Genomic DNA, 230686 nt, shown 5'->3' on the forward strand with positions numbered 1-230686 from the left:
TTTTAAATTAAAATAATTCTAATATAACCAAGAGATGACCCAATTCATTGTTTGGTTAGAGACAAATGCTTCAATGAGTGAAGCTATCCCTGAACCAGCTATTAATATAACAAAAATTACAATATATTGGACAAGATATTGTCCGATGGGCTCTTTTTGTAATTTTCTTGAAAATATCTTCTGAATGAGTGTTAGAGAAAAAATCATTGCTATTCCACTAGCTAGTAAATAGATAGGTATGATAATTAAGTTTTGAGGTGCTATGGACGCCGCAGAAAATAGTAGTCCACTCCATTCCAATTTATTCACAAAGAAACCAACGGAAAACCCAACAACAACACCTTTAATAAACATAAGGATCCATATAATAGGTAGACCAATAACAGATAAACCTAAAATAAAAAACAAAGCTAAGTACTGAAAATGATAAATAAAAGATGTTTTTAGAATTTCTTGCTTTCCTGCAATGGGACCTTCTACTAATCGATTTAGAAATTGATCTACATAGAAGGATAAATTTTGTTTCTGAATAAAGTCCATACTGTTAACTATAACAGCACCAAAGATGATGCCAATTAAGAATAAAATAATCATAAAAAAGTAGATTAGATGGTATTTTTTTATATGATTGTATACGATGGATCGATTACGATTCATTTATGCTCCTCCGTTCTTACTCTGTATAGTAAGAATCTATGAGGAAAATACGATAAATAGACCAGTGAATCTATAATCTATTCTATTAGCTTGCCATATTTACCTCCGCCACCGGAATGAACACGCTGCATGCCTTTTCGCATTTGTAGTATATGTTTTGTGATTTTTTCTGGTACAACTTCATTTAATTGCTTCTCAGAAGTATGATGAATAATTGCCATTTCTGTCCCAAAAGCGGATAACAATTTGCTGTATGCTTTTGGTCCGAGTCCAGGTATATATTCTAATGGTACTTGATGAATATAAGATGGTCGATCAATATGTTTTATTTGTTTATCCTTACATCCCAACTCTTTAATACGTTCAGCAACTCCCTTAATTATTTTATTCGAACCACAATTGGAACAAACGTCCCCCATTTTTCCTGGAGTAAAGCAATCCTTGCATACCGTATTATAATACTTACCTAAGTGAGGGTTCATACCATAGTTTGTTACCACGCTTCTACCTTTTTCTTTCTGTAAAACAAGAGATAATTCCGAAAATGAAACTTCCTTTACAGCTATTTCTTGATATTCTCGAGCAATTTTTGATAGAGAATGGGCATCAGAATTTGTCAGAAACGTATAGTTATGTAACTCAATAATTTCATCTGCCATATGTGTGTCAGAGCTTAACCCAAGTTCAACTGCATCGATCATTACAGGATCAAAAACTTCTGTTAAGGTACGAAGAACACCTTTGCCGTATAAACTTTTAAAAGGGGTAAAAATATGTGCTGGGATAAACAATCCACCAAGTGCTTTTACTTGTTCTTGCAATTCTTTTCCGCTTCCATAGTATCGTTGTGAACTTAAGTGTATGTTCGTCATTCGCGTGCTAAGCCAAGTAGTAAACCGTCTCATTTGTTGTAATGTTGGTAAATAGCATAATACATGAATTGGTCCAGCGCACGTTTCATCATAGATCTCTATTTCAGCACCTAGAATCAATGTTACTTCTTCAAATCGTATACCTCCATCTTTTAACGCTTCTGCTTTGCCGATTTGTATTAGATCTGATATTTCTTCTTGGACTGCAGGTGCGTGACAATCAATCACTCCTACCATTTGAATTCCTTTATTTCGACTAGCCTCTTTTAAAATATTCGTTAATGTGAGCGACTTTCCGCCAGTGATTTTTACTGGCTTATTGTATTTATCACGACCGATATGCACATGTAAATCTGCATAAATTGTTTTTAACTCCATGAAATCTTAACCTCTCTCGTTTATACGTTCTTTAACATACAAAAGAGCATATGCCGTTTTAGCATCATGAATTTCTTGTTCTGTTAATAATTTCTCCGCTTCAGATAAAGAAATTTCATGTACGGCTACAAACTCATCTTCATCTAATTGTTTTTTTTCTTCTAAACGTGTAAGTTCATCGGTGAAATATACATATAATAATTCATTAGAAAAACCCGGAGTTGTATAAAAAGACGTCACATACTCTAACGTTTTGGTAGTGTAGCCCGTTTCTTCTTCTAATTCTCGTTTTGCGGTAATAACCGGTTCCTCGCCTGGTTCTAGTTTTCCCGCTGGAATTTCCATTATGCTCTTGTTTAATGGTTTTCGATATTGTTCCACCATTAATAACTTATTTGTGTCTGTCACCGCAATAACAGCAACTGCACCAGGGTGTTTAATAATTTCTCTTTTCGAAGTATTCCCATCTGGTAATGTTACATCATCAATTTGCAATTGAACAATTTTCCCATTAAAAATTTGTGTTGTAGAGATTGTCTTCTCCTCAAATTTATTTCCCATGTTTGTTTCCTTCTTTCATTCATATATTATTGCTTATTTTAACATAATGATTGTAATGGTTGTATTTCATTCCTTTTATTTTTAGAATGTGAATGGAAGGAGTGTTTACATTGAAAAAAAATCAATTAGGAAACTCAGACTTGTATGTTTCTGAAATGGGACTCGGATGTATGTCACTAGGTACCGATCAACGAAAAGCAGGTGCTATTATTGATCGAGCAATTGACACTGGAATTAATTATCTAGATACAGCAGATTTATATGATCAAACAGTAAATGAATCGATTGTTGGCCAAGCATTGAAAGGTAAAAGGGAACAAATCATCCTTGCCTCGAAAGTGGGTAACCATCTCCAACCAGATGGAACTTGGTTTTGGGATCCATCGAAAAATTATATAAAAGAACAAGTAAAAGCAAGCCTATTACGATTACAGACAGATTATATTGATCTATATCAACTTCATGGTGGAACAATTGATGATCCAATTGATGAAACGATTGAAGCCTTTGAAGAGTTAAAACAAGAAGGTATAATTCGTTATTATGGCATATCTTCTATTAGACCGAATGTAATTAAAGAGTATGCAAAGCGTTCTTCGATTGTTTCTGTGATGATGCAGTATAGTTTATTGGATCGCAGACCAGAAGAATCTATGCTGGATTTTTTACATCAAGAAGGTATAAGTGTTGTTACCAGAGGTTCATTAGCGAAAGGTTTTCTAACTGACCAAGCGAAAGCAGTGGCAGAAAATAAAGGGCGTGACGGGTACCTCTCCTATTCTAGTAATGAATTAAAAACAATCATTGACGACTTAAGCAAAACAGATTTAGCTAACGAATCGTTAACGTCCACAGCCTTACGTTATGTATTACACCACCCCGCAGTAGCAAGTGTAGTTACCGGAGCTAGTTCGATAAAGCAGCTTGATGACAATATGTCCGCTATCTTACATTCAAACGCATTATCTGAATCATTACATGAGCAGTTACAGAAAATGACGAAAGAAATGTTTTATACCAATCATCGCTAACAAAATTATATATTGGTTTTTTTTAAAAAAGGAAATGGCAAAATATAATTGTAGCTATTTCCTTTTTATTAATGGATCTTTATTTCTTATTAAATTGTTTTTTTAATATCCGTTCTGTCATCTTAGGAAACAAATGATACAATCGACTACCGAACTCCATCCATTTAGGTAAGTTAATTTCTCTTTTCCGTTTGAATAATGCTTGAACAATTGCGTCTACCACATCATTCGAATCTAGCATATAACGTTCTACATTTTTTTGATAATTACCACTTGGATCAGCTGTTTGAAAGAAATTTGTTTTCACAGGACCTAAATTTACAGTTGTCACATACAAATCTCGTTGTTCAACTTCTAAACGTAATGCATTACTAAACCCCAATACCGCATGCTTGGTCGCACCATAAATAGAAGATTTCGGTGTTGCAATTTTCCCAGCAAAGGATGCGATATTGATAATATGCCCTTTTTTAGCTGCTGTTAATAAAGGAAGCAACTGTTTCACACTTTCAATCAATGCGAATACATTTACTTGAAACATTTGTTCCATATCACTTGTCTTTGCTTCTTCTATCGAATCAAATATTCCAAAGCCAGCATTATTAATTAATGCGTCGATTGTTGCATATTGCTTACATATATTTTTTAATGTATTGATCCGTGCTTCTTTATTTGCCAAGTCTACTGAATAAACATCGCATTGTATCGAATAATCGTGTTCCATCGATTGTTTTAACGCGTGAAGTTTATCTGTTGAACGTGCAATCAAAATTAAATTAGCACCGCGAGCAGCCAAGGCTCTTGCTAATCCTTCTCCTATCCCACTTGAGGCACCAGTAATTAAAATCGTTTTATCTGAGAAATTGCGCATCATATCCCCCGTTCTTCTGACCTATCATTCTATATTATAATATAACATGCTTGTTCCTCTCGTCACTACTATTCATTACGATCAACTTTTACTTTGATTGACTTTTTTTTTGAAATATAACACAATCATAAAGAATACCTTGAGTATGGGGTGAAGCGATGAAAACAATTATTTATGCACACAGAGGCGCAAGTAAACAAGCTCCGGAGAACACATTGCCTGCATTTGAACTGGCATATGAATCAGGAGCAGATGGAATTGAAACCGATATCCAATTAACGAAAGATGGCATACCTGTTTTGTTTCATGATGAAAATGTCAGACGAACAACAAACGGGACAGGGTTTATACAGGATTATACCTTTAAGGAGTTACAACGCTTAGATGCAGGTGCTTGGTTTTCAAACAATTATATCAACACATCCATACTATCTTTAGAACAATTTTTATCGTGGATTTCAAATAAAAACCTCCTATTAAATTTAGAATTAAAAACAAACGTCATTCCATATAAGCATATTGAACAAATTGTTTATGAACTACTTGTTAAATATGATAAACTTCGTCATACAGTAATTTCTAGCTTTAATCCTAATAGTTTACTAAAAATGCACCGTATGGATCCTACACTTACAACTGCGTTTTTAACCTCCAACAAAAAAGTAGATTTGATCAATTACACGAAGCAGCTGGGGGCTAAAGGTATTCATATTAAAAATAGATTAGTGAATGAAAGTCTTATTAATAAAGCAAAACAAGAAAATATCTATGTTGCTACATATACTGTCAATCGTCCATCTCAATTGATGCGTTGCTATAAAATCAGATGTCATGCTATTTTCACTGATTTGCCTTATGTTGCAATAGAGACCAGAGAACTATTTGAACAAAATATTATACAGTAATGGAGGATCGTTTATGGAACGCAAATTATTCAGTCCAATTAATTTCCAAGGTGTTACTTTAAAAAACAGAATTGTGATGTCACCGATGTGCATGTATTCCTGTGAGCCTGAAGATGGAACGGTGCAAGATTTTCATATAACACATTATGAATCTAGAGCAGTTGGTCAGGTAGGATTAATTATGTTAGAAGCAACTGCTGTCCAACCAGAAGGTAGGATTTCTACAAAAGACTTAGGCATTTGGAGTGACGATCATATGGAAGGATTAAAAAAAGTTAGTGATCGCATTCATGCTCACGGAGCAAAAAGCAGTATACAATTAGCCCATGCTGGTAGAAAAGCTAATTTACCTAATGATATATTGGCGCCAAGTCCGATTGCTTTTAATGATAATTATAAAACCCCTAACGCAATGTCAAGTGAACAAATTAAGGCAACCATTCAAGCATTCAAAGATGCTGCCAGACGTTCAAAACAAGCAGGATTTGATATAATAGAAATTCATGCTGCACATGGTTATTTGATAAATCAATTTTTATCACCATTATCAAATAAGCGGACAGACATGTATGGTGGTCCAAAAGAGAATCGTTATCGACTGCTATCAGAAATAATAGAGGCAATAAAAACAGTCTGGAACGGCCCAATCTTTGTTCGCATCTCAGCCGATGAATATCATGAATGCGGAAATCAACAGGATGATTTTATTTATTATGCGGAACAATTAAAAAAACAAGGTATTGCTTTGATTGATTGTAGTACTGGTGGTGTTGTTCCTGCAACGATACAACCCTACCCTGGCTATCAAGTACCAAAAGCAGAGGTACTAAAGAAGCAAGTAGCTATCCCAACAGGTGCTGTCGGTTTAATTACATCAGGCATCCAAGCAGAAGAAATCTTACAGAACAAGCGTGCAGATTTAATCTTTTTAGGTCGTGAATTATTACGAAACCCTTATTGGGCAAAACAAGCAGCGGACAAGTTACAATTTGATTTAAGTGCACCCAAACCCTATGAACGAGGTTGGTTATAAATGAAGCTTACATTTTTAGGAACTGGGGCAGGTGTCCCTTCTAAGGAAAGAAATGTTTCTGCTATACTCTTAGATCTTTTACAAGAAAGAGGTACAACATGGTTATTTGATTGTGGAGAATCTACACAACATCAAATCTTACATACAACAATCAAACCGAGAAAAGTAGAAAATATTTTTATTACACATTTACATGGCGATCACATTTATGGATTACCCGGATTTCTAAGTAGTCGCTCCTTTCAAGATGGTACCACTCCGGTGACAATATACGGACCCAAAGGAATAGAACATTTTGTTAGAACGAGCTTAGAAATAAGTGAAACACATTTAAGATATCCATTGTATTTTAAAGAAGTAAACGAAGGAATGATACTTGAGGACAGTGATTTCATCGTTTATGCAAAAAAATTAGAACATGGTATCCCTTGCTATGGTTATCGAATCGAACAAAAGGATAAGCCAGGAGAATTATTAGCTAATAAGTTACAAGCAATGGGTATAAGCCCTGGACCAATTTATCAACAGATAAAAGAAAATGAAACGACGATACTACCTAATGGTCAAGTAATTCAAAGAACTGATGTGCTTGGTGCAGATAAGGAAGGAAATATCATTACCATTCTAGGTGATACACGTTATAATGAAAGTTTAATCGACTTTGTTAAAAACAGTGATGTCTTAGTACATGAGGCAACCTTTGCTAAAGATGAAAAAGTATTAGCACATGATTACTTTCATGCTACAACAGAACAAGCCGCATACATTGCAAATCAAGCAAATGTAAAACAGTTACTACTGACGCATATTTCTTCACGTTATTCTGGAGATAAGAGTGAACAATTACAGACAGAAGCAGCTACGATTTTCTCAAATGTAGAAGTCGCAAATGATTTCTTTGAATATGAAGTAAAAAAATAGCGAAGCAAAAATGCTTCGCTATTTTCTATAGTCATCTAAATAATCCTTCTGAAAACTTGTGCTTGGCTGTGTTTCGTCTTCGGCATGGTCTAATTTCGTAAAAGTATTAACACCATATTTATCCGTTAACTTCTCCATTGCTTGATAAAGCTTTTCTTTGGAAGCTTCTTTCTCATAAGTAAATAAATCTAATTGTTGTGCTGCTTCTTGCTTATCTTGAAGATCCTGTACCGTAATGCCTAACAATCGAATAGGGGCACCATTCCAATGTCGATCTAATAAATCCAACGCATCGTTAAAGACCGTTTCCTCCTCTTCAATATAATGAGATAATTTCTTACTTCTAGTAATCGTTTTTCGATCGTGGAAGCGAATCATTAATTGAAGATGTTGGCCAACAACTCTTTTCCGTTTAAGCCTTGCGGAAACTTTACGCGAAAGTTTCCTAAGTAGTTGTCTAATTTCTTGATCATTTACTGTATCTTCAGGCAAAGTTTCAGAATTTCCAATACTCTTAAAATCATAAACTGCATCAGGATCCACTAAACTAGGATCAATTCCCTTTGCACGATTCTGTAGTCGCTCCCCATTAATTCCAAGCAATCGCTTTAATACATAAGCATCTGCTTCAACTAAATCCTGTATTGTTTGAATATTTATCTTATATAACTTTTCTGCTGTCTTTACTCCCACACCATACATTTCTCCTATAGGAAGCGGCCAAAGTTTATCGGGCAAATCACGTAGTCTTAAGACCGTTATTCCCATGGGCTTTTTCATATCTGAGGCCATTTTAGCTAAGAATTTATTTGTTGCAATTCCTATACTACATGGCAAATCTAGCTCTGATGCTATTCGGTTTTGCAGTTTTTGTGCAATCTCTAAAGGAGAACCTAGCTTCTCACAAGCCGAAATATCCATGTATCCTTCATCAATAGATACAGGTTGAACATAAGGTGTAATATCCGAAAGCATTTTAAACATTGCACTAGAAGCTTTTCGATAACGATCAAAGTTCGGACGCCTGACAATTAAGTTTGGACATAATCGCTTTGCTTCCCAAAGTGGCATCGTTGTTTTTACACCCTTAGCTCTAGCTTCATAGCTACTCGTCACAACAATCCCTCTCCGTTCTTCAGGATTACCCGCGATAGCTAGTGGTTTTCCTTTTAGCGATGGATCGTACGCTGCTTCTACAGATGCATAAAAACTATTCATATCAACATGAAAAATAACTCTGCCGTTTTTTGGATACCATTTAGACATATATCTCTTCCTTTAGGAACGTGCGTTCTAGTACAATTAATATAGCATATATGGTAAAAAATTTCTAATCTTTTTACTTGTTTTAAACAAAGTGAACGAGCTAACAAAAGGAGCGTATTATATTGTCGTTGTTTCTTCTACGATCGCTACAATTAATTCTGTAATTTTGTTTAATTCACCAATTGGCATTTTTTCTGCAGTAGTATGAATATCTTCATAGCCTACAGCTAAATTTACTGTTGGTATACCGAAACTAGAAATAACATTCGCGTCACTTCCACCTCCACTTTGTTTTAGCTTGCTGTTTCGCCCTATTTTATTTGCAGCACGTCTTGCAACCTCTACCACTTGATCACCTGACTGTTGTTTATATCCTGGATACATGATAGCAGTTTCTATTTCGACTTCACCACCGAACTCACTTGCAGCGTCTTCAAATGACTGTTTCATCACATTAACTTGTGCTTCCATTTTTTCAGGAACTAATGAACGTGCTTCTGCCAAAATTTCCACGTAATCACATACGATATTTGTCTTTTGTCCACCTTCAAATCGACCAATGTTAGCTGTTGTTTCTTTGTCAATTCTCCCCAAAGGCATATTAGATATCGCTTTTGAAGCTATTGTGATCGCGGAAACACCCTTTTCAGGAGCAACGCCCGCATGTGCAGTCTTCCCTCTTACAACAGCATTTATTTTTGCTTGTGTTGGTGCAGCAACAACAATATCACCGACATCTCCGTCACTATCTATCGCATAACCAAAAGAAGCATTAATTTTTTCTTTCTCCAGTGCTTTTGCACCAACTAAACCTGATTCTTCACCTACAGTAATGATATATTGAATATCACCATGCTTTTGATTATTCTCTTTTAACACACGAATAGATTCTAACATTGCAGCTAACCCTGCTTTATCATCAGCTCCTAGAATGGTTGTTCCATCAGATGTAACATAATTGTCCTTTATTTGTGGTTTTACACCACGACCTGGAACTACCGTATCCATATGTGAGGTGAAATAAATGGGTTCAATGGAAGTGTCACCCTGTAACGTGCAAATTAAATTACCAGCACCATGTCCAGTAAATTCTGCACTACCGTCTTCATATACATCAACACCTAAATCAGAAAATTTTTGTTTTAATATGGTGGCAATCTTAGACTCGTCTGATGTTTCCGAATCTATTTGAACCAATTCGAGAAACTCTTTTAATAATCTTTCTTCGTTTATTTTCATATAAATCCTCCTCGTTTTCGATCAAAACCCTATTATGTACGTTAGCGAATCGTTTATAAATTGTCAATTCTAACTTACAAATCAGGGTTGTACCTTTTCTTGATTCACGATAGAATATTTATAGGATAAAGGAGGCAAAAATGATGGCTAAATCACTGAATCAAAATAAACAACCAATGAATAAACAAAGAAAACAATCCAAGCGTCAACGCCGAAACAAAATAATTGTTTATCTTATGATTACAGCAATGGTGCTTTCCACATTTACAGCAGGGCTAGCTTATTTTATTAATTCATAAACATCCACCAGTCGATAGGTGACTGGTGTCGTTCTTTTATAGCACCTTTAGACTTAGCTAACGCTTCAAAGTTTTCCGCAGTATCCACTATCCAAATTTTCGTTCCTATAGGGATATCATCAAATAAAGCAATAACATCTTTATTATCCATACGAATACAACCAGCGGATACTCTTTTTCCAATTGTCTCTGGTTGATTCGTCCCATGTACCCCGTAAACTCTACCGTTTGTATCTTTTGCATCAAAACCAATCCATCTTGCACCTAAAGGATTTTTCGGATCCCCGCCAGGAATATTACTTTTTCGATAATATGGTTGTTTAGCTTTTACAACAATGGTAAACATTCCTTCTGGCGTTTTATCTTTAGTTATTCCAGTCGCAACTGGATAGATTGTTTTTACTTCACCTTCATTTATAAATGCTAATTGTAAATTTGCTTTATTTACAATTACAAAAGGAGCTTCATAAGTAGGATTCTCACCCAAAGGCCATAATGGAGAAAGAAACAGTATAACTGTAAAAGGTAATAACTTCATTTTGATCTCCCATTTCATTTTTCCTTAGTATATGGATGCGGTTAGTATTTATGATTTCGCACCTCCCATTTTTCCTTCTTGCTTCATATGAATTCAAAAATACCCTTTATTATTTCCTGGGAAAGCGCATGAATCTTAATTTTTAGATAAAATGAAGCATTAATCTACAAACAATTACAAAATCTTTTATTTCATTGTATACTAAAATAAACTGATCCTTATGAAAGCCAAGGTGATAACTAATGAATGACAATCCATTTAATAACTTTATCAGAAATCTTTTTAAACATCTTAATCAAGCATCTTATTCCAATGAAAAGGTTGATGCAACAACACATTCACTTGAAGAAGCAGAAACAAAATCTTCTGTCACTGAACTAGAAGAAACAATCCGTACTTATGAATATATGATGGATCATATTCATGCTGCTATTTGGATGAAAGATTTTGAAACGAATACAGTTACGTACGCTTCAGAAGGAACCGAAGAGTTATTCGAGATGCCTTTACACGACATCTATGATAACGCTACCGTATGGGAAGATATTATTCATCCGGAAGATAAAAACAATATTTTGCATCAACAACAAGCACTACTAAAAGGAGAAACGCTTTATCAACAGTATCGCATACAATTACCTAATGGAAAGGTAAAGTGGGTGTATGATCAAACCATTCCTTGGTTTAATGAAAATGACCAATTAGCCCGAATCTTTGGTGTTCTAGTTGACATTACAAAAGAAAAACAACTACAACAAGAAATAAATTACTTAGCTACATATGATCAACTAACTGAACTACCTAATTACTACCGTGCAACAAATAAGCTGGATAAATTGATTAAACAGAAGAAACCATTTGCTTTACTCTATTTTAATATTGATCGTTTATCGGCTATTAACCAGTCACTTGGTTTCAAGAGCGGGGACCAAGTAATTAAAGAAATAGCAACGAAGCTAGCACATCATGCCGGATTAAATTTTGTCGCCAGATTTAACAGTAATGACTTTATTATAATTATAGAAAATGAAACCAATAAGAAGAAAATATTTAACTTATCCGATCAAATTATTCAATCCATGCAAGAACCTATTTTAATCAATCGCTTTGAACTAATTGTTACAATAAGTATTGGTATTAGTTTTTTCCCTGATGATGGAGATAATGCCACACTTTTATTTGAAAAAGCGCACAAAGCTCTACAGAAAGCCAAGGAAATCGGAAGAAATAATTATCAAACCTTATCACACAAAGAAAATATTTCGACCTACAAACAATTCATATTAGAAAGAGATATGCGTGAAGCACTTATAAATAATGATTTTGAACTTTATTACCAACCAATTATAAACACTAAAAATGGAGTAATAGAGAGCGCAGAAACACTCATACGCTGGAATCATAAAGATTGGGGATTAATTTCTCCAAATGACTTTATTCCCTTAGCAGAAGATAATCATCTTATTCACGAGATTGGTGATTGGGTATTTGAGCAAGTGGTTAAGCAATTAGCATTTTGGAAAGAGCAAAACCTTCCTTTGCGTCCTATAGCAATAAATATCTCCCCTACTCGTTTTTATAGAAAAGGGTTTTTGGACTTTTTCAAAAAAACTTTAGAAACCTATCAAATACCAGCAAAGTATATAACTTTAGAAATTACCAAACGACTATTTATAAAAGATAAAGCGAATATAATAAAAATGCTAAAACAGTTAAAACAGCTAGGATTAAAAATCGCTATTGATGACTTTGGAGTTGGTTATTCTTTCTTGGAATATTTACGTGATTTCGAATTCGATACAATTAAAATTGATAAGGCTTTTACACAAAATATGTTAGAAACTGACTCAAAAGATAAAGCAATCATTACTACCATCTTACACTTAGCCAAACAATTGAACATTGAAGTTGTAGCTGAAGGAATCGAAACATATGAGCAATACCTGTTCTTAAAACAGAAAGAATGTCCCATGCTTCAAGGCTATATTTTGAGCAAACCCGTTCCTTTAAAAACGTATGAAGAAATGAATAAGACGGGTTACGTCGCTTTGCCAAAACCATCGTCAATAAATAAGCCAGAAATAGAAAGAAGAAAATATCATCGCTTCTCTTTCCACTCGATGATTATTGGCGAGATGCACATTACAAGTGTTAATAAAAAGAAAATTGATTTAGCAGGAACAAACATATTAATTGAAAATATCAGCTTAGAAGGTCTCAAGATAATGTCACACCTTGATCTACCAATTCAATCTCAATTACAATTTAAATTCACATTTACCTTAATGGATGAAACGTTTGTCTATCCAGGGAAATTCATATGGAAAGAAGAAGCTGGTGGAAATATTTTTTATTATGGTATACATTTCCCTAATATAGATGAGCAACAGAAAGATCATCTAGCTAAATACTTAAATAAAATGTCTGTATTGGAAAAAAAGAAAGAAAAAATGGATGGCACAAATTTTTCAAATGAAAATCCTTTTCTTTTTTTCGATAATATAAAGAAAAATGCTAAAGCATCGGATTAAGTGTAGCTATCATTGTATAAAACCAATCATTTTTACCCATTCTGATAATAATCAAATTAGAATGGAGATATTTTCATGGAATTACTACCAAAACAACAAATTATTAATCAATTACATGATCAACTACCAATTTGGAAAGAATCATGCACTGCCGAACATATTAGCATTTTTGAACAGCATTATAATGAAGTATTGTGTCATCTAGGCTATAAAATCCTTAAAAAAGAGCAGATTTATGAAGTTTACCTACCTTACTTAAAATACGATACAGATAAGCTTATTGCATTAACACCTATTTGGACAATCACCCATGTAAATACAGTTAAATCCTATCAAAAAAAGGGATATGAATTCTTACAAGAAGTCATACACGCTTTAGAAATTGCTTGAAAAATCAGAATAATAAAACTTTCTTACCCAAAATGATTTAAAACATTATAGTTGGTGTTCTTTGTTTACCTATACACTTTTGTGCTTTGGTCTTCTTTTGTATAAAACATTGTCTTCTGTGTAAGACTATCCTTATTATCTATATGGTTAGAAGGAGATACAAACACTAATGAATATTGACAAGAATATCGAGGAACATCAGGATGAGTTCGAACATGCTGAAGCAAAAGAGATTTCAGAAGATATCGCTATGTATCGTACACTTGTATCCAATATATATATGGTAGGCAATCCTTCAAATGAATCATGGGTTTTAATTGACACAGGAGTAGCCCAATATCATGAAAGGATTCTTGTAGCAGCACAAAGGCGGTTTCCAGACACACCACCAAAAGCTATTATTCTTACACACGGACACTTTGATCATGTTGGTTCGGCAAAAGCATTAGCAAAGTATTGGGATGTACCAATATATGCACACCAAGAAGAGCTTCCTTATTTAAATGGATCGTTAGCATATCCACCAGTTGATCCAACCGTGGGTGGAGGGTTAATCTCATTAATCTCTCCTCTTTTTCCGAAAAAGCCCATTCAACTATCTAAATGGTTACAACCAATTACAAAAGAATTAGAAAACACGTTATTAGATGGTTGGACCATTATCCATACTCCAGGCCATACACCTGGACACATTTCATTATTTAAAGAAAAAGATCGTGTATTGATCGCAGGAGATGCAGTTGCAACCGAAAACCCAGAATCAGCTTTAGCCATGTTTTTTCCTATAGGTAAAATCTATGGACCTCCAGCTTTTTTTACAGAAAATTGGGATCTCGCTAAACAATCTGTTGAACATATTATCAAGTTGCGCCCTAAATTATTATTAGCTGGCCATGGTTTACCTATGGAAGGTGATTCTCTAGAAAAAGGATTAGAACATTTAATTACTAATTTTGAAGAAATTGCGATACCGAAGCATAAAAAAAATAAATAAAGTAGGTATAATATTACCTTCTGAGAAGCTATTTCAGTTTTAATATTAACCTACTTTATTCAATCTTATATTAATCAATCGTAAATTTGGTTATTATATTTTTTAGTTCTGCAGATAAATCTTCAAGTATATTTGACTGATTAGTTAAATAATCAACTGCATCTTTTTGTTGTTGGATAGCAGCAGTGGTTTCTTCGATGTTTGCTGCATTCTCCTGAGAAACAGATGCTATTTGTTCCATTCCTTTATTCATTTCATTACTATTTAATTCAATTAATTCTAAGTTTTCAGCAACAAGCGTGATATGGTTATTCATTCCCTCCACTTCATTCATGATGGTTGAAAAATAGGAGGCGGACTCTTTAATGTCTTGGACACCTTTGTCTGCTTGTTCATAAGTATGTTTAAGCGACTGCTGCAAGCGATTAGATTCTTGTTGCATCTTGCTCATGACTTGAGCAATGTCTATTGCAGAGACACTTACCTGTTCCGCTAATTTTTTTATTTCATTAGCAACTACGCTAAAACCTTTACCCGACTCCCCTGCTCTTGCAGATTCAATTGCGGCATTTAAAGCAAGTAAGTTCGTTTGTTCTGTAATTTTATTAATAACTGAGGTCAATTCCGATACAGCTTTTGACTGTTTTTCTAGCTCTTTTACATTATCCACTGCATTTTTAACATTGGTATTAATCGTATCCATTTGTTCCATTGTATGGTTAACTTGACGATTACCTTTTATAGCTGATTCAGAAACTTCTTGAGAAGATATCTTTAATTCATCCGCATTTTTCTTCACTTGTTTGACCTTGTTATCAAACGATTTTCCTGCTGTGGCTATTTGTGCAGAAGAAGTTGCTTGCTCATCAGCACCTGCAGCCATCTCTTGAGTGGTTGAAGTAAGTTGTTCGCTACCATCTTTCAGATTATAACAGATGTCTTTTAAGGCATTACTCTGTTCATTAATACGATTAGATGCTTTCTTAGTATAAGAAATTGCTTCTCGCAAATGATCAGTCATCTGATTCATTGCTTGTGAAAGTTGTCTTACTTCCCCCCGACCGCGGATAGCTACTTTATCCGTAAGGTTTCCTTCTGCAATCGTTCGTGCTTTGTTTTTCAACTGAATAAGTGGTTTTGCAATCATTTTAGCTAATAAAATAGATACAATGATAACGCCCACTAATGTAGATAAAGCGATAACTGAAATAACATTTCTTATTGAAGCAATCGAAGATAAAGCAATTGATGTTGGCTCAGTTACAACTAATGTCCAATTAAATCCTGGATAATCTAAGTACCCCTCACTCTTAGCATATCCAATAATTGCATCTTGATTGTTATTATCTTTACCAGAGTAATAGGATGCATCACCTGCTTTTACCCCTTCCAACCTCTCTAACATTTCAGTAGTCGTTTGAAACATTGATTCTTTTGTTTCTTCATCTGTCACACTAGCACTTGCAACCGTATCAGCGACTTTTTCACCATTTTGATTAATTAACTCCACAACCATGGTGTCTGTAGAGATGCTATTAATATCTTCCCAAATATATGTAATATCAAATGTACCTTCTACAGTACCAATTTTATTTTGATTTTTCATAACATCAGCAGTGATTGCAATTACATGTTTATCTAATTCACTACTATAGTAAACATCTGAATATACCATGTCCTCAGATGATTGAATGGTTGGTTGCTGATTCGGTTGATATTCAGCAGTTAAATTACTTGAAAAGCCAACTATATCTCCATTTTGATCAGAAAATGATAGAGAAGCGAAATATACCATTTGATTTACTTGATTATCAAGAAAATCTGTTAATTTATTTTGCTTGATATTATTTATCTCCATATTCGATAATTCGTTTGCTAACAGTTGCATGTCTCTAGATCTTTCATACATAATCCTATCTAATTTTTCCATGTGAACAGAAGCAAAATCTTTCACCTTATTACCAACCTCTTGTTCTAATGCATGAGCTGATTGATTATAAGCAATAACGCCCATAATAACCACTGGAATCATTGCAATAAGACTAAAATATGTAATGAGCGTAGTACGAATCCCTCTGTTATTCCATTTGTTTTTTATTTTTTTAAACATAATGTTCCTACCCTTATCATTTAATTAGTTACTTCTATTAAACATATATCAAATGACATTATACATGAAATATTTCATTATTTTAACACGTTTTTGTGAAATATTTCATTTGTTTAAAATTAGTAAAATAGAACGATAAAAAAACGTGTTCCTAAAAAGAAACACGCTTGCACTTTATGGTAATGTATTTCCAGCGGATCGATAAAGTTCATACCACTCTTCTCTTGTTAGTTCAATGTGAGAAGCTTTTTCAATCTGCTTTAATCTTTCCGTATTCATTGTTCCTACAACAGGTTGTATTCTTGCAGGGTGTCGTAAAATCCAAGCAATCGCTATTGTGGTAGCAGTTACTCCTTTTTTCTCAGCGATTTCTGTTAACTTCTCATTTACTTGTGGAAAATCATCGTTACCTATAAAAGGACCTTCAATCATACCGTATTGAAATGGTGACCATGCTTGTACGGTAATATCATTTAATCGACAATATTCTAAAACGCCATTATCACGGTCAACTGCTTTGTCATGTTGCATATTAACATTTAAACCTGCGTCAATCATTGGTGTGTGCATGATACTTAATTGCACTTGATTAACAATCAGATCATCCGATAGATACTTTTTTAACAACTCCATCTGATAAGGGTTCTGATTACTTACACCAAAATAGCGAACTTTACCACTGTCTTTTAGTTCTCGAAATGCTTCTGCTACTTCTTCTGGTTCCATTAATGTATCAGGACGATGTAGGAGAAAAGTATCTAAATAATCCGTTTGTAACCGCTTTAAACTTGCTTCTGCTGAAGACACAATGTGCTCTTTTGAGAAATCAAAGTAACCCTTGCGTATGCCACATTTGGATTGCAAATAGATTTTCTTCCTAATAGATGGGTTTTCATTCATTGCCTCAGCAAAAACTCTTTCTGATTCTCCGCCCCCATAAATATCGGCATGATCGAATAAATCAACACCTAAATCTAGGGCATTTTCAATTACATAAGATGCTTCTTTTTTAGAGAGATCATTCATGCGCATACAGCCTAAAGAGATCTCTCCAACTTCTAATTCACTTTTACCTAGTTGTAATTTTTTCATTCAAACACCTCTTTCATGATCATTGCTTACCTTAGATTACACTATATTATTTTATCATTTTATTAAATATTTTACGAAGAAATTATTTTATTTTAATATTTTCAAGAATCTATTTATTCATTTTGGATAATATCGCCACTCTTAAGATATTAACTTTAAACCGATAGCAGCGCCTAACACCATTATAATGAAGATAATTCTTTTCCAATTCTTTGATTCACCATATAAAAGCATTCCCAATATTGCACCACCTGACGCACCAATTCCTGTCCATATCGCATATGCTGTACCCATTGGAAGTGTTTCTAATGCATAAGATAGAAATATGAAACTTGTTCCGAATCCAAGCAATAATAAAAGGAGTGATTTTCCATTACGGTCTTTATGAAATTTATTTATCATAGCAACACCAACCATTTCTGCTAAACCTGCTAGCACTAAGAAAAACCATGCCATTAGGTATCAACTCCTTTCTGAACTATCTTTTGTTACCATTTTCAAACCGATTACACCCGCTAGCAACAATATAATCAATAATATCTTACTCATTATGAATGGTTCTCCAAAAAATATTATTTCAGAAAGAACAGTTCCAGCAGTACCTAATCCTACAAAAACTGCATAAACAGTTCCTACTGGTAGTTGTTTACCAGCCATAATCATTAAGTAAAAACTTACTATAATGGAAATAATCGTTCCAATCCAAGACCAAAAATCATCTGCGTGTTTTAATCCAATAACCCAGAAAACTTCAAAAAAAGCAGCAATTACTACTTTCATCCAGTTTTTATTCACTTACAAACACCTCCAGGAATAATTACTTGAAAGTAAAAAGCCTAGGAGACTGTCTAATCAGATCTCCTAGGCTTTTGTCAGTCGGTAACACAGCAATACTGTGCGTTTTCCGTTGAACGCGACCAAACAAATTGTCGAATAATCCCAGAAAACATTTTTTGCAATTAGTAAACTTTAACATGTAGTTGGCCTTTATTCAATTACTTATGTGATAAAAATATTGGATAATGGTGTTAATAAATAGGAGTAGTATCACCAGAAATATTTTCTAATATTCCTTTGATATGTGACATAAATTGGCCAGAAATCACACCATCTAATACACGATGATCTAGAGAAAGACATAAATTAACCATATCACGTGCAGCAAACATATCATCAATAATGACCGGCCTTTTTACAATGGATTCTACTTGTAGAATCGCAGCTTGAGGATAATTGATGACTCCCATCGATTGAACCGATCCAAACGAACCTGTGTTATTAACGGTAAAGGTACCACCTTTCATATCTTCTTGTGTTAGACTACCGTTTCTAGCTTTTTTCGATAATTGGTCGATTTCTTTTGCTATTCCTTTAATACTCTTTTCATCTACATTTTTAATAACAGGAACAAATAATTCTTTTCCATGAGCAACAGCAATGGATAAATTAATATCTTTATGTTGAACAATTTTATCACCGGCCCATGAACTATTTAATTCAGGGAATTTCTTTAATGCCTTTGCAATAGCATTTAAGAAAAATGCAAAATAAGATAAATTATACCCTTCCGTCTCTTTAAATGCATCTTTTTCCGCATTTCGATAATTCACTAAATTAGTGACATCTACTTCTATCATCATCCATGCATGAGGTATTTCCGTAGTTGAGCGTACCATATTGTTTGCTATTGCTTTTCTAATACCCGTAACTGGAATTTCCTTATCTCCTGCTTGTGTATAAATATTATCGCTTGATTTATTGGATCTATTATTCTCCTTATCGACTGGCATTGGTGCTGACTCTACTTGATTTGACCTATCGGCAATTACTTTTTCGATATCTTTTCTCGTAATTCGACCAGCACGACCATTTCCTTTTACTTCTGAAAGGTCAATACTATTCTCTTGAGCTAAACGTAAGACAGCCGGGGAATATCTTTTTTTCATATCGGTTTGATTGGTTTCATGTGATTGATTTATTTCTGTTTCTGTTTTTGCTTTTGAAACGTTTGATTCACTAGTTTTCTCATTTGTTTCCGTTTCGATTAAACACATCACATCTCCAACAGCTATCGTTTCATCTTCTTGTGCAATAAGTTCTTTTATTGTCCCGGTAAAAGAAGATGGTACTTCCGCATTCACCTTATCAGTTAGAACTTCGGCAATTGGATCGTATTTACTTACGTGATCACCAGGTTGAATAAGCCAGTTGCTAATGGTTCCTTCTGTTACACTTTCTCCTAGTTGTGGCATTGTTATTTTTTCTAGACCCATACTATCACCTCTTGTTTCCTTTAAAATTCAGCCAAATCACGCATCGCTGCTTCTATTTTATCTTGATTAATCATAAATTCTTTTTCTAGTGGAGGAGCATACGGCATAGAAGGTACATCCGGACCAGCTAAACGTTTAATTGGTGCGTCTAAATCAAATAAACAGTGCTCGCTTATAATAGCTGCTACTTCACCGATAATACTTCCTTCTTTGTTGTCTTCTGTAATCAATAGTACTTTTCCAGTTTTTGATGCGGCTTGTTTGATCGCCTCCTGATCTAAAGGATAGATGGTACGAAGATCTAGGATATGCACATCAATTCCTTCCGCTGCTAAGTTTTCCGCTGCTTTAATCGCCCACTGTACGCACAATCCATAAGTAATTACCGTAATATCAGAACCTTCTCGTTTTACATCCGCTTTTCCAATAGGCAATGTATAATCTGTATCTGGAACTTCTTCTTTTATGGAACGATAGGCACGTTTATGCTCTAAAAACAATACAGGGTCATTATCACGTATCGCTGCTTTTAATAACCCTTTCACATCATAGGGTGACGATGGCATTACAATTTTTAAACCAGGTTGATTAGCAAAAATGGCTTCAATGGATTGTGAATGATAAAGCGCACCATGTACACCACCACCATATGGTGCACGTATGGTAATCGGACATGTCCAATCATTATTGGATCGATAACGCATTTTAGCTGCTTCTGAAATAATCTGATTGACTGCCGGTAATATAAAATCAGCGAATTGCATTTCTGCTACTGGTCGCATGCCATACATGGCTGCACCTATTCCAACTCCTGCAATTGCAGATTCCGCTAACGGTGTATCTATTACTCTGGATTCACCAAACTGTTGATATAATCCATCTGTAGCTCGGAATACACCACCACGAACACCTACATCTTCTCCTAAAACAAATACTTTCTCATCACGTTCCATTTCTTCTTGTAGTGCTTTTGTAACTGCTTGAATATATGATAAAACTGGCATCATTTCCCCTCCCTTAGTTTCCATATACGAAGTCATAAATTGATTCTGGGCTGGCATAGGCTGCATTTTCTGCATAATCTGTTGCCTGATTGATTTCTTCTTTTATCTCCTGCTCCATTTGTTCTAAGCGCTCATCTGTCAATACTTGTTGTTCTTGTAAATAGGTTTTAAAAGAAAGTAATCCATCTTTTTCTTTTGCTTCTTCTACTTCTTCTCTGTTTCGATAGCTTCGATCATCATCATCGCTAGAGTGGGGTGTTAACCGATAGGACACAGCCTCAATTAAAGTTGGTCCTTCTCCGTTTCTTGCTCTGTCTGCTGCTTGTTTTACTGCTTCATAAACAGCGAGTGGGTCATTACCATCAACTGTAATTCCAGGCATCCCATATCCTATTGCGCGATCAGAGATATTTTTACACGCAACTTGTTTGTTTAAAGGTACAGAGATAGCGTATTGATTATTTTCCACCATGGTAATCACAGGGAGTTTTTGGACAGCAGCAAAATTTAATCCTTCATGAAAATCGCCTTGATTGGAAGATCCTTCTCCAAGTGTTACAAAACTAACGATTGATTTATTTTCCATTTTTGCAGCTAAGCCTATACCGACTGCATGAGGGACTTGTGTCGTTACTGGTGAGGAACCACTTAACATACGATTTTTCTTTTGACCAAAATGACCGGGCATTTGTCTTCCACCTGAGTTTGGATCGTCTGCTTTCGCATATGCTTGGAGCATTAAGTCTTTTGCAGTCATTCCAAATGAAAGCACTACTCCTACATCACGATAATACGGAGCTGCGTAGTCTTCTGAACGATTTAATGCAAATGAAGCTGCTACTTGCTGCGCTTCTTGTCCTTGGCAAGAAACAACAAAGGGAATTTTTCCAGAACGGTTTAACAACCACATACGTTCATCAATTCGACGTGCTAACAACATCACACGATACATTTCTATAACATCTTCATTTGATAACCCTAGACTTTGATGCCTATTTCCACTCATATATATTCCTCCTCTTATCCATGAATTTTCATCTTATTAATATCTAATGCTGCTTCAGCTAAGGCTTCAGATAATGATGGGTGTGGGTGAATCGTTTCACCAATTTCCCATGGAACAGCATCCAACATTTGAGCTAGTCCTGCTTCTGATATTAATTCTGTTGCATTTCCACCAATAATATGAACACCTAATAAATCTTTTGTTTTTTTATCAGAGATTATTTTAACAAATCCATCAGACGTACCATTAATTAGAGCCTTCCCTATTGCCCCAAATCGAACGGTTCCCTTTTCGATCTGATAACCTAAATCTTTTGCTTCTTGCTCTGTATATCCAACATGCGCAACTTCAGGCTTAGAGTAGACACAGGAAGGAATGTTTTGGTAGTTTAATGGAGCTGGATCTAAGTCAGCGATATGCTCTATTGCATGCTTCCCTTCATGCGAAGCCACATGTGCAAGTTGCATTCCACCAATACAATCACCTATTGCATAGATATGTGATTCTTTCGTTTGATAGTGTTGGTTCACTTTAATAAATCCATCTCCATCTAATTGAATAGCTGTATTTTCGAGTCCCATATTATCTACCGCTGCTTCACGACCAATTGCTAATAGGAGTTTATCTGCTTGTACGGTGACTAATTGATCCTTTTGTTTTAATTGCACGCTTACCTTATTGTCTTTTTTGATTGTATCTACTTGTAATTGGACATCTGTATAAATCGTAACTCCTTTTTTCTTTAACAAGCGTTGCATTTCTTTTGCAATCGCACGATCTTCAGAAGGCAATACTTGCTTTGAAGCTTCAATCAAGGTAACTTGCACGCCAAAATCCGTAAGCATCGATGCCCATTCAATACCGATGACACCCGCTCCAACAATTAGCATAGAGTCAGGTAATGCTTCAAGATTTAGTGCTTCATTAGAAGACAGTATAGTATCTCCATCTATTTCTAAATTTTTTAGCGTTTTAACTTTGGACCCAGTTGCTATGACAACATTTTTACTAATAAGCATCTCATTTTCTGTTCCATCATTCATCTCTACAGAAATAGTTCCCGCATTTGGAGAGAAGATCGATGGACCTAATATTCTACCTACTCCTTCATAAATATCAATTTTTCCTTTTTTCATTAGACCAATTACTCCTTGATACAATTGATCAATAATTAGTTGTTTTCTTTCTTGAACTTTTAGAAAATCAATACTTACATCATGAACTCGAATACCATAAGTAGACGCTTCTAACAATTGTTGATATATTTCTGCACTTTTTAATAAAGTTTTAGATGGTATGCACCCTTGATGTAGACAGGTGCCACCTAACTTATCTTTTTCCACGATTGCCGTTTTCAATCCTAATTGTGAAGCTCGAATTGCTGCAATATAACCTCCGGTACCACCACCTACTATGACTAGGTCATAATTTTTAGTCATAAAAATCCCTCCTTAAAATAGGGTTAAAAAAATAATATTAAATGGTTGTTAATGATGCTCGTCAAAATATATTATCTCAATTATTAAAATGAAGTACAACCAAATTTATTTTGAAACTGATTCGTGTGAAGTTGAATTTTAGTTCTGAAATTTAATAATGTCTACTAATCGCATGGTGTTCATTTCGCAAAAACTGTTTACGTGAATAACGCAAATAGTTAATTCTTTCTTCCGCCATTCTTTCTGCCGCTAAATAAGTAGGAATGTTATCACGTTTTGCTATAGCAAATACTTCTAATAAATTATCATAAATTTTTTCTACTCTGCTAAATGCTCGATCTTGGTTGTAGCCATTTAACTCATCAGCAACATTAATCACTCCACCAGCATTGATGACAAAATCGGGTGCATATAATATCCCTCTATTATGAAGTTCATCTCCATGTATTGTGTTTTCCAGCTGATTATTGGCTGCTCCTGCAATAATTTTAGTTTGTAATCTCGGAATGGTTTGGTCATTGATAATAGCTCCTAAGGCACAAGGAGCAAAAACATCACAGACTTGATCATAAATTTCAGTTGGGTCCACCGCTTTTGCATCATACGTATCAACGGCTAATTTTACAGCATCTTTATTTATATCAGATACAATTAGTTGGGCACCTTCCTTATGTAAATAATCACATAATGTTAAAGCTACACTACCCACGCCCTGTACAGCGATCATTTTTCCTTCTAATATGTCCGAACCAAACTGCTCTTTTGCTGCAGCTTTTATTCCTTTATAAACCCCATAAGCAGTGACTGGTGAAGGGTTTCCTGATGAACCAAATGCAGGAGAAATACCAGCTACATAGTTTGTTTCTTCATGAATAATATCCATATCTCTCACTGTCGTACCTACATCTTCAGCTGTAATATAACGCCCATTCAGCCCTTGAATATATCGTCCAAACGCACGAAACATCGCTTCATTTTTATCTTTTTTCGGATCACCTATGATAACCGTTTTTCCTCCACCTAGGTTCAATCCTGCAGCAGCATTTTTATATGTCATGCCTTTAGCTAAGCGAAGAGCATCTTCAATTGCCTCAGCCTCCGAATTATACTTCCACATTCTTGTACCACCTAAAGCTGGTCCTAATGTAGTATCATGAATTGCAATAATTGCTTTTAAACCAGATTGCTTGTCTTGACAAATAACTAATTGCTCATAGTCATATGTCTCCATGTAATTAAAAATTTCCATTGTTGTACCTCCCAAAATAAAGAAAGAAGCACTTCTACGCTAGTATTTTTATCATTAAATAATTTTAAAGCGATATGAAATAGCCATTTCTTAAACTAATAGCAGAAAATATGAAATTCTGCATTTTTTGTTATTTCCATCATAGCTATTTCTGTTCTATTTAGCAAGTTATGTTGTAACAAATAATGTTACCATATAAATGTAGCAGTATTTGATATTACAAATAAAAAGGCAGGTACATCTTATAAAACTTTTAATGTATTCCTGCCTAGTTGACTTGTTAATTTTATTCTTCTACAAAAAAAGCTTCATAAAGAGAACGAACGGCTCTCTCTACTCCTTCTTCTTTCACACCAAACATTAACGATACCTCAGAAGATCCTTGGTTTATCATTTCTAAATTAACATTAGCACGCGAAAAGGCTTCAGTAGCTTTGGAAGCTACGCCAATCGTGCTATTCATATCTTCTCCTACAATCATAATAAGTGCTAAATCTCTTTCCGTATAAACTAGGTCTGGATCCAATTCTTCTTGAATACGTTTGATCACTTTTGCTTCTTTATCAAGTGGAAGCTGACTTTTACGTATAATAACAGATAAATCATCGATACCAGACGGTGTATGTTCAAAAGAAATATCTTCATCTTCTAGAATATGAAGTAAACGTCTTCCGAATCCAAGTTCTCTATTCATCAAATACTTACTTACATATAAACTTAAAAATCCTGTATCTGATGCAATACCTACAACAGGGTTTCCTCTAACTTCTTTTTCGGAAACAATGATCGTCCCCAGTCCATCAGGGTTATTTGTGTTTTTAATACATACAGGTATTTTAGCTTTAAATGCAGGAATAAGTGCTTCATCATGAAACACAGAAAAACCAGCATAGGACAATTCTCGCATTTCCTTATAAGTTAGTGATGTAATTTCTTTTGGGTTGTCGACAATGGTTGGATTAACACAATAAACCGAATCAACATCTGTGAAATTTTCATATAAATCTGCTTTTACTCCTGCAGCTACAATAGAACCAGTGATATCTGATCCACCACGTGAAAAAGTAACTAGTTTCCCTTCTTTTGTATAACCAAAGAAACCTGGGATAACAACAATTTCTTCCCGATCATGCAATTTATACAATAAATCAAAACTTTCATCTAATATTTGTGCACTACCGGGTTGATCACTTAATATAATTCCTGCTTCTTTGGGATTTAGATATGTAGCATTTAATCCTATTTTTATGAGATATTCACTTAATACTTTAGCTAATGAATCTTCACCAATCGACTTAATGGCTTCTAATTTAAGTTGGGCTGAGTAATCACTAGCAATTACTGTTTCTACATCATCCTTTATTTCATCAATAACTTTGTTTGAAAGACCGAGTTCATCTAAAATAGCTTGAAATCTTTCGATTACTAACTGTAATTGTGGCTGATAGGACTGCTTATTTAAATAAGCTTCTCCTAATTTAATTAATAAATCTGTTACTTTTGTATCATCTGATGAACGTTTACCTGGCGCTGAAACAACTATGACCTTTCTATCAGAATCTGCATCAATAATTGTTGCTACTTTTTTTAGTTGTTCAGCATTTGCTACTGAACTCCCTCCGAACTTTGATACCTTCATTACAAAACCTCTCCATTTTTATTTTTCTATATTATTAAAATATTATCATACTTTTTAAAAAAATGTTATATCAAAATTCAGATTATTCTTGATTATCTTTGCGCAATTGTCCATACAAGTCATTACAGTGTATTAGATCCCATTTTTTTGTAACATATTCACTTATATACAGAAAAAAAAGCCTTGAGATTGAATCAAGGCTTTTTTGCTTATTTTTTTATAAACATTTGCGTCCAATATTTACCATTAGCTACGTAACCTACACCAATATGTGAGAAGTCACCTAATATATTTTTCCTGTGTCCTGGACTGTTCATCCAAGCTCTAACTACTTGTTGTGGAGTTTGTTGCCCTCTTGCAATGTTTTCAGCCGCTCTTCTGTAAGATATTCCAAAGTCCTTCATCATAGTAAATGGTGATCCATATGTTGGGCTTTGATGAGAAAAGTAATTTTTATTTTTCATATCTGTGGATTTATACCTGGCAACTCGAGATAATTCCCAATCAGGTTTTAAAGCTGAAAGACCATGCTTTGCTCGTTCTTGGTTCGTTAATTGAATGACTAAGTGCTCCACTCGTTTAGTAGCATCAATATCTGGAATAGTTAATTGTTGTTTTGGATAAATTAGATCTGGATTTTCAATTTGAGGATTGGCCTCTATTATTTCAGTTACACCAATTTGATAGCGAAGAGCAATTTTCCACATCGTATCTCCTGGTTTAACTGTGTAACTTTCACTTGCTAATACATTTACCGGTAACAAAACACTGCACAACAATACAGCAATAAATAACCATTTTTTCAATATAAAAACCTCCTTTTTTGTTTAAGATGTCACAGAAAAGGAAGTTTATACATTTAATTAATTGATATCTTTTAACACTTTATTGATTAAATTTTTATAAATAAACACTAAGAAGCACGATGTTCCAGTCGAAGTCTATCCGCAACCATTGCAATGAATTCACTATTGGTAGGTTTTGCTTTTGAAACATTAACTGTATAACCAAATAATGACGAAATGGAATCAATATTACCCCTACTCCAAGCGACCTCGATCGCATGTCTGATTGCACGTTCAACTCGTGAAGCAGTTGTATTAAACTTTTTAGCAATATCTGGGTACAGCACTTTAGTGATTGAGCCCAATAATTCAATATCATTATAGACCATCGTAATTGCTTCTCTTAAATACATATATCCTTTTATGTGCGCTGGTACACCAATTTCATGAATAATATGTGTAATACTTGCTTCTAAATCAAATTTATCATGTTCTTTTGTTGTTTTCTCTTTGACAGGTCTTGTGTCAGAGATTGGCATACCATATACTTGTCTAATTTGATCAGCTAAGTTGTCTAAATCAAATGGTTTTAAAATGAAATAGGAAGCTCCCAAGTTAACAGCGTTTTTAGTTACTTCTTCTTGTCCAAAGGCTGTTAGCATAATAACATTTGGTCTTTTTTTCAAATTCATTTGTCTGAGCTTTCCTAGCACTGCCAAGCCATCTATATGTGGCATAATGATATCTAATATAACAATATCTGGTTCTTTTTCTTGAATCAATGCCAGACCATCTTTCCCATTGTATGCTGTTCCCACTACATCAATGTCTGACTGACTTGCAAAATAATCCTCCATTAATTCTATTAATTCTTGATTGTCATCCACTAAACAAATTTTAATCTTATCTAACATTTTTTGTTCCTCCTCATTTCCAATCCTTTTCACGTAACTGTTTTCGACATTAGTTATTTTTTTCCTTCAATTTACTGAAAAAACTTTTATTTTTTTAATTTTACTTTGATTTTCTTACTCATTCGCATATTTTCGTTTATTTTCGACAAAGTTTATAGTAGTGATTTTTTTTAAAATAATTGTATATAATTACAAAAACAAAAAACTCTTATCGTTTATGAACAATAAGAGTTTTTTGTTTAACTTGCTTTTCTTTGCTTTTGATATATATCAATTCCTGCCTCCTGTAACATCCATTCGATGTGTATACCATACCCACTTGTAGGATCGTTTACAAAAACGTGTGTTACTGCTCCAATTATTTTTCCATTTTGAATAATTGGACTTCCACTCATTCCTTGAACAATTCCTCCAGTTTTCTCAAGTAGTTCATCATCAGTAATTTTAATAATCATACCTTTTGTAGCTGGATTTTTTTGTTCGACACTGTTTACAATTTCAATATCAAATGCTTCAACCTTTTCTCCATCAACAACTGTCAGTATTTGTGCATTTCCTACTTCAACTTGACTGGATAATGCTATGGGCATTGGTTTATTCCATTTACTTACCTGTAATTTATTGTTTAATTTACCGAAAACACCAAATGGACTATTCTTACTAATGGTGCCTAATGGTTCGTCATTTCTCTCAAATGTAGCTTGCTTTTCACCTGGAGTTCCATTATTTCCTTTTTGAATATTGGTAATTGAAGATCTTACAATAGATCCATTATGAATTTGGATTGGTTTTTTTGTATCCATATCTGAAATCACATGGCCTAATGCTCCATATTTTTTTGTTTTTGGGTCATAAAAAGTCATTGTCCCGATACCTGCTGCAGAGTCACGAATATACAAGCCAATTCGATAGGCTTCTTCACTTTTATCTAAAGCGGGAGTTAATTTTTTTTCAATTTTTTTCTCACCACGTTTAATTAAGAGTTCCAGTGGTTCACCTTTTTCACCAGCTTTGTTTACAAATGGTTTTATTTCTTCCATTTTTTTAATCGCTTGATTATTTATTTTTAATATAACATCGCCTACTTGTATATCAGCGTCTTCACCTGGTGATATTTCTCCATTTTTTGTGTTAATTAAATGATGTCCTACAACTAACACACCTAAAGTTTGTAATTTTACGCCAACGGATTGTCCTCCTGGAATAACTTTGTAATCATTTAGAACATCCACATCAACTTTTTTTATTGGGAAGTTAGCAAATTCATAAACGATATTACCTTTGCCTGTATCAACAGCTTGAAAAGTTGACGCATCAACCGCTTTTACAACATTATCTATTTGTGCTGCGGTTTGCTGCACCTTACTAACTCCTGGGAGTTTAATCGTTTCTTTGTTATTGTGGAAAATCGTGATATCGTTAGGGATTGAAATATAATCCTTAATAGGTTGTATAAAAGGCATGCTAAGGAAAGTAACAAGGAGTAAAATTCCTACGGCTGCTCGTATATTAATTTTTTTCATCTTTCACGCTCCTCGTTCCTTAACCCATTTTTATTTTTTTCTGTATTTCTAATGTGACCTTTCCATTCTCTTTTTAAACCCTGCAAAGAACAGAAAAAACGGAGATCATTTCCTTAATTGCATAATAATTTTTAGATAAACAAAACATAAAGCCATGTAGTAAGGATTCTACATGGCTTGCATTGGATAATTATATATAAATTTGCTTTAATTGTTCTGCCCGATCAATTAATTCACGAGCATGTTCTCGTGATGTGGCGGTTAATTCAGTTCCTGTTATCATTCGTCCTATTTCTGTAATTCGTTTATCTGTGGAAAGTGATTCAACGGAGGTGATTGTTCGATTGTCTTTTATTTGCTTTTGGATAAGCAAATGTGTATCAGCCATTGATGCTACTTGAGGCAAGTGCGTAATGCACAAAACTTGGGATCCAGTAGAAATATTGTAAATCTTTTCTGCAATTGCTTGCGCAACTCTTCCACTCACACCAGTATCAACTTCATCAAATATAACGCTGGTTACGCCTTGATGATGTGCAAATATTTTTTTTAATGCCAGCATAATACGTGATAATTCACCACCAGAAGCTACTTTATTCATCTCTTTAACTGGTTCTCCTGGATTAGTTGATATTAGAAAGCGGACATGATCATACCCATTTTCACCTAATTGGACAGGCTTTCCGTCTAACTCAATATTCCCTACTTTACCTTTCTTCGTCGAAATCTTAATGTCAAATGTAGCTTTTTCTAAATAAAGATCCTCTAATTCTTGGTGTATGGTCTGTTTAAGATAATTCGCAGCCTGTACTCTTAAATCGTGAAGGTGCTTGGCTTCGACTAACACATCTTGTCCAATCTCCGCTAATTCTTGCTCTAGTTTTTCAATTGATGAGTCTTTATCCTTTATTTCATCTATTTCATCTTCAATAGAGGATGCATATTCTAACATAGCGTCAACGGTCGGACCGTATTTTTTTTGAAGTCGGTTAATCTCATTTAATCTGCTTTCTAATTCATTTAATCTATCCGAATCATATTCTAATGAGTCTAAGTAATTTCGTAGTTCAATCGACATTTCTTCTATCAGGTAAAAATGATTTAAAAATTGTTCCTTTTTATCTGAAAAAGAAGCATCGTATTCACTTACAGTCTCCAAACCGGATAAGGCTAATCCAAGCCAATCAATTGCTCGCTGCTCACCGCTTAAAGCTTCATATGCATCACGAACACCCGTAAAAATCCTTTCATAATTCAACAGCTTCTCACGTTCTTTTCGTAATTGTTCGTCTTCTCCAGGACTCAAATCCGCTTCTTGTAACTCTTTTAATTGAAAGGTTAATAAGTCAAGACGTTGTGCCATTTCTTGCTCATTTTCATTTAATTGTCTATAACGATTTTGAATAGCAGTTAATTTTTGATAAAGGGATTGATAATCTTGCTTAGCTTCTTGCATCTGTTTTTTATTGTATAGATCTAATAATTCAATATGACGTTCCACATCCATTAATGACTGAGTCTCATGTTGTGTATGAATATCAATTAATACTTTACCAAATTCTTTTAAAAGACCTAGGGTAACTAGATGTCCATTCACACGACAGATACTTTTGCCATTCGAGCTGATTGTTCTTGATAAAACTACCATACCATCCGTATCAATATCGATCCCAAATTCTGTAGCTATTGTATAAATGGGATGTGAAGGGTTATCAATCGTAAATAATCCCTCTAAGCTTGCCTTCTTTGCACCATGCCTTACAAATTCAACTGATCCTCTACCACCTGCAAGTAATTCAATCGCATCAATAATAATGGATTTACCAGCACCTGTCTCACCAGTTAAAACAGTCAAACCTTTCTTAAACGTAATCGTTAGTTCTTCAATAATTGCAAAATCTTTAATTGAAAGCTCGGTTAACACTTGTTTCACCTCACATTTTCATTCGATTTCTTTTTTATAACATATCTAAAAATCGATTATGACTATTTAAAGCATGATCTTCGTCTTTACAGATAATAAGAATTGTATCATCCCCACAAATCGTACCTAGTATTTCTTCCCAATCTAGATTATCAATAAGCGCTCCTAATGCATTTGCATTACCTGGTAGTGTTTTTAATACTAAAAGATTTTTTGCTTGGTCAATACGAACAAACGCATCACGCATGAGCCTTTTTAGTTTTTCTAGTGGATTAAAGCGCTGATCTGCGGGTAAACTATACTTATATCTTCCATCAGTCGTGGGGACTTTTACTAAATGAAGTTCTTTGATATCGCGTGAAACGGTAGCTTGGGTTACATTATATCCCAAATCATGTAATGCCTCTACTAGTTCATCTTGCGTTTCTATATCATTTTCAGTAATTAGTTCACGTATCTTTATGTGCCGTTGCCCCTTTGTCATCGTCATTTAACCTCCTGTATTGTGAAAACATACAAATAAAGAGCTGTAGCAAATACACAGCTCATTTAATTTGTATTCTAGTCATGAGTGTTGTGTGCTTCGGTTATTACTTGATCAATACGATTCTCAAGTACCAGACCACTTAAGTCAATGCTATTACTTTTATTCCAAGTGAAGTGGGCAAGGAATTCAATATTACCATCTCCACCAGTAATTGGTGAATAAGTAAGGTTCTCTAATTTATAATTCATTTCCTTAGCAATAGCAATAATTTTATTGACCACTTGTTTGTGTACTCTTTTATCTCTAACAATCCCTTTCTTACCAACTTGCTCTCTGCCAGCTTCAAATTGTGGCTTTATTAAAGCTATTATATCACTTTCAGGTGCCAATATTGTCTGTAAGACAGGCAATATTAATTGCAAAGAAATAAAAGAAACATCAATGCTAGCCAAATTAGGGATTCCGGATGTAAACATTTCTTTCGTTGCATATCTGAAATTTGTTCTTTCCATTACCACAACACGCGGGTCATTCCTTAATTTCCAATCCAATTGATTATAACCTACATCAATCGCATAACATCTTGATGCGCCGTTCTGAAGCGCGCAATCAGTAAATCCTCCGGTTGATGATCCGATATCCACCATCACACGTTCTTTTATATTTACATTAAACATTTGTAGTGCCTTTTCTAACTTTAATCCGCCTCTACCTACATAAGGAATTGCTTTTCCCTTTACCTTTATTGATATATCGGAATTCACTTTCATTCCTGGTTTATCCAATCGATTCTCTTCAGAAAAAACCAAACCCGCCATAATCGTCCGTTTTGCTTTTTCTCTCGTCTCAATTAGTCCACGTTCCACTAATAGCGTATCTAATCTCACTTTATTAACCATTTACTTATTCCTCTTTTAATATCTATAAATTATTTTTGATTGATAAATGGGCTATTCTACCAGCCATCGTTACTTCATTTGAGCTGCTTTACTTTTGCATATTCAAATTTGCCTCTAAATGCTTTCAATAAAGCTGGGTTAATCATTATTCAATTATTTTTTAAAAGCTACATTATTTACATACTATACCCTAAACTAAAAAGGATATATTAAAAAACTTTAATGATCTTTATCATTTCATATAAAAACGCCACAGTTTATATATTGCAACGCAACTATTTTTTTGCCAGAATCTTTATTTTAAGCTTATCTTCTATAATTGCAATTACTTTTCCTGCAAAAAAGATGATTTTTGTCGAAGAATGTATCCCAAAAAATTTACCTAATGCTTTTCCTCCTACAGTCAAAGCGGCCACTAAGCTTGTCATAATGACAGAAATAGTTATTTGCAACGTAGATCCTTCTTCATAACCGAACCCGTTTGCTACCTGAAGAACAACAATTGCTGAAGCAGTACCACTGATAACTCCTGAAATATCACCAATTACATCGTTACAAAAACTAGCGAATTTATCAGCGTTTCTTACAATTTGGATTGCTTGTTTGGAGCCAACTATTTTCTCTGCTGCCATTGCATGAAAAGGAACTTCGTCTGCTGCTGTTGCAGCAATACCCAACATATCAAAAATAACACCAAGCAGCACGATTATTAGAACAATAAATAAACCAGCTATCCAGACTACACCACTAAGAATGGAAGATGAGATAACTGAAAAAATAGCCGCTAACACAAATGTGATAACGGCAATACTTACACTAAATTTTATCGACTTTTTCATTTGCGACTCTGATTTCGCCATTTATGTATACCTCATTATAAATAAATATGTATGTGGAATGGTCGCCTAAAAGGTAAAAACTACGGCTTAGGTCCAGTAGGTTTTCCCAGATACGTACCGAATGTTGCCATTCTGGCGGTTCCCCTTTAAACGCATCTTAGCGTTGTTACCAACAGCTAGACTGGATTGCCACTTAGTCCGTACTATAATCCCCTTTAAACGTCCTCTGGAACAGTCTAGGAGATTTCCTCAACAGCTCTTAACCGCTCCCTAGCCTCTTTTGCAGTGCCGATTTCATGCAGATAAAAACACAAATACCAGTGGCCACCTAGTATTGTATTTACAACTACAATCCCCTCGAACACCACTCAAGGCAGGCTACGCTACGAATAAGATTCCCTCGCTCCTATTACGTAGGTTCATACCCCAGTCCATGGTAATTGCTTTGGCTAAGACTTACCACAGAGATGGGCCTCCGCGGAAGCAGGGTCATCGCCCACATGCCTTTGTGGATCGCCCTGCAACCTTAACTCCCAGCACCGACCCAAGGCTGGGCGCCTCAAGCCGACACAAGGAACTTCATCGATGTGCCCTTTAGCGGATTTTTAGGCCCGCCTTCAGAAACGGAGAACCGACTAGAATACTGCACCATTCCCATTGTAATTTTAATGTTAACATAAATTTATATTTCTTTCAATCATAAAAGTTAAGATTCTCTATCACTTACATATATTAAAAACTGCTTAAGTATAGTTGAGTCAACATTGGCATCTATTAGTGCCTCGTTTGCTTTGGTCACATACGCTTGTTTCTTATTTATTGCACCTTCCAAACCTAAAAGCTTTGGATACGTGCTTTTTAAATTCAGTTCATCACTACCAATTGGTTTACCTATTTGTTCGGCATCACCAGTAACATCTAATATATCGTCCTGCACTTGAAATATCAATCCAAGATATGCCGCAAATTCTTTTATTGCATGTAATTGGTCATTATTTGCTCCACCGATATACGCACCAATTTCTAGCGCAAAATAAAGTAGTTGTCCTGTCTTTAATTGATGAATCGTTTCTAATTCTTCCAGTTCAATTTCTTTATTTTCTGCTTCCATATCAAGAGATTGTCCAGCAACCATTCCTTTGGGACCACTAACCTCAGCCAAACGTTTTAAAACGAATAATCTCTGTGTTTCTGTTAATTGCTCATCTGAAGCAATAAGTTCAAAGCTATAAGTTAGTAGAGCATCGCCAGCCAAGATAGCTGTTGCCTCATCAAAAACACGATGATTAGTTGGCATTCCCCTTCTTAAATCATCATTATCCATAGCCGGCAGGTCATCATGTATTAACGAATATGTATGAATCATTTCCAAAGCTAAAGCCGCATTTAATACTTGCTGATCCGTTCCACCATACGCTTCACAGCTTGCTATCATTAATAATGGACGAAGTCTTTTTCCACCCGCTTTGATGGAATAGAGCATGGATTCTTTTAATCGATCTGGAATCGATAATCCAGCAACTTTATTAATTAGTTCATCTGTAATCATTTTTTCTTTATCGTTGATAAATGTTGCCAAATCCTGTGTCACCTATTCATCCTCCTGCATCTCAAATGACTCGGTCTCCCCCTGCTCATTCATAATTTGCGTCATTTGTTTTTCAAAATTCGTTAATTTATCACTACATATTTTTGAATAACGCATACCTTCTTGATAATATTGAATTGCCTTTTCTAACGGGACTTCTCCCTCTTCTAACTTCTCAACAATTTCTTCTAATTGGTTCATCGCTTCTTCAAAAGTCAATTCTTTATCCGTCATTCTTTTCATCCTCCTCTATACCATACACATGACAATCAATCATTCCATCTTGAAGTTTCACCGCTATATTATCTCCCACTTGCACATCACTATTTGATTGAATGACAGAACCTTGCTCCGTATATGCAATGGAATAACCTCTTTTCATCGTATGAAGGGGACTAAGTAAGTTTAGTTTATCAACCTTACTTATAAAATCTTGTTTGTAATGCGTAAGAAGTCCATCCATCGCTCGCTTGTGTCGCTTTAATAACTGTGTAACATCTTTTTGATTAATTTCAAGTTGTTTGTTAGGATGCTGATTTCTTAAACGAAGAAAATTCTGGGCAAATTGATTCTGCTTATTTTTAACTATATCTAAGCTAGTTTTTGATAATTTATCAATCAGTTTATCTAACTCCTGCTCTTTTTGATTAATAAGTTGTGCAGGATAACGAAAGGCATAACTTTTTTGTAATCGCTCCAGCTTATTACCAAATTCTTCAATACGATAAGCTAAAGATCGGTTAATGGCTTGTGTTAGATTCGTGATTTTTTGATCAACATCTTCTTTTGAAGGAACAGCTAATTCTGCCGCTCCTGTTGGTGTAGCTGCCCGAACATCAGCAACAAAATCAGCAATGGTTATATCCGTTTCATGTCCAACCCCGGATATAACTGGTAAATTTGAATGAACGATTGCTCTTGCGACTCGCTCATCATTAAAACCCCACAACTCTTCTATAGAGCCCCCTCCACGTCCAACAATTAAAAGTTCTAATGGAACGTCACAAACATTTGCTTGTTTAATGGCTGCTACAATAGAACTTGGAGCATGTTCTCCTTGAACAAGTGCTGGAAAAATAGTGATAGCAGCAATTGGATAGCGTCGTTTGATTGTTATTAAAATATCCCTAACTGCTGCACCTGTTGGAGAAGTTACAATACCAATATGTTGCGGATAAGGTGGTAATGATTTTTTTAAAGATGGATCAAACAGGCCTTCATTATGTAGTTTTTCTTTTAACTGTTCAAACGCAACATGTAAGGCCCCAATTCCATCTGGCTCCATCTCTTGAATATACAATTGGTACTGTCCTTGTGGTTCATATACACTAACCTGACCTTTAATTAAGACCTGCATGCCATTCTCAGGCATAAACTTCAATGAACGATTATTACCAGCAAACATCACTGCATTTACGCGTGAATGATCATCTTTAATCGTTAAATACATATGCCCTCTACTATGATGTTTAAAATTTGATATTTCACCTTTTAGCCATACCTCTTTAAGATGTTTATCCAATTCAAATTTCCGTTTTATATACCTAGTCAGTGCAGTAACAGTTAGATAATTATCTTGCATAGTTGTCAACTACCCTTTTGCATGTGCTGATTTTGCAGACTGAATAGTATTATGTAGCAACATGGTAATTGTCATTGGACCAACACCACCAGGAACAGGGGTAATATATGATGCTTTCTCTTTAGCAGAATCAAAGTGAACGTCACCAACTAATTTGCCACTTTCGTTTCTGTTAACCCCAACATCTACAACAATTGCGCCCTCTTTTATTTGATCACCATGTATAAATGTTTCTTTCCCTACAGCAACAATTAAGATATCTGCCATTTTTATAAGTTCATCCATGTTGTTTGTTCTTGAATGGCAATACGTTACCGTTGCATTCTCATTTAAAAGTAATTGTCCAACAGGTTTCCCTACAATATTACTTCGTCCAACGATTACCGCATGTTTACCTTCGATTGTAATATCCTTCGATTTTAGCATAGTAATAATCCCAAAAGGCGTGCATGGTAAAAATGTATCTTTACCTGTTAGCATTCTTCCTACACTAATTGGATGAAATCCATCTACATCTTTACTTGGATCTATTGCTTCAATAATTGTCTGTTCTTCAATATGTTTAGGTAATGGCAGTTGCACTAATATACCGTTCACGGTTTGATCTTGATTAAGCTTATCAATTAATTCCAACAACGTTTGTTCTGATGTTTCGTTTGGTAGCTCAATCAAATCAGCATCAACACCAACGAAATCAGATGCCTTTTGTTTGCCTTTGACATATGATTTTGAAGCCGGATCCTCTCCAATTAAAATAACAGTTAATTTTGGGATAATCCCCTGTTCCTTTAACTTACTAACCTCTTGCTTCATGTTTAACCGTAACTCCTGTGCCAACTCTTTTCCGTATATGATCTCTGCACCCATTTATACGTCCCCCTATTTGATCATTTTTGATAACACACCATTAATAAACTTTCCTGATTTCTCATCCCCATAAACATGTGCCAACTCAATCGCTTCATTGATAGCTACTCCATGCGGTGTATCGATATCATAAAACATTTCGTATGTGGCAATTCTTAATAATGTTTTCTCTACTGTGGCCAATCGATTTAAACTCCATTTTTCTAAGTGGTTTGATATCCTTTGATCAACTTCTGTTTTGTTTTGAAACACACCATAAACAAGACTATCTAAAAAATCAGATGCTGCTTCTTCATCTAGTAATTGTTCCTTTGATTCATTTGGATCAAAATTTTCATTATCTATTGAAAAAAGGATTTGAAAAGCCTTTTCCCTTGCATTCCTTCGATTCATTTTCATTCTCCTTGCTAATATTCACACATCATATGCTATTAATATTTTTAACTACATCATAACGAATCCAAACATAAAAAGCTATACTTGTTTAATAAAATCACATTTTCACATAGTAAAATGTGACGCTAATCAGTGGAAAACGTCTGATTTAATCAAACACGAAAAGACCTTGTCAGAGAGGAGTTCTCTTTCAAGGTCTTTCCAATGAATCTACGCTTCTTCGTTCGTATCTTCTTTCAATTCCATCTGTACACCAACAACGTGAACATTAATCTCTTCAATTTCAAGAGCCGTCATGTTTTTTAAGGCCTGCCTAATATTTTCTTGAATTTTCTTTGCTACAGTAGGAATTGTCTTACCATAATCTAATACAACAAACACGTCGATCTTCACACCCGTATCTGTTAATTCAACTTTAATTCCTTTACCGTGCGATTTTTTCCCGAATCTCTCCACAACACCTGATGCGAAATTTCCGCGAGTAGAGGAAACGCCATCTACTTCATTTGTTGCAATACCTGCGATTACTTCAATTACTACCGGAGCAATTTCTACTTTTCCCAAATTCACATCTTCACTTACATTTAATACTGGATAATCACTCATTAAGGCTCACTCCTTTTGAGTTTTTAATGGGAATAACAATTAATTTTATTCTTCTTCTATTATAGTATATTTCTCAAGAAATTTTGTATTAAAATCCCCATTATTAAAAACTGGATGTTCCATCATTTTATAATGAAAAGGAATAGTAGTCGAAATACCTTCTACCACAAATTCACTAAGAGCCCGTTTCATTCGATCAATTGCTTCTTTTCGTGTTGATCCATAAGTAATTAATTTAGCAATCATTGAATCATAATACGGGGAAATCGTATAACCTGGATAAGCTGCTGAATCCACGCGTACACCTAAACCACCAGGTGGTAAATACATTTGAATCTTTCCAGGAGATGGCATAAAATCTTTCCAAGGATCTTCAGCATTAATTCGGCATTCGATTGCCCACCCCTGAAAAGTTACCTCTTCTTGTGTTAGAGATAATTGTTCATTATTTGCAACTTTAATTTGCTCTTTAATCAAATCTACACCAGTAACCATTTCAGTAACTGGATGCTCCACTTGGATACGTGTATTCATTTCCATGAAATAAAAGCTTTGTTCTGCTTTGTCAAAAATAAATTCTATTGTTCCTGCTCCTGAATAATTTACAGCTTTAGCTGCTTTAACAGCTGCCTCTCCCATTTGTTTACGAATAGAGTCTGTAATAGCAGGTGATGGTGTTTCTTCGATTAATTTTTGCAAACGACGTTGAATGGAACAATCTCTTTCCCCTAAATGTATCACATTCCCATGATTATCTGCCAATACTTGGATTTCCACATGGGAAAAATCTTCAATAAATTTTTCAAGATATACACCTGGATTACCAAATGCTTTTTCTGCTTCTTGTTGTGTAACACGTAAACCTTTAATCAATTCTTGCTCATTGCGGGCAATGCGGATTCCTTTTCCACCACCACCAGCAGTTGCTTTAATGATTAACGGGTAACCAATTTCCTCTGCAATATGGATTGCTTCTTCTTCATTTTCTATAATCCCCTCGGACCCAGGAACAATTGGTACACCTGCCTGTTTCATTGTTTCTCTTGCAACATCTTTTGTGCCCATTTTCTGAATGGCATACGCACTCGGTCCTACAAATGTAATATTACACTGTGCACATATTTCTGCAAAGTCAGCATTTTCTGATAAAAACCCGTAACCCGGGTGAATAGCATCCACCTCAGTTAACGTAGCGACACTCATAATATTGGTAAAGTTCAAATAACTATCTTTACTAAATCGCGGGCCAATACAATAGGATTCATCTGCCAATTGAACATGCAAAGCTTCCTCATCGGCTTCTGAATAAATTGCCACCGTTTCTATTCCCATTTCCTTACAAGCGCGAATAATTCGAACAGCAATTTCTCCACGATTAGCAACTAAAAGTTTCTTAATCATGTTCTCTCCCCTTACTTCGTCTTCACTCGGAATAATGGTTGACCGTACTCTACAAGCTCGCCATTCTCAACAAGTATCTCAACAATTTCTCCTGTTACTTCTGCTTCAATCTCATTAAATAACTTCATTGCTTCAACAATACATACGACTGTATCTGGACCTATTTTGTCTCCCACAGAAACAAACGCATCTTGATCAGGAGAAGATGAACTATAAAAAGTACCTACCATCGGTGAAGTGATTTCATAGTCACCTGCTGCTACTTGTATTGGTTGATTTTGAACCGCATTGACCTCTTGCGTTGTGGAAACATTTTCTTGAATTTGATCTACTACAGGCTGTTTTACCGGCGTAGATTGTGACGGTTGAACAACTTGTTGTTCCACTTGTTTTTTTAATTTTACCTTTGCACCATCTACTTCATATGTAAATTCGTTAATGGACGATGCATCAATTGTTTCTATTAAAGATTTAATTTCTTCTATTTTTAACATAATAAACACCTCTTTTATAATTGAATAGCAAATACATTTTTGCAAATTTAAGAACAGGTACTAATATTTCCTCTTAACATTTTACGAAATCAATGCTAAAACTGCAACTATTCATTTTAGAAACTTACATAGTTAGTAAATTAATCATAACATAAAACGATTACTGCTAGGAAATATAAAACGTTTCTGTATTAAAAAAATAGGCTATTCGCCAATGCGAACAACCTATTTTGATCGGAATAATTATTTGTACTAATCCTCAGGTTTGAACTTCACTTCTACATTTACTCTTCCAAATTCATCATAAACCATTTGCATAATATTGTTTGCTTCCACATCCGATAACTCTTGAGCGTTCACTGTAACGATAACACTGTTATCCTTTGTTCTGACAAGTACGTCGCTATAATTATTTTCAGATTTCAAGGTTTCTTCTATGATTAATTCCTTTGAAGAAATATGATCAATTTCTTCCATTTCATCATAGGCTTCATTCTTTTCTTCTGTTGAGGTTGAGCTAGAAGCTATAATTTCTCTTAATTGCTCCATCCGATTACTTCTCGTTTCTGCAAGATCCATACGAATCATAGTAAATAACTCATCTGAACCATCTGTATTCTGATTGACAATATCAACATTACCCTCGGATTCATTCTCCACTGCACCCTCATCAACATTTCCAGTTGTCGTTTCCTCATTTGTTATTTCCTCATTAATAAAAGCAAAATCTCCATCAGCATTGGAATTCATGTAATACACGCTTAACACAATCATAAGACTTAACATTGTTAACAACCAAACTGTTTGTTTTTTTAACATTATGATTCCTCCCCATTATTTTTTGGCATAATTGATATTCGATGAACTGGAACATCTAACACGCGGGACACTGCTTCTGATACCCATTGTTTGATCTCCATGTGCTCCACACCTTTTGCAACGACTAGAACCCCTCTAACTTCTGGTCTTCTAGTTTGAATTAATAAAGGTACTTCTTGCTCTCCTTGCCTAACAATAACTGTTTGTTGTTCTTCTGTTGCATCTTCTATATGTCGCTCTCCACCATTTTGATCTGTTTCTTCCGTTGTCTGTGTTCCGATGATTAAATTTTTTTCATATACTTGTTCTTGCGTAGCTTCTAACGTAACCATTACTTCTACACCAGAAACACCATCTATTTTTTCAAGCAAGGCTTGGAGTTCTGTTTCATATTCTTTCTCCACTTCATCCACATTAGAAGTTTTTTTATTTTTTTGGGAAAAAGTCGCTTCTTCATTTCTACTTTCTATTAGCTGTTGGTTTTGGGTTAGATCATTTTGCTGTGGATCACTCTGATTTTGAAACATATTTCCTACTAATAGAACAAGGACACCAATTAATCCAATGATTAGGATGTACCCTGTTTTTGTTGGCTTAGATCCATCTTCCGTTTTTAACTTTAATTTTGAAAAAATTTTTTTGAAAGGATTATTCATTATTTTTCTCCCTTCTTGATAACATCCAATTGCTCTGGTTTAACTTCCCATTGCTCTGCCAAATAGTCACTTACTTCTTGTAAGGTTTCATCATTTGATTGATTATTTTGAGCATGTTCGTTACCAATAACAACTTCTTTCACTTCACTTTTTTTCGTGTTTTCTTGTACCTCTACATAAATAGATGCTTGTGCTAATGTATCCGCTGTTATGTTTTCATTGGAACGAAACTGTACATTTAATATTTCCATACCATAATTTTCTATCAACCCCTCTTCCACTTGTTTTTTCATTTGGACAATCAGCTCTTCTTCAACATATGCATCTTGGGAGGCTTGTATTTCTATTTTCTTGTTTTCAATTTGATTTTTTAATTGATTTTCATTTAAAGACTGTTCAAAAGTATTGATAGATTGTGATATAGCTTGATTTATATTCATATTAAATAATTGAAAAAGTGGATGTAAAAACATCAGTAAGAATAAAAATGACAAAACAATATGTACATATTTTCTCATCGCTGTTTGAGGTAATAACATTTCAACTATTAATACTAGAAACAAAAATAATACCAGTCGAGTGATCCACATAATAAAATATTCCATAATAGCAAACGCCCTTTCCACTATCGAAGCATTAGCGTTATATTACTAGCAATTACTATAATCACGATCATTAAAAAGAACATGAGAGAAACAGTTAACAATGCTGCAAATAAATATAAAATGTGTTTGCTCATAATATCTAAACACTTTAAAACAGGACCATTTCCTAGAGGTTGTATGATGGCGATTGATATTTTATAAATAAAAGAAATAACAAAGATTTTTATTGCAGGGAAAAGGACAATTACAATTAAAATAATGACACCTACGATGCCAACAGCATTTTTCAAAAGTAAAGAGGCACTTAATACCGTGTCCGTAGCATCTGTAAATAATTTCCCTACTACAGGGATGAAATTACCAGTAACAAATTTCGTTGTTTTCATTGCTACTCCGTCTTGAATAGCAGATGTAGCTCCTTGTACAGAAACAACACTTAGAAAGATAGTTAGTAATATACCCAACAGTGCTAATCCCGTGTTCTTCAATAGCTGTGCTAACTTTGTTACTTGAAATGAATCATTGAGTGCACTTACCATCTGTAATATAGCTGAAATAAAAAATAGAGGTATAATTAAATAATTAATAAGCAATACAGTAATGTGCATACAGGAAACAATAATTGGATGAAAAAAGGATACAGCTGTTAAACTACCAAATGACGCCATTAAACCTAGCATTAACGGTAACAAAGCCACCATAAAATCGCGCATTTGCATGACTGTTTCAGTTACATAGGAAGATGCAACTTGAAAGCTTTGCATAGCCAATACAAATAAAACGAGGATGACAACCAAATCAGATACCTTACTAACTGTGCTAGATTCAAATGAATTTTGGATCATGTGTAATACAATCGAACAAAGCGAAAGTACAATAAGTGTGCCTAATAATTCTCCACTGGCTAGTATTTCGTATCCGATATAAGTAATTATCGCTTTAAACCAATCTTTCATAGATAATATATTCTGATCTTGCAAGAATTGACGAAGCGAAACACCTTGTAAATCAGGTAAATATGCCCCATAATCCGTTTTTATGTTTTCCCAGAATTCATTGGTATCTTGTAAAGAAACTTCCTCCAATAATTGATTATTTGATAAATTCCGATCTGTATCAGCCGAATCGTTTGAAGCTGCAAATACAAGTTGATTTGCCATTAAATAAATGCCACATATAACGATTAAAATCAGTATTTTTTTTAACCAACTACCCATGCGTGTTCCCCGCTTTTTTTACTTATTGCGGCAAAAATCCTATTATTGTTTCAATTACAGCTGATATAATTGGCACCGCTAGTACAATAATAAATAGTTTACCTGCTAATTCTATTTTTGCAGCGACTGATGATAAACCTGCATCTCTTGTAATATGCGCTCCGAATTCTGCAACATAGGAAATACCGATAATCTGTAAAATGGTATTAAGGTACGTATCATTTATGTTTGCGCGACTACTAATCGATCGTATTAATTCAAACACAGCAGAAACGTAATCCATTACAATAAAAAATATAATAATTGAAGTAAATATAATAATAAATAATGCAAATGTTGGTTTCTGTTCTTTTATTAAGAGTACTAATAGACTAGCGACAATCCCTATGGATACTATTTGTATAATCATCATGTTCTAGCTATCCTTGATATAAAAATACCGACTTAATTTCTTGAAATAAATCAGAAATTCCATTTATCACAAATAGAAGCACAATGATAAAGCCTACAATACTAGCAAATTGTGCATACTCCTCTTTTCCCATTTGTTTTAAAATCGTGTGAATCATAGCAACAATAATACCTATTCCAGCAATTTGAAACAAAATAGAAGCATCTTGGTACATCGTTATACCCCTTTCTAAATTAGAAGTAAGACAATAAACAACCCTGCTAAAAAGCCTAGACTTTTTACCATCTTACTGTAACGATGTTGATCATCTAAAGCATCTTCTAAGATTCTGTCTAGATGTGTTAGTGCTAATTGAATGTGTTTTTTTTGTTGTGTGATATCATGTTGACCTAACGTTTTTCCAAATTGAATCAATACTTCCTTCTCTTCATAACCTAAAGCACTGTGGCTAATTAAATGATCTACACATTTCGACCATAAAATAGCTAACTCGCTTGTCCCCTTCTTTAATGCCTGATGTAATGTCCGAAAAAAATTTGCTATCGGCTCAGGGCTCTGATTGGCTATATGCCAAAATGCATCCATTAAAGGAGCATGACTATACACAATTTCTGCTTCCATTGTTTGTAATGCACTTTTTAACTGTCTGATTTGTTTAGGCCGATTATTTAGTTGAGATGCGATTTCGAACCCAATCCATGTTGTTGCTATTACTAATAGAAGTGCCCCTATCCATTTCATTTTTTTCATACCTCTGCTTTCTCATCAGATCATTACCATCGCTATCTAGCATTTGAAAAACAGTACCTGGCTTAGCTGTTTTCTTTAAAACAATGAACCGGTCAAACATCTTTGATTTAAATAGGGGTTGAAACGATATTCTTTTTTTTAGATCATTTAATGAACTACCATGTGCACTACACATAAGTTTCACCCCAGCGTGTAACGCTTCTTGAATTGCTATTACATCTTCTTCACTCCCGATCTCATCAACAACAATTACATTGGGTGACATCGAACGGATTAGCATCATCACACCTTCAGCTTTTGGACATGCATCTAGCACGTCCGTTCGATCACCAACATTATGTTGTGGAATGCCATCAACGCAACCAGATAATTCAGAGCGTTCATCTACAATACCAACTTTTACAGGAGCAACATGTTTCCAACCAGAACTAATTAATCGTGACATATCTCGTAATAACGTAGTTTTTCCTGTTTGGGGAGGGCCAATGATTAACGTATTACAATAGTCTTGATCAAATAGATACTTGATATAAGGAGAGGCAACACCTATTTTTTCTTTAGCAATACGTACATTAAAAAATGTAATATCCTTTATAGCTTTCACCTTGCCATAACTTGTATTTACTTTACCCGCTAATCCGATTCGATGGCCGCCCCGAATAGTTACATAACCTTTCTTTAATTCTTCTTCCATTCGATAGAGAGAAAATTGAGAAATTTGATTGATTAAAAAAATACCATCTTGTTTGTTTGCAATTAGATCATTCATCCACTCGGTATGGCTATCAAATATTATCTCAATTGGTTGATTTATACGAATGCGTATTTCTTGTAAAGCACTCCACCTATCACCGATTTTCTTGGACAGTTTATTTTTTAATGGTTCTGAGAATAATGACATAATTTCTTCTATCATTTAAACGCTTCCTTCTCTAGTGCTTCTTTATAGTCATTGTATGCTTGTCTGCATTTGTTATGACTGAAATGACTAACGAAAACTATATTAAAATTCAAAAAAAGAGTTGCCTATTAGATAGACAACTCTTTTCACAAACAAAGTATTATTTATTTTATGCTCTTGATACGTACTTACCATCACTTGTATTAATTAAAAGCACATCGCCTTCGTTAATAAAGAAAGGCACTTGCACAATTAGACCTGTTTCTAACGTTGCCGGTTTCGTACCGCCACTTGCAGTATCTCCTTTGATACCCGGTTCTGTTTCTGTTACTTCTAGTTCCACGTTATTCGGCAAGTCTACACCGATTGTTTCCCCTTGATAAGTCATAATATTGACTTCCATATTTTCTTTCAAAAATTTTAATTGATATTCAATTTGGTTTGTTTGTAATTCTAACTGCTCATACGTTTGTGTATCCATGAAAGTATGTACATCACCAGCAGCATATAAATATTGCATTTTACGATTCTCAATGTGCGCTTTATTTACTTTTTCACCTGCACGGAATGTTTTTTCTTGAATGTTACCATTACGAAGATTACGCAATTTAGAACGAACGAAGGCAGCACCTTTTCCTGGCTTCACATGTTGAAATTCTACCACTTGCCAAATTCCGTTATCCACTTCGATTGTCAGACCAGTCTTAAAATCATTAACTGAAATCATGTTATTTCCTCCCTGATTCTCTCTTTTCTAACCAAATTCATTTTAATGCCTTATAATATAATAAGTTCTTTTGGTGAATGATTCAACCTCTCATTACCATCTTTCTTAACAATAATGTCATCTTCAATTCTACAACCACCAATATTCGGAACATATATACCAGGTTCAACTGTTACAATCATGCCTTCTTCAAGAAATTGATTTGATTTAAACGAAAGTGCTGGTTGCTCATGCACTTCTAGACCAAGACCATGGCCAGTTGAGTGTCCGAAATATTCACCATATCCTTTTTCTGTAATATAATCTCTTGTTAACGCATCTGCTTCTTTACCAGTCATACCAGCTTTAATCCCATTAACACCCTTTAATTGCGCTTGTAATACAGTATCATAGATTTCCTTTAATTGATCTGATATTTCTCCTACCGCCACCGTACGGGTTATATCTGAGCAGTAACCACCATACAATGCTCCGAAATCCATTGTTACTAACTCACCATTTTCGATTTTTTTATTCGACGCAACACCATGTGGCAGTGCAGAACGATAACCAGATGCAACAATTATATCAAAACTTGATGATGTTGCACCTTGCTTTCGCATATAAAATTCTAACTCATTGGATATTTCTATTTCCGTAACACCAGGTTTAATGACAGTAAGAATATGCTCAAATGCAGCATCCGCTATTCTAGCAGCTTCTTTTAGTACGCTAATTTCATCTTCTGTCTTTATCAGGCGAATTGTTTCAACCATTCCCTCTGTAGGAATCCATTCCACTTCCGCTTCTTTTTCATATTGCTCATACATGGCATATGTAACATTTGATTTTTCAAAACCAATGCGCTTGATACCTAATGTTCTTAATTGACTAGCAACTTCTTTAATAATAGGTTGCTTATGTTCAATAATTTCAAACGATGGTGCTTGATCACTTGCTTGTTGCGTATAACGAAAGTCAGTGATTAATCGTTCTTTTTCTTCGGTAATTAATAGCACACCAGCAGAGCCAGTAAAACCTGACATATATCTTCGATTGAACGGATTGGTAATCAATAAAGCATCTAACTTATTTTCATTTAAAACAGCTCTGAGTTTTTCAATTTTTCCCATCTCTTTCCCTCCATTGTAAATAAACTGATTATTTTTATTATTATATGCTTGTACAAGTTTATCACAAATAGCGGGATTTGTTTATTTTTCCTTTTTTAGCTTTTGATTAAAAAGCTCATTCTATTGTAATACATTAGATATTTTTCTTGGTAACCCTATCTAAATAGTCGTATGATATGGAATATCCAATAAATATGCCATATAATAAGAATAAACAGATGGTTGTAACAATTGTATCACTATCTAATTGCGGTAAAGGTTTTATATTAGGAAAAATAGGTAACAACGCATAGAAAACAACTCCCCATAATAATAGACCAAATAGAAAACTAGGTAACAATCCCCTTGTTTTTCTTAAAAATAAGTAATAAACGATAGCTACTAATAATGAGATTATTCCCATCCCTAATATAGAAAGGACATTAGCTAACCAAGTATTGGTCCAATCAGCATCTAACCAAGATCGAATTAAAAATGTAGCAGGGGAAAAACTTGTGAAATGAAAATAACTTGCAATCCACCCAATAAAACTCCAAAATACACCACCAAAGAAACCCGTTGTCAATGTTCTGGCCATTATAGAAACAGGTTGTTCTCGCTTATTTTGCTCTAATTGTTTTTTTGCTCCCATTATCTATCACCTCTATCGTATAGAATGAACAGGAAAATGAAAAAATATGCTTAGAATTAAAATTTCGATCGAACTAGATTATTTGGTATATTATTCATAGAGTACGCTATACTAAAGAATAGATTGAACTCATTTTCACTTAATCATACTAGAATGAATAAACAGGAAGGATGAGGCGTATGTTCGGACAAAAAAAACACCCTTTATGGTTTTATCTTCTCATTGCACTGGCTGTAATCGGATTGGCGAGTCAATTATTGACTAACACAGCGACATTTTTTTCATCCATTTTAATGATAGTTGGAACAGCAGTACTTTTGTATGGAGTAGTTTATTTTTTCTTTTTCAAAAGAAAAAATACAACTGAACTAAAAAAATACAAAAAAGCTGTAAAACAATCTAGGAAAAGAAAAAGACACATGACTACAATAAGTCAAGTTAAAAACAAACAAAGTAAACATAGTAACCTAACAAAAAAACATCGTGATCACAAAAACATCCCTCATTTACGAGTGATTGATGGAAAAAAATCAAAAAGAAAAGATCGTGCTACATTCTAGTAGACGATCTTTCTTTTACCTATCTAACTTGGCCAGTGTTTTAAAAATGACGATGCTCTCATCCTACCAAAGGCAATTAGTTTATCTTTATCCTTCTTTGTTAATTCTAAATCAGCAACATGCACATCTTTCACTGGCAAGAACAGAATATCTTCTTGATGTTTCGTAGAAATATATCTTGCATCATGTGCAATTCGCATCGTATCAATTAAATCTCTCGTTAAATCTAATGCATTCGTTATTTTTTTTGCAGGTATTTGGTCATATGATGCTGTTAATTTCAAACCTAAAACAGGTCTTCGCTTTCTACCTGTCTGTTGATCAAAAATCCATATAGGTAGATTACTTAATACCGCACCGTCCACTACAATGCTTTTTCCCCCGTGCGTATTCACCATTTTTTCTGGTCGGAAAAAGTAAGGTAAACTTGCACTCATTCGGATCGCTTTAGCAACTAAAAAACTTTCAGGTCTTATATTATATAATCGCTCTAAATCATCCGGTATGACCACGATTTTTCCTAAAGTTAAATCAGCTACTACTACCCGCAAACTGTCTTTCGGTAAATCATGAAATGTGTAAACGTTTTTTTTGGCTAAAACTTGATAAAGCCAATTTTCAAATTCGTCACCCTTATACAAGCCCATTGTAAAATACAAGGAGAACCACTTCCAAATTGGCACATACTTTTCCAATAGTGAAGTATCCATAAAGTTATTTAAATCTAAATCTACAAACAATTGGTTCATTTCTTTAACAGTGTATCCAGCTGCGATCATTCCTGAGACGATAGCCCCTGCAGATGATCCAGCAACACGGACAAAAGAAAATTCTTTCTCCTCCAATACTTCTAACGCGCCTATGTAAGCGAACGCCTTTACACCACCACCTGAAAAGACACCATCTATTTTCATGACATCGCCCCTCTACTTATATATAGGGAGGCATTTAATTGTTTAGAACAACGATGAGATATATTTAAGGGCTCATTCTTTGAAAATTGCCCACATCGATCCTACTCACATTATTTTTCACATAGATCCAAACACTTTTCTGGATAATTTAAAATTGAAATGATTTTCTCTATGCTTTGAACAGATTGGGTATAAATCTATATATTCTCAACACAATAGGTTTTATAGGAGGGTTTACTAATGAATTATATTGAAATCACATTAAGAATTGTTCTTGCTTTTTTTGTTTTATTAATTTTGACAAGACTTATGGGAAGAAAAGAAATCAGTCAATTAACTTTTTTTAACTTTGTATCTTCTATTGCTATTGGAACAATAGCTGGATCTTTAACCATTGATCCCCAATTGAGTTTAGGACATGGAATTTATGTATTGGTTGGTTGGGCGATATTAACAATAATACTTGGATATATTGATATCAAATCCAAATCAGCTAGAGATGTGATTGAAGGACAACCTGTCATAGTAATTAAAAATGGACAAGTGATGGAACAAACAATGAAAAAAATACGATTAGATATTAATACCCTAAATGCAAAATTACGCCAAAAGAATGTGTTCTCCATCAAAGATGTGGATTATGCTATTTTAGAAACTGATGGGAAGATTTCAGTTATGAAGAAAGAAATCAAACAACCAGTATCTAAGAAGGATTTGCATGTTTCTAATGAAAAAAATTTATATTCTATCCCTACTGAGGTAATAACGGATGGAAAAATCAATCATCAGAACTTGTCAAAACTTAATCTTAATGAAGAGTGGTTACATCAACAACTAAAGGTACAGGGAATTAAATCTATATCTGACGTTTTTTATGCAGAAATACAAAAAGACGGTTCCATTTATATTGATAAGAGAATTGACAAATAAAACACCCTGTTAAAAACAGGATATGCTAATGATGTTATAGCAAATGATTAAATATCCTCATACCAATCTATTGCTCTATTTTTAATTTCTGAAACTAGCTGCTCTTTACCATGTATGTATGCTTCAATATCATAAGGGAATCGTTGAGACAACGCTTCTTTTAATTCACCATACGCTTTTGCAGTGTCAGGGTGCGATCGTAAGTAATTTCGGAAGGCAAGATGGTGCTCAATTTCAACATTACCTAACTCAAAGATATGAACATGGTGTGTTCGATTATCCCCTCCCTTTTGGAAAAAACGACGTCCAGAAATTCCATTTTCTCCTTTTGATTCGTAACCGATGGTTGTCATTGCGGTAGTAAAACCATCAACCTGATTAATATTTTTAACTACAAGCATAATGTCAATGATAGGCTTTGCTTTTAAACCAATAACGGACGTACTACCAATATGATGAATTTTTATGATCTCAGAACCAAAAATTTTATACAACTTATTTGCTTCTTGCTCAAACATCGAAGACCAGGATTTGTTAAACGACGTTACTTCAACCTTTCTCAAGCCCATTCACCTTTCTTTCCATAATCAAGTTCCTCACTTACCTAACAGGGGGGTTACAATTTTCACAAAAGAGAAATTTTTGTTGACTAAAAAATTAACCTCATCACTTTCATCTATCTGCCTCTACGCTTAATAATTATAACATGATTAGTAAAATGAACCCGCATACTTCGTGAAAACTTATGGTATAATTTAACTATTGAACAAAATAAATAGAATTGGGGGGAAAGCCTTTTGAAAGAAAAAATACTATGGGCTGGTTTGATGCTTGTTATTTTAAGTTGGGTAGGTAATTATTTGTATTTTGAATCTAAACAACTTGAACGCCCGATATTTTTAGACCATTACTATGAAGCTTATATGCATGATCAAGAGCAACTAACATTCTATTATTTGACCAACAAGATGGATAATTATGAGGTAAGATCTTTATCAATTGATGGCGTTAAATTATATCCAGTTTCAGATCACGGCTTTACGATGTGGAGAACTGCTCCTAATACACCACAGTTTGAGCAGGAGTTTTCTCATCAATACTTGAAATCAGTCACAGTAGAATTACCAAAAAAGTCAATTCCCATTGAAGATGGATCTAAGGATAGATGGTCCTTTGAAGAAGTTAACGCAACATTCTCAAATGGCCAATCATATACCTTAGACTTAGGTAAAGTGAATGTATATGAAAAGGTAACAGATTACACTGTTTTGAATACACATGCTAGCTCAAGCAGTAATCAGCATACTAGTGAGAAATCAATGCTTGCAACAAAACCGATCACGGTGGAGGATATTAACGTTCCTTTTCCAGAGAATTTATCTGAAGATGTGTACGTAAAAGTGGATGTTAACCAGGAAAAGTTTAATATCAATCAGGATGAGAACACTCCTGAATGGCTCAAGAGAGAAAAGCAAAATGAAATGGTGGGGATTTCTATTGACGAGGACATATTTCCTTTTCATTTGAATAAAAATGACAGAATGCAGCTTTCTATGCAATTCAATCCATACCGAAAGAGTTATTTTGAATTTAGTATAAAAATTTCAGGTACATCAGATGAAGGAGAGCAATTTAAAAGTAAAGCTCCTATCATTGATCACCCTTCCCTCAACCAACAGGATATTAATGAAATAATTGAGGAAAAACAGGGAGGTAATGTCAATGAAGCAAGCAATTAATAGGATCTTTTGGGGCTACCTATTTGTTCTAATTGAAATTCATATCATTATGATTGATATCCTAGCTGAACCAGTTGGATATTGGCTCATTTTTTCAGGCGTAACCATGTTACAGAAAGACTTTACGATTGCTCATAAAGCTAGGAAACTCTCTTTAGTGCTCATTTTCATCTCCACTCCTACTGTCTTTGTTCAGCAAAATGCAGGAACAGATCAGCTCGGTCAATTATCGTTTTTGTCTGGTTGGTCCCTGTATATGATTGTTCTAGGACTAGTACAGTTAATCCTTGTATTCTATATTTTTCAACTCATTATGGTAATCGTACACAAACATGGCGATACTGAATTAATCCGGCGTTCAGCAAGGACGTTTTCTACCTACATTATCGTTATGCTAATCACAGAACTATTTAATACTTTTACGATTAATTTTTCTGGAGATGCATTAGCTGGGATAACAATTGTCATCATAATTATTAGTTTTATTATGCAAATTTCCTTTCTTATTCTACTGCTGGCTCTTCGAAAAATAAATGATGCCAACGATCTGACAACAATTTAGAAATTGTTAATAATTACCACGTGGAAGGATACGAATACATTAAAGTGTGCTATATCATTACTAATACATAATACCTGTAATAGTAATGATACTAGTGCACAAAAGCATTGAATAGATAAATGTTAATTAGATTGATATAGAACGTATCTTTTAACTGGCCCACTTCAAAACATGGAATCTATTAACGAGAAAGTCGTTAGAGAGCCTTCTATTGTTTTTTTATAGGTTCCTACTTTTACCTTTTGCTTTAATAATTATATTCACACCCATTGCCTGACCATTCTCAATGTGGTTTTTCATATTTGATACATTAATATTTGTCTCAACATGTACATCATTGCTTTCTTTAGCCCCAAGCGTTACCTCATATGGGCCGTCTTTATTCATAAGCGATACCATTGGTAGATCATATTTATGTAAATGTCTTTCAACAAATGTAACAGTAAATTGAACATCATTGTTGCTGTAGTTATAAAAAGGAAGTACACACTCTCCATGCAATGTTTTCTCACTTATCATCTCAAAACTACAATTGCTTTGTTCATTCTCATATGAAACTGCATATATCCCCGTGGCAAAGTTTTTTTGATATGAGTTTACTACAAACTCTGGAGTAAAATTAAAGATTAAGATGACAATCAATACAATTCGACCATGATAGTTGTTTAATGATTTTACCAGAAGAAATATACCTACAATAAATAAAAATAAAGATGAAATCCCTACAGTGTGAACCCCACCAGCAAACCTAATAGGTATATTCAATAACAAATAAATTACTTCCCATAAGGATAGTTATGTGGGAAAGGAAAATTCAGTAACATCGATAAGAATAATAAAATGAGAGAAGAGAATAACATCCATTTGCTTTTAATCAAAATAATTCTCCTTTAGATTTGACTTGGCTTTAGTTATTCTAGAAATGCACCTTTTCACTATAAGAATATTTTTTGAATTCAGATTCACTCAGCGTTCAAGAATGTTTCGCCATTCTTATCTTTGTTATACAAAACTATTCTCTCTTCTTGGTCACCCTCTGTCTCATCATCGTTCCAGCTGACTACCATATAGATCTGATCAATTTCACAAAATTGCATGATGTTTTCTCCTTCACTCTCGATTGTTCCAGTCCTCTGATTAGCGATATCTGCTTCTCCGGACACAGAGCCACTATGGAGACTTCTTTCAGCCCCGTCTACAACGGCATAAACGCTAAAACTGAAAAAATCTGCCATATGCTTATTTTCACCCTTCATTGACAGCCTTCCGTAGCCTGCTTTGTATTCTTCGTCTAACATCACAATTTCATAGCCAGCTAGTTTCCAATGATCACTTTCACCAGATAAAGAAAAATAATAATTATTCTCTGTCTGCTCATGGTTGCAGGCTGATAATATAACTAATAGGAAGGTCAAGCTAATCAACACTTGCTTCAAATTACCACACCTTTATTTGCTTTTTATTCGCCAAATATATAATATAAGGAGAAATCGTTTTTCTGCCGATAGCACAAGATCAAATTTTTCTTCTATAAAAGAATTTGACCGCTTAATTGAATAGAACCACCCACTATTTCAATTAAAAGCATTTTAATTCAAGCAAATCATTTTCTGTAAGTTTCTTTGTAACTTTATCTAATTTATGCGACGGAAACCAATCAACTCCATTACTCCCACCACCATATTTAATAGTGTGCGTAATGGCATTTGCAGACATATAAATATTATGGTGAACAAATGGCTTTACGCTTACACTTTCTCCTTCCTGGAGGAAGTGCAAATCAACTTCTTGATTTAAACCAATTTCCGCATAAACAATCCAACCCGACTGAACAACATAAAACTCAGTAACCGCCTTGTGATAATGACCATTTTGCCAAGCTCCAATTTCTGAACCAACCGTACGACAATAGGAACTACCATCAGAACTAACCAACTTATACCGTTTTTCACCTTTATTAATTGTTTCAAAATTAACATCTATACCAGATAAGCGAGCTTCTTCCAAACTAATCTTTTTAGGACTATAACGCATACCTTTCCCCCTAATTCTATGTTGTTGTTCGACTTTATGAATTCCTATTTGACTCTGTTCATAAACACCATCATCAGGTATAGGATCGTTTAACGAATTGCGCCTTTTTTTGACTAGTCAGCCATGATATACGAATCTTTTACAATGATGGTGGACTATCGGGTATTGTATTTGCTAGAACAAGATAAACAAGTACATTAACTGGTGGTAAAATAATAAAAAGTATTCTGACCCCAAGAGGTGAGATATCAAAGTATTCAGCTATACCACCACAAACACCTGATATTGACTTATTTGTTGCAGATTTTCTTAATTTTTTTTGCATGATCATACAACTCCTTACTATCTTTTTTTATCCGTCCCGACTTACCACTAACCTTTCTCTTAAGTGAAGTAATCCACAATAATTATAAAACCAATCTAAATCTATTTGTCTACCACATATTGAATTAGCAATTTTAATTCACTCTTTCCATCAGACCAATGTAATTCCCATTTGTTCATTAATTATTTTGCTTTATTTGTTGTACTATGAGGTATATTGCTGTAACGTATAATGGTATAAAAATTAATTGTATCCCAGTATTAGAGAAGGTCAAATTCCTTGTCATAGCGTATTCGCCCCATTCCAAGAGAATACGCCACACAAGTCCAATTAAATTTAATACAAACACAGAAAATAATACCGTTAATGGTTTGTTATCATACAATCCACAGAAGATAAAACCAAGATACAAATAAACAATTAGCATAGATACATAAAACATAAAATCATTCTGTAAACCTATAGGGAATGTTACCCCCCCCTAAAAGTATAAGCGAGAAATAATTTATACTAATAAATAGTTTTCTACTGTGTCCTATTAATTCAAAAAAAACTTTATTCAAATACATCCCCCCAACTATACGCATCCGTATTAAAATGACTATTCTATAGTTAATAAGACTTTAACGCAATTCTAATTTAGACCATTCCGCTTCAGGGATCTCTCGATGCTGGTAATTAGAAACATTTATCTCATTTCCTCTTATTTGAAAGGTTATCGTTTCTTCACCATATGGAGGATTATGAGCACCTTCAAATGTTTGAACTTGAACCGTCACATAAAAAACATTGTTTGTTTGATCTTTTTTGATTTTAACAATTTTTTCAAAGCCCCGATTCCAGAGTTTTGGTTCATCATGTTCTTCAATTGTTTTACTAATTGGCTCAATTAGCCGCTCAATCAAAACCTCTTTTAATAGCTTTTTAGGTACAGATATTCTTTCTATTTTCTTCCGTTTGACGCTTACCTTTCATTTTAGCTTTTCACTTCGCAATTACTTCGAATCATTCAATTAACCTAACACGTTAGTTAAAAAAGGCATCTTACTACCCAACTTCATTTTAACATAAATATCAAAAATAATTACATATTAAGGTAAAGTTATAGTGTAATACGTTCAAAATGTGAATAGTTATCATAGCAGACTTAAAGGCTGGATTAACGGTTTTAGGGGCCTATTTAATTGAGGTTCTACAATCCATACACAAAAATAATACTATTGTTTAACATTATTAAATTATTACGATCTTTACTATATTAAAAAACCTCTGCTCCTATTTATAAGCAGAGGACAAAAATTAGTTCTATATTAGTTAATTTTCTTTAAGTAATAAATCCGAATCATAAAGTCTTTTTCTAAAAAATCCAACCTACATTTCGTTTACTCTAAAATTTTAAATTCCTGCTTTAAATATTGATAATTTGTAATGCTTGCTTAACCTCCGTTGTCACGTCTACTGTATGCCATTCATTACGATTACCTACACAAGCACAAATATATGTAATTCCGTTTTGTTTTTCTCTTTTTCGATAATGAACATGGCCCATAATACTATATTTAATTGGATACTTTTCTAGTAATTGATCATAATCCGACGAACCGATAAAGGCATTAAAGTAATCAAACATAGGATGTGGCATTTTCACGCCAAAATTTTTATAAGTCACCATATGTGTCATTAAGATAATTTTTTTATCCTTTACTTTCTCTAAATCTGCTTGAACGGCAGACGCAAATTTTTTTGACAAAGCTGGATCATCCATTTTCCAATCTGTGTTTAGCTTATCCTGCCATACCCTTCCATTATAGGTTCGTTTAGATAACTGATCAATACTGAAACGCTTAGCAGCAAATGTATAATCATACCAGCCGCTATGTCCTACTACTGCCCATTCATTATTGATAATGTAAGGTTTCTCAATAATAGACTCTTCTTGTACTTTAAAGTAATCTAGTACTTTATTTGAATCTTTATCTTCTTGTCCTTTCATCCAATAATCATGATTTCCAGGAACAAATAAAATCGTCCTATTTGTCAGCTGCTTCACATTTTCTATAAATTGATGAGACAATACGTGATCGTTTGATACATCTCCAGCAATTAATAACAGATCAATTTTTTGTTTTAAAATTTCATTTCCTACTATCTTCTCAAAATCTGATATACTTACTTGTTCATTGCTATTTACATCAATATGCAAATCTGAAATTATACCAATTTTCATTTGAATACACCTCAAATATTAGTAATTACAATCTAATGGAGAAAAAGCCACACTAGGAATGGCATTAAAAAGCTTTTCTGTGTAGTCAGCATGTTCTACTTGATTATATTCCTCAGTATGAAATAGCTCGATAAATTCACCTAAATAAACAACTGCTATTCTATCGCAGAAATATTGTACAACATTTAAATCGTGAGAAATGAAAATGTATGTCAGATTATGTTTAGCTTTTAAATCGTTTAATAAGTTTAAGATAGATGCTTGGATCGATACATCAAGAGATGAAACACCTTCATCAATGATTATCACTTCCGGCTGAAGTATTAATGCGCTGGCAATTACAACCCTTTGTCGTTGACCGCCACTTAATTCATGAGGCATTTTTTTTAAGTAAGATTCACCTAATCCAACTTCCTCTAACACTTCAATTACTCGTTTTTTTCTCCACTCCTTTGTTCCAATCTTATGAATAATCAGTGGCTCTGTTAGGATCCATTCAATTGAACGCTTAGGATTTAATGAACTATAAGGATCTTGAAAGACAATTTGCAATTGGCGATATAGTTCTTTATTTTCACTACGTGAGAGATGCGTAATATTTCTCCCTTTAAAATTAATTTTGCCATCTGTCATTTTATTAATTCCCATAATTAAGTGCGCGATTGTTGATTTACCAGAACCACTTTCACCAACAATACCAAAGGTCTCACCAGAAAACACTTGAAAACTCACATCTTTAACAGCATGAATATAGGTAGCTTTTTGGCTCAATTTCTTTTTAGCAACCTTATATGTTTTTGTTAGATTTTTAACTTCAATAATAGAATCCACCATATATTTACTCCTTCGTTCCTTCTTTGGTGATTTCAGGAAATATTTCTGCTGCACATTGCGCATTTTCTTTCGTTATTTTGATATAAGGCCATTCTCCTTTATTTCTTTCGGTTAAGGCAGGAACACGTAATGGAATACTATAAAGTGCTTCCCCTCTTTTTCTAAAGTCTGGAATTGCTTTTATTAGTCCTCGTGTATAAGGATGCTGTGGATTATTTAATAGATTCTCAATCAAACCTTGTTCCACAATCTGACCAGCGTACATTACCAATACATAATCACACACCTGAGAAATGACTCCCCAGTCATGGGAGATAAATAGCATAGCACCATTTCGTTTTTTTACGATACTCTTTAGTAGATTAAGAATTTGTGCTTGAATGGTTACATCCAATGCTGTCGTCGGCTCATCAGCAATGATTAATTTTGGATTATTGATAATGGCCATTGCAATCACAATTCGTTGGCGCATACCTCCAGATAATTCATGTGGGTAAGAATGATATAAATTCTCTGATCGTTTTAGTCCAACTTCATTCATAATCTTAATCGTTTTTTTGTACCGCTGTTCCTTCGAATCATTCGTATGCTTTTTTAGAATCTCACTAATTTGTTTACCAACCTTCATCAATGGATTTAATGAAGTCATCGGCTCTTGAAAGATGAGCGAAACCTCATTACTACGAAGTTTCTTCCAATCTTTCATACTTTTATTAATTAATTCATCATTCTCTAATTTAATACTACCCTCGACCTCAGTATTAGTTGGTAAAATCCCTAAAATGGATTGGGCTGTTAAACTTTTGCCGCTTCCAGATTCTCCTACAACACCAACAATAGTATTTTCATTAATTTTGAAGGTAATATCTTCTAATGCTGGATACGTTTTTTTTCCGATTTTAAATGAAACATCCAAATTATTTACTTCTAACAGTGAGTTACCCAATGTTTTCACCACCTAATTTTTCTTATCATTTTTATCGCGAATGCCATCTCCAAGCATATTAAAACCTAACACTAGTAAAACAATAAAAATACCAGTGATTCCTATATACCATGGTGCATTTGTCATGTATATTTGGGCTTCACTAAGCATTCTTCCCCAGCTTGGATCAGGTGGTTGTACACCCAAACCTAAATAACTTAATCCAGATTCGGCTAAAATTGCACCTGAAAAAAATAAAGTAGAGGCGACTGTTATCTCTGAACGAATATTTGGTAAAATATGCTTAAAAATAATCCTGAAGGATCCTGCCCCTTTTGCTTTACTTGATTTTATAAAATCAAATTCCTTAACTTGAATAAATCCACTTCTTATAACTCTTGAAAATGTCGGCACTCCCATTATACCTAGAGCAAGAATCGTATTCTGAATCCCTGTATTAAAAACTGCAATAAGCATAATCGCGAATAAAATACCTGGGATAGCTAAAATTGCATCAATAATTCGCATCAATACTTCATCAATTACTCCTCCGAAATAACCAGCAATAGATCCAATAATTAAGCCAAATGTTAAAGCGATAATAATAGATGAAAACCCAACAAAAAAGGCAGTCTTTGAACCTTCTAAAATTCTAGAGAAAATATCCCTACCAAAATTGTCTGTACCAAATGGGTGTGCCCATGACGGTGCCTGCAGGGCAATGCTCGTATTCATTTGATTAGGTCCAAAAGGAGTCCAAAACAGACTAACAATCATCATCAAAAATAGTAAACCTACAAGGAGCACTCCAATATATAGTGTGTAATTTTTTTTTTGCACTTGTTCAACACTCCTAAATCCTAATTCTTGGGTCGATTACTCTGTATAATAAATCGACAATGAAATTAGCGACAATAATAATTAAAGAAATGATTAAGATTAATGATTGAATTAAAGGGAAATCACGACTCTCAATTGATGCAACAAGCAGATTTCCTAATCCCGGTAAAGCAAACACATTTTCTATAATAATGCTTCCTCCCAGCGTATCCGCAGTTATTAATCCTAATATCGTAAGAACTGGTAAAAATGCATTTTTCAATACATGACCATACATAATTTCAGATGTTCCCAATCCTTTTACCTTAGCTGTTCGTACATAATCTTGTTTAGACTGGTCTAGAATCGAATTTCTTAAATAACGAATTACAATTGCGATATTACTAATTGCAATGGCTAAAGCCGGTAAGAAGTATGATCTAAGTGCCCCAAAAAAACTTTCTGACCACGGAACAAATCCGTAAGTAGGGAATAAACCTAGCTTCACAGCAAAAATTAAAATTAAGATAAATCCTAACCAAAAGGAAGGAGTAGAGATACCTAATTGCGTAATCATTGATAAGACAGTCGAATACCATTTCCCATCTGTTCTTGCAATTAAAATCCCTAATGGTACACCAATAACAACAGTTAATAGGAGAGCAATGATAGCTAACGAAAAGGAAACAGGTATTCTATCTTGCATCACATCTTCAACTGGTTGTCGATATTTATATGATTCACCTAAATCGCCTTGTGCTACACCAGTAATCCAATCAATATAACGAAGATGAAGGGGCTTATCCAGCCCCAAATCTTCTTCGAATAACTTAATTTGTTGATTATCCGCGTCAATTCCTAGAATTGCGTGTGCAGGATTTCCTGGCAATACATTAAAAATAAAGAAGATCGTTAAAGATACAATAAAAATGGTCGCAATGAAGGAAAAGAATTTCTTCAATAAAAATTTCATGGAAGTAATACCTTCTTTCTACTCGGTGATTGTAAGATCTTCTAAGTTCAACTTGCCAATTGGATAAAGTTTTAGTCCTGTAAGGCCTTCTCTCATCGCAATTGTTGTATCTGGATCCATAATAAATACACTAGCAGCATCTTCTGTAAGAATCATTTGCGCTTCCTTGTAATAAGCTGCACGCTTATTATCTTCTGTTTCTTGAATTGCATTTTCAATTGCTGCGTCATATTCTGGATTGTTGTAATTTATAAAGTTCCGTGAATAACCATTCTCAAAACGAATTAATACATCATATGGATCTATTTTTCCGGTTAAACCAATAATGGTTGATTCATAGTCAAATTTTGTATATACTCGCTCCAACCAAGTACTCCACTCAACAGGCTCTATATCCACTTTAATTCCAATTTGACTTAATTGTTCAGCAATAATTTGTGCAGTATCGGTATACATTGTTGCATGTGATGGTACAGTCATGCTTAAGTTAAACCCATCTGGATAACCAGCAGTTTCCAATAACTCCTTAGCTGCTTTAACATCAAAATCATAATACCCTTCTACACCATCTTCATAGTAAAATGCCATTGCAGGGCTAAAATTCGAGTCGATCTTTGTTGCATTTCCTTGCATTACAGTATTAATAATTTGATTTTTATCGATCGCCATATTAATTGCTTTTCGAACATTAATATCGCTAAGTGGTTTCGCTTTGTGATTTAAACCAAATATTACTGGCATATTTTGTGGTCCTGAGATAGTTGTTACACTGTCTTGAAGCTGCATTAAGCTTTGTGCGTTTATACCTGGAATAATATCAATTTCACCTGATTGCATTGCTAAAATAGCCGTTTGTGTATCTGACATTATTACAAAGTGAACCTTTGAAACTTCTGGTATTTTATCTTGCATATAATAATCTTTGTTACGTTCAAGTACTAACTCTTGAGCTACTTTATGTTCAACAAATTTAAAAGGACCTGCCCCAATTGGTTGGGTTGCTTGATTTTCATATCCTGATGGTAAAATTGCATTAGTAGTACGAGCCAAAAATCCCGAATCAATATTTTTTAATTTAACCTCTACTTTGTATTTACCCGTACTTTTCACATCCTCTACCACTGACCATTTATCAGACATAGGCTTCCCTGTTTCTAACCCAGCTAATTTAGAGTAGGAATACACCACATCTTCAGCAGTTACTGAATCACCATTATGGAAAGTTGCATTTTCAACTAGTGTAAATGTGTATGTTAAATTATCATCTGAAATCTTGTAATCTGTTGCTAAGTTTGGTACTAATTCACCGTTCTTATCTATATCGAATAAACCATCAAATACATTATCCATCATTATTTCAGTATCTGTAGCAGATGCTTGATATGGATCTAGACTATCAATCTCTGATTTCATCGCAATTCGAATAACTTCATCATTATTATCTACTTCCGCCGATGACTCTGCGTTTGTATTACTTGTTTCGTCTTTAGAAGTTGACATTTCCTCTGTTCCACAAGCTGTTAATATTAAGCAAATTAAAATTGCGAAAAATAGGAATTGCGAAATTTTTTTCATGGCTAATTAGCTCCTTTATTAATAAATTGAGTGATTGATTATCCTTCTATTGACATGAACATTATTAATAACAAAAATAAATCTTAAAAATCCTACGCCTACACGGATAACAAAACAGGTTTAATTGTAGGCAGTAACTCCTTAATATTGGATATTACTTGTACATCTTCAACTTCTTCAATTCCCTTTTTATCGAAAGGATTAATAAGGATACTATCCATGCCTACTTTTCTACTTCCAACTACATCATCATAGTAATTATCTCCAACATATAAGCATTCATTCGCTGCAACACCAGCTTTCTCCAATGCAATATTGAATATTCGTTCATTTGGTTTTTCAACATCTACTTCAGATGAGACAATAATATGATCTAAATGTCCAATAATCCCGGTCTCCTCTAACACTTTTCTTGCTGTATGATTCCAATTAGAAATCAGCCCAACACCTATTCCTTTTTCTTTTAGTTTTCTTAACACCGGTATTGTGTCATCAAATGCTCTCCAACGTCCTTTTGGCTCATCAACATAATCAGGCTTCATTAATAATTCTAGATTTAAGTCGTTTGTCAAGTTCAAATAATCATGCAGTATCTTATGATAGGACGTAGCATATGCTTCATGATTTTTTCCCAGAAGTCCTGGAAACTCTCTCATAAAATATTTATCTGTATAATGATATGCTAGTTTAAGTTCTTCTAAAGAAACATCTACTCCAATTTGCTTTAGCTTATGTTGATAGCTTAATTCCCTATTTACGTAAACTAAAGTATAGCCTAGGTCAAACCAAATATATTTCATTATTTTTACCACCCCTTTGTTTATGTAGGATATCCACCAAAATAAATAATGGTGAAGTATTTCCTTCAACTCTTATTGTAGAGAACTAGTATTAATTTAGTTTTAATTCGTTGTTAAGCTTTATTAAATATTATTTTTTAATAGGATAACCTGAGCTTTTCTATTAAAATTAAACAAGAATTACTCTGTGCTTAACGCTTGCAACTTCTTATGAAAGTGTTATAGTAATTAACTGTTCATATTGCACTAAGACTCCATGATAGAATACTTTTCATTTTCTTCACTTAAGATTGTCCACATAATTCTACATACATTTAAAAGAAGGAGGTAAATATGCTACATAGATTAAAGATATTTGATCATTTTTATTATGGATGGATTATTTTAATTATTGGGGGTTTGGGGGTTTTTTTCTCTGGTCCAGGACAAACGTTCTCTAACTCACAATTTATTGATGAGTACATACACGAGTTTGGTTGGTCAAGATCCCAAGTCTCCGGCATTTATTCAGTTGCAACATTAATAGCTGGCTTACTAATGATTTTAGTCGGACGATTTATTGATCGATTTGGTCCAAAAGTAATGATGGTATCAGTTGGAACGGTGTTTTCAATTGCATGCTTTTACAACAGCTTTATTTCAAATATTTGGATGCTCGCGATAGGATTCTTTTTGGTGAGGCTTTTAGGACAAGGAAGTATGACCTTAATTCCAAATACATTAGTAGCACAGTGGTTTATTAGAAAACGAGGTAAGGCATTTAGTCTAAAAGCTCTGTTTGGATTTGCAGGTGCAATGGTCTTTCCCCTTATAAACACCTGGTTAATTCAAACTTGGAGTTGGCAAATTGCTTGGCGATTTTGGGGATTTACCTTATTATTTTTATTTGTTCCAATTGCCTTCATCGGAGTAAAGAATCACCCAGAGTCGATTGGATTGCTTCCTGATGGAAACAAAGAATTAAAACAAAGTAATCAAAATAGCCAACTAATTACTCCTATTGCTGAAGCAGAAGAGGATTGGACTTTAATAGAAGCAATGAAGACAAAGGCATTCTGGGCAATATTGGTTTGTGTCGGTATACCAGCTATGGTCAATACAGGTATTACTTTTCATATTACCTCTATTTTTAAAACGAATGGGCTTTCTTTTGAAATGGCTGCATTAGTATTGAGTGTAATGGCTTTTATAGGAATACCTATTTCATTCATCTCAGGTGCTATTTTAGATAAGGTAAAAACGAATATAGTACTATCTGTTATCTTTATAATCGAATTTTTTGTGCTATTATTGCTTTTGATTACAGATACTTTCTTATTGGCTATACTGTTTGGTGTACTATGGGGGGTAGCTAATGGATTAGAGCGCATTGCTTTTGGTGTTATTTGGCCTAATTATTTTGGGAGAAAATACATTGGTAGTATTAATGGTGTGGGTAAGACAGTTGGAGTGGTAGGCTCTTCATTAGGTCCATTGCCATTTGGTATAGGCTATGATCTATTTGGTGGCTATCATTTTGTTTTGCTCGCCACATTGATCTTTCCAACAATTGGTCTGATAAGTTCGCTTTTAGCAAAAAAACCAGCAAAAACAACTATATGTAATACTTAAAGATGTAATCATTTTATTCTGTCTCTTATAACGATAGTTACTCTAGCGAAATTTTATAGAACTTACAAAAACAATTCATAATATGGTATGATGAGGTTGAATTTTAAAGAAGCGGTGATTAGGTGTTAAAAGATACAGGAGAAAGAGTTATACCGAATCAAATGAACATTACAAATGAATTATTGCTTGAACACCTTGCAAGGTATCACTTCTCCATTCCTTATGTTCAAGGTAGAGTTTTAGATTTTGCAACTGGAACCGGGTATGGAGCACATGTTATAGCAAAAAAGTGCAAAAACAAACTAACTGAGATTGTTGGTATTGACATTGATCCAGAAGTCATTAAATATGCAAGAGGTAATTACTATCATCCTTTATCCAACTATCTCATCGAAAATGTTACAAATTCAAATTTATCAGAAAAATTAGGTCAATTTGATGTAATTCTAAGTTTTGAAACAATCGAACATGTTAAAGATGAACAACAGTTTCTAGCTAATGCATATCAATTATTAAAAGAAGATGGAATATTGATATTATCGACACCATTTGGAAAAGGAAGAGGGAAGCCATGCGGCTCTCCTTTTCATGTGCATCAATTGACACCTGACGAGTTTTATAATTTGTTCTCTAATTATTCAAACACTCAATTTTATTATCAAAAAGGACCACTTATTGAACCAGTTGAAACATCACAACAAAACTACTATCCATTAGGTTTAGTAGTTGCAAAAAAGTAGATTCTAAAAATAGAATCTACTTGCATGGATGAGACGTTTCAATATCGACTTTATCTAAAAACTTGGAATACGCTAAGTGCATACATCTTTGAAGCTCAATAGCGTCATTTAATGTTCTAGAACAATACTCGTCAGCGTACATTTTTTTCAACTATTTTCAATAATAAATACCCCACCACAGTGAGACATCGGATAAAAATGACACTTATTTTGAAGCGAAGCACTAATTTCACTGTAAACAAAATAAAATTCATCATCGTCCCAGTAATCAATATTATCTAAACGGCATATTTCAAGTTCTTCTCTTGTTTGAAAAGAAACATCCCCAATAAATAATTTACCGTTCTTTTTAAGAAGAGATAACAGATTGTTTATAAATAATATTTTTTCTTTATCTTCTAGGTGATGTAAAGCATACGTACTTATAATTGAATCATATTTGTTTCTCTTAATTTCAAGTGGTAAACCATTTGAAATATCCCACTCAATTAGATTTGCATCTGGCATTTTGATTTTTGCGATGGAAATCATTTTGGAAGAAAAGTCTATTCCATCCATTTGATGTCCATTCTCATATAGTTTACTGGTTAATACACCTGTTCCAAATCCAATATCTAAAACATCCGAATGATTTTTTAGCATTACTTCATTGTAAATTGTATTAAGAATCTTCTTGTATCCTGCAAACGGATACTGATTATTTTCCTCTCTAACCTGGACCGTCTGATCATAGTTATCAGCCCATAGATTAAATCCTTTATTGTTTAACATAAATGCCCTCCAATTATTGATGTTCTATAATGTAGATGTACACCCAGCTAAATTTAAACCTACCATTCAAAAAAATAGTAACATGGGCGCTTCCCCTTATGGTAAAGCGCCCTTACTTTTAAAAGTATAACTGTTATTTGATTTAATCAGTTAAACCTTTTATTTCAATACTTTCAACTGATCCTGTTGCTTCATCTCTAATTTTCACTTCCATATTAACAGTATCGCCTTCAGTTAAGAAAATGGCTTTAGGTTCAATCGTTGTGTTTACTGTATAGATAATCGGATCATTTTTTAATAGAAATTGTACAATTTGTATGTCATCGTTTGTAGAAACTAGCACACGATTTATTATACCTTCTACATTTTCTATCTCTGCTTGATCACTAGAATTTACAAAGCTTGGATTCTGTTGGAGTGCAATCCGATAACTTTTTAAAGTTTGATTAGCTGTTTCACCAAATACAACAAAATCAGAGTCAGCAGCATTAATATACGCATATTTTTTAAATAAACCATTCGGATCTAACACATTGACTACCCATGTTGCTTGCCCATCAATATTATATAAAATTGGCATGGAACCTTCCCAATTTTTTTCTGGAAACTCTTTATTTACAATTTGCTTGGCACCCACACTGTCCATAATCCCATTGTTCATCTCACCATTATAATAAGTAAGCTCTCCAGTTCTCGCGTGTATCATTGTGTATCCTAAAGCTGAGTCAATGTTCTCCTTAGGTGATGTCATATCTGTAAAATAATACATCTCTCCATTTTCATCGAATACCGGAGTTACGCTTTTTTCTGTTCCTGATTCATTTGGCATCCGAACGTCTCTTTTACCAAATTTACTGTTAAACCAACCATGCACGTATTTACCAAAGAAGTTATTTTGTAAGGAAGCTATTTCAGAACTAATGGAACCTTCAATAAATGCTGGTGCTTTCTCTGTTTCATATAAAGAAACTCCTCCAGTATTTGGATCTACAACAGCCACTTTTAATGCATTTAAATCCGGCTTATCCGTAATATTCATCGTTCGATATAACGTTTGTACATACCACGGTTTCCCATTATCATCTACTTCAATTTGAGCTTCACCACTTTGTACATATTGTGGAAACTTATCATAAATAACACGTTGTATATTTTTATGGAAATAACTAGAGTTTGTATACTGCATTTTACTAGAAATAAACTCTGGTTGTGCATTTACATTAGTAGCCGATATGGTAAAATAACCTTCTGTTTCTTGACCACGAATAAATTTCCAAAATCCTGTAAACTCCAGTGGTGCGACATAAACGATTTTATCATTGATTTTTTGCACTTGAAGTTTACCCAAATCATAAAATTGCGGATTTGGCACAATACTCATCGCCTTTTGCATTTTATTCCGTGCAGATTCTGGAGCAACTGCAATTGGTGTATCATTCTTGCTCAATGGTTTCGCCTGATCTCTTTCTTCTGTTTGAATCGAATCATGTACATTATCTAAACTAAACAGCCCATATACATAGATTGCAGGAATAGATAAAATAAGGAATCCTATAATTGCAAAAACACCAGTATGACGGGTTTTTATTGCAACGTTCCCACCCATTAATAAAAGATACATCAATGGTACGGTAATGCATGCAGCTATTATATTTAATACCAATATATTTGGTACAATAACGCTTGGCATAATAAAATAAATCACAATATATAAGAGAACAAAAATAAGTACAAAAGATATACCACTTTGTTTAACCTTCTTTAAATTAGGCCTTTGTTTTAAAAATACGATAATTATAAAGCATAATGATAATATAAAAGATAATCCTGTTGTTATTAAAGCGCCAATCATTTAATCGTCTCCTTTATTTTTTCTATATTACTTATACGTTTTTCTTTTAAAAAAGTTTCAAACAAAAAACCGAGTAGCTACTCGGTAATTTTTTCAAATAAGAACATACTCTCTATTTTTTTCTTTGATTTGCGTCTTGTTTTATCCAATAGCGAATTCCCCTTTTCGCATATGGTTCATCCTTAAACCTAGGTATGACATGTAAATGTGCGTGTGGAATCGATTGACCGCCAATCTCTCCAGAGTTCCAACCTATTGTATATCCATCTGGTGCATATTGCTCATCAACAAAATCTTTTGCATTATTTAATAATTCTTGCGTGTCCATCCATTCTTCTCTTGATAATTGAAACACATTTAATTTATGCGCTTTTGGTATGATTAACCCGCTTCCTTCTAAAACCTCTTGTTCTGATTCTTTTTGAATATACATACATGTTTCATTTTCAAAAAGAATATGCTGATTAATTGTTTCTTTTATTTCGCATAGAGTACAAATTTTCTGTTCCATGTGTCATCACACCTTTTGACGAACTAGCATTCACATTTTTTCCATCTAGAAAAGCAATCCATCTAATATGAATTGCTTTTTTTGCATTATATTTCATCTGGTTCTTTATGTAAATGCTTGAGTTCCTCTATCACTTGTGGGTGCTTTTCCAAATATTGAACAAGATCCCCTATTCGGTCAATAGAATTCCAGCTTAAATGATGTTCAATTCCTTCAACATCTTCATAGATATTTTCTGGATTTACTCCTATTAACTCTAAAAATTGTTCAAGTAATTCATGGCGATACACCAAACGTTTTCCGATCTTTTTACCTTGAGCTGTTAAAATCAATCCTCTATATTTCTCATAGTTTAAGTATTCATCTTTATCAAGCTTCTGAACCATTTTTGTAACGGAGGATGGATGAACGTCAAGTGCGTCCGCAATATCAGATACTCTCGCATATCCTTTCGATTCAATTAGCATATAAATTTGTTCTATATAGTCTTCCATACTGGGTGTTGGCATAGTAATCCTCCAATTCTTGATCCTCAATGTTTCTAATAAAAAGGATACAACAGTTTCTCTTCTGGCACAAGCGGTTTAGAATCAAATAACATTTTTGACAACATACAACCTGATTTCAATTCCTAAAAAGAGTGGATGAAAATACAGGAATACAATCATAATTCGTTTTATATGGTGAAATTTATTTAAAAAATGTTATAATCATCATATAGTATATAAAGATTGATTAATAAAGGGGAAGTAGTCATGAATGATTGGTATATTCTAATAGGCATATTAATTGCATTTGTCTTGTTTACTGTGTACAAATATGTAAAACAAAAGCGGATTTTAAAAACACTTACAGAAGATGAATTCCGTCAAGGATATCGAAAAGCTCAATTAATTGATGTTCGCGAACCTAAAGAATTTGACGGAGGTCATATTTTAGGTGCTCGAAATATTCCGTTAACACAATTAAAACAACGAATAAATGAATTAAGAAAAGACCAACCAGTTTACTTATATTGTCAAAATGGTTCAAGAGCCGCTCGAGCTGCGATGATATTAAACAAAAAAGGGTACAAAGATCTATATGATTTAAAAGGCGGCTACAAAAAGTGGACAGGCAAGATTAAAAAGTCAAAAAAAGCTAATATTTAATATAAAACAGGTGTTTCTTCTTTGGAAACACCTGTTTTATATTCGCATTAAGAATGAAACGCATATTTGACAATTGGTTTTCTTGCTGCCAATGTTTCATCCATTCGTTTTACTACTGTAGCATATGGTGCTTCTTGTACTAAATCAGGTTGGTCAATAGCTTCTTGATTTATGGCTAATAGAGCATCAATAAAAGCATCCAACGTTTCTTTTGTTTCTGTTTCTGTTGGCTCAATCATCATTGCTTCCGCTACATTTAATGGGAAATATATAGTTGGCGGATGGTAACCGTAATCTAATAAACGTTTAGCAATGTCTAATGTACGAACTCCTAATTTCTTTTGTTTTTTACCCGATAAGACAAATTCATGCTTACAATGCTGTGGATAAGGCAATGCAAAAGTAGCTTGTAATCTTCGCATGAGGTAGTTTGCATTCAGCACAGCATACGTACTAGCTTTTTTCAATCCTTCTGCTCCCATCGTACGAATATAGGTATACGCTCGAATATTTATTCCAAAGTTACCAAAGTAAGGTTTTACTCTACCGATGGAGTCAGGACGATTGTGTTCAAAAACAAACATATCTTCTTGCTTCATTAATATTGGTTTAGGTAAAAACTTTTCCATTTCTTCAGAAACACCGACAGGTCCAGAACCAGGACCTCCTCCACCATGTGGACCAGTAAATGTTTTATGCAAGTTCAAATGTACAACATCAAACCCCATATCACCAGGTCTTGTGTATCCCATAATCGCATTAAGGTTGGCACCATCATAGTACAATTTACCTCCAGCGTCGTGCACAATGCCTGCAATTTCTACAATCTCTTTTTCAAATAAGCCTAGCGTATTTGGATTCGTCAACATTAACGCAGCTGTATCCTTCCCTACAACACGTCGTAAGTCATCTAAATCTACTAGCCCTTGCTCATTGGTTTGAACCGTTACAGGATCGAATCCGGCCACAGCTGCTGATGCAGGATTCGTACCATGAGCGGAATCTGGAATAATAACTTTTGTTCGTTGATAATCACCGTTTTTCTCATGAAAAGCACGAATCATCATTAAACCGGTCCATTCCCCATGTGCCCCTGCTGCGGTTTGGAGTGTAAAACGATGCATCCCTGTAATTTCTTCTAAGGAAGTTTGTAAATCATACATGATTGCTAATGCACCTTGTACTGTTTCAACATCTTGGTACGGATGAATATGACTTAACCCTTCTAAACGCGCTACATCTTCGTTCATTTTTGGATTATATTTCATAGTGCAAGAGCCTAATGGATAAAAACCAGAATCAACACCATAATTTCTTTTAGAAAGATTTGTATAATGGCGAATCAATTGTAATTCACTAATTTCAGGCAATGAAGGTGCCTCTTTTCTTAAATAAGTAGATCCAATAATTGATTCTAAATCTGTCTCTTCTACATCTAACTCAGGTAAAGAATAACCAACCCGACCTGCTTTACTTAATTCAAATACTAAAGGATAATTATCTGTTGTCATTTGCTTCACCTACTCCCTTAACAAAATCTTCTATTTCTTTCTTTGTTCTCATTTCAGTAACAGCAACTAACATGCAGTTTTCATATGTCTTATCTATTACCCCTAAGTCGAATCCACCTATTATTCCTTTTTTTAATAATTGTTTGTTTATGTTTGTAACTGGTTGATTCAACTGAATGACAAATTCGTTAAACATTGGTTCCTCAAAACGAACAGGAATATTTTCATTCTGGAAAGAACGTTTTGCAAATTGTGCTTTTTGCATATTTTGATAGGCCATTTCTTTTAACCCTTTTCTACCTAACGCACTCATGGCTACAGAAGATGCCAGTGCATTTAACGCTTGATTTGAACAAATATTTGATGTTGCTTTTTCTCGTCTAATATGTTGTTCTCTCGCTTGAAGCGTTAGAACAAACCCCCGTTTTCCATCTTCATCTACAGTCTGGCCTACTAATCTTCCTGGGACTTTTCTCATCCACTTTTTCTTCGTTGCAAAATAACCGCAATGTGGTCCACCATATTGAGCTGGAATTCCGAATACTTGGGTATCACCAACTACAAAATCCGCACCTAAATCACCTGGTGGCGTAAGCATACCTAACGACAATGGATTGCTTGACACAATTAGCATTGTTTTGGAATCGTTTATCATTTCATTCACTTTAGCTAATGGTTCGATCTGACCGAAAAAATTAGGATATTGCACAATGACACTTGCAACAGAGTCATCTAGTAAACTAGCAACTTGATCTAAATCAGTTATTCCATTTTTTTCAGGAATCTCAGTTATTTCTATATTATGACCTTTGGCATACGTGTACATTACTTCTAATGATTCCGGATGAATGGTTTTTGATACAAGTACTTTTTTTCTTTTTGTTTGTGCTGTACTGATTGTCATTGCTTCAGCCAATGCAGTTGCTCCATCATACATGGATGAATTCGCAATATCCATTGCTGTTAATTGACAAATCATTGTTTGAAATTCAAAAATTGCTTGTAATTCCCCTTGAGATATTTCTGGTTGATATGGTGTATAGGCTGTGTAAAATTCTGATCTTGAAATCACATGATCTACAACAGATGGAATATAATGGTCATATACACCAGCGCCTAAAAAGGATGTGTGCGTTTTGGTTGTTGCATTTGTATTAGCTAAATGTGTTAATTCAGTCATTAATTTCGTTTCATTATAAGGGGGTTTAAGATTTAATTCTCTTGTTAGTCTAATTTCTTCTGGAATATCAGAAAATAAATCCTCTGTACTTGTAACCCCAATGGTACGTAACATTTCTTTCTCATCTTGATCCGTCATTGGTAAATAACGAAAGTTCATCCCCATCTCCCCTTTTCTTAGTTTCTTTTATAAAAAGGTGTACTTATTACTTTTGCTTGCAAATATTTATTTCGTATTTTTATCGTTACTATGGTTCCTTCTTTCGCATAGTTACTGTCAATTAAAGCTAAACCCAAATTTTTAGCTAATGTTGGTGCATTTGTTCCACTTGTTACAAAGCCAATACTTGTATCTTTATCATAAATCGGATATTCATGGCGTGGTATTCCTTTATCTATCATTTCAATACCAACTAATTTGCGAGTCACACCTTGTTGTTTTTGTTGCTGTAACACTTCTTTTCCTATGAAATCTGATTCTTTATTTGTTTTGACAGCAAAGCCCAATCCAGCTTCAATCGGTGTAATCTCGGCAGATAATTCGTGTCCATATAATGGTAGAGATGCTTCAAAACGTAATGTATCTCTTGCACCTAAACCAATTGGAAAAATACCATCTGCTTCTCCGACTTCTAATAACTTCTCCCACAAAGACATACCACTTGATAACGGAATATAAATTTCAAACCCATCTTCACCGGTATATCCAGTTCTAGCCACTAATGCACGGTCTTCTATCCCTTCCAATACAACATCTTGTTTGAATGAAAAGAAACGAATATCAGATACATTTTGTTTCGTTATTTTCTGTAATACGTTTTCTGCTTTTGGGCCTTGAAGTGCCAATTGCACATAATGATGAGACTGATCAGTTATTTCCACGTTGTCACTTTTATGCTTTAACAACCAATCCAAGTCTTTTTCGTGATTAGCCGCATTAACAACAAGTAAATATTTTTGATTGTCTAATTGATATATAATCAAGTCATCAACTGTCCCTCCATTTGGATAGCACATGAAAGTATACTGTGCTTTATTTGGCTTAATCAGTGAGACATCATTGGTACACATTTGTTGCAAAAACGAAAGACTCCCTTCCCCAGTAACAATAATTTCTCCCATATGAGAAACATCGAATAGTCCAACAGCATTTCGCGTCACATGATGTTCCTTTTTAATTCCATCAAATTGAACTGGTAATGCCCAACCACCAAAATCAATCACTTTTGCTTGGTATTTTTGATACATAGGATACAAGGGTGTTTTTTTTAAATCTTTCATATCATCACGCTCCCCACCGCTTACTTTTTAATATCATCTTTTTACATTGGTTTATATTAGACTATATTCCCGGTTTATACAGAAGCATGCATCACATCTTCGAATATCGTATAAATAAATCCATTTTCTTTTAAATAACTAAAAAAAGACAGAGAAATCACCTATTGAAAATGATTTCTCTGTCCTTTAACCAGAAAGTTTCGTCCACTTTATGTAATAGTGGACATGCTTCTTGGGTAGTTTATTCATTGGTATAAACATTCTCCAGAGTTGCGTCAGATAAAAGTCTGTTTGCCTGAGAGATTCACAAAGTATTTGTTTGCTCCTTCGGCGGCACAACATGTGCTCTCTCCTTTTATCATCATCCGCTTGTAAATTTTGTTTAATTGGGAATACTATCTAATAATGAAAAAAAGACGTACGTTTTTAAAACATTACTAATAATTAAGTTTATTATATCATACATCTTATAAAAATACGAATGAAATTAAAATAAAATAATAAAAGGTTCGGGAGTTGGTGAGTGTGCAGATTCAATTACAACGTGATCAAACATTTTTAAAGGATTTTGAAGAAAGATTAGCAAAAGATCAAGCTTTATCAAGTTGGGATCTTTTCTTATTATCCTATCAAGCAGCTGAAGCAAAACAAATAAAACATTTTAATGAATTAATGACTCCTAGTCTATTACCACATATGACTTTTTTATCGCATCAATTAGATTGTGTAAAACAAGTTATTGAACAAATGAATGGTCGAGCAATTTTAGCTGACGAGGTTGGGTTAGGTAAGACCATCGAAGCTGGATTATTATTAAAAGAATATATGATACGTGGATTAGTTAAAAAGGCGCTAATATTAGTCCCTGCTTCTTTAGTTAACCAATGGGCAACAGAACTAACACAAAAATTTTATATCCCTGTAGTAACATCTAGAAAACGTCCAACTTGGGATCAAGATAACATTATGATTACATCTATTGATTTGGCAAAACGAGAACCACACTATAGTACCATTCTAGAACAACAATATGATTTTGTTTTAGTAGATGAAGCACATAAATTAAAAAATCATCAAACCAAGAGTCATCAGTTTATTCGTGCGTTAAAGAAAAAGTACTGTCTGCTATTAACTGCTACACCCATTCAAAATAAATTAAGTGATATTTTTAATCTCGTCTCGATATTAAAGCCTGGCTATTTAGGTGACTTTAAAACATTCTCTGAAAAATTCGGCAAAAATAACAAAGCACTTGAAAATGACACCCATTTAAAACAACTCATTAAACAGGTTATGGTACGTAATCGTAGAACAGATACCGGATTGGAATGGACAAAACGTCATGTCGAGACCATTTGGATTGATTTTTCAAAGGAAGAAATGGAAGCGTATGAAGCATTAAAAGAGCTTACTTCTACAAAAGCCTCCTTTGCTAAAATTACGTATTTACGTGAATTATGTTCATCTCGTGAAGCTTGCTACCTATCAATCAAAAAAAATACCGAAGAAGATCATAAGGATTACCAAGATTATGCTACATTATTAGAAATGATTGAAACATTACCTAATCATGCAAAAGCAATAAAAGTTGCGGAATTAGTCCAATCCATTAATGATAAATGTATTATCTTCACTGAATATCGAGCAACTCAGCTTTATTTACAATGGGTGCTGCAACAACACGGAATTACATCTGTCCCTTTTCGAGGTGGTTTTAAACGAGGTAAAAAAGATTGGATGAAGCAATTATTTGAACATAAAGCGCAAGTTTTAATTGCAACAGAGGCTGGCGGGGAAGGAATAAACTTGCAATTTTGTCATCATATGATTAATTATGATCTACCATGGAATCCCATGCGTTTAGAACAACGAATAGGTCGTATCCATCGCTATGGACAAACAAAAGATGTTCATATATATAACTTTGCTATCAGACATACCATTGAAGAACATGTACTGCAGTTACTTTATAATAAAATTGGCCTTTTTGAACGCATTATAGGAAATTTAGATGCGATTCTTGCAGATCTCGAATTGAGCAATATGGATAAAGAAATGGAACAAATATTTCTCCAGTCACAATCTGAAGGTGAGGCAAAAATCAAATTAGATAATTTATCTGAAATTATTACAAACAATTTAAGTCAAAAGGAACAGGAGAATCAATATGGGAATCGAGAATCTTCATAAGTTTCTAAACACATTTTTCAATGAAAACCAATGTCAAGTTGAACAACAAACAAACGAAGATTTAACTATTCAACTATCTCCCGAATTAGATGAACAATTAATGAATCGACCGTTTTATTGGCAATATATGAAAAAGATGGGGCTAGAGGGAGAGCCTTCTCGCCTTTATCTCACTGTTAACCCCAACAAGAAAGATGAGGATGAAAACAAGTATGAATTCATTCATTTTGGGAGTCCACGATTACAACAAATAATACAAATACTTCTGTCAAAGGGGAAGTATGTGAAACTATATCAATCCATTATTACAACGCAACATACACCGCTTATTCCCTGGCTTGTATTAAATATTAAAATAAGTTATATCGGTAAAGATAAAAAAGAAGTATTAAAATCAATTGGAATTAACATGGTTAATGGAGCTATTATTAATGAATTCATTCACGCTATAAGGGATATCCAGTGGGGTGTTAAAATATCTGATTTTTGTTATACATTGACTCCACTGATCCAAGTAAAACATAGTTACCAACGGATTATGCAGTTAGTTGAGGAAATGTTACAACAAGAAACACATGAATGGGCAGCTACATCATGGGGCAAAATGGAAAAAGAAAAAAATTTACTAAAACAATTTTATCAATCTGAAGAAGATAGTTATCAAAATCATTATCAAAAAGAACTAGAAGCCATAGAATCTATATACCAACCTAAAATTGACATTTCTATTGTGAATGGTGGTATGTTTTTCATTACACAATATACGAGCTTTAAATTACTTAACAGCTAGGCAACTACTATCTGGCTTATTACCGATCATGCTTGTTTTTCTTAAACCACACTTGTATAGAGAAAGGTAATAAGCCAAACCAGTTGCTTGATAGAAAAAATTGTGATTCTTTCTTTTGAGCTTGTTTTTCTTGTTTGTACGCTTTTCTTTTTTCTTTTGGCATGTCTGCATATTTGACAATTTCTTTTGTTACGTATTTGACTAGATCATTCCCAGACATAAAGATCAACTCCTTTATATCTAGGATTCCCTAATCATCTATTCTTATAAGTCGAATCATTTCCTCTGCGATCTCATCTGCATGTTTATTATCTGTATGTATAATATATTTACTAGCTTGCTCATATTTACTTTCCCTACGTGCTAACAAGGCTTTTTTATCTCTTGAATGATCGTTCCAGATCGGTCTATTATTATCAAACTTTAACCTTCTAACAATTTCATGCCAACTGGTCTTTAAATAAACTACTTCTTTATCAGATAGCCAACTCAAATTGGCTTTCGATTCGATAATTCCTCCTCCAGTTGCAATTACGGTATTTTGTTGATTAGTTATTGATAGCATCTGATGCTCATAATTTCGAAACACTTCTTCGCCGTGATCAGCAAATATCTTTCCAATTGGTAAGTGATAATAATCTTCCACCATTTGATCGGTATCTTGAACAGAAAGACCGAGTCTTTTAGCAAGTATCGACGCAACAGTTGTTTTTCCACTTCCCATAAATCCAATTAAATAGATACTCTTCAAAACCTTCACTCCCATACAATTCTATAAATGCAATTTGTAATTATAAATAATAATTTTCACTTAACAATTTTTTGTTTATTATAGCATGAATATGATTTTCTTTCTAAAAATTAAAAAAATTTTTAGAACCATTTTGTTATCTTAAACTTTGTTTTCGTTCTAACAAAGTTTAAAAATTGTTATCACACGCTTATATATTTGATAAATTCAAATCATTTGGACACCTATATATGGAGTTGATTTTTTACAGTTCCCTTTGTATAGTAAATTTTACAAGGGAGGAAATCAGATGAAAGCAGTTTCTGTTTTTTCAAAAGAAATTCTGTATAATGCATTAGATAACGGCGCCTCAGACATCCATTTTTGTCCATTGGCAGCCACAGTTAAAATTTACTTCAGAATCCATGGAGAAAGAAAATTTTATAATGAAATCAGTGTGAACCAATATGACAGATTAATTAGTTATTATAAATTCTCAGCGGGAATGGATATCGGTGAAAAGAGAAAACCACAAAATGGAGCAATTATTTTTGCCTATTATGAAAAATCTGTTGCATTACGCATTTCCTCATTACCAGTCCATCAATCAGAAAGCTTGGCTATACGTTTATTACCACAAAATGATACAACCTCACTAAATCAACTGTTTTTATTTCCATACCAATTAGAGAAAATCAAAGAATGGATTGGACATCGTTCTGGCGTCATTTTATTTACAGGACCTACGGGCAGTGGAAAAACAACTACTTTATATGCTTTACTTCAAACATTACTAAGAGAGCAATCTTACCAAACAATTACCTTAGAAGATCCAATCGAAAAAGAAATAAAAGATCTATTACAAGTGCAAGTCAATGAAAACAGTGGAGTAACCTATCAAGTTGGCCTAAAAGCCGCATTAAGACATGATCCAGATATTATTATGGTAGGAGAAATAAGAGATGAAAAGACAGCTCGATTTGTTTTCCACGCTGCATACACTGGACATCTAGTTCTCTCAACCCTACACGCCAAAAATGCCTTAGGTACCATTTATCGCTTAAAAGAAATGGGCATTAGTCACACAGATCTTGATCAAAGTTTAATTGCTGTAGCATCATTAGAGTTATTACCAATCATTATGAAAAACAACATCCCTTCACGTGCAGCCATATTAGAATTATTAGATGGAACTTTGCTTCAAGAAGTGATAGTTGAACAGGAAACGGAGAGAAATCAATCCTTTTATACTTTTAAAAAATTAAGGAGGAAAGCTTACGCCTATGGATTTACTAATAAAACGTAAACAAAGGAAATTAACATCAAATGAGCAGAATAGCTTTTTGAATCGTCTCACAAGATTGTTAGAACAAGATTACCCATTGATAGACGCACTATATGCAATGCAATGGAATAACCAATGGAAGCAACCTATTAATCAAATAATTGATGCTTTAAAAGAAGGAAAGACAATAGATACCGCATTAGAAATTGCTAATTTTGATACAAAAATTATTTCCTTCTTATTTTTCGCAAGTGCCCACGGGGATATGAAGAAGGCTTTAAAACAAAGTGTTTTATTACTTGAGAAGAACAGTAAACTTTTAGTTAAATTTAAACAAGCTATTCGCTATCCTACAGTTCTTTTTATGATGTTTATTTGTTTACTATATTTTATTAAAACCTCCGTTTATCCAGCATTTATACAACTATTTCAATCAACTACTTATATTTCAGAATTCACTCTTTTTTCTTTACAATTAATTAATCACTTTTTCCACTTGTTTATTTTCATCATATGCTTATCTGTCATTGTTTCGTTAAGTTGGTTTGCCATCAAAAGAAAATGCACAATTAAAACAAAAATAACGATTTATCAACGAACTCCATTTGTAAGAACATTTATTAAATTATACATAACTTTTCTATTTTCACTACATTTAAGTTCGTTGCTACACTCCGGTCTTTCACTAAAAGATAGCCTTAAAATTTTAACAAAACAAATGCATCACCAAATTTTAAGTCATTATTGCCAACAACTTCTCGAGCACTTTTCCAATGGACAACCAATGAAAACAATCTTACCTACCCTTTCTTTACTTCATACAGATATTGATATGATATTTCAAAAAAATAGTAATGCTGAAGATATTGCTGTTGATTTACATGGTTATGCTGACTTTTTACTAGAACAAATTGAGCATAAAACAAAGAAAATAATTTCATGGATACAACCTATTTTTTTTATTGTTATGGGTATCAGTATTATCTATATTTATTTTTCCCTTTTGTATCCAATGTTTCAACTTATACAAACTATTTAGGAGATGATGAGATGAAAAATCAAAAAGGTTTTACATTAATTGAAATGCTAATTGTATTGACTGTTATTACTACATTGTTAATATTACTGATTCCTAATCTAGCTAGTAAAAATGAAGATGTTCAGGTAAAAGGATGTAATGCCTTAAAACAATTAACAGAAAATCAGTTGCAAGCTTATGTAATGGATAATGGAACTTACCCCAACACCATTAGTACATTAGTTGATCAACAGTACATTCAAACGGATACTTGTTCTAATGGTAAAAAAAGACTGGCATTTGATGAATTGGGAAATAATGAAATACTTATCGTAGACAATGAAGGATGATAAAAAAGAATGGTTTTTCGTTGATTGAACTGTTAATTGTCCTAAGTATTCTATCTGTTCTTTTAGTTATTGGTGGGTCTATTCAGTTAAAAACATACGATAATTATCAATTTAATCAATGGTATACATTATTTGAAAATGATATATTGCGAATGCAACAAGATGCAATGATTACAAAAAACAACTTATATCTCTTAATCAAATCCAGTAATAATAGCTACGAAATCCGAAAAGGTGCTTTTGGCAAACCAATTATTAAACGTCCTATACCCGATCAATGGAAGGTTAAGTTGTATTCTCTTGATATGCCGCTATCTTTTTCCAAACATGGTACGATTAGAAGGCCGGGAAGATTTCAGATTATTTCAAAATACAATAAGTGGGAAATAATTTTCCCACTTGGCAAAGGGCGATGTTATGTAAATGAATTGTAACAAACATTACAATGGATTTATTTTCACAGAAATAATGATGTCATTCAGTTTAATTATTGTTCTATCTCTTACAATTATCCCTATTTTTTATCAATTGACAACGGAACAAATGAATCTCTATTATCGCAGAGAAATCCATTCTTATCTCCACGATCATCTAATAGCCCGTCCTTTTACAAATACAGACACCAATCATGAAACGTTCATGGTTAAACAAGTAACGGTAAACATTAACTATACATTTGAATCGCCATTGTGGAAAGGATGTGCTTCTTGGAAAAATGAAAAGAATCAAAATGAAACAATCTGTTTATTTTATTATCCAACAGACTGAAAAGGGCTTTTCTCTTGTAAATATTTTCTTTTCTTTACTCATAATCAGCTCTTTGTTGCTGATCATCCCTTCTTTTTATCCATTATTGCATCAGAACAGTTATACAAATGAATTCTCTATCAGACAATTCTTTCATTTACTAAATGACGAAATGCATTCCCAGTCATTTGATTATCACACTCAGAATACGATTCATTTTATAAATAAAAAAGACGAATATATCAGTATATCACTATATGGAAGTGTCATACGTCGTCAAGTAAATAAAAGGGGACATGAAATAATGGTAAGAAACATAAAAAAATTCTCAGTAAAAACTGTTACAAACGGAATTCATGTCACTATTATTTCATTAACAGGTGATCACTATGCCAAAACAATATCATTTGATTAAACGCATGACTGGTGAAAGAGGTTTTTTATTCCCCTATGTTTCTTTTCTTGCAATGCTACTGTTGTTAGCAACCACTACCTCCATTACGTTATACAAGAATAATCAACAATTAACTTTTTATCAAATGGAACAAATTGAATTAGAGTCCTTACGCCAAATGACCGTAGCGGCAATAAAGAACGAACTTGGAAATGAGCAATTAGCTTTACCATTCTCATCAACAAAACATACATTTCCAAACGGTGAAGCCATCATACAATATCAATCACACAATGATACAACATTAAATGTAACAATTATTACTATAACTAAAAAGCAGTCAGAAAAATTATGGTCAACAGCTATTCCATTGTATTAACTCACTATTTACAAGTGAAACTTACAGGATCAAGGAAAATGATATTACTGAACTAATAAAAATAAGTGGTGCAGTGTATATTATTTAAAATATAGAACAAAATAAAGTTTGATGATGGGCTATAGCCAAGCGGTAAGGCAGCGGATTTTGATTCCGTTATTCGTTGGTTCGAATCCAGCTAGCCCAGTAAAAAAAGGAACTACATGATTGTAGTTCCTTTTTATATGAAAGGATTTGAATTTTTTTCTTGGTAAATAGTAGTTGTCGGCCCATGTCCAGGATAGATAACAAAGTCATCTTTTAATGAAAATAATTTATTTTTAATACTATTCAATAATTCCGTATGATCTCCTCCAGGTAAATCAGTTCTACCGATCCCATTTTGGAATATACAATCTCCGGAGATTACATACTTTTTATCATTAAATATAAAACTAACTCCACCTGGCGAATGACCAGGAGTATGCATTACATCAAACTTGAATTGACCTATTTCCATCCTCCCTTCTTTAATAAAATAATCTGCAGGTCGACAACTTACATTCGTCACAGGAAATAATCCAGAGCCATTTAACTCAGGTGTAGCTAACCAGTCTGCTTCCATTTCATGTACATAAACTGGAATTTTGTATGTGTCCCTTAAATCATCCACAGCGCCAATATGATCAAAATGAGCGTGTGTTAATAAAATCGCTATTGGTTTTATATTGTTTTTTATAAGCCAGTGATCAATAATTTCTATATTTCCTCCCGGATCAATCATAAGACCTTCGCCATTTTTGTAAATAATGTAACCATTGGTTCCTAACTCTCCTAGAGATAATCCTTTAATGTTCAAGATTTGTTCACCCTTTTTAAGTTTCTTTTGAAAATTACTCGACAAAGTATATCTATTATTTTAAAATGTGAAAAGATATTTAGCAAATTTTAATTTTCCCAGAGTTTAATAATAATTTGAAAAGAGGAGTACAAAATGGCATTAGCAATGATTTTACTTATTATTACTTGTTTATCTGGTGCTGCATTATGTAGAGAAATAAAAGCAAAAGATATAATCGCAGTATTATTTACTGGCTCTTCTGCCATCATTTTTGGTTTTTTCTCTATTGCAACAATTCTCTCTTCTTTTTATTGATTTCATTCAAGCATTAGAAGAGACGATATCTATACATCTCAATATAATAAAAAAATGAGGATCCAAAGACTGGATCCTCATTTTTTTTTATTTTCATTACTATTATTTTCATCACTGTCAATATTCTTATTGTTGAAATCATAAAATCTGAATAAATCACCATAGATGATCTGATCTGAATAGGTAAGTTCCTGCTGCACTTGTTGTTCTATTGGCTCACATTTATTTGGAATAGCATTTTCAGCTTCACCTTTTATATCGTCTGTTTCTGAAGTAATCAATTCTCCTGTTTCTCGATTAAAGCATTGATCTTTCGTGTAGATATAATCATCACTTATGAAACTTCCATCTCTCAATGCAATATACTCCTTGCGATTGTCACCAAATAAATTTGTACCAAAGCTTAAATCATTACTATCATCTACTCCAAGCAAATGCATTAGTGTTGGTTTAACATCAATTTGACCAGCAATCTTAGAGATTACTTTACCATCTTCACCCGGTATGTGGATCATAAATGGTACTCTTTGAAGTTGAATATGATCGTAAGCTGTAATTTCATCTTTTTCTAAATATTGAGCCATTGCTCTGTCATGAAAATCACTAATCCCATAGTGATCACCCATAAGCACAATAATAGAATCTTCATATTCTCCCGCTGCCTTTAACTGATCAAAGAAATCTTTAATTGCTTCATCCATATATCTAACCGTTTGAAAATATTGATTTAACGTTTTCGAATTTGAATCAAATTTATCAATCGTAGCGTCTTCCTCGGCTAAATCAAAAGGATAGTGATTCGTTAAAGTAATAAAACGACTATAATACGGTTCTGGTAATGCTTGTAAATATTTAATAGACTGTTCAAAAAATGGTTTATCTTTCAAACCCCAACCTACTGAATTTTCATCTGTTACTTCATAAGCATCTACATCATAAAACTGATCTATCCCTAAATTGTTATACATAACATCTCTATTCCAAAAACTTTTGTTGTTTGCATGAAAAACAGATGTACTATACCCATTGTTTTTTAATAACTCTGCAGTTGAGTTATATTCATTTTGACCATGCGTAAAGAAAACTGCTCCACTAGGTAATGGATATAACCCTGTCTCAACTAAGAACTCTGAATCTGAAGTTTTCCCTTGTTCTGTTTGATGATAAAAATTTTCGAAATAATAGCTATCACCAATTAAGTCATTTAAAAATGGTGTGATTTCCTCTCCATGTAATGTATTGTTAATTACAAAACTTTGAAGGGATTCTAGAGAAACAAATATTACATTTTTATCTTCAGCTATCCCAGCTAAATCAGTCTGACTGTTATCCGTTGTATTGTTGTTCATATAACTTGCAATCTCTGTTAACTCATTACCATCCGCAAATACACGTTGTGCTTTTGATTTTGATTGCTGCACAATGTCATAAATATGGTAATTAAAGATCCCGATATTTTTCACTAGATATTCGCGATCAAACGTACGTTGCAATAATTGTGGACGTTCGATCTCAGCTAAAATATAGTTTCCTAATAAAAATGCAATTGATAGACTAAAAGCCAATACTTTCTTTCGCTTTTTATATGAAACTGTTAAAGAATTACCGTATTTCTTGCTCACATACCAAATAATCGCTACATCTAAAAACAGCAAAATATCCGGAATATTAATTAATGCAAGAACACTCGAACCTAAATCAGCTGCATTACTCCCTTGAAATAAAACTGGTATGGTGAGAAAATCAGTAAAATTTCGATAGAATATTAGATTAAAATACAAAATAAAAGAACCTATTAATGAAGCATATCTAATAAACTTCATCTGGCGTTCTTCTTTTAACCATACACTAATTGCAAATACTAAAAACGCTGAAACAAATGGATTAATAAATAAAATAATTTCTTGCATAATATTATCTAGTTCAATATTAAACAAGAAGCGGTAAACGATATATGTCTTTATCCCAAATAATAAGCTACCAATTACATATAAAGGGATTTTATTCATTCTATGAAACATAAATACTGCTTCCTCCTACTCCAAAATATTATCATTTAAAAAGTTGGTGTTTGTTTTTTATTTTTTCACTCTCAATCTTTCTATATTATAAGACGAATTAAACAAAAAAAAAGTTTCACCCTTTTTTACTTTAAATTAATAATTTTTTACTTTTATTTAATAATACTCTATTTTATTCAAAGTTGCCAAAAAAATAAACCCTTTTAGAAAAAGGATTATTTTTCATCTTACTCGAACACTATTCTACAATTCAATAATGAGTACTTTATCCTATTGTCTGCTTAACTAGATATGCTCCGCCGTATATTCCTGCATCATTACCTAATGCAGCTATCTCAAATTCGCAACCTTCATTAATTCTAGGTAATGCATATTTTTTAAAAGCAGTTCGTAAAGGACCTAATAAATGTTCTCCTGCTTTTGAAACGCCGCCACCAATGATAATTTTAGATGGATTAATAACTGTGGCTACATTCGCAAGCGTATAGCCTAATACATCTGTAACATGATTGATGATGGCTTGTGATACGATATCCCCTTCATTTGCTGAGTCAAAAACATCTTTTGCAGTTAGTTTTTTATTCATTTGATAACGTTCCATCAATGTTGTATCTTCCCCTGCTTTAACTGCTTCAGTTGCTTGACGTGCAATGCCTGTGGCAGATGTTACCGTCTCTAAACAACCAGAACGACCACAGTTACATGGTACTCCTCCATCTTTCTCCACTGTAATATGACCAATTTCACCAGCCATTCCATTGGTACCACTAATTATATGGCCATTAGCAACGATACCGGCACCAACACCAGTACCTAAGGTAACGACAATTAAATCTTCTACTAAATCGCCAGAACCTTTCCAATTCTCTCCTATAGCCGCTATGTTTGCGTCGTTATCTACATATACAGGTAGTCCGGATAATTCATGAAGTACATTACCTAATTCAAAATCACGCCAACCAATATTCACACCTATTAAAATCTTTCCTGTTTTAGCATCAATGAAACCAGGCGCACCGACACCAATACCACCGATAGTAGATAATGTAATCATATGTTCAGTAATTTTGTGTTCAATTGATTGCCATATATCTGCAGGAATTCGAGAGCCACTATCACTCTTATCTGTTGCTATCTCCCATTTATCTATCAATTCACCATCATTTGTGAAAATGCCTATTTTAATTGTGGTTCCCCCAATGTCTACTCCAATGAATTTCCTATTCATTCATTGTATCCCCTTCCTTATCTTTGACTTGAGACATTTCCTGTCTTAATAATAAAATTGCCATTTGATAATCTTCTGTAGATATACATTGTGCATAATATAGTTCTTTCACTTCTGATTCCATCATTTGGAGATCAGCTAACCGATCCCCAATATAGATAAACGTGCCAAATTTTTTTAATAATTGTTGTACATCATAAACTGTTCTCATTATATCACCTATTCTATTATATCAAACTCATAACAAAATATTAACATAAAATAAATTGTTCTCATTTATTTAAAATTTCTCTTTGTGACTAGTAAGATAAATATTAATAAACGAAAGACCCTGATCAACTTAACGATCAGGATCTTTCGGATCTAAAAATGCGGGTCGTTTACTTTTTAATGGAATAGGTGTTCGAACCATAACATCAAATAACGCTTTTCCTGAAAATGGAATGAACGGCCAGAAATAACCGGTTTTAAATGTGTTCATTTGAATAAGATATATTAACCAACCCGTTATACCAATAACATAACCTTTGACACCAAAAAGAGCTGTCACAAACAATAATACAATTCGAACAATTCGATTTGCTAAACTAAGTTCATAGCTTGGTGTTGCAAATGTTCCCATCGCGGCAACAGATAAATAAAGTACCACTTCATTTGAAAATAACCCCACATCTACTGCTACTTGCCCTATCATAATAGCAGCAACTAGACCCAAAGCTGTAGCAAGGGCGGTTGGTGTATGGATGGCAGCCATTCGTAACATATCTATCCCAATTTCTGCTATTAAAAATTGCAACAACAATGGTATAACGCCTAACTCCTCAGGACCTAAAAAAGCCAATGAATCAGGTAACAAATTGGGTTGCGATGAAACCAGAAAGTAAAAAGGTAAGATAAAAATGGAAGCAATTACTGCAAGAAACCTGACAATTCTTAAATATGCACCGACTAACGGCTTTTGTCTGTATTCTTCTGCATGCTGTAGATGGTGCCAAAATGTAGCTGGTACGATCATGACACTAGGAGAACCATCAATAATTAAAATAATGTGCCCCTCATACAAATGAGCGGCTGCTGTATCTGGTCTTTCCGTATACCGAATCGTCGGATAAGGATTCCAATGTCTTCCACTCAAATATTCTTCAATTGTTTTTTCTGCCATTGGCAGACCATCCGTATCAATTTGCTTTAAATGATCTTTTAGTAATTTTACTTTTCCAGAGTCAGCAATATCTTCAATATAGCAAATACATATATCTGATTTAGACCTTCTTCCAATACTAGTATATTCCATTCGTAAAGACCGGTCTCTAATCCTTCTTCTAGTCAATGCTGTATTAAAAACAATTGTCTCTACATAACCATCTCTTGATCCTCTTACTACTCTTTCTAAATCTGGCTCTGCTGGACCACGAACAGGATAAGTACGTGCATCTATCATTATTATTTTATCTAAACCTTCTACAACCAAAGCTGTAGGACCGGCTAATACTGTGTCACCGGCTGTAATCAAGTCATCCTCAGTATCTAATTCAACATAAGGAATATAGGTTCGCAAAAGCTTTAGTAATGTATCAGGTTCTAATTGTTCTTCTTCTAGTTCTGCTAAAAATCGCATTAAATAATGTAAAATATCATCTTTAGCGAATCCATCTATTAAAAACATAGACATATTTCTTCCTGCATAATGCAGGTCTAATTGAATGACATCAAAACTCTGTTCCACACCTAAATAGTCATTTAAAAAATCTACATTTTTTTGGAACGATTTAGTTAGCTTGTTCTTTGCCACGGGCAGACACTCCTTCACTTCATAAGACCTTTTTCAGCTTATCACATATGTAACGAATCTTAAGGTGACTAAGCTAATGTGAGAGTCTACCCATAGCATGTACAGATTAATCAAATCCATACTTTCATAAGTGAGAAAGCTTGGACATATATATATATTAATTAAAGGGCTGAGGGTGATCAAATGCGCTATCTTTCAATCATAATAACAACATGTATTTTTATAGGATTCACTTATTGGATACTACAAAAAGAGGAAATAGATACAACCATGAAATATTTCCCATTTGATTCAAATGTGACATTTACTCAGGCAGAGACAAAACTACATTTCTTAACTGAATCAAATAAAAATATATATCAAATTGATTGGGAATCCATGTCTGAAGTAGATCAACCTGTTTACTTGCGACAAGATATTTCTCTACTATACGTTGACGGCCGATTAAAAGGAATTAAAAGTAAATGGCAAGAAGAAATGCCTATTATAAAGTTAAGAACCACCATAAATGGTGAAGGAAGTAGCCATTATCAAGCAATTTCGTATCATCATGCAGAGGTACACTACCCTGAAGACGTAATTAAGAGTGTGCAAAAAATGTCAAAGGATGAATTATATATATTTGATTCAGCGTATACGCCATTAGAATCGTTTCGAGTTCCAGAAAACAAAAACCAGGAAGAATGGAAAGAGGCGCTAGACCATGCAACGATTCAACAATTACATTTACATTGGAAAAAATTAATTGACTATTTTCAACTACCCATGGATGCCTATCATTATGTTCCGTTAACTGTTATTAGCCAATATGAAACAACACCGATTCCAAATTTAACGATTGAGGAAACACAGAAAGTAATCGCACAGCTATGGGAAGGATTGTATAGTAACTACATCCTTCCTTATGATCAAACAAATTCAACCGTTAATAGTTTTGTTCCATTAGTCTTATTTGATAAGAAGGGCACTCACTTACGAGTGTTATACCAAGATCAAAATGGAGAGAAAAAACAGTTAATTCAATATTATGATTCTTCAAATGTTTCTTGATAAAGCGATGTGAAGGTTTCATTATTAGGACGTAATTCAATTGCTTTTTCTAGTGCCGTTTTGGCTTTTTTCAATTCCTTTCGATCAAGGTAAATCAATGCTAAATTATAATGCGCTTCAGGAATTTTATTAGGAGCAATCCGCACTAACTCTTGTAAATCAGACAATGCATTAGATGTTTGCTCTAAATAAAGATAGGCATAGGAACGATAAAACAATAATTCTGCTTGATATTTGTTAGGTTCTTGTTCTAGAGCTGTTGTAGCTGTATGAATGATTAACTCATAGTCTTCTTGTTGTACGAATTCATTGATGCGTTGTAATTGACGTGAAATTTCAAATTGATTCGCTTTCTGTTGTACCGATTCATTTGACAAACCATAATCAACAACTAAAAAAGTTAAGCTAATGGTTACCATTGTTGCGGCAATTTGCTGAAATGATTTTTTCTTTTTTGGAAAATATACAATTGCAGCAGCAAGAAAGCCACCTAATAATCCACCGATATGAGCACCATTGTCAATTTGAGGAACAACAAGTCCAAATATTATATTGAATAAAATGACACCTATCACATTCCATCCCATTGTTTGAAAAAAGATCCTTTTATGATTTATTCCAAAATACAACAATGCACCAAACAAGCCAAATATTGCTCCAGATGCTCCTGCTGCTACTTGTGGACTAAATGCAAAACTTGTAACTCCACCTACTATACCTGCAATAAAATAAATAATGAAGAAACGTGTATTACCATAGATTCGTTCTACAACTGTACCAACAACATGAAGTGCAAGCATATTCATCATTAAATGCAACAATCCAATATGTAGAAACATCGAAGAGACAATTCGCCACCATTCTCCTCTCAAGATAGCGGGATTATACTTAGCTCCATATTCAATTAGCACTTCAGTATCTGTACTTCCTCCTTGCAGTTCTAGCCACAGAAACATAAGAACGTTTAATCCAAGTATGACATAGGTAAACAAAGGTTTACCGTATTGAAACACTCTTTGTCTATCTCTTTGTTGTTTATTATAACTCGTGACTAACTTAGCACGTAATTGCTGGGTCATACGCTCTTGTTCCCAAATATTTTCTGGTGATTCTATTTGTATTTGATCTATTTCTAATGCACGGAAAAATCTACTTTGCTCCAGTTGCCGATTTTCTTTATCTATATAAAAAGTTTCAATCTCTTTAAATTTATGATGGCGTAACTTAGAGGGGTATTTTAGATCTTCCCAATCATCTACAGGAGCGTATTGAGAGACGTAGACATTGTATAATTTAATATGACGCCCTAAGAAATGTGGGGCAAGTTTTTCACTTTGATAAATCGTATGTTTATAATCTGCTTTTAATTGGTTTTTCCAATCAAATCCAGATTGTGTTAAACGTATAACTTGATTTTCGTATCTATTTTTTCTTTGTAACCATACTTCTGTTTGACTCTTATGTATGTATACTATTTCAAATTTTTCATGGTCAACTAAGTGATTGACTAATTGATAAAAATAAAATAGATTGTCTATTTGCATCCTACCTCCCCCTTTTAACTACCTTACAACTATTGTACCATTAACCAATATAATAAAAGAAGGAAATGCATGAAAAACATCTCCTTCAGACTCCTTTATTTTGTTGGTTGAAATAGATCAGATACCACTTGTTCTCTTACTAAAGGTAGTCGCATACCTATTGCTACGATCATTTTTCGAATAAGGGTGATTGCCAAAAGTGAATTAATAATTTTATATCTCTTACTAAAAAGCAACGCACCACCAAAAGCTAGGCCAATGATCCACCAAGCATTACGCATATTGATCGCTTCCTTCCATATTTTTATTCTACTATAGCTTTCCACGATCAAGCTAAATTATGAGCATACAATTAATTCATTAATTGAAATATCAAATGGTTCAACAGGAATGGAACGAATTAATTGTTCAGACCATGCTAAAGAAATGGTAGTTCCCTTAAAATTTTCTAAAAAACGGTCATAATAACCACCACCATGACCAATTCGATAATGATTGTAATCAAAAACAAGTCCGGGGACAATTACTAAATCAATACAATCAGATGAAATCTCTATCGTCTGATTAGGGTCTGGTTCTTGTAATTGGTAGTAAACTGTTTCTAGTTGGTTAAAGTCTTCTAATTGATAAAATATTAAATGCTTTTGTTTAGGATAGCATTTGGGAACGACAACTTTCTTCCCTTGTTTCCAAGCTTCTTCTATTATTGGTTTTGTATCCCATTCGTAGCCTTGTGAAATGGTTAAACCAATAATTTCAGCTTGATTCCAATCTGGAGTAACCCACAATTTGCTATACAATTTTTCTTGAATTATTTGCTTTTTTTCCTGAGATAGTTGTATAAGCTTTTGTTTCGTTTCTTCGCGTAAAACGGATTTCTGATTGACCATTCCCTTTCCCTCCCCATTTATCACTTAATGAATACAACTTAATAAAATGCAAAAAAACCCTCACCTAAATCGGTAAGAGTTTTATTATCGTACTATTTTGTTTCACGATGAAGCGTATGTTTTTTCAAACGTGGACAATATTTTTTCAATTCCAAACGTTCTGGGTGTTTACGTTTATTTTTTGTAGTAATATAATTGCGATCACCAGTTTCAGTGCAAGCAAGTGTAATATTTACGCGCATCATTATCCCTCCAAACTGTTCAACTATCTTCAATTTAAAAATATCATCTTCAGACTTATTTATATTATCAAATCTACCAAAATAATTCAAGCATATCTGTAATGTAATCAGATATTTTTCTAATATATTGTTCTGATTCGACAAATTGTGTTATAACTAAGGTTGAAAAGAAACGGGAGGGGACAGTTTGTGTTATTCGCATTAATTAGTATAGGCGTTGTTGCTATTGTTTTAATGATAGTATCTTTTTTCGTTAATGATCGTTTTAAACAAATAGAAAATCAAGTAGAACAAATTTCTCTAACAGCATTACAAGATACTTATCAAATGAAAAAAAAGATAAAAATCTTAGAAGAAGAGCTTTTGACAGATGAGATAACCAGTTTAGATTTACAAAAACCCAATCTAACACCCACAATGAAACGAGTTACACAAATGTATGAATCGGGCGAGTCAATATCTAATATTGCCAAATTAACAAACTTAAGTGAGTATGATGTTTATACTTTAGTTAAACAATTCTCTAAAGATAGAGGCGTTAAGCAATGAAACAAATATTACGCTCATTTGCAGCCGGATTACTGACAGCAACTCTAATTTTAAGTGTGATTTATCTTATCGAAAAAAATGAAACAAGTCAAAATAAAGAAAATACGTTAACAACCAATCAAATGAAACAAGCGCTTGAAACACAGGGATATATCATTTCAGCTGATTCAGATGTGACTCAAAAAGAAGATGAGCATTATGAGACAGAGAAAGAATCGGACAAATTAAATGAACCAGTGGTGGAAGAAAACAACCAAAATAGCGAACCAGAGGAAGTACGTATTTTTACGCTGACCATTGAACCGGGTATGACTATTTCTGAAGTAGCAGAAAAATTAGTTCATGCTAAAATTATACAAAATAAAAATGCTCTCACTACCTATTTACAGGAAAATAATTATGCAACGAACATACAAATTGGTAACTTTGAATTAACAAGTAAAATGAGTATCGAAGAAATATCTAATACAATTGCCAATCAAAACGAAAGCAGCAGGCTAGGACAATCCTAACCTGCTGCTTTCGTTTTATTCGTTTAAATCTAAGGATTGCCCTTTTACTAAATACATAATATTTTCAGCTATATTTGTTAAATGATCTCCAAATCGCTCAATGTATCTTCCACTGAATGCCATTTGCATAATTAATTGAATCTTTTGGGGATTTGTGGCCGTTTCTTCTAATAGCTCTTTTAATACATTTGCATACATGCCATCGATTAAATCATCTAATTCAGATAATTTTTTAGCTAGAGAAATATCCGCTTCCCGATATGATTCTATTGCTAAATCTATCATACGAATAGCAACTTCACGCATTTCATCGAGTGCTGGGTGAATCGTTAAATCATGCTTCTCACCTAAATGCAGCGTTGATCGTGCAATATTTTTTGCATTATCCGCCATTCGTTCTAAATCTGACGCCGTACGAATAGCGACAATTAATTTGCGCAAATCAGAAGCTACGGGTTGTTGGCGTGCAATTAAAAGAATAGATGTTTCATTAATATCTAAATCAATTTTATCTAATTCTTTATCTGCATCAATTACCTCTTCTGCAGCTTTAATATCTGCTTGATACAAAGCAGTTACAGAATCATTCAGTTGTTTTTTTGCTTTTTGAGCTAATAAAATAACTTTATTCTTTACCTCTTCTAACTCCAATTCAAATTGCTCTCTTGCGACCATTGGATTACGTGCCCCCTTCTACCAATTTCTCTTGAATTAGGTATGACAACCTTTAAAGCTTGCATCACTTCTAGCCAAAACGCCCTGTGATATAATCCTCTGTTCGTTTATCCTTTGGTGTTGAAAACAACGTATTTGTATCTGAAAATTCAACTAGTTCCCCGTTTAACAAAAAGGCTGTATAGTCAGAAATACGTGCTGCTTGTTGCATATTGTGTGTCACAATTACAATAGAATAATCTTTTTTCAATTCTTGAATAAGCTCTTCTACTTTCAATGTTGATTTTGGATCAAGTGCGGAAGTTGGTTCATCCATGAGTATGACGTCTGGTTCAATTGCCAGGCACCTGGCGATACATAGACGTTGTTGCTGTCCTCCTGATAGACCATACGCATTTTCTTTTAAACGATCCTTTACTTCATCCCATATATACGCACCACGTAAACTTTTCTCTACAATTTGATCAAGTATTTTTTTATTTTTTATACCATGAATTTTAGGTCCATATGCAATGTTCTCATAGATCGATTTAGGAAAAGGATTTGGCTTTTGAAACACCATTCCAACATTTGTTCTTAACTCTTCCACTTTAAATGACCGATCTAAAATATTTTTATAACGATACGTTATTGTTCCAGATGTTTTTACACCTTGCACTAACTCCACCATACGATTTAATGTTTTTAGATAGGTTGATTTTCCACAACCTGAAGGGCCAATGATTGCTGTTACTTTCTTTTCATATATTGGTAAATTTATGCTTTTAAGTGCTTGTGTTGAATTATACCATAAATTTAAATCTTGCGTATGAAATACTACTTTGTTATTTTCTTTGTTTGTATCGTTCATTCTATCTGCATTGTGATTCATTTGTTTATCCTTCCCTTTCTTCTCTATTACCAAGCTCATCGTCTCACCTCAATTAATACCTTTGTTGGAATTTATTACGAATAATAATTGCTACTGAGTTTAATAAGAACAACATAACAAGCAATACGATAATTGTGGCTGAAGCTAAGTAAGCATATTCATCAACTAAAGAAGAATCAATTGTCCAGTAGTAAATCTGCATTGGTAAAACAGTAAATTTATCAAAAATCCCACCCGGGAATGGCAGTAACAATGCAGGAATCCCTAACACAACTAGTGGCGCCGTTTCACCAATAGCACGAGATAATGCAAGAATGGTTCCAGTTAAAATACCCGGTAAAGCCGCTGGTAAAATAATGTTTTTAACTGTTTGCCATTTGGTAGCTCCCAATCCATAAGAAGCCTCACTAAAATGTTGTGGTACTGCGCGAATTGCTTCCTGACTAGAAACAATAACAATTGGTAAGATTAACAATGACATCGTCAAACCACCAGCTAAGACAATATTTCCAAAATCAAGTGCACGAACGAAAATGGTCATGCCTAAAATACCATAAACAATAGATGGAACACCTGCCAAATTCGCTATATTCGTTTGAATGATTTGTTGAAAACGACCTTTTGAAGCATATAATTCATTATAAATGGCTGTACCTATACCAAGAAACATGGTTACAGGTACTACAACAGCCATTAGCCACAACGTTCCCAATATTGCCCCCATAATTCCTGCTCTATCTGGGTTTGTAGAAAGTTTACCTGTTAGAAAATTTAAATCAATATAACTTATCCCTTCTGTTAGCACACGTATAATTAAAACAGCAAGAACAATCAATCCAAATAATGTAGCTAAGAGAAATACTGATTTTAAAATATTGTTTAATATCAACCTTGTCCCCATTTTATTTTTAACTTTTTCCGCATCTATATATTTCATCTAATATTCCTCCTTGAAACGCTTGGAGATATATCTAGCAATAATATTCATTATTAAAGTAAATACAAACAATGTCATTGCAACAGCATATAAACTATAGTAAATAGTGGAACCTGCTGGTGCATCTCCACCTGAAACTTCAACAATATAAGCAGTCATTGTTTGCATCGATTGTGTAATATCGAATGTAAAATTTTTCGAACTTCCACTGGCAATGGTAACAATCATGGTTTCCCCAATTGCTCGAGAAATCCCCAGTACAAAGGAGGATATAATACCAGACAAAGCAGCTGGAATAATGACACGAAAGGTTACTTCTAATTTAGTTGCCCCTAATGCTAATGCACCTTCTCGCATCGCATTTGGAACAGAACTCATGGCATCTTCAGATAGTGATGCAATCATTGGAATAATCATAATTCCCATTACAATACCCGGACTAAGGATATTAGTTGCTTCTAAACCAGGAATGATCTCTCGTAATAATGGCGTAACAAAAGTAAAAGCAAAGAACCCGTAAACAATAGTTGGTATACCTGCTAATAGCTCCAACATTGGCTTTAAAATCCTTCGTACGCGATCTGTTGCATACTCACTCAAATAAACTGCTGTCATTATTCCAATTGGTCCAGCAACTAACATTGCGATAATCGAGGAAATAATCGTTCCATTAATGAGTGGCAGAATACCAAACTCAGGATTTTGACTTAGTGGTTTTAAAATGGTTCCAGTAAAGAATTCAGCAACAGAAACACGTTGAAAAAATTCAAACGTTTCAGTCACTAGCGTTACAACAATTCCGATCGTAGTTAAGACAGATACTAATGCAATCAGTAATAAAAATTTAGGTATAAATTTTTCACCAATTGCCAATAAATTTTTTGAGTTTTTATTTTTTTCTAGTAATTTTCTTACTTGAACTGTGCTTTCTGTATTTACATGATTATTAGCTTTCATGTCTTACCCCCCTTTACTACTAGCAACAAGAAGAGAGCCACAACCCTCTTCTTTACTTACTAGCATCTTGCTTATTTTTTTATTGTAATCCTTCCAAGAAATCCAGATATGCTTGTACCTCTTCTTCTGGTATAGGAGCAAATCCAGTTTCACCAGCAAATGTATTTACATTGTTCATAACGAATAATGCATAATCTAATACTTGTGGCTTCTCTTTCGCATGGTTTACATTTAAATAAGTGAATACAGGTCGAGTAAAATCTGCATAGGCTCCATTTTCATCTATAGTGTCTAGAGAGGGTTCCACTGGTCCTTCACCAAAGTCAACTTTTACAGCTTGTAAAGAATCTTGGTTGTTCACATAGTAACCAAAGCCAAAGAAGCCAATTGCATTTGGATCTTGTGAAATTAATGTTACTAATGTGGAGTATTCTTGTTGTAATTCAATATCCGATACAAGATCTTTCTCTTCCATTATACTTTCATAGAAAAACTCATACGTTCCATGATTTTCATTTGGTCCATAAGTGTTTATTTTTTCGTTTGGCCAATCAGGGTTGATATCTGACCATTTGGTTACACCACCATCAGCCTTGAAAATATTTATTATTTCTTCTGCGGTCATTTCAGTTGCCCAATCGTTATCAGGGTGAGTGACAATCGTTAATCCATCAAGTGCAACTTTTAATTCCTTCACTTCCATTCCAAGTTCTTCTGCTCTTGCTGCTTCTTCCTCTTTCATTTGCCTAGAAGCATCATTGAAATCTGTACCATCTTCTGTTAAGAACTTCTCAAATCCTGCGCTAGTTCCAGAACGTCCTACCTCTACTGATACATTTTCTTGTTCTGTTAGCATGTATTCTTCTGCTAGGCGAGCCATTAAAGGATATACCGTACCAGATCCATCTACAACAACGCTTCCTTCTAATTCTTCTTGATTTGTTGTATCATCTGAGTCTTCTGAACTGGTATTATCACTGCCACATGCAGCTAGGAACGCGATTGTTAGTACGATTAATAATGCAAATCCAATCATTTTCAATTGTTTCATCTTATTATCCCCCTAATATTTTTTTAAAGGCTTTACTTTCTGCCACACCCCTATCATAACGATTAAGTTTTAATTTATAGTTAAGCGAATGTAAAGAATGTGTAAATAAATTTTGTCAAAAAAAAAAAGAGAAAAAGCTTTATTAGCTTTTCCTCTCTTAATATTGTTATTCATTCGTGTCTTCTGAATTTTCTTCAGTTATATTTTTTTCTTGATCTTCTTGATTACGCTGTTCTTTTAGTTCAAAATATTTTTTAATAATTCGATTTCCAATATTGTGATGAATACCATTTTGATCATTTCCTGTTCCTGCTCTAGGAACAACAATAGCAAAAGCAACCTCTGGTTCATCATATGGTGCATAACCAACTAATGTAAGATTATATGTTTGTTCTTGTAACTCGCCATCCTCATACACGTCATTCTGAGCAGTACCTGTTTTAGCAGCTACTTTATATGGATTGTTGCTCCAATGTCCGCTTGCAGTTCCTTGAGTCACTACTCGTCTAAAACCCTCTTGGACACGATCAATATAATCCTGTTTCATAGAAACTCTATTTAGCACATTCGTGTCAAACGATTCCACTACTGGACCCAACGTTTCTTTTGATCCATTTGCTTGACGGATTTCTTTCACCAAATGCGGTTGGACTCGATATCCATCATTAGCTATCGTCGATACATATTGCGCTAATTGTAAAGTAGTATAGGCATCATACTGACCAAAAGATAAGTATAATAAGTTCCCTGCCTGAGGGGACGAACCTATAATTCCATTTGATTCATAAGGCAAATCAATACCTGTTTCCACACCTAAACCAAATTGGCTATAATAATTGCGTAAGGTCTGAAAAGCACCATAATCAAAATTACGCAATGGTTTATTGTATTGGTAATTAGCACTTGCTAAGCGAATCGCAATCTTGGACATATAAATGTTCGAAGATTCTTGTATAGCTTCAATATCTGTTATACGTCCCATACGTTTCCATGAGTTGATTTCTTGTGTACCAGCTATCTTGATTGGTCGGTCATCAATGACTGTACCCGGATCAATCACACCAGAATCTAATCCCGCCAGAACAGTTGCTCCTTTTATGGTTGAACCTGGCATATTGTTGTTATAAATGGTCCGATATGCTTCATCACGAATTTCATTAGTTTCCCTATCACGATGTGCACCTGACATTGCCAATACTTCTCCAGTCTGAGGGTCCATCATTACAACAAGCGCATCCTCCAGATATCGGTTTTCAGAAGGATTCGATTTATAAAAACGTTCTAGTTCTTCTTGTGCAATCTTATCGACCGCCTGTTGCAACTTAATATCAACTGTTAAAACCAAATCATCTCCACTTTTACCTTTTACAACCGTTTCTTGCCCGATAATCTCATTACTATTGTTAGTAGTAAATTCAATTACTTCCTTTTGTCCTCGTAAAACACTCTCATATTCCTGTTCTAAGCCACTTGTTCCAACTCGATCATTTCGACTATAACCTCTTGTTAAATAATACGCTTCATTTTCCAGTGGAATTCCTTGATCTGTCGATGTAATATTGCCGATAAAGGTTGAAAAAGTATCTTCAACCTTAGATACTCGATTCCAATCAATCGTTGCATCAATGCCTTCTAATTCATATAGATGTTCAGATACTAATGCATATTCCTTCTCTGTTACATTTTCATTTTTAATAATATGTGGTGTAAACTCTCTGGCTGCATCTAATTCTTTCTTTATCGCAACAATGTTCAAGAGGTCAGGATCTGTCCAATCATATTCGTTATAATCTTCTTCAGTTGTCTTGTCTAACATCGCTTGGTATCGATCACCAGCATCCATATCTTTTTCTTCTTCCGTTAACCGTTCTCCAGCTTCTTTGGCATGAAATAGATACCAATATTCTTTTTTATCTCTTTCTCTAACTAATGAGGCTAATTCTTCTTCATCCTCAGCCATTGTAATATATTGTGCTAGCTTTCTTGCTAATGTTAATCGCTTTTCTGCTCCGTGTCCATTCTTCGGTGGTGTATAAGTAATCGAAAGGGTGGATTCATTATCTAAAATTAATTGATGATGTCGATCAAACATTAGACCTCTTGGAACAGAAAGATTGGCTTTTGTACTCTCTGTCTCATCAATTTTTTTTTGGGCCTCTTCTCCATTTAGTATTTGAACAACACCTAATTGCAAAATCAATAATGAAAACAACACAAAAACAAAAATAAATAATATATTTAAACGAAAGGGAATTTGTGGTTTATTCTGTTTTTTCTTACTTTTCCCCATTATATTTTTCCCCCTAATTGTATTCAGCTAAAGTTAGTATAACACGTCATTCACCTATTTTCATGGGACATTATATCCTCTTTTACATTTGACATCTCATTTTCTGATGAAAATGGGAGTGCTATATCTTTAATTAAAAAGTAAACGAGAAAATGTCCACACCCTAAGACCAATAACACAATAGGAATAATCGTTTCTGGAGCTGCAAATTGAATACTTATAAGAAAAATGATAATAGAACTTACTCTCCCAATATTAAGAAACATTTCTCTGACAACAATATATTCAATACGCATTTCTTTCGCTTTCCAGCTTTTACCTATTACATCATAAGTAAGAGAGACATAGGGAACAGTAAATAACGGATAGGCAATACCAATAATAGCACCATACAGTAACAAAATCGTATAATTCAACTTAAAGATAATAATAAAGATCGCTAAGAATAATGTTATTCCACCAAATAGAATAGAACGTTTTCTCATATGGGGTTTAACGAAACGAGTGGCTAAATAATAACATAAAAATGAACATCCAGAAAAAACTAGATTAAAGGTACCTAACGCTAATTCACTACCAGTTGCAATAAAAACCCAAATCGAAATAACAAAAACAAAGATGCCTTCTCTTAGCCCTTGAAGTATGTGAGCATATAAGATACGAGACCAATCCTTATTATTTTTCCTTTCTTTCAAAATTCTCACAAAATAAAATTTACCTTCTGCAGAGCGTCGTTTAATAAAGAAACTGCACGTTACAGCGCCAATAAATAACAAGAAGGAAATAGTAAAGATAACCGTATATCCTTGACTATTATCCCATTGTGCAATAATGTACCCAGCAAGGACGGGTCCAACCATTCCACCAAAAGATTGCATTAAACCTAGAAACCCATTAAAAAAATCTCTAGTTTCTGGTTCAGTAATTTCAAATGTCAACACGTTAAATGCTAACCAGTACAAACCATAGCCTATACCTAATAAGCTTCCGAGTAACATATTATAAGTAGCAGCTTTCTCACCAACAAAAAGTACAGTTAAAAAGAAGATGGCTAATGCGCTAACTCCCAATCGCAAAACTAATACTCGGTCTACTTTTTTTGCCATTTTTCCACCGATAATAAAAGTAATAGGTTGTAGAATATAAACAAACATGTTGTAAACAGCAATTGAAACATAATCATTTGATTGCTTCCACAAATATATATTTACAAAAGTATTTGACAGAAAAATCGCAAGTGCATACAGACCACCAATGGTTAACAATAACTTAAGATCTCTATTCACTTCCATATCACCAAGTAGGATATTTATATATTTTTTCTTCATAATCTGTCTCCTTTATGTTCTACTGTTATTGTGAACAAAAGAAAACAAGATATGCAGAGACTGTCAATCAAAAAAAGAAGCTAAGGAAAAACCTTAGCTTCTTTTTTGATTGAATTATTTTGCTTGTTGATATAATTTTTCTACCTCATCCCAATTCACAATGTTCCAAAAAGCTGAGATGTAATCAGGACGTCTGTTTTGATATTTAAGGTAATATGCATGTTCCCAAACGTCCAAACCTAAAATTGGTGTTTTACCTTCCATTATTGGACTATCTTGATTTGGAGTACTTGTAATCTCAAGGCTACCATCGTTTACTACTAACCATGCCCAACCTGAGCCAAAGCGTCCAGTTGCTGCAGCTTTAAATTTCTCTTTAAACGCATCAAAGCCTCCGAAAGTCTTATTGATATCAGATGCTAATTCACCTGTTGGTTCACCACCACCATTTGGTGATAATAGCGTCCAGAATAGTGAATGGTTTGCATGACCACCACCATTATTACGTACTGCTGTTCGAATAGATTCTGGTAAAGCATTCAAATCAGCGATTAATGCATTTAGTGACTTATCTTGTAGGTCTGCATGCCCTTCTAGTGCTGCATTTAATTTTGTTACATACGTGTTATGGTGTTTCGTATGGTGAATATTCATTGTTTCTTTGTCAATATGTGGTTCTAACGCATCATATGCATAAGGTAATTCAGGTAATTCAAATTTTGCCATAATTGATTCCTCCTTAAATAGTTATGTAAGAAAAACGTTCACAAAATTTTCGTTTTTCCTTCATACTAATCGTAACAAAGGTACATTAGTGTTGCAATTTATATGCTTGGCTTATATTATGCACCCCTTAGATACCCTGTTAGTTTGTATTTACTTATTCCTGTTTTAATAAACTTATCTTTTAAACATTGTTTTATTGCCTTTTTCTCTCTTCAGTTGCATATATTTCTCAAAATGATCTTTTTTTATACATAAATGTGACCAAACTTTGTATCTTATAATGATTAATGGAGCAACCTATTACAGTTGCCATCTACTATATGTTAGGCATGATCCATACAGTACTTTGTCGTCGGTATAGCCATTAAACGCTTGTGATGAATCTCTGTACCACAAACTCTACAATTTCCATAAGATCCTGAATCAATGGCTAGTAAGGCTTCATTCACTTCCTTTAATTCTTCTTGCATATGACCTTGTAAAGCTAAGTCTTTTTCTATTTCAAATAAATTCGATCCTTGATCTGCAGGGTGATTATCATAATTTGACAATTCATTATCTACTTGTTCCTGATGCATATCATTAATAGATGCCTGTTGAGATAATAACTTCTGGAGTTTCTCTTTGCGATCTCTTAAAAGCTGTTTTGCTTGTATAAATAGCTCTTCACGTATCATAAGTTTTATCCCCTTTTACTATTGAACTTTTGTTTGTATATTTCCATTTTCTATATTTGTTAAACATTTGGTATTTTGTCAATTGAAACGGAGAACAAATAAACGAATAAAAAACAAAACACGTCCTAAAGCAGCTTAACTGCTTTAGGACGTGAACGAAAAATTTCAATTGACTATTCAGACTCACCAACGTCATTTGACGTAGAACCACAAAAAAAGACAAGCAAATGTTTTTGCTTGTCTTTTGGATGGCTCGGGACGGAATCGAACCGCCGACACACGGATTTTCAGTCCGTTGCTCTACCGACTGAGCTACCGAGCCAAAAAGTAACGTTTAATATGTATAAATGGCGGAGGAGGAGGGATTCGAACCCCCGCGGGCCGTGAAGCCCCTGTCGGTTTTCAAGACCGATCCCTTCAGCCGGACTTGGGTACTCCTCCGTAAATAAAACAATGGTGGACCCTGCAGGATTCGAACCTGCGACCGATCGGTTATGAGCCGATAGCTCTAACCAACTGAGCTAAGGGTCCAAGTTATATATGGGGCGACCGGTGGGAATCGAACCCACGTATGCCGGAACCACAATCCGGTGCGTTAACCACTTCGCCACGACCGCCATAGAACATTGTTTTTATTAAATTATAAATGGTAGCGGCGGAGGGGATCGAACCCCCGACCTCACGGGTATGAACCGTACGCTCTCGCCAGCTGAGCTACACCGCCATTTGGCTCCACAGGTAGGATTCGAACCTACGACCGATCGGTTAACAGCCGATTGCTCTACCACTGAGCTACTGTGGAATAGTATGTATAAAAGCTTAATCTCTTAAGCGACGATATATAATATAACATGTATTTTTTAAATCGTCAATATGTTTCTTGAAAATTATTTTGGCAACAAAAATAATATAGCATGTACACGTTGAACATTCAAGTGTTTTTTTATATTAAGGGCTATTTTTTTAAAAATAGCCCTTTTATCATTTCATTTTTATTGTTGATCTGACACCTTTTCTTGCAATACTTCTTCTGCTATATTTACAGCATGATCCCCTATTCTCTCTAAATTACTAAGAATATCAACAAATACAATACCAGCTGCACCAATACATATCCCTTCATTCAAACGAATAATATGTTTCTTACGGAATGTACGCTCCATTTGGTCAATCTGATTTTCTTTATGGACCACTTCTAATGCAGACTCACGATTCATATCACCTAACGATTGAATTGCTTGTTTTACTGTAATTGCTGTAAGATCGAACATTTCATTCAAATCAATTTTTGCTTGGTCTGTTAGATTAATTTTATTTGATATTTTATACTGAATTAACTCTATAATATTCTCAAAATGATCACCAATGCGTTCTACATCTCTAACTGAGTCTAATAGTGCTGTGTGTTTTGCACTTTCTTGATCAGAGAATGGTGTCCCAGATAATTGGACTAAATAATGTGTTATTTCTCTGTCTAAATTATTTAAAGCACCTTCAATTTGCATAGCTAACTCAGCATGTTTCTGATTATGAGTATTTAAATATTGACTAGTTTCTACTAATCCTTTGTGTGCATATTCTCCCATATGAAGTACTTCTTCTTTTGCTTGATCTAATGCAACAGAAGGAGACTGTTGAATAAAAATCGGATCTAAATGTTTAGGTTTGTACTCTACTAAAACATCTTCTCCTGGAATTAATTTGGTCACTAACAAAGCAAGAGCTCCAATAAACGGAAATTGCATAACGGTATTCGTCACATTAAAAGTACCGTGAGCAAATGCAATAGTCATTGGATCATTTAAACCTAATTGTGATTGTAAGAACATAACTAAATCAGTAAAAGGACCAATTAAAACAATAAAAACAGTCGTACCAATTAAATTAAAAATAACATGTGTGAACGCAGCACGTTTAGCAGCAATTGTCGCGCCAATAGATGCTAATACAGCTGTAATTGTTGTTCCGATATTATCCCCAAATAAGACAGGCAAGGCTGCTTTAAGTTCAATTGCATTACTACTAAATAACTCCTGCAAAATACCAATTGTTGCACTAGAGCTTTGCACAACAAAAGTAAAGATTGTTCCTATAACAACTCCTAATACAGAGTTATCACTCATACTTACCGTTAAATCTTGAAAAGCCTGTACCTCGCGTAACGGTGACATTCCAGCACTCATTAATTCTAATCCAAAGAACAATGCACCAAAACCGAAGACTGCTTGTCCTAAATAGTTTATTCGATTATTTTTAAAGAAAAAGATTAAAAACGATCCTACTGCTAAAATAGGTAAAGCATACTGTCCAAGGTCTATACCAATAATAAACGCGGTAACAGTCGTACCAATATTCGCTCCCATAATGACACCGATGGATTGGCGTAAGGTCATAAAACCAGCATTAACTAAACCGACAGTTAAAACCGTTGTACCTGAACTACTTTGAATTAATACAGTTACAATAATACCGGCTAATACACCCATAAACGGGTTACTTGTAAAACGATCAAGAATTTCTTTAAGCTTATCTCCTGCTGATTTTTGAAGACCTTCCCCCATAGACTTTAAACCTAATAGAAAAATCCCTAAACCACCAACAAATTCAAAAATCAGTGTTTGCACATCAATCTGCATGGATTCTCATCCCTTCGTCATTAAATATCTATTTATAAAAAACATCTCTTATATTATTAATGAACTATGAAGCAATTGTAAAGTTTTTTAAGAAAAATTTACACTAAATTTACACAATGATCGTGCTTTTTCGACATAAACTTGCATAACATGAAAATAAAGGTATGCTGTTTACCTTTATTTGAAAAATACCCATTTATCTATATGCATTTTATGTAAAAAAATCGCTTCTGAAAATAGAAGCAATTTTAACCTTGTTTGTATAATTTATCAACTAATACTTTCGTCCCGTCTACTTGTTTTACTACAATAGGTGTACCTTTTTCTATCCATTGTCCATTTGAAACAGCACTGTAATCTTCATTATCAATACGTATTGTTCCTACTGGACGCATAGCGGTTATTGTAACCCCTTCCTTGTCAATTAAAGCTTTATAAGAACTATTCATTGTACTATATCCTTGTTCTTCTGTAAGTTGATCTAATAACGCTAACTTCCCCCACATCTTTCTCTTATTAAATACTTTTAGAAAAGATAATGAGCTGATGCCTCCTACAAGTACACCACTAATAGCAAATACTCCCGCTGTCCAATTTGGTGAACTTAATCCTACTGACAATATCATACAAAGCACACCTATCGTTGCTAATGTACCATCATTTATGACTTTACCATCTACAATTATTAGGAATATTCCGATCAAATAAATAATAAGCATGATGATAAACATACTTGGCTCTAAATAATTTAAAAAATAAATGGTAATAAATCCAAATCCTAATATTGCAAAAAAACCACGCATATTAACTAATAATTCACCTATTAAAAATAGTGTACCCAATCCTACAATTACAAAGCTTATCCAACTGATATCTAAAAACATACTTTGCATCACTCCTGTAGTTTCTCTTACTTATACGTACGAATAAAAACAAAAAATGTTTCAAATCATTTTTTTAAATGAGGGGATTTCGATGAATAGTCTTTATAAATTATCTTTTACTATTCTTTTGTTATTAGTGATATATAGCGTGAAAATTGATTTATCAACAGATCCCTACTTTAATCATAGCACAACTATTCCGGAGAACAACAAGGAATCAGTGGATGAGTCAAACTTTACTGTCGTTTCTTACAGAATGAAACAAGGTGATACGTTTATAAGTGTAATAGATCAATTAAATCCCAATTTACATAAATTTGATATAAAAAAAATTAAAAATGATTTTGAATTATTAAATCCTCAAATAGGCATTTCACAACTCCAAACAGGTGCCTATTATCTTTTTCCTGTTTATTAGAAATTTAAAAGTGTATAAATAAAACTACTTTTATTTAGGTTCTCTGTCAAATGTGGTGGTGTGGTTCTCGCTCCACCATCTCTTTTATAAAAAGTTTATTATAAGCAATGCTTGTACCTAAACCGCAGGGGAAATACACTCGCTTTCCGCGGGCACGGCCGAAGCTAACTTGGTAAAGAAATTCACTTTACCAAGTGGATCTTCGGTCTCGTGCTGTTCCCGCTGGAGTCTCGCATATTTCCTCTGCTAAGCCGCTTTTATGCTAAATGCTTGTTACCTTCTGAGCCTTAATAAAATAGAGAGCACCACTACATTTGGTATAGATCCTTTATTTATACATAAAAAGGTGGTACTTACCAACAATGCATTGGTAAGTACCACCTTTATTCTTAATTAATTTTGTCCCAACTTATACCATTGGAATAATAAACAAGGTGATAATAAATGACAGTGCGCCGATAATAATTGCTGTATTACCTAGCGTATCTGCACCTTTTCCTTTTGCAATAAATCCAATGATTATTGCACCTACACTCAGAAAAACTGGCAAGATAAACAATGAGGCAATTGCCATAACAAGTGCTAACCAGCCAAAGCCCGTTTGTACATCAACCGCTGCTTTTTTATCCGGATCTGGAGTAATCGGCTGTTGCAAATCATTTGCAGTAAATTCCTGTGCAAATTCTTCATCATATCCAGTTTGGTGTGAAATGGGTGTCACTTCTTCCATCTCATCCTCTGTGTAAACTGGTGATTTAACATGATTGTCTTCACCGAATTTTGGCGCATCCTCGATATGGTTACTGCGATGTCGTCCATTATTTTGTTCCATTTAAGACCCTCACTTTCCAATCGTTGAGGTGCCTTTATAGTTTATGATTATTCTTTTATTTAACTACTTTTAATTTTTGCCAATTAGTTTGCAAAGGCAACTGTTCGATGGGTTTCTGCATTGGACTGAATTTTAATTGCGTAATTACTTTTTGCTGAACCGTTTGCTTGTTTATAAGCTTCCATTCCTGCCATTCCTCTATGATATGCTGTTAAAGCTTCATTCCAATCATTATATTGTTGATGTAAAAAATCTAAATAAACGATTGATAGCTTTATGGAATAATACGGATCAAATAATAATTCATCATCATATGGTAAGTCAGCCATGTTCGCTATCCATGGTGCTGTATTTTTCATAAACTGAGACATACCATAAGCATGTCCGTACTTCGTTTCTGGTCCTACTAATTTAGGATCGAAAGTACCTCCTGTTTCAACTTTTAATAATTCGTAGATTAAATAAGGATCCAGTTCATGTTTTTTGGATTCATTTACTAAATAAATTCCCCATGATTTCTTGAAAGCACCCTCACTATCGTTTGAGAAGCTTGTAGCTATATTTTCTAACTCTCCCCAAGTTGCATAATTCATTTGATCTGACTTTATGGTTTTTGGTTTACTAAAATTAATTTCTGACTCTAATTTTTGCGTTTGTAGTGAAAGCTGTTCGTTTTCTTTTGTAAGCGCGTCAATCTGTGTTGAATATTGTTTTAAAGATATTAATAATATAATTACCGTTATTGATACTATGCCTAAAAGCGCAACAGTGAAATCTTTACGCATCAATCGCACTCCTTTCTTTATCATTGTTTCTTCTTACAGCTTGTTATCCTAACGCAGAATTGAATTTATTGCAACTAATACACACTTTTTACGTTAGCATGCATAGATTATATAAGATGAAAACAACAAGGATTAACTATAGAGAAAATAATTAATAGGAGTGTTCTTTATGCAACCATTTGTAAAGCAGATGATTGAAAAAAAAATAAAAAGTTTGTCTGCTGTAGAGTTACTTAATTATGCTGAACAGTATCAAATTAGCATAACATCACAACAAGCCAATATGATTGTTGACTTTCTCCATTCAACTAATCTTAATCCTCTTTCAGATTCTGATCGTTTGAAAATGTTTAGGACACTCGCACAAATTACTGACTTAAATACAGCTAAACAAACACAACGATTATTTAATCAATTAATTAAGCAATATGGTGTGGAAGACTGGTTTTCGTAATAAATACTGCTTCATTTTAGAAATGATCTTAATAACATAAATAAAAATGCAGCCTACATTACAGTAGCTGCATTTTTACTATTGTTTAAGAATTTTTTGTTTCAAATCAGAGTCAAAATGATTGGCTTTTAACATTTCTATTTCAAATTGATATGGTGGCTTTTTATTTTTCTTATCTTCACCAACGTAAGGTGTCTCCAATATTTTAGGTAAGTGTGCTAGCTGTTTATGATGCACGATATAGTGTAATGCATCATAACCAATATGACCAAATCCTATATTCTCATGTCGGTCTTTGTGAGCTCCCATTATATTTTTACTATCATTAACATGCACAACTTTCAATCGATCTAATCCAATGATACGATCAAACTCATCTAATACGCCATCAAAATCATTGACAATATCATAACCCGCATCATGAACATGACAGGTATCCAAGCAAATGGACAACTTATCATTGCGTGTTACACCATCAATAATTTCCGCAAGCTCTTCGAAGGTTCTACCTACCTCAGATCCTTTGCCCGCCATTGTTTCTAATGCAATTTGCACATCTTGGTCTCTTTCTAACACTTCATTTAATCCTTCACTTATTTTTGATATTCCTTTATCTGCCCCTTGTCCAACATGTGCACCAGGATGAAGTACAATTTGTTTCGCACCAATAGCTTCTGTTCTTGCAATTTCATTCTGCATAAAAGAAACACCTAATTCGAAGGTTTCTTTTTTCGTTGTATTCCCTAAATTAATGATATATGGTGCATGCACAACGATATCTTCTATACCATTTTCTTTCATATGCGCCATGCCAGCTTCAATATTTAAATCTTCAATTGCCTTTCTTCTTGTATTCTGTGGTGCACCAGTATAAATCATAAATGTAGTTGCACCATAAGAAGCTGCCTCTTCACTTGATCCTAACAGCATTTTTTTTCCACTCATAGAAACATGTGAACCCAGTTTCAAACTTGACACCTCTTCCCTTTTACTTAAACTAATTTTCACAATCTATTGCATATCTTTATTTTTTGTATTTTTTCTTGTTTAACTGCTTTTTAATTTTATTATGTTGGTATTTCATTTTTTTCTTATAACCTGGCTTTACTTTTTTTCGTTTTTTTACTTTATTCCACGCTTCTTTATCAACATCATGGCCTTCTTTCTTGCGTTGCGTACGTATATCCCAAGCTTTAACCTCACGCCATTCGCCTTTGATAATATCATAGTTTGAAAATGTTAGGCCACGTTGTGTTAGTATCTCTATTAGCTGTTTATCATCATCGGTATACAAATTTATTGCTGTTCCTTCCATACCTGCACGAGCTGTTCGACCAACACGATGGATATAAAATGATTCTTCTTTTGGCATCTGAGCATTGATGACATGACTAATACCTTTTATATCTATCCCTCTTGCCGCTAAATCAGTAGCAACGATGTATTGATATTTTAATGCTTGAATGTCTTTCAACATTCTCTTTCGCTCTCTCGGCTTCAATCCTCCATGTATTATCCCAGTGGTTAATCCCTTCTCTTGTAGCTCTTGATGGAGTTTATTAGCGGCTTCTTTACCATTAGTAAATATAATAGCAAGGTAAGGATTAATTAACTTAGCAATGTTAGTAATCACATCGGAAATTTCACGATGGCGTAGCGGAATAAGCCGATGCTCAATTGTCTCTGGCGCATAATGATCATTTATATGAAAGTAAGACGGATTAGACATATATTTTGTTAGAAACGGTTGTAATCGCTCTGGAATAGTGGCCGAGAAAACAAATAGTTGAATTTTTTCGTTTGCTCGTACAAGCATCTCATCAATTTCTTGAATAAGACCAAGATCAAGCATTAAATCTGCTTCATCTACTACAAATGATTGAGCAGAATAGATATCCAAAACGCCCTCTTTAATTAAGTCCAGAATTCTGCCTGGTGTTCCAATTACGATTTTCGGTTGATTATTTAGTTTTTCAATTGTTCTTTTTTTATCTGTACCACCAATAAATAACTTTGCATCTATTTGGTCACCACATTCTGCATAACTGATCAATTTTTTGGTTTCATTATATATTTGAGTTGCTAATTCTCTTGTCGGTGATGTAATCACAAATTGTACTTCTTGCTTATCTAAGTCTAATTGATTAAATAAAGGGATAAGAAAAGCATGTGTTTTTCCTGAACCAGTATGTGATTGTCCAATAACATTTTCCTTACGTAAAGCGGCAGGAATGACTTTTTGTTGAATTGGTGTTGGGGCTTTAAATTCTAATTGGTCAATTACATCCTGCATCCATTCCTGTAGATTATATTGTTTAAATTGATGATTTTTCATTTTTTAACTCCTCTAAATTTCTAATCCTTACTTAATTAAAACATTTTTATATAAATTTAAATGGTTCTGTGTTGCTTTCTGAAGCAATCAACTTAATTGGTAATTTCTTTTCTTCTAAATAAGTGATAACACTTTCGATCATCACCTTCTCCACATGGTGCCCTGGATCGATGACTGTTAACCCCATCTCCCAAGCCTCTTGTGCTTCATGAAAAGTCAGATCACCAGTGATGTAAACATCTGCTCCCTTTCTTTTTGCATGAGAAATAAAGTCTTCACCACTTCCACCAAGGACAGCTACCTTCTCTACTTTTTTATCAACGTTACCAACTACACGAAGTCCAGATACTTTTAGTTTCTCTTTAATCAGTTTACAAAAGTCGGACATTTCCATTGGTTGATTCAAGCAACCTATTCGTCCAATACCTATTATTTCACCGGGATTATCCAAGGCAATTAAATCGTATGCTGGTTCTTCATAAGGGTGTGCGGCAAGTAATACTTTTATAAAAAAATCTTTTTTTGAAGATGGGATAATGGTCTCTAATTTTACTTCTTTTACTTTTTCCTCTTCTCCTAATGTACCAATGTATGGATTTGTACCCTCTTTTGGAACGAATGAACCAGTACCTTTTTGAGTAAATGTACAGTGACTGTAGTTGCCAATATAACCTGCACCATTGTCTCCTAAAGCTTTTTTAACTTGCTCAAGATCCTGCTCAGGTACATAAGTGACCAATTTCATTAGTCTTTCTTGACCTGAAGGAACTAATACTTTGGTATTTTTGATATCTAGTCTATGTGCCAACATATCACTTACCCCACCGAATGCTATATCTAGATTGGTGTGCGCAGCATATACTGTTATATCATGTTTAATTAACTTTTCAATCGTTCTTCCTTTCGCTGATTCTATGTTGATTTGCTTTAATGCATTAAATAATAGGGGATGATGTGCAATAATAAGATCAATTCGCTTTTCAATCGCTTCATCAACTACATTTTCTAACACATCTAAGGTAACCATTACATTATTGACTTTTTTATGTAGTGAACCTATTTGCAAACCAACATTATCCCAATCATAAGCGAGTTCCTTGGGTGCCCATTCTTCTATCATTCGAATGATATCTTTAGCAACAATCGATTTAGTCATGTGTTAAAACCTCCTCAATCATTTGTATTCTTGTCTGAAACATCTCTATCTTTTGGTGATTAACTTCCTTTGCTTGATTCATTTGTTTGATAATACGTTCTAACTTTCTTTTCTCTGATTCCCATTTTTCTATAAATACAGCATTCTTCTCTCTTATTAAATATGGACCAAATAGTAAAAGGGATTCCTGACATTTTCCATCATAGACCGATGTGGCATTTCCTCTATCAGCAACCAATATCTCATAAATGTGCCCATCTTCCTTTATTATTTCTTCGGCAACAAGTCCATAATTATTCTGATAAAACCACTCTCTTACGTCTGTCGCATCCACATTAGGTTGGACAATAATACGCTGTATATCAGCCAGTTGATCTTGTCCTTTTGTTAAAATGGAGCGAATTAATGTTCCTCCCATTCCCGCAATAACAATTTGATCAACGTTGTGATTACTGATAACTTCTAAACCATCGCCTTTTATTACCTGTATCCGATCACTTAAGTGACAATCTGCAACATGTTTTTTTGCACTTAAATAGGGGCCTTCATTTATTTCACCAGCTATTGCAATAGCGTCTTTATCCTTAGAACATACATAACAAGGCAGATACGCATGATCACTCCCTACATCAACAAAATTAGCTTGATTAGGTAAAAAATTTGCAACAAGTTGCAAACGCTTCGAAAGTACTTTATCATTCATTCTCTAGAACTCCTTATTTATCTGTTCATACCATCTAAAAAGAATATATAATTAAACTAAAAATGCATCCAACAAAACCAACACTAATTAGGAGTATACTTTTTTTTCTAACTCCAAGCAATACCCAAGCAAACAACTGCGTCATTGCAACAACACTAATTAAGTCTTGTTGCTTTATTAATTGTTGTAAAACTCCAATAGAAACAATAAGAACCGTTAGCAATAAAATAAAAAATGAAAACGACTCTGATAATTGTAATTTTTTCCTAACAACACAATAGATACCAAAACTTAACAATATCATTAAAATTCCAATAGAAACTTGCAAGTTGATCTTGAAATGAGTAGAATATAATACAATAAATGTAATTGGTAAAATAAAAATATTGACAGTAATGATTAACACATGTAACAACCGTATTTTTGGTGCATCCATCATACTAGCATTATCTGCTTTTATATGATCCGCATCTCCTTGTGTATATAATGCTAACAAGAAGTTACAGTATTTTTCTGGGAGTAAATGGTTTGATTTCCAAGATTGAATTTCTTTTATAATAATTGAATTTTTTTCGTCTGACATGGATGAACACCTCAGTTTTGTTTGCGAAATTTACAAATAAAATTCAGAAAATAATATATAAAAAGACACAGTCAACATGCCCAACCAATTTAAACTAATTGGAAGCAAGCGACTGAGCCTTATGTTTACTTTTCTATTCGAGAAAGTCTTTTAAACGTTTACTACGACTAGGGTGGCGCAGTTTACGTAGTGCCTTCGCTTCTATTTGTCTGATACGTTCACGTGTCACGCCAAAAACCTTACCGACTTCTTCTAACGTTCTGGTGCGTCCATCGTCCAAGCCAAAACGCAATCGTAGTACATTTTCTTCTCGATCAGTTAAAGTGTCCAATACATCTTCTAATTGTTCTTTTAATAGCTCATAGGCAGCATGATCGGAAGGAGAGGTAGCTTCTTGATCTTCAATAAAGTCACCTAAGTGTGAATCATCTTCTTCACCAATTGGTGTCTCTAAAGATACAGGTTCTTGTGCAATTTTTAAAATTTCTCGTACCTTTTCTGGCGTTAGCTCCATTTCTTCTCCAATTTCTTCAGGAGTTGGCTCACGACCAAAGTCTTGTAATAATTGACGTTGCACACGAATTAATTTATTTATTGTTTCTACCATATGAACTGGAATACGAATGGTTCTTGCTTGGTCTGCGATTGCTCTTGTTATTGCTTGACGTATCCACCATGTTGCATACGTACTAAATTTAAAACCTTTTCGGTAGTCAAATTTTTCAACAGCTTTAATTAAACCCATATTTCCTTCTTGGATTAAATCTAAGAAGAGCATACCTCTTCCAACATAACGCTTAGCAATACTCACAACTAAACGTAAATTAGCTTCTGCTAAACGTCTTTTTGCTTCTTCATCACCTTGTTCAATCCGCTCTGCTAAATTAATTTCTTCTTCAGCAGAAAGCAAATCTACTCGACCAATTTCCTTTAAATACATGCGAACAGGATCATTAATTTTTATACCTAGAGGTACACTTAGATCATTTAAATCAAATTCTTCCTCTTTTGCGATTTGTTGCATGCTAGGGTCTTCTTCAGAATCACCTATTATTTCTATTCCTTGTTCACTTAGGTACTCATAATATTCGTCCATTTGCTCTGACTCTAATTCAAAGTTAGCTAAGCGTTCAGCGACTTCTTCATATGCTAATACGCCTCTTTTTTTACCTATTTCTAACAATTGTTCTTTTGCTTGTTCTAGTGTCAGTTCATTTTCTTTTGAACGTGATGGCTTGTTATTTGCCATGAGTCCCCCTCCTTCCAAAACTACTTACTATATCAATAATTAGCATTTTTAATTTTTTTTTGAATTTCTAATATTTCCATACCAATTTGTGCTGCTTTAACAAAATCCTTCTGTACTTCTGCTTTTTTTTGTTCTTCTTTTAACATCCGAATAGTTGCCTTATCTTCTTGTTCTGCTTTTATAAGTCGAATATAATCTTGAATTTCCTTATCGCTAACATCAGAATGAATAGGTTCCATTGCAAGTTCAACTATTTGGTTCTTAATCGTTGGATCGTCTATTCGTTCAATAAATTGACTAATATTAGCATCATGACCTTCTTCATAAAAAGCATACAAATGCGTTACAATAATCTTATGCATATCTATGTTAAAAGAAGCACCAAGATTTTCTCTTACTTTTTCTGCAATGGTAAAATCATGTAGCATATAAGCAAGTAATTGTTTTTCTGCGTTATGATAAGCCGGAAGTAACTTAGTTGGATTTCTAAAGCTTAATCTGCTTTTAGTATGGCTAGTTGTTTTTTGCTTATCCTGATAAATTCCTAACTTCTTCCTACGATTATTTATTTCTTGAATAATCGTATTAACATTGAAGTCATATTCATTAGCTAATTCTTTTGCATAATACTCTCGCTCCATTGGTCGTTCAATGGAAGCAAGTTCATCTATTACTTTTTCGATATACTGTATACGATCTCCTTCTAATTGGAGATTGTAATCTTTTTTTAAATATTCCATTAAAAAAGTCATATACGTATAACTAGCATCAATAATCTCATGTTGAAAGCGATCTGCACCATATTTTACAATATAAGAATCAGGGTCTAATCCTTCTGGAATAGTTGCCACTTTTACATTACTGCCGATATGATACAGTAATCTGGCCGCTTTATGAGAAGCATTAATCCCAGCTTGATCGCCATCGTAGCAAATAATAACAGAATCAGCATATCGATTAAGCAATCGAGCCTGCTTTTCAGTTATAGAAGTACCTAAAGTAGCTACCCCATTAGTAATACCTACTTGATAAGCGGAAATAACATCCATATAACCCTCAAAAAGAATGACTTGTCCACTCTTTCGAATAGAACTTCTAGCCAAATCAAAATTAAACAATAACTTTCCTTTTTGAAATAAATTTGATTCCGGACTATTTAAATATTTTGGCTCTTGGTCTGTTATCGTTCTTCCACCGAAAGCAACACTTTTACCTAAATGGTTTCGGATTGGGAATATCACCCTACCACGAAACCGATCAATTACTTCATTCCCTTCATTCGACGTCAATATCCCAGCATTAACCATATGTTGCAAATGGAAACCTTTTTTCTCTAAAAATTGTATAATGACATCTCTTGAATGTGGTGAATATCCTAGTTGAAATTTATTAATTATCTCATCAGTAAAGCCACGTTCCAATAAATATTGATAGGCTTGTTTTCCTTCTTTCGTATGGCGTAAGAGATGATGATATAATTTTGTTAACCATACAAAAGCATTCAAACTAATTTGCTCTTCATTCGTCATTTCTTGATCTTGTTGTTGCCCTACCGTATCTGGAAGTGAATAACCTTTTTTATCAGCTAAATGTTGAACGGCTTGATAAAAATTAAACCCTTCTATTTCCATAAGGAAAGTGAATACATTTCCACCCTTACCGCAACCAAAGCAATGAAAAATTTGTTTATCCTGTGTAACAGAAAATGAAGGTGTATTTTCTCCATGAAAAGGACATAAGCCAAAGTAATTTTTACCTTGTTTTTTTAAGGACACGTACTCTCCAACAACATCAACAATATCACTTGATTGACGAATTTCATTAACTGTATCCTCAGGAATTTGTACTTTCATTTACATCACCATCATTATTATTTCTATAAAAAACGAAGAATCCCTGCAATATTCGACATTTTTTTATAAATTAGTTTATACATTTTCCAAATACACATAACATATATATATGATACCTCTCATTTAAGGTGAATAAACCTAACAGTATGCATGTAATGTTAAAAATGATGTTTTTATGAAACATTTTTTTCACAAATATTAATTATAATACAAATATACTAAAAATACTATAAATTTTAATTAAAAAATTTATAAATTAGATGGCTTTTCTAACAACTAGTCCTGAAAAAAACAAAATAAAAAACATTAAAAACGAACTACAAATCAATATAAAAAGTTATAGTTCGTTTTTTTAACTTAGAAACATGAAGATAGTAGTGAGAAAATTATATTGGCGTTTGCATTTGTAATATTATATTGGCTGTCTCTTCTACGGCTTTATTAGAGACATCAATAACCGGGCAACCAATCCGATCAATAACTGATTGAAAATATTCTAACTCAAAACTTATTCGTTCAAAAGTTGCATAGCTTGCTTCTTCTTTCAATCCTAATGACTTCAACCGTTCTTTTCGTATGTCATTTAACTTTTCAGAACTTATTTTGAGTCCAACACATTTATGAGGCGGGACCTGAAATAACTCCATTGGCGGGTCTACCTCAGGAACAATTGGAACGTTCGCAACTTTAAAGCTCTTTAACGCCAGGTATTGTGATAATGGTGTTTTAGATGTTCGAGATACGCCCACTAATATAATATCCGCTTGTTCTATCCCTCTAGGATCTCGACCATCATCAAATCGAACCGCAAATTCTATTGCTTCTACTCGCCTAAAATAAGCTTCATCTAATTGATGGACAAGCCCTGGTTTTAATTTTGGTTTTTGTTGAAAATACCTTTCCATCCCCTCAAGCATCGGACCTATAATATCAATAGATTCAACATTTAATTCTATTGATTTTTGTGTCATGCATTGTCGTAAAATAGGATTAACTAAGGTAAAACCTATAATCGCGTTAGCTTTGGCGGCTTTCTCCACCACTGCTTCTAATTTCATCACATCTTCCACATACGGAATACGAATAATCTCATACTCTATCCCATGAATAAATTGTGACAAAGCAGCCTTAATTACTTGTTCTGCGGTCTCTCCTACAGAATCAGACACTAAATAAATGATTGGTTTCATTCACTATCCTCCAACTTCTTATGAACTAACTTGTTGCTTCCATTCAATTATACTTAGATCAGCATATCGATTAATTAAACTTGCAATATCATTTAGTAAAGAAATGCGATTTTGTTTTATTTCTTCATTATCAGCCATTACCATTGTATGATCAAAGAATGTATGAATCGATTGTGTTAATTCACTTAATGTAAGAAGTGATTGTTCGGCTTCATATGCATCAAGCTGTTTTAAGAATGTTGGTTTAATTGATTGATAAATATCATAAAGTTTCTGTTCATGCTCGTTTTCAAATATTGATGGATCAACAGAGGTGCTTTCCCCTTTTTTTGCAATATTAAGAACACGCACTAGTGCTTCTTGTGTATCTTTAAAATCAGGATCATGTTTTTTCACAGCTAATAATTCAGCTTTTTTATAAGTAAAAGAGATATTTCCTATTCCATTTGCCAGTACTGCATGAATAATATCATGCTCATTTGTCGCCTCTTTCAGGATAAATGAAGCACGTGCATAGAAGAAAGAAGCTATCTGTTCATCAGTTATTTGTTCAGATTCAAGCGCAACATCTGATTTTTGGTAAATTTCCTTTGTTGCTTTTAACAAATCCTCAACTGAAATTCCCCAGTCTTTTTCTTGAAGAATTTGCAATACACCTATGGCTTGTCTTCTTAATGCGTAAGGATCCTGTGAGCCACTAGGGATTAATCCAACGTAAATACAACCTATAATTGTATCTAATTTGTCAGCTATACTTACGATTGCTCCCTCTATTGTAGTTGGTAATGCATCATTAGCAGACCGTGGCATGTAGTGTTCATTGATTGCCTTAGCAACTCGATTATCTTCGCCAAAGATTTTCGCATATTTTTCGCCCATAATACCTTGAAGTTTAGTAAATTCATTTACCATATTTGTAACTAGATCAAATTTACTAATTTGAGCAGCTCGAATCGCATGTTGTTTTGTCACATCGTCTATTTCAAGTAATTCAGTTAGCTTATCAGTAAGCGTTACAACACGTTTTACTTTATCAGCTATTGTTCCTAGCTTTTCTTGAAAGACCATCCGTTCTAGCTTTTCATTATTTTTTTCAATACTTTGTTTTTGATCTTCCTCGTAAAAGAACATCGCATCCGATAACCTAGCTTTTAGTACTTTTTCATTACCTTTCGCAACAAGCTCGATGTGTTGGTCATCCCCATTTCTTACTGCAATAAAATATGGTAGTAATTCACTATTATTGTTCATAACAGGAAAATAACGTTGATGTTCTTTCATAGAAGTAATTAACACTTCATCTGGAATGGTTAAGTATGTTTCACTAAATGAGCCAAAAAATACAGTAGGGTACTCAACTAATTGTGTTACTTCTTCTAGTAATTCATTATCCTTAGGAATATGCCAACCCTTTTGTGTTTCAAGCTGTTCTATTTGTTCAACAATAAGTTGTTTTCGATCTTTACTATCAGCGATAACACATTGATTCATTAAGACTTTTTGATAATCCAATGGATTAGAAATAGTTACTTCTTCTCCTAAGAAACGATGTCCATATGTCGTGTTTGAAGTTGTTACACTAGCAATTTCAAATGGAATAACCTTTGAATTATTTAATGCAACAATCCATCTAATTGGACGAACAAAACGCAGGTTTTTATTAGCCCATCTCATATTTTTCGGGAAATTCAACTGTAAAATAACATCCTTAAAACCAGGTAGTAAATCTTCCGCATTAGATCCTTCAATATATTTATTAACAAAAACGTATTCCGTTCCTTTTATCTCTTTAAAATAAATATCATCTACAGATTTACCTTGCCCTTTTGTAAAACCAATTGCTGCTTTTGACCAATTTCCAGCTTCATCTAAAGCTATCTTTTTAGCCGGCCCTTTAGCTTCTTCCTCTTGATCTAATTGTTTTGTTGCTAATCCTTCTATTACAACCGCTAATCTTCGTGGTGTAACAAATGTTTTTATATTTTTATGTGATAATCGAATTGACGATAACCATTCAGTTGTTTTTTGTTGTAACTGTTTCTCTGTATCAGCTAAAAAACGAGCTGGCATTTCTTCTAAGCCGATTTCAAATAAAACATTAGTTGTTGACATGTTGATTCTCCTCCTCTTTTAACATTGGAAAACCTAATCGTTCTCGTTCTTCTACATATAATTTTGCTATTTCTCTAGCAAGATTTCGAACACGACCAATATATCCTGTTCGTTCTGTAACAGAAATGACACCTTTTGCATCAAGCAAATTGAATGTATGGGAGCATTTCAACACATAATCATACGCTGGAAAAACAAGTCCATTTTCCATAATTCGTTTTGCTTCTTTTTCATAAGTGGAAAATAAATCGAAAAGCATGTCAGTATCAGACTCTTTAAATGTATAAGTAGAGTGTTCAAATTCGGGTTGGTAGAATATATCGTTCACCGTAACTCCATTGGTCCATTCAAGGTCAAAAACATTTTCTTTGTCTTGAATATAAGAAGCAAGTCTTTCTATTCCATAGGTTATTTCAACAGAAACTGGTTTTGCTTCTAAGCCACCAATTTGTTGAAAATAGGTAAACTGCGTAATTTCCATCCCATCTAGCCATACTTCCCAACCGAGTCCTGCAGCACCTAGAGTTGGATTTTCCCAATTATCTTCTACAAAACGAATATCATGCATAAGTGGATCGATTCCTAATTTTTTAAGTGATTCAAGGTATAATTCTTGTATATTATCAGGAGAAGGTTTCATTATGACTTGAAACTGATGGTGTTGATATAAACGATTTGGGTTTTCTCCATAACGGCCGTCTGCTGGCCTTCTAGATGGTTCAACATACGCTACATTCCAAGGTTCTGGGCCTAAACTTCTTAAAAGGGTCATTGGTGACATGGTCCCTGCCCCTTTTTCTACATCATATGCTTGCATTAATATACAATTTTGATCAGACCAATGTTTTTGCAAGGTTAAAATCATTTCTTGAATATTCATTTTTTTACCTCCATTTATTGATAATCTTTTTAAATTTGTTAGCTTGCTAACAGCCTTCATAAAGTTTGCGTTTTTTCTAAATTATAACCGTAAGAATACCAAGCTAATCCAGTAGTTAAAAATAAAATCCCGTCCCTATACTTCAATATCCTTGAAGTATAGGGACGGGATTTCCGCGGTTCCACCCTATTTGTTATTCATCCATACATCGAATAACCACTTTTTAACAATTGCTCCAGAACGCCTTCCCTTTAAATTCTATGCTCAGCTTCCACCCAACCTGAACTCTCTAAAAAAGAAAAATAAAGGTACTACTTTCTATCTACACAATACATGTCCATTTATATTTTAGATCATAAGGTAAAATGTATTGTTTGTCAAGAAAATGTGATAGCCATAAATTTAAACAAAGTTACCATGATAATAGTATGACGAATGCAGTCTTGAATAGATAAATTAGTTATTCATTAAGGCCCCTCTTCTTAAGCATGAAATGACTAATTTCACATTTATGATAACCATACGAAGGGACCTTTTAAACGTTACTTTACAAATTCTTTTGCAATGAGTGAATTGATTTGTTCACGCTTTTCAAGTAACCACTCGGATTCACTTGGATATTGTTTAAAAGTAATTGGATGTTCGATCTCCTTTTCTAACAAGGCAACTACATGCTCTTTTCCAATTTTGTTTTCCAATAATTCTAATGCACGAAGATCCTGTAAGGCTTCGTAAAACACCTCTAGACGTACCGATTCAATTGGCCCATCTTCTCCTGGATAAACCAAAAACGCATCACCTGATGCAAAAGCATAACCAGCATCTGTGTTCTCATAAGGATTGATTACCTTTTTAGAGTATTGTGTAAGCCAGAAATTATAGCCCCAATGAAGAAAACCTTTAATGTTAAATTTATAAAGCTGTAGCCCAATCACTCTATTTCGTGAAGAGGGGAAAGTGAAAAAACGATTAGAAACATCTTTATATTGTACACAACAATAATACGTCCATAAATCATTCACATTATTTTCAATAAATGGTTCAATGTGATCATTTGCTGGAATAGGATGTTTGACGTAACCCTTTTCATAAAATTCATAGTCTGATAAAGCATCCATAATTGGAAAGTTTGCTAAGTACTTGTGAACAATAGCACTCGCTTTTTGATATGACTCCAAATGTTCGAGTGTTGGTTCATCTGATACATGAAAATAAACATAGTCTTCTAGATCTTGCTCTTTTATAAAAGCCACTAGTTGTGGAAGAAATTCCGAAAGAAATTGGCTATATTCCTCCCCTGTTGCATCTGTATCCCAACCAAAAATTTTACTTTCTACATCATTCTCATTGGCGATAATCTTCGGAGCATGCTTTGCTCCCCATTGCGTAAAGAAATGAGAAAACTCGAAATACTTTATGCCATGCTTTTTACACATTTCAATCCAATCTTTAAGTTTTGAAAAATCAAATGCATAATGTGTGCCAACTTTATCCACACCAATCAATTGAACGGTTAGACGTTCTCCACCAACCTCTGTATCAAGTGGGGGAGTAAATAATGGTGTATAGATCATATTCATGCCATGTTTAGCAGCAGTATGTATATATTTATCCATCAACTCCCAATGTTTGACACTAAAAACTTCAACATTATATTCTAATGCCAAACAATCGGCGTAAAACCACTCGGTATGAATTAGTTTTTGTTCAGGTAAAGAAACAGGGATAACATTTAATTTAAAGACTTCCTCTCCAAGTCGCTGACCATCCTCTGTTTTAAAAACTATTCTTATGTTGTGAATGCCAGAAGTAACTTGATCATTTAAGTTAACTGTTACCCAAATAGCTCGCCATTGTTTAGGCAATCCAACTAAACCATCTTCTTGAATAGAATAAAGCGGATCAGGATATAACCCTGATGTTGCCCGCAGTATATTGTCGTCATGATCGGCGTAGCACGGTAGTTCGGAAGGGGCCAGACCGACAGATCTTAGAGCAATCAGATCTTGCAGTTCTGATTCAACTTCAATCGAAATTTGATTAGATAAGCTTTGATTATTTCGGTAAGCAACTTGAAAAGAATAGGTTTCGTTTATAAGTGCGGATGCGTTATTAAATGATGTGGATGTCAATTCTTCATCTGGGAATACTTTTTCTAATGAGCTAATACATTTTGTTTCCAATATACGGTTGACCTCTGCCAATAAAATCCCCTCCTGATACCTTTCATTTTTCAGGTATTCTATCTAATATATTTAAAAACACCTCATTTTTTTGCGTACGAGGTGCCTTTTTATAAGTATAATCGAAATGATGTGCAAAAACGACTTTCAGTTTTTAAGAATTTAACTATCAAGCTAATAGCCGGAATGATCTACGGTGTATGAGCATACAATAGAAGGAGTTACCAAAAACATTTGTCGTTTAAATCACTGTACCTTAAAACGAGAAGTATAGTCTATTTTTTTTTATCATACCAATCTGAAAACAAATGCATTTGTTTTAAGAATTTTTTTGATTTCAAGTAAAAACTTCCGTATTGCTCATAATATGCTTCAATTAATTGCTTCATAATTGTCTTATTTTCATTTCGAACAGATATCGCACCAACTTGTTGTAAATCTACTTGCAGAAAAATTTGAAACAATTTAGTTATCTTTTCTGATAAAGAAACTGCATCAAAATCCATATGTTTACATTGGCTACAAAGAAAACCACCTTCTTGAATGGAAAACGCGTACGCATTTTCTTGTCTTCCACAATGTACACATTCACTTAATATTGGTGCGAAGCCCGCTCTGTTAAAAAGTTTTAATTCATACATCATCATGATAATATCTGGATCTTTATTCGCTTCAATCGCTTGAAGAGAAAAGAAAAATTGCTGATATAAATAACTGTCAATCGTTCTTGCATCAAGTATTTTTTCTGTTAATTCAGCTAAATAACTCGCATAAGCTGTCTTTACAATATCTTCTCTTATTTTTCGAAAAGAGAGAATGACTTCTCCTTGCTGCATTGTTCCTAAATTACTTCCAATCTGCACCATAAACATACCGTGTATAAACGGCTGTGTAACAGCAGCCATTCGACTTTTAGGTTTCTTTGCGCCACGGGCAATACAAGCAATTTTCCCTTTTTCTTTTGTAAACATTGTAACAATTTTATGTGTTTCCCCATAATCTTGGGTACGTAAAATCGTCCCTTCTATTTTTTCTAACAATCGTTTCACCCATCCCTTGCCTAACTACAAACAGGTCATACACGCACTATATTCTTTTACCATATTCTTTTACCACTTCTTCATATTGAGCTGTACCGCTCTCATCATACACTGCTTCTATTTCTTTCATTAGTAAATAGGTTTCAATGTTTCCTGTCTGACTAAATATTCTCCATGACAAGTCGATCACAAGAAACCCCACCTTTCCATTTTATAAATGATTAATTATATAATGATATAGCTTACTATCATTTCTCACTCACTTATAGAATTTCCATAACCCAATAAAGCATGTGTTAAAAAATTTACCATGTATCAATACTCATCTTCACTAAATCCATATGCTTGCAAATGTTGAGAGCGATTGCGCCAATCCTTTTGCACTTTCACCCAAAGTTCTAAGAATATTTTTGTGCCTAATAACGCTTCCATATCTGCTCTTGCCTTTGTACCTATTTGTTTCAGCATTAAACCCTGTTTACCAATAATAATTCCCTTTTGTGACTTTCTCTCTACTACGATCGATGCTTGAATTAACACTTTTTCATTCTTTTTTTTCTCAATATGTTCAATAACAACAGCAACTGAATGAGGAATTTCTTCACGAGTTAATTCCAGTACTTTTTCTCGTATCAACTCACTCATTATGAAGCGCTCAGGATGATCCGTTACTTGATCTTCCGGGTAATATTGCGGTCCATGCGGCAAGTGATTTTTTAAGACTTCTAATAAATGAGTCACATTGTTACCTTCTAAGGCTGATATCGGAACTATCTCTTCGAATAAATACTTGTCCTTGTACTGATTGATCAATTCAATTAATTTATCTGGGTGTATTTGATCAATTTTATTTATTATTAAAAAGACTGGATTTTTGATATCTTTTAATCGATCAATAATATATTGATCCCCTCGCCCAAATCCTTCCTCCGCATTAATCATAAACATAATAATATCGACTTCATTCAATGTATTTTCTGCGACTTTAACCATAAAGTCACCTAGTCGATGTTTAGGCTTATGAATACCCGGGGTATCGATAAAAATAAGTTGGGCATCTTCTTCTGTTAAAACTCCTTGAATTGTATTACGTGTTGTTTGTGCTTTATCACTCATGATTGCTATCTTTTGACCGATCACACGGTTTATGAACGTAGATTTCCCTACATTTGGTCGGCCAATAATGGTGATAAATCCAGATTTAAATGAGTTTTCCATGATGTTTCCTCCATTAATTCGTTCCTACAATTATTTTACTATATTTTTTAACCGATTTCATACATTCGACAAAAGCTCTCATAGGTTTTTTTATTCTGCGAATTATCTCTTGTTTTTCGCAAAAACACTAAATATTCCTAAAACATATTTGTCAATTTGGGTAAGAATATAATACAACCTACTACAATTGCTAGTAAAGCAGCTATAAAAACAGCTCCAGCAGCCATATCTTTTATTTTTCCAATTGTTGGATGTTTTTCAGGGGCTAAATAGTCGAGTAAATGCTCTATTACGGTATTAAAAATTTCAGTAATCATTACCAAACCACTCACAAAAATAACCAGAATCCATTCAATAGATGAAAGCTGAAAAAAGATACTACTCACAATAACGGTTAAAAAAACGAAACCATGCATACGCATATTCCATTCTGAAGAAAATGCGTATGCAATACCTTTTAAAGCAAACCTTAAACCAATATGGTTCGTTTTATTTCCTTGATAATCCGAAGCCATTTAACAAATCCTCTTGTCTAGTAAACATTTTTTCTTCATCAGCTTTGTTCATATGGTCATAACCGACTAAATGGAGAAAGCCATGTAATGCTAAAAATCCCAGTTCTCTTTCTAATGAATGGTTATATTCCGTTGCTTGTTCTTTCGCCTTATCAATAGAGATAATAATGTCACCTAAAACTACTGGTAAATCTTCTCCAATTACCTTTATTTCACCTTCACCTGACTCTTCAAGTGCAAAAGAGATTACATCAGTGGGACGATCAATTTGACGATAGTTCCGGTTTATAACTTGAATTTCGTTATTGTCAACAAAATTTATTGATATTTCTGCTTCCTGGGTAATATTTTCTTGGTCGGCTGCGTAGCTAATCAACCGTTGAATCAAATCAATGTATGATTCATTCACTTGGTTAGTTTGATCATGAAAATCGATATGCAATTATAACTCCTCCTTGATCTTCTTATCATCCGGATATTGAATTCTTGAATGATAGATACCATTTAATGTTTCACTAATCGTAACTTTTATCATTTCTAATTCATTGAATGTCAAAGAACTTTCATTTAGCTGTCCATCTGTTAGTCTAACATGAATTATATTTTCGATCATCTCATTAATTTTGTCTTTAGATGGAGCATCAATCGATCGGACTGCCGCTTCAATGGAATCACAAATAGAAATTACTGCCGCCTCTTTTGTTTGCGGTTTTGGACCGGGATAGCGATAATCAGCTTCTTGTACTTCTTTATACGTTTCTTGTGCTTGATAATAAAAGTATTTAAGTAATGTCGTACCATGATGTTGTTTGGCAATATCAATAATTTCTTTCGGCATATTATACGTTGTTAGCATATTAGCACCATCATAGGGATGTGACATTATAATAGCTGCGCTTTGCATTGGTTCGATAAATTTATGTGGGTTTTGTATACCAATTTGATTTTCTATAAAATAATGTGGGTATTTCGTTTTTCCTAAATCATGATAGTAAGATGCTACTCTTGCTAATAATCCATTTGCTCCAATCTTTTCACAAGCTGCTTCACTAAGGTTTGCAACCATCACACTATGATGATACGTGCCTGGAGCTTCGACTAAGATTTTACGCAATAGCGGATGATTTGGACTTGCTAATGTTAACAATTTAGAATCCGATAAAATACCCAAAACAGATTCTAAGAATGGCAATATACCTAACGTTAATACACAGGCAATTAAAGCAGCCGTTAAACCATACCCCCCATATAAAAGAAGGTTTGACCACTCATATTTTTCATAAGAAAGAAAGAAAAATAGACTGACCATACTTACATTGACTATAGCTAAGCCAATACTTACTTTTAAAATAGCAGATCGATCTCTTATTGAATGAAGCATAACGATACTGGCAAGTTGTGAAGTTAAAAAATAAAAAGCAACTTCTATATTTAGAGATCCTGGAATTTGCCCATTAAAAATCACACTACCAATGATCGAGAAAACAAAGGCAAATTTCATTGCTGTCTGTTCACGGAATAATAACTTTAAAAGCATGACACCAATAGGTACTGGTAACAGGTAATAAAGAGGATTAGTTGGTGTCGTATAATAACTTATAAATTTCATCATAGCTACCATTAGCAAGCTAATAGTTATAATTGCAATAAACGAACGAAAATTTAACTTTACATCGTTGTGTAAGTAAACGAGTTCTTGATAAATAAAGCTTATAATCAATAATACAAGCACGATCAAACCGATTACCGGATAAAAGTTCCGATTATTGTTAAGTAACCCTACAAGTTCTAACTTTTCATAAATTTCATTTGTTATCGTTTGGCCTTCTTGAACAATGACTTCTCCAGCTCTAATCATTACAGGTTCCACATTATTTACTGCTTGTCTTTTCGCTTCTTGTGTTTTATCAACAGAGAAGAATGAATTTTCGATTAAAGCAAATGAAGCAACGCGTTCTAGGCCTGTTTTTATTTCCTTATTCAAACTAGAAAACCGAAGTCTATCATTAAAACGCTCAATTGCCTGATTCAAATCTTCTGTTCTTATACCATCATTAAAAATATTATAGAGCGTTGTTGTCAATAATTCTTTTGCAACAGTGCGATCATTTTCACTTGCCTTTAATAAAATTGTCAGTGTTTCTTCATCTACTTCAGCAACGATTTCAGAACTAAGTATTTGCTGTATGTCTTGAACCTCATCAGGTAACGTCTTTTCATTTTTTTCTTCTTTTGTTGGCTTCGATTTAATTGTTGCTATAGCATCAAACAATTCTTCAATATAACCGATTCGTTCATCTGTTGTCTCTGTTGAAATATAATAACGATCTTTTACTGAGTGAATAGCTTCTCTTCGCCTTTGTTCTGTTTCTTTTGTATCTTCTATCGTAATTGGTGAACGTATCGTATCTTTTGCATTATTGAATCGTTCAATCTCATACGTTTGTGTAAATACATTTGACAACATAAAAACAAAAAAAATGATGCCAATCACAAGACTTGATGAAATAATCAATAATGATTTATTTAATAGGCTAATAGATTGAAGTAGTTTATTCCACTTATCTTTCATCGATATTCCCCTTTTCCAGCTAATACACTGATTCAAGATAGCTACCGAAACTTTCTTGTAAGACTAAATTTTAGTATGTTTTGTTTTCTTCTTAATGTCACTTTTATCATACACTGATTTAAAGTTGATGTATATATTAAGTTAAATCTTTCCACATATCAAAACAATATGTTAAAGTTCTATGTAAATAACCCATTCCTAGCAAAAAAGCCCCTTTATAATTATAAAGGGACTTAGGACATTGGGACAGACACCTTGTCCCACTTTTATAAAAAATTTCGTACTATAATTTAGACCTATTTATCATGTTTTTCAAATGCATCGATTATTTTTTGGACAAGCGGATGACGTACAACATCAGTCTGTTGAAGATATATAAATGAAATGCCAGACACTTCACTGAGTTTAGACTCTACTGTCTTCAAACCTGATTGCACACCTTTTGGTAAGTCAACTTGGGTAATATCTCCGGTAATAACCATTTTAGATCCAAAACCAAGGCGCGTAAGAAACATTTTCATTTGTGCATGCGTTGTATTTTGCGCTTCATCCAATATTACAAAAGCATCATCTAGTGTCCGGCCTCTCATATATGCTAAAGGTGCAATTTCAATTGTACCACGTTCAATTAACCTTAAAGTATATTCTGAACCTAACAAATCGTGTAGTGCATCATAAAGCGGTCGGAGATATGGATCTACTTTTTCTTTTAAATCACCAGGTAAAAATCCTAAGCTTTCTCCAGCTTCTACGGCAGGTCTAGTCAAAATAATTCGTTTAACATTACCACTTTTGAGTGCTTGAATGGCCATCACTACAGCAAGATACGTTTTACCAGTACCAGCAGGACCAATACCAAACACTAGATCATTTGCTTTAATTGCATTAACATAATTACGTTGACCTAACGTTTTAACACGAATAGATTTTCCTTTTGCATTTTTAATAATTTCATCTTCAAATAGTGTTTCAAACTGATGTATTTTACCTTTTTTGGCAAGTTCAACAGCATAAACTACATCTCTTTCAGTGATTGTCAGCCCTTTTCTAATCACTTTTAACAGCGCGCGTAGAATTTCTTGAATTAAAGTAACTTCCTGTTCATTACCCGAAACTCTAATTTGTTCCCCTCTAGTAATAATAGATACTTGTAATTGTTGTTCAATTTGTTTTAGATACTTATCCTCAGCACCAAATAATGCAAGGGCTTCAGTTGGATCATTAATTTCTAAATCAATAAGATGTAAGGCTTCTGACATAAACTAATCTCCTTGAGAAAGGTCTTGTATTTTCGCTATATTTTCCTTCACGGTAAAGTATAAGCGTAATTTTACTTTACCATTCTCAGCAGTTTCGTGCAAAATTTTTTCTTTTTTTATTTTTGCATCGTTTCCTAATTGCTGCTGTAATTTATTTTTTGCTTGTTTAATACCTATATTCTTTGCCTCTAATTCTGTTCGTTCCTCTTTCACATGACGTTGTTCATATGATTCTTTTTTAATGATATATATTGGCAACGTCCATTGAAAAAAATGAATTGGTCTTCTTTCTATTTCTACTTGCTGATTATCAAATGTTTTTTGAAAAAACCCCCATATAGGTAATGACAAATTTCCGATATTTAAATAATAATTATTTTTCATTTCACCTGTAAGCACTTGATAATCTGCCTCAATAGGAATTGTCACATCAGATTCATACCATGTATCTGCATAAATTTCAGCTTGAGCAGCTACTTGATCATTAGTATCTTGATCCTTTTTTTCACCTTCATCTCCATCTTCATTTTTCTCCTCATTTAGATAACCAGCAACTAAAATATCACCTTTTTTTACAAAGTCATTAACAGAAACCATTGGACGGCCTTTTGAAACATACATATCTGTGATTACTCCATTTTTAGCTGCAACAATATGATGTGGCGAGGCTTTTTCTTTTTCAGATACTTGCGTCTTCTCCACTCCTTCTAATGCATAAGTTGTCCCTTTTTCTTTTACACCAATCCAAAGTAATTCAGGTATTTCATCTAATAAAAGCTGTTGCATTTCACCTACTGATTTTATTGAAAATTTCAACTTTCCTGTATATATACCATTGTCGTTAAGTGTCGTTCGTATTTGCTTTTCTAGCTCTGGTCTTACACCTTGTACATCAATTCTCCAAACCATATTAGATAATAGTAGAACTAAAAAAAGACTAGCTAACAAGCCTAATATAAATGGCTTATTCTTTGTAGTTTGTTTAAAAAGAAAGGGTAGACCTTTTCTTTTAGTAAAATAAACCTTATAACGCGTTTGTTTTCTTAACTTTTTCATTTTTTTTATATCTTTGATAAAGATATTTCCTGTACACGTTGTTTGATCTAATTTCTTTACATTCCATACATTAATCTGATTTCTCACACATAAGTCAAAGAATAGCTCCGGATAATATCCTATTATTTTTAATTGTACATAACCTTGTAACCAAGTTGCTTGAATATTGTTCATGTTCTATCCTCCAATAACTGGACTACTGTTCATTCGTTTCATTAATAAAACGAATTGCTGAAATGGTTCCTTCAATAAGTATTTCCTCTGGTAAAAGTGTTTTTATCACAAAATTGTTTCCTGTAATTTGCAATATGCCTTTTGTCATCTTTAGCTGTATTTCTTCGTCTTTAAAAGTGATTAAACCACGGTGATTTTCAATATAAGCATGAAATTGACCAATTGTTGTAATTCTTGGTAGCTCTAATACTATATCAGAAGGTAATTTAAGATGATTCGTTAACCAGTTACCGAGTCTTTGCTGCCATTTATTCATCCAGATACCCTCCTCCATTGTTAATATAATATGTACTTCTAAAAAAAAACAGAACCAAGAAAAATGCAAAGTATATATTCAATCATTTTTATATAGCAAAACCCTTACCACACGAAGAGGTAAGGGTTTTGCTATATTATTTATAAATGGTTCTTTTATATGGTTTTTTAGCACGAGGTGCACCTAACACTTCTGCCATAATAACACTTTCTGCTAAGCCTTCTTTAGAAATATTTTTACCAATTGAAAATGATGTTTTTCTTTTATTGACTTGGGGTTGCTTATTTTTATCTTTATGAGAAGCTTTTTTTTCTTCAATTGATAAATCAGTTTGATGAACATTTTGATCATCATTTATTTCTAGATTTACTTTTAATTTGTCAAGTTGGGCTTGCTTTTCTTCAAAATAGGTATTTGCATTATTCGGATTAACTTCCTTATTCATCCCTTTTTGCTGAGGTGCTTGTGTTCTTTGTTGATTAGTCCTAGGAATAGACGTTTTCTTATCACTAGCATCTTCCTTCTGACCAAACAAACCAAACAAACCACCACCAACTGCAAATAACATTGTTAGGATGGCTAAAATATCATCCATTTGCCATCACTCCTTTTAGAAAATAACTACTTATCAAGTTAAATTTATACTTATTCGTCATCAGAATCGTCATTAGATAATTTACCTATTGAATCACGCATATCGGTATCTGCATCAATATTCTTATAGTTCATGTAATCCATCACACCCATGTTACCTGAACGCAATGCTTCTGCTAATGCTAATGGAACATCAGCTTCTGCTTCGACAACTTTAGCTCGCATTTCTTGCACACGAGCCACCATTTCTTGTTCTTCGGCAACAGCCATAGCGCGGCGTTCTTCCGCTTTTGCTTGTGCAATGTTTTTGTCTGCTTCTGCTTGATCGGTTTGAAGCATGGCACCAATGTTCTTACCAATATCAACATCAGCAATATCTATTGATAGAATTTCAAATGCTGTACCTGCATCTAAGCCTCTATTTAAAACATTGTGTGAGATAGAGTCTGGATTTTCTAGCACAGCAGTATGTGCTTCTGAGCTACCAATGGTACTTACTACTCCTTCACCAACACGGGCAATAACTGTATCCTCACCAGCACCACCAACTAAACGATCAATATTCGCTCGAACAGTAATTCGTGCTTTTGCTTTTACTTCAATTCCATCCATTGCAATACCTGCAATAAATGGTGTTTCGATCACTTTCGGATTAACACTCATTTGAACTGCTTCTAATACGTCACGTCCTGCTAAATCAATAGCAGCAGCTCTTTCAAAACTAAGCTCAATATTCGCACGTTGAGCAGCAATTAGTGCGTTAACCACGCGGTCAACATTACCACCTGCTAAATAGTGACTTTCTAACTGATTTGTGTTCACATCTAGTCCTGCTTTATGCGATTTAATCAACGGATTAATGACACGAGCAGGTACAACACGTCGTAATCGCATACCTACTAAAGTGAAAATACTAACTTTAACACCTGCAGCTAATGCACTAATCCATAGCATTACTGGAATAAAGGTAAATAATACAGCAATCGCTATAACAATTATACCAATAATAACCAAAGACATAATTTGTTGTGGTTCCATATTCGAATTCCTCCTAAGTATTTGTAAATTCCCTTACTACAATTCTTGAACCTTCTGTTTTAATTATCTTTACCGGTTGTTGGCTAGCTATGTATCCCCCCTCTGTAACAACGTCAAGTCTTTCACCTTCAAATATAGCAGTTCCAGATGGGCGAAGAGGGGTAAGTGACTTTCCTTCTAAACCAATCAATTCTAATCGATTAACAGAAGAAACATAACCCTTCTCCGTTGTTGTAGCATCACTAAGGATAACATGTCTGAAAAAGCCTCTTTCTAAACCAATTAATTTATACAATATTATGGATGTAATAATAGCCACCACAAACGCGATTGCAATACTCATGCTCATAACACCCACATCTTCAGCTGACATATATAATGATCCAATAACAGCCACAATACCTAAAACACCAATAATCCCTCCTGGTACAAAGAGCTCTACAACCATTAAAACGATACCTATTAGTAATAGAATAATTGCTTCATATCCAGCAAATCCAGCAACAATATGTCCATAAAAAAACAAAAGAAGAGAAACTAGACCGATAGATCCTGGTATGCCAAAACCAGGTGAATATAGTTCTACAATTAAACCAATACTCGCTAATGACAGTAAGATGGGTACAACCGTTGAGCTTGTAAAGAATCGTGCTAACTCTTCTGCAAAGGTCACTTCAGTTTCAATGATCTCTGCATTACTAAGTCCCAGTTCACTCAATAGTTCTGTTCGATGATTAACTATCGCTTCTGCATACTTAACCTCTACTGCTTGCGACGGACCAAGTGTTAAGTATTCTCCTTTTGGTGCATTGTATTCTGGCAAGTCTATATCAGCATCTGCCATAGCTGCTGCATATAAAGGATTTCTTCCTTTTGATTCTGCTGCACTACGCATAGCACTAAGCCAAGCAGATTGGGCTTTTTTATCTGCCGCTGTCCCATCTGAATTAATGATTCCACTAGCACCCATTGTAGCTTGCGGTTTCATGTATATCTGATCTGTGTTTAATGAAATATATGATCCTGCAGACAATGCACGGCTAGTAATAAAAGAGGTTGTTGGAATATTTAAATCTTGCAAAAGCTCTGCAATATTATTCGCTGCATCCACACGACCACCTGGAGTATTTAATTCAAATATGATATGATCAGCAGATGATTCTTTTGCTTCAGAAGTTGTACGTTTTAGAAACGCTTCCAATCCACGTTCTACTTCTTTTTCGATTGGTATAATATATACAAGTTTTCCTTCACCATTTTCTTGTGCATGGATAGCTGACGACTGAAACCCTATCATAGGAATAAAAATTAACAATAAGACCCATGCAAAACGTTTCACTTTACTCACTTTCCCCCTCCTTTCCATTTATACTATTGTGTATACTATATACGCAAACGAACAGTATAAAGTTTCATTTCTTTATATATTTTATATTATAGCATAATACGTTTGTTAAAAATAATCCCCTATCACATAGATGCGATAGGGGACTATTTGTTTATAAACCATTTTTATAGATTAAGACAAGTGCTTTTGAACAAGTTGATTAACTTGTGTTCCGTCTGCCTTTCCTTTTACTTTAGGCATTAAAGCACCCATTACTTTACCCATCTCTTTTTTTGAAGTAGCATTTACTTCACTAATGGTTTCTAGGATAATTTTTTCTAGCTCTTCATTTGAAAGCTGTTCAGGCATATATACTTGTAAAACATTTAATTCAGCTTCTAATTTTTCTACAAGATCATCGCGTCCAGCTTCTTTAAATTCATGGAGGGAATCTTTTCTCTGTTTTAACTCTCTAGATAAAACAGTAAGTTCTTCTTCTTCAGTTAATTCGTCTTTTCCAAGCTTGATCGCTTCATTTTGTAAAGATGCTTTTACCATGCGAATAACGCTTAGCTTTTCTTTATCTTTACTTCTCATCGCTTGTTTCATATCTTGGTTTAGACGTTCTAATAATGACATTTTACTTCTACACCCTCTTTTTGGAAACAAAAATCAAGATCTTTCATTTCCATTCATGCAATCAAAATTACTTACGTTTTCTAGCCGCCTCAGACTTTTTCTTACGACGAACACTAGGTTTCTCATAAAATTCACGCTTACGGTATTCTGACAATGTACCAGATTTTGATACACTGCGCTTAAAGCGACGAAGAGCATCCTCAAGAGACTCGTTTTTACGAACGCGAGTTGTGTTTGACATGCTAATTTCCCTCCCTCCGAAGCATCAACAATTTGTTGCGACATATGTAAACTGTACATATGCCTCTTTGATATTATAATATAAGGAATTTTGTAGGTCAACTTTTTGTTTAAGCGATTTATATTATTCTTAACATGTTTCATAGTGCATGTCCATATAGTTTAATGAGGTGAAGAACGAATGAAACTAATATCTTTATTATTTGTATTTATTATGCTTTTCTTTATAGGAATGCGCTTGTTGCAAACTGGTATGAAGTTTTATGCAGAATCAAAGTTAACAAATTGGATTTCTTCCAGTACGAATCATTTATTTGGCAGTATAATTATCGGTACAGTAGCTACCGCTATTCTACAAAGTAGTTCTGTTGTTTTGATTATAACAATTAGTTTAGTAACAGTTAACATCTTAACATTTAAACAAACAATAGGAATCATTCTTGGAGCAAATATTGGTACAACAATTACGGGAGAGCTGCTTACAATAGGAGATATTTTTCCTTATCATATTAGTTTATTGCTTGGTATTATATTTGTTTTCATTAATCAAAAAAAGATTTTTTATATTGGGTGTATCCTGTTAGGATTAGGAAATATTTTTATTGCTATGGATGGTTTTCAATCCTTGATGCCATTGATTAATGATAATTTTTCATTAAAATATGCATTCTTATCAGCGCAAACCTATCCTGAAGTCGGTTTATTAATTGGTGTTATAATAAGTGCAATTATTCAATCTTCAAGTGCAACATTTGCTTTAACAGCTAGTTTATTGCATGAAGACATTATTTCCTTAACCACTTCTATCGCGATCATGTTAGGATCGAATATTGGCACCTGTGTAACCACTTTGATTGCCTCTATTCGCACATCAAGGCAAGCGAAACTTGTTGCCATTACGCATACCATTTTTAATATTTTCACTGTATTAATTGTTGTTCCATTTTTGTCATTACTTACGTATATCGGTGAACAATTAGCTACAGAAAGTGTTAATCAGCTAGCTCACACTGCAGTAATTTTTAATATCTTTTCTGTATTAATCGTTATCCCATTTATCCCTTACTTAGAGAGACAGATACGTAACAGAAAAAAACAAAAATAGTAACGGAGATGCATCGTTAGCATCCCGTTACTATTTTTTATGATTGAACAGTAATTTTTTGATTTCTAGCTGGTTCATCCATCACACGAACAAATTCTCCATTGTTTAGAGGATATCCAGATTGTGTTATTTTAACACGAACAATTTTACCAATCATATCTGATGATCCTTCAAATTTCACTTTTAAATAATTATCTGAATACCCAATTAACATGGCTTGATCTGAATGATCCTGTTCTTCAGGTATAACTTCTAATACTTCTCCCTCATAAAGGGATGCATATTCTTTTGCCTGTTGATTAGAAAGTTCAATGAGTTGATGAACACGTTCATTCTTCACATCATCATTCACCTGATTATCCATTCGTGCAGCTGGTGTTCCCGTGCGTTTAGAAAATGGAAATACATGAAGCTCAGAATAACCAATTTCCCTGATAAAATTATATGTTTCTTGAAATTCTGCATCTGATTCACCAGGGAACCCTACGATCACATCAGAAGTAATTGCAAGTCCAGGTAATGCTTGTTTAATACGATCCACTTTTTCTTTATAGTAACTTGATGAATATTTTCGACGCATTCTTTCTAACACGGAATCTGATCCTGATTGAAGCGGGATATGAAGGTGTCGAACTATTTTTTCTGACTCATCTAATACTTGAATGACCTCATCTGTAATTTGACTTGCTTCTATCGAAGAAATACGGATACGTTTTAATCCATCTACTTTATGCTCAAGGTCACGTAATAAATCTGCAAAATGATAATCTTTCATATCCTCTCCATACCCTGCAGTATGAATACCGGTTAAGACAATTTCTTTATACCCTGCATCAACTAATTGTTGTGCTTGCTTTAACACATTTTCAGGCTTTCTTGAACGCAACAGACCCCTAGACCAAGGAATGATACAAAATGTACAGAAATTGTTGCAGCCTTCTTGAATTTTTAATGAAGCGCGGGTTCTATCTGAAAATACAGGTACATCCATTTCTTCAAACACACGATTTTTCATAATATTCGACACACCATTAATAGGTAATCTTGTTTCTTGGTGTTCTTTTATATATTTAATCATTTTATCACGGTCTTGTGTTCCAACAACAATATCCACACCTGGAATCTCCATAATTTCCCCAGGTGAAGTTTGTGCATAGCAACCAGTTACACAGATTACTGCTTCTGGGTTTTTACGGATCGCTCTACGAATGATTTGTCGACTTTTTTTATCGCCTGTATTTGTTACTGTACAAGTATTAATAATATAAACATCTGCTTCTCGATCAAACTCTACTCGTTCATAGCCGTGTTGTTTAAATATTTGCCATATTCCTTCTGTTTCATAATGATTCACCTTACAACCTAAGGTGTGAAATGCCACTGTAGACATTTAGATCACTCCATTTCTTCAAAATGATACGAAAGACTAGCTAACGCATACAAACCAGCTGTTTCTGTTCTAAGTATTCTTGGACCTAAACGAACACAAGTAAAACCATTTTGTTTCATCGTAGCTATTTCCGTCTCTGAAAATCCACCCTCAGGGCCTATACAGATAAATACAGACTCACCCTCATGTATTTTCTGATAGATTTCATGTAATTTGTTGCTTTTCTCCAATCGAGTTGTTTCTTCGTATGCAACAAGCTTATGATCAAACATAGATGCATGTTTAACTAAATCAGAAAGGTTGGAGATAGTAGTAACGTTTGGTAAACAGGTACGATGTGATTGCTCGGCGGCTTCTTTTACGATTTTACGGTATCGAAGGAGTTTTTTTTCTGTTTTTTTGGCATCCCATTTCACAATAGAACGAGCACCTTGAAAAAGGAAAAAATCAACCGCTCCTAATTCAGTACCTTTTTGTAAAATCAGATCTAGTTTATCTCCTTTTGGAAATGCTTGTGCAATCGCAACCTTTATAGGCATTTCAACATTCGATTCTATCCAACTCACAATGTTTGCAACAACTTCATTTTCCGTTATATTTTCTATCAAACAAATCGCAGCTTGTCCATCCGGTCGATTACAGATGATTTGATCACCATTATGCATACGCATAACACGATTTATATGGTGATAATCATCTCCTGTAATAAAAACTTCACTTGCTGTCCATTGATCCATAGGAACAAAATAATGTTGCACGGTATTTACCTGCTTTCTATTTCTACTTTTTAGCAATAATGCAAATCCAATCTTCCATTTGGTTGACCTCTATTATTTGAAAACCAACATCTATCAATGCTTGTTTTACTTGTTCCTTTTTTGCATGTATGATGCCTGATGTAATAAAAAAACCACCAGGCTTCAACAAGCGAAAAGCATCCGCTTCAAAGCGCATAATAATTTCTGCTAGTATATTGGCTACTATTACGTCAGGTTTCTCTTCAATATTATCTAACAAATTATTTTGTTTCACCTGAATTTGATGATGAACTTTATTAATCTTTGTATTAATACGAGCAGACTTTACTGCTACATCATCAAGATCAAAAGCCCATACTTGGTTTGCTCCAAGTAAAGCAGATGCGATACTTAGCACACCTGATCCAGTACCAACATCAATAACAAAGTTGTTTGGCTCTATATAGCTTTCTAATGCTTGAATACTTAACACAGTAGTTGGATGTGTTCCTGTACCAAAAGCCATTCCTGGATCTAATTCAATAATTAACTCATCGCTAGAAACAGCTTGATAGTCTTCCCAGGTAGGTGTAATTGTAATTTTTTCAGAGATCTTGACCGGCTTATAGTATTTTTTCCAAGCTGTGGCCCATTCTTCTTCATTCACTTCACTTAAGGTTATTTGATTGGTTCCAAGATCAATATCATACAGTAATAAATTATTAATTGCTTGCTTGATCTGATCAACTGTTTCTCCTAAAAAGCTGTTCATAGGTAAATAAGCTTTTAATAGAACACCTTCTTCTGGGAAGTCAATTGGATTTAATTCATACATTTCACCTAAATCTGTGGAGCGATCTTTATCTAATTCCTCTGAGTCCTCAATAACAACACCACTAGCTCCTGCCTCGTGTAAAATATTTGAAATCGGTTCGATTGCTTCATTGGTGGTGTGAATACATAATTCAGACCATTTCAAGTGAATCAACTCATTTCTGATCATTTATTTCATTTATCGTGATATTTACCTAATAAATTAAGATTATTCGCCTTTAAAGGCCCGTTTCACACGTTGAAAGAAAGAATCTTCATGTTCATCTGTAGCTTTGTTTCCACTTATTTCATTTAGTTCACGTAATAATTCTTTCTGTCGATCGGTTAAATTTGTCGGAGTTATTACACGAATTTTAACATGTTGATCACCATGACCATAACCACGAACATTTGGAGCACCTTTCCCTTTCAAACGAAAGGTTTTACCTGTTTGTGTTCCAGCAGGTATTTTTAATTTTACTTTACCATGCACAGTAGGAATTTCAATTTCATCACCAAGTGCGGCTTGAGCAAACGCAATTGGCATTTCACAAAAGATATGATCACCATCACGTTTATAAAACTCATGTATTTTAATCTGAACCACTACATATAGATCACCGGCTGGTCCACCATTTACACCTGGCTCGCCTTGGCCAGCGACTCTAATCTGTTGCCCATCATCAATTCCAGCAGGAATATTAATATGAATTTTCTTACGTTTCTTTACTTTTCCTGCTCCACCACACGTTGTACATTTATCTGGTATAATTTTACCGGTTCCTTGACATTGATTACATACACGCTTATTTACAACACGACCAAATGGTGTATTTTGTTCGACATTTAGTTGGCCACTACCGTTACATTGACTGCAGGTTTTTGGCTTTGTACCCGGTTTTGCACCAGAACCATGACACGTCTCACACGTTTCGTCTTTAGGAATTTCAATATCTGTTTCTTTCCCAAAAATAGCCTCTTCAAAATCTAACACCATTGTATATTGTAAATCCGCTCCTTGCCTAGGCGCATTGGGATCTCGACGACGTCCGCCTCCAAAAAACATATCAAAAATATCACCGAATCCACCAAAGTCTTCTGCACCACCAAAGCCACCAAACCCTTGACTCTGCGGTCCAGCATGACCGAATTGATCATATTGTGTACGTTTCTGATCATCACTTAATACTTCATAAGCTTCCTTTGCCTCTTTAAATTTATCTGCTGCATCATCCTCTTTATTTACATCTGGATGATATTTTCTTGCGAGTTTTCGGTAAGCCTTCTTTAATTCGTCTTTTGATGCATCTTTAGAGACACCAAGTACATCATAATAGTCTCTTTTACTCACTGCACGATCACTCTCCCGACTCTTCTTTGCATAGATTTTATCATAACATTGAAACTCTATTTTGAGCAAATTACTTATAAATGAAATTCTTTATAGAAGTTGATAGTTTATGAAGGGAATAGAACAGAGGAAAAGTCAAAGCCAAGTGAAACCTGACTTTGACTTTTTCTACAAGTTTGTGTACTACTTTTCTATCTTACTTTTTACCTTCTTCATCGTCATTAACTTCTTCATAATCAGCATCTACAACATCATCAGCAGCTTCACCATTTTCACCTTGTGCAGCTTGTGCTTGTTGTTGTGCTTGTTCATACAATTTAACGGATAGTGCTTGAACTTGCTCTTGTAATGCATCTTTTTTCTCTTTAATCGCATCAAGATCATCGCCTTCAAGCGCTTGTTTTAATTCATCTTTTGCAGTTTCAGCTTTTTGTTTCTCATCATCGGATACTTGTTCACCTAAATCTTTGATTGTTTTATCTGTTTGGAAAACAAGTTGATCTGCTTCGTTACGAAGTTCTACTTCTTCACGACGTTTCTTATCTGCTTCCGCATTTTCTTCAGCATCTTTTACCATCTGTTCTACTTCATCGTCGGAAAGACCGGAAGAAGACTTAATTGTAATGGATTGCTCTTTATTTGTACCTAAGTCTTTTGCACGAACATTCACTATACCATTAGCATCAATATCAAAAGATACTTCAATTTGTGGTACACCACGTGGTGCTGGTGGAATATCTGTTAATTGGAAACGACCAAGCGTTTTGTTATCTTGTGCCATTTCACGTTCACCTTGAAGCACATGAATATCAACTGCTGTCTGATTATCTGCTGCTGTTGAGAATACTTGTGAATGACTAGTTGGTATTGTTGTATTACGTTCAATTAATTTTGTTGTCACGCCACCCATTGTTTCAATACCTAATGATAGTGGTGTAACATCAAGAAGAACGACATCTTTTACATCACCTTGTAATACCCCACCTTGAATGGCTGCACCAAGTGCAACTACTTCATCTGGGTTGACACCTTTAGATGGCTCTTGACCAATTTCTTTTTTGATCGCTTCTTGAACTGCTGGTATACGCGTTGAACCACCTACTAGTAATACTTTATTGATTTCATTTGCATTCATTCCAGCATCTTTCAACGCCTGACGTGTTGGTCCCATCGTACGTTCAACCAAATCAGAAGAAAGCTCATCGAATTTTGCACGAGTTAAGTTCATTTCTAAGTGTAATGGACCAGCTTCTCCAGCAGTTATAAATGGTAATGAAATTTGTGTTTGCGCTACACCTGAAAGATCTTTTTTAGCTTTTTCAGCTGCATCTTTCAAACGTTGTAAAGCCATTTTATCTTTAGATAAATCAATACCATTTTCTTTTTTGAATTCTGCAACCATATGATCGATAATTACTTCATCAAAATCATCACCGCCAAGACGATTATCACCTGCAGTTGCAACTACTTCAAATGTACCTTCACCAATATCAAGAATAGAAACGTCAAAAGTACCTCCACCTAGATCATATACTAAGACAGTTTGATCTTGATCGCCTTTATCGATACCATACGCTAACGCTGCAGCCGTTGGTTCGTTAATAATACGCTCAACCTCTAGTCCTGCAATTTTACCTGCATCTTTTGTTGCTTGACGTTCTGCATCATTAAAGTAAGCAGGAACGGTAATAACAGCTTTATCTACTGTATCACCTAAATAATCTTCTGCATAAGATTTAATGTGTTGTAGGATAATAGCAGAAATTTCTTGGGGTGTATATTCTTTTCCTTCAATTTCTACTTTATAATCTGTACCCATATGTCTTTTAACGGATTGAATTGTATTAGGGTTTGTAATTGCTTGACGCTTTGCAACTTCCCCTACTTGTCTTTCACCATTTTTAAAGGCAACAACAGATGGTGTTGTACGGTTTCCTTCAGGATTTGGAATAACCTTTGATTCTCCACCTTCCATTACTGCTACACAAGAGTTTGTTGTACCTAAATCAATACCAATAATTTTTCCCATGACTAACTTCCTCCTTCTTACAATATGTAATTACTGATTTACTTTAACCATTGCCGGGCGAATAACCCGATCTTTTAGTTTATAACCCTTTTGTAGTTCTTCTACTACTGTGTTGGAATCATATTGATCGTCTTCCACTTGCATGACTGCTTGATGTAAATGAGGATCAAAATCAGTACCAACTGTTTCAATAACCTCAACACCTTCTTTATTTAACACATCATTTAATTGACGATAAATCATTTCCATACCTTCTACAAATTGCTGTGTGCTATTGTCTTTAACTTCCGTTTTAAGTGCACGCTCAAAATTATCTACTACCGGTAAAAGTTCGGTAATTAATGACTGCGATCTATATTTTCGATCAGCTTCTTTTTCTTTTTGCGTTCTTTTTCGGAAGTTATCGTATTCTGCCTGAACTCTTAGCAATTTTTCATACAGTTCATCTTTTTCTTTTTGAAGCTTCTCCACTTCACTGTTACTAGCTTCATGTTCTTCAGGTGATTCATCAATGATTTCTTGATCTACATCTGTTACTTCTTCGACAGTATCTTGCTGTTCCGCTTTTTCTTTATTCTTTTCCAAGACCGTCACCTCCTCTAATTCATAACAATCAAACATTCTTGAATATATCATGAATAAAAATGTAAATAAAGTATTTCGTTTATTTAATAGAACGTTATTTTTATTCATGAGGAAAGGAGGTGATATAACCCTCCATTATTACAAAATACTCCTATTAAGTGTTCCACAACTCTACTATTTAAAACCACGAATGAAAAGTATGTGACATTCGATTAGATAATACATGTAACAAAGAAATTACACGAGCATATTCCATACGTGTTGGTCCTAATAAAGCAATTGTCCCTAATTGCTGATCACCAAGTGAATAATTTGCAGTAATCAAACTACAATCTTGCATTTCATCCATCTCATTTTCTTGACCAATTGAAACGTGTATTCCATTTTTATAAGACCTCAACATATTAGCAATTGCATCCTCTTGCTCCATCACTGAGTAAAGCGAATGTATTTTATTTACGTCTTTGAATTCAGGTTGAAGTAATATATTTGTAATACCTCCAACATATAATTGAACTGGTTGTTCATCAAATAGCGCAGCCTTTAGATATTGATAAGCAACATCAAAGTCATTCATATATTTTTGCATTAATACAGTAAGCTCTTTCTGCAATCGATCATGCAAATGAATAATTGGTACATTTTTCAATCGTTCATTAAGCATATTAACTAACTTCTCTAGGTCACTTGGCTCTATCTCAGTTGGAATAGAAAAGGAGCGATGCTCAACATGACCAGTATTTGTCACAAGAATAGCAATAGCCATATGTGATGACAATTGTATAATCTCCAACTGCTTTAATGTTGTTTCATAGACCTTTGGACCTAAAATAATGGACGTATAATTCGTTAACTCAGATAGCACCTTAGCTGACTTCTGAACAACTTGCTCAAATTCAAGCATTTCTTCTTCAAACGTAGTTGAAATAACACGCATTTCTGTTTGCGAAAGGTGAAAAGGCGATAACAGATGATCAACATAAAATCGATATCCCTTTTCAGATGGAACTCTTCCTGAAGAAGAATGTGTTTTTTCAATAAATCCCATATCTTCAAGGTCAGCCATTTCGTTTCTTATGGTAGCAGGGCTAAATGTTATTTCATCCTTTTTTGATATTGCACGTGAACCTATTGGTTGTGCAGTTTGGATGAATTCATCAATAATTACTTGTAAAATCAATAATTGTCTTTTAGACAGCATGATGATCACCTCTGTTAGCACTCTTGTCATCCGAGTGCTAAATCTATTATTAAATTATCAAAAGCAATTAAAAATGTCAATGCGAATGCTTCAATTTCTTCATTCAACTTCTTTGCAGATAATTTATCACTTACACTCAGACGTCATTGATTTATTAGCGGTAAATCATTTTCTAACAAGAATGATTGAAACACCTCATTACCAAACAGTTGTCCGCTTTTTGTTAAACGTATACCATCTTTATCTTGGATAATCCATTTTTTGTTTTTTAATTGTTTCAATTCGTCGCTATAAATATCTGTTAATGCTATATGATATTTTTCTTTAAATGCATTAAATACAACACCAGTTCGCTTGCGCAAACCTAGAAACAATTCTTCTTCTATTTGTTCTTTCAATCCAATCAATTCTGTATGAAGTACTGGTCTTCCTGTATTGTTAGCCTCTTTTACATAGGCAGGGAATGGACGTAAATTAATAATTCTTTTTCCAGGTAAATACCCATGTGCTCCGGCTCCAAAACCATAATAGTAATTGTTGTCCCAATAGGTTAAATTATGCTTGCTTTCAAATCCTGTTTCAGCAAAATTACTGATTTCATATTGTTTTTTACCCTTTTTCTCCATTTCTTCAATTAATAATTCATACATCGTAGCCTCAATTTCTTCTGGTGGTTTATGCAACTTTCCTTTATTATATCGTTGATAAAACACTGTTTTAGGCTCAATTTGTAATGAATAAGACGAGTAATGTGGTAAATCGAATGCTAAAGCTTCTTGTAAAGAATGATTAAAACTGTCAATCGTTTGATTAGGTAATCCATACATTAAATCAATACTTATGTTTGTAATATTATATTTTTTTAAATCATTTATATTTTGATATACATCCTTTGTTCGATGTAATCTACCTAATTTTTCAAGCAACTCATCGTCAAAAACTTGCGCTCCCATTGATATTCGATTAACACCATAACTAGACAAAAGATTTATTTTTTGTTCATTCAAATCACCTGGATTCGCTTCAAATGTATATTCTATTACTTCATTTACATCAAAATAGTAATCAATCATATAAAGTAACTTGTCTAATTGTCTTATATTTAATGCTGTTGGAGTTCCGCCACCAACAAAAATGGTATGCATTTTTTGTTTTGGCTCAGCTATATAAGTTGAAATTTCTTTTTCTAATGCGATTAAATATTCATCAGCCATCTTTTCTTCATAAAAGAATTTTGTGAAATCACAATAATGGCATATTTTTTCACAAAATGGAATGTGAATATATACAGATGATGTCATACGTTTCACCTTTTCTTTATAAAAATTTTACGTTAATGACAGTTTAAAGAAAGTGTTCTGTTTCGTACAATATTTTGCATGTTAGTAAACAGTAGAAACCCTTGTCAATTAGCTGGACAAGGGTTTCTACTACTATTCATCATCCATTCGTAAAACAGCCATAAACGCTTCTTGAGGAACCTCTACTGAGCCTACCATTTTCATGCGCTTTTTACCTTCTTTTTGTTTTTCTAAAAGCTTTCGCTTACGTGAAATATCCCCACCATAACATTTTGATAAGACATTTTTACGCATCGCTTTAATAGTGGAACGTGCTACAATCTTATTTCCAATTGCAGCTTGTACAGGTACTTCAAACTGCTGTCTTGGGATTAAATTTTTTAATTTCTCAACAATCTGTTTTCCTCGCTCATAAGCAAAGTCACGATGGACAATGAATGATAGGGCATCTATGGTATCCCCATTCAACCAAATGTCCATTTTAACTAAGTTAGAAGGTTGATAACCGACTATTTCATAATCAAAGGATGCATAACCCTTTGTTTGTGATTTTAATGTATCAAAAAAATCAAAAACAATCTCAGATAGTGGAATCTCATAAATAACATTTACACGATTATCATCTAAATATTCCATATCTTGGAAGTTACCTCGTTTTTTCTGACACAATTCCATTACTGGGCCAACATAATCATTAGGCACCATAACTGTTGCTTTAACATACGGCTCACTAACTTCTTGTATCGATTGATTGTCAGGCATAAATGATGGATTGTCTATTGATATTTCTGAACCATCGGTTTGTGTAACTTGATAAATAACACTAGGGGCCGTTGTGATTAGATCAATATTAAATTCTCGTTCTATTCTTTCCTGAATAATCTCCATGTGTAGTAAGCCTAAAAATCCACAACGAAAACCAAATCCTAATGCTTGAGAAGTTTCCGCTTCGTATTGAAGAGACGAATCGTTTAATTCCAATCTTTCTAACGCTTCCCGTAAATCATTGTATTTATTTGCATCTACCGGATAAAGCCCACAGAAAACCATTGGATTTAATTTACGATAACCTGGTAACGGTTCAGTTGCAGGTTGTTTTGCTAATGTGATCGTATCACCAACACGAGAATCGCCAACATTTTTTATTGACGCAGTAAGGTAACCTACATCACCAACACCTAATTCACCTAAAGGGTGTGGCTTAGGTGTAAACACGCCCACTTCATTTACTTCAAATTCTTTCCCAGTTGCCATCATTTTAATTTTGTCGCCAACTTTAACCGAACCCTCTTTAATACAAACATAAGCGATAACTCCACGATAGGAATCATATAAAGAATCAAAGATTAGTCCTTTTAATGGCTCCTCTGATTCACCCTGAGGCGGTGGTACGTCTTCTACAATACGTTCTAGAATTTCATCTATTCCAATGCCATCTTTGGCACTCGCTAAAATAGACGTTTCACCATCTATTCCAATAACGTCAGTAATTTCCTGCTTGACACGGTCTGGGTCAGCACCTGGTAAATCAATTTTATTAATTACCGGTATGATTTCCAGATCATTATCTAGTGCTAAATAAACATTCGCTAATGTTTGAGCTTCAATACCTTGAGCAGCGTCAACAACCAAAATAGCTCCTTCGCAAGCTGCTAAGCTTCGAGATACTTCATAGGTAAAGTCGACGTGTCCAGGAGTATCAATCAAATGGAAAAGGTATTCTTCCCCATCATGATGTTGATATTTTAATTGCACCGCGTTTAATTTTATCGTAATGCCGCGTTCGCGTTCTAAATCCATCGCATCTAAAAATTGTTCTTTCATTTCCCGTTGTGTTAGTGCTTTTGTTTTTTCTAAAATTCGATCAGCAAGTGTTGATTTGCCGTGATCAATATGAGCAATAATCGAAAAGTTTCTGACTCGTTTCTGTTCTCTAATTTTTGCCAATTCATTCACTCCTATTTTTCGAGCACAATACTAGGATTGATTATAGCAGTGAAAACGTGATGATTCAATTATTTTTAGTGTTAACATATATCAAGTTTCTTTCGAGATGATGTTACATGAACAATTAAAAACAATTTAAACGAATATTTCTGATATATGGTATGCTGCTTGAATGACTTGATCATACGCCCATACAGATGTTGTTTCTATAAATATTGCGACCTTTTCTATTAATGGTTTATTATCGGAAAAGCTTTTTTGTTGAGCGATTCTGTTTTGATTAACATTAGATTGCTGTTCTCTATCAATGGTAACTGAAACTGCTTTTTGTTCTTCATCCCTTGATTCAATTATTTGTTGATTGGACTCTTGAACCATCATTTGATTATTTTTCGTTCCAAAAAGCATTCCAGTTAAAAATACGACGGCAATTAACAGCATATATACAAGCATCTTCATCTCACTGATCTCCTTTTTCTGATTTATTGTTGATTTTGAACAGCTTCTGCATCCCAGTAATAGTCACTAAACACCTCTGCTAATGCGTCAGCTGATCGATAGAGTTCAGTCATTGTATTATCTACTCCACCAAATTCAATTAAAATCGCATTGTCCGATAAGTCTTGGTTATATACGCCGTTTTTACCAGCTCCACCTTGCTGTGTCACACCCCTACTCAAACCTGGATACTTTTCCTCTAACTTCTCATGCAATTCGGTGGCTAATGCTACATTTTTGCTATTATTGCTATAATCAGACCCAATCACAAAAAATAAGCTTGCATATTCTTTGCCCTTCACCGTCGTTGTTGTATCTTCCCTTCTTCTACTATCTCGATGTAAATCAAACACATAGGTTATATGTTTATTGTTGGCTAACGCCTCTTCTACTATTGGCTGAGAAGCATCATAAGATTGCCAATACTCCCAGTCTTTTTGATTTAATATTGACATAAAATCAGTGTGATCAACCTGTGTTCCAATTCCTTTTTTCTCTAAACTCTTCTCCAACCGTTCACTTACTTTTGTAATATTAACTTCTGCATGAAACGCTTGATTTGGATCTTTCACACCATCTAAGTGAGGTAGAAATGACTCTCGATTATGTGTACTATATAAAAAAACAACTTGCTTATCCCCGGTAGTATTCTCTAAGTCCGGTTTATCCTTTTCCTCTTGATTTGGCTGATCTTCTTCTAATGAGGCATCTCTCTGCTCTAGTACAACATCTAAGGGAGGGGCAGATTCAATTGGTAAATCAGTATAATCCGTTCCTTCTCCTGCAACAATAATCTTTTGATCATATGCATAAAAGCTGGGAATCTCTCTTCCAAGTAAACTCCTGATATCATTTAGTCTTATATTCGTTGCTAGTTCAAATAACAAATCAGACCAACTTAATTGTTCATGATTATTAGGAACAGTTGCATGCATATATTGTTTGTTCTCCATTCCTAATAAATAAATAAAAACAGACCCTTCAATTTGGCTTGTCCAGTTTGTAATAATAGAAGAGGATAGCCGGTAAGCTGGTTTAATTGTTGTAACAAAACTAATGCTAACAAATAATAAACTTAATAGGATGATCCATATTGTGCCTCGGCGCAAATTATTTAAAAAACCAATCATTGTTTTACGCCATAACTGTCTAAGGTAATCCATAAACGTTCCTCTCCCACTTTCTATCAACTTTACTAGATACTATGATAGAATACATAAAAGTAGAACCAATGTTTCACCTTAAATATTTGATTGAATAATATTGATTTCCAAAACTACCTTGTATAATAGCCAGCTGTTTCAACTTGAACGGATTCGTGCATTGCTGCATTTATACCTGAAGATAAAAGATGTGCCATATCTTTCATATAACCGTCTACTTCTTTTGGAGTTACCATCAAGTTATGTCCAAGCGGCGTAAGAACTTCTGAAATTAATGCTCGTTTCTCTGCTTCATTTAGCTTACCAATCATCCCAAAAACAGCTTGTCTTTTTTCTTCATTTGGAAGGTCGTCTTCTGTTAATGTTCGTTTACCAAACCGCATACTAGAAGGTGCTAGACTCTTGGATGGTCGATCCTTCTCCTCCCACTCTCTACCAAAATGTTTAAACACATAATCAATCGTATCACTTGTAATTGTTACCGCATCTACAACAGTTGGAACCCCAATTGCAATAACAGGAATACCCAACGTATCTTTACTCAACTCTTTTCTCTTATTACCAACACCTGATCCTGGATGAATTCCCGTGTTAGCTATTTGTATGGTGGCATTGACTCGTTCGATTGACCTTGATGCTAAAGCGTCAATCGCAATAACAAAGTCAGGTGATTGTTTATCAATGATTCCTTGTATCACATCACTTGTTTCAATACCTGTCACTCCCATCACCCCAGGAGTAATAGCAGAAACCGGACGGTATCCCTCGGCTACTGTTTCTGGATGAAGTGCAAATAAATGGCTTGTCACAAGTACTTTCTCCACAGCCATTGGACCTAATGCATCTGGTGTAACATTCCAATTTCCTAAACCAACAATTAGACAACTGGCATCTTCTGGAATATTTTCTTTCTTTAATAGAGCTTCTAATTCTGCAGAAAATGTATTAGCCGCTTTGTTTTGTTCATTACTATCCTGAGACTTAACGCTTTCCGTATGGATTGTAATATAGTCACCAGCTTTTTTCCCTATCTTTTTTGCACCAGTTTCATCTATTGTTACATAAGAGACAGTCGTATTGCCTTTCTTTGTCTCTTTTATATCGACCCCTTCTAACTGTTGCTCTTCTACTTTAGATTCTTCTACAAACATATCCTTCGCTTCAACTGCTAAATCCGTTCGAATAGAAAAGGATTCTTTACTATCGTTCCTCATTATCGATCACCTTCTTTTTATTCTTATCGTTACCATTATTAATAAAAAGATACGTTCTTCACTACTTATAGAACAGATTTATATTGAAAATTATTCGTAGCTTTGGTACAATGACGATTGTTCTATAGTTGTTTTTCGAATTGAGAACGTGGAGGTGAAAAAATGGCTAATATTAAATCTGCAATCAAACGTGTGCGTCTGAACAATGAACTACGTGCTCATAACACACCTATTAAAACTGATATGCGTTCACACATTAAACAAGTTGAAAAACTTGTTGCTAATAAAAATGTGGAAGATGCAAAAGTTGCTTTACAAAAAGCAATTAAGAAAATTGATAAAGCAGTCCAAAAAGGCATTATCCATAAAAATAATGGTAATCGTCAAAAATCACGTCTTGCTAAAAAAGTAAACGAGCTTAGCGCTTAATTGCTTTTATTATGACCAACACATAAAAAGCTTGTAGGAGTCCCTACAAGCTTTTTTTACTGAAATGGTTTAATTATTTGATATAAAAGTAATTCAAAAGCGAGTCTTTTGTCCATTTGGCCTTGTTTTATTTGTATATCTGTTAACGTACATTGATCTAAAATGGCTTCTAACTTTTCCCTTGAGAAGTATTTTTCCCTCGTCATTGCCATTTTTATTACATAAGGATGTACTTTTAATTGTTGAGCCATTTGTTTTTGACTATAGCCAGACTTTTTTAATATTTTAACATGATTAATTGTTCGAAATTGTGAACCCAATAAAGCTAAAAGAGCAATTTCATCTTCATTAATTCTTGATAGATCTTGATAAACGCGAATGGCTTTTGCTAGATCCTTAGCAATGACTGCATCGACTAATTTCAACCCCGAATTATTTGTGCTTTGATGCGCTAATAATTCTTCAGCAATTTTAGGCGTAATGATTCCGCCTTTCCCAACATATGTTGCTAGTTTTTCTAATTCCTTTTCCAATAACATTAAATTGGCGCCCGTTTCTTTACTAATTACTTCATAAGTTGCTTTTTCAATACCAACATTCAATTGTTTTGCTAAAAAATCAATCCATTTATCAATATCCCACTCTTTTACTGGATGGCATTCAATCATTTCTGCTTGCTTTTTAAGTACTTTTGTTATTTTTTTTCGTTCATCTAATTTCTCATAAGGAGCAATTAACACAAGAATAGAATAGTCAATAGGATTAGAAACATACTTTAATAAAGCATCTATTTGATGCGATACCCCTGATTTATCAGGCTTAGATGTTAAAAAAATGGGATGATAAGCGAGCACGACCTTTCGTTGTCCAAAGAAAGGATATGTCTCAACATCCATTATTACCTCCTGTATCGCAGTTTCTTCCAAGTCATATCGTATAAAGTTTGCTTCATCATCACTATCAGATAACCCATGTTGTTTTAATTTACTAATCATGTTTTCGATTAAATAGGATTCTGTTCCATACAATAAATATATAGGTTGGAATTCGTTTTTTTCTATTTTGTTTATTGCTTTAAAATAATCCATTTACTCACATCCCGATAACAATACTATATCTATCCTAATTGTAAAAACGCCGGAATACAAGTAAATTTTTTAACAGAGAAATGGAGGAAGTAATGATTATACTCCCTCCGCAATCTATATGAACGTTTAATCATCAGTCCTAGGAAGCTGTAGACTAAACGATGTTTTCAAGTATAGATTGACCAAAAAAATGATAAGTAAGCATGTCAAGTCTTGCTAACTAAGGGAAACACCAGTTAAAACGGAAAAAGCTATTTGTATGCTGTTTTATTAACTTGACATCACTTCTCATAACTATTTCTACTACGATATATTATGGTAAAAATGTAGAAAATGTTCCTCTTTCCCCATTATCTTTATACGTATATTGAATAGCACCTTGTTGATCTGTTCTGAATACAATGATACCTTTACTTTCTAAACGTTCAATAACCTTATCTGCCGGGTGTCCGTATCGATTATCCTTACCAACTGAAATCATAGCTACTTTTGGATCAAGTTGACGAATAAAGGATTCAGATGTTGAATCACCACTTCCATGGTGGGCTAATTTTAGAACGTCTACTGTTAAATTAGGATAAATGTTGATAATTTGTTGTTCAATTTGGTCACTAATATCTCCAGTGAATAGCCACTTTAATTGACCTAACTTTGCTAAAACAACAAGTGAGTTATTATTTCGATCTTGATAATTATTGTTTGGGTGTATTATTTGAAAAGATAATCCATTGTAATAAAAGGTATCATCATAACCAACAGTATGATATTGTTGTTCTTCCGACATTTCGGCTAGTAAGGGAGAATCAAAATAAGGACTTGTTACAATATGTTTAATATTAAAATCTTTTAACAGATAGGTTAAGCTTCCGATATGATCATGATCAGCGTGTGATAAAATGATTAGATCCACTTGACTGATCCCTTTACTATACAAAAAAGGTTGAATCACTTGTTTATATATTCTATCGGAAGGTGTTTGAAAATCTTCTTCAAAAGTTCCAGCAACATCAATCATTATTACTCCTTTTCGATAAGGTAGCTCAATTACCATGGCATCCCCTTGTCCAACATCTAACATAGTTATTATTCCATTCTCATTCGTATATGGCCGCATCTCTAACCAAATTATCCAGCATAACAGTAATAACGAACTTATAAAAACCTGTTTCATTTTTTTGTATTCGATGGCCATAAACAGTCCAATTAATAAGATATAATAAAACCAAACATATAAATAAGGGAACTCACCAACTACAAAAGGATGAAATAAGTGTTGGTCTATCCAAGTAATAAAACGAAGCATAGGTGCATGCATCCATTGAAAGATAAGATCCAAAAAAGTAGTTAAACTAGGGTAGAAAAAACAAATAATCAATAAAAAAAATAAAAATGGCATAACAAGTATAGAAAAATAAGGTATAAGAAAAACATTTAACAAGATCGCTAACGGATTGAAATAATAAAAGTGCATCATTTGTAGGGGTAAGAGGATTAAAATACTAATTAGACTAATTCTAAATAGCAACTGTACTTTAGTTACATGTTCAAAACCTTTTTTTGAAAGCACTAAACCTAAGGTAACAAGAAATGAAAATTGAAATCCCAACTGAAAAATTAAATATTTATTATATACAAGGCACAACAAAAAAACCATACTCACAATATCAATAATGCTCACTTTTTTTCGGAATTGAAGCAAGATAATTCCTAGAACCCCCATTAAGCATGATCGCCATACAGATGGCGCCCCTCCACTTAAAAATGGATAGATAAACAAAAAGAGCAAGATGATATACACACCCTTTTCTTTTGAAAGAAAACCCATTTTAATAAAAATAAAATAAAGAAAACTTGTAATTAAACCAACATGAAGTCCAGATATAGCCAATAAATGCGAAAGATTCCAACGTTTAAAAATATCTACTATATCCTCATCTAATTGTGTATCAACACCAAAATATAGTGCTAATAACCAACTAGAAGTAAACGTACTGCAATAATGATTCACTCGTTCAACAATCTTGTTTTGCCAACGATAGAATTTGTCCAATACGTTAGCCCCTTCACATTGCAAATTGTCTATTTTTGTTAAAGTTAACTGCTTGCTAATACCTTTTTGTAATAAGAATGATTGATAATCAAATTCACCAGGGTTTGTACTTGTTGAGGGAGTTTGAGGAATAGCTGTTAATTGACAGGCTGCACCAGTTTTCCATGATGTAGGTTGCTCTGATTTGTTTTCGAAAAAATAATTTAACTGTATATTGTTATTGTTTTCCTTTATATTAAATATAAAAGACAAATAATTGTTTTCCCTTTTAACTGCAGAAGTAATGGTACCGGTGTAAGATTGGTCACTTGATTTTAACCAGGATGTATCCACCTCTTTTGGAAGGTAATAAATAGAGGTGAATACACTAATAGCAAGCATGATCATGATAGTAAGATTTTGAAGTGAGTGACGTCTATAAAGTATGTACAACCAGATAAGAAATAATCCATACAAAAAGTAACTATTAAAAGTTATTGCAATGATAGTGACTATTACAGCAATTGCAAAAAGATGCCAGTAACCTCTCAAGACATGACACCTACTCTCTAACTATCTTCTCGTTTTGTTGGTAAAAGATCAATAGAAACTTGTTCAAGCTCTACTTTTTCAACATACACACCCGCTTGTTTAAATAATTCAATCGCATAATGATGATTTTTATAATCAGCCGCATAGTAAACTGCTTGAATTCCTGCTTGAATTATTGATTTTGTACATTGCAGACATGGAAAATGTGTAACATAAATTTCTGCGTTACTTGTTGCAACACCAAATTTAGCACATTGTAATAACGCATTGATTTCTGCGTGAACTGTGCGTACACAGTGACCATCAATGACATAACAGCCTTCATCAATACAATGATCACTACCAGATACACTACCATTGTATCCACCGGCTATAATTCTTTTATCACGAACAATTGTTGCACCAACCATTAAACGTTCACATGTACTTCGTAAAGCTAATAAATGGCTTTGAGCCATAAAATATTGATCCCAAGAAATTCTATCCAATGTCACTACTCCTTTTATGTATTTTTATACAGTTTATGAAAAACTAGCATTTTCGTCAATACTTAAGGTACTCGAATATATGGTTCTAATTTTTCAACCGTTTTTTTCCCAATACCAGTAATTGACTCTAACTCATTAATCGATTGAAAAAAACCATACGCTTCTCTATGTTGAATGATTGCTTCTGCTTTCACAGCTCCAATACCAGGTAGTGTCTCAATTTCTTCTTTTGTAGCTTGATTAATTCTTAGTAATGAGGAAGACGAAGAAGCAGAAGAGGACGTTTCATTTAACGTTTCACCTTGTTTTGGAACAATAATTACCATTTCATCGAACACTTTCTGTGCTAAATTCACTCCACTAGTATCTGCATGATCTGTGAAACCGCCAGCTAAAACAATCATATCTTTCACTCGTTCTTCACCAGAAATTTGATAAATATCTGGATTTTCTACTTCACCTTTCACATCAACAAATTTTTTACTTGGTTCAGGATTACTTGTTTCAAGTGTTTCATCAATAGCTGATTTTTCCAACTGGAATGTATCAGTTGTTGTATGATCTTTCATATTAGGTCTTAACCACTCCCAAGTCCCTAAAAAAAGAACAGCTAAAATGACGCAAGAAAGTAACCAGTTACTTTTAAACCAATTTCTCATACCATACACCTGCCATATGAATTTTTTCTTATAAGAATAGGGGGTTTTTAGTAAGTTATATTTAAAGAAATGAAGTGTTTGTTAGAAGTAAATCAACAGAAGTCCAATCACGAAGGTCACCACACACAGTAAATAGACACCACTCTGAATTGCCCATGTAAGTTTTTCGATCTTCATCGTTTATATTCGACACAAACAGATTAATTCCTTCAACCTTTGTAAATTTTTTTGTTTTATAAGGGAATACATTAAGCGACGTGTCTTGCTTTTTTTCAAAAGGATTGGATAATACTAATGTCACATTTTACCGCCTGTGAAATAAAATTTAAAGTTTTACATACAAAAATAAAACGTTTATAAAACGTTTTATTTTCTACAAATTATAAATATTCGTTGAGACTGATCGGCCTGCTCAGGAGAAATAAATGTGGTATCAAAGTCGGAACAAATACCTATGATGTCAAAACCAACGTTCCTTAACCAGGTTAGGTAATCTTTAGTTGGAAACGTTCGTTGATGATGTTGTTCATCAAAACGCTCATATTGTTCCTTATCTTTAACAAAGAAGGTCATATCATGATACATCTCACCATGATATGTTCCAGCATCACAAAACCAAACATAACCCATATCTTCATACATTTCTGAAAAGGTATTATCTTGTAAATCATTTTCAACATAAGATATTGCATGTACATCAAAAAGGAATAGACCCTCTTTGGATAACGTTTGGTACACATTTGAAAATACTTGTTGCAATTCATCTTCTTTCGTAATGTAATTCATCACATCACAATAACTGATTGCGACATCATATGTTTTACCAGTTTCTAATGCATTTAGGTCCTGTTGAATCCATTGCACAGCTATATTTTCTTCAGATGCTCGTTGTTGCGCTATACTTAACATATCTGAAGCAAAATCTACGCCTGTCATCTCAAAACCTAATTTCGCAAGAAGCAATGTTATCTGCCCCGTTCCACAGCCTAAGTCAATAATTGCGTTAGGATTAGGTTGATATATTGTTAATAATTCCTTTGTGAAAGAAGTCCATTGATCATATGGCGCATTCTCCATAAACCGATCATAGACACCAGCCATTTTATTGTATACCATTACTTATCCTTCTTTCGACAACTCTAAATCTACGAGTGGTGCATCTCCCCAAAGTCGTTCTAAATTATAATAACTGCGTTCATCTTTATGAAAAACATGACACACTACATCGCCGATGTCCACTAAAATCCATCGTGCTTGTTCAAAACCCTCTAATCGCTTCACTTCAAGGTCGTTTGCTTCTGCTTGGTCTTTAATTTCTCTTGCAATAGCTTGTACTTGCCTTTCATTTGATCCATCACAGATAATAAAATAATCTGCCATTAACGAAACTTCACTCATGTCTAACGTAATTATATCGTTGGCACGTTTATCATCACAAGCTTGTGCTGCTATTTTTACCATTTCTTTGTGATCCATTCAATCCACTCCTCTTGTTTTTGTATTAAAATAATTATATGCATGAACAGTATCAGGATAGATGAGTTGTTGTCTTCCAGCTAAAAATGAGATTATATTTTGAAGCGCCAAAAAGCAAGCTTTATCTAAATTTTGCCAAGCTTGCTTTCGTACTTCGTCTAGACCAGGAAAATCTCGTTCTGGTTCAATATAATCAGCAAGAAATACAATCTTTTCAATCATACTCATATGCACTTTCCCGGTGGTATGCCAGTATATCCCGTTTAATACCTCAGCGTCTTCGATACCAACTTCTTGCCTCACTAACATAGCACCTACTGGACCGTGCCACAACTCTGGATGATAACCCAACAAGTCTTTTGGCAAATTAGAATAAGTAATTATTCGTTGCATCTCCGACTTATCTCTATATTTAGCATAATCATGGAAAATGGCTGCCATTTCTACCTTTTTTTGATCTACCTGATAATGTTCCGCTAATTTTAAAGCAACATCTGTTACTCTAATTGTATGTTCATAGCGACTTTGATTTAATTGTTTCTTAACAATCTCTAGTGCGCTCTGACGATTCATATAAACGATTCTCCTTTATCAAGCGTCTTACTGAAGATGGAACAAAATAAGTAATTGGTTTATTTTGCTTCACTCGATTACGTATCATAGTAGATGAGATATCTAAACCAGGAATATCTACAGCAATAATAGGATAATTAGTATCCAATTCATATTCTGGTCGTTTTACACCAACAAACTTAACCATATTTATTAATTCATCAATTTTATTCCATTTAGGGAGATATTCAACCATATCAGCACCAATAATAAAATAAAAAGATGTATCTGGATATATTTCTTTTAATAAATGGATTGTATTAAATGTATATGATTTACCTGGGCGGTCTATTTCTATTGTCTTTAAAAAGAAATGATCATTATCATCTATTGCTGCTTCAACCATTGCAACACGATTTATAACAGCAGTACTTGCTTTGTCCTTATGTGGTGGTTCATTTGATGGAATAAACCATACTTCATCTAATTTTAATTGATGATAAACCTCTTCAGCAATCACTAAATGCCCAATATGAGGTGGGTCAAATGTACCACCTAATAACCCTACTTTCTTCATATTTTACTCCTTATGGCAATTCTATCGTTTTATTTTCTAATGATTCTTTATATAAAATGATATTATTTCCAATAATCTGTATCAATTCTGCACCTGTTCCTTGTACCAACGCTTCTGCAACTTCATCTTTATCTTCTAAACAATTTTGTAAAATACTTACTTTAATTAATTCTCTTTTTTCTAATGCCTCATCAATTTGTACAATCATATTATCATTCACACCAATCTTACCTACTTGAAAAATTGGACGTAAATGATTTGCCTTTGCTCGTAAAAATCTTTTTTGTTTTCCTGTTAACATATTATTCATCCTTTTTTAATTGTTGTTCTAAATTATATCTTAATGGATTCACTGATACCTTTTTTCCAGTCCATTTCTGAAATGCTAATTTCGCTTGATTCAAAAGCATCGTATGCCCTTGATGAATCTTGGCACCTTGATCTCTTGCTTCACGTAAAAATGTCGTTAGTAATGGCTGATAAACAATATCACTTACAACCGTTTCATGCAACAGATTATCTAATGAAAGAATCGCTACATCCTCATTCATACCAACAGATGTTGTTTGTATGATTAAATGATAGTTGTCTATATTTTTTTCAGCTTCTTCGAATGTTACACAGTTGGTTTTAACTTGTTTTGTCTGATTTAGTGACTTTAATGTCATTGCTTTTTCAATTGTGCGATTTGCTATATCAACTCGTTCAAATGATTCTTGACACAGAGCATAAAAAATTCCTCGAGCAGCTCCACCAGCACCAATAACTAATACATTTTTCTTCCCAGTAAATAGTTCCGGGTAGTCAGCTTTTACCGCTTGAATATACCCTAATCCATCTGTGTTATATCCTATCCACTTCCCATTGTCACAAACAACGGTATTTACTGCACCAATTTTTTCAGCATAGATATCTAGTTCATCTAAATAAGGAATGATTGCTTGCTTATATGGAACAGTTACATTATATCCTCTTAAATCATCCTGTTTTATCTTTTCAATAGTTTCTGGTAATTCAATGTCACTTGTTTCATAGAGCTTGTACTGCCCTTTTTGGTTAATTTGCTGTAAGAATTGTTTATGAATCCATGGTGATAATGAATGTTTAATTGGATATCCAATTAATCCTAATTTCATAACTTAACCCCTTTTTTAACATTCTAAATGATCGCATCTCGTTTGGATGGTGCCACTGTCTTTGGTGTATGGATCGTTACCGTAGCAGCAACACCAGACAGGGTTATCCAACCAAGTCCTGGTATCACAATATCACTTTTATTACCCTCTATTTTTAATGTGTGTGTAGACCATTCAGGTAAAAGGCTTAAATTGTCACTACTAGGTGGAGAAAGCAATTCACCTTTATGCTTCTCATACAATGCATCTGCATTTTCAAGCTTTGTCCGATGGATGGATAATTGATTTGCAAAATAGCAAACAAAAGGTTGTTTTTCTCCCTTTATAAAATCAAATCTTGCTAATCCTCCAATAAATAGTGTTTGTCCTTGTTGTAATTGATGAACAATAGGTTTTATTTCTTTTGCAGGTGTAATAACCTTTAGATCACTTTCGGAAAGATAGTGTGCCATCTGGCCGCGATTAATCACTCCAGGTGTATCAAATAAAGACGAATGTTGATCTAATGGAATTTCTATAAACCCTAAAGTTGTGCCTGGAAAGTAAGAAGTTGTTATTGCATCTTTCGTTCCTATTGATTCATTTATTAGACGATTAATAAATGTTGACTTTCCAACATTAGTACAACCTACAACATAAACATCTTGTTTGTTTCGGTAATATTCAATTCCTTTTTTAACTTCATCCATTCCTTTTCCATTTGATGCAGATATTAAATAAACATCTTGAACAACCAAGCCCAAATCAGCAGCTGTTTTTTTCATCCATTGTTTTAGTCGATTTAAATTTGTTGATTTTGGAAGTAAGTCAACTTTATTTCCTACTAATATAATCGGATTCTTGCCAGTCAAACGGTGTAAACTTTTTATAAAACTACCACTAAAATCAAAAATATCTACCACCTTAACAATTAAGCCACTTGATTCACTTATTTGACTAATCATATCTAAAAAGTCTTGATCGGTATAAGAAACATCTTGTACCTCATTATAATGTTTTAATCGAAAACAACGTTGACAGATTAGCATATCATTATTTAAGGCCGAAGCAGGAACAAATCCCGGTTTATTTTTATCAGTTGTTTGTATAGTAGCGCCACAGCCTTGACAATAATTCACTCTTTCCATGTAATTAGTCCCTTCTTTCGCATCCAGCTTAAAATTTTACGTTCTATTCTTCTGTTAATTCTTGTCCACACTCCATCTGTTTTCACGATAGGGACGACAAGTATAGTATAAAAACCAGCACTATTACCACCCAAAACATCGGTCATTAATTGATCACCAACCACAACGATCTCATCTTTTGAAAGTTTCATTTGTTTAGCAGCTTTTTTAAAAGCTTTCGCAAATGGTTTACGAGCGCTGTACACAAATGGCGTCTTTAATGGTTCTGAGAATAATTTTACTCGTTTTTCATTATTATTAGATATAATCGTAACACGAATACCATTTTCCTCCATTTTATTGAACCATTCAACAATCTCCGGTGTAGCATCTGGCACGTTCCATGCAACAAGTGTATTATCTAAATCAGTAATAATTCCCTTAATCCCCTTTTGCTTTAACATCGTAGGGTTTATTTCAAAAATATCTTGTACATGTTGATTTGGCAAAAATCTTTTTAACACTAATTTGTTCACCTCAGCATTCTATAACATCAATTCCACCTATTCATCATAAACAATTTATACTTTTCTTTCAAAACTAATTATAAAAAAATCAATAAAAAATATAGTTTATGCATGTATTCTCTTAAATAGAATACAAAATCGTTCGACAAATTCCCTGTTTTTTCATCATGTGGATAACTTTATCAACAAAAAAGCCACTGTTAAATCAATATGTTTTACGTTTTATTCACATTTTATCTACAAGACACTGTAGATAAGTATTAGCTTGTATCCCTAATTTAAATTTGTTAGTGTTATATTAACTTATTTCAGTAGTATTTAAAACGACTTAATCGAATTCCATCAAAAAGTAAATGGAGGGCAAATGATGCAAAATTTATCAGATGAATTATTAGTTGAGTCGTATTACAAAGCTTATGAACTTAATCTAAATCCAGAGTTTATCCGTCTAATTGAACAAGAAATGCATCGTAGATCCATCAAACTTGAGTTAGGTTATTCAATGAATAAAGATGATGCTTTTCAAAATTCTTTTCTTTAAAAAATAAATCTTTACTCCGCTTTATCTTTATAAAAAATAATTTTATATGGACAGACACAATCTAATTAGCACCAACATAGAGTATTGTATAGGCTAATGCCTAATAACTTTATGGAGGTGCATCTATTTGTCTGTTATTTTAAGTGCACTTGCCTTTATAATTAAGGATGTACTTTTTTTTGTCTCTTATGTTAAGAATCATGCCTTTCCACAACCGTTAAGTGCAAAAGAAGAAAGAATCCAAATAGAGAAGATGCAAGATGGAGATGAAGAGGCAAGAAACAAATTGATTGAACACAATTTACGTTTGGTCGCCCATATCGTTAAGAAATTTGAGAACACTGGTGAAGATACGGAAGATTTAATTTCTATTGGAACAATCGGTTTAATAAAAGGGATCGAGAGTTATTCAGCAGGGAAAGGAACCAAATTAGCAACATATGCAGCACGATGTATTGAGAATGAGATTTTAATGCATTTACGTGCATTAAAAAAAACCAAAAAAGATGTTTCACTGCAAGATCCGATCGGGCAAGACAAAGAAGGGAACGAAATTAGCTTAATTGATATTTTACAAGCTGAGAATGAAGATATCGTTGAATTTATCCAATTAAATATGGAAGTTGAAAAAATCAAACAATACTTAGACATATTAGATAACAGGGAAAAACAAGTAATTGTTAGTAGATATGGTCTTGGTAATGAAGATGAGCTAACACAGCGTGAAATAGCGAAAAGATTAAATATATCACGAAGTTATGTATCTAGAATTGAAAAACGTGCGCTAATGAAGGTTTTCCACGAATACTATCGCAAAGAAAAATGATTAACACCTGTTCACATCAATAATCTATCAATTATATAATTGGAACAAATATACGTTACGACGTATATTTGTTCCGTAACATGCTATTTACATATCAATTGTTAACCTGTTTATTTAATCGGTTTATTAAAATGATAAATACAGATGCTCCAACTAAACACAAAACTAGTAAAATAAGTATAAAGAAAATATGCTCTGTTGTTTGTTTACTGTATATTTGAATTAACATTCCTGCGTAGAGATATGCACTTAAAATGAGAAGTACAAATGTAAAACGGCTAAAATCGGCAATCTTATTCATAATCGCTTGTTCCAATTCGTCTCCTCCTCCTATCATGATATAGATATATCATAACATGATAGGAGGCTCTATTTATCTGGTAAATCATTGAATTGCAAATTACATTTTCCGAACAACTTTTTCTATTAATTCAGCGGCGTGCTTTGCAGCCGTTTCTAAAAATGCCTCAAATGAAATAGAAGATTCTTTCCCAGCAATATCAGATAACGCACGAATAATTACAAATGGTGTTTTGTATTGTTGACATACTTGGGCAATTGCAGCAGCTTCCATTTCAGCAGCAATAAGCTCAGGAAATTTCTTTCTCACAAATGCCACACGCACTGCATCACTCATAAAAGTATCCCCGGTTGCTATTAACCCTTGTTTACTTTGTCTTAAATCACTAAGTTCATTGATTGCAGCTTCTGTATACTCTATCAGTTTATCATCTGCTAAGTAAACCGCAGGTAAACCTGGTACTTGTCCATATACATAGTCAAAGGCTGTTACATCAACATCATGATGTGTTACTTCCTTACCTATAACTAAATCTCCAACTTGTAAGTCTTGTCCAAAGCCCCCGGCAGAACCAGTATTAATCACATGCGTTGGTTGATACCGCTCATGTAAAATAGTTGTAGCCATTGCCGCATTTACTTTTCCGATACCTGATTGTAATAGTACTACATCTTTATCTTCCATTTTTCCTTGAATAAATAAACAATTTGCTATTGTAGTTTCTGTATCAATTACCATGTTTTCTTTTAATAACGCAATTTCTTCATCCATTGCACCAATAATCCCAATTTTCACCATTAACTCTCCTCTAATTAGCTATTTCTTCGTTGTCATTTTCATCTGATTCTTGTTCATTTGTACTAATTGAATCAAATCTATACTTTTGATCATTTTCTTTTAAATGGTCAACTCTTGTCGGCTGCCACCCTGTATTTTCAATCCATGAAAGGTAAACACGATAATGCTCACTCTCTGCTTGATTTGAAAACGTTGCAATTACTTTTTGAGGACCGTTACCCGAAACCCATAAATAAGATATTTCTTCTTGATCCAAACCTGTTGCTAATTGTGCGGCTTGAAGCATCTCTTTCCAATCTTGTGAATCTTGTTCCCATGAAATTTCATGCGGTTCGGATTGAACAGTTTGGACAGGTTCCCAATTGGCGGTATACGCTTCAGTTACTAACTCATCATCAACTTCCAATTCTTTTAATTCAATAACTTGATCAGATGTGTCATTAGAGGTAGTTTCTGCGTCATCATTTGAATCATTCATTGCTTGTTCATCCGCATTTCCGTTTTCAAGAGGATCATTGGGTTTGTCTCCACTTATTTCCTGTGTTTTGTCATCTTGATTTTGCGCAACTTTCTTATCAGGTGAATCGGATGTAATGGTTTGAATAACAAAAAATAAAACAAAAACTACCATAGCACTAATACTGAAAAACAGTAATAGTTTTTTGTTTTTTCGACGCTTTTCAAATCGATTTGTTCTACTGAAGTGATAGTCATAATCTTCCGGCATATTCCTAACCTCCTGATCAGTTTGTTACATTTAATAGGTACAACTCCTATCCATTCATTATACTATTATTTAAATACCAATAACACTTATTTTCTTCGAACTGCCTTATTGATGAAAAGAACTTGGCAACATGCCAAGTTCTTTTTTTAATCTACACTTATAATTTTAACATTCATGTCACCAGCTGGAGTAGGTACCGTTACTTCTTGACCGATCTCACATCCAAGTAGACTTTTAGCAATTGGAGAATCATTGGAAATTTTCCCTTCAAACGGATCAGCTTCTGCACTACCTACAATTGTATATGTCTCTTCATCACCATCAGGTAATTCTTGGAAAGTAACTGATTTACCTAATGCTACCATATTTGGATTTTGATCATTATTCTCAATAATAACAGCATTACGAATCATATTTTCTACTTGAGCGATTCTAGATTCGACGAAAGCCTGCTCATCTTTCGCTGCATCATATTCTGAATTCTCAGATAGATCACCAAAATCACGAGCGACTTTAATTCGCTCTACAACCTCTTGACGTCTTTCTGTTTTTAAATAATGTAATTCTTTCTCTAACTTTTCTTTTCCTTCTTGTGTCATATAATAGCTCTTCTCTACAGCCATTCGTTACACTCCTTTAATCCAAACCTTTTTCAAGTATTTTTCTGATATTTATTCTAGAGAAAACAGAGATATACCTATTCACTTCAAAATTAAAGTAAACGTTTAATAATGTACTAACCAATACTATGGCAGATTTTAGCGTATATTTCAATAGTTTCTTTTTTGATACTACATCTTTTCTTTTCGATTTAAGATAGTTTGAATTTTTGTTGCCATTAAATCAATGGCTACGTGGTTTTCCCCACCTTCAGGAATAATAATATCTGCATATCGTTTTGTTGGTTCAATAAATTGCAAATGCATCGGACGTACAACATTTATGTACTGATCAATCACTGAATCGATCGTTCGGCCTCTTTCTTTGATATCTCTCAGTAGACGACGAATGATTCTAACATCAGCATCAGTATCTACATATACTTTTATATCCATTAAATCAACCAGTCGAGGATCTTCTAAAATTAGTATCCCCTCTAAAATAATAACTTCCTTTGGCTCTACATATAATACTTCTTCTGATCGTGTATGGCGCTTGTAATCGTATATTGGTTTGTTAATTGGTTGATGATGAATTAACTGATTTACATGTTCAATTAACAAATCATTATCAAAAGCAAAGGGATGATCATAATTCGTTTGTAATCGCTCTTCAAAAGGAAGGTGTGATTGATCCTTATAGTAGTAATCCTGTTCAATCACTAAAATTGTTTTATCTGCGAAGCGTTGACATATGGAGCGTGTTACAGAAGTTTTTCCTGAACCAGAGCCGCCTGCCACACCAATAATAATAGGTTTTTCCTTCATTTTTTTAAAACCCCTTTTTTCTAACTTGTCTATTCTTTTTCACTTTTAGTAGTTATCGCTACGCCGTCTCCTATTGGAATGATAGAAGTATGATAATCTGGGTGATTAGCTAGCCATTGATTGTATGACTTAATTTTATTAACTAATTTATTTTTTCTTTTTTCAACAGTATTTTCTTTTGAAGCCACTAATCCTTTAAACAATACATTATCGGAAATAATAACACCATTATCGGAAAGCATTGGTGAATACAGCTCAAAAAATCGTTGATACTGTCCTTTTGCTGCATCAACAAAAAGCAAATCAAAAGGAGCTTTATTCCGAATGGTTTCAACACATTCCAATGCATCACTAAATATAATGTTAATTTTACCTTCCTTATCATATTTAGCAATATTATTTAATGCTTGTTGATATCTATCTTCATCACGCTCAATCGTTATGATGGATGTCTGCGGAAACGCTTGAAGCATCCTTAATGCTGAATAACCAATAGCTGTACCTATTTCTAGAATTCTTTTTGGCTGTTTCATTCGAATGATTTGCATTAAAAAATCAATACCCAATGGCTCCATAATTGGAACGTGATTTCTTTGCGCATAATCTTCTAACTCTTTTATCCATTCAGGGGATGCTTCTAATAGATCTTCCAAATATTCTTCATTCATTTCTAATATCCACCCTATCTATAAACAATCTATCCATTCATTTATATAATGAATATGAAAGAAAAGCAGGGAAACCTATACAAAGTCTCCCTGTAATAATTATTTGCTTCGTTTTAAATGTTCATTGACTAATCGTTTATGTTGTTCATATGTTTCAGCATAATACACACTGCCATCTGGTGCAGCAACAAAATAAAAATAACTAGTATTTTCTGGATCAAGAACTGCTTTTAGTGAATTTTCTCCGAAGTTTGAGATCGGACCAGGTGTTAAACCTTTTGTTTGGTATGTGTTGTAAGGAGAATCCACCTCTAAATCTTTGTATAACACGCGTTCTTTATGCTCTCCTAACGCGTACAATACGGTGGGATCTGTTTGTAGTATCATATCTTTGTCTAAACGATTAAAGAATACACCAGCAATACGTTTTCGATCCTTTTGTGTTCGTGCTTCTTTCTCTACTAGTGATGCTAATGTTAGAACGTCATGAACTGAGTAACTTTTCTTCTCTTGGATTTGTGGAAGATAGTTCAATACGACTTGTTCCGTTTTTTCTAACATATCATGTACAATCATATCAACCGATGGATTTTCATCATAAAATTGATAGGTTGCAGCAAACAAATAGCCTTCCAATGGATAACGAATATCCTCTGCCAAAATTTCATCAGATAAGATCTCTGGATAAGCCTCAATCAATGGTTCAATATAATCTTGATCTTTCATCTTCTCCATAAATTGATTAGCACTTATATTCGCATGTTGCTCAAACAAATCAGCTATTTCTTCCAAAGTCTTCCCTTCTGGAATCGTCACACTAAGAACTGGATCTTGCATGACAACACCTGTTTGAAGTTTCTCAGTAATCTCTTTAAGAGACATGGAAGGTGAAAGTTGATAATCACCAGCTTGAAATTGTGATACATTATTGAATTTAACATAGAAGCGATAAATTAAATCATTGGAAATAATCCCGTCATCCTCTAAAATACTTGCAATTTGTGATGTTGAAGACCCCAAAGGTATCGTTACAGTTTGCTTCGTATCATCAGAAGGATTTACTGGCTCCAGTCCATTTTTAATGTAAAAATAGCCTGAAACACCACCAACAACTATTAAAATAGATAGCAACAATAACAAGCTTAAGACAATCTTTCTAACAGTACTTGCTTCTTTACTTCGCTTTAAAAATCGGTCCTTTTTTTCTTGTTTACTATTTTGACTATTATTATTATGCATTTCTGCTTTATTATTCTTCTCATGATCAGATGTGGACATCATGGTTCCTCCCTTCACCCGGTATATTATACTACAACATTCTACATAATTTCTATGTAATTTTAAAATCTTTGTGTAATTAACTCGAAGAAGAATTCCTCATAAGGTAAAACTTATAATGAAGGGAGAAACGAAAAAGCAGAAGGTTTGAACCTTCTGCTTTAAATATTATTCCTCTTCTTCTGTTAACGTATTAAGCATTTCCTCTACCATTTGCCATTCTTCTTCGGTTTCAATTTGATATAGTGCTAAATCATCATCGTTTTCTTTATCCTCATAACGAAAAGCAAAAACTTCTACTTCCTCATCATCTTTTTGTTCAACAGGTACAACTGCAATGTAAGATTGTCCATTTTGATCGACATCAAAGGTGAAAAGCACCTCAAATAAATGTTCTTCTCCGTTTTCATCAGGGATAATAATACGTTCCTTTTCTTCTAAAGCCATTGTTTAGCCTCCTAGTTTTGATTAGCATCTAGATAACTTTGTAAAATCATCACAGCTGCCATTTTGTCTATTACCTTTTTTCTCTTTTTTCTACTTACATCAGCCTCTAATAATACACGTTCTGCAGCCATTGTTGATAATCGCTCGTCCCATAGTACGGTAGGTAATGAAAAGTGTTCCTCTATAAATGAAGCAAATTCCTGCGACATTTCAGCACGTTCCCCTATGGTACCATTCATGTTCTTTGGTAAACCAACAATTATTTCAGATACTTCATATTGTTGGATTATCAATGCTAACTCTTCTATAGCAGTTTGATAATCATTTTCATCCCATCGAATTGTTTTAATCCCTTGGGCTGTCCACCCCATTGCATCACTAACAGCTACCCCTATTGTTTTGGAGCCGACGTCTAAAGCCATTTTTTTCATATTAACCCTCTTTATGTTGTTGCAAATAGAACGTTACTAGTTCTTCAATTAGCTCATCTCGCTCTATCCGACGTATCAAATTTCTTGCATCTTTATATCTCGGAATGTAGGCTGGATCACCTGAAAGTAAATAACCAACGATTTGATTGATTGGATTATAACCTTTTTCACGTAATGCTTCGTAAACCGTTAATAATACTGCATTTATATTTTCCTCAAAAGGTTCTTCAGAAAAATTAAATTTCATTGTTTTATCCATTGACCCCATGATAACACCCGCCTTTTCCAAATATTATCTTATTTACACTATCATCATAACACAAATATCTATTTGTTGAGTCAATTATACCTTTTTTAAAGATAAATTGACAATCTAAACTACATTCGAAATGTATGTTTTTGCATATTCCAATGCCTCTTGCACCTTTTCTGGATTTTTCCCACCGGCTTGCGCCATATCAGGACGACCACCACCGCCACCACCGCAGCGTGTAGCTGTTTCTTTGATTAATTTCCCTGCATGATAGCCTTTATCTATTAAATCTTTTGATACACCTGCTGCTAATTGTACTTTCCCATTATTAACAGCTGCTAGCAAAATAATACCTGAAGCTATTTTTTGTTTCAAATCATCGACCATTCCACGTAGTTGGTCCATATCAGAAACATCAACTTTTTCAATTAATACTGCTACGTCATTTACTTCTTCTACTTTATCCAATATCGAAGCTACTTCTAAATTAGATAGTTTCTGATTTAATTTCTCTTTTTCCTTTTGTAATTCTTTCATCTCTATGAATAAATCATTAATTCTTGTTGGAACCTTATCCTGTGATACTTTAAGTAATTGCGCAGATTCAGATAAAATTGCTTGTTGTTGATTGACAAATTGATACGCATTTTTAGCTGTTGCTGCTTCAATTCTTCTTGTGCCTGCTCCAATACCTGATTCTGTTGTAATCTTAAATAATCCAATTTCCGATGTATTGCGCACATGACAGCCACCACATAACTCCAAGCTATAATCTCCTATTGAGACAACTCGGACAACATCACCATATTTCTCTCCAAATAAAGCAGTAGCTCCCATTTCCTTTGCTTCATCTATCGAATGGTAGTTCGTGGTGACATTTAAGGAATCCCAAATTCTCTCATTAACAATTGATTCAATTCTTTTCAATTGCTTTTCGGTAATCGCACTGAAATGTGAAAAATCGAACCGTAAACGATCAGGTGCAACAAGTGACCCGGCTTGATTCACATGATCCCCGAGTACATCTTTTAGTGCTTGGTGTAATAAATGTGTTGCAGTATGATTCTTCTCAATAAATGTTCTTGCTTTCTCATCAACTACTGTCTTAACTTCTTCACCTTGGATAAATTCACCGCTTGTCACAATCACACGGTGCAAATTCTGGCCTTTTGGTGCTTTTTGCACATCTTCTACTCTAGCTTCACCATGTTCTGAATAAATCCAACCTTTGTCAGCAATTTGTCCACCACTTTCCGCATAGAAAGGCGTTTCACTCAAAACAAGATACAATTCCTCTTCTGAAGATTGATTGACAAATGTTTTATCTTGAATAATTGCTTCAATGGTTGTATCAACGGTTGAATTATCATAACCAACAAAATTACTTTCCACTTTTAACGAATGAAAAATTTCATCTTGCACTTGCATAGAATCTACTTTTTGTCTCGCATTCCGCGCACGTTCTTTTTGTTTTTTCATTTCATTTTCAAAGCCAATCTCATCAATAGTAAAACCAGCATCTGCTACATATTCTTCTGTTAGCTCTTTTGGAAAACCATAGGTATCATATAATCGGAATACTTCGGTCCCTGGGAAGACATTTTTCCCTTGTTTTTTTTCTTTTTCAATAATATCTTCAAGAATTACTAACCCTTCATGTAATGTTTCATGAAAACGATCTTCTTCTGTTTTCACAACATTTTCAATAAAGTCTTGTTTTTTCTTTAATTCAGGGTAGAATGTTTGCATGATATCACCAACTGTACCAACGAGTTGATACATAAACGGTTTTTCAATTCCAATTTGTTTAGCGAAACGAACTGCTCTTCTTAATAATCTCCTTAAAACATAACCGCGTCCATCATTAGAAGGTAAAGCCCCATCAGCAATGGCAAAAGAGACCGTACGAATATGGTCAGAAATAACTTTAAACGCCACATCTGCTTGCTCATTTTTACCGTATTTTTCATTAGAGAAAGTTTCTACTTTTTTAATTAAAGGAAGAAATAGATCTGTTTCAAAGTTTGTTGGTGTATCTTGAATAACAGAAAGCATTCGTTCTAACCCCATGCCCGTATCAATATTTTTCTTTGGTAGGGGAGTATATGTATCATCTGGATTATGATTAAACTGTGAAAATACTAAATTCCATATTTCTAAGTAGCGATCATTTTCTCCACCTGGATACAATTCAGAATCATTTGGATCATTACCAAATGTTTCTCCTCGGTCATAAAAAATTTCTGTGTTCGGTCCACTAGGTCCTTCCCCAATATCCCAAAAATTTTCCTCTAATCGAATAATCTGTTTCTCTGGAAGTTTAATATGATTTTTCCATAAATCATATGCTTCATCGTCTTCTGGATGGACGGTTACTGCTAATTTTTCCGGATCAAAACCGATCCACTTTTCACTTGTAAGAAACTCCCAGGCCCAAGTGATCGCTTCTTCTTTAAAGTAATCGCCAATTGAGAAATTCCCTAACATCTCAAAAAATGTATGGTGTCGAGCGGTAAAACCAACATTCTCGATGTCATTTGTTCGAATGGATTTTTGTGCGTTAACGATTCGTGGATTATCTGGAATCACTCGTCCATCAAAATATTTTTTTAATGTAGCAACACCACTATTAATCCATAAAAGAGTCGGATCATCTTTTGGAACAAGTGACGCACTAGGTTCTATCCTATGCCCTTTTTCTTTAAAAAAATCTAAAAACATTTGACGCACTTCTGCAGATGTTAATTGCTTCATAATACAAAGCCTCCTAAATAATTAATCTTGTTTTTATAATTAAAAAAACTCTCCTCTCTGCAAAAATATGCAGGGACGAGAGTTGACTATCGCGGTACCACCCTGATTATGAACCATCAGATTCATCACCTTAAGAACGATAACGGTGTTTAACCGGCAGGGATTAGCTGCACTCCAAACAAGCTTCTGTAACCCTTCATTTAGAACCTCTTACAGCCACGGAAATTCCTCTCTTGAAATGGTCTGTTACATACTACTGTTTATCAACGCTTTTTTACTTACTATGCTACGATATTATAGTTAATTTTCGCTTTTCTGTCAATATTTCATCACTTTGCAAAAAATGCGACTATTTTTTTAAAAATGCTATCCATTAAGAATGAAGGTTATTGTCTTTACTCTGATAAATAACAACTTTAACAACAGTTGCTAGTGGAATAGCAACAATCATACCGATAATTCCAGCGATTTCTCCACCAACAAGTAAAATTAATATAATTAAAATTGGATGGAGATGAACGCTTTTTCCAACGATATATGGTGACAATAAATTCCCCTCAATAATTTGAATAAAAACCACACCTAAGGCAACATATATGACTTGTTTCGTTGAAATGGTGAAAGCAATAATAATTGCTGGTAACGCACCAATAATTGGACCGAAATATGGAATGATATTTGTTACTGCCATAATAATTGCTAATACAAGTGGATATTTCATCTTTATTAATAATAAAATCAAATACGATGTCAAGCCCACAAAAAAACAAACAATAAGTTGACCACGTATATAGCTACCCAACCCTTGGTCAACCGCTGGCCAAAGTTGTTTTACCTTTGGCTGATATTTCCTTGGAAATAACTTTATTAAACTTGATTTTATTAAGTGAAAATCTTTTAACATATAAAATACTAAAACAGGGATCACCGCTATAACCATAAAAATGTCCATGATTCTTGTAACCTGTTTTAATATGTTTGCTACCCAATTTTCAATGCTCGTTTCCAAATGATTAAAAAACATATCCATCTGATCGTGGAAAGATTCAGGCAAAAAAGCAGTTTTTTCATATAGCTGGTATATTGTAGAGCGATATGTATCAAAGAAGTTAGGTAAACTTTGTTGCAAATCTTTCATTTGCTTGACTAATGCCGGAAATGCATGATAGCAAGCAACTATAATCCCTCCGAAAAACAAGATATAAATACCAATAATCACAATGCTTCTAGGAACATGATATTGATGGATCTTTTCAATTAAAGGATGCAATAAATATGCAATAAATGCTGCAATAAGAAAAGGCGTTAAGATTTTAATCATTACCGTAAGTAGTTGACGATAAAAAGGAAATAATAGATGCAACAAATAGATAAAGAGTAAAATTACGATTCCAACAATAAAAATAGAAAGCCACTTTCTAATCATTCTTTTTGAAAGCATATCCATTACTCCTTATAAAAAAAGTGTTCATTATCCTTGTAATGTTCGATCTTCTTCAGTAAAAAGATCATCTAATGAACTTAAGGAGCCATCTTCTTCGACTTGGTCCATATGAAGCACATTTTCAATTAACTTTAATTCTATAAAACATTCCCAACAATAGTAATGTTGGTTTCCTATCCTACCAATATTTTTGCTTTTGCAATTTGGACAATGCAATAATCTCACTCCTGCTACTATTTTTACTTTCATTTTTCCCAAGAAAAAACAAATATATACAAATATAATAGTAAAATAGAGCAAATTTACGGGAAGTGATGATAACACTAGCTAAAGCGTATTAGTAGGTAAGGTGCTTACTATTCTAGGAGTTCTACAACATAAACACACATATCCTGTTATTAGATCAAGAATTGATGGCTTATTCGATAGTTTATTTTTATAAAAAATCATACGGAGATAATTCGTCTTCATCGGTAACCACTTGCTCTGGTTCAGAAAATACCAACTTTCCGTCCAATAGAAGTTGTAGCTTTTCTGTTAAGGTCGTATACCTACTATTTTCATCAACTTTTTGTACACCTTTTATAAATGAACCTTTATCACCACACAGTAGAAGTGATTGTTTTGCTCGAGTAATAGCAGTGTACAATAAATTTTTCTTCAACATTCGACGGTAACTCGAGATAATTGGGAAAATGACAATAGGAAACTCACTCCCTTGTGACTTGTGAATAGAGATACAATAAGCATGCATAATATTTAAAAGATCTTGACGATTATAAGCAATCTCTTTTTCATCAAAAGATATGATAACTTGTTCTTCTTGCTCTTCTGATTCATCTTCTTGCTTGATGGCTGTGATTTCTCCAATATCTCCATTAAACACGCCATCTTCTGGTTGGTTGACTAATTGAATGACCTTATCACCTGTCCGAAAAACAACATCTCGTGTTTTAAGCTCTCTTCTTCCTTTTGTCTTTGGATTAACTAGTTGTTGAATTTCTTCGTTTAAGCGATGAATCCCAGCTTGTGTTCGATACATTGGAGCGACTACTTGCATCTCTTTTACATCTAGTCCTTTTGACTGTGCTTTGTTTAGTATTTGCTTGATTACTTCTATTACTTGCTCTTCATTGCAGCCAATAAAATTAAAATCTGAAGCTTTAGATAATGAATCCATAGATACTTGATTTTGCTTAATTTCATGTGCAAGCTGAATAATCTTTGATCCTTCTTTTTGACGATAGACTTCATCGAGTTTAACAGCAGGTATACAATCGCTTGCTAACAAATCTGCAAGTACTTGACCAGGACCTACCGATGGTAACTGATCCTCATCCCCTACTAATAATACTTGCATTTGATTAGGTATCGCTTTAAATAATTGGTTCGCTAAAAAAACATCTACCATAGAAAATTCATCTACTACTAACAATTTTCCAGATAATTGATTCCCTTCGTCTTTTTCAAAACTATCATTTCCATCCCAACCTAATAGTCGATGAATAGTTACTGCAGGCAATCCAGTTGATTCAGTCATTCGCTTGGCAGCTCTTCCAGTTGGAGCAGTCAAAATAAAGGGGAAATCTGATTTTTTGTCATATGATCTTGGATCAAGTGACATATCATGTAAATGACTATAAGCACGTAGAATCCCTTTGATAACCGTTGTTTTCCCTGTACCTGGACCTCCAGTTAAAATCATAATCTTTTTTGATAGGGCTTGCTTGATTGCTTGGAACTGCTCTTTTCCATAACTTAAATACTCTTCTTCTTCAATTTCACCAACAATTTTCAACAAATCGGACTCAACGATCTCATTATCAACAGGGTGTTCAATCGTACGCTTTAATTGCGTACAAAATCCTGTTTCCGCATAGTATAAAACTGGTAAGTATACAAGTTTATTATCAATAATGACATGTTTGCTGCTATGTAATGCTTCAAGTTGTATAATTAGTTCCTTTTCTGAAATTTGATAACGAGACGTTTGAATTAAATGACTAGTTCTAGTAATCAATTCATCAATTGGCAAATATACATGACCATCTTGTACAGATTCTTGTAAAGAGTATAAGTAACCTGCTTGGAGTCGCATAGGATGGCTCATTTCTAAATTATTTTGTTTGGCCACCTCATCTGCACGCATAAAACCAAATCCTTCGATATCAAAAACATACTGATATGGATTATTCTCAAGAATGTCAATGGCTTTCTCTTGATATGTGGCATAAATTTTCTGAGCCATTTTTAAACCAAAACCATATTGTGCTAAGTGAATAACGATATGCTCAAATCCTTGATGTTCTTGGAGACTACGCGTTAAATTTTCAGCTTTTTCCTTGGTCAGCCCTTTTATAGAATCTAATACACTACCATCTTTTAATATTTTAGAAATAGCTGTGTCTCCGAGCTTTTCCACAATTCGTTGCGCTAGTTTCTTTCCGATTCCATGAAATAAGTCACTTGAAAGATAGGCAATTAACCCTTCTTTTGTATCCGGAATAAATCGACGGTAATGTTCCACTTGATATTGTCGACCAAATTTTTTATGATCAACAAAATGCCCTTGAAAAATATATGGTTCCCCAATGGCTAATTCGCTAAAATATCCTTTAATTACTAATTCATTGTCAGCAAATGATTCATTCGTATCAAGCACCTTAATTTTCGCAATAGAAAAATGCTCCTGTTGATTAGAAAAAATTGTATGAATAAGTTCTCCTTTTATATATCGATCTTCCTTATTTGTTTGTATTTTTTCCATCACAGAATGACTCCTTTGCCATCATTATTCCTCGTTTTGCCGCACGATTTCTTCTACCTTTTCCTTCACATCTAAAGCTAACGCATGATCTGGTTGTAATTTGATTGCTTCGTTTAAATGATGTAGCGCCAATTCTGTATCGTCTTCAAATAGCAGTGTAACACCTAAGTTATAATGTGCATCACTGTGTGATTCATTAATAACTAATACCTGTTCAAATATTTCTTTTGCGAGAGACAACTGTTCCGTTTGTGCTAAAGATAGACCATATTGAAATAGAATAACCTCATCATCCGGTTGCAATTCTTTTGCGCGCTGAAAATATGGTAATGCCAGTTTATCATGATTTTGTTGTTGAAAGGATAAACCCAACATAAAAAATACATCCGCTTCTTTAAGTCCATAATGAATAGCCTTTTGATAATAACGTTGTGCTTTAGCATAATCCTCTTTCTCAAAATATAAATTTCCTAAGCCATAATATGCTGTCCCAGCTTTATCATCTAAAGCAATAGCTTTTTGAAAAAAACGAATAGCGCGATCAAAATCATTTATATGTAATAATAAATTTCCAAAGTTTATATAACCTACTGGATCATTCGGAGATTGTTCGATCACTTCATTAAAATATTGCGCTGCTTCTTGATATTTACCTTCTTGCATATATTGAATACCTTGATTCATCTCTTCCATGTAATCCATTCACCTTTCTATTATTATGAAAATACAGAACAGAAACGCAGTCTGTTCTGTATTTGTTTAACCTACATAATCTAAACGTTTGTTATCTTTAAATATTTGATCTATTGTTGCTCCCCCTAGACAAACATCGTCTTGATAGAACACCACTGCTTGACCTGGCGTGATAGCCCGTTCACTCTCATCAAATATAACTTCTACACGATTATCATCTAATGGAACTACGGTTACTTTACTATCTTTCTGGCGGTAACGAAACTTTGCAGTACAAACAATAGCTTGGGTTGGTGTCTCATTAATCCAATTTACATCTGTTGCAATTAATCCATCTGAATATAAATAAACATTATCGTATCCTTGTTCGACCAAAAGAACATTTTTTGTTAAATCTTTTCCTACGACAAACCATGGCTCTCCAGGGCCACCAATACCCAATCCTTGACGTTGCCCAATCGTATAATACATTAATCCTTCGTGTTTTCCTTTATCTTCACCAGTCATTGTTTCCATTCTTCCAGGCTGAGCTGGTAAATATGCACTTAGAAATTCTTTGAAGTTACGTTCACCAATAAAGCAAATACCGGTACTATCTTTCTTCGTTGCTGTCGCCAATCCACGTTCTTTCGCTATTTGACGTACTTCTTTTTTCGGTAAATGCCCTAAAGGAAACATGACTTTTGATAATACATCAGAAGAAAGCTGATTCAAGAAATACGTTTGGTCTTTATTGTTATCCACTCCACGAAGCATCTCATAGCGATCCTCCACTTTTCTTACTTGAGCATAGTGACCTGTTGCTACATAATCAGCACCTAATGATAATGCATGTTCTAAAAAGGCTTTGAATTTTATCTCTTTGTTACACATAACATCTGGATTAGGTGTGCGACCAGCTTTATATTCATTCAGAAAGTAAGTGAAGACCTTATCCCAGTATTGTTTTTCGAAGTTTACCGCATAATATGGAATATCTAATTGATTACAAACACGAACGACATCATCGAAATCTTCTGTCGCTGTACAAACACCAAATTCATCTGTATCATCCCAGTTCTTCATAAAAATACCTACCACATCATACCCTTGTTCTTTAAGTAACAAAGCTGTTACAGAAGAATCAACTCCGCCGCTCATCCCTACTACTACACGTATATTACTATTATCAGTCACTTTCTCACCTCATTTCTTTCTTACTTAATCGTTTAACGATAGCTGCAATATGCTTAGCAGCTCTTTTCACTTGTTCTTCATCATTCGCTATTCCAAAGCTAAAACGGATGGAATTAAGGGTTTTTTCATGCTCTTTCCCAAACATTGCCGATAACACATGGGAAGGCTCAACGGATCCAGCAGTACAAGCACTACCACTGGAAGCAGCAATACCTTCTAAATCAAAATTCATTAATAATGCTTCTACATTCGTATATGGAAAACTAATATTAATAATTGTCGGAACCGCATGATTAGAACTATTTATGGAAAATTTTACACCACTTTCTCTTAAGCCCTCAATAAATAACTGTTTATACACCTGATATTTTTCCATTCGTTCTGACATGTTTTCTTTAACGAGTTCAATTGCTTTTTGAAAACCTATAATTGATGGAATGTTTTCTGTTCCAGGGCGACGTTTCCGTTCTTGTTCCCCACCATGGTGCAACGCTTCAAAATGTGTACCTTGTTTAATATAAAGAAAACCAATACCCTTTGGACCGTTAATCTTATGGGCAGAAGTACTTAATAAGTCCACACCCAGCTGTTGCACATCTATAGAAAGTAATCCATATGCTTGTACCGCATCGGTATGAAAATAGGCTTGGTGATCTCGGAGTAGCTCTCCAATTTGTTCAATTGGTTGAATAGAACCTGTTTCATTGTTGACCATCATAATCGAAACTAAGATTGTTTCGTTCGTTAACGCTTGCTGAACATCTTCAATTGCTACCTCTCCAGCTTCATTTACCGGTAAATAAGTCACTCGAAACCCTTTTTTTTCTAAATATTCAGCCGCATGTAAAATAGCATGATGTTCTACTTTTGTCGTTATAATATGATTTCCTTTTGCTTTATTTGCAAAAGCAATTCCTATTAGCGCCATATTATCTGCTTCTGTTCCACCGCTTGTAAAAGTAATTTCCTTTTCATTGGCTACAATACTTTTTGCTGCAGCATATCTAGCTTTATCCAATTCTTTTCGTGCTTTTCTTCCAATATGATGCACACTTGATGGATTACCAAATGTATCTTCCATTGCCTTATTAATTACCTTTATGACTTCAGGGTGCATTGGAGCAGTTGCCGCATGATCAAGGTATATTGGATCCATCTTTTTCGCCTTCTTTCTATAATGAACTTAGCTTGCTTTTCTATCTTTAAATATAAAACATATACGGTTCCTGACTTTGTTGATCATTTTCATTATATTTAGATAGATCATCTAATGTCGTCGTATCTAATACATTCTTTACTGCATCACGAATTCTAATCCATAGTGCTTGTTTAGCTGGTTCTTCATTCTCAATACCTTCTACTGGTGTGATAGGGCCTTCTAGAATACGGATAATATCCCCTGCAGTTATATCTTTTGCATCTTTTGCCAACATATATCCACCATATGCACCGCGAACACTTTTAACTAAACAGGCATTACGCAAAGGTGGTACGAGTTGTTCTAAATAATGTTCAGATAGTTGCTTTTCCTTAGCTATTGTTTTCAATGAAACAGGTCCTTCTCCAACCCGTTTGGCTAATTCAATCATAATGGTTAGTCCATAACGACCCTTAGTAGATATTTTCACCCTAACACTCCCCTGTTCAACATATTCATTTATCGAAAAGTAGTTTTATACGCTTATATCATTCATAATTTTTTATTAAACTAGGAATACGTTTCCTAGTTTAAAGTCCTTATTCATAATAAAAATCATTTAATTAAATAGTAGAGCTTTCACTAGCTTATAGTATAGCATGAATGGTATTATTCTTGCATTTTCAAAAGGTTATCAGTACGCTAGAGAAAGCAATAAAATAGAATGCTTGAAAACAAAGTAATATTTTAGCTATTTATTAATTATAAGTCAAGTTAATCATACATTAAAGGAGAATATATATTATGGTACAAAACCCTCTAGCCTATCGAATGAGACCTTCACATATAGACCATATCATTGGTCAAGAACATCTAGTTAGCGAAGGCAAGATGATTCGGCGCATGGTGGAGGCAAATCGTTTGGCCTCGATGATCTTGTTTGGACCTCCAGGTACTGGGAAGACATCAATGGCTATTGCTTTAGCAAAGAGTCTCCATATGAGATATAAATTGTTAAATGCAGTAGTCGATAAAAAAAAAGACATGGAAATTGTCATTGAAGAAGCAAAAATGTCAGGACAACTAGTCGTTGTTTTAGATGAAGTACACCGATTGGATAAAGCTAAGCAAGACTTTTTATTGCCACATGTTGAAAGTAATCTTATTACACTAATTGGTTGTACAACCAGTAACCCTTATCATTCCATTAATCCAGCGATACGAAGTCGTGTACATTTATTTGAATTAGAGCGTTTAGAACCAGATGATGTAAAGGTAGCTATTAATCGAGCGATAGTAGACAAGCAAAACGGTCTTGGCAACTTACCAATTCATATATCCAATGATGCCTATACCCATTTTGCACAGGCTGCAAATGGAGATTTACGTGCGGCACTAAATGGGATAGAACTTGCTGCCTACTCAACTCCAAAAGATCAACAAGGCCGAATTAATCTTACACTTTATATTGCAGAAGCTTGTATGCAGAAGAAAAGTTTTTCGCATGACAAGAATGGTGACGCACATTATGACGTACTCTCTGCCTTCCAGAAATCCATTCGAGGTAGTGATGTGAACGCTGCGCTACATTACTTAGGTAGATTAATTGAAGCTGGTGACTTAGAGAGCATCGCTCGCAGAATGATTGTTTGTGCTTATGAGGATATTGGTGTTGCTAATCCACAGGCAGGACCCAGGGCTCTTGCCGCTGTTGAGGCCGCTGAACGAGTAGGCTTTCCTGAAGCTCGTATACCGCTTTCTGTTGTGGTTGTAGAATTATGTTTCTCACCTAAGTCAAATTCAGCCTACATGGCTTTAGACCAAGCGTTAGCTGATATAAAGCATGGAGACATAGGAGATATTCCTCCACATTTAAAAGATGCACATTATCAAGGTGCGAAAAGTTTAGGTAGAGGAATAGATTATCAATATCCCCATCAATATGAAAGCGGTTGGGTTAAACAGCAATATTTACCTGATAAACTAAAGCATAAAAAATACTATCAACCAAAGAAAACCAGTAAAGTAGAACGTGCATTTAAACAAATCTATGATAATTTAGATTAACTTTTGTATATTGCCAGTCATTTCTGATCATACTAGTAAAAAACAATATTAGTTCCTATCAAGTAAATAGTTTTATAATACAAAGTTACTAGATAGAAAAGAGTTAAGGAGTGATAATATTGGCAAAAGTAAGACAAGACGCTTGGTCACATGAGGATGATCTATTATTAGCAGAAACGGTACTTAGACATATCCGTGAAGGCAGCACACAGTTAAATGCGTTTGAAGAGGTTGGAGATAAATTAAATCGAACATCAGCTGCTTGTGGTTTTAGATGGAATGCAGAGGTAAGACAACGTTATGAACAAGCGGTTTCCATTGCAAAAAGACAACGAAAAGAAAGAAAAAGAAAAATATCAACACAACAAAATCATTTGAACCATTCCTTTCATTCAGAAAATAAAAAAGCACAACAAACAATCGAAAAAGCATTTATCAACCATACTACTGTTTCAGATGTCAAACCTGTTGAAGTACAGGAACTAAATTTAAACCAAGTCATTCAATATTTAAGAACAGTAAAAAAAGAGATGGAAGAAACAGATCGTTCACAAAAAAGCATTGAAAAAGTAGAACAAGAACGTGATCATTTACATAATGAAAACGAAAAACTACAAAAAGAAATAAAACACTTAGAAAAACAACTTGAAACAGTCCAAGCTGATTATCAAGCATTCTTGCAAATTATGGATCGGGCTCGAAAAATGGTAGTATTCCAAGATCAAGAAGATCCTACTACACCAACATTTAGAATGGAAAAGAATGGTAACTTAGAACAAGTAGCTAGATAGAATAAGAATGGTAAAGCATACGGTATGCTAAATAGTTAAAAAAAGAGCACCCAAGTGGGTACTCTTTTTCTTATGTATAGTAGTACAATCCCGATCGTGCCGTCTTTCTTAAAAGTTTTGGCCCGCTCTTCGCAGGTGGGTGCTTTGTTTTATGCTTTATACGTCCAAAAGTTAGGCGTGTACGCCACATAAAAACACCAAGCTCCCAATATTATAAATGTTCGGTCAAAACATTAATAATCCAACGAACACATCAGGAATGTGCACTACATTTATTACCTTATGTCTAAATATTAGCATAGAACTAATTAAATTTCAAGTCAAAATGTAAGCGTTTCTATTGTTATTTCGTGTCTGTTTGATTTTGTAGTACAAGACTTAACTCATCAAGCTGATCATCACTAACGGTTCCTGGCGCTTCTGTTAGTGGATCCATTGCAGACGCTGTTTTCGGGAATAAAATGGTGTCGCGCAAATTAGATTTTCCAGCCAATAACATAACCAAGCGATCAAACCCGAGAGCAATTCCCCCATGTGGTGGTGTACCGTACTCTAACGCCTGTAATAGGAACGAGAACTGTTCTTCCGCCTCTTCTTTTGAGAAACCTAAAATCTCAAACATTTTATCTTGTAGCTCTTTCTTGTAGATCCTTAAGGAACCACCGCCAAGTTCAAAACCATTTAATACTAGATCATACGCTTGTGCTTTTACCTGTTCCGGATTCGCACTTAGCTTATCAATATCTTCATAAGCTGGCATAGTGAATGGGTGATGCGCTGCAAAATATCTTCCTGCCTCATCATCATACTCTAATAATGGCCAATCTGTAACCCACAAGAAATTAAATTGACTTTCATCAATTAAGTTCAACTCTTTACCTAACTTGAGACGCAATGCACCTAAGCTATCATAAACAATAGATTGCTTGTCAGCAACAAATAGTAATAAATCATTTGTTTCTGCTTGAAGTGTCTTAGCTATTGCTCGTTGTTCTTCTTCAGTAAAGAACTTAGCAATTGGACCTTTCAACCCTTCACTTTCTACTTTTAGCCAAGCTAAACCTTTTGCACCATAAACATTGACAAATTCAGTTAATTTATCAATATCTTTACGAGAGTAAGTGGTAGCATGTCCTTTGACATTAATAGCATTTACTTTTCCACCAGACTTAACCGTACTATTAAAGACTTTGAACCCTGAATCTTTCACAATCTCTGATACATCTATAAGTTCCATATCAAAACGCGTATCCGGTTTATCAGAACCATAACGAGCCATTGCTTCTTCATATCGCAAACGCGGGAAAGGAAGTGCCAACTCAATTCCCTTTACTTCTTTCATCGTTTTTTTCATCATTCGTTCAGTCATTTCTATAATTTCATCACTAGACATAAATGATGTTTCAATATCAATTTGTGTAAACTCCGGCTGCCGATCAGCACGTAAGTCTTCATCTCGGAAGCAACGTGCAAATTGATAATATCGTTCAAATCCTGCAACCATAATTAATTGCTTAAATAATTGTGGTGATTGTGGTAAAGCATAAAAGTGACCAGGATGAACACGACTAGGAACTAGATAATCACGTGCCCCTTCTGGTGTACTTTTGGTTAACATTGGCGTTTCCATTTCTAAATAACCTTCTTCATTTAAGAACTGACGAATAACTTGGGTTGCCTGATGTCTTAATTGAAACGTCTGTTGCATCGATTGTCTTCTTAAATCTAAGTATCTATGCTTTAAACGTAATTCTTCTGTAATATCTTTATCTTCATAAATAGAAAAAGGAGGATTCTTTGCTTCATTTAGAACGTTTATTCCTTCTACCACTACTTCCACTTTACCAGTTGCCATTTTTTCATTAACCGTGTCATTACTACGTTCAACTACTTGACCCGTCACCTCTATAACATATTCACTTCTAATCGTTTCAGCAATTGCTAATGCTGGTTCAGAAACGGTTGGATTGAAAACAATTTGCACAATTCCTGAACGATCACGCAAATCAATAAAAATCAAACCACCTAGGTCCCGACGTTTTTGTACCCATCCTTTTAAACAAATGGTTTTACCAACATCGTCTTTTCTTACTTTTCCTGCTAACTCTCTTGATTGCTGCATTTAATTTGTACCTCCTGTAACCAATTTTTCCAATGTTGTTTCAATGTCAGCTATTCTTATTTGTTTTTGCTCACCTGTTGCCATATCTTTTACATTCACAACATTATTGGCTAATTCTTCTTCACCTAAGATGAGAACATATTTTGCATTCAAGCGATCAGCTGTCTTGAACTGTGCTTTGAATTTTTTACCTTGATAATCTTTATCTACTTGAATACCAGCTTTTCTTAATGTATAAACAAGTTCAACTGCTTTTTTCTCTGCATTATCTCCCATTGCTATTACATAACAATCCAAGCTGTTATCTAATGGTAAAGCAACACCTTCTGCATCTAGTGCCATTAGCAAACGCTCCACACTAAGAGCAAATCCTATTCCTGGCGTTTCTGGACCACCAAGATCTTCTACTAAACCATTGTAGCGGCCACCACCTGATAATGTTGTGATTGCACCGAAACCAGATGCATTACTCATAATTTCAAATGCTGTATGGTTGTAATAATCTAAGCCTCGAACTAAATTCTTATCAATCACGTATTCTATGCCCATTTGATCTAAATAATCTTTTACCTGTTCAAAGTAATTTTGAGAGTAATCATTAAGATACTCTAAGATGGATGGTGCGGTTTTCATTGCTTCATGATCTTTATCCTTTTTACAGTCCAGTATACGTAATGGGTTTTTATCAAGACGCACTTGACAATCATTACATAGTTCTTCTTTATGTGGTTCAAAATGTTTCATTAATGCATCTCGATGATTTGTTCTACTTTCATTATCACCTAAACTATTTAGAACAAGCTTCAATGACTTAAGCCCTAATCCTTCATAAATATTCATCGCCAAAGCCATTACTTCTGCGTCTATAGCTGGATCTGCACTCCCTAATGCTTCGACCCCAAATTGAACAAACTGTCGCATTCTTCCTTGTTGAGGACGCTCATATCGAAACATTGGTCCAATATAAAACAATTTAGTTGGTTGTGTAGGATTTCCGAACAATTTATGTTGAACAAACGCTCTAACAACAGATGCTGTTCCTTCTGGTCGAAGAGTCAAACTTCGGTCTCCACGATCATTAAAGGTATACATTTCTTTCTGAACTATATCAGTTGTATCACCTACACCTCTTTGAAATAATTCCGTATGTTCAAAAATTGGTGTGCGAATTTCTTGATAATTATATGTACGACATAAAGCTTTAAATTTTTCTTCAACATACTGCCACTTTTCAGTCTCTTCTGGTAATAAATCTTGCGTACCTCGTGGTACATTAATCACTGCGCATTCCTCCTGATTCAATAACTACTATCATTATCGGTGAAAAATTTAGACATTTCTGCCAATTTTAATAAACATAAATAAACTCCCGTCCCTGAAAAAGGGACGAGAGTTACCCGTGTTGCCACCCTAGTTGAAATACATTACACCATCCGTATTTCCACTCTAACAGTTAACGCCTGTTATTACGTTTGCATTTACTATCATTTGTTCAACACAACACCTTCGGAATGTCCTTCATCTAGACGTTAAGCAAGAATCTTTTCAGCCAATGAGATTCTCTCTCTTTCCCCACCTATCTAAATTACTGTTTCCTTCATTGGTTTTTATTTAATACGTAATTAGAATTGTTTATAATAATACTGTTTGCCATATAAATTGTCAAGATCGTTTTAAATTTTCTTTTAGCTTTTGAACATCCTCTGTAGAGATTCCTAATTCTTCTGCGATCTCTAAGCTATTTTGATTAGATTCTAATTCCATAAATTGATGAAAATCAACACCGAATATAGAGGAATTTTGTTGAGATATACTTTGCTTATTTGTCTTACGCAATCCATTCACCTCTTTATTATTCCATTTCTCTCCGCAAAATAACCTTTGACTTACAGATACATGATTGATTAAGATAAAAAAGGTAGACATCAATCCTACAATTGGGAGGAAAGGAAAATGTATCAATTACTGAAACGTTTAAGTATTTTTTTCTTATTTATAATTATGATATCCCATTCTACCATTACCTATGCAGAAGAAGTAATTATTCAAGTCAATAACCTTAATCTGAGAAGTGGACCAGGATTAACGTATGATGTTATTGGACAAGTAAATCAAGGGGAAGACTATCCGCTTATTGAAAACCAAAAACAGTGGGTACAGATTAATTACAAAGGGAACAATGCTTGGGTTGCGATGAAATACGTGAAGATTAACAAGCCAGATCAAAAGACTACCGACGATTATAAAAACACCGATAATGTTAGTACCATATATGATAACACTAATTTACGTAATCTTCCTTCCACGGAAGGAAAAATTGTAGGAATTATCCCTAAAGGGACGAAATTATTGGTTGAAGATACTACAAACAATTGGGTGAAAACAAAATGGGAAGGAATAAAAGGTTACGTACCAGTTGGACTAGTTACTGATATGCTACCTAGTCAATTTGAAACCCATTCAAATCTAAAAGGAAAAGTGATTGTTCTTGATGCTGGTCATGGCGGACGAGATGTAGGAGCAACAGGAGCTAGTAACACGCACGAAAAAGATCACACAATTCAAACAGCATTAAACATTAAATATGATTTAGAACAACTAGGTGCAATCGTTCATTTAACACGTTCAAATGACAAGTTCATTTCTCTTACCGCTAGAGCAATTTATGCGAATCACCTGCAAGCCGATGCATTTTTGAGTATACATTATAATAGTACACCACAACATCCCAACGCAAACGGTATAAGCACCTATTATTATGATAAAAAAGATCAACTATTCGCTAAATCTATACATGAAGAATTATTAAAAACTACGAATAGTAAGAATCGTAGCGTGCAATTTGGTGATTTTCAAGTACTTAGAACCAATCACACACCAGCATTATTATTAGAACTTGGATTTATTTCAAATACAACGGAAGAACTTCAGATACAACGAAATACGTATCAAAAGAAAATTAGTAGAGGCATAATTGCAGGCATGCAAAAATATTTCTTAACCAATTAAAGGATGACCTTTTAATCTTATAAATTACCATGCCCTCTATCTTTAGCTACGTGAGAAGGATTTCTTTCTAAAGGACTTAAAATGTTCATATCCAAATATTGTACACCTTACAAAAAAATAGCAGAGGAGTGATCACCTCCACTGCTTATTTCTCTTTGCTGTCTATAATTAAAGTAACTGGGCCATCATTGATGCTATCCACTTCCATCATCGCACCGAATACGCCTGTTTCCACTGTGACACCCGCTTGTCGTACTTGTTTATTGAAAGATTCATAGTAATTTTTGGCAACCTCAGGTCGTGCAGCTCCCATAAAATTCGGACGTCTTCCTTTACGTGTATCCCCATAAAGGGTAAATTGAGACACAGATAACAAACACCCATTTATATCTTTTAATGAAAGATTCATTTTTTCATTTTCATCTTCAAAAATGCGTAAATTCATTATTTTGTTCGCTAGATATTCTACGTCGGCTTCTGTATCTTCATGTGTAACTCCAATAAAGGCAAGAATGCCCTCTTTTATTTCTCCAACTGTTTCTTGATTAACTCGCACACCAGCTTTTGCAACTCGTTGAATAACTGCTTTCATTTGTAAATAACCCCTTTTACTTACTGAACAACTCTTTCTACTGTATACACATCTTTAATTTGTTTTAGTCGTTCTACAATTTTCCGTAGGTGACTTAGATTATGAATTAATATGGTTAGATTCACAACCGCCATTTTATTTCTATCCGATCTTCCATTTACAGCAATTATATTAGTTCGCATTTCATTAACTGTTTGCAACACATCATTTAAAAGCCCTCTACGGTCATAACCTGATATTTCAATATCAACATGGTATTGTTTCGACTGTGTACCTGCACTTTCCCATTCCACATGTAATAAACGATGATCAACTTGTTCTGTTTGCATATTCGGGCAATCTTTTCGATGTACGGAAACACCACGTCCTTTGGTAATATAACCTACAATATCATCGCCAGGAACTGGATTACAACATTTAGCTAGTCGAACTAATAAATTATCCACACCCTCAACTTTCACGCCTGAGTCTTTCTTTCTAGAAGATTTCGGCTTTACTGTTTGTTTTTGGGCATTTTCAATTGTTTGCTCTAACACTTGGTTTTGTTCTTCTTTTCTTAGTTTTTCTGTTAATCGTGTAGCAATTTGTGCTGCCGTTATCCCTTGATAACCAACAGCTGCAAACATATCATCAATACTGACAAAATTGAATCGTTCTGCAACACGAGTTAAATTATCATTCGTAGCCGCATCTTTTGGTTCATATCCCAGCAGCTTCACTTCTTTATCCACTAGTTCTTTTCCTTTAACAACATTTTCATCACGTTGTTGCTTTTTAAAGAACTGTTTTATTTTATTTTTCGCTTGAGAGGTTTGTGTAATTTTTATCCAATCACGCGATGGACCATATGAATGTTTAGATGTCATCACTTCAACAATGTCACCGTTTTTCAACCTGTAGTCTAAAGGCTCCATTTTTCCATTAATTTTAGCTCCGATTGTTTGATTACCAACTTCGGTATGAATTTTATAAGCAAAATCAATTGGCACAGATCCAGCTGGTAATTCAATAACGTCTCCTTTTGGTGTGAAGACATATACCATATCAGAGAACAAATCAACTTTTAACGACTCCATAAATTCTTCTGCATCATGTGTTTCATTTTGCCATTCTAATATCTCTCTAAACCAAGCAAGTTTTTCTTCTGAATTTGCTTTTCCTTGATCCAGTTTTTTTCCTTCTTTATACGCCCAGTGTGCCGCGATACCATATTCAGCAATATCATGCATTTCTTTTGTTCGAATTTGAACTTCTAATGGTGCACCTTTTGGACCTATAACTGTCGTATGAAGTGACTGGTATAAATTAGCCTTAGGCATAGCAATATAATCTTTAAATCGTCCTGGCATTGGTTTCCAGCATGTATGAATAATACCTAGCACGGCATAACAATCTTTAATACTATCGACAATAATACGAACAGCTAATAAGTCATATATTTCATTAAATTGTTTATTTTGCAGAACCATTTTCCTATAAATACTATATAAGTGTTTCGGTCTACCTGAAAAGTCGGCATGTATATTCACTTCTTCTAGTTGATTCTGCACTTCTTTCATAACTTCTTCAATATAGTGCTCACGTTCCTGCCTTTTTTGTTTCATTAAATTAACAATTCGATAATATTGTTGTGGATTTAAATAACGTAAAGCAGTATCTTCTAATTCCCACTTGATGGCTGAAATACCTAATCGATGTGCAAGTGGAGCAAAAATTTCTAATGTTTCATTTGAAATTCTGCGCTGTTTCTCTGGTGGTAAATGTTTTAAAGTACGCATGTTATGCAAACGATCAGCTAGCTTAATTAAGATAACTCGTATATCTTTAGCCATCGCAATAAACATTTTCCGGTGATTCTCCGCTTGTTGCGCCTCTTTAGATTTATATTTAATCTTCCCCAGTTTGGTGACACCATCAACAAGCATTGCGACTTCACTGTTAAATGTTTCCTCTAACATTTCAACAGTGATATCTGTATCTTCTACCACATCATGTAAAAATCCACCAGCAATTGTTTCTGGATCTAATTCTAAATGAACTAGTATGCTAGCAACTTGTACTGGATGTAAAATATATGGTTCACCTGATTTTCTGAATTGGTTTTCATGTGACTTTTTTGCATATTCATATGCATGTCTAATAAAATCAGTATCTTCCGATGAAAGATACTGGGATGCTTGTTCAATCACTTCTTCAGCTGTTAGAATGTTATCCTTCGACATTTTATCACCTTTGTCCTTTTTAACCCTCTGTTCATTTAGAATGATCACAATAAATACAATACTAACTTTATCTAGTATAATAAAAGATTTTTATGAATGATACAATGATTTCGTATCATTTCAACACTTTCTTTCAAACAATTTCTAACAAATTATGCACGTTAATTGGAAATAAGGAGTACCCTGTCAAAAGGCACTCCTTTCATGTTACATTAACTTAGTATTCCATTAATGTAAGAATATCATAACCATTTAATTTATCGCGACCATTTAAATATGTAAGCTCGATTAAAAAGGCACATCCAATAACAATTCCACCTAGAGCTTCTACTAATTTTATTGTCGCTTCAATCGTACCACCTGTAGCTAATAAATCATCGGTTATTAATACACGTTGACCTGGCTTAATTGCATCTTTATGAATCGTTAAGACATTTTTTCCATATTCTAACCCATAATCAACTTTTATTACTTCACGTGGAAGCTTTCCCTCTTTTCGCACAGGTGCAAACCCAACTTCTAAGGCGTAAGAAACTGGACATCCAACAATGAAGCCTCGTGCTTCTGGCCCTACTACAAGATCTATTTTTTTCTCTTCCGCATACTGTACTATTTCATCCACAGCAGCTTTATAAGCCGTACCATTATCCATTAATGTTGTGATATCTTTAAATTGAACGCCTTCTTTTGGCCAATCTTCCACTACTGTTATATACGATTTATAATCCATAAATCATTTCCTCCTTAATCGAGCTGTTTTGCTCCATTAGACTTGTTATCCAGTCTTTTAATTCTTGATAAGTAGAATAATACATTATCTTTTCAGTCTTTGCTTGTTCTATCACTTCTTGATATATATGAGATTCAGTAAGGTCGCGTTTTGGTGGTTGCTTTATTGGACGTATAACTCCATCATCTATTTTAACAAATTCCAATTCAGAAAACACGCTAATAATTAATTCAATTTTGTTTTTCTTCCACCCTTTGTGCTTTATTAATAAAGGTATATCTGATGAAAGAACAAAGCTCCCCCGCTTAAGTAACATACCATAGAACCATTTAAAATCATTACGATTTGGAAAAACTTGTGATAGCTGGCTATTCGTAACTTGATAGCTTACAATAATTTTTTCAGGTGTGACCCACTTCATTAATTCTCGTGTATGTTGTCGTTTTGTTGGTAAATCGGCAAGAATAATTGTTTTATAATTGCTTAACACTTTCTCTGCCTGTTCATTTTTCAATTGATCAAAATGATACTGTTCAAAAGGTAAAGAACTAAAAGTGGATTGGGGTTGGAATGTAATAATAGCAGTATCACTCGGATCAAAATTTCCCATTTGTTTTTGCCATAATTTCGATCCTCTAAAATCAAATAGTTGCCAGTCCTTTATAGCCACGTCCTGGATCATAATTTGTGTGTTCTTTTTACCATTCCACTCATTTATTTGTAAGAATCCAACCACATCCATAACAGCTTGTGAACTGATGAAGGGATATAGGTCTCCCATCCCAAAACCTATTGCTTGGATTAATTGCTTCTCACTCTGAAATGTTGCTTTTAAATGATTTTGCTTACTACCTATCTGTCGTAATTCATTTGGTTTTGCTTTAATATGAAAAAGTGGTTTTGGATTCCCCATTCCAAACGGAGCTAATTGATCCAATGTTTGAATTAAATTTAAATCAATGTCAGCTAATTCTATTGTTTCTTCTATGTCAAGCTGTTCTTTATAATCATCCAACGATAGCTTTTGCTTAGCTAATTGATTTAATTCCTTTCTAATAAAATCAACATTCTTAATCGACAATGTCATACCAGCTGCCTGAGCATGCCCACCAAACTGAAGGAATAAATGCGCTAATTCCATGCCATTTTCAAACATATCAAAAGCGGAAATACTACGAGCGGAACCTTTTGCTCTCTGCTTTTCAGGTTGAATGGTTAGTACAATTGCCGGACGTTGATAGCATCGTACTAACTTTGATGCAACAATGCCTAATACTCCCTCATTCCATCCTTCTTGTGCAACAACAATCACATGCTTATTGGCTTCTTGATTAGACTCTACATGACTAATAGCTTCTTCTGTAATATCAGCTACAATTTTTTGGCGCTCTTGGTTTATTTCATTAATATCATTTGCAATAGACCGCGCTTCTTCTATATCCTCTGTTAATAGTAACTCTAAGGCTGGATAAGCACTTTGTAGTCTCCCTACTGCATTAATTCTTGGTCCAATTAAAAAACCAATATCCTCTTCAGATATGGTGTTTGATAAACCCGCTATTTTTTTTAATGCTATAATGCCAGGTCGTTTTGATTGACTTATTACTTTTAAGCCATGATATGCTAAAATACGATTCTCATTTACCAATGGAACTAAATCAGCGATGGTTCCAATGACAACTAAGTCTAAAAATTGTTTTGGAAAATAGCCTAATAAATAATGAGCTAATTTAAACGCAACACCTACACCAGCTAATTCTTTAAAAGGATAGGATGCTGAACATTTTGGATGAACAATAGCATAAGCATCCGGTAATGTTGATTGTACCTCATGGTGATCCGTTATAATTAAATCAATGCCTAATTCTTTGGCCAATTGTGCTGGACCAAATGCAGCAATCCCTGTATCTACAGTTATAATTAATTGAAAACCTTGTTTAAATGCTTCCTGAAATGCTTGTTCATTAGGCCCATATCCCTCAGTGAAACGATTTGGGATATAGTAATCACACATAGCCCCCAATTCACGTAAGGTTTCTACTAAAACAGCTGTTGAACTAACACCATCGGCATCGTAATCTCCATATATTAAAATACTTTCGCCGTTATCAATTGCTTGGTTAATTCGTTGTTTTGCCTTATCTATACCTGATAATAGTGATGGGTCATACAGGTGATCAAGATTCGGTTGTAAAAAAGAAACTGCCTCTTCCTTTGATTGAATATTACGCTTTACTAATAGACGTTCAATTAATGGGGATAAGCCTAAACCATCAAAGGTTGTATCAACCAACTCTTTTATTTCATCATTTTTGTATTTCCAATTCGCTTGACTGTGTAACATAAATTCACCCCTGACCAACTTATTATACAGTAGTGAGTCAGGGGGTTCAAATAAATTATGATCATTTTTTTAAGATTTAAATGATTCCTCTTTTATCGATTGATCTTCTACTTCTGATTTATGATCTATCAATGTATCATCAATAAAACCATTTGATGTATTCGCTTTTAATGCTTCATTCTCATGTTTAAGTGCGCGTATTTCACGCTGTAATTTCAATAAGCGAAAGAGTCCAAATCCACCTGTTATCAGTCCACCCATTAACGTAGAAATTAAAATAACAAGAATTAAAGGAACTTGCCCGGTGCCAAACAAGTAATCAACGGTGACAGCTTCTCCATTAATAACAGCAAAAATTGCCACGATAAGAGCAAAAACAAATGCAGAAATAATATACGTTTGTCCCCTCAATCTAACCACCCCATTTCAAAGTTATTAACATCAAAACATAGTTCTTTAATTATTCCACAGAAAAACTCTCCTTAAACCGATTTAAGGAGAGTTTCTTTTTGCTTTTATCATCATTTAGAATTATTGTGACTTATACTTGTGGACCATCGTTTTTCTTCTTTTTAACATACACAATTGGTCTTTCTTTAATATTTCTGCCTCTCCAGACTAACCATACCTGTGCGGCAATAAACAATGATGAATAAGTACCTGCAATTAAACCAACGACTAATGCAAAAGAGAAATTAGTAATGGATGTTGCACCAAAGATATACAACATGATTGCAGCAACAATAACTGTTAACACCGTATTAATACTTCGTGCTAATGTTTGCATTAAACTCTTATTAACAATCGCAGCTAATTCAGAGAAAGTACGAACTCTTTGTTTTAATTTTAAATTTTCTCTAATACGATCAAAAGTAACAATGGTATCATTTATCGAATAACCAACAATCGTTAAAATCGCGGCAATAATCGTAATATCAAATTCTAGCTGTGTAATACTGAATAAAGCTAAAATGAAGAATGCATCATGTAATAATGCAAGAATCGCTGTTAATGCAAAATAAAATTCAAAGCGTATCGTCACATAAATGATAATCCCAATCGATGCATATAACACAGCTAACATTGCATTTTTAGCTAATTCTTTTCCAACTACAGGCGAAACAGTACTCACATTAGGATCAGAGCCATAAGCAGCATTAAAATGTGACTTAATTGTTGCGACCGTATCTTTCTCTAATTTTGAATCAAAACGAGCGACCGCAATCTCATTATCATTTCCTGAAAGCGCAATTTTCTCTGGCTCTATCTCTAATTCTGCAAAGTGACTTTCCACTTCTTCAACAGAAACGGTATTCCCTGCATTAATCTCGACACGAGAACCACTTGTAAAATCTATACCTAGGTTTAATCCAAAAATACTTAAGAATAGTGTTCCAAGTACAACTAAAACTCCAGAGGCAAGAAAGAACTTTTTCCGATGTTTCACGAAATCAAATTGACGTCCAAAAACAGTTGGTTCTACTTCGGATTTATCTGAAATATCTTTAATATCAGCATCTTTTACACCGAACCAACCTGGTCGTTTGTTTAAGAATCTACTTTTCACCCAAAGGCTTAGGAAGAAACGTGCACCGAATACAGCGGTAATAAAGCTTAATACAACACTCACAATCAGTAAAGTAGCAAATCCTTTTACAGAACTTGTACCAAAAATAAATAGAACAGTAGCAGCGATTAATGTTGTTATATTCGCATCAAAAATAGTAGATAATGAGTTACTATTCCCCGCTTTAAAGGCAGCCATAACAGACTTACCTTCTCTAAGCTCTTCTTTCATCCGTTCATACGTTATGATATTTGCATCAACAGCCATACCAACACCAAGTATTAATGCCGCTATACCTGGTAGTGTTAATACACCATTCATCAGTTCAAATACAAGTAATACAAGGTAAATATATAAACTTAATGTCACAACAGCAATAAATCCTGGGAAACGATAATAAGCAAGCATAAATAAGAAAATAAATGCTACACCGAGCATCCCAGCGAAAATGGTTTTATCCATTGCTTGCAAACCAAATTGTGCACCAACAGATGTCGTATATTTTTCCTCTAAGTTAACTGGTAACGAACCAGCATTCAGTATATCTGCCAATTGCTTAGCTGACTCCACAGTGAAATTACCAGAAATCATAATATTTTTATGGTTTAACACTTCATCAAAAGTTGGAGCCGAAATGTATTTCGGATCAGCTTTTTTAGACTCTTCTTTAAAAGAATCTCCTTTTTCATAATCCATCCAAATAACAATACGATGATTAGCTTGATCTTTATAATTATTCAAGATTTCTCTAGTTGCATCTCCAAAAGAATCGGCACTTTTGAACTCAACTGTTACAATTGGTTGATTTGTATTAGGATCAAAATCTTGTTTTGCACTACCTTCTTCTATATTGGAACCATCTAAATATTCGTTATCTTCCACATCGCGAAAAGATAATCTTGCGGAAGTAGATAATAATTCCCTTGCTTCATCTTCATTTTCGATTCCGGCTAATTGCACACGAATTCGATTGGGCTCTTCAATATTGAAATTTGGTTCACTAACACCTAACACATCGACACGCTGTCTAAGCGATTGAACGGTAGCCTCTAATACCTCTGTATTGATTTCTTGGCTTTCATCTAAAGCTTCAACCTCATATAATATTTCCACGCCACCTTGAAGATCTAATCCAAGCTTCATATCTTCTGTAATCCCTGTTATTGTTGTTCCAATTGTTCCGGCAAGTGCGAGTACAATTAGAAAAAAGGCAATTATTCTGCCTCGCTTTACCATATGTATTACGCCTCCTCCGCTTGATTCTTTCGAAAAAAATCAAGCAACTCTTTTCAAACGCTTTCTTTTTTAATAAATTAGTTTCAAACGTATTATGCTACCAATAACTACTAATGTCAATCAGAATTTTGTTTATTCTTGTCCTTTATTTTCAGTAAGTGCTGCAATAGAAGCCATTAGATCGTCTTCTTTATAAGATTCAACAGTTAAATAACTCATATATATATTTGTACTTAAATGTAAAATATCCTCGACAACTTGGTACAGACGTTTTTCCGGATTACCTTTCCAAACTTTTTGTTTCAAACATTGCCAAACAACATCCTCTGTTGTATCGCCATATCCCATCATTCTAAGCTCTTCTGTTTTACTTTGTAATACAACTGAAAGAAATGCTCGCCAATCTTCTACTGTCCTTGACATTGCCAATACGATCGCTCTCCCTTTTCTTTTGTAAATTATAGATGCTTGTCATGCTTGACCAACTTATGTGCATATACATTATTGTATAGGAATTTTATTTTTTTGAGAAGGTAGGATTGGCAATAATGACTAAGCAATCTTTTGTAAAAGGCACGCTTATCTTAGTTTTTGCTGGATTGATTACGAGATTATTAGGATTTATTAATCGTATTGTTGTAGCAAGACTAATGGGGGAAGAGGGAATTGGTCTATATAACATGGCCTTACCCACGTTATTTTTAATTTACACATTATCACAATTTGGATTACCAATAGCAATATCTAAACGTGTCGCTGAGGCAGAAGCAAACAATAACACACGACAAATTAAAAAAATTTTAGTAATATCTCTAGCCATTACCGGAACATTAAGTGTTGTGTTTACAATTGGAATGATTGTGAGTGCTCCATTAATCGCAAAGCATTTCTTAACAGATGATAGAACATTATATCCTTTACTTGCCATCACACCAATGGTGCCGATTAGTGCAATTGCTTCTGTTATCCGTGGTTACTTCCAAGGTAGACAAAATATGAAACCTCAGAGTTATGCACAGGTAATTGAGCAAATTATTCGCATCTCATGTGTTGCCTTTTTTGTTAAATTGTTGCTTCCATATGGAATTGAATTTGCTGCTTGTGGAGCAATGATTTCTGTCATTATAGGAGAACTAACTTCATTACTATTTATGTTGCGAATGTTTCGTTTTCATAAACGTATTACTTTACACCATCGATTCTTCGCTTATTTATCATCAGGCAAGGATACGTTAAAATCATTACTTTCGATTGCATTACCTAGTACAGGAAGTAGACTTGTTGGTTCTATTTCTAATTTTCTAGAGCCCATTCTAGTCTCTCAAAGTTTAGCAATTGCAGGAATTCAAACGGTGATCGCCACCAAACAATACGGTGCATTGACTGGATATGCCATTCCATTACTATTTCTCCCAACCTTTATTACACACTCACTTGCTATTGCTTTAATACCAAACATTAGCGAAGCAGAAGCCAAGCATCAGCGTCACTTAATACATTACCGTATACACCAAGCCATTCGAATCTCTTTTGCTTCAGGTGCAATTGCAACTGTTATCTTAACGATGTTCGCAGAACCAATTTTAATGTTTATGTATGGGACAAGTAGTGCTAGTCCATTTTTAATTCTAATGGCGCCATTTTTTATCTTGTTATATATACAGTTCCCTTTGAACGCAGCACTACAAGCGCTAGACTATGCAAAACCTGCTATGTGGAATAACATTATTAGCACGATTGTCAAATTTGTTATATTAATCACGTTAACCACCAATCCAACGTTTGGTATTATGGGAGCAGCTATAGCAATCACCATTGGCTTTGTATTAGGGACTTTCTTGCATTTAGCGACATTGTATAAAGTTGCTAAATTCCGTATTCCTGCTATAGATGTACTACGAATGATCTTATTATTAACAGCGACATGGTTGATTAGTTACCTGTTGAAACAGTGGATCCCATTATATGCATCTAGCTTACAAGCTTTACTACTTCTATTTAGTTTAATTTTCATTTTATATATTTTCTTACTTTTTATTTTACGATTTATCACAAAAGACGAGTTAAGACAAATTCCTTGGATTCAACGATTTATTCATTAGCGACGTTCATTTTTTTTATCAATATACCATTCTCCATTTTTATCAATAGAACAAAAGGATATCTCTTCTATAGACGGATATCCTTTTTGTTTTAATTGTTTAATTAACCATGTTTTTGGCTTATTCATTTTTTTCAGGCTCCGTTCTTGTATTTCTCCATCCATTACTAATGGGTAAACATATCCATCACTACCATCTTCATTCTGTTCAAAAATAGATAGTTTGCCTGAGGGCTCTAAGATTGCGAATGCAACATCTTCAATACTTCGTGTTCCATTTTCACGTAATTGCTGCATTAAGTCGTTTAGATTATAACGTTGTTTTTTCATCTCATATTCATCAATTTTTCCATAAGAAATAATAACAGAGGGTTTTCCTTCAAACCAATCCCTAAACTTTTTGCTTTTTAAAGACACCCATGCAATAAGTCGTTGAATGATTAATAAAATAAATACAGGAATTATCGCCTCAAGTAATTGACGTTTAGGTTCCTCAATTGTAAAAACGCCAATTTCGGCAACCATAATGAATATGACTACATCTAACAGACTCAACTCACCAATTTCTCTTTTCCCCATTAAGCGAAAAACAATAACAATCATACTATATGTAAAAATAGTTCTAAAAATCAATTTTCCTATTTCAATATCCATATGATGCTCACCCCTTCTCTGTCTATCTTCGCCCCTTTCTTTATTTAATATCCAAGAATTATTTGATTCGTTTTAAAAATCATGTAAAAAAGGGATGAGATATCGCATATAGACATACACACTTGATACTAATAAAGAGAATATAACTAATGGCACACCATATTTTAAAAATTTCATAAAAGATATCCCTTCATCCTCTGCTTCTGCCATGCCAGCAACTACTACATTCGCAGAGGCGCCAATTAATGTCCCATTTCCACCTAGACAAGCACCCAAGGCTAATGACCACCATAACGGATCAACATTGGCCATACCATACGTTTGAAATTCTTCAATTACCGGTATCATCGCTGCAACAAACGGTATATTATTAATAATTTGAGAAACAAAACCAGAAATCCATAACAGAAAGATTGCAGTAAGTGGTAAATCACCAGAAGTCATCCAAATAATATAACGCGCTAATTCATCAATCGCACCAACCTCTTCTAAACCTCCTACAAGCATAAACAGCCCAATAAAAAAGAATAATGTAATCCATTCTACTTCTTGAAATACTTTTTCCGTTGACAGCTCTTTTTCTGTTAATAACATTAGTAGAATTGCTCCACTTACTGCTACAGTAGTTAGATCAATATGAAGAAAAGGATGCAATAGAAATCCTGCAATGGTTAAGCATAAAACACCAATAGATTGATAAACCATTGGAGATTTTTTAACATATGCAGATGGATTCATTTCTAGTAACTCTCGCACTGCTTCTGGCTTTCTTTTTAATTGCTTTCGAAAATAAAAACAGAAAAAAAGTAACATACAACTAAAAATGATAACTACAACAGGTCCTAGATGATTTACAAATGACAAAAAACTGAGGTGTTCCACTGCTTGTCCAATCATAATATTTGGAGGATCTCCTATTAAAGTAGCTGTTCCACCAATATTTGAACTAAAGATAATTGTTAATATATAAGGAAATGACGGTAAATGAAGGATTCTGATTATCGTAAACATAATTGGTACAAATAATAATACCGTCGTTACATTATCAAGCAACGCGGACCCAATCGCTGTTAGAAAGGCTGTCCCTATTAATAATGCTATCGGTTCTCCTTTTACCTTCTGAGCAAAATAAATTGCTATAAATGAAAAGATACCTGTTTTTTTCGTAATTGATACAAGCACCATCATGGAAAAGAGTAATGCTATCGTTTCCCAATCAATATAATTAGTAAATGCATCTTCCCATGTATAAATCTTGGTTAAAAGAAGCAATATTCCGCCTAAAAGGGCAATTAATGCTTGATTTATTTTTTCAGATATAATAAAGACATAACAAACAACAAAGATAGAAATTGCAATGATAGGAGCCAAAATTAATACACTTCCCCTCTAAAAAAATACACAATTATTGTTTACCTAACTGTTCTTTCAATATATGTATTAATCAGAGAAATATTTTATTCTAATTTAGCTTGATTTGCATATTCTTAACTAAAGGACAAGCAAGAAAGGGGAATATAAATGAAGCATCGATTTACTGGTTTACTATACGGTTGGCTCGCTATTTTAACGTTGATGATCTTAGCAAGTATTATTTTATCTTTATTACTTCGTTTTACAAGTTTAGGGGCATCAACACTTTCACAAAGTACAACAGTGATTAGTCTTATTGCTTTTCTAAGTGGGGGTATTTTTGCAGGTCTAAAGACAGGAGAAAGGGGATGGCTTATCGGGTTATTAACAAGCTTAGGATTTAGTTTATTTGTATTTCTATATCAATATTTAGGCTTACAACAGTCATTTTCTTGGTTACAATTGATCTATCATAGTGCATTTTTATTGGCAGGTATGATTGGTGGAATGATCGGTGTAAATGTAAAACAAAAAAATAGCTGATCGATTGATAAATTTTTTTAACTGATCCCCCTCTTAAGGTTTCCAGACCGTTAGCTGGGGGTTTTAGAAAAATAGTTAAATAACAAAAACCCCCACAAAATTAGAATATTTATCTAACTGAGGGGGTATTTATTTTTGTGCATGTTATTTTACTTATGCTTGTTCATTTTTTGAGACAACTTCTCTTACAGATGATCGATCATATGTAAGCTTCGTACCATCATGTACGTCAATTACAATTGTGTTTTCGTCAATAGCATGCACCGAACCGTGCATTCCACCAATTGTAATAACTTTATCACCTTTTTGTAGATCCGCTTGCATTTGTTTTACTTGCTTTTGTCGCTTTTGTTGTGGACGAATCAAAAGAAAATAGAAAATCACAAACATCAAAATGAATGGGAGTAAACTTGCAATTGCTTCCAATCTATTCGCCTCCTTTTTTAGAAATTTTTAGCATCGGGCTTGTTAAAGCCATATTGTTCAAAGAATGACTCTCTGAAATCGCCAAGACGATCTTCCTTTATCGCTTTGCGTACTTGCCCCATTAATTCTAACAGAAAATATAGATTATGATAAGTAGTTAATCTTAATCCGAACGTTTCATTTGCTTTTACTAAGTGGCGAATATATGCACGTGAATAATTTCGACATGTGTGACAATTACAATTTGGATCTATCGGCGAAAAATCACGTGCATATTTTGCATTTCGAACTACTAAACGACCATTTGACGTCATGCATGTACCATTTCTAGCAATTCTAGTTGGTAGTACACAATCAAACATATCTACCCCACGAACAGCTCCGTCAATTAATGAATCAGGTGATCCTACCCCCATTAAATAACGTGGCTTATTGTTTGGCAATAAAGGTGTCGTAAATTCAAGCACACGATTCATCACGTCTTTTGGCTCACCAACTGAAAGTCCTCCGATAGCGTAACCAGGAAAATCCATTGACGTGAGGTCACTGGCACTTAGACGTCGCAAATCTTCATATTCACCACCTTGCACAATGCCAAATAAACCTTGGTCGGATGGTCGATTATGAGCTTGTAAACAACGCTCTGCCCATCTACTTGTTCGTTCAACAGAGGCTTTCATATATTTGTGTTCTGCAGGATAAGGTGGGCACTCATCAAAAGCCATCATAATATCAGAACCAAGTGCATTCTGAATGTGCATCGCTTTTTCAGGTGATAAAAATAATTTTTCTCCACTTATATGATTACGGAAATGAACACCTTTTTCTTCAATTTCTCGTAAATCGCTCAAACTGAAGACTTGGAATCCTCCAGAATCAGTTAATATTGCACCGTCCCAATTCATGAACTGATGCAAACCGCCGGCTTCCTTTACAATGTCTTCTCCTGGACGTAACCACAAATGATACGTATTGGATAATATAATTTTAGCTCCCATTTCTTCTAGCTCTTCTGGGCTCATTGTTTTTACTGTAGCTAGGGTTCCAACAGGCATAAACATGGGTGTTTCAAATGAGCCATGAGGCGTATGAACCTTACCAAGTCTTGCGCCTGTTTGTTTACACGTTTTTATCAATTCATAACGAATAGCTTCCATCATCTTTTCCTCTCTTTTTAAGCTTCTATACTACAAAATAAGCATCGCATCCCCAAAGCTAAAAAAGCGATAATCCTTTTTAATTGCTTCGTGATATGCTTCCATAATAAAATCTCTCGTTGCAAAAGCACTAACTAACATCACTAAAGTTGATTTCGGTAAATGAAAGTTAGTAATTAATCCATCTACTGCTCGGAATTGGTATGGGGGATAGATAAAGATATCTGTCCAGCCACTAGCCGCAACGAGCTCCCCATTGTTGTCTCTTGCAATCGTTTCTAAAGTTCGGGTTGATGTAGTACCAACAGAAATAACTTTTCCTCCGTCTTGTTTCACTTGATTAATTGTATCTGCTGTTTCTTGTGGCATATGATAAAATTCAGCATGCATATCATGCGCTTCAATCGTATCTACACTTACAGGTCGAAAGGTTCCTAATCCAACATGCAAAGTTAAGAATACAATCTTTATACCTTTTTCTTTTAGTTGAGCTAACAATTCATTTGTGAAATGCAAACCAGCTGTAGGTGCTGCTGCTGAACCTTCTTCACGTGCATAGACAGTCTGATAACGTTCTTGATCAGGCAATTGTTCTTTAATATATGGAGGTAGTGGCATTTCACCAAGTTCGTTTAACACTTCTAGGAAAATCCCATGATAACTAAATTGGAGTATTCTCCCTCCATGTTCTTTTTCTTCTGTACAAATTGCTGTTAATTTATCGTCACCAAAGGTTATTTTTGATCCTATTTTTATTTTTTTAGCTGGTTTCACTAATACTTCCCACTCGTCTCCTTCTATTTGATGGAGAAGTAATACTTCAATTTTTGCACCAGTATCTTTTTTTGAACCATATAACCGAGCTGGAAGTACTTTTGTATCATTCAGAACAAGGCAATCACCTGGTTGAATATAATCAATAATATCATTAAATCGATGATGGGATATAGTTTGTGATTGTCTTTCCATGACTAATAATTTAGATGATGTTCTGTCTTTTAACGGTGTTTGTGCGATTAATTGTTCGGGTAATTCAAAATTAAAATCGTTTATATTCATTGTTTACTCCTATCTAACGAAACTTACCTATAATAATCAATATAATAGATATAATAATACTAATTAAGATTGATGTCATAATTGGGAAATATACAGACACATTTCCTTTTTTAAAATGAATGTCACCTGGTAATTTACCAATTACACTGGATAATAAACCAATAATAATAAGTATAACCCCTACTACAATAAGTATTTTACCAAACCCGGTCAAGTATTTGGCACCTCCCGATCAAAATGTTGGTACGCTTTTGGTGTAACGACACGTCCTCTTGGTGTTCGTTGGATAAATCCTTGTTGTAATAAAAATGGTTCGTACACATCTTCAATCGTTTGTGATTCTTCCCCAATTGTGGATGCAAGAGTATCTAAACCTACAGGTCCACCTTGAAAAGCATCCATAATGGACTGAAGGATTTTGTGATCAATATGATCCAATCCAGACTGATCGACTTGAAGCATTTGTAGTGCTGTTTGTGTTGTTTCCAGACTAATTTCCACCTCACCACGCACTTGGGAAATATCCCTAACACGCTTCAGTAATCGATTTGCTATTCGAGGGGTTCCTCTGGATCTTCTTGCTATTTCTATTGCAGCTTCCTTCGCAATGGTAACATTAAATATTGACGCTGTACGCTCAACAATATCACATAAATCTTCTGTTGTATAAAATTCTAGACGACTTAACACACCAAAACGATCTCGAAGTGGTGCAGTTAACAAGCCTGCTCTCGTTGTTGCCCCAACTAATGTAAAAGGCGGTAGGTCAAGTCTAACTGATCTAGCACTAGGGCCAGTTCCAATCACAATATCAAGACAAAAATCTTCCATTGCTGGATATAAAATTTCTTCCACAGATCTAGGCAAACGATGTATTTCATCAATAAATAAAACATCTCCTACTTCAAGCGAAGAAAGAATGGCTGCTAAATCACCAGCTTTCTCAATCGCCGGGCCAGAGGTAGTTCGAAATTCAACCCCCATCTCATTCGCAATAATGGATGCCATTGTCGTTTTCCCTAAGCCTGGTGGGCCATATAATAACACATGATCTAAAGCTTCGTTACGTAGTCTTGCAGCCTCAATAAAGATAGCTAAGTTTTCTTTTGCTTTATCCTGACCAATATATTGAGCCAATGTATTCGGACGCAAATTAAGCTCAATCGATGCATCATCCGGTTGATATTCATTCGATACCATTCTTTCTTCCATTTAAATCACCCCATGTCATTTCTGCGTCAATAAAGCTAGACCAGTTCGAATATAATGATCGGTTTTATCACTTTTTTCTTGTTTTAATTTTGGTACGATCTGCTTTAATTCTCTATCTGAATAGCCAAGTGACCGAAGTGCTTCTAACGCTTCTTCTAATGCTTGCATATTTACCAGAGTATCCATTTCAGTTTCTTTCTGATGATCTGGTGCAGTTACATCAAACTCTGTAGCAAGCTTTCCTTTCAAATCAAGTATCATTTGTCTTGCCGTTTTTTTACCTACACCAGGGAATTGAGTGAGGAATTTTTCATCTTCTGTTTCTATAGCAACAACAAAATCATTCACACCAGCTGTTCCTACAATAGCTAATGCGCCCTTAGGGCCAATACCTGAAACTTGGAGAATTCTAGAAAATAACATTTTTTCTTCAGGATCAGAAAAACCATATAAAAGTTGTGCATCTTCTCTTATGTAATGAAAGGTATATACACGAATCATCTGGCCTACTTCACCTTCAAATTTAAGTGGATTTGCGCATACCAATTCATAACCAATACCATTTGTCTCTAAGATGATAGATGTCTCATTAATTATTTCTAGTTTACCATATATATAAGCTATCATTTTTTATCGTAACTCCCTCTCCACTAATACAATCACTCTATGTAATTACATTTTATCATACAATCATATGTTCGCACACACTAATAACAATTCGTAACAAGAGAAAAATACATAGGTGAATTTTTTATAGTATTATAATCAGTATAGCAAAGAAAACAAGCAAAGGGTTAGATACACTTTGCTTGTTTATCCTTGAACCTGTTTAGTTGGAGAGAGGTCACGATAAACCTCAAGAACTTGTAAGTACTTCTCTTTTGAATCGATCTTTATTCCTTTTTGTAACGCTTCAAATTGTCTACTCTCTAATGTGTCTGTATCAATTTGATAAAAAGACTGTATTACTTGTTGATGAATAGGTTCACCTTCAAAGATTGATAACATACTGTTCTGTAATCCAAAATAACCGTTTTGTTTAAGAGAAGGTGAAATATCATCGATTTGTTTCCTAAAAACCATTTCTTCTTGGCTTTGATTAATCAATTGCCAATTTTCATATTCTGACCAAAAATCTTCCATAGCATAAATAGTCTTCTTCCTAGTCTTTTCAGTTATATTTCCATCTAAAAATTGTTTTTGTAATGTGACATTTACTTGTAATGGCTCCTTAGAAACATAGGTAGTTGAATTAGTAACTTCTGTAGCTTTATTTTGATTATCATTAGTTGACACAGTTTCATTCGACATGACAGCATGTGTACCAAAGCCTATGATAAACATTAACGCAGCAAAACTACTTAAAAGAATATGTTTCCTCATTTTTGCACCTCAGTCAAACATAGATTTAGTTGGCTTATCTATTAATAAATAAATATCCGTTGTTCATATGTTTGACCAAATTAGCTAAGTTTATGCTTTATTAGTGAATTTTAATTTTATGTTTATTATAGCTTTTATACGACATTTAAGAAACAAATGAGATGTTGATCTAACAATCATTAAACTATAATTTTTTTCACCACACTAATATATCAGTACAAAATACAGTCATACTAATCAGTATACACAACAAAATCATATTCACCTGGATCAATAATTCGCAATTGAATAATTTCATCTTTAGAAAGAATAATCTCTTCACCATGATAGTATCGAATAGCATTTGTTTTATCTTCTGTATGCATCGCTATAGCAAAAGTATCATCTGATCGTTTATTTACTTTGTTAAATTTTAATTCTCTCTTTGCCCGTTGGTTTTCTTTTTGATAAACAACATAATATTCTTTGTCATTCGCTTTAAAATGTTCTAATCGATCAATCGCATTTTCTTGTTCTAAGATTTGTTGACCCGGTAATGCTTCACAATCATTTGATTCACCCATGATTAGACACCTCAATATGTTTTTTTAATCATTATATTCTAAATAGTGTAATTTAGAAACTAAAGAAAACCCTTTCTTTTAAAAATTGTAAAAGCATGCTGATCATTTAATGAAACGATTTATTCCACATCATTTAATTCTGCATTATGATAAACTTCTTGAACATCTTCTAGTTCTTCTAAATGATCAATAAGGTTTGACATTTTCTCAGATTCAGTATCGGATAAAGAAGCATACGTTTGTGGAAACATCGTTACCTCCGCTGTTGCCAATTCATACCCTTCATTTATAAGTTGTTTTTTCACATCTTGAAATTGATCAGGTGTGGTAAAAATCTCGAATGTATCTTCATTTGTTTCCATTTCTTCTGCACCTGCTTCAATTGCACTGAGCATCATCATATCTTCATCAAGTGATGTTGTCGAACGCTCAATTACAATATACCCTTTTCTATCAAACATAAAAGCAACACAGCCGTTTTCGCCTAAATTTCCACCATGTTTAGAAAATCCGTGCCTAACATCTGAAGCGGCTCGATTTTTATTGTCTGTTAAAAGCTCAACCATAATAGCTGCACCACCAGGTCCATATCCTTCATAAATTACCTCTTCATAGTTTGCCCCATCTAAATCACCTGTTGCTTTTTTTATTGCCCGATCAATATTATCATTTGGCATATTATTAGCTTTGGCTTTATCTATAGCTAAACGTAAGGATGGATTCATTTCTGGGTCTCCCCCACCATCCTTCGCTGCAACATAAAGCTCTTTTGCCATCTTCATAAATATTTTTCCTTTTTTTGCATCTTGGGCGTTTTTTCTTCGCTGAATATTTTTCCATTTTGAATGTCCTGCCATATATGTGATCTCCCTTCTCACAAATCCTCATCCGATAACAATATAACATATCTGCCTGCACCAGAAAAATAATCAACAAAACCTCTTTACCCTATCCGACAAAGAGGCTCGATTTATACTTAAAATTTCTGTGGTGTCTTTGGTAAATCACGTTTATGCGCAGTTCTATTATGCAATCGTTCTATGATTTCTTTATCTTTTTCAGGTATTTCCTTACCTTCTAAATAACGATCAATCATTGCATAACTTGTTCCCATTTCATTCTCGTCTGTTTGCCCCTCCCAAAGTCCTGCACTTGGTTTTTTATTAATAACTTCCGTAGGAACATCAAGATATTCAGCAAGCTTCTTTACTTCCCCTTTAGTTAAATGTACTAAAGGAACTAAATCAACACCACCATCTCCATATTTAGTGAAATAACCTGTAAACCATTCTGCTGCATTATCTGTGCCTACTACAAGATAGTTATGATTCGTTGCAATACTATATAACGTGCTCATTCGAAGACGTGCACGAAGATTCGCATCTGCAAGTTGCTGATTTTCTTCATTGAACACATTTACTTGTTTTAATTGGGTTTGAATTTCTTCTAGCATCATAGCATGTGTTCTTGTCAGATCTACGGTAACACTGTCAATGTCAGCAGCATCAACTACTTTTTTTGCGTGTGTTAAATCCTGTGGATTACTATTACAAGGCATCATCACACCAAGCGAAGCATTTGGGGCAGCACGTTTAATTAAATTGGCAACCACTGCTGAGTCAATACCACCACTTACGCCAACAACCAGCCCTTTAACACCAGTTAATTGTATTTGTTGCTGTAGCCATTTCACGAGTTTTTCTGCTTTTTCTTGCATATGTTTTACCCCTTCCGCGTTTTATCTGTTAAGTTCTCTTTTTACAGTTTCAACAAATTGTCTCCGTTCTTCCCAGCTTAATTGAAAATCAATAAGATAGCTCGAAATATCAGCAATTGCTGTTGACTTTGAAATATAATACCACCATTCGCGAACAAAATCAGTAGGAATCGTTAAAGCTATAAAGAAAAGTTGATAAGCTTGATATGTGACTGGTTCTATGTAACTGTTTAACTGGTCAAAATCATGTTCAATGTATGGTAAGAATCGTTGTCCAAGCTGAATCTCATCATAAATAGAAGGTGAGGGAGACAATAAGTCAAAATCTATTAGATATATATTATCCTTATTATCGCTTAAAAAATTATGGGAAGCAACATCTCCATGTATCCAATTTGCTTGAAAATAGCGACTATCTTCAATTGCTGGATTATTAGTAGATACAAACCATTCAATACTTTCAATTAATTGCAATTCAATTTCTTGATATAACTTTTGATATCCTAAGTGATCCATTATTTCTTTTGATTGTTGCCACTTATTTAGTCTACTTTTGCACTTTGGTACAAATGCTGTTGAACAGGACTCATTTGGGATAGTCAACCCAGTGGTTGCATGGTGAAACTGTTTCATTACTCTCCATGCACGCTTTCTATCTTTTTTCTTATGATAGTCCAATTTTCTTGCTGGATAATATTTCTGTAATGTCCAATAGTATCCTCCCCACTTTAAATACCTTTTTTTATTTGGAAAAGGACAAAAGCGTATAATAAAGTCTTGATCTACACGGTCAAATAACTGCCATTGTTTATCTATCGTTTCTAATTTCTTATATCCTTTTAAAATAAATTGCTGATTTAGATGGTTTGTCACTAAATAGATAGGCGGTTTGATTAATTTGATTGACTGAATCGATAAGTCCGCATTATTGTTAAGAAAAGTAGTGAGACGATTCAACACTGAATCGTCTCTTTTATGGTTATTCATTTTCCTCATTATCCTCACGGTAAGGGAAAGCACCTTGTTGTTGATAAGGATTCATATTTCCTTGATAAGGCATTGGCATGCCAGGCTGTGGTGAAGGCATTGTCTGATAAGGCTGTTGCTGCATCATGTTTGGAGGCATAGATGGTCCTTGCCCTCCCATGTGCGGTGGTTGTTGTGTTGGTGCTTGTTGCATCGGTGACTGTTGTTGCATCGGTGACCACATTGGAGCTTGTGGCATATTGTCTGGCCAATCTCCATATGGCATTTGCTGGTATTGTTGTTGCATTGGCATTGATTGATTTGGTAATGGTGGCATATCTACACTTGAAGATTCCATTTCTTCCTCATCCTGATTAAAAGGTGGCATCATTGGTTGTTGGTGATGCCACATTGGTTGTTGTTGCATCAATTGTTGTGGTGACTGGAATGTCTCACAAGGATCGACAGGCTCATCACAATGGTTTGATTTTGGGTGCATGATTGGTTGAGGATGTGGCATTGGATACATTGGCATACATGGTGGCATGACATAGCACATAGGCATGATAGGTTGTTGCATAGGTTGCTGTATAGGTTGTTGAGTAGGTTTTTGTTGGCTTGGCTGTTGATTCATTTGATGAAAAGCATATTGATTTACTTCAGTATCATTGTCCTCTATATCTACATCGATATTATAGTTATTAGAGTAAAAGTCAGGTAAGCTCGGCATCTGAATTGGTTGCATTGGCATTTGTTTTTCTTGAATTGGTTTAGGCATCTCCTTTTTTACTTTTGGTGCAGCCTTTTTATCATCTTCTTCCACTACAGGCATTGCTTTTGGTGACGTGTCTTTATAAGGATGGATTGTTTTATCCATTGTTGATTGCTTTTGCACTTGTTTTGTTGTAGATGGTATTTTAATTTTCATTCCTGGCATAATCATATCTGGGTTTGCTAATTGTGTATTCATTTGTTTTAATTCTTCAAAGTTAACATTATATTTCTGAGCAAGCTTCCATAGGGTATCCCCTTTTTGTACAATATGAATTTTCAACATTGTAACTCCTTCCTTTATTTTGATCAATAAAACATAGGCAATTAACAGTATAATTCATTAACAACATATGCGAATGCCCTGAAAAGTTGATAACATTTAAAAGAAAAATTTTTATTATTGATATTTATTAGGTAATAAGAAAACAAATGAACGTTTTACACATTCATTTGTTTTTTATTTAAACAGTTGCTAACATTTTTTCTAATGCTTCATTTGCAAATTTTGAAATAGTTGGATTAACTTGAATACGATTGATAACCTTGCCTTGTTTTAATGATTCTAACGTCCATAATAAATGAGCCAAATCAATTCGATTCATCGTTAAACAAGGACACATGTGAGGATTCAATGAAATAATATCCTTATCAGGATGCTGTTTAATTAACCGCTTCACAAGATTCATTTCCGTGCCAATTGCCCATTTCGATCCCGGAGGTGCTGTACTAATTGTATCAATAATGTACTTTGTCGAACCAGCATAATCTGCTTGTTGAACAACCTCCCATTTGCACTCTGGATGAACAATAATTTTTCTATCCGATTCTTTTTCTCTTAGATAAGAAATATTGTTCGTAGTAAAATTTTCATGGACTGAGCAATGTCCTTTCCACAAAATAACTCGTATATCTTCAAGTTCTCCTTTTCTATTTAATTGATTGGTTATTGGATCCCAAACAGCCATCTCATCTAATGGAATATTTAAATCAAAGGCAGTATTTCTACCTAAATGTTGATCAGGTAAAAAGAGAATTCGTTTTTTTTGTGTAAAAGCCCATTTCACCATTTCTTTCACATTCGAAGAGGTTACTGTTGCACCATAGTTCTTACCAACAAATGCCTTAATCTCTGCTGTAGAGTTGACATATGTTAATGGGATAATTGTATCGCCAAACAACTGTTGTAATTCATTCCAACAATGTGTCGTTTGTTCCATATTAGCCATATCTGCCATCGAACAACCAGCTTTCATATCAGGCAAAATAACAATCTGATCATCTTTTGTAAGCATATCGGCTGTTTCTGCCATAAAATGCACACCACAAAATACAATATAGGTTGCTTCTTTATTCTGCTTGGCAAGTCTAGCTAATTGTAAAGAATCGCCTGTGTCATCAGCAAATTGTATCACTTCATCCTTCTGATAATGATGACCAGGTATATATAGCTTATGTCCTAAATCTGCTTTGATTTCTGCAATTTTATCTATCATTTCTTTATCAGATAGTTCCCGATAATGTGCGGGAAGTTGTTGATTTATTTGCTTTAAAAAATCAAGCGTTTGCATCTTTCTCCCCCTAGCTCTTCATACTAATATCTAATGATTTTGGACTATGTGTAATAAATCCCAATGAAATATAATCAACACCTGAATGTTGATAGGTTGATATATTATTAAGCGTAATATTACCCGATGCTTCAGTAATAATAGATTTCGGAACATATTGGATTAATTGTCTTACAGATGCTGCATCTTGGTTATCAAACATGATAATATCAACACCACACGATACTGCCTCTTTTACCTGATCAATGGTTTCCGTTTCTACTTCAACCTTAACCATTTGACCAACCGTTGATCGTATTTTATCGACTGCTTTTTTGATCGAACCATACATTGCTATATGATTATCTTTTAACATGATTCCATCGTATAAACCGTAACGATGGTTTACCCCCCCGCCACAAGTAACTGCATATTTCTCAAACATTCGCAAACCTGGTGTCGTTTTTCTTGTATCAGAAATTTTTGTATGTGAAGAATTTAAAAGTTGCACAGCACGATCTGTTAACGTTGCAATCCCGCTCATTCGCTGTATAACATTTAATACTACTCTTTCGCCCATCAATATATTGCCAATACTTCCTTTAATCTTTGCAACAACATGACCAGTTTCAATTATTTGTCCATCTTGTTTATACGTCACAACAGATATGGATCGATCTATGATTTGATATACATAAGATATGATATCAATTCCTGACATAACCCCTGTTTCCTTTGCAATCACATATGTCTCTCCTACATAATTAGTGTCAAACAACATTTGACTAGTTATATCCTTATCCCCTATGTCTTCTAACAAAAAATTTTTTAACTGTTCTTTCGCTTTAATAGGATTCATTTATTATCCTCCAGATATCATTTGTTGCTCGCGAATTTGTTTTCTTCGATTTATATGATAATCTTGTAAACCCTCTTTACATGTTGGATAATCATGTCGATAATGCGCGCCTCTACTCTCTGTTCTCGCTATTGCAGATGTGACAATAAGCCAAGCTGCCATCGTTTGGTGATAAAGTGCTTTTTGTGAAGGTGGAATGCTATCAATAGGTTGATGCAAACTAAAACTTTCTAGCCATTGCTTCATTTTGCTTAATCCAAAGCCCTCTCGATAAATCCCTACATATTTATTCATTTTTTTACGTAACATTTGTAACGATGGTAAATTTATTTGTTTAGTTGAATGGATAAAATTTGTTTGGCCTCTCTGATTATTCCTCTTTTTTCGTGAAGGGGAATCTTTTATTGTTATTGCTACTTGCTTCCCAAAAACAAGCGCTTCTAATAATGAATTACTCGCTAACCGATTTGCACCATGAACACCTGTATATGCTACTTCACCTAAAGCATATAATTGGTCAACTTCCGTACGTCCTTGTAGATCCGTTACAACGCCTCCCATAATAAAATGCGCACCTGGAGCTACTGGGATTAACCCCTTTGTTAAATCTACGTTAGCTTTTTCACATAGATTTGTGATAGTAGGAAATTTTTTTTGAAAGTCTTTAATCATTGAAACATCTAAAAATACATCATAACCAGCTCTTCTTGTTTTTTCTATGTTTCTAGAAACCACATCTCTAGGGGCTAAATCTTCTAACACGTGTTTATCTTTCATTACACGCTCTCCATTTCCTAATACTAATTGCGCCCCTTCCCCCCTTACAGCTTCTGAAACCAATCCAAATGTATAACCATTTTCCCAAAGTAATGTAGGGTGAAATTGAATAAATTCTAGATCGCTTAAAGTCGCTCCCGCGTGATATGCTAAGGAAAGACCTTCTCCCATGATAGATGGATGATTAGAAGTTACTTCAAATAATCCACCACATCCACCAGTTGCTAAAACAACGTCGTCTGCATACATAGTTGACACGTGTCCTGTATGATCTATCATTTCTACTCCAATACATTTACGATTCTCTACAATTAATTGAGTCACCGTTTGATTTGAAATAAACCTTACATTTCCCAGAATTTGCTTGTGTAAAAATAATAGTATAATTTCACCTGTCTTATCACCTCCAGCGTGAAGGATACGATGATGTGTATGTGCTCCTTCCTTACCGATAAGTAATTCCCCTTTATGATTTCGGTCAAAAGGAAAGTCATTATTTATCCAGTCTTTTATATAATTAGAACCTTTTCTCACTAATAATTTAACTGCTTCCGAGTGATTCGTATGATAACCGGCTCGCAATGTATCTTCATAATGATATTGCCACTGGTCATTTTCATTAATAACCGTAGCAATACCTCCTTGTGCTCGAACGGTATTATTACTTTCTAACCCCTTTGTTATCATGATTACCTCTTTATGCTTACAGAGTTCCATAGCTACAACACTAGCACTTATCCCATTACCAATAATAATAACTCGCTCTTCTTTGTTTATTTTGTTTCACCCCCTAATGTCTTTACACATATCTTTACATATATATTTACACATGGCAATACTTAATTTAAAATAATATTAATACAAGTTGAAGATAGGAGATATAAAAATGATTTATTTAGATTATGCTGCAACAACTCCCATGTCCAATGAAGCTATCTCGGTATACCAAGAAATCGCCCAACAAGCATATGGAAACGCATTTAGTTTACATGACATCGGTACAATAGCTAATGATATTGTTACATATAGTCAACAACAATTAGCAGAACTTCTTCATGTCAATCCCCAAACAATCCATTTTACAAAAGGAGGAACACATGCTAATCAACTTGCCATCGATTTATTACTTAAAAAACAGAAGAACAAAGGAAAACATATTATAGTTAGTTCATTAGAACATAAATCAATCACTACCCATTTGAATCGTTTAGAAGTGAATCAATCTTATGAAATTACTTATTTACCAATCACATCCGATGGTATGGTTGATTTGAACCAATTAAAGCAATTGATTCGAATAGACACTGTCTTGGTAATCGTCCAACATGTAAACTCAGAAATCGGTACAATTCAACCGATTCAACAGATTAGTAATCTATTAAAAGAAAAACAAATTCTATTTCATTGCGACGGTATACAAGCATTTGGAAAATTAGCAATTAATCTTAAATCATTACCAGTAGATAGCTATGCATTATCTAGTCACAAAATTTATGGTCCCAAAGGGATTGGAGCATTGTATGTACACAAAGATCTACATCCAACAAAAGAAGAAATTGATTCTGGTACACTTGATGTCCCTGCAATTGCGTCTTTTGTGACAGCTGCTAAAAAAGTTATTGCTAATCAAACAGAACAGTTAACCAATATGTACAGTTTAAGACGAACATTTGAGAAGCAACTATTGGCTCGAAAACTACCTGTTGAGATGTTAACTTTTAATAAACAACTCCCCTCTATCATTGGGATGGTTTTGGATGATATTCCTGGTGACTATGCCATGCTTCAGTTTAATCAAGCCGGTATTGCAATTTCAACAGGCAGTGCTTGTACGGTGGATAATCAAGAGCCAAACAGTACGATGCTTGCATTAGGTTACAAAGCGGATAAAGCAAAACGATTTATTCGTTTATCTCTTGGGAAGACTACCACAGAAAATGACCTAGCAAAAGCAGTTCAAGTATGCGAAAATATGATTAATAAGTGGTATGTGATATAGAAAGGAATCGGTACGATGGCATCAACAAAAAAATTAATCGGTAAAGAACGACGCGCACACCTGTTAGCTTGGTTAAAGGAAGGAAAGAAACCGATTACGGGGTCAGCTTTAGCAGAAAAGGCTGGTGTTAGCAGACAAGTAATTGTCCAAGATATATCGTTATTAAAAGCGAAACAAGAACCAATTATGGCAACTAGTCAAGGCTATGTGTATCTAGAACAAGTATCAGACAGAAAAAAGGTTCAACGAATCATTGCTTGTAATCATAGCAGATCACAAACGAAAGAGGAGTTAGACTGTATCGTTGACCAAGGGGTAACAGTCAAAAATGTAATCATAGAGCACCCAGTATATGGAGATTTAGAAGCATCTATTATGGTTAGTAATAGACAAGAGGTAAAACAGTTTATTGAACGGGTTAAAAAAACAAATGCACCATACTTACTACAATTAACTGATGGGGTTCACTTGCATACAATCGAAGCAGATCGTGAAGAACAACTAGATGCGGCTTATCAGCAACTTAAAAAACTGGGTATAATTATTAACAACAATTAAAATGCATGTGATATTTTGTTAAACTAAAAGATAACTGTTTGGATAGCTATCCTTCATCCAAACAGTTATTTTATTATTTAGACCTTCCTTAAGTGAAAAAAGAGTATGTAAAGTCGCATGAAATCATATTAAAAGGGTAACCTAAAGCGTGATTCTCAAATAAGGTAGGTAAATAACATGCTTGAAAAAGGAAAGATTTCCGCCTTTCAGATGGCGATTATGATGTATCCTGTAATATTAGCAACTGCTATTCTTTCTTTACCAAGTACGATAGCCAAATACGCAATGAATGATTTATGGGTCTCGCCGTTATGGGCTTCTTTAAGCGGTTTTTTGACAGTATATATCGTTTATCACTTACACACACTTTATCCAAAACAGAATATTATTCAGTGCAGTGAGCAAATTATTGGTCGCATTCCCGGAAAGATTCTTGGTCTTTTTTACTTATTTTATCTTTTAATAGCTACTGGTGATATTATGCGCGGGTATGGAGAGTTTATTGTGGGAGCACTTCTTCCTAAAACCCCACTCTTTATAGTGATCATTACAATGATACTTGTGAGTGGTTTCGCTGTGCGTGGAGGAGTAGAAGTCATAGGAAGAACAGCTCAAATTTTTGTTCCTATCTTTATCATTTCTTTAATCCTTTTACTACTTTTTTTACTCCCCGAACTAGAACTTAGCTATATATTTCCCCTCTTTGAAAATGGGATCAAACCTTCCATTATGGGAGCTTCTAGTCCACAAGCATGGTTCGGCGAATTCTTTTTAATTTCTTTCTTACTCCCTTTCTTGAGTGATATTAAAAAGGGTAGAAAATGGAGTATGATTTCCGTATTTGCTGTGATGATCACAATGGTTATAACAAATCTTGTTATTTTATTTCTATTTGGTAGAACAATAACAAATTATATATATCCTCTAATGAGTGCAGCAAGATACATTAGTATTGCTGATTTCTTTGAACATATAGAATCAGTTGTGACCGCCATGTGGGTAGCAGGTCAATTTATAAAAACAGCCGTATTTTATTATGCAACCGTACTGACTACTGCTCAAATATTAGACCTGTCTAGCTATGGACCAATAGTCTTTCCGATCGGCATTTTTATTGTGCTCATTAGTTTATGGGGTTGGTCTAGTTTCAGTGATTATAGTGACTGGTCTGCCAACATTTCTCCTTTTTACGCACTATTCATGCAGACAATTTTGTCACTTTTGTTATTAGTGATTGGTATTGTAAGAAAAAAAACATAAGAAATATTAATAAATATAACTTTATTTAAAAAGTATGTTCATTAACCCTGACAACAAGTTATTATGTTTCTTTAAAAAACAGAGACTGGGACAAAACAACATTTCTCTTTTTTAAACACGAACAATTAATTATATGCAACAAAACGAACACCGCTGTGGAAATAAGCTCCCTTTCCGCAGGCACGGCTTCGGGGCCACATGAAGTGGGTCAGTTAGACGTTGTCACAGGACGTGACGATCTTAGTCTAACATTCCTTTAAGTAAAAGGAGTGGATCTTCAGCTCGTGCTGTTCCTGCAGGACAAGGAATGCTTCGGCAGCGATACATCGCACGAAGAAAATTGCTTTTTATTTTCGAGGAGTGTCGCATATTTCCACAGCTAATCATTAATTCCACTTAAATTAACGAACCTTAATTCGTTTATTCAGAATTAAGGTTCGTTTTTTGATAATCACTATTTAGTTTTGTCCCAAGTTCATCTTTTTTACTTATATCATTTTTATATCATAAACCATTTCATTCATAACCGCATCTAAAATTACTCATTTTCACACAAATAGTATGGATAGCTTCCTAACACTTCAACTGAGCAACCTAGCGCTTCTAGTTCTAATATCGTATTTGGAATTAAAATATCATCCATTTTTTGTTCAATATCTATTAAAAAATAATAATTACCCAATCCTGTTTTCATTGGTCTTGATTCTATCTTAGATAAGTTAATATTCCGCCAAGCAAAAGCAGATAAGACTTGATGTAATGCACCTGCATGATCTGTTGGTAATGCAATCATTAGTGTTGTTTTATATCCCGTTTCTTCCAGTCTTTTTGATAATAATTCCCTATCGTTATTGTGTAACACAACAAACCTAGTATGATTATTAGAAAAGTCATGAATATTCTTCTCTACAATTTCTAAATCATATTCTTTTGCTGCTAACTCATTCGCAATAGCCCCAATAGGAAGCTCAGGATGTTCACTTACATATTTTGCCGCTGCACCTGTTGAAGTAAATGTTTCTGCCTTTACATGTTTCATTCCGTTATGTAAAAAACGATGGCATTGTGCAAGTGCATGAGGATGAGAATAAACGGTAGTAACATCCTTCCAACTTGTTGTATTTCGTCTATGTACCATCAAGTGTTGGCGAATAGGAACAACAACTTCACTTACTATCTTTAACATTTTATATTGAATTAAATAATCTATTGTGAGATTGACTGTTCCCTCTAGTGCATTTTCTAAAGGGAGCACGCCAAATGTGACATGCCCTTGTTTTACTGCGTCAATACATTCTGGAATTGTTCGATAACTTTGTTTATCTTCTCCATTAAAAATGGCATCTACCGCTGCTTTTGTAAATGTACCCCTTGGTCCTAAATACCCAATTCTTGTTGCCATTGCTATCCTCCCTTAACCGCCAGAACTTACTATTTCAACTTTTTCTATAAATGAAAGTTCTTTTACATTCGCCATTAGTTGTTCAATTGGGATTTTCATCTGCTCCACATTTAAAGAAAGTGTCACATTTGCTTTGTATTGAATTGGAATGGTTTGGTGAATCGTAAGTATATTCCCACCTGCTTGGGCAACTGTAGTTAACAATTTTGATAACGCCCCAGCACGATCTTCTAAATGAATAAATAAAGTAATGATGCGCTCCTGAATGACTGTTTTAAAAGGAAATACTGCATCACGATACTTATAAAAAGCACTTCTTGATAATTCGACCTGTTTAACAGCTTCAAAGACAGAATTTACTTTCCCTCTATCCAGTAACTCTTTTGCCTCAATGGTCTTTCGCATCGATTCTGGGAGAAAATCACTTCGAATTAAATAAAAGGTATCTTCTTTTTCTGACATGTCAAATAATCCCCTTTACTATTCAGCCCGAAATCATGATAGCTGTTTACCGGCCTGTTTTTACTCAATGAATTCAAATTCATAATCCATTAATCTAACGATATCACCATCTTCGGCTCCTTTTTTACGAAGTGCATCATCCACACCCATCCCACGAAGTTGACGCGCAAATCGTTGTACAGATTCATCTCTTGAAAAATCAGTCATCTTAAATAATTTTTCGATTTTTTCTCCAGTTAACACGAATGCACCATCTGGATCACGACTAATTTTAAATGGTTCGGGTTCCTCTTGATGACGATAGACAACTCGCTTAGGTGCATCTTCAACATCTTTTGTAAATTTAGGTGTTTCATCTAATTTATTTGCAATTGCAAATAATAAGTCACGCACACCCTCTTTTGTTATTGTAGAAATTGGATAAATCGGATAATCTTCAGTTAATTGCTCTTTAAAAATTTCTAAGTTTTCTTTTGCATCTGGCATATCCATTTTATTTGCTACAATTATTTGCGGACGTTCTAGTAGTGTTTCATCATATTCACGAAGTTCCGCATTTATCGTAACAAAATCTTCATATGGATCACGTCCTTCTGTTGCAGCCATGTCAATCACATGTACTACAACCCTTGTGCGTTCCACGTGCCTTAAAAATTGATAGCCCAAACCAACACCTTCACTGGCACCTTCAATCAGGCCTGGTAAGTCTGCCATGACAAAGCTTCTATTATCTCCAGTATCCACCACACCGAGGTTTGGAGCTAATGTAGTAAAATGATAATCTGCAATTTTTGGCTTTGCAGCACTTACAACGGATAATAAGGTGGATTTCCCTACACTTGGAAAACCAACTAATCCAACATCAGCTAATAATTTTAATTCGATAATAATATCGCGTTCAACACCAGGCTCCCCATTTTCCGCTAACTCAGGAGCAGGATTTCGTGGTGTAGCAAAACGAATATTGCCTCGACCTCCTCGGCCACCTTTGGCAATTACTCCTCGCTGTCCATGTTCTGTTAGATCTGCAAGAATTTCTCCCGTCTGCTCATCTTTTACAGTTGTACCTGGTGGTACAGCTAATACCATCGGTGCAGCATTTTTCCCGTGCTGCCCTTTACTCATTCCATTCTCTCCACGCTTTGCCTTAAAGTGACGCTGATATCTAAAGTCCATTAGTGTATTTAATCCTTCGTCTACTTCAAAAACAATATCTGCACCGTCGCCACCATCGCCACCTGCTGGTCCTCCCATAGGTACATATATTTCTCGGCGAAATGCCACTAAGCCATTACCACCGTCTCCGGCTTTAACATATACTTTTACCTGATCGACAAACATACTTGTCACCTCTTCAATTCACTGTCCACATTAAATGCATTTCTTGATCTTTATGCGAACTTGCTTCTGTTTCATATTGTATTTCCATTGACTGATCTATGTCAGTTATTTTCTTTAATAGACTTTCTATATTTTGAAACTCACCAGTAATAAAAAAGATTACTTGTAATTGATTCTCTTTCTTTTGATGAAGTTTTATTGTACCACGATAAAGCGTTGTTTTCATACTGTGATCAACAAAATAATTCATCAATTGATCCAATTGAAAAGCTATTTTCTGATCGTCAATACAAATATTATTATCTACACTAATCCAATAATTAATTTGGAAATTTTGATAATACCATTTCAACTGTAGCAGCTGTAATGCAGTTTTCGGTAGTGGGATACTTTGCAGTTTTCGGTCTTCTTCTGCTTGCGTCACAGCAAGATCTATCTTTTCTTGTACTTTATCTAATTTTCCCATTTGTGCATAACCCATTATAATTTGTAAATCATTCATCCAATCATGACGATAATATCGCAATAGTTTAATTACTTCTTCTTCTTTCATATCATACACCACCTTATCTCACATTATCAAAAGTATAGCAAAAATAAATGTCTGTTAAAAGAAAATTTATCCACTTTGATAGTGTATGACAAGAATCTCATGGTTAGCTTTATTCACGAAAAAAGAACTTTAATCATGATTTAAATACATATTTTAATTGATATATAAGAAAGGCCCTTTTGCAAGTAAGTACGCAACATATAAGTTCTCTGTCAAATGTGGTGGTGTGGTTCTCACTCCACCATCTCTTTTATAAAAAGTTTATTATAAGCAATGCTTGTACCTAAACCGCAGGGGAAATACACTCGCTTTCCGCGGGCACGGCCGAAGCTAACTTGGTAAAGAAATTCACTTTACCAAGTGGATCTTCGGACGCGTGCTGTTCCCGCAGGAGTCTCGCATATTTCCTCTGCTAAGGCGCTTTTATAATAAAACTTTTCTTATCTCTTGTCGCCATAGTATTTTCTTTTTCAAACGCTCAAAACTCTTAATTCCATAAGACATGCGTTTCGTCACTTTTATCGTGTTGTTCACACCCTCGATGTATCCATTATTAAAGGGGTACATAAAAGATTGAAGGATCTCTTGTTTCCAACGTTTAAATGTCTTCACGACCTTGTGAAAGGATTCAATATTTGACATCCTCATTTCTTTCAGACATGTCTCTAATCCTTCTTTGGCAGTCTTTTCATCACTTTCTTTAAACCACTGATCAAGCTTGTTCTTCAATTGGTATGCTTCATCTAATCGGACATCTATTTTGAGTAATTGCTTTACTTTTTCTTGTTCTTCTTCGGTCAATTTATAGCTGGACTTCCAAAGTAATTTTTTACTTCGTTTCATACGAATGCGAGCCTTCTTATCTAACGTTCGTTGCACTTCACGCCTTACTTCATCTAGTGCCCAATACACTTGGCGCATAAAGTGAAAACGGTCAGCGATAATTAACGGATCTCCTAACGCATGACGCACGGCGTGTTTGAATGACTTGGATAAATCCATGACTACGATTTGAACAAGACTCGTATCACACGATTGTAAGTAGCTCTTGATTGTATCTACTTTTCTATCTGGTAATACATCTGCAATCTTTTTATTCTCCACATCCGCAATGACCGTCTGAAATCTTTCGCCTCCAGCATCCCCTTTAAACTCATCGATCGCTATGGCACGTGGTAGTATCTTTTTCGTATGTATTTCTTTTTGGTCATACATACGCATGATTCGATTCGTACTCATACCACTCAACTGCGCAGCGGTTGTAAAAGATCCTACTGCCGTATATGTTAGCGCAGTTGTTTGAATGGACCGTGTACTTCGTTGATATCTTTCCACCATGTCAAGTTTTTCGTAGAATGTATGATGGCAATGTGTACATAAATAACGTCGCTTTGTTAAAGAAATTTTCACTGGTTTATTTGAAATAATAGGTCCTTGAATATGCTGAGTACGATAATTATGAACACGCTTTGTTTTCTTTTTACAGATCGGGCATTGTTGTTTCTTAACCGCTGTAATTAAATTTACATAAAAGGCATCTGATTCACTACGCATATCCCAAATATCTATATGCTTGTCTTTAATCCCTAACATTTCTATGATAAAATTGGTTTGCACGCTTTCCCTCTCCTTTTCCTTTTTGTCTACAACTTTAGGGTAACAAAAGAGAGGGGAATGCGTGTGTTTTTTTGCTTCCATGGAAGCCTTGATAGATCAAGGTGTACCACCACATTTAGTATAGAGCCTTATATAATCACCACATCAAATTCTTCACAGAAAAACGCAGACCATAGAATAGATCTGCGTCTCCTTATTAATTAACCATACGTTGTGCTTCACGTAAGTATAATGTACGTACTTTCCTAGGTAGAAACCTTCTGATTTCATCTTCATTGTAACCAACTTGCAGACGTTTTTCATCAATAAGAATTGGACGTCTTAGAATAGCAGGATTTTCTTGAATTAAATCAAACAAATCTTTTAAAGGCATTTGATCAAAATCGACGCTTAATTTTTGGAAAACTTTTGATCTTGTTGAGATAATTTCCTCTGTCCCGTCTTCCGTCATTCTAAAGATTTCTTTAATCTCATCCAAAGTCAGTGTATCGGAGAAGATATTTCTTTCTACGAATGGAATATCATGCGTTTCTAACCATGCTTTTGCTTTCCGACAAGATGTACAGCTTGGTGAGGTATAAAGTGTTACCATGTTACTTCACTCCTCAAAATATTTATTTTCCTTTAATTTAAAGATTATTAAATTAAAATTACTTTAAATAAATAACCTACTATTAAGTATACTACAACTGTCAATATTTCGATATATTGTAAAGTAATTTTACTTAGAAATTACACAATTTATTTTGTATAACTTAGTTATTGAGTATATTCCACATGAGAATCAAAACTAAACCTTTTTTGATAAGAAATATTTTTCAATGTACTTACAACTCCATACAGGAAATAGTAAAAAAAAGAAACCATGTCTTTATTTGAATATCATGGTTTCCAAATTCATATTAAGCTTTTTCCTTCAATGTATTAAAAATATCATCTGCTTCTCGTTCTTCATCATATGACAGCACTTCTTCAGCAGATTGATATGCTTGCCCGTAAATCTCTTCATCCTTATACGTATGAATATCTTCATACATTTTACGCATTTGTTTATAAATAGTTTCTTCATCTTCATCATTTGGCGACCAATATAAGATTTCTAACTGACTTTCTTCATTCGTTGCTAATGAACGACGACTATACCCAATAGATTGTGCATGCGTAAATCCTTCTCTTTGATAAAAGCGCAAGCGTTTCTGAGAATCTGTATCTTGATAATCAATCGGTTCTACTTCAAGAATAATTGGCTTTTCTTTTTGTTTTAATTTTTCTATTAATTGGTGTCCGAGTCCCTGACCTCTAGATTGTGAAGAAACATAAAGATAATCAATAAAAAGGAATGTATCAAACGCCGCATACATTAGGACGTGATGACGCCCTTCATCTTTATAGTACACATCACTTTTCTCTTTTAAGAGCATTTCCATATGTTCTTTTGATTTCATTTCTTCAATTGGAAAGTACTCATTTAACTTTTTATACCAATTCATGGATCTACTCCCTTTAGTTTATTTTTCCTTGTAAGTAAATAACAAGCGCATCTACCTATATTAGTATAACTAATGCAATGTTATTTGTTAAATAGCTTAGAGCTGATTATACCTTTATATACCCTTATATTTTTGTTTTAACACTATTTTATTCATCTATAGTTAAAAAAACTCCCTTTCACGCTCGAAAGGGAGTTTTTCTTCTAATTCAATGGTGTATAGTCTACACCTTCTGTATAGGTGTTTCCTGCATTCCAAAGCAAGAATTCGCTAATATTATTTTCATTTAACGCGCGAATTTGCGCTTCAACTTCTTGCACTCCATATTGTTTCGTTGCACCACTATATAACCAAGGTGCTTCAAAATCTTGTATCCATGGTCGTGATATTGGTGGATCTTCAAGAGCTCCTAATACTTCATTTTCTAATTTACTATATGCTGTAACTAATTTATATGGCTCTTTGTCGGGGAAATCTATCCCGAAATATGGTGTCCAATGACTTGGATAAATCATAGAAGAAATTACATCCACATTGGATGAAATCTTAGAAAAGTTTTGTCCAATCCCTGGAGTCTCTTCTATCGTAGCTGCATAGCCAAATATATCAACAGAGACATCTACACCATAAGTATGTAATGCTTCTTTAGCATAACTAACAAAGTCAGTAACAGCTTGAACACGCTTTTTAATAGCGTTCATATCTAAATCTTCATAGTCACCGAGTGTATAATTTAATTGATCATCTCTTCTCTCGAATCCTTCTGGAAATCTAACATAATCGAATTGTATGTCTTGAAATCCTAATTTCACAGCCATTTTAGCTATATCCACGTTATATTCCCAAACTTCCTTTTGGAAAGGACTAACAAAAGATTCGCCTTTACCGTTAGACCATACTTTACCATTTTCAGTGAATGATAAATCTGGACGTTTTTTTGCTAATACAGTATCTTTAAAAACAACAATTCTAGCTATAGGATAAATTTGATTCTCTTCTAATACTTCAAGCATTTTCCTTGGATCTTTAATATAATTTTTTGCAATATCATAATAAGGAGATTCTTCATCTGGTTTAAACGTTAAATTTCCATGATCATCTTTTATGTCAATAACCATAGTATTCAACTCCGTACGCTCTATTAGACTGAGTAATTTTTCAAATCGACTACCTCCTGCTGAGTGTCCTGTAACATAGATACCACGAACAGCATCTGGATAAGAAAAAGTTAAGCCTGAATCATATATAAAGCGAGCAAATTGTCGATTTACATCATAAGCTTTCAGATTAATCTTGTTACCACTATGTATATTAGCTGTTAGTTGCTCTTGATTTTCATCAGCAAACACGAATGTTGGAAAAATAGTGCTAAGAAACAAAATGCTCATCAGAATTGAGATCTTAAGTTGCTTTTTATTCATGTAATCAAACTCCCCTAATGTTATAAAACTTATCTTACACTTTATATTATATAGGAGATTGTGACAAATTCATACGTTGTTTTACATTTTTTTATCTCTCTTTTCATTCCTCTTCCATATAAACAAAAACAAAGCTTTGCATCACATGTGATGCAAAGCTTTGTTTTTTAATTCTTCACCTGTTTTTTATAGGCTTCAAATTCTTTTGTTGTACATAGCACCCAGTGATTTGGACGAACTTCTCTGAATTTAGGTGTCTCTGATGTATCATGGTCGGCTGGATTGTATTCTGTACGGATACGATTTCTTTCGTAATCTGGATCTGGTAATGGGATTGCAGATAATAATGATTTGGTATATGGATGTAACGGATTTTTATATAATTCATCACTATCAGCTAATTCTACCATTTTCCCAAAATACATAACGCCAATTCGATCACTGATGTATTTAACCATTGAAAGATCATGTGCAATAAATAAATAAGTGTAACCATGCTCTTTTTGCAATTCTTTCAATAAATTAACCACCTGTGCTTGAATGGATACATCTAAGGCAGAAATCGGTTCATCCGCAATAATAAACTCAGGATCAACTGCTAGAGCACGAGCGATACCAATACGTTGACGTTGTCCTCCACTAAATTCATGCGGATAGCGATTTGCATGTTCTTTATTTAAACCAACACGCTCTAATAAATCATGGACACGTGCTTTTCGTTCTTTTGGATTTTTAACAAGTCCATGTATATCTAATCCCTCTGCAATAATATCCATTACTGTCATACGTGGGTTCAAAGAAGCATATGGGTCTTGAAAAATCATTTGCATTTTTTGGTTAAACTCTTTTAACTTAGCTTTTGATTTCTTTCCATGCACGTCTTCACCAGCAAATTTCACCTGACCATCGGTTGCATCATATAAACGAATGATGCTACGCCCTGTTGTTGACTTCCCACAACCTGACTCACCAACTAAACCGAATGTTTCACCTTTATAGATATCAAAGGAAATACCATCTACGGCTTTAACGACACTATGTCGACCAGTTTTAAAATACTGTTTTAAATTTTTAACTTCTAATAATTTTTCTTGATTCATGATTGGTCACCTTCCCCATTTGAAGCAGCACCTGTACTTGCAAAACCTTTCATTCGGCGTTTAACCGCTTCTGGAGGCTCTACATGTGGTGCGTATTCATGCAATAACCATGTAGCTGCATAATGTGTATCAGATACTTTAAACATTGGTGGCTCCATTTCACGATCAATTTCTAATGCAAAGTCATTCCGAGGTGCAAATGCATCACCCTTGGGTGGATTAAGCATATCTGGAGGTGATCCAGGAATAGCTACTAGGCTTTCTTCTGTATTGTCGAGCGTAGGCATCGAACCGATCAATCCCCATGTATACGGGTGTTTCGGATTGTAAAAAATCTCATCCGCGGTACCAATCTCTACAATTTTTCCTGCATACATTACTGCAACACGGTCTGCTACATTCGCTACAACACCAAGATCATGTGTAATAAAAATAATGGAGCTGTCTGTTTTCTTTTGGATGTCTTTCATTAACTCCAATATTTGTGCTTGAATTGTAACATCTAAAGCTGTTGTTGGTTCATCTGCAATTAAGATTTTCGGATTACAAGCTAATGCTATAGCAATCACAATTCGTTGGCGTTGCCCACCTGAAAATTGGTGTGGATATTGATCAACACGCTCACTCGGATTTGGAAGGCCTACCAACTCCAATAACTCAATGGTACGTTCCTTCGCTTGTGATTTACTCATTTTTTGGTGCTTGATTAAGCCTTCCATAATTTGAGTACCAATTTTCATCGTTGGATTCAGCGATGTCATTGGATCTTGAAAAATAGTTGAAATATCTTTACCTCTAATAGCTTGCATTTGTTTATCACTTAATTTAGCTAAATCTTTTCCATCAAATAAAATTTCACCTTCTTTAATACGCCCAGGAGGGGATGGAATAAGACGTGCTAATGCTCTAGTTGTTACTGATTTACCTGAACCAGATTCACCTACAATCGCCAGTGTCTCACCTTTTTTCAAGTTAAAAGATACACCGCGAACAGCTTGCACTTCTCCTCCATACGTATCAAAGGAAACCTGTAAATTATTAACTTCTAATATGTTTTCCATCTCGTATCTACCCCCTATTCGCGCATTTTTGGATCTAATGCATCACGAAGACCATCCGCTAAGATATTAAAACCGATCATAATTAATGACATAACAATTGCCGGGAATATCATAATATGCGGGTTAATCTGTAAAGCTTTAAACCCATCGTTAATTAATGTACCAAGAGATGCGTCAGGTGCTTGAAGCCCCAATCCAATAAAACTTAGAAAAGCTTCAAAAAATATTGCATTTGGAATGGTAAACATTGTATTAATGATAATCATTCCAACTGTATTTGGAATTAAATGTTTCGTTAATATTCTTGTATTTGATGAACCTAGTGTTTGTGATGCAAGAACAAACTCTTGATTCTTTAATTTTAATACTTGCCCACGTACAATCCTTGCCATACCAGTCCAACCAGTAATGGTTAGTGCGATAATAATTGCAGTTATTCCTGGATCCAGAATCATAATCATTAAAATAACAACAACCAAGTTCGGTATACCCACTAACACTTCAATAATACGCTGCATGATGTTATCTACTCGTCCACCAAAATATCCTGAAATACCACCATAAGCTACACCGACTAACATATCAATTAAAGCTGCAATTAATGCAATCATTAAAGATATACGCGTACCAATCCACACTCTTGTAAATAAGTCACGTCCTAATGTATCAGTACCAAACCAGAAATATTCTTCGACTTGTTTATCCGCATAAGGATCGTAGTAAGCTTTTACTTCTGCTGAATCTTCAGAACCATCACCCTCAGCTTTTACATCAAATTCGATGTAAGAAAAGTCATCTTGTGAAAAACGAGCAAGAGCTAAATCTTTTGCTTCCTCCACCGAATCAGCTTCAAATGTTTCTGATTTTTTACCATCTAGACCAAGCCATTGAAAGTTTTCTAAACCTTGTACTTTCGGTGGCATACGTGATAGACCTAAATCTTGATCATCTAATCCATGACTTGTTAACATGGGGGCAAATATTGCAAGCAACGTTAAAAGGACTAATGTTACCATTCCAAATATTGCTCCACCATTTTTACGAAGACGAATCCATGCATCTTGCCAGAAGGAAAGACTTGGTCTATTTATTTGTTCGCTTTTTTCTTCGTCTTTTTGCGCTGGGACAAATAGATCTTTTTTTACATTCTCTTTATCCATCAATCTTTACCTCCCGCTAGTCGAATCCTTGGATCAATAATACCATAGAGGATATCGATAATTAGAATAATTACAATGAATAAAAAGGCAAAGAATAGTGTTGTTCCCATTATAATTGAAAAATCATTTGTTGTTACAGAATTAACAAATTGTTCTCCAATTCCAGGAATGGAGAATATTTTTTCAATAACCAATGTACCTGTCATTAAACTAACAGCCATTGGACCCATTACAGTAATTAATGGAATTAACGCATTTCGCAATCCATGCTTAAAAATAATTGCGAATTTTGACACACCCTTTGCTTTTGCAGTTACAATATAATCAGATCCTAATACCTCAATCATTTCCGTACGTAGGAAACGCGCGGAGATTGCCATTGGGAAAATAGCTAAAGCAATGACAGGCATTATTGCTTGCTGCGGTGTACCCCAGAATGCTATTGGTAGCAATTCTAATTCCACTCCAATATAAAACTGCATTAAGCCAGCAAAAATAAAGGAAGGAATCGATATACCTATGACAGAAATTATATTAGACCCATAGTCCATCCAGGAGTTTTGTCTAATTGCAGCAATTAAGCCAAGTAACATTCCTAAGGATGTACCAACAATTAAAGCCCAAAAACCTAACTCTGCTGAAACTGGTGCCCTGCTCATCAGTATATCTGTTACAGATTGATTTTTCATTTGAAATGAAACACCTAAATCCCCTTGTGCCAAATTCCCGAGATATCGTACATATTGGACTGGAATAGGATCATTCAATCCATACTTTTCTAAAATAATTTCTCGCTGAGCTTCAGTAACCTTTTCTTCAGCAGTTAGAGGAGATCCGGGAAGCATTTTCATGAGGATAAATGAAAATGTGGCAATGATAAATAACGTGATAAGCATATATCCTATACGCTTTAATATATATTTAGCCATTAAAATAACCCTCCTATTCATTGATGTCTCAACATTCGACATAAATGTTCAAACAATTCTAAAATTACACACAAATGGAAAAAGAGAGTATATGCCCGATAAGGCAGTACACTCTCTTACCAAGATCCAATCCTGGCCCCAATTAGCTTCTATCTACTCTTCAATGTATGCATGTTTATACGTGAAGTCAGCACCCATTGGGTTGAAGATAACACCTTTTACAGACGGTCTCCATAAGTATGCACGAGAACGTTGATACAACGGAGCAATTCCAGCATCTTCCATTAACACTTTTTCTGCTTTTAGGAAGTTTTCGTAACGTTTAACTGGTTCCGTCAAAAGTTCATTGTTAGCTTCAGAAATTAGGGTATCATATTCTTCACTATCATAATTATTTGTCATATATGGTGAAGTAGATGTCCACATTTCTAACCATGTATTTGGATCTAAGTAGTCAGGACCCCAACCAGAGTTTTGAATATCATATTCACCTTTCTCATTACGTGAAATACGCTCTTCAAATGGTACAGATACAACTTCTACTGTAAGACCTTCTAAAGTCTCTTCTAGTTGGTCTTTAATATAAGCGTCCATTTCTTGTGCAACATCACTGTCACCACCAAGATAACCTAACTCTACAGAATCTACACCTAGTTCTTCTAAGCCTTTAGCCCAAAATTCTTTGGCAGCTTCTTTATCTTCAGTAATTAGATCACCATTAATTTCACGGAAATCTTCCCCAGTTTCTGGGTGAGATGTGAAGTTTTCTGGAACTGCGCCAGTAGCAGGAATAGATCCATTTGCTAAAATTACATCAACTAGATCTTGTTTACCAATTGACATCGCAATCGCTTTACGTACATTTTTATTTGCAAGCGCTTCATTCGCTTGGTTAAGCTTTAAATAGAACAATGTTGGCTCAGCCAATGTTTTATAATCTTCTGTACCTGCATATTTTTCAACATATTCAGCTGACAAACCAGCGCGATCTACTTCGCCAGTATTATATAAGTTAACTGCTGTACTTCTTTCTTTTACAACACTTACATTAATTTTTTCTAATTGAACTTTCTCTGCATCCCAATAATCTTCATTTTTCACAAGTGTCCATTGTTCAGGGTTTTCACCAGTTGGATCCCACTCTATTAATACAAAAGGACCATTGTAAAGTAGATTATCAGAATTCAACGCATATTCTTCACCTTTTTCAGTAACAAACGCTTCATTAAGTGGTAAGAATGTACCGAAAGTTAAAAGACTATGGAAATATGGTATTGGTTTTTCAAGTGTGATGTGTAACTCTGTGTCACTAACAGCCTCTACACCGAGTTCTTCTACATCCGCTTTATTATTATTAATTGCTTCTGCGTTTTTTAACACGCCGTTCATCATAAACGGACCATATTCGGAACCAGTAGCTGGATCTACTGCACGTCTCCAAGCAAACACGAAATCATGCGCTGTGACAGGATCACCGTTTGACCAGACAGCGTCATCACGTAGTTGGATTGTCCACTCTGTTCCATCTTCACTAATTTCAGGCTCACCTGCTGCGATAGCTGGTTGTGGTTGAGCATTTTCATCTAAACGATACAGCCCTTCCATTGTTTCACCTAAAAATTGAAATGCAACAGCATCAGTAGCTTGTGATGAGTCCATTGTAGGAATTTGTGCACTTTCTAGTATATTTAATACTTGTTCTGGTGCACCACCTTCTGTACCTTCACCATCATCTGATGATGTATCATCACCACAAGCAGCTAGGAACAGTGTTAACACTAGTCCGAAAACCAGTAATAGCCAATTTGACTTTCTCATTGTAATAATGACCTCCCCTAAGTTTTTAATTTTCTAAATATTTTGCAGATATAGTATCCACAAAAAGAATTATACAATTTTTCTAACAATTTTGCATTATTTTTTTATATAAGTTTTAAACAAACAGGTCTAAAGTACTATATAGTGTTAATTTTTTATTCAAAATTAGTTCTAATTACCTATTTAATTTGATTGTTTTACACAAGAGTTACTCTTATCAATCGTTCTATGATTTGTTATCTGCTTTATGCTATACTACTCTCTAG

General features: G+C 34.2%; 236 protein-coding genes, 7 tRNA genes, 1 other RNA gene, 2 pseudogenes, 1 riboswitch and 3 other annotated features. Of the genes and pseudogenes, 43 read left to right on the top strand and 203 right to left on the bottom strand.

Annotation, left to right across the window (positions count from 1 at the left end):
• Positions 1-18: 18 nt before the first annotated feature.
• From spoIIM to BN1058_RS04870, 3 genes are all read right to left on the bottom strand, one after another.
• Positions 19-657, bottom strand: a complete 639-nt coding sequence (spoIIM, locus tag BN1058_RS04860) for a stage II sporulation protein M (protein WP_090853663.1) — start codon at positions 655-657, stop codon at positions 19-21.
• A 77-nt stretch (positions 658-734) separates the two neighbouring features.
• Positions 735-1907 (bottom strand): endonuclease Q family protein, encoded by a 1173-nt coding sequence (locus BN1058_RS04865; protein ID WP_090853666.1) that lies wholly within the window; start codon positions 1905-1907, stop codon positions 735-737.
• Between the two features lie 6 nt (positions 1908-1913).
• Entirely contained in the window at positions 1914-2468 is a 555-nt protein-coding gene (locus BN1058_RS04870; protein WP_090853669.1) for an NUDIX domain-containing protein, read from the bottom strand.
• 110 nt (positions 2469-2578) lie between these two features.
• Here BN1058_RS04870 and BN1058_RS04875 point away from each other — a divergent pair, with 110 nt between their 5' ends.
• A complete protein-coding gene (locus BN1058_RS04875; RefSeq protein WP_090853674.1) occupies positions 2579-3499 on the top strand; it encodes an aldo/keto reductase in 921 nt (306 codons plus the stop codon).
• A gap of 79 nt (positions 3500-3578) precedes the next feature.
• Here the strand turns inward: BN1058_RS04875 and BN1058_RS04880 are convergent, their stop codons facing one another.
• Positions 3579-4370, bottom strand: coding sequence for an SDR family NAD(P)-dependent oxidoreductase (locus BN1058_RS04880; RefSeq protein WP_090853677.1), 792 nt, complete (start codon positions 4368-4370; stop codon positions 3579-3581).
• A 158-nt stretch (positions 4371-4528) separates the two neighbouring features.
• Here BN1058_RS04880 and BN1058_RS04885 point away from each other — a divergent pair, with 158 nt between their 5' ends.
• From BN1058_RS04885 to rnz, 3 genes are read left to right on the top strand one after another with little or no spacing between them, the layout of a single operon-like run.
• Positions 4529-5275, top strand: a complete 747-nt coding sequence (locus BN1058_RS04885) for a glycerophosphodiester phosphodiesterase family protein (protein ID WP_090853679.1) — start codon at positions 4529-4531, stop codon at positions 5273-5275.
• Between the two features lie 13 nt (positions 5276-5288).
• Positions 5289-6308, top strand: a complete 1020-nt coding sequence (gene namA / locus BN1058_RS04890; protein ID WP_090853681.1) for an NADPH dehydrogenase NamA — start codon at positions 5289-5291, stop codon at positions 6306-6308.
• Complete coding sequence (gene rnz, locus BN1058_RS04895; RefSeq protein WP_090853684.1) at positions 6309-7229, top strand: ribonuclease Z; 921 nt, start codon at positions 6309-6311, stop codon at positions 7227-7229.
• An 18-nt stretch (positions 7230-7247) separates the two neighbouring features.
• On the opposite strand, the gene BN1058_RS04900 is transcribed toward rnz, so the two are convergent.
• Together BN1058_RS04900 and BN1058_RS04905 are read right to left on the bottom strand one after the other, a co-directional pair.
• The gene (locus BN1058_RS04900) at positions 7248-8495 is read right to left on the bottom strand and encodes a DNA polymerase IV (protein ID WP_090853687.1); all 1248 of its coding nucleotides are present in this window, start codon (positions 8493-8495) and stop codon (positions 7248-7250) included.
• Positions 8496-8612: 117 nt separating this feature from the next.
• Positions 8613-9734, bottom strand: a complete 1122-nt coding sequence (locus tag BN1058_RS04905; RefSeq protein ID WP_090853690.1) for a M20/M25/M40 family metallo-hydrolase — start codon at positions 9732-9734, stop codon at positions 8613-8615.
• Between the two features lie 143 nt (positions 9735-9877).
• Between BN1058_RS04905 and prli42 the strand changes: the two genes are divergently transcribed.
• The gene (prli42, locus tag BN1058_RS04910) at positions 9878-10033 is read left to right on the top strand and encodes a stressosome-associated protein Prli42 (RefSeq protein ID WP_090853693.1); all 156 of its coding nucleotides are present in this window, start codon (positions 9878-9880) and stop codon (positions 10031-10033) included.
• Here the strand turns inward: prli42 and BN1058_RS04915 are convergent.
• Positions 10023-10571 carry a L,D-transpeptidase gene (locus BN1058_RS04915; RefSeq protein WP_090853696.1) on the bottom strand — a complete coding sequence of 183 codons (549 nt, stop codon included), beginning with the start codon at positions 10569-10571 and terminating at the stop codon, positions 10023-10025. The genes prli42 and BN1058_RS04915 overlap by 11 nt on opposite strands.
• Positions 10572-10813: 242 nt before the next feature.
• Here BN1058_RS04915 and BN1058_RS04920 point away from each other — a divergent pair, with 242 nt between their 5' ends.
• From BN1058_RS04920 to BN1058_RS04930, 3 genes are all read left to right on the top strand, one after another.
• Positions 10814-13102, top strand: a complete 2289-nt coding sequence (locus BN1058_RS04920) for an EAL domain-containing protein (protein ID WP_090853699.1) — start codon at positions 10814-10816, stop codon at positions 13100-13102.
• A 75-nt stretch (positions 13103-13177) separates the two neighbouring features.
• Positions 13178-13492: a DUF5634 family protein gene (locus BN1058_RS04925; RefSeq protein ID WP_090853703.1), complete on the top strand. Its 315-nt coding sequence runs from the start codon at positions 13178-13180 to the stop codon at positions 13490-13492.
• Between the two features lie 169 nt (positions 13493-13661).
• Positions 13662-14486 carry an MBL fold metallo-hydrolase gene (locus BN1058_RS04930; protein WP_090853706.1) on the top strand — a complete coding sequence of 275 codons (825 nt, stop codon included), beginning with the start codon at positions 13662-13664 and terminating at the stop codon, positions 14484-14486.
• A 70-nt stretch (positions 14487-14556) separates the two neighbouring features.
• On the opposite strand, the gene BN1058_RS04935 is transcribed toward BN1058_RS04930, so the two are convergent.
• The 36 genes from BN1058_RS04935 to BN1058_RS05110 form a co-directional block, all read right to left on the bottom strand.
• Entirely contained in the window at positions 14557-16596 is a 2040-nt protein-coding gene (locus tag BN1058_RS04935) for a methyl-accepting chemotaxis protein (RefSeq protein ID WP_090853709.1), read from the bottom strand.
• Between the two features lie 174 nt (positions 16597-16770).
• Positions 16771-17688 carry an aldo/keto reductase gene (locus BN1058_RS04940; protein ID WP_090853712.1) on the bottom strand — a complete coding sequence of 306 codons (918 nt, stop codon included), beginning with the start codon at positions 17686-17688 and terminating at the stop codon, positions 16771-16773.
• Between the two features lie 141 nt (positions 17689-17829).
• Positions 17830-18144 carry a DMT family transporter gene (locus BN1058_RS04945; RefSeq protein WP_090853714.1) on the bottom strand — a complete coding sequence of 105 codons (315 nt, stop codon included), beginning with the start codon at positions 18142-18144 and terminating at the stop codon, positions 17830-17832.
• 6 nt (positions 18145-18150) lie between these two features.
• Positions 18151-18483 carry a DMT family transporter gene (locus tag BN1058_RS04950; RefSeq protein ID WP_090853717.1) on the bottom strand — a complete coding sequence of 111 codons (333 nt, stop codon included), beginning with the start codon at positions 18481-18483 and terminating at the stop codon, positions 18151-18153.
• Between the two features lie 233 nt (positions 18484-18716).
• On the bottom strand, positions 18717-19961 hold the full coding sequence (locus BN1058_RS04955; protein WP_090853720.1) for a dihydrolipoamide acetyltransferase family protein: 1245 nt from the start codon (positions 19959-19961) through the stop codon (positions 18717-18719).
• A 20-nt stretch (positions 19962-19981) separates the two neighbouring features.
• Positions 19982-20965 carry an alpha-ketoacid dehydrogenase subunit beta gene (locus BN1058_RS04960; RefSeq protein ID WP_090853723.1) on the bottom strand — a complete coding sequence of 328 codons (984 nt, stop codon included), beginning with the start codon at positions 20963-20965 and terminating at the stop codon, positions 19982-19984.
• A gap of 13 nt (positions 20966-20978) precedes the next feature.
• Positions 20979-21971, bottom strand: coding sequence for a thiamine pyrophosphate-dependent dehydrogenase E1 component subunit alpha (locus tag BN1058_RS04965; RefSeq protein WP_090853726.1), 993 nt, complete (start codon positions 21969-21971; stop codon positions 20979-20981).
• 14 nt (positions 21972-21985) lie between these two features.
• The gene (gene lpdA, locus BN1058_RS04970) at positions 21986-23410 is read right to left on the bottom strand and encodes a dihydrolipoyl dehydrogenase (RefSeq protein ID WP_090853729.1); all 1425 of its coding nucleotides are present in this window, start codon (positions 23408-23410) and stop codon (positions 21986-21988) included.
• A gap of 151 nt (positions 23411-23561) precedes the next feature.
• The gene (locus BN1058_RS04975; RefSeq protein WP_090853732.1) at positions 23562-24659 is read right to left on the bottom strand and encodes a Leu/Phe/Val dehydrogenase; all 1098 of its coding nucleotides are present in this window, start codon (positions 24657-24659) and stop codon (positions 23562-23564) included.
• Positions 24660-24945: 286 nt separating this feature from the next.
• On the bottom strand, positions 24946-26298 hold the full coding sequence (locus tag BN1058_RS04980; RefSeq protein ID WP_090853735.1) for an aspartate kinase: 1353 nt from the start codon (positions 26296-26298) through the stop codon (positions 24946-24948).
• A gap of 209 nt (positions 26299-26507) precedes the next feature.
• The gene (gene safA / locus BN1058_RS04985; RefSeq protein WP_090853738.1) at positions 26508-27104 is read right to left on the bottom strand and encodes a SafA/ExsA family spore coat assembly protein; all 597 of its coding nucleotides are present in this window, start codon (positions 27102-27104) and stop codon (positions 26508-26510) included.
• Between the two features lie 107 nt (positions 27105-27211).
• On the bottom strand, positions 27212-27997 hold the full coding sequence (spo0A, locus tag BN1058_RS04990; protein WP_090853744.1) for a sporulation transcription factor Spo0A: 786 nt from the start codon (positions 27995-27997) through the stop codon (positions 27212-27214).
• Between the two features lie 239 nt (positions 27998-28236).
• On the bottom strand, positions 28237-29520 hold the full coding sequence (gene spoIVB, locus BN1058_RS04995; protein WP_090853748.1) for a SpoIVB peptidase: 1284 nt from the start codon (positions 29518-29520) through the stop codon (positions 28237-28239).
• 190 nt (positions 29521-29710) lie between these two features.
• Positions 29711-31444, bottom strand: a complete 1734-nt coding sequence (recN, locus tag BN1058_RS05000) for a DNA repair protein RecN (protein WP_090853751.1) — start codon at positions 31442-31444, stop codon at positions 29711-29713.
• A 34-nt stretch (positions 31445-31478) separates the two neighbouring features.
• Complete coding sequence (argR, locus tag BN1058_RS05005) at positions 31479-31928, bottom strand: transcriptional regulator AhrC/ArgR (RefSeq protein ID WP_090853754.1); 450 nt, start codon at positions 31926-31928, stop codon at positions 31479-31481.
• Positions 31929-32005: 77 nt separating this feature from the next.
• Positions 32006-32830 carry a TlyA family RNA methyltransferase gene (locus tag BN1058_RS05010; RefSeq protein ID WP_090853756.1) on the bottom strand — a complete coding sequence of 275 codons (825 nt, stop codon included), beginning with the start codon at positions 32828-32830 and terminating at the stop codon, positions 32006-32008.
• A 275-nt stretch (positions 32831-33105) separates the two neighbouring features.
• The gene (locus BN1058_RS05015) at positions 33106-33690 is read right to left on the bottom strand and encodes a hypothetical protein (protein ID WP_090853759.1); all 585 of its coding nucleotides are present in this window, start codon (positions 33688-33690) and stop codon (positions 33106-33108) included.
• Between the two features lie 685 nt (positions 33691-34375).
• Positions 34376-35260, bottom strand: coding sequence for a polyprenyl synthetase family protein (locus BN1058_RS05020; protein WP_255306996.1), 885 nt, complete (start codon positions 35258-35260; stop codon positions 34376-34378).
• Positions 35261-35491, bottom strand: a complete 231-nt coding sequence (gene xseB, locus BN1058_RS05025; RefSeq protein ID WP_090853762.1) for an exodeoxyribonuclease VII small subunit — start codon at positions 35489-35491, stop codon at positions 35261-35263. It lies immediately after the preceding gene.
• Positions 35481-36839, bottom strand: a complete 1359-nt coding sequence (gene xseA / locus BN1058_RS05030) for an exodeoxyribonuclease VII large subunit (RefSeq protein WP_090853765.1) — start codon at positions 36837-36839, stop codon at positions 35481-35483. The genes xseB and xseA overlap by 11 nt, the downstream gene beginning before the upstream one ends.
• Positions 36840-36848: 9 nt before the next feature.
• Complete coding sequence (gene folD / locus BN1058_RS05035; RefSeq protein ID WP_090853768.1) at positions 36849-37706, bottom strand: bifunctional methylenetetrahydrofolate dehydrogenase/methenyltetrahydrofolate cyclohydrolase FolD; 858 nt, start codon at positions 37704-37706, stop codon at positions 36849-36851.
• Between the two features lie 12 nt (positions 37707-37718).
• Complete coding sequence (gene nusB / locus BN1058_RS05040) at positions 37719-38099, bottom strand: transcription antitermination factor NusB (RefSeq protein WP_090853771.1); 381 nt, start codon at positions 38097-38099, stop codon at positions 37719-37721.
• Between the two features lie 213 nt (positions 38100-38312).
• On the bottom strand, positions 38313-38708 hold the full coding sequence (locus tag BN1058_RS05045; protein ID WP_090853774.1) for an Asp23/Gls24 family envelope stress response protein: 396 nt from the start codon (positions 38706-38708) through the stop codon (positions 38313-38315).
• 45 nt (positions 38709-38753) lie between these two features.
• Positions 38754-40109 carry an acetyl-CoA carboxylase biotin carboxylase subunit gene (gene accC / locus BN1058_RS05050; RefSeq protein ID WP_090853777.1) on the bottom strand — a complete coding sequence of 452 codons (1356 nt, stop codon included), beginning with the start codon at positions 40107-40109 and terminating at the stop codon, positions 38754-38756.
• 11 nt (positions 40110-40120) lie between these two features.
• Entirely contained in the window at positions 40121-40603 is a 483-nt protein-coding gene (accB, locus tag BN1058_RS05055; RefSeq protein ID WP_090853781.1) for an acetyl-CoA carboxylase biotin carboxyl carrier protein, read from the bottom strand.
• Positions 40604-40855: 252 nt separating this feature from the next.
• Positions 40856-41422 carry a SpoIIIAH-like family protein gene (locus BN1058_RS05060; RefSeq protein WP_090853784.1) on the bottom strand — a complete coding sequence of 189 codons (567 nt, stop codon included), beginning with the start codon at positions 41420-41422 and terminating at the stop codon, positions 40856-40858.
• Positions 41422-42078 carry a stage III sporulation protein AG gene (gene spoIIIAG, locus BN1058_RS05065; RefSeq protein WP_090853787.1) on the bottom strand — a complete coding sequence of 219 codons (657 nt, stop codon included), beginning with the start codon at positions 42076-42078 and terminating at the stop codon, positions 41422-41424. Before spoIIIAG ends, BN1058_RS05060 begins: the two co-directional genes overlap by 1 nt.
• On the bottom strand, positions 42078-42683 hold the full coding sequence (gene spoIIIAF, locus BN1058_RS05070) for a stage III sporulation protein AF (protein WP_090853790.1): 606 nt from the start codon (positions 42681-42683) through the stop codon (positions 42078-42080). The genes spoIIIAG and spoIIIAF overlap by 1 nt, the downstream gene beginning before the upstream one ends.
• Before the next feature lie 20 nt (positions 42684-42703).
• Positions 42704-43900 carry a stage III sporulation protein AE gene (spoIIIAE, locus tag BN1058_RS05075; RefSeq protein WP_090853793.1) on the bottom strand — a complete coding sequence of 399 codons (1197 nt, stop codon included), beginning with the start codon at positions 43898-43900 and terminating at the stop codon, positions 42704-42706.
• 22 nt (positions 43901-43922) lie between these two features.
• Positions 43923-44312, bottom strand: coding sequence for a stage III sporulation protein AD (spoIIIAD, locus tag BN1058_RS05080; RefSeq protein ID WP_090853795.1), 390 nt, complete (start codon positions 44310-44312; stop codon positions 43923-43925).
• A gap of 7 nt (positions 44313-44319) precedes the next feature.
• A complete protein-coding gene (gene spoIIIAC / locus BN1058_RS05085) occupies positions 44320-44526 on the bottom strand; it encodes a stage III sporulation protein AC (RefSeq protein WP_090853798.1) in 207 nt (68 codons plus the stop codon).
• Positions 44527-44540: 14 nt separating this feature from the next.
• A complete protein-coding gene (gene spoIIIAB / locus BN1058_RS05090) occupies positions 44541-45053 on the bottom strand; it encodes a stage III sporulation protein SpoIIIAB (protein ID WP_090856001.1) in 513 nt (170 codons plus the stop codon).
• Complete coding sequence (gene spoIIIAA / locus BN1058_RS05095; protein ID WP_090853801.1) at positions 44977-45978, bottom strand: stage III sporulation protein AA; 1002 nt, start codon at positions 45976-45978, stop codon at positions 44977-44979. The genes spoIIIAB and spoIIIAA overlap by 77 nt, the downstream gene beginning before the upstream one ends.
• A 154-nt stretch (positions 45979-46132) precedes the next feature.
• Positions 46133-46690: an elongation factor P gene (gene efp, locus BN1058_RS05100; RefSeq protein ID WP_090853804.1), complete on the bottom strand. Its 558-nt coding sequence runs from the start codon at positions 46688-46690 to the stop codon at positions 46133-46135.
• 50 nt (positions 46691-46740) lie between these two features.
• The gene (locus tag BN1058_RS05105; protein ID WP_090853807.1) at positions 46741-47802 is read right to left on the bottom strand and encodes a M24 family metallopeptidase; all 1062 of its coding nucleotides are present in this window, start codon (positions 47800-47802) and stop codon (positions 46741-46743) included.
• 133 nt (positions 47803-47935) lie between these two features.
• A complete protein-coding gene (locus BN1058_RS05110; protein ID WP_090853809.1) occupies positions 47936-48433 on the bottom strand; it encodes a YqhR family membrane protein in 498 nt (165 codons plus the stop codon).
• Between the two features lie 179 nt (positions 48434-48612).
• Between BN1058_RS05110 and BN1058_RS05115 the strand changes: the two genes are divergently transcribed.
• The gene (locus BN1058_RS05115; RefSeq protein ID WP_090853812.1) at positions 48613-48993 is read left to right on the top strand and encodes an SA1362 family protein; all 381 of its coding nucleotides are present in this window, start codon (positions 48613-48615) and stop codon (positions 48991-48993) included.
• A 23-nt stretch (positions 48994-49016) separates the two neighbouring features.
• Here the strand turns inward: BN1058_RS05115 and BN1058_RS05120 are convergent, their stop codons facing one another.
• On the bottom strand, positions 49017-49907 hold the full coding sequence (locus BN1058_RS05120; protein WP_090853815.1) for a patatin-like phospholipase family protein: 891 nt from the start codon (positions 49905-49907) through the stop codon (positions 49017-49019).
• A 240-nt stretch (positions 49908-50147) separates the two neighbouring features.
• Here BN1058_RS05120 and BN1058_RS05125 point away from each other — a divergent pair, with 240 nt between their 5' ends.
• Positions 50148-50837 carry a YetF domain-containing protein gene (locus tag BN1058_RS05125; RefSeq protein ID WP_090853818.1) on the top strand — a complete coding sequence of 230 codons (690 nt, stop codon included), beginning with the start codon at positions 50148-50150 and terminating at the stop codon, positions 50835-50837.
• 47 nt (positions 50838-50884) lie between these two features.
• On the opposite strand, the gene BN1058_RS05130 is transcribed toward BN1058_RS05125, so the two are convergent.
• The gene (locus BN1058_RS05130) at positions 50885-51400 is read right to left on the bottom strand and encodes a GrpB family protein (RefSeq protein ID WP_090853821.1); all 516 of its coding nucleotides are present in this window, start codon (positions 51398-51400) and stop codon (positions 50885-50887) included.
• A gap of 234 nt (positions 51401-51634) precedes the next feature.
• Between BN1058_RS05130 and BN1058_RS05135 the strand changes: the two genes are divergently transcribed.
• Together BN1058_RS05135 and BN1058_RS05140 are read left to right on the top strand one after the other, a co-directional pair.
• Positions 51635-52576, top strand: a complete 942-nt coding sequence (locus BN1058_RS05135) for a hypothetical protein (protein WP_090853823.1) — start codon at positions 51635-51637, stop codon at positions 52574-52576.
• Entirely contained in the window at positions 52560-53138 is a 579-nt protein-coding gene (locus BN1058_RS05140; protein WP_090853826.1) for a hypothetical protein, read from the top strand. Before BN1058_RS05135 ends, BN1058_RS05140 begins: the two co-directional genes overlap by 17 nt.
• A gap of 219 nt (positions 53139-53357) precedes the next feature.
• On the opposite strand, the gene BN1058_RS05145 is transcribed toward BN1058_RS05140, so the two are convergent.
• The 12 genes and pseudogenes from BN1058_RS05145 to BN1058_RS05205 form a co-directional block, all read right to left on the bottom strand.
• Positions 53358-53909, bottom strand: a complete 552-nt coding sequence (locus BN1058_RS05145; RefSeq protein WP_090853828.1) for a hypothetical protein — start codon at positions 53907-53909, stop codon at positions 53358-53360.
• Positions 53910-54100: 191 nt separating this feature from the next.
• Positions 54101-54574, bottom strand: a complete 474-nt coding sequence (locus BN1058_RS05150; RefSeq protein WP_090853832.1) for a hypothetical protein — start codon at positions 54572-54574, stop codon at positions 54101-54103.
• Between the two features lie 142 nt (positions 54575-54716).
• A complete protein-coding gene (locus tag BN1058_RS05155; protein ID WP_090853835.1) occupies positions 54717-55172 on the bottom strand; it encodes a hypothetical protein in 456 nt (151 codons plus the stop codon).
• A gap of 139 nt (positions 55173-55311) precedes the next feature.
• Positions 55312-55497: a PspC domain-containing protein gene (locus BN1058_RS05160; RefSeq protein WP_090853838.1), complete on the bottom strand. Its 186-nt coding sequence runs from the start codon at positions 55495-55497 to the stop codon at positions 55312-55314.
• 623 nt (positions 55498-56120) lie between these two features.
• Positions 56121-56465 (bottom strand): annotated as a pseudogene (locus tag BN1058_RS05170) (DUF3888 domain-containing protein); the annotation flags it as partial.
• A gap of 440 nt (positions 56466-56905) precedes the next feature.
• Positions 56906-57724 (bottom strand): metallophosphoesterase, encoded by an 819-nt coding sequence (locus BN1058_RS05175; RefSeq protein ID WP_090853847.1) that lies wholly within the window; start codon positions 57722-57724, stop codon positions 56906-56908.
• 18 nt (positions 57725-57742) lie between these two features.
• Positions 57743-58558 carry an ATP-binding cassette domain-containing protein gene (locus tag BN1058_RS05180; RefSeq protein WP_218054208.1) on the bottom strand — a complete coding sequence of 272 codons (816 nt, stop codon included), beginning with the start codon at positions 58556-58558 and terminating at the stop codon, positions 57743-57745.
• A 4-nt stretch (positions 58559-58562) separates the two neighbouring features.
• Positions 58563-59504 (bottom strand): ABC transporter ATP-binding protein, encoded by a 942-nt coding sequence (locus BN1058_RS05185; protein ID WP_176694448.1) that lies wholly within the window; start codon positions 59502-59504, stop codon positions 58563-58565.
• A gap of 12 nt (positions 59505-59516) precedes the next feature.
• On the bottom strand, positions 59517-60323 hold the full coding sequence (locus tag BN1058_RS05190; RefSeq protein WP_255306997.1) for an ABC transporter permease: 807 nt from the start codon (positions 60321-60323) through the stop codon (positions 59517-59519).
• Positions 60324-60336: 13 nt separating this feature from the next.
• Positions 60337-61275, bottom strand: a complete 939-nt coding sequence (locus BN1058_RS05195; RefSeq protein WP_090853852.1) for an ABC transporter permease — start codon at positions 61273-61275, stop codon at positions 60337-60339.
• 18 nt (positions 61276-61293) lie between these two features.
• Positions 61294-62850, bottom strand: a complete 1557-nt coding sequence (locus BN1058_RS05200) for an ABC transporter substrate-binding protein (protein ID WP_090853855.1) — start codon at positions 62848-62850, stop codon at positions 61294-61296.
• Positions 62851-62948: 98 nt separating this feature from the next.
• The gene (locus BN1058_RS05205; RefSeq protein ID WP_090853858.1) at positions 62949-63650 is read right to left on the bottom strand and encodes an HAD family hydrolase; all 702 of its coding nucleotides are present in this window, start codon (positions 63648-63650) and stop codon (positions 62949-62951) included.
• Positions 63651-63983: 333 nt separating this feature from the next.
• Here BN1058_RS05205 and BN1058_RS05210 point away from each other — a divergent pair, with 333 nt between their 5' ends.
• Entirely contained in the window at positions 63984-65261 is a 1278-nt protein-coding gene (locus BN1058_RS05210; RefSeq protein ID WP_090853861.1) for an MFS transporter, read from the top strand.
• Between the two features lie 122 nt (positions 65262-65383).
• Positions 65384-66001 carry a class I SAM-dependent methyltransferase gene (locus BN1058_RS05215; protein ID WP_090853864.1) on the top strand — a complete coding sequence of 206 codons (618 nt, stop codon included), beginning with the start codon at positions 65384-65386 and terminating at the stop codon, positions 65999-66001.
• A gap of 147 nt (positions 66002-66148) precedes the next feature.
• Here the strand turns inward: BN1058_RS05215 and BN1058_RS05220 are convergent, their stop codons facing one another.
• The 4 genes from BN1058_RS05220 to mntR form a co-directional block, all read right to left on the bottom strand.
• The gene (locus BN1058_RS05220; protein ID WP_090853867.1) at positions 66149-66772 is read right to left on the bottom strand and encodes a class I SAM-dependent methyltransferase; all 624 of its coding nucleotides are present in this window, start codon (positions 66770-66772) and stop codon (positions 66149-66151) included.
• Positions 66773-66914: 142 nt separating this feature from the next.
• Positions 66915-68624 (bottom strand): DNA-binding protein, encoded by a 1710-nt coding sequence (locus BN1058_RS05225; RefSeq protein WP_090853869.1) that lies wholly within the window; start codon positions 68622-68624, stop codon positions 66915-66917.
• Between the two features lie 112 nt (positions 68625-68736).
• Positions 68737-69135 carry an HIT family protein gene (locus tag BN1058_RS05230; protein WP_090853872.1) on the bottom strand — a complete coding sequence of 133 codons (399 nt, stop codon included), beginning with the start codon at positions 69133-69135 and terminating at the stop codon, positions 68737-68739.
• An 86-nt stretch (positions 69136-69221) separates the two neighbouring features.
• Positions 69222-69644, bottom strand: coding sequence for a transcriptional regulator MntR (mntR, locus tag BN1058_RS05235; RefSeq protein WP_090853875.1), 423 nt, complete (start codon positions 69642-69644; stop codon positions 69222-69224).
• Positions 69645-69890: 246 nt separating this feature from the next.
• Here mntR and BN1058_RS05240 point away from each other — a divergent pair, with 246 nt between their 5' ends.
• Positions 69891-70286 (top strand): rhodanese-like domain-containing protein, encoded by a 396-nt coding sequence (locus tag BN1058_RS05240; RefSeq protein WP_090853878.1) that lies wholly within the window; start codon positions 69891-69893, stop codon positions 70284-70286.
• A 47-nt stretch (positions 70287-70333) separates the two neighbouring features.
• Here the strand turns inward: BN1058_RS05240 and gcvPB are convergent, their stop codons facing one another.
• From gcvPB to gcvT, 3 genes are read right to left on the bottom strand one after another with little or no spacing between them, the layout of a single operon-like run.
• On the bottom strand, positions 70334-71797 hold the full coding sequence (gcvPB, locus tag BN1058_RS05245; RefSeq protein ID WP_090853881.1) for an aminomethyl-transferring glycine dehydrogenase subunit GcvPB: 1464 nt from the start codon (positions 71795-71797) through the stop codon (positions 70334-70336).
• Entirely contained in the window at positions 71784-73136 is a 1353-nt protein-coding gene (gcvPA, locus tag BN1058_RS05250) for an aminomethyl-transferring glycine dehydrogenase subunit GcvPA (RefSeq protein WP_090853884.1), read from the bottom strand. Before gcvPA ends, gcvPB begins: the two co-directional genes overlap by 14 nt.
• Before the next feature lie 17 nt (positions 73137-73153).
• Positions 73154-74257, bottom strand: coding sequence for a glycine cleavage system aminomethyltransferase GcvT (gcvT, locus tag BN1058_RS05255; protein ID WP_090853887.1), 1104 nt, complete (start codon positions 74255-74257; stop codon positions 73154-73156).
• A gap of 273 nt (positions 74258-74530) precedes the next feature.
• Positions 74531-74622, bottom strand: a riboswitch (glycine riboswitch).
• 160 nt (positions 74623-74782) lie between these two features.
• Here gcvT and BN1058_RS05260 point away from each other — a divergent pair.
• Together BN1058_RS05260 and BN1058_RS05265 are read left to right on the top strand one after the other, a co-directional pair.
• Entirely contained in the window at positions 74783-76447 is a 1665-nt protein-coding gene (locus BN1058_RS05260) for a DEAD/DEAH box helicase (protein WP_090853890.1), read from the top strand.
• Positions 76425-77237, top strand: coding sequence for a YqhG family protein (locus tag BN1058_RS05265; RefSeq protein WP_090853893.1), 813 nt, complete (start codon positions 76425-76427; stop codon positions 77235-77237). The genes BN1058_RS05260 and BN1058_RS05265 overlap by 23 nt, the downstream gene beginning before the upstream one ends.
• A 19-nt stretch (positions 77238-77256) precedes the next feature.
• Here BN1058_RS05265 and BN1058_RS05270 read toward each other — a convergent pair whose 3' ends face one another.
• Positions 77257-77457 (bottom strand): YqzE family protein, encoded by a 201-nt coding sequence (locus BN1058_RS05270; protein WP_090853896.1) that lies wholly within the window; start codon positions 77455-77457, stop codon positions 77257-77259.
• A 30-nt stretch (positions 77458-77487) separates the two neighbouring features.
• On the bottom strand, positions 77488-77997 hold the full coding sequence (locus tag BN1058_RS05275; RefSeq protein WP_255306998.1) for a shikimate kinase: 510 nt from the start codon (positions 77995-77997) through the stop codon (positions 77488-77490).
• 280 nt (positions 77998-78277) lie between these two features.
• Between BN1058_RS05275 and comGA the strand changes: the two genes are divergently transcribed.
• The 8 genes from comGA to BN1058_RS05315 all read left to right on the top strand — a co-directional run bounded on the left by comGA (position 78278) and on the right by BN1058_RS05315 (position 82327).
• The gene (gene comGA / locus BN1058_RS05280; RefSeq protein WP_090853902.1) at positions 78278-79273 is read left to right on the top strand and encodes a competence type IV pilus ATPase ComGA; all 996 of its coding nucleotides are present in this window, start codon (positions 78278-78280) and stop codon (positions 79271-79273) included.
• Positions 79251-80291 carry a competence type IV pilus assembly protein ComGB gene (comGB, locus tag BN1058_RS05285; protein WP_090853906.1) on the top strand — a complete coding sequence of 347 codons (1041 nt, stop codon included), beginning with the start codon at positions 79251-79253 and terminating at the stop codon, positions 80289-80291. Before comGA ends, comGB begins: the two co-directional genes overlap by 23 nt.
• A gap of 11 nt (positions 80292-80302) precedes the next feature.
• Positions 80303-80620 (top strand): competence type IV pilus major pilin ComGC, encoded by a 318-nt coding sequence (gene comGC, locus BN1058_RS05290; RefSeq protein ID WP_090853913.1) that lies wholly within the window; start codon positions 80303-80305, stop codon positions 80618-80620.
• Positions 80617-81054, top strand: a complete 438-nt coding sequence (gene comGD / locus BN1058_RS05295; protein ID WP_090853916.1) for a competence type IV pilus minor pilin ComGD — start codon at positions 80617-80619, stop codon at positions 81052-81054. Before comGC ends, comGD begins: the two co-directional genes overlap by 4 nt.
• A complete protein-coding gene (locus BN1058_RS05300) occupies positions 81044-81388 on the top strand; it encodes a hypothetical protein (RefSeq protein ID WP_090853919.1) in 345 nt (114 codons plus the stop codon). Before comGD ends, BN1058_RS05300 begins: the two co-directional genes overlap by 11 nt.
• A 151-nt stretch (positions 81389-81539) precedes the next feature.
• On the top strand, positions 81540-81782 hold the full coding sequence (locus tag BN1058_RS14595; protein ID WP_369688250.1) for a competence type IV pilus minor pilin ComGF: 243 nt from the start codon (positions 81540-81542) through the stop codon (positions 81780-81782).
• On the top strand, positions 81757-82140 hold the full coding sequence (locus tag BN1058_RS05310; protein WP_090853926.1) for a hypothetical protein: 384 nt from the start codon (positions 81757-81759) through the stop codon (positions 82138-82140). The genes BN1058_RS14595 and BN1058_RS05310 overlap by 26 nt, the downstream gene beginning before the upstream one ends.
• 115 nt (positions 82141-82255) lie before the next feature.
• Positions 82256-82327 (top strand) — tRNA-Gln (locus BN1058_RS05315).
• Positions 82328-82360: 33 nt separating this feature from the next.
• On the opposite strand, the gene BN1058_RS05320 is transcribed toward BN1058_RS05315, so the two are convergent.
• Positions 82361-82978, bottom strand: a complete 618-nt coding sequence (locus BN1058_RS05320) for an MBL fold metallo-hydrolase (protein ID WP_090853929.1) — start codon at positions 82976-82978, stop codon at positions 82361-82363.
• 135 nt (positions 82979-83113) lie between these two features.
• On the opposite strand from BN1058_RS05320, the gene BN1058_RS05325 reads away from it, so the two are divergent.
• Positions 83114-83275 carry a DUF2759 family protein gene (locus tag BN1058_RS05325; protein WP_090853932.1) on the top strand — a complete coding sequence of 54 codons (162 nt, stop codon included), beginning with the start codon at positions 83114-83116 and terminating at the stop codon, positions 83273-83275.
• Positions 83276-83352: 77 nt separating this feature from the next.
• Here the strand turns inward: BN1058_RS05325 and BN1058_RS05330 are convergent, their stop codons facing one another.
• From BN1058_RS05330 to BN1058_RS05345, 4 genes are all read right to left on the bottom strand, one after another.
• Positions 83353-85296, bottom strand: coding sequence for an LTA synthase family protein (locus BN1058_RS05330; RefSeq protein WP_090853935.1), 1944 nt, complete (start codon positions 85294-85296; stop codon positions 83353-83355).
• A gap of 265 nt (positions 85297-85561) precedes the next feature.
• Complete coding sequence (locus tag BN1058_RS05335; RefSeq protein ID WP_090853938.1) at positions 85562-86524, bottom strand: ROK family glucokinase; 963 nt, start codon at positions 86522-86524, stop codon at positions 85562-85564.
• Positions 86517-86735 (bottom strand): YqgQ family protein, encoded by a 219-nt coding sequence (locus BN1058_RS05340; RefSeq protein WP_090853942.1) that lies wholly within the window; start codon positions 86733-86735, stop codon positions 86517-86519. The genes BN1058_RS05335 and BN1058_RS05340 overlap by 8 nt, the downstream gene beginning before the upstream one ends.
• A gap of 129 nt (positions 86736-86864) precedes the next feature.
• Positions 86865-88322, bottom strand: a complete 1458-nt coding sequence (locus BN1058_RS05345; protein ID WP_090856010.1) for a spore germination protein — start codon at positions 88320-88322, stop codon at positions 86865-86867.
• Positions 88323-88499: 177 nt separating this feature from the next.
• Between BN1058_RS05345 and BN1058_RS05350 the strand changes: the two genes are divergently transcribed.
• Positions 88500-89366 carry a hypothetical protein gene (locus BN1058_RS05350; protein ID WP_090853945.1) on the top strand — a complete coding sequence of 289 codons (867 nt, stop codon included), beginning with the start codon at positions 88500-88502 and terminating at the stop codon, positions 89364-89366.
• Here BN1058_RS05350 and BN1058_RS05355 read toward each other — a convergent pair.
• The 4 genes from BN1058_RS05355 to rpmG form a co-directional block, all read right to left on the bottom strand.
• Positions 89342-90910: a rhomboid family intramembrane serine protease gene (locus tag BN1058_RS05355; RefSeq protein ID WP_090853948.1), complete on the bottom strand. Its 1569-nt coding sequence runs from the start codon at positions 90908-90910 to the stop codon at positions 89342-89344. The two genes, BN1058_RS05350 and BN1058_RS05355, sit on opposite strands and share 25 nt — an antisense overlap.
• Before the next feature lie 95 nt (positions 90911-91005).
• Entirely contained in the window at positions 91006-91191 is a 186-nt protein-coding gene (locus BN1058_RS05360; protein ID WP_090853952.1) for a hypothetical protein, read from the bottom strand.
• A 57-nt stretch (positions 91192-91248) separates the two neighbouring features.
• Complete coding sequence (locus BN1058_RS05365) at positions 91249-91800, bottom strand: 5-formyltetrahydrofolate cyclo-ligase (RefSeq protein ID WP_090853955.1); 552 nt, start codon at positions 91798-91800, stop codon at positions 91249-91251.
• Positions 91801-91892: 92 nt separating this feature from the next.
• Positions 91893-92042, bottom strand: coding sequence for a 50S ribosomal protein L33 (gene rpmG / locus BN1058_RS05370; protein WP_090853958.1), 150 nt, complete (start codon positions 92040-92042; stop codon positions 91893-91895).
• A gap of 189 nt (positions 92043-92231) precedes the next feature.
• On the opposite strand from rpmG, the gene BN1058_RS05375 reads away from it, so the two are divergent.
• The gene (locus tag BN1058_RS05375; RefSeq protein ID WP_090853961.1) at positions 92232-92591 is read left to right on the top strand and encodes a helix-turn-helix domain-containing protein; all 360 of its coding nucleotides are present in this window, start codon (positions 92232-92234) and stop codon (positions 92589-92591) included.
• Complete coding sequence (locus BN1058_RS05380) at positions 92588-93103, top strand: endolytic transglycosylase MltG (RefSeq protein WP_090853963.1); 516 nt, start codon at positions 92588-92590, stop codon at positions 93101-93103. The genes BN1058_RS05375 and BN1058_RS05380 overlap by 4 nt, the downstream gene beginning before the upstream one ends.
• Before the next feature lie 15 nt (positions 93104-93118).
• Here the strand turns inward: BN1058_RS05380 and phoU are convergent, their stop codons facing one another.
• From phoU to BN1058_RS05465, 17 genes are all read right to left on the bottom strand, one after another.
• Positions 93119-93778, bottom strand: coding sequence for a phosphate signaling complex protein PhoU (phoU, locus tag BN1058_RS05385; RefSeq protein WP_090853967.1), 660 nt, complete (start codon positions 93776-93778; stop codon positions 93119-93121).
• Positions 93779-93848: 70 nt separating this feature from the next.
• Positions 93849-94688, bottom strand: coding sequence for a phosphate ABC transporter ATP-binding protein PstB (pstB, locus tag BN1058_RS05390; RefSeq protein WP_090853970.1), 840 nt, complete (start codon positions 94686-94688; stop codon positions 93849-93851).
• A gap of 13 nt (positions 94689-94701) precedes the next feature.
• Complete coding sequence (gene pstA / locus BN1058_RS05395; RefSeq protein ID WP_090853973.1) at positions 94702-95586, bottom strand: phosphate ABC transporter permease PstA; 885 nt, start codon at positions 95584-95586, stop codon at positions 94702-94704.
• A complete protein-coding gene (pstC, locus tag BN1058_RS05400; protein ID WP_090853975.1) occupies positions 95587-96543 on the bottom strand; it encodes a phosphate ABC transporter permease subunit PstC in 957 nt (318 codons plus the stop codon).
• Between the two features lie 79 nt (positions 96544-96622).
• Positions 96623-97594, bottom strand: coding sequence for a PstS family phosphate ABC transporter substrate-binding protein (locus BN1058_RS05405; protein WP_090853980.1), 972 nt, complete (start codon positions 97592-97594; stop codon positions 96623-96625).
• A 166-nt stretch (positions 97595-97760) separates the two neighbouring features.
• On the bottom strand, positions 97761-99884 hold the full coding sequence (locus BN1058_RS05410) for a peptidoglycan D,D-transpeptidase FtsI family protein (RefSeq protein ID WP_090853983.1): 2124 nt from the start codon (positions 99882-99884) through the stop codon (positions 97761-97763).
• A 50-nt stretch (positions 99885-99934) separates the two neighbouring features.
• Positions 99935-101212: an MFS transporter gene (locus BN1058_RS05415; RefSeq protein ID WP_090853987.1), complete on the bottom strand. Its 1278-nt coding sequence runs from the start codon at positions 101210-101212 to the stop codon at positions 99935-99937.
• 114 nt (positions 101213-101326) lie between these two features.
• A complete protein-coding gene (sodA, locus tag BN1058_RS05420) occupies positions 101327-101938 on the bottom strand; it encodes a superoxide dismutase SodA (protein ID WP_090853990.1) in 612 nt (203 codons plus the stop codon).
• Positions 101939-102261: 323 nt separating this feature from the next.
• Positions 102262-102615 carry a TraR/DksA C4-type zinc finger protein gene (locus tag BN1058_RS05425; RefSeq protein ID WP_090853993.1) on the bottom strand — a complete coding sequence of 118 codons (354 nt, stop codon included), beginning with the start codon at positions 102613-102615 and terminating at the stop codon, positions 102262-102264.
• A 249-nt stretch (positions 102616-102864) separates the two neighbouring features.
• Positions 102865-102937, bottom strand: a tRNA-Phe gene (locus BN1058_RS05430).
• 26 nt (positions 102938-102963) lie between these two features.
• Positions 102964-103056: transfer RNA gene (locus BN1058_RS05435), tRNA-Ser, on the bottom strand.
• A gap of 13 nt (positions 103057-103069) precedes the next feature.
• A tRNA-Ile gene (locus BN1058_RS05440) sits at positions 103070-103146 on the bottom strand.
• 10 nt (positions 103147-103156) lie between these two features.
• A tRNA-His gene (locus tag BN1058_RS05445) sits at positions 103157-103232 on the bottom strand.
• 30 nt (positions 103233-103262) lie between these two features.
• Positions 103263-103339 (bottom strand) — tRNA-Met (locus BN1058_RS05450).
• Between the two features lie 3 nt (positions 103340-103342).
• Positions 103343-103417: transfer RNA gene (locus tag BN1058_RS05455), tRNA-Asn, on the bottom strand.
• Between the two features lie 190 nt (positions 103418-103607).
• Positions 103608-105251, bottom strand: coding sequence for a Na/Pi cotransporter family protein (locus tag BN1058_RS05460; RefSeq protein WP_090853997.1), 1644 nt, complete (start codon positions 105249-105251; stop codon positions 103608-103610).
• 248 nt (positions 105252-105499) lie between these two features.
• Positions 105500-106135, bottom strand: a complete 636-nt coding sequence (locus BN1058_RS05465) for an NfeD family protein (protein ID WP_090854000.1) — start codon at positions 106133-106135, stop codon at positions 105500-105502.
• 91 nt (positions 106136-106226) lie between these two features.
• On the opposite strand from BN1058_RS05465, the gene BN1058_RS05470 reads away from it, so the two are divergent.
• Positions 106227-106553, top strand: coding sequence for a hypothetical protein (locus tag BN1058_RS05470; RefSeq protein ID WP_090854004.1), 327 nt, complete (start codon positions 106227-106229; stop codon positions 106551-106553).
• Positions 106554-106962: 409 nt separating this feature from the next.
• Here the strand turns inward: BN1058_RS05470 and BN1058_RS05475 are convergent, their stop codons facing one another.
• Together BN1058_RS05475 and BN1058_RS05480 are read right to left on the bottom strand one after the other, a co-directional pair.
• Complete coding sequence (locus tag BN1058_RS05475) at positions 106963-107385, bottom strand: type III PLP-dependent enzyme domain-containing protein (protein ID WP_090854007.1); 423 nt, start codon at positions 107383-107385, stop codon at positions 106963-106965.
• A gap of 83 nt (positions 107386-107468) precedes the next feature.
• Positions 107469-108170 carry a transglycosylase SLT domain-containing protein gene (locus tag BN1058_RS05480; RefSeq protein ID WP_090854010.1) on the bottom strand — a complete coding sequence of 234 codons (702 nt, stop codon included), beginning with the start codon at positions 108168-108170 and terminating at the stop codon, positions 107469-107471.
• 169 nt (positions 108171-108339) lie between these two features.
• Between BN1058_RS05480 and BN1058_RS05485 the strand changes: the two genes are divergently transcribed.
• Positions 108340-108624 (top strand): DUF2624 family protein, encoded by a 285-nt coding sequence (locus BN1058_RS05485; RefSeq protein ID WP_090854013.1) that lies wholly within the window; start codon positions 108340-108342, stop codon positions 108622-108624.
• Positions 108625-108702: 78 nt separating this feature from the next.
• On the opposite strand, the gene BN1058_RS05490 is transcribed toward BN1058_RS05485, so the two are convergent.
• From BN1058_RS05490 to rpsU, 25 genes are all read right to left on the bottom strand, one after another.
• Positions 108703-109593 (bottom strand): deoxyribonuclease IV, encoded by an 891-nt coding sequence (locus BN1058_RS05490; protein ID WP_090854016.1) that lies wholly within the window; start codon positions 109591-109593, stop codon positions 108703-108705.
• A 55-nt stretch (positions 109594-109648) separates the two neighbouring features.
• Complete coding sequence (locus BN1058_RS05495) at positions 109649-110959, bottom strand: DEAD/DEAH box helicase (protein WP_090854019.1); 1311 nt, start codon at positions 110957-110959, stop codon at positions 109649-109651.
• A 46-nt stretch (positions 110960-111005) separates the two neighbouring features.
• The gene (locus tag BN1058_RS05500) at positions 111006-112115 is read right to left on the bottom strand and encodes a Nif3-like dinuclear metal center hexameric protein (protein ID WP_090854022.1); all 1110 of its coding nucleotides are present in this window, start codon (positions 112113-112115) and stop codon (positions 111006-111008) included.
• On the bottom strand, positions 112108-112818 hold the full coding sequence (locus BN1058_RS05505) for a tRNA (adenine(22)-N(1))-methyltransferase (RefSeq protein WP_090854025.1): 711 nt from the start codon (positions 112816-112818) through the stop codon (positions 112108-112110). Before BN1058_RS05505 ends, BN1058_RS05500 begins: the two co-directional genes overlap by 8 nt.
• Before the next feature lie 34 nt (positions 112819-112852).
• Positions 112853-113401, bottom strand: a complete 549-nt coding sequence (locus tag BN1058_RS05510; protein WP_090854028.1) for a hypothetical protein — start codon at positions 113399-113401, stop codon at positions 112853-112855.
• A gap of 133 nt (positions 113402-113534) precedes the next feature.
• A complete protein-coding gene (rpoD, locus tag BN1058_RS05515; RefSeq protein WP_090854030.1) occupies positions 113535-114650 on the bottom strand; it encodes an RNA polymerase sigma factor RpoD in 1116 nt (371 codons plus the stop codon).
• Between the two features lie 32 nt (positions 114651-114682).
• Positions 114683-116503, bottom strand: a complete 1821-nt coding sequence (gene dnaG / locus BN1058_RS05520) for a DNA primase (RefSeq protein ID WP_090854033.1) — start codon at positions 116501-116503, stop codon at positions 114683-114685.
• 386 nt (positions 116504-116889) lie between these two features.
• Positions 116890-117693 (bottom strand): pyruvate, water dikinase regulatory protein, encoded by an 804-nt coding sequence (locus tag BN1058_RS05525; protein ID WP_090854035.1) that lies wholly within the window; start codon positions 117691-117693, stop codon positions 116890-116892.
• A gap of 18 nt (positions 117694-117711) precedes the next feature.
• A complete protein-coding gene (gene glyS / locus BN1058_RS05530) occupies positions 117712-119805 on the bottom strand; it encodes a glycine--tRNA ligase subunit beta (protein WP_090854038.1) in 2094 nt (697 codons plus the stop codon).
• Positions 119792-120685: a glycine--tRNA ligase subunit alpha gene (glyQ, locus tag BN1058_RS05535; RefSeq protein ID WP_090854041.1), complete on the bottom strand. Its 894-nt coding sequence runs from the start codon at positions 120683-120685 to the stop codon at positions 119792-119794. The genes glyS and glyQ overlap by 14 nt, the downstream gene beginning before the upstream one ends.
• A gap of 157 nt (positions 120686-120842) precedes the next feature.
• Positions 120843-121019: a binding site (T-box leader), on the bottom strand.
• A gap of 208 nt (positions 121020-121227) precedes the next feature.
• Positions 121228-122889: a DUF4091 domain-containing protein gene (locus BN1058_RS05540; protein ID WP_176694449.1), complete on the bottom strand. Its 1662-nt coding sequence runs from the start codon at positions 122887-122889 to the stop codon at positions 121228-121230.
• 254 nt (positions 122890-123143) lie between these two features.
• The gene (recO, locus tag BN1058_RS05545; protein WP_090854044.1) at positions 123144-123908 is read right to left on the bottom strand and encodes a DNA repair protein RecO; all 765 of its coding nucleotides are present in this window, start codon (positions 123906-123908) and stop codon (positions 123144-123146) included.
• Positions 123909-123954: 46 nt separating this feature from the next.
• A complete protein-coding gene (locus tag BN1058_RS05550; protein WP_090854047.1) occupies positions 123955-124098 on the bottom strand; it encodes a YqzL family protein in 144 nt (47 codons plus the stop codon).
• A 125-nt stretch (positions 124099-124223) separates the two neighbouring features.
• A complete protein-coding gene (gene era / locus BN1058_RS05555; protein ID WP_090854051.1) occupies positions 124224-125126 on the bottom strand; it encodes a GTPase Era in 903 nt (300 codons plus the stop codon).
• A 137-nt stretch (positions 125127-125263) separates the two neighbouring features.
• Entirely contained in the window at positions 125264-125641 is a 378-nt protein-coding gene (locus BN1058_RS05560; RefSeq protein WP_090854054.1) for a diacylglycerol kinase family protein, read from the bottom strand.
• Positions 125616-126083, bottom strand: coding sequence for an rRNA maturation RNase YbeY (ybeY, locus tag BN1058_RS05565; protein ID WP_090854057.1), 468 nt, complete (start codon positions 126081-126083; stop codon positions 125616-125618). Before ybeY ends, BN1058_RS05560 begins: the two co-directional genes overlap by 26 nt.
• Positions 126084-128213 (bottom strand): HD family phosphohydrolase, encoded by a 2130-nt coding sequence (locus BN1058_RS05570; RefSeq protein ID WP_090854060.1) that lies wholly within the window; start codon positions 128211-128213, stop codon positions 126084-126086.
• A 296-nt stretch (positions 128214-128509) separates the two neighbouring features.
• On the bottom strand, positions 128510-129472 hold the full coding sequence (locus BN1058_RS05575; RefSeq protein WP_090854063.1) for a PhoH family protein: 963 nt from the start codon (positions 129470-129472) through the stop codon (positions 128510-128512).
• Between the two features lie 3 nt (positions 129473-129475).
• Complete coding sequence (yqfD, locus tag BN1058_RS05580; protein ID WP_090854066.1) at positions 129476-130702, bottom strand: sporulation protein YqfD; 1227 nt, start codon at positions 130700-130702, stop codon at positions 129476-129478.
• 22 nt (positions 130703-130724) lie between these two features.
• A complete protein-coding gene (gene yqfC, locus BN1058_RS05585) occupies positions 130725-131018 on the bottom strand; it encodes a sporulation protein YqfC (RefSeq protein ID WP_090854069.1) in 294 nt (97 codons plus the stop codon).
• Between the two features lie 136 nt (positions 131019-131154).
• Positions 131155-131613, bottom strand: a complete 459-nt coding sequence (locus tag BN1058_RS05590; protein ID WP_090854072.1) for a hypothetical protein — start codon at positions 131611-131613, stop codon at positions 131155-131157.
• A 50-nt stretch (positions 131614-131663) separates the two neighbouring features.
• On the bottom strand, positions 131664-132650 hold the full coding sequence (gene floA / locus BN1058_RS05595) for a flotillin-like protein FloA (protein WP_090854075.1): 987 nt from the start codon (positions 132648-132650) through the stop codon (positions 131664-131666).
• A 13-nt stretch (positions 132651-132663) separates the two neighbouring features.
• Positions 132664-133947: an NfeD family protein gene (locus BN1058_RS05600; RefSeq protein WP_255307042.1), complete on the bottom strand. Its 1284-nt coding sequence runs from the start codon at positions 133945-133947 to the stop codon at positions 132664-132666.
• Positions 133948-134169: 222 nt separating this feature from the next.
• Positions 134170-134616: a GatB/YqeY domain-containing protein gene (locus BN1058_RS05605; RefSeq protein WP_090854083.1), complete on the bottom strand. Its 447-nt coding sequence runs from the start codon at positions 134614-134616 to the stop codon at positions 134170-134172.
• Positions 134617-134683: 67 nt separating this feature from the next.
• Positions 134684-134857: a 30S ribosomal protein S21 gene (gene rpsU / locus BN1058_RS05610; protein WP_067837072.1), complete on the bottom strand. Its 174-nt coding sequence runs from the start codon at positions 134855-134857 to the stop codon at positions 134684-134686.
• 180 nt (positions 134858-135037) lie between these two features.
• Between rpsU and BN1058_RS05615 the strand changes: the two genes are divergently transcribed.
• A complete protein-coding gene (locus tag BN1058_RS05615) occupies positions 135038-135961 on the top strand; it encodes a Na/Pi symporter (RefSeq protein ID WP_090854086.1) in 924 nt (307 codons plus the stop codon).
• A gap of 37 nt (positions 135962-135998) precedes the next feature.
• Here the strand turns inward: BN1058_RS05615 and mtaB are convergent, their stop codons facing one another.
• The 12 genes from mtaB to gpr form a co-directional block, all read right to left on the bottom strand.
• Positions 135999-137351, bottom strand: a complete 1353-nt coding sequence (gene mtaB, locus BN1058_RS05620) for a tRNA (N(6)-L-threonylcarbamoyladenosine(37)-C(2))-methylthiotransferase MtaB (protein WP_090854089.1) — start codon at positions 137349-137351, stop codon at positions 135999-136001.
• Between the two features lie 5 nt (positions 137352-137356).
• Positions 137357-138109, bottom strand: a complete 753-nt coding sequence (locus BN1058_RS05625) for a 16S rRNA (uracil(1498)-N(3))-methyltransferase (RefSeq protein ID WP_090856019.1) — start codon at positions 138107-138109, stop codon at positions 137357-137359.
• 22 nt (positions 138110-138131) lie between these two features.
• Positions 138132-139067 carry a 50S ribosomal protein L11 methyltransferase gene (prmA, locus tag BN1058_RS05630; RefSeq protein ID WP_090854092.1) on the bottom strand — a complete coding sequence of 312 codons (936 nt, stop codon included), beginning with the start codon at positions 139065-139067 and terminating at the stop codon, positions 138132-138134.
• Between the two features lie 63 nt (positions 139068-139130).
• Positions 139131-140252, bottom strand: a complete 1122-nt coding sequence (gene dnaJ, locus BN1058_RS05635; RefSeq protein ID WP_090854095.1) for a molecular chaperone DnaJ — start codon at positions 140250-140252, stop codon at positions 139131-139133.
• A 196-nt stretch (positions 140253-140448) separates the two neighbouring features.
• Positions 140449-142281: a molecular chaperone DnaK gene (gene dnaK, locus BN1058_RS05640; RefSeq protein ID WP_090854098.1), complete on the bottom strand. Its 1833-nt coding sequence runs from the start codon at positions 142279-142281 to the stop codon at positions 140449-140451.
• 30 nt (positions 142282-142311) lie between these two features.
• A complete protein-coding gene (gene grpE, locus BN1058_RS05645; protein ID WP_304362515.1) occupies positions 142312-142866 on the bottom strand; it encodes a nucleotide exchange factor GrpE in 555 nt (184 codons plus the stop codon).
• A gap of 178 nt (positions 142867-143044) precedes the next feature.
• Positions 143045-144067: a heat-inducible transcriptional repressor HrcA gene (hrcA, locus tag BN1058_RS05650; protein WP_090854101.1), complete on the bottom strand. Its 1023-nt coding sequence runs from the start codon at positions 144065-144067 to the stop codon at positions 143045-143047.
• Positions 144068-144210: 143 nt separating this feature from the next.
• On the bottom strand, positions 144211-145368 hold the full coding sequence (hemW, locus tag BN1058_RS05655) for a radical SAM family heme chaperone HemW (protein ID WP_090854104.1): 1158 nt from the start codon (positions 145366-145368) through the stop codon (positions 144211-144213).
• Positions 145369-145500: 132 nt separating this feature from the next.
• Positions 145501-147315 carry a translation elongation factor 4 gene (gene lepA / locus BN1058_RS05660; RefSeq protein WP_090854107.1) on the bottom strand — a complete coding sequence of 605 codons (1815 nt, stop codon included), beginning with the start codon at positions 147313-147315 and terminating at the stop codon, positions 145501-145503.
• Between the two features lie 135 nt (positions 147316-147450).
• On the bottom strand, positions 147451-147774 hold the full coding sequence (locus BN1058_RS05665; protein ID WP_090854110.1) for a hypothetical protein: 324 nt from the start codon (positions 147772-147774) through the stop codon (positions 147451-147453).
• Positions 147775-147797: 23 nt separating this feature from the next.
• Positions 147798-148976, bottom strand: a complete 1179-nt coding sequence (spoIIP, locus tag BN1058_RS05670; RefSeq protein WP_255307004.1) for a stage II sporulation protein P — start codon at positions 148974-148976, stop codon at positions 147798-147800.
• A gap of 113 nt (positions 148977-149089) precedes the next feature.
• Complete coding sequence (gene gpr, locus BN1058_RS05675; protein ID WP_090854113.1) at positions 149090-150190, bottom strand: GPR endopeptidase; 1101 nt, start codon at positions 150188-150190, stop codon at positions 149090-149092.
• A 162-nt stretch (positions 150191-150352) separates the two neighbouring features.
• Here gpr and rpsT point away from each other — a divergent pair, with 162 nt between their 5' ends.
• A complete protein-coding gene (rpsT, locus tag BN1058_RS05680; protein WP_090854115.1) occupies positions 150353-150619 on the top strand; it encodes a 30S ribosomal protein S20 in 267 nt (88 codons plus the stop codon).
• A 56-nt stretch (positions 150620-150675) separates the two neighbouring features.
• Here the strand turns inward: rpsT and holA are convergent, their stop codons facing one another.
• From holA to BN1058_RS05745, 13 genes and pseudogenes are all read right to left on the bottom strand, one after another.
• Positions 150676-151707 (bottom strand): DNA polymerase III subunit delta, encoded by a 1032-nt coding sequence (holA, locus tag BN1058_RS05685; RefSeq protein ID WP_090854118.1) that lies wholly within the window; start codon positions 151705-151707, stop codon positions 150676-150678.
• A 313-nt stretch (positions 151708-152020) separates the two neighbouring features.
• Positions 152021-154288 carry a DNA internalization-related competence protein ComEC/Rec2 gene (locus BN1058_RS05690; RefSeq protein WP_090854121.1) on the bottom strand — a complete coding sequence of 756 codons (2268 nt, stop codon included), beginning with the start codon at positions 154286-154288 and terminating at the stop codon, positions 152021-152023.
• A 44-nt stretch (positions 154289-154332) separates the two neighbouring features.
• Positions 154333-154776, bottom strand: a pseudogene (locus BN1058_RS05695) (ComE operon protein 2); the annotation flags it as partial.
• Positions 154777-154838: 62 nt separating this feature from the next.
• Positions 154839-155435 (bottom strand): helix-hairpin-helix domain-containing protein, encoded by a 597-nt coding sequence (locus BN1058_RS05700; protein WP_090854125.1) that lies wholly within the window; start codon positions 155433-155435, stop codon positions 154839-154841.
• 61 nt (positions 155436-155496) lie between these two features.
• Entirely contained in the window at positions 155497-155736 is a 240-nt protein-coding gene (locus BN1058_RS05705) for a hypothetical protein (protein WP_090854128.1), read from the bottom strand.
• Positions 155737-155801: 65 nt separating this feature from the next.
• Positions 155802-156551: a class I SAM-dependent DNA methyltransferase gene (locus BN1058_RS05710; RefSeq protein WP_090854131.1), complete on the bottom strand. Its 750-nt coding sequence runs from the start codon at positions 156549-156551 to the stop codon at positions 155802-155804.
• 3 nt (positions 156552-156554) lie between these two features.
• A complete protein-coding gene (gene rsfS / locus BN1058_RS05715; protein WP_090854134.1) occupies positions 156555-156911 on the bottom strand; it encodes a ribosome silencing factor in 357 nt (118 codons plus the stop codon).
• Positions 156912-157484 carry a bis(5'-nucleosyl)-tetraphosphatase (symmetrical) YqeK gene (gene yqeK / locus BN1058_RS05720; RefSeq protein ID WP_090854137.1) on the bottom strand — a complete coding sequence of 191 codons (573 nt, stop codon included), beginning with the start codon at positions 157482-157484 and terminating at the stop codon, positions 156912-156914. It abuts the gene before it with no gap.
• The gene (locus tag BN1058_RS05725) at positions 157453-158040 is read right to left on the bottom strand and encodes a nicotinate-nucleotide adenylyltransferase (protein ID WP_090854140.1); all 588 of its coding nucleotides are present in this window, start codon (positions 158038-158040) and stop codon (positions 157453-157455) included. The genes yqeK and BN1058_RS05725 overlap by 32 nt, the downstream gene beginning before the upstream one ends.
• A gap of 10 nt (positions 158041-158050) precedes the next feature.
• Positions 158051-158341, bottom strand: a complete 291-nt coding sequence (gene yhbY / locus BN1058_RS05730; RefSeq protein ID WP_090854142.1) for a ribosome assembly RNA-binding protein YhbY — start codon at positions 158339-158341, stop codon at positions 158051-158053.
• Position 158342: 1 nt separating this feature from the next.
• The gene (gene aroE / locus BN1058_RS05735) at positions 158343-159176 is read right to left on the bottom strand and encodes a shikimate dehydrogenase (RefSeq protein WP_090854146.1); all 834 of its coding nucleotides are present in this window, start codon (positions 159174-159176) and stop codon (positions 158343-158345) included.
• A gap of 23 nt (positions 159177-159199) precedes the next feature.
• Complete coding sequence (gene yqeH / locus BN1058_RS05740; protein ID WP_090854149.1) at positions 159200-160303, bottom strand: ribosome biogenesis GTPase YqeH; 1104 nt, start codon at positions 160301-160303, stop codon at positions 159200-159202.
• Positions 160291-160806, bottom strand: coding sequence for a YqeG family HAD IIIA-type phosphatase (locus BN1058_RS05745; RefSeq protein ID WP_090854152.1), 516 nt, complete (start codon positions 160804-160806; stop codon positions 160291-160293). Before BN1058_RS05745 ends, yqeH begins: the two co-directional genes overlap by 13 nt.
• A 370-nt stretch (positions 160807-161176) precedes the next feature.
• Between BN1058_RS05745 and BN1058_RS05750 the strand changes: the two genes are divergently transcribed.
• Together BN1058_RS05750 and sigK are read left to right on the top strand one after the other, a co-directional pair.
• Positions 161177-161350, top strand: coding sequence for a sporulation histidine kinase inhibitor Sda (locus BN1058_RS05750; protein WP_090854155.1), 174 nt, complete (start codon positions 161177-161179; stop codon positions 161348-161350).
• A gap of 127 nt (positions 161351-161477) precedes the next feature.
• Positions 161478-162176: an RNA polymerase sporulation sigma factor SigK gene (sigK, locus tag BN1058_RS05755; protein ID WP_090854158.1), complete on the top strand. Its 699-nt coding sequence runs from the start codon at positions 161478-161480 to the stop codon at positions 162174-162176.
• 94 nt (positions 162177-162270) lie between these two features.
• On the opposite strand, the gene BN1058_RS05760 is transcribed toward sigK, so the two are convergent.
• The 18 genes from BN1058_RS05760 to BN1058_RS05845 all read right to left on the bottom strand — a co-directional run bounded on the left by BN1058_RS05760 (position 162271) and on the right by BN1058_RS05845 (position 178968).
• Positions 162271-162492, bottom strand: coding sequence for a YrhC family protein (locus tag BN1058_RS05760; RefSeq protein WP_176694450.1), 222 nt, complete (start codon positions 162490-162492; stop codon positions 162271-162273).
• Positions 162493-162576: 84 nt separating this feature from the next.
• Positions 162577-163272 carry a 5'-methylthioadenosine/S-adenosylhomocysteine nucleosidase gene (gene mtnN / locus BN1058_RS05765; RefSeq protein ID WP_090854164.1) on the bottom strand — a complete coding sequence of 232 codons (696 nt, stop codon included), beginning with the start codon at positions 163270-163272 and terminating at the stop codon, positions 162577-162579.
• A gap of 13 nt (positions 163273-163285) precedes the next feature.
• Positions 163286-164002, bottom strand: a complete 717-nt coding sequence (locus tag BN1058_RS05770; RefSeq protein ID WP_090854166.1) for a YrrS family protein — start codon at positions 164000-164002, stop codon at positions 163286-163288.
• A gap of 146 nt (positions 164003-164148) precedes the next feature.
• Positions 164149-164625, bottom strand: a complete 477-nt coding sequence (gene greA, locus BN1058_RS05775) for a transcription elongation factor GreA (RefSeq protein ID WP_090854169.1) — start codon at positions 164623-164625, stop codon at positions 164149-164151.
• A 168-nt stretch (positions 164626-164793) separates the two neighbouring features.
• Complete coding sequence (gene udk / locus BN1058_RS05780; protein ID WP_090854172.1) at positions 164794-165429, bottom strand: uridine kinase; 636 nt, start codon at positions 165427-165429, stop codon at positions 164794-164796.
• A 29-nt stretch (positions 165430-165458) separates the two neighbouring features.
• Entirely contained in the window at positions 165459-166097 is a 639-nt protein-coding gene (locus tag BN1058_RS05785; RefSeq protein WP_090854176.1) for an O-methyltransferase, read from the bottom strand.
• Between the two features lie 99 nt (positions 166098-166196).
• The gene (gene mltG / locus BN1058_RS05790) at positions 166197-167375 is read right to left on the bottom strand and encodes an endolytic transglycosylase MltG (RefSeq protein ID WP_090854179.1); all 1179 of its coding nucleotides are present in this window, start codon (positions 167373-167375) and stop codon (positions 166197-166199) included.
• Positions 167376-167543: 168 nt separating this feature from the next.
• Positions 167544-167822: a DUF1292 domain-containing protein gene (locus BN1058_RS05795; protein WP_090854182.1), complete on the bottom strand. Its 279-nt coding sequence runs from the start codon at positions 167820-167822 to the stop codon at positions 167544-167546.
• 11 nt (positions 167823-167833) lie between these two features.
• The gene (ruvX, locus tag BN1058_RS05800; RefSeq protein WP_090854185.1) at positions 167834-168253 is read right to left on the bottom strand and encodes a Holliday junction resolvase RuvX; all 420 of its coding nucleotides are present in this window, start codon (positions 168251-168253) and stop codon (positions 167834-167836) included.
• 1 nt (position 168254) lies between these two features.
• Entirely contained in the window at positions 168255-168521 is a 267-nt protein-coding gene (locus BN1058_RS05805) for an IreB family regulatory phosphoprotein (protein ID WP_090854188.1), read from the bottom strand.
• A gap of 105 nt (positions 168522-168626) precedes the next feature.
• Positions 168627-171260, bottom strand: coding sequence for an alanine--tRNA ligase (alaS, locus tag BN1058_RS05810; RefSeq protein WP_090854193.1), 2634 nt, complete (start codon positions 171258-171260; stop codon positions 168627-168629).
• Positions 171261-171328: 68 nt separating this feature from the next.
• Positions 171329-171536: a binding site (T-box leader), on the bottom strand.
• 97 nt (positions 171537-171633) lie between these two features.
• Positions 171634-172701: an AI-2E family transporter gene (locus tag BN1058_RS05815; protein WP_255307005.1), complete on the bottom strand. Its 1068-nt coding sequence runs from the start codon at positions 172699-172701 to the stop codon at positions 171634-171636.
• A 30-nt stretch (positions 172702-172731) separates the two neighbouring features.
• Positions 172732-172953: a hypothetical protein gene (locus BN1058_RS05820; RefSeq protein WP_090854196.1), complete on the bottom strand. Its 222-nt coding sequence runs from the start codon at positions 172951-172953 to the stop codon at positions 172732-172734.
• Between the two features lie 187 nt (positions 172954-173140).
• Positions 173141-175471 carry an SF1B family DNA helicase RecD2 gene (locus BN1058_RS05825; protein ID WP_090854198.1) on the bottom strand — a complete coding sequence of 777 codons (2331 nt, stop codon included), beginning with the start codon at positions 175469-175471 and terminating at the stop codon, positions 173141-173143.
• Between the two features lie 24 nt (positions 175472-175495).
• Positions 175496-176164, bottom strand: a complete 669-nt coding sequence (locus BN1058_RS05830) for a tetratricopeptide repeat protein (RefSeq protein ID WP_090854201.1) — start codon at positions 176162-176164, stop codon at positions 175496-175498.
• Positions 176165-176230: 66 nt separating this feature from the next.
• The gene (gene mnmA / locus BN1058_RS05835) at positions 176231-177340 is read right to left on the bottom strand and encodes a tRNA 2-thiouridine(34) synthase MnmA (protein ID WP_090854204.1); all 1110 of its coding nucleotides are present in this window, start codon (positions 177338-177340) and stop codon (positions 176231-176233) included.
• Between the two features lie 4 nt (positions 177341-177344).
• Positions 177345-178496, bottom strand: coding sequence for a cysteine desulfurase family protein (locus BN1058_RS05840; RefSeq protein WP_090854207.1), 1152 nt, complete (start codon positions 178494-178496; stop codon positions 177345-177347).
• 46 nt (positions 178497-178542) lie between these two features.
• Entirely contained in the window at positions 178543-178968 is a 426-nt protein-coding gene (locus BN1058_RS05845) for a cysteine metabolism transcriptional regulator CymR (protein WP_090854210.1), read from the bottom strand.
• A gap of 314 nt (positions 178969-179282) precedes the next feature.
• Here BN1058_RS05845 and BN1058_RS05850 point away from each other — a divergent pair, with 314 nt between their 5' ends.
• Positions 179283-180545: a replication-associated recombination protein A gene (locus BN1058_RS05850; protein WP_090854213.1), complete on the top strand. Its 1263-nt coding sequence runs from the start codon at positions 179283-179285 to the stop codon at positions 180543-180545.
• 110 nt (positions 180546-180655) lie between these two features.
• Entirely contained in the window at positions 180656-181336 is a 681-nt protein-coding gene (locus tag BN1058_RS05855; protein ID WP_369688245.1) for an RsfA family transcriptional regulator, read from the top strand.
• Between the two features lie 83 nt (positions 181337-181419).
• Here the strand turns inward: BN1058_RS05855 and ssrS are convergent.
• The 4 genes from ssrS to BN1058_RS14295 form a co-directional block, all read right to left on the bottom strand.
• Positions 181420-181599: non-coding RNA, 6S RNA (ssrS, locus tag BN1058_RS05860), on the bottom strand.
• Positions 181600-181679: 80 nt separating this feature from the next.
• Positions 181680-183458, bottom strand: coding sequence for an aspartate--tRNA ligase (gene aspS, locus BN1058_RS05865; RefSeq protein WP_090854218.1), 1779 nt, complete (start codon positions 183456-183458; stop codon positions 181680-181682).
• Positions 183459-184739: a histidine--tRNA ligase gene (gene hisS / locus BN1058_RS05870; protein WP_255307006.1), complete on the bottom strand. Its 1281-nt coding sequence runs from the start codon at positions 184737-184739 to the stop codon at positions 183459-183461.
• Positions 184740-184837: 98 nt separating this feature from the next.
• Positions 184838-185068, bottom strand: a binding site (T-box leader).
• Positions 185069-185120: 52 nt separating this feature from the next.
• Positions 185121-185294 carry a hypothetical protein gene (locus BN1058_RS14295; protein WP_176694451.1) on the bottom strand — a complete coding sequence of 58 codons (174 nt, stop codon included), beginning with the start codon at positions 185292-185294 and terminating at the stop codon, positions 185121-185123.
• A 117-nt stretch (positions 185295-185411) separates the two neighbouring features.
• On the opposite strand from BN1058_RS14295, the gene BN1058_RS05875 reads away from it, so the two are divergent.
• Positions 185412-186467, top strand: coding sequence for an N-acetylmuramoyl-L-alanine amidase (locus BN1058_RS05875; protein WP_090854221.1), 1056 nt, complete (start codon positions 185412-185414; stop codon positions 186465-186467).
• Between the two features lie 145 nt (positions 186468-186612).
• Here the strand turns inward: BN1058_RS05875 and dtd are convergent, their stop codons facing one another.
• The 7 genes from dtd to BN1058_RS05910 form a co-directional block, all read right to left on the bottom strand.
• On the bottom strand, positions 186613-187059 hold the full coding sequence (gene dtd, locus BN1058_RS05880; protein WP_090854224.1) for a D-aminoacyl-tRNA deacylase: 447 nt from the start codon (positions 187057-187059) through the stop codon (positions 186613-186615).
• Positions 187060-187079: 20 nt separating this feature from the next.
• A complete protein-coding gene (locus tag BN1058_RS05885) occupies positions 187080-189281 on the bottom strand; it encodes a RelA/SpoT family protein (protein ID WP_090854226.1) in 2202 nt (733 codons plus the stop codon).
• 217 nt (positions 189282-189498) lie between these two features.
• Positions 189499-190011 carry an adenine phosphoribosyltransferase gene (locus tag BN1058_RS05890; protein WP_090854229.1) on the bottom strand — a complete coding sequence of 171 codons (513 nt, stop codon included), beginning with the start codon at positions 190009-190011 and terminating at the stop codon, positions 189499-189501.
• Complete coding sequence (gene recJ, locus BN1058_RS05895; RefSeq protein ID WP_090854232.1) at positions 190001-192355, bottom strand: single-stranded-DNA-specific exonuclease RecJ; 2355 nt, start codon at positions 192353-192355, stop codon at positions 190001-190003. The genes BN1058_RS05890 and recJ overlap by 11 nt, the downstream gene beginning before the upstream one ends.
• 69 nt (positions 192356-192424) lie before the next feature.
• The gene (locus BN1058_RS05900; protein WP_090854235.1) at positions 192425-192766 is read right to left on the bottom strand and encodes a LapA family protein; all 342 of its coding nucleotides are present in this window, start codon (positions 192764-192766) and stop codon (positions 192425-192427) included.
• Positions 192767-192896: 130 nt separating this feature from the next.
• On the bottom strand, positions 192897-195158 hold the full coding sequence (gene secDF, locus BN1058_RS05905) for a protein translocase subunit SecDF (RefSeq protein WP_090854239.1): 2262 nt from the start codon (positions 195156-195158) through the stop codon (positions 192897-192899).
• A gap of 132 nt (positions 195159-195290) precedes the next feature.
• Complete coding sequence (locus BN1058_RS05910) at positions 195291-195581, bottom strand: post-transcriptional regulator (RefSeq protein WP_090856034.1); 291 nt, start codon at positions 195579-195581, stop codon at positions 195291-195293.
• A gap of 125 nt (positions 195582-195706) precedes the next feature.
• On the opposite strand from BN1058_RS05910, the gene spoVB reads away from it, so the two are divergent.
• Positions 195707-197260 (top strand): stage V sporulation protein B, encoded by a 1554-nt coding sequence (spoVB, locus tag BN1058_RS05915; RefSeq protein ID WP_090854243.1) that lies wholly within the window; start codon positions 195707-195709, stop codon positions 197258-197260.
• Here spoVB and BN1058_RS05920 read toward each other — a convergent pair.
• Both BN1058_RS05920 and BN1058_RS05925 read right to left on the bottom strand, forming a co-directional pair.
• Entirely contained in the window at positions 197257-197913 is a 657-nt protein-coding gene (locus BN1058_RS05920; protein ID WP_090854246.1) for a DUF421 domain-containing protein, read from the bottom strand. The genes spoVB and BN1058_RS05920 overlap by 4 nt on opposite strands.
• A gap of 72 nt (positions 197914-197985) precedes the next feature.
• Positions 197986-199284 (bottom strand): ArsB/NhaD family transporter, encoded by a 1299-nt coding sequence (locus BN1058_RS05925; RefSeq protein WP_090854249.1) that lies wholly within the window; start codon positions 199282-199284, stop codon positions 197986-197988.
• A gap of 150 nt (positions 199285-199434) precedes the next feature.
• Here BN1058_RS05925 and BN1058_RS05930 point away from each other — a divergent pair, with 150 nt between their 5' ends.
• Positions 199435-199809: a TIGR04086 family membrane protein gene (locus tag BN1058_RS05930; RefSeq protein WP_090854252.1), complete on the top strand. Its 375-nt coding sequence runs from the start codon at positions 199435-199437 to the stop codon at positions 199807-199809.
• 153 nt (positions 199810-199962) lie between these two features.
• On the opposite strand, the gene yajC is transcribed toward BN1058_RS05930, so the two are convergent.
• The 15 genes from yajC to nadB form a co-directional block, all read right to left on the bottom strand.
• Positions 199963-200235: a preprotein translocase subunit YajC gene (gene yajC, locus BN1058_RS05935; RefSeq protein ID WP_090854255.1), complete on the bottom strand. Its 273-nt coding sequence runs from the start codon at positions 200233-200235 to the stop codon at positions 199963-199965.
• A gap of 17 nt (positions 200236-200252) precedes the next feature.
• Positions 200253-201392 (bottom strand): tRNA guanosine(34) transglycosylase Tgt, encoded by a 1140-nt coding sequence (tgt, locus tag BN1058_RS05940; RefSeq protein ID WP_090854258.1) that lies wholly within the window; start codon positions 201390-201392, stop codon positions 200253-200255.
• Between the two features lie 30 nt (positions 201393-201422).
• Complete coding sequence (queA, locus tag BN1058_RS05945; RefSeq protein ID WP_090854261.1) at positions 201423-202451, bottom strand: tRNA preQ1(34) S-adenosylmethionine ribosyltransferase-isomerase QueA; 1029 nt, start codon at positions 202449-202451, stop codon at positions 201423-201425.
• Positions 202452-202464: 13 nt separating this feature from the next.
• Positions 202465-202665, bottom strand: a complete 201-nt coding sequence (locus tag BN1058_RS05950; protein WP_090854264.1) for a DUF2905 domain-containing protein — start codon at positions 202663-202665, stop codon at positions 202465-202467.
• Positions 202662-203663 carry a Holliday junction branch migration DNA helicase RuvB gene (gene ruvB, locus BN1058_RS05955; protein ID WP_090854266.1) on the bottom strand — a complete coding sequence of 334 codons (1002 nt, stop codon included), beginning with the start codon at positions 203661-203663 and terminating at the stop codon, positions 202662-202664. The genes BN1058_RS05950 and ruvB overlap by 4 nt, the downstream gene beginning before the upstream one ends.
• A gap of 15 nt (positions 203664-203678) precedes the next feature.
• A complete protein-coding gene (gene ruvA, locus BN1058_RS05960) occupies positions 203679-204290 on the bottom strand; it encodes a Holliday junction branch migration protein RuvA (protein WP_090854269.1) in 612 nt (203 codons plus the stop codon).
• A 186-nt stretch (positions 204291-204476) separates the two neighbouring features.
• Positions 204477-205046: a BofC C-terminal domain-containing protein gene (locus tag BN1058_RS05965; RefSeq protein WP_090854272.1), complete on the bottom strand. Its 570-nt coding sequence runs from the start codon at positions 205044-205046 to the stop codon at positions 204477-204479.
• Positions 205047-205279: 233 nt separating this feature from the next.
• Positions 205280-205609 (bottom strand): hypothetical protein, encoded by a 330-nt coding sequence (locus BN1058_RS05970; protein ID WP_090854275.1) that lies wholly within the window; start codon positions 205607-205609, stop codon positions 205280-205282.
• A gap of 119 nt (positions 205610-205728) precedes the next feature.
• Entirely contained in the window at positions 205729-206466 is a 738-nt protein-coding gene (locus tag BN1058_RS05975) for a YebC/PmpR family DNA-binding transcriptional regulator (RefSeq protein ID WP_090854278.1), read from the bottom strand.
• A 119-nt stretch (positions 206467-206585) separates the two neighbouring features.
• The gene (gene nadE, locus BN1058_RS05980; RefSeq protein ID WP_090854281.1) at positions 206586-207326 is read right to left on the bottom strand and encodes an NAD(+) synthase; all 741 of its coding nucleotides are present in this window, start codon (positions 207324-207326) and stop codon (positions 206586-206588) included.
• Positions 207327-207347: 21 nt separating this feature from the next.
• Complete coding sequence (locus tag BN1058_RS05985; protein ID WP_090854284.1) at positions 207348-208313, bottom strand: phosphotransferase; 966 nt, start codon at positions 208311-208313, stop codon at positions 207348-207350.
• Positions 208306-209346, bottom strand: a complete 1041-nt coding sequence (safA, locus tag BN1058_RS05990; RefSeq protein ID WP_176694452.1) for a SafA/ExsA family spore coat assembly protein — start codon at positions 209344-209346, stop codon at positions 208306-208308. The genes BN1058_RS05985 and safA (BN1058_RS05990) overlap by 8 nt, the downstream gene beginning before the upstream one ends.
• A gap of 181 nt (positions 209347-209527) precedes the next feature.
• Complete coding sequence (gene nadA / locus BN1058_RS05995) at positions 209528-210634, bottom strand: quinolinate synthase NadA (RefSeq protein ID WP_090854290.1); 1107 nt, start codon at positions 210632-210634, stop codon at positions 209528-209530.
• Positions 210635-210644: 10 nt separating this feature from the next.
• Positions 210645-211472: a carboxylating nicotinate-nucleotide diphosphorylase gene (gene nadC / locus BN1058_RS06000; protein WP_090854293.1), complete on the bottom strand. Its 828-nt coding sequence runs from the start codon at positions 211470-211472 to the stop codon at positions 210645-210647.
• Between the two features lie 3 nt (positions 211473-211475).
• Positions 211476-213026 (bottom strand): L-aspartate oxidase, encoded by a 1551-nt coding sequence (nadB, locus tag BN1058_RS06005; RefSeq protein ID WP_090854295.1) that lies wholly within the window; start codon positions 213024-213026, stop codon positions 211476-211478.
• Between the two features lie 109 nt (positions 213027-213135).
• On the opposite strand from nadB, the gene BN1058_RS06010 reads away from it, so the two are divergent.
• From BN1058_RS06010 to BN1058_RS06020, 3 genes are all read left to right on the top strand, one after another.
• On the top strand, positions 213136-214248 hold the full coding sequence (locus BN1058_RS06010) for an IscS subfamily cysteine desulfurase (protein WP_090854298.1): 1113 nt from the start codon (positions 213136-213138) through the stop codon (positions 214246-214248).
• 15 nt (positions 214249-214263) lie between these two features.
• Positions 214264-214806, top strand: coding sequence for a transcription repressor NadR (locus BN1058_RS06015; RefSeq protein ID WP_090854301.1), 543 nt, complete (start codon positions 214264-214266; stop codon positions 214804-214806).
• Between the two features lie 177 nt (positions 214807-214983).
• Positions 214984-216066, top strand: coding sequence for a GerAB/ArcD/ProY family transporter (locus BN1058_RS06020; RefSeq protein WP_090854305.1), 1083 nt, complete (start codon positions 214984-214986; stop codon positions 216064-216066).
• 538 nt (positions 216067-216604) lie between these two features.
• On the opposite strand, the gene pheA is transcribed toward BN1058_RS06020, so the two are convergent.
• From pheA to BN1058_RS06085, 13 genes are all read right to left on the bottom strand, one after another.
• On the bottom strand, positions 216605-217468 hold the full coding sequence (gene pheA, locus BN1058_RS06025) for a prephenate dehydratase (protein ID WP_090854308.1): 864 nt from the start codon (positions 217466-217468) through the stop codon (positions 216605-216607).
• Positions 217469-217480: 12 nt separating this feature from the next.
• Complete coding sequence (locus tag BN1058_RS06030; protein ID WP_090854310.1) at positions 217481-217930, bottom strand: ACT domain-containing protein; 450 nt, start codon at positions 217928-217930, stop codon at positions 217481-217483.
• Between the two features lie 60 nt (positions 217931-217990).
• A complete protein-coding gene (obgE, locus tag BN1058_RS06035) occupies positions 217991-219271 on the bottom strand; it encodes a GTPase ObgE (protein ID WP_090854313.1) in 1281 nt (426 codons plus the stop codon).
• 13 nt (positions 219272-219284) lie between these two features.
• Positions 219285-219824, bottom strand: coding sequence for a Spo0B domain-containing protein (locus BN1058_RS06040; RefSeq protein WP_090854316.1), 540 nt, complete (start codon positions 219822-219824; stop codon positions 219285-219287).
• Positions 219825-220247: 423 nt separating this feature from the next.
• Positions 220248-221441 carry an ISL3 family transposase gene (locus tag BN1058_RS06045; RefSeq protein WP_090854319.1) on the bottom strand — a complete coding sequence of 398 codons (1194 nt, stop codon included), beginning with the start codon at positions 221439-221441 and terminating at the stop codon, positions 220248-220250.
• A 196-nt stretch (positions 221442-221637) separates the two neighbouring features.
• Positions 221638-222033: a transcriptional regulator SpxA gene (gene spxA / locus BN1058_RS06050; protein WP_090854322.1), complete on the bottom strand. Its 396-nt coding sequence runs from the start codon at positions 222031-222033 to the stop codon at positions 221638-221640.
• A gap of 310 nt (positions 222034-222343) precedes the next feature.
• Positions 222344-222931 carry a GNAT family N-acetyltransferase gene (locus BN1058_RS06055; protein ID WP_090854325.1) on the bottom strand — a complete coding sequence of 196 codons (588 nt, stop codon included), beginning with the start codon at positions 222929-222931 and terminating at the stop codon, positions 222344-222346.
• A gap of 203 nt (positions 222932-223134) precedes the next feature.
• Positions 223135-224352 (bottom strand): putative glycoside hydrolase, encoded by a 1218-nt coding sequence (locus BN1058_RS06060; RefSeq protein WP_090854328.1) that lies wholly within the window; start codon positions 224350-224352, stop codon positions 223135-223137.
• Between the two features lie 167 nt (positions 224353-224519).
• Positions 224520-225452 (bottom strand): ABC transporter ATP-binding protein, encoded by a 933-nt coding sequence (locus BN1058_RS06065; protein WP_090854333.1) that lies wholly within the window; start codon positions 225450-225452, stop codon positions 224520-224522.
• The gene (locus tag BN1058_RS06070) at positions 225449-226513 is read right to left on the bottom strand and encodes an ABC transporter ATP-binding protein (RefSeq protein ID WP_090854336.1); all 1065 of its coding nucleotides are present in this window, start codon (positions 226511-226513) and stop codon (positions 225449-225451) included. Before BN1058_RS06070 ends, BN1058_RS06065 begins: the two co-directional genes overlap by 4 nt.
• 14 nt (positions 226514-226527) lie before the next feature.
• Positions 226528-227673 carry an oligopeptide ABC transporter permease gene (gene opp3C, locus BN1058_RS06075; protein WP_090854339.1) on the bottom strand — a complete coding sequence of 382 codons (1146 nt, stop codon included), beginning with the start codon at positions 227671-227673 and terminating at the stop codon, positions 226528-226530.
• Complete coding sequence (gene opp3b, locus BN1058_RS06080) at positions 227673-228602, bottom strand: oligopeptide ABC transporter permease (protein ID WP_090854342.1); 930 nt, start codon at positions 228600-228602, stop codon at positions 227673-227675. Before opp3b ends, opp3C begins: the two co-directional genes overlap by 1 nt.
• 153 nt (positions 228603-228755) lie before the next feature.
• Positions 228756-230420, bottom strand: coding sequence for a peptide ABC transporter substrate-binding protein (locus BN1058_RS06085; protein WP_090854345.1), 1665 nt, complete (start codon positions 230418-230420; stop codon positions 228756-228758).
• Positions 230421-230686 lie beyond the last annotated feature (266 nt).

Origin of the sequence: Paraliobacillus sp. PM-2, assembly GCF_001368815.1 — a bacterium.
GTDB lineage: Bacteria > Bacillota > Bacilli > Bacillales > Amphibacillaceae > Paraliobacillus.

Excerpts from the sequence above, each read along its gene's own strand:
- BN1058_RS05045 (WP_090853774.1), bottom strand. The coding sequence starts at position 38,708 with ATGAGTGATTATCCAGTATTAAATGTAAGTGAAGATGTGAATTTGGGA.
- BN1058_RS05120 (WP_090853815.1), bottom strand. The coding sequence starts at position 49,907 with ATGAAAATAGATGGTGTCTTTTCAGGTGGTGGTGTAAAGGCGTTCGCT.
- BN1058_RS04925 (WP_090853703.1), top strand. The coding sequence starts at position 13,178 with ATGGAATTACTACCAAAACAACAAATTATTAATCAATTACATGATCAA.
- accB (WP_090853781.1), bottom strand. The coding sequence starts at position 40,603 with ATGTTAAAAATAGAAGAAATTAAATCTTTAATAGAAACAATTGATGCA.
- BN1058_RS05795 (WP_090854182.1), bottom strand. The coding sequence starts at position 167,822 with ATGGCTTTAGAAGAAAAGGAACGTATTATTATCCCTGATGAAAACGGA.
- spo0A (WP_090853744.1), bottom strand. The coding sequence starts at position 27,997 with ATGTTAGATAAGATTAAAATTTGTTTAGTGGATGACAATCAAGAATTA.
- BN1058_RS05230 (WP_090853872.1), bottom strand. The coding sequence starts at position 69,135 with ATGGAACAGAAAATTTGTACTCTATGCGAAATAAAAGAAACAATTAAT.
- BN1058_RS04905 (WP_090853690.1), bottom strand. The coding sequence starts at position 9,734 with ATGAAAATAAACGAAGAAAGATTATTAAAAGAGTTTCTCGAATTGGTT.
- BN1058_RS05890 (WP_090854229.1), bottom strand. The coding sequence starts at position 190,011 with ATGGATTATAAATCGTATATAACAGTAGTGGAAGATTGGCCAAAAGAA.
- holA (WP_090854118.1), bottom strand. The coding sequence starts at position 151,707 with ATGGATTATTTTAAAGCAATAAACAAAATAGAAAAAAACGAATTCCAA.
- prli42 (WP_090853693.1), top strand. The coding sequence starts at position 9,878 with ATGGCTAAATCACTGAATCAAAATAAACAACCAATGAATAAACAAAGA.
- BN1058_RS05155 (WP_090853835.1), bottom strand. The coding sequence starts at position 55,172 with ATGCGTTATAGTCCTAAAAAGATTAGTTTGGAAGAAGCTCGCTTATCT.
- BN1058_RS05605 (WP_090854083.1), bottom strand. The coding sequence starts at position 134,616 with ATGTCATTATTAGAACGTCTAAACCAAGATATGAAACAAGCGATGAGA.
- spoVB (WP_090854243.1), top strand. The coding sequence starts at position 195,707 with ATGACTAAGCAATCTTTTGTAAAAGGCACGCTTATCTTAGTTTTTGCT.
- glyQ (WP_090854041.1), bottom strand. The coding sequence starts at position 120,685 with ATGAATATTCAAGAAATGATTTTAACCTTGCAAAAACATTGGTCTGAT.
- BN1058_RS04930 (WP_090853706.1), top strand. The coding sequence starts at position 13,662 with ATGAATATTGACAAGAATATCGAGGAACATCAGGATGAGTTCGAACAT.
- BN1058_RS05920 (WP_090854246.1), bottom strand. The coding sequence starts at position 197,913 with ATGGATATTGAAATAGGAAAATTGATTTTTAGAACTATTTTTACATAT.
- BN1058_RS05340 (WP_090853942.1), bottom strand. The coding sequence starts at position 86,735 with ATGAGAACAGTTTATGATGTACAACAATTATTAAAAAAATTTGGCACG.
- alaS (WP_090854193.1), bottom strand. The coding sequence starts at position 171,260 with ATGAAGCAATTAACATCTGCAGAAGTGCGTCAAATGTTTTTAGATTTT.
- accC (WP_090853777.1), bottom strand. The coding sequence starts at position 40,109 with ATGATTAAGAAACTTTTAGTTGCTAATCGTGGAGAAATTGCTGTTCGA.
- spoIIIAF (WP_090853790.1), bottom strand. The coding sequence starts at position 42,683 with ATGGAATATTTTATTATGTGGATCACTCGACTGGTATTATTTTTGTTT.
- sodA (WP_090853990.1), bottom strand. The coding sequence starts at position 101,938 with ATGGCAAAATTTGAATTACCTGAATTACCTTATGCATATGATGCGTTA.
- tgt (WP_090854258.1), bottom strand. The coding sequence starts at position 201,392 with ATGGAAGCTATTCGTTATGAATTGATAAAAACGTGTAAACAAACAGGC.
- gcvPA (WP_090853884.1), bottom strand. The coding sequence starts at position 73,136 with ATGAACTTTCGTTATTTACCAATGACGGATCAAGATGAGAAAGAAATG.
- BN1058_RS05725 (WP_090854140.1), bottom strand. The coding sequence starts at position 158,040 with ATGAAGAAAGTAGGGTTATTAGGTGGTACATTTGACCCACCTCATATT.
- BN1058_RS05590 (WP_090854072.1), bottom strand. The coding sequence starts at position 131,613 with ATGGATGATATTTTAGCCATCCTAACAATGTTATTTGCAGTTGGTGGT.
- BN1058_RS05350 (WP_090853945.1), top strand. The coding sequence starts at position 88,500 with ATGCGCTATCTTTCAATCATAATAACAACATGTATTTTTATAGGATTC.
- BN1058_RS05365 (WP_090853955.1), bottom strand. The coding sequence starts at position 91,800 with ATGGTCAATCAGAAATCCGTTTTACGCGAAGAAACGAAACAAAAGCTT.
- BN1058_RS05525 (WP_090854035.1), bottom strand. The coding sequence starts at position 117,693 with ATGAAACCAATCATTTATTTAGTGTCTGATTCTGTAGGAGAGACCGCA.
- BN1058_RS05570 (WP_090854060.1), bottom strand. The coding sequence starts at position 128,213 with ATGAAAGATAAGTGGAATAAACTACTTCAATCTATTAGCCTATTAAAT.
- BN1058_RS05710 (WP_090854131.1), bottom strand. The coding sequence starts at position 156,551 with ATGGTATACAATAAAATGGCTGGTGTCTATGATCGGTTTATGGAGAAT.
- queA (WP_090854261.1), bottom strand. The coding sequence starts at position 202,451 with ATGAATATAAACGATTTTAATTTTGAATTACCCGAACAATTAATCGCA.
- BN1058_RS05175 (WP_090853847.1), bottom strand. The coding sequence starts at position 57,724 with ATGAAAATTGGTATAATTTCAGATTTGCATATTGATGTAAATAGCAAT.
- nadE (WP_090854281.1), bottom strand. The coding sequence starts at position 207,326 with ATGCAAGAAAAAGCAGAAAAACTCGTGAAATGGCTACAGCAACAAATA.
- BN1058_RS05505 (WP_090854025.1), bottom strand. The coding sequence starts at position 112,818 with ATGAATGATAAAGTACTTTCGAAGCGTTTGCAACTTGTTGCAAATTTT.
- gpr (WP_090854113.1), bottom strand. The coding sequence starts at position 150,190 with ATGAGGAACGATAGTAAAGAATCCTTTTCTATTCGAACGGATTTAGCA.
- xseA (WP_090853765.1), bottom strand. The coding sequence starts at position 36,839 with ATGCAAGATAATTATCTAACTGTTACTGCACTGACTAGGTATATAAAA.
- pstA (WP_090853973.1), bottom strand. The coding sequence starts at position 95,586 with ATGAAATATATAGATGCGGAAAAAGTTAAAAATAAAATGGGGACAAGG.
- BN1058_RS06030 (WP_090854310.1), bottom strand. The coding sequence starts at position 217,930 with ATGTCAGAAAAAGAAGATACCTTTTATTTAATTCGAAGTGATTTTCTC.
- rpoD (WP_090854030.1), bottom strand. The coding sequence starts at position 114,650 with ATGGCAAATAACAAGCCATCACGTTCAAAAGAAAATGAACTGACACTA.
- BN1058_RS05885 (WP_090854226.1), bottom strand. The coding sequence starts at position 189,281 with ATGTCGAAGGATAACATTCTAACAGCTGAAGAAGTGATTGAACAAGCA.
- pheA (WP_090854308.1), bottom strand. The coding sequence starts at position 217,468 with ATGGCAACAAGAATTGGGTATTTAGGACCAAGGGGTACATTTACAAAA.
- spoIIIAB (WP_090856001.1), bottom strand. The coding sequence starts at position 45,053 with ATGAAATGGATAGGGGCACTTCTATTAGTAATAGCAACAACATGGATT.
- folD (WP_090853768.1), bottom strand. The coding sequence starts at position 37,706 with ATGGGTGCAGAGATCATATACGGAAAAGAGTTGGCACAGGAGTTACGG.
- BN1058_RS05195 (WP_090853852.1), bottom strand. The coding sequence starts at position 61,275 with ATGAAATTTTTATTGAAGAAATTCTTTTCCTTCATTGCGACCATTTTT.
- BN1058_RS05360 (WP_090853952.1), bottom strand. The coding sequence starts at position 91,191 with ATGCGTAATGCTTGGTGGATCATTGGCCTAGCTTTTGGTGGTGCGTTG.
- BN1058_RS04980 (WP_090853735.1), bottom strand. The coding sequence starts at position 26,298 with ATGAAGGTATCAAAGTTCGGAGGGAGTTCAGTAGCAAATGCTGAACAA.
- BN1058_RS05770 (WP_090854166.1), bottom strand. The coding sequence starts at position 164,002 with ATGCCGGAAGATTATGACTATCACTTCAGTAGAACAAATCGATTTGAA.
- spxA (WP_090854322.1), bottom strand. The coding sequence starts at position 222,033 with ATGGTAACACTTTATACCTCACCAAGCTGTACATCTTGTCGGAAAGCA.
- BN1058_RS05495 (WP_090854019.1), bottom strand. The coding sequence starts at position 110,959 with ATGAAAAATCATCAATTTAAACAATATAATCTACAGGAATGGATGCAG.
- era (WP_090854051.1), bottom strand. The coding sequence starts at position 125,126 with ATGGAAAACTCATTTAAATCTGGATTTATCACCATTATTGGCCGACCA.
- BN1058_RS05785 (WP_090854176.1), bottom strand. The coding sequence starts at position 166,097 with ATGAATGAAGAATATTTGGAAGATCTATTAGAAGCATCCCCTGAATGG.
- BN1058_RS04865 (WP_090853666.1), bottom strand. The coding sequence starts at position 1,907 with ATGGAGTTAAAAACAATTTATGCAGATTTACATGTGCATATCGGTCGT.
- BN1058_RS06020 (WP_090854305.1), top strand. The coding sequence starts at position 214,984 with ATGCTTGAAAAAGGAAAGATTTCCGCCTTTCAGATGGCGATTATGATG.
- BN1058_RS04870 (WP_090853669.1), bottom strand. The coding sequence starts at position 2,468 with ATGGGAAATAAATTTGAGGAGAAGACAATCTCTACAACACAAATTTTT.
- BN1058_RS05470 (WP_090854004.1), top strand. The coding sequence starts at position 106,227 with ATGAATAGTCTTTATAAATTATCTTTTACTATTCTTTTGTTATTAGTG.
- spoIIM (WP_090853663.1), bottom strand. The coding sequence starts at position 657 with ATGAATCGTAATCGATCCATCGTATACAATCATATAAAAAAATACCAT.
- BN1058_RS05665 (WP_090854110.1), bottom strand. The coding sequence starts at position 147,774 with ATGAAGATGCTTGTATATATGCTGTTAATTGCCGTCGTATTTTTAACT.
- nusB (WP_090853771.1), bottom strand. The coding sequence starts at position 38,099 with ATGAATCGAAGGAATGCAAGGGAAAAGGCTTTTCAAATCCTTTTTTCA.
- BN1058_RS05415 (WP_090853987.1), bottom strand. The coding sequence starts at position 101,212 with ATGAAGAAAAAATATATAAATATCCTACTTGGTGATATGGAAGTGAAT.
- BN1058_RS05750 (WP_090854155.1), top strand. The coding sequence starts at position 161,177 with ATGCAAAATTTATCAGATGAATTATTAGTTGAGTCGTATTACAAAGCT.
- BN1058_RS05355 (WP_090853948.1), bottom strand. The coding sequence starts at position 90,910 with ATGCAAATAGACAATCTATTTTATTTTTATCAATTAGTCAATCACTTA.
- BN1058_RS05510 (WP_090854028.1), bottom strand. The coding sequence starts at position 113,401 with ATGTCAGACGAAAAAAATTCAATTATTATAAAAGAAATTCAATCTTGG.
- argR (WP_090853754.1), bottom strand. The coding sequence starts at position 31,928 with ATGACAAAGGGGCAACGGCACATAAAGATACGTGAACTAATTACTGAA.
- BN1058_RS05465 (WP_090854000.1), bottom strand. The coding sequence starts at position 106,135 with ATGTTTTTAGATATCAGTTGGATAAGCTTTGTAATTGTAGGATTGGGT.
- BN1058_RS05820 (WP_090854196.1), bottom strand. The coding sequence starts at position 172,953 with ATGAAAGTAAAAATAGTAGCAGGAGTGAGATTATTGCATTGTCCAAAT.
- BN1058_RS05815 (WP_255307005.1), bottom strand. The coding sequence starts at position 172,701 with ATGCTTTCAAAAAGAATGATTAGAAAGTGGCTTTCTATTTTTATTGTT.
- comGB (WP_090853906.1), top strand. The coding sequence starts at position 79,251 with ATGGATTTACTAATAAAACGTAAACAAAGGAAATTAACATCAAATGAG.
- BN1058_RS04935 (WP_090853709.1), bottom strand. The coding sequence starts at position 16,596 with ATGTTTAAAAAAATAAAAAACAAATGGAATAACAGAGGGATTCGTACT.
- BN1058_RS05600 (WP_255307042.1), bottom strand. The coding sequence starts at position 133,947 with ATGATAGGGTTTCAGTCGTCAGCTATCCATGCACAAGAAAATGGTGAA.
- BN1058_RS04945 (WP_090853714.1), bottom strand. The coding sequence starts at position 18,144 with ATGGCATGGTTTTTCTTAGTGCTAGCAGGTTTAGCAGAAATGGTTGGT.
- BN1058_RS05700 (WP_090854125.1), bottom strand. The coding sequence starts at position 155,435 with ATGAGAAATTGGTTTAAAAGTAACTGGTTACTTTCTTGCGTCATTTTA.
- greA (WP_090854169.1), bottom strand. The coding sequence starts at position 164,625 with ATGGCTGTAGAGAAGAGCTATTATATGACACAAGAAGGAAAAGAAAAG.
- BN1058_RS05160 (WP_090853838.1), bottom strand. The coding sequence starts at position 55,497 with ATGCAAAAAAAATTAAGAAAATCTGCAACAAATAAGTCAATATCAGGT.
- BN1058_RS05975 (WP_090854278.1), bottom strand. The coding sequence starts at position 206,466 with ATGGCAGGACATTCAAAATGGAAAAATATTCAGCGAAGAAAAAACGCC.
- pstC (WP_090853975.1), bottom strand. The coding sequence starts at position 96,543 with ATGAAAGCTAATAATCATGTAAATACAGAAAGCACAGTTCAAGTAAGA.
- xseB (WP_090853762.1), bottom strand. The coding sequence starts at position 35,491 with ATGACGGATAAAGAATTGACTTTTGAAGAAGCGATGAACCAATTAGAA.
- BN1058_RS05125 (WP_090853818.1), top strand. The coding sequence starts at position 50,148 with ATGAATTATATTGAAATCACATTAAGAATTGTTCTTGCTTTTTTTGTT.
- rpsU (WP_067837072.1), bottom strand. The coding sequence starts at position 134,857 with ATGTCAAACACAACTCGCGTTCGTAAAAACGAGTCTCTTGAGGATGCT.
- BN1058_RS05970 (WP_090854275.1), bottom strand. The coding sequence starts at position 205,609 with ATGGGTGAATCAAATGATTGTGAAGCATTACCGGGTCAACAAATCTTA.
- BN1058_RS05485 (WP_090854013.1), top strand. The coding sequence starts at position 108,340 with ATGCAACCATTTGTAAAGCAGATGATTGAAAAAAAAATAAAAAGTTTG.
- pstB (WP_090853970.1), bottom strand. The coding sequence starts at position 94,688 with ATGAGCTTGGTAATAGAGAAGAAAGGGAAGGATAAACAAATGAATCAC.
- BN1058_RS05380 (WP_090853963.1), top strand. The coding sequence starts at position 92,588 with ATGAAACAAATATTACGCTCATTTGCAGCCGGATTACTGACAGCAACT.
- BN1058_RS05335 (WP_090853938.1), bottom strand. The coding sequence starts at position 86,524 with ATGAATAGGAAATTCATTGGAGTAGACATTGGGGGAACCACAATTAAA.
- BN1058_RS04900 (WP_090853687.1), bottom strand. The coding sequence starts at position 8,495 with ATGTCTAAATGGTATCCAAAAAACGGCAGAGTTATTTTTCATGTTGAT.
- spoIIIAA (WP_090853801.1), bottom strand. The coding sequence starts at position 45,978 with ATGATAGAAGAAATTATGTCATTATTCTCAGAACCATTAAAAAATAAA.
- comGC (WP_090853913.1), top strand. The coding sequence starts at position 80,303 with ATGAAAAATCAAAAAGGTTTTACATTAATTGAAATGCTAATTGTATTG.
- BN1058_RS05225 (WP_090853869.1), bottom strand. The coding sequence starts at position 68,624 with ATGATTGGCGCTTTAATAACAACAGGATTATCTTTTATATTATCATTA.
- BN1058_RS06015 (WP_090854301.1), top strand. The coding sequence starts at position 214,264 with ATGGCATCAACAAAAAAATTAATCGGTAAAGAACGACGCGCACACCTG.
- rnz (WP_090853684.1), top strand. The coding sequence starts at position 6,309 with ATGAAGCTTACATTTTTAGGAACTGGGGCAGGTGTCCCTTCTAAGGAA.
- BN1058_RS06055 (WP_090854325.1), bottom strand. The coding sequence starts at position 222,931 with ATGAATTGGTATAAAAAGTTAAATGAGTACTTTCCAATTGAAGAAATG.
- comGA (WP_090853902.1), top strand. The coding sequence starts at position 78,278 with ATGAAAGCAGTTTCTGTTTTTTCAAAAGAAATTCTGTATAATGCATTA.
- BN1058_RS06085 (WP_090854345.1), bottom strand. The coding sequence starts at position 230,420 with ATGAGAAAGTCAAATTGGCTATTACTGGTTTTCGGACTAGTGTTAACA.
- BN1058_RS05240 (WP_090853878.1), top strand. The coding sequence starts at position 69,891 with ATGAATGATTGGTATATTCTAATAGGCATATTAATTGCATTTGTCTTG.
- spoIIIAG (WP_090853787.1), bottom strand. The coding sequence starts at position 42,078 with ATGAATAATCCTTTCAAAAAAATTTTTTCAAAATTAAAGTTAAAAACG.
- BN1058_RS05105 (WP_090853807.1), bottom strand. The coding sequence starts at position 47,802 with ATGGGAAAAATTGAAAAACTCAGAGCTGTTTTAAATGAAAATAAGTTA.
- BN1058_RS04955 (WP_090853720.1), bottom strand. The coding sequence starts at position 19,961 with ATGGGTCTAGAAAAAATAACAATGCCACAACTAGGAGAAAGTGTAACA.
- BN1058_RS05805 (WP_090854188.1), bottom strand. The coding sequence starts at position 168,521 with ATGGGGTCAATGGATAAAACAATGAAATTTAATTTTTCTGAAGAACCT.
- rpmG (WP_090853958.1), bottom strand. The coding sequence starts at position 92,042 with ATGCGCGTAAATATTACACTTGCTTGCACTGAAACTGGTGATCGCAAT.
- mtaB (WP_090854089.1), bottom strand. The coding sequence starts at position 137,351 with ATGTCTACAGTGGCATTTCACACCTTAGGTTGTAAGGTGAATCATTAT.
- BN1058_RS04965 (WP_090853726.1), bottom strand. The coding sequence starts at position 21,971 with ATGAGTGGAAATAGGCATCAAAGTCTAGGGTTATCAAATGAAGATGTT.
- opp3C (WP_090854339.1), bottom strand. The coding sequence starts at position 227,673 with ATGGATAAAGAGAATGTAAAAAAAGATCTATTTGTCCCAGCGCAAAAA.
- nadC (WP_090854293.1), bottom strand. The coding sequence starts at position 211,472 with ATGAATCCTATTAAAGCGAAAGAACAGTTAAAAAATTTTTTGTTAGAA.
- rsfS (WP_090854134.1), bottom strand. The coding sequence starts at position 156,911 with ATGGATCACAAAGAAATGGTAAAAATAGCAGCACAAGCTTGTGATGAT.
- aroE (WP_090854146.1), bottom strand. The coding sequence starts at position 159,176 with ATGAAATTAGGATTAATTGGATATCCAATTAAACATTCATTATCACCA.
- spoIIIAC (WP_090853798.1), bottom strand. The coding sequence starts at position 44,526 with ATGTACCAAGATGCTTCTATTTTGTTTCAAATTGCTGGAATAGGTATT.
- BN1058_RS05180 (WP_218054208.1), bottom strand. The coding sequence starts at position 58,558 with ATGGTGGATTCTATTATTGAAGTTAAAAATCTAACAAAAACATATAAG.
- obgE (WP_090854313.1), bottom strand. The coding sequence starts at position 219,271 with ATGTTTGTCGATCAGGTAAAAGTATATGTTAAAGCCGGAGACGGTGGT.
- BN1058_RS05875 (WP_090854221.1), top strand. The coding sequence starts at position 185,412 with ATGTATCAATTACTGAAACGTTTAAGTATTTTTTTCTTATTTATAATT.
- BN1058_RS05325 (WP_090853932.1), top strand. The coding sequence starts at position 83,114 with ATGGCATTAGCAATGATTTTACTTATTATTACTTGTTTATCTGGTGCT.
- BN1058_RS06070 (WP_090854336.1), bottom strand. The coding sequence starts at position 226,513 with ATGGAAAACATATTAGAAGTTAATAATTTACAGGTTTCCTTTGATACG.
- aspS (WP_090854218.1), bottom strand. The coding sequence starts at position 183,458 with ATGCAGCAATCAAGAGAGTTAGCAGGAAAAGTAAGAAAAGACGATGTT.
- BN1058_RS06060 (WP_090854328.1), bottom strand. The coding sequence starts at position 224,352 with ATGAATAAAAAGCAACTTAAGATCTCAATTCTGATGAGCATTTTGTTT.
- nadA (WP_090854290.1), bottom strand. The coding sequence starts at position 210,634 with ATGCAAACGCTTGATTTTTTAAAGCAAATAAATCAACAACTTCCCGCA.
- BN1058_RS05575 (WP_090854063.1), bottom strand. The coding sequence starts at position 129,472 with ATGTCAGAAGCCTTACATCTTATTGATTTAGAAATTAATGATCCAACT.
- spoIIIAE (WP_090853793.1), bottom strand. The coding sequence starts at position 43,900 with ATGGGTAGTTGGTTAAAAAAAATACTGATTTTAATCGTTATATGTGGC.
- lpdA (WP_090853729.1), bottom strand. The coding sequence starts at position 23,410 with ATGACTAAAAATTATGACCTAGTCATAGTAGGTGGTGGTACCGGAGGT.
- BN1058_RS04975 (WP_090853732.1), bottom strand. The coding sequence starts at position 24,659 with ATGGAAATTTTTAATTACATGGAGACATATGACTATGAGCAATTAGTT.
- BN1058_RS05910 (WP_090856034.1), bottom strand. The coding sequence starts at position 195,581 with ATGTCAAGGACAGTAGAAGATTGGCGAGCATTTCTTTCAGTTGTATTA.
- BN1058_RS05265 (WP_090853893.1), top strand. The coding sequence starts at position 76,425 with ATGGGAATCGAGAATCTTCATAAGTTTCTAAACACATTTTTCAATGAA.
- BN1058_RS04920 (WP_090853699.1), top strand. The coding sequence starts at position 10,814 with ATGAATGACAATCCATTTAATAACTTTATCAGAAATCTTTTTAAACAT.
- BN1058_RS05140 (WP_090853826.1), top strand. The coding sequence starts at position 52,560 with ATGAAGCAAGCAATTAATAGGATCTTTTGGGGCTACCTATTTGTTCTA.
- udk (WP_090854172.1), bottom strand. The coding sequence starts at position 165,429 with ATGAAGGAAAAACCTATTATTATTGGTGTGGCAGGCGGCTCTGGTTCA.
- hemW (WP_090854104.1), bottom strand. The coding sequence starts at position 145,368 with ATGACATCATCTGTATATATTCACATTCCATTTTGTGAAAAAATATGC.
- comGD (WP_090853916.1), top strand. The coding sequence starts at position 80,617 with ATGATAAAAAAGAATGGTTTTTCGTTGATTGAACTGTTAATTGTCCTA.
- BN1058_RS05425 (WP_090853993.1), bottom strand. The coding sequence starts at position 102,615 with ATGATACGTGAAGAGCTATTTATACAAGCAAAACAGCTTTTAAGAGAT.
- spoIIP (WP_255307004.1), bottom strand. The coding sequence starts at position 148,976 with ATGGATTACCTTAGACAGTTATGGCGTAAAACAATGATTGGTTTTTTA.
- BN1058_RS05210 (WP_090853861.1), top strand. The coding sequence starts at position 63,984 with ATGCTACATAGATTAAAGATATTTGATCATTTTTATTATGGATGGATT.
- BN1058_RS04940 (WP_090853712.1), bottom strand. The coding sequence starts at position 17,688 with ATGAAAAAATTACAACTAGGTAAAAGTGAATTAGAAGTTGGAGAGATC.
- BN1058_RS05300 (WP_090853919.1), top strand. The coding sequence starts at position 81,044 with ATGAATTGTAACAAACATTACAATGGATTTATTTTCACAGAAATAATG.
- ruvA (WP_090854269.1), bottom strand. The coding sequence starts at position 204,290 with ATGATAGCTTATATATATGGTAAACTAGAAATAATTAATGAGACATCT.
- BN1058_RS05060 (WP_090853784.1), bottom strand. The coding sequence starts at position 41,422 with ATGTTAAAAAAACAAACAGTTTGGTTGTTAACAATGTTAAGTCTTATG.
- namA (WP_090853681.1), top strand. The coding sequence starts at position 5,289 with ATGGAACGCAAATTATTCAGTCCAATTAATTTCCAAGGTGTTACTTTA.
- BN1058_RS05840 (WP_090854207.1), bottom strand. The coding sequence starts at position 178,496 with ATGGATCCAATATACCTTGATCATGCGGCAACTGCTCCAATGCACCCT.
- BN1058_RS05200 (WP_090853855.1), bottom strand. The coding sequence starts at position 62,850 with ATGAAAAAAATTTCGCAATTCCTATTTTTCGCAATTTTAATTTGCTTA.
- BN1058_RS04960 (WP_090853723.1), bottom strand. The coding sequence starts at position 20,965 with ATGCCAGTTTTATCATATATTCAAGCAGTTACAAAAGCACTACAAGAA.
- yqeH (WP_090854149.1), bottom strand. The coding sequence starts at position 160,303 with ATGGAAAGAGTGAATTATTGTCAAGGCTGTGGCGCTACTATACAAACA.
- BN1058_RS05110 (WP_090853809.1), bottom strand. The coding sequence starts at position 48,433 with ATGGGAGCAAAAAAACAATTAGAGCAAAATAAGCGAGAACAACCTGTT.
- phoU (WP_090853967.1), bottom strand. The coding sequence starts at position 93,778 with ATGGTCGCAAGAGAGCAATTTGAATTGGAGTTAGAAGAGGTAAAGAAT.
- BN1058_RS05825 (WP_090854198.1), bottom strand. The coding sequence starts at position 175,471 with ATGGAAAAAATACAAACAAATAAGGAAGATCGATATATAAAAGGAGAA.
- gcvT (WP_090853887.1), bottom strand. The coding sequence starts at position 74,257 with ATGAAAGATTTAAAAAAAACACCCTTGTATCCTATGTATCAAAAATAC.
- yqeK (WP_090854137.1), bottom strand. The coding sequence starts at position 157,484 with ATGAATCGTCAGAGCGCACTAGAGATTGTTAAGAAACAATTAAATCAA.
- BN1058_RS05850 (WP_090854213.1), top strand. The coding sequence starts at position 179,283 with ATGGTACAAAACCCTCTAGCCTATCGAATGAGACCTTCACATATAGAC.
- BN1058_RS04915 (WP_090853696.1), bottom strand. The coding sequence starts at position 10,571 with ATGAAGTTATTACCTTTTACAGTTATACTGTTTCTTTCTCCATTATGG.
- opp3b (WP_090854342.1), bottom strand. The coding sequence starts at position 228,602 with ATGGCTAAATATATATTAAAGCGTATAGGATATATGCTTATCACGTTA.
- glyS (WP_090854038.1), bottom strand. The coding sequence starts at position 119,805 with ATGTCAACAACTAATGTTTTATTTGAAATCGGCTTAGAAGAAATGCCA.
- BN1058_RS05480 (WP_090854010.1), bottom strand. The coding sequence starts at position 108,170 with ATGCGTAAAGATTTCACTGTTGCGCTTTTAGGCATAGTATCAATAACG.
- BN1058_RS14595 (WP_369688250.1), top strand. The coding sequence starts at position 81,540 with ATGCATTCCCAGTCATTTGATTATCACACTCAGAATACGATTCATTTT.
- BN1058_RS06010 (WP_090854298.1), top strand. The coding sequence starts at position 213,136 with ATGATTTATTTAGATTATGCTGCAACAACTCCCATGTCCAATGAAGCT.
- BN1058_RS05220 (WP_090853867.1), bottom strand. The coding sequence starts at position 66,772 with ATGTTAAACAATAAAGGATTTAATCTATGGGCTGATAACTATGATCAG.
- BN1058_RS05115 (WP_090853812.1), top strand. The coding sequence starts at position 48,613 with ATGTTCGGACAAAAAAAACACCCTTTATGGTTTTATCTTCTCATTGCA.
- BN1058_RS05475 (WP_090854007.1), bottom strand. The coding sequence starts at position 107,385 with ATGGAACAAAATAATGGACGACATCGCAGTAACCATATCGAGGATGCG.
- dnaK (WP_090854098.1), bottom strand. The coding sequence starts at position 142,281 with ATGGGAAAAATTATTGGTATTGATTTAGGTACAACAAACTCTTGTGTA.
- efp (WP_090853804.1), bottom strand. The coding sequence starts at position 46,690 with ATGATTTCAGTTAATGATTTTAAGACTGGTCTGACAATCGAAGTGGAT.
- BN1058_RS05205 (WP_090853858.1), bottom strand. The coding sequence starts at position 63,650 with ATGAAATATATTTGGTTTGACCTAGGCTATACTTTAGTTTACGTAAAT.
- BN1058_RS05985 (WP_090854284.1), bottom strand. The coding sequence starts at position 208,313 with ATGAATAACCATAAAAGAGACGATTCAGTGTTGAATCGTCTCACTACT.
- secDF (WP_090854239.1), bottom strand. The coding sequence starts at position 195,158 with ATGGTAAAGCGAGGCAGAATAATTGCCTTTTTTCTAATTGTACTCGCA.
- BN1058_RS05015 (WP_090853759.1), bottom strand. The coding sequence starts at position 33,690 with ATGGCGAAATCAGAGTCGCAAATGAAAAAGTCGATAAAATTTAGTGTA.
- BN1058_RS05460 (WP_090853997.1), bottom strand. The coding sequence starts at position 105,251 with ATGCAGATTGATGTGCAAACACTGATTTTTGAATTTGTTGGTGGTTTA.
- BN1058_RS05500 (WP_090854022.1), bottom strand. The coding sequence starts at position 112,115 with ATGACTAAATCGATTGTTGCTAAAGATATCATTCGAATGATAGAAGAA.
- dtd (WP_090854224.1), bottom strand. The coding sequence starts at position 187,059 with ATGAAAGCAGTTATTCAACGAGTTGCAAAAGCTGGTGTGCGAGTTAAT.
- BN1058_RS05330 (WP_090853935.1), bottom strand. The coding sequence starts at position 85,296 with ATGTTTCATAGAATGAATAAAATCCCTTTATATGTAATTGGTAGCTTA.
- mltG (WP_090854179.1), bottom strand. The coding sequence starts at position 167,375 with ATGTCCACATCTGATCATGAGAAGAATAATAAAGCAGAAATGCATAAT.
- spoIVB (WP_090853748.1), bottom strand. The coding sequence starts at position 29,520 with ATGAAAAAAATTAATATACGAGCAGCCGTAGGAATTTTACTCCTTGTT.
- BN1058_RS05615 (WP_090854086.1), top strand. The coding sequence starts at position 135,038 with ATGAAACTAATATCTTTATTATTTGTATTTATTATGCTTTTCTTTATA.
- gcvPB (WP_090853881.1), bottom strand. The coding sequence starts at position 71,797 with ATGACAACAGATAATTATCCTTTAGTATTTGAATTAAGTAAAGCAGGT.
- floA (WP_090854075.1), bottom strand. The coding sequence starts at position 132,650 with ATGGAACCACAACAAATTATGTCTTTGGTTATTATTGGTATAATTGTT.
- yhbY (WP_090854142.1), bottom strand. The coding sequence starts at position 158,341 with ATGTTAACAGGAAAACAAAAAAGATTTTTACGAGCAAAGGCAAATCAT.
- ruvX (WP_090854185.1), bottom strand. The coding sequence starts at position 168,253 with ATGAAAAAAATGGCTTTAGACGTCGGCTCCAAAACAATAGGGGTAGCT.
- BN1058_RS05270 (WP_090853896.1), bottom strand. The coding sequence starts at position 77,457 with ATGTCTGGGAATGATCTAGTCAAATACGTAACAAAAGAAATTGTCAAA.
- BN1058_RS05560 (WP_090854054.1), bottom strand. The coding sequence starts at position 125,641 with ATGGCTTCGGATTATCAAGGAAATAAAACGAACCATATTGGTTTAAGG.
- spoIIIAD (WP_090853795.1), bottom strand. The coding sequence starts at position 44,312 with ATGATGATTATACAAATAGTATCCATAGGGATTGTCGCTAGTCTATTA.
- mntR (WP_090853875.1), bottom strand. The coding sequence starts at position 69,644 with ATGCCAACACCCAGTATGGAAGACTATATAGAACAAATTTATATGCTA.
- hrcA (WP_090854101.1), bottom strand. The coding sequence starts at position 144,067 with ATGCTGTCTAAAAGACAATTATTGATTTTACAAGTAATTATTGATGAA.
- BN1058_RS05965 (WP_090854272.1), bottom strand. The coding sequence starts at position 205,046 with ATGAGGAAACATATTCTTTTAAGTAGTTTTGCTGCGTTAATGTTTATC.
- BN1058_RS05010 (WP_090853756.1), bottom strand. The coding sequence starts at position 32,830 with ATGGTTAATAAAGTGAGATTAGATACGCTATTAGTGGAACGTGGACTA.
- yqfD (WP_090854066.1), bottom strand. The coding sequence starts at position 130,702 with ATGAACAATATTCAAGCAACTTGGTTACAAGGTTATGTACAATTAAAA.
- recJ (WP_090854232.1), bottom strand. The coding sequence starts at position 192,355 with ATGTTACACAGTCAAGCGAATTGGAAATACAAAAATGATGAAATAAAA.
- BN1058_RS06040 (WP_090854316.1), bottom strand. The coding sequence starts at position 219,824 with ATGAAAGAAGAAGAAGTAATTAAACTATTGCGATATTATCGTCATGAT.
- rpsT (WP_090854115.1), top strand. The coding sequence starts at position 150,353 with ATGGCTAATATTAAATCTGCAATCAAACGTGTGCGTCTGAACAATGAA.
- BN1058_RS05830 (WP_090854201.1), bottom strand. The coding sequence starts at position 176,164 with ATGGAAGAGATGAATCAAGGTATTCAATATATGCAAGAAGGTAAATAT.
- BN1058_RS05405 (WP_090853980.1), bottom strand. The coding sequence starts at position 97,594 with ATGAAACAATTGAAAATGATTGGATTTGCATTATTAATCGTACTAACA.
- yqfC (WP_090854069.1), bottom strand. The coding sequence starts at position 131,018 with ATGAATAAATGGCAGCAAAGACTCGGTAACTGGTTAACGAATCATCTT.
- BN1058_RS04880 (WP_090853677.1), bottom strand. The coding sequence starts at position 4,370 with ATGCGCAATTTCTCAGATAAAACGATTTTAATTACTGGTGCCTCAAGT.
- ruvB (WP_090854266.1), bottom strand. The coding sequence starts at position 203,663 with ATGGAAGAAAGAATGGTATCGAATGAATATCAACCGGATGATGCATCG.
- BN1058_RS04885 (WP_090853679.1), top strand. The coding sequence starts at position 4,529 with ATGAAAACAATTATTTATGCACACAGAGGCGCAAGTAAACAAGCTCCG.
- BN1058_RS05930 (WP_090854252.1), top strand. The coding sequence starts at position 199,435 with ATGAAGCATCGATTTACTGGTTTACTATACGGTTGGCTCGCTATTTTA.
- BN1058_RS06065 (WP_090854333.1), bottom strand. The coding sequence starts at position 225,452 with ATGAATCAAGAAAAATTATTAGAAGTTAAAAATTTAAAACAGTATTTT.
- dnaG (WP_090854033.1), bottom strand. The coding sequence starts at position 116,503 with ATGAAAGTACAAATTCCTGAGGATACAGTTAATGAAATTCGTCAATCA.
- BN1058_RS05310 (WP_090853926.1), top strand. The coding sequence starts at position 81,757 with ATGCCAAAACAATATCATTTGATTAAACGCATGACTGGTGAAAGAGGT.
- BN1058_RS05410 (WP_090853983.1), bottom strand. The coding sequence starts at position 99,884 with ATGGGGAAAAGTAAGAAAAAACAGAATAAACCACAAATTCCCTTTCGT.